Annotated in this window: 197 protein-coding genes, 3 tRNA genes, 10 pseudogenes and 1 riboswitch; of the genes and pseudogenes, 96 read left to right on the top strand and 114 right to left on the bottom strand. The window is 71.9% G+C overall.

Features of this window, described 5'->3' with window-relative positions:
• Positions 1–9 precede the first annotated feature (9 nt).
• Positions 10–1,266 (top strand): phosphoserine phosphatase SerB, encoded by a 1,257-nt coding sequence (gene serB, locus ACWCXX_RS12075; RefSeq protein ID WP_451126215.1) that lies wholly within the window; start codon positions 10–12, stop codon positions 1,264–1,266.
• A 271-nt stretch (positions 1,267–1,537) separates the two neighbouring features.
• On the opposite strand, the gene ACWCXX_RS12070 is transcribed toward serB, so the two are convergent.
• From ACWCXX_RS12070 to ACWCXX_RS12055, 4 genes are all read right to left on the bottom strand, one after another.
• Positions 1,538–2,056 (bottom strand): SixA phosphatase family protein, encoded by a 519-nt coding sequence (locus ACWCXX_RS12070; RefSeq protein ID WP_451126214.1) that lies wholly within the window; start codon positions 2,054–2,056, stop codon positions 1,538–1,540.
• 106 nt (positions 2,057–2,162) lie between these two features.
• Positions 2,163–2,369: a hypothetical protein gene (locus ACWCXX_RS12065; protein ID WP_451126240.1), complete on the bottom strand. Its 207-nt coding sequence runs from the start codon at positions 2,367–2,369 to the stop codon at positions 2,163–2,165.
• A 175-nt stretch (positions 2,370–2,544) separates the two neighbouring features.
• Positions 2,545–2,655, bottom strand: a complete 111-nt coding sequence (locus ACWCXX_RS12060) for an SGM_5486 family transporter-associated protein (RefSeq protein ID WP_451126239.1) — start codon at positions 2,653–2,655, stop codon at positions 2,545–2,547.
• Between the two features lie 26 nt (positions 2,656–2,681).
• Positions 2,682–3,992 (bottom strand): CynX/NimT family MFS transporter, encoded by a 1,311-nt coding sequence (locus ACWCXX_RS12055; protein ID WP_451126213.1) that lies wholly within the window; start codon positions 3,990–3,992, stop codon positions 2,682–2,684.
• 256 nt (positions 3,993–4,248) lie between these two features.
• Between ACWCXX_RS12055 and ACWCXX_RS12050 the strand changes: the two genes are divergently transcribed.
• Positions 4,249–4,923 carry a FadR/GntR family transcriptional regulator gene (locus tag ACWCXX_RS12050; RefSeq protein ID WP_451126212.1) on the top strand — a complete coding sequence of 225 codons (675 nt, stop codon included), beginning with the start codon at positions 4,249–4,251 and terminating at the stop codon, positions 4,921–4,923.
• Between the two features lie 206 nt (positions 4,924–5,129).
• Here the strand turns inward: ACWCXX_RS12050 and ACWCXX_RS12045 are convergent, their stop codons facing one another.
• The 3 genes from ACWCXX_RS12045 to fabG all read right to left on the bottom strand — a co-directional run bounded on the left by ACWCXX_RS12045 (position 5,130) and on the right by fabG (position 7,172).
• Positions 5,130–5,510, bottom strand: coding sequence for a hypothetical protein (locus ACWCXX_RS12045; RefSeq protein WP_451126211.1), 381 nt, complete (start codon positions 5,508–5,510; stop codon positions 5,130–5,132).
• Between the two features lie 169 nt (positions 5,511–5,679).
• Positions 5,680–6,447 carry an enoyl-ACP reductase FabI gene (gene fabI, locus ACWCXX_RS12040; RefSeq protein WP_451126210.1) on the bottom strand — a complete coding sequence of 256 codons (768 nt, stop codon included), beginning with the start codon at positions 6,445–6,447 and terminating at the stop codon, positions 5,680–5,682.
• 5 nt (positions 6,448–6,452) lie between these two features.
• Positions 6,453–7,172: a 3-oxoacyl-[acyl-carrier-protein] reductase gene (gene fabG, locus ACWCXX_RS12035; protein WP_451126209.1), complete on the bottom strand. Its 720-nt coding sequence runs from the start codon at positions 7,170–7,172 to the stop codon at positions 6,453–6,455.
• Positions 7,173–7,401: 229 nt separating this feature from the next.
• On the opposite strand from fabG, the gene ACWCXX_RS12030 reads away from it, so the two are divergent.
• The 3 genes from ACWCXX_RS12030 to tyrS all read left to right on the top strand — a co-directional run bounded on the left by ACWCXX_RS12030 (position 7,402) and on the right by tyrS (position 11,727).
• Positions 7,402–8,925, top strand: a complete 1,524-nt coding sequence (locus ACWCXX_RS12030; protein WP_451126208.1) for a TldD/PmbA family protein — start codon at positions 7,402–7,404, stop codon at positions 8,923–8,925.
• 82 nt (positions 8,926–9,007) lie between these two features.
• Complete coding sequence (locus ACWCXX_RS12025) at positions 9,008–10,402, top strand: metallopeptidase TldD-related protein (protein WP_451126207.1); 1,395 nt, start codon at positions 9,008–9,010, stop codon at positions 10,400–10,402.
• 59 nt (positions 10,403–10,461) lie between these two features.
• Positions 10,462–11,727 carry a tyrosine--tRNA ligase gene (gene tyrS, locus ACWCXX_RS12020; protein ID WP_451126206.1) on the top strand — a complete coding sequence of 422 codons (1,266 nt, stop codon included), beginning with the start codon at positions 10,462–10,464 and terminating at the stop codon, positions 11,725–11,727.
• A gap of 73 nt (positions 11,728–11,800) precedes the next feature.
• Here tyrS and ACWCXX_RS12015 read toward each other — a convergent pair whose 3' ends face one another.
• Positions 11,801–12,076 carry a GlsB/YeaQ/YmgE family stress response membrane protein gene (locus tag ACWCXX_RS12015; RefSeq protein ID WP_451126205.1) on the bottom strand — a complete coding sequence of 92 codons (276 nt, stop codon included), beginning with the start codon at positions 12,074–12,076 and terminating at the stop codon, positions 11,801–11,803.
• Positions 12,077–12,355: 279 nt separating this feature from the next.
• Between ACWCXX_RS12015 and ACWCXX_RS12010 the strand changes: the two genes are divergently transcribed.
• Both ACWCXX_RS12010 and ACWCXX_RS12005 read left to right on the top strand, forming a co-directional pair.
• Entirely contained in the window at positions 12,356–12,721 is a 366-nt protein-coding gene (locus ACWCXX_RS12010) for a DUF3099 domain-containing protein (RefSeq protein WP_451126204.1), read from the top strand.
• Positions 12,722–13,011: 290 nt separating this feature from the next.
• Complete coding sequence (locus ACWCXX_RS12005; RefSeq protein WP_451126203.1) at positions 13,012–13,266, top strand: hypothetical protein; 255 nt, start codon at positions 13,012–13,014, stop codon at positions 13,264–13,266.
• Between the two features lie 32 nt (positions 13,267–13,298).
• Here ACWCXX_RS12005 and moaA read toward each other — a convergent pair whose 3' ends face one another.
• The 3 genes from moaA to ACWCXX_RS11990 all read right to left on the bottom strand — a co-directional run bounded on the left by moaA (position 13,299) and on the right by ACWCXX_RS11990 (position 16,511).
• Positions 13,299–14,288 (bottom strand): GTP 3',8-cyclase MoaA, encoded by a 990-nt coding sequence (gene moaA, locus ACWCXX_RS12000; RefSeq protein ID WP_451126202.1) that lies wholly within the window; start codon positions 14,286–14,288, stop codon positions 13,299–13,301.
• Positions 14,289–14,508: 220 nt separating this feature from the next.
• Entirely contained in the window at positions 14,509–16,149 is a 1,641-nt protein-coding gene (locus ACWCXX_RS11995) for a solute symporter family protein (RefSeq protein ID WP_451126201.1), read from the bottom strand.
• Positions 16,146–16,511, bottom strand: a complete 366-nt coding sequence (locus tag ACWCXX_RS11990; RefSeq protein ID WP_451126200.1) for a DUF485 domain-containing protein — start codon at positions 16,509–16,511, stop codon at positions 16,146–16,148. The genes ACWCXX_RS11995 and ACWCXX_RS11990 overlap by 4 nt, the downstream gene beginning before the upstream one ends.
• A gap of 344 nt (positions 16,512–16,855) precedes the next feature.
• Here ACWCXX_RS11990 and ACWCXX_RS11985 point away from each other — a divergent pair, with 344 nt between their 5' ends.
• Positions 16,856–18,391: a S8 family peptidase gene (locus ACWCXX_RS11985; protein ID WP_451126199.1), complete on the top strand. Its 1,536-nt coding sequence runs from the start codon at positions 16,856–16,858 to the stop codon at positions 18,389–18,391.
• A gap of 144 nt (positions 18,392–18,535) precedes the next feature.
• Here the strand turns inward: ACWCXX_RS11985 and ACWCXX_RS11980 are convergent, their stop codons facing one another.
• Both ACWCXX_RS11980 and ACWCXX_RS11975 read right to left on the bottom strand, forming a co-directional pair.
• A complete protein-coding gene (locus ACWCXX_RS11980; RefSeq protein WP_451126198.1) occupies positions 18,536–19,255 on the bottom strand; it encodes a lysoplasmalogenase in 720 nt (239 codons plus the stop codon).
• A complete protein-coding gene (locus ACWCXX_RS11975; protein ID WP_451126197.1) occupies positions 19,252–20,181 on the bottom strand; it encodes a sterol desaturase family protein in 930 nt (309 codons plus the stop codon). Before ACWCXX_RS11975 ends, ACWCXX_RS11980 begins: the two co-directional genes overlap by 4 nt.
• Positions 20,182–20,330: 149 nt before the next feature.
• On the opposite strand from ACWCXX_RS11975, the gene ACWCXX_RS11970 reads away from it, so the two are divergent.
• The gene (locus ACWCXX_RS11970; protein ID WP_451126196.1) at positions 20,331–23,426 is read left to right on the top strand and encodes an NACHT domain-containing protein; all 3,096 of its coding nucleotides are present in this window, start codon (positions 20,331–20,333) and stop codon (positions 23,424–23,426) included.
• 12 nt (positions 23,427–23,438) lie between these two features.
• On the opposite strand, the gene ACWCXX_RS11965 is transcribed toward ACWCXX_RS11970, so the two are convergent.
• On the bottom strand, positions 23,439–24,152 hold the full coding sequence (locus tag ACWCXX_RS11965) for a VIT1/CCC1 transporter family protein (RefSeq protein ID WP_451126195.1): 714 nt from the start codon (positions 24,150–24,152) through the stop codon (positions 23,439–23,441).
• A gap of 161 nt (positions 24,153–24,313) precedes the next feature.
• Between ACWCXX_RS11965 and ACWCXX_RS11960 the strand changes: the two genes are divergently transcribed.
• The 5 genes from ACWCXX_RS11960 (at position 24,314) to ACWCXX_RS11940 (ending at position 29,214) form a co-directional block, all read left to right on the top strand.
• The gene (locus ACWCXX_RS11960) at positions 24,314–25,312 is read left to right on the top strand and encodes a DEDDh family exonuclease (protein ID WP_451126194.1); all 999 of its coding nucleotides are present in this window, start codon (positions 24,314–24,316) and stop codon (positions 25,310–25,312) included.
• Positions 25,313–25,375: 63 nt separating this feature from the next.
• Positions 25,376–25,609, top strand: a complete 234-nt coding sequence (locus ACWCXX_RS11955) for a hypothetical protein (RefSeq protein WP_078532401.1) — start codon at positions 25,376–25,378, stop codon at positions 25,607–25,609.
• A 95-nt stretch (positions 25,610–25,704) separates the two neighbouring features.
• Complete coding sequence (locus ACWCXX_RS11950) at positions 25,705–26,550, top strand: SURF1 family cytochrome oxidase biogenesis protein (protein ID WP_451126193.1); 846 nt, start codon at positions 25,705–25,707, stop codon at positions 26,548–26,550.
• 104 nt (positions 26,551–26,654) lie between these two features.
• Complete coding sequence (locus tag ACWCXX_RS11945; protein WP_451126192.1) at positions 26,655–28,454, top strand: glycoside hydrolase family 15 protein; 1,800 nt, start codon at positions 26,655–26,657, stop codon at positions 28,452–28,454.
• A 4-nt stretch (positions 28,455–28,458) separates the two neighbouring features.
• Positions 28,459–29,214, top strand: a complete 756-nt coding sequence (locus ACWCXX_RS11940) for an SDR family oxidoreductase (protein WP_451126191.1) — start codon at positions 28,459–28,461, stop codon at positions 29,212–29,214.
• Between the two features lie 122 nt (positions 29,215–29,336).
• On the opposite strand, the gene amaP is transcribed toward ACWCXX_RS11940, so the two are convergent.
• From amaP to ACWCXX_RS11915, 5 genes are read right to left on the bottom strand one after another with little or no spacing between them, the layout of a single operon-like run.
• A complete protein-coding gene (amaP, locus tag ACWCXX_RS11935) occupies positions 29,337–29,915 on the bottom strand; it encodes an alkaline shock response membrane anchor protein AmaP (protein ID WP_451126190.1) in 579 nt (192 codons plus the stop codon).
• A 5-nt stretch (positions 29,916–29,920) separates the two neighbouring features.
• Positions 29,921–30,697, bottom strand: coding sequence for a DUF6286 domain-containing protein (locus tag ACWCXX_RS11930; protein WP_451126189.1), 777 nt, complete (start codon positions 30,695–30,697; stop codon positions 29,921–29,923).
• A complete protein-coding gene (locus tag ACWCXX_RS11925; RefSeq protein WP_451126188.1) occupies positions 30,694–31,056 on the bottom strand; it encodes a hypothetical protein in 363 nt (120 codons plus the stop codon). The genes ACWCXX_RS11930 and ACWCXX_RS11925 overlap by 4 nt, the downstream gene beginning before the upstream one ends.
• Positions 31,053–31,244 carry a hypothetical protein gene (locus ACWCXX_RS11920; protein ID WP_451126187.1) on the bottom strand — a complete coding sequence of 64 codons (192 nt, stop codon included), beginning with the start codon at positions 31,242–31,244 and terminating at the stop codon, positions 31,053–31,055. Before ACWCXX_RS11920 ends, ACWCXX_RS11925 begins: the two co-directional genes overlap by 4 nt.
• Positions 31,245–31,276: 32 nt before the next feature.
• Complete coding sequence (locus tag ACWCXX_RS11915; protein ID WP_451126186.1) at positions 31,277–31,747, bottom strand: Asp23/Gls24 family envelope stress response protein; 471 nt, start codon at positions 31,745–31,747, stop codon at positions 31,277–31,279.
• A 93-nt stretch (positions 31,748–31,840) separates the two neighbouring features.
• On the opposite strand from ACWCXX_RS11915, the gene ACWCXX_RS11910 reads away from it, so the two are divergent.
• Positions 31,841–32,560, top strand: coding sequence for a hypothetical protein (locus ACWCXX_RS11910; protein WP_451126185.1), 720 nt, complete (start codon positions 31,841–31,843; stop codon positions 32,558–32,560).
• Positions 32,561–32,900: 340 nt separating this feature from the next.
• Here ACWCXX_RS11910 and ACWCXX_RS11905 read toward each other — a convergent pair whose 3' ends face one another.
• The 3 genes from ACWCXX_RS11905 to ACWCXX_RS11895 all read right to left on the bottom strand — a co-directional run bounded on the left by ACWCXX_RS11905 (position 32,901) and on the right by ACWCXX_RS11895 (position 36,003).
• Positions 32,901–33,692 carry an enoyl-CoA hydratase/isomerase family protein gene (locus tag ACWCXX_RS11905; RefSeq protein WP_451126184.1) on the bottom strand — a complete coding sequence of 264 codons (792 nt, stop codon included), beginning with the start codon at positions 33,690–33,692 and terminating at the stop codon, positions 32,901–32,903.
• A 149-nt stretch (positions 33,693–33,841) separates the two neighbouring features.
• Complete coding sequence (locus ACWCXX_RS11900) at positions 33,842–34,063, bottom strand: helix-turn-helix domain-containing protein (protein WP_007263382.1); 222 nt, start codon at positions 34,061–34,063, stop codon at positions 33,842–33,844.
• Between the two features lie 341 nt (positions 34,064–34,404).
• A complete protein-coding gene (locus tag ACWCXX_RS11895) occupies positions 34,405–36,003 on the bottom strand; it encodes an ABC-F family ATP-binding cassette domain-containing protein (RefSeq protein WP_451126183.1) in 1,599 nt (532 codons plus the stop codon).
• A gap of 363 nt (positions 36,004–36,366) precedes the next feature.
• Here ACWCXX_RS11895 and ACWCXX_RS11890 point away from each other — a divergent pair.
• Together ACWCXX_RS11890 and ACWCXX_RS11885 are read left to right on the top strand one after the other, a co-directional pair.
• Positions 36,367–36,729, top strand: a pseudogene (locus tag ACWCXX_RS11890) (neutral zinc metallopeptidase); the annotation flags it as partial.
• A 109-nt stretch (positions 36,730–36,838) separates the two neighbouring features.
• Complete coding sequence (locus ACWCXX_RS11885) at positions 36,839–37,252, top strand: VOC family protein (RefSeq protein WP_148834025.1); 414 nt, start codon at positions 36,839–36,841, stop codon at positions 37,250–37,252.
• 100 nt (positions 37,253–37,352) lie between these two features.
• On the opposite strand, the gene ACWCXX_RS11880 is transcribed toward ACWCXX_RS11885, so the two are convergent.
• The 3 genes from ACWCXX_RS11880 to ACWCXX_RS11870 form a co-directional block, all read right to left on the bottom strand.
• Positions 37,353–38,651: a hypothetical protein gene (locus ACWCXX_RS11880; protein WP_451126238.1), complete on the bottom strand. Its 1,299-nt coding sequence runs from the start codon at positions 38,649–38,651 to the stop codon at positions 37,353–37,355.
• Positions 38,652–38,835: 184 nt separating this feature from the next.
• A complete protein-coding gene (locus ACWCXX_RS11875; protein ID WP_451126182.1) occupies positions 38,836–39,963 on the bottom strand; it encodes an alpha/beta hydrolase in 1,128 nt (375 codons plus the stop codon).
• A gap of 163 nt (positions 39,964–40,126) precedes the next feature.
• Complete coding sequence (locus ACWCXX_RS11870) at positions 40,127–40,786, bottom strand: class II aldolase/adducin family protein (RefSeq protein ID WP_451126181.1); 660 nt, start codon at positions 40,784–40,786, stop codon at positions 40,127–40,129.
• A 357-nt stretch (positions 40,787–41,143) separates the two neighbouring features.
• Between ACWCXX_RS11870 and ACWCXX_RS11865 the strand changes: the two genes are divergently transcribed.
• From ACWCXX_RS11865 to ACWCXX_RS11835, 7 genes are all read left to right on the top strand, one after another.
• Positions 41,144–42,409: an anion permease gene (locus tag ACWCXX_RS11865; protein ID WP_451126180.1), complete on the top strand. Its 1,266-nt coding sequence runs from the start codon at positions 41,144–41,146 to the stop codon at positions 42,407–42,409.
• A gap of 35 nt (positions 42,410–42,444) precedes the next feature.
• Positions 42,445–42,675, top strand: a complete 231-nt coding sequence (locus tag ACWCXX_RS11860; protein ID WP_451126179.1) for a hypothetical protein — start codon at positions 42,445–42,447, stop codon at positions 42,673–42,675.
• Between the two features lie 164 nt (positions 42,676–42,839).
• Positions 42,840–42,968, top strand: a riboswitch (cobalamin riboswitch).
• A gap of 144 nt (positions 42,969–43,112) precedes the next feature.
• A complete protein-coding gene (locus ACWCXX_RS11855) occupies positions 43,113–44,156 on the top strand; it encodes a cobalamin biosynthesis protein (protein WP_451126237.1) in 1,044 nt (347 codons plus the stop codon).
• The gene (locus ACWCXX_RS11850; protein WP_451126178.1) at positions 44,153–45,679 is read left to right on the top strand and encodes a cobyric acid synthase; all 1,527 of its coding nucleotides are present in this window, start codon (positions 44,153–44,155) and stop codon (positions 45,677–45,679) included. The genes ACWCXX_RS11855 and ACWCXX_RS11850 overlap by 4 nt, the downstream gene beginning before the upstream one ends.
• Positions 45,680–45,803: 124 nt before the next feature.
• Positions 45,804–47,822 (top strand): putative cobaltochelatase, encoded by a 2,019-nt coding sequence (locus ACWCXX_RS11845; RefSeq protein ID WP_451126177.1) that lies wholly within the window; start codon positions 45,804–45,806, stop codon positions 47,820–47,822.
• On the top strand, positions 47,822–48,421 hold the full coding sequence (gene cobO, locus ACWCXX_RS11840; protein ID WP_451126176.1) for a cob(I)yrinic acid a,c-diamide adenosyltransferase: 600 nt from the start codon (positions 47,822–47,824) through the stop codon (positions 48,419–48,421). The genes ACWCXX_RS11845 and cobO overlap by 1 nt, the downstream gene beginning before the upstream one ends.
• A 10-nt stretch (positions 48,422–48,431) precedes the next feature.
• Positions 48,432–49,811: a cobyrinate a,c-diamide synthase gene (locus tag ACWCXX_RS11835; RefSeq protein WP_451126175.1), complete on the top strand. Its 1,380-nt coding sequence runs from the start codon at positions 48,432–48,434 to the stop codon at positions 49,809–49,811.
• A gap of 67 nt (positions 49,812–49,878) precedes the next feature.
• On the opposite strand, the gene ACWCXX_RS11830 is transcribed toward ACWCXX_RS11835, so the two are convergent.
• The gene (locus tag ACWCXX_RS11830; protein WP_451126174.1) at positions 49,879–50,601 is read right to left on the bottom strand and encodes a ZIP family metal transporter; all 723 of its coding nucleotides are present in this window, start codon (positions 50,599–50,601) and stop codon (positions 49,879–49,881) included.
• A gap of 177 nt (positions 50,602–50,778) precedes the next feature.
• Here ACWCXX_RS11830 and cobC point away from each other — a divergent pair.
• A pseudogene (cobC, locus tag ACWCXX_RS11825) lies at positions 50,779–52,525 on the top strand (Rv2231c family pyridoxal phosphate-dependent protein CobC).
• 171 nt (positions 52,526–52,696) lie between these two features.
• Here cobC and ACWCXX_RS11820 read toward each other — a convergent pair.
• Positions 52,697–53,839, bottom strand: a complete 1,143-nt coding sequence (locus tag ACWCXX_RS11820) for an SCO1860 family LAETG-anchored protein (protein WP_451126173.1) — start codon at positions 53,837–53,839, stop codon at positions 52,697–52,699.
• A 325-nt stretch (positions 53,840–54,164) separates the two neighbouring features.
• Positions 54,165–55,265: an amidohydrolase family protein gene (locus ACWCXX_RS11815; protein WP_451126172.1), complete on the bottom strand. Its 1,101-nt coding sequence runs from the start codon at positions 55,263–55,265 to the stop codon at positions 54,165–54,167.
• 111 nt (positions 55,266–55,376) lie between these two features.
• Here ACWCXX_RS11815 and ACWCXX_RS11810 point away from each other — a divergent pair, with 111 nt between their 5' ends.
• The 6 genes from ACWCXX_RS11810 (at position 55,377) to ACWCXX_RS11785 (ending at position 61,309) form a co-directional block, all read left to right on the top strand.
• A complete protein-coding gene (locus tag ACWCXX_RS11810; protein WP_451126171.1) occupies positions 55,377–56,483 on the top strand; it encodes a pyridoxal-phosphate-dependent aminotransferase family protein in 1,107 nt (368 codons plus the stop codon).
• A 339-nt stretch (positions 56,484–56,822) separates the two neighbouring features.
• Entirely contained in the window at positions 56,823–57,353 is a 531-nt protein-coding gene (gene ectA / locus ACWCXX_RS11805; protein WP_451126170.1) for a diaminobutyrate acetyltransferase, read from the top strand.
• Positions 57,354–57,526: 173 nt separating this feature from the next.
• Positions 57,527–58,795: a diaminobutyrate--2-oxoglutarate transaminase gene (ectB, locus tag ACWCXX_RS11800; RefSeq protein ID WP_451126169.1), complete on the top strand. Its 1,269-nt coding sequence runs from the start codon at positions 57,527–57,529 to the stop codon at positions 58,793–58,795.
• Between the two features lie 95 nt (positions 58,796–58,890).
• On the top strand, positions 58,891–59,289 hold the full coding sequence (locus ACWCXX_RS11795; RefSeq protein WP_451126168.1) for an ectoine synthase: 399 nt from the start codon (positions 58,891–58,893) through the stop codon (positions 59,287–59,289).
• A gap of 3 nt (positions 59,290–59,292) precedes the next feature.
• Entirely contained in the window at positions 59,293–60,186 is an 894-nt protein-coding gene (gene thpD / locus ACWCXX_RS11790; protein WP_451126167.1) for an ectoine hydroxylase, read from the top strand.
• A gap of 97 nt (positions 60,187–60,283) precedes the next feature.
• On the top strand, positions 60,284–61,309 hold the full coding sequence (locus ACWCXX_RS11785) for a VOC family protein (RefSeq protein ID WP_451126166.1): 1,026 nt from the start codon (positions 60,284–60,286) through the stop codon (positions 61,307–61,309).
• Positions 61,310–61,441: 132 nt separating this feature from the next.
• Here the strand turns inward: ACWCXX_RS11785 and ACWCXX_RS11780 are convergent, their stop codons facing one another.
• The gene (locus ACWCXX_RS11780) at positions 61,442–62,518 is read right to left on the bottom strand and encodes an alkene reductase (protein ID WP_451126165.1); all 1,077 of its coding nucleotides are present in this window, start codon (positions 62,516–62,518) and stop codon (positions 61,442–61,444) included.
• 191 nt (positions 62,519–62,709) lie between these two features.
• Between ACWCXX_RS11780 and ACWCXX_RS11775 the strand changes: the two genes are divergently transcribed.
• Positions 62,710–63,225, top strand: a complete 516-nt coding sequence (locus ACWCXX_RS11775) for a MarR family winged helix-turn-helix transcriptional regulator (RefSeq protein WP_451126164.1) — start codon at positions 62,710–62,712, stop codon at positions 63,223–63,225.
• 119 nt (positions 63,226–63,344) lie between these two features.
• On the opposite strand, the gene ACWCXX_RS11770 is transcribed toward ACWCXX_RS11775, so the two are convergent.
• Positions 63,345–64,412 (bottom strand): aminotransferase class V-fold PLP-dependent enzyme, encoded by a 1,068-nt coding sequence (locus ACWCXX_RS11770; protein ID WP_451126163.1) that lies wholly within the window; start codon positions 64,410–64,412, stop codon positions 63,345–63,347.
• Positions 64,413–64,538: 126 nt separating this feature from the next.
• Entirely contained in the window at positions 64,539–65,261 is a 723-nt protein-coding gene (locus ACWCXX_RS11765; RefSeq protein ID WP_451126162.1) for a DsbA family oxidoreductase, read from the bottom strand.
• A 280-nt stretch (positions 65,262–65,541) separates the two neighbouring features.
• Here ACWCXX_RS11765 and ACWCXX_RS11760 point away from each other — a divergent pair, with 280 nt between their 5' ends.
• On the top strand, positions 65,542–66,975 hold the full coding sequence (locus ACWCXX_RS11760) for a serine/threonine-protein kinase (RefSeq protein WP_451126161.1): 1,434 nt from the start codon (positions 65,542–65,544) through the stop codon (positions 66,973–66,975).
• A gap of 257 nt (positions 66,976–67,232) precedes the next feature.
• On the opposite strand, the gene ACWCXX_RS11755 is transcribed toward ACWCXX_RS11760, so the two are convergent.
• Complete coding sequence (locus tag ACWCXX_RS11755) at positions 67,233–67,844, bottom strand: DUF1349 domain-containing protein (RefSeq protein ID WP_451126160.1); 612 nt, start codon at positions 67,842–67,844, stop codon at positions 67,233–67,235.
• Positions 67,841–69,361: an aldehyde dehydrogenase (NADP(+)) gene (locus ACWCXX_RS11750; RefSeq protein WP_451126159.1), complete on the bottom strand. Its 1,521-nt coding sequence runs from the start codon at positions 69,359–69,361 to the stop codon at positions 67,841–67,843. Before ACWCXX_RS11750 ends, ACWCXX_RS11755 begins: the two co-directional genes overlap by 4 nt.
• 191 nt (positions 69,362–69,552) lie before the next feature.
• Between ACWCXX_RS11750 and ACWCXX_RS11745 the strand changes: the two genes are divergently transcribed.
• The 6 genes from ACWCXX_RS11745 (at position 69,553) to ACWCXX_RS11720 (ending at position 75,352) form a co-directional block, all read left to right on the top strand.
• Positions 69,553–70,323, top strand: a complete 771-nt coding sequence (locus tag ACWCXX_RS11745) for an IclR family transcriptional regulator (RefSeq protein ID WP_451126158.1) — start codon at positions 69,553–69,555, stop codon at positions 70,321–70,323.
• 3 nt (positions 70,324–70,326) lie between these two features.
• Positions 70,327–70,800, top strand: a complete 474-nt coding sequence (locus tag ACWCXX_RS11740; RefSeq protein ID WP_451126157.1) for a GNAT family N-acetyltransferase — start codon at positions 70,327–70,329, stop codon at positions 70,798–70,800.
• A gap of 90 nt (positions 70,801–70,890) precedes the next feature.
• Positions 70,891–71,919, top strand: coding sequence for a hypothetical protein (locus ACWCXX_RS11735; protein WP_451126156.1), 1,029 nt, complete (start codon positions 70,891–70,893; stop codon positions 71,917–71,919).
• On the top strand, positions 71,916–73,169 hold the full coding sequence (locus tag ACWCXX_RS11730) for a sensor histidine kinase (RefSeq protein WP_451126155.1): 1,254 nt from the start codon (positions 71,916–71,918) through the stop codon (positions 73,167–73,169). The genes ACWCXX_RS11735 and ACWCXX_RS11730 overlap by 4 nt, the downstream gene beginning before the upstream one ends.
• Positions 73,166–73,876 carry a response regulator gene (locus tag ACWCXX_RS11725; protein WP_451126154.1) on the top strand — a complete coding sequence of 237 codons (711 nt, stop codon included), beginning with the start codon at positions 73,166–73,168 and terminating at the stop codon, positions 73,874–73,876. Before ACWCXX_RS11730 ends, ACWCXX_RS11725 begins: the two co-directional genes overlap by 4 nt.
• A gap of 24 nt (positions 73,877–73,900) precedes the next feature.
• Positions 73,901–75,352, top strand: coding sequence for a penicillin-binding transpeptidase domain-containing protein (locus ACWCXX_RS11720; RefSeq protein ID WP_451126153.1), 1,452 nt, complete (start codon positions 73,901–73,903; stop codon positions 75,350–75,352).
• A gap of 71 nt (positions 75,353–75,423) precedes the next feature.
• Here ACWCXX_RS11720 and ACWCXX_RS11715 read toward each other — a convergent pair whose 3' ends face one another.
• On the bottom strand, positions 75,424–76,602 hold the full coding sequence (locus ACWCXX_RS11715; RefSeq protein WP_451126152.1) for a hypothetical protein: 1,179 nt from the start codon (positions 76,600–76,602) through the stop codon (positions 75,424–75,426).
• Entirely contained in the window at positions 76,599–77,558 is a 960-nt protein-coding gene (locus tag ACWCXX_RS11710; protein WP_451126151.1) for a 5-dehydro-4-deoxyglucarate dehydratase, read from the bottom strand. The genes ACWCXX_RS11715 and ACWCXX_RS11710 overlap by 4 nt, the downstream gene beginning before the upstream one ends.
• A 318-nt stretch (positions 77,559–77,876) precedes the next feature.
• On the opposite strand from ACWCXX_RS11710, the gene ACWCXX_RS11705 reads away from it, so the two are divergent.
• The 3 genes from ACWCXX_RS11705 to ACWCXX_RS11695 all read left to right on the top strand — a co-directional run bounded on the left by ACWCXX_RS11705 (position 77,877) and on the right by ACWCXX_RS11695 (position 80,361).
• Positions 77,877–78,686 carry an NAD-dependent epimerase/dehydratase family protein gene (locus ACWCXX_RS11705; RefSeq protein ID WP_451126150.1) on the top strand — a complete coding sequence of 270 codons (810 nt, stop codon included), beginning with the start codon at positions 77,877–77,879 and terminating at the stop codon, positions 78,684–78,686.
• Between the two features lie 124 nt (positions 78,687–78,810).
• Positions 78,811–79,041, top strand: a complete 231-nt coding sequence (locus ACWCXX_RS11700; RefSeq protein WP_451126149.1) for a hypothetical protein — start codon at positions 78,811–78,813, stop codon at positions 79,039–79,041.
• A gap of 120 nt (positions 79,042–79,161) precedes the next feature.
• On the top strand, positions 79,162–80,361 hold the full coding sequence (locus tag ACWCXX_RS11695) for a TerD family protein (protein ID WP_451126148.1): 1,200 nt from the start codon (positions 79,162–79,164) through the stop codon (positions 80,359–80,361).
• A gap of 81 nt (positions 80,362–80,442) precedes the next feature.
• Here ACWCXX_RS11695 and ACWCXX_RS11690 read toward each other — a convergent pair whose 3' ends face one another.
• The 5 genes from ACWCXX_RS11690 to ACWCXX_RS11670 all read right to left on the bottom strand — a co-directional run bounded on the left by ACWCXX_RS11690 (position 80,443) and on the right by ACWCXX_RS11670 (position 86,118).
• A complete protein-coding gene (locus tag ACWCXX_RS11690; RefSeq protein WP_451126147.1) occupies positions 80,443–80,673 on the bottom strand; it encodes a hypothetical protein in 231 nt (76 codons plus the stop codon).
• A 90-nt stretch (positions 80,674–80,763) separates the two neighbouring features.
• On the bottom strand, positions 80,764–82,344 hold the full coding sequence (locus tag ACWCXX_RS11685; protein WP_451126146.1) for a TROVE domain-containing protein: 1,581 nt from the start codon (positions 82,342–82,344) through the stop codon (positions 80,764–80,766).
• 356 nt (positions 82,345–82,700) lie between these two features.
• A tRNA-Lys gene (locus tag ACWCXX_RS11680) sits at positions 82,701–82,770 on the bottom strand.
• Between the two features lie 114 nt (positions 82,771–82,884).
• A complete protein-coding gene (locus ACWCXX_RS11675) occupies positions 82,885–84,345 on the bottom strand; it encodes an alkaline phosphatase PhoX (protein WP_451126145.1) in 1,461 nt (486 codons plus the stop codon).
• Between the two features lie 312 nt (positions 84,346–84,657).
• A complete protein-coding gene (locus ACWCXX_RS11670; protein ID WP_451126144.1) occupies positions 84,658–86,118 on the bottom strand; it encodes a hypothetical protein in 1,461 nt (486 codons plus the stop codon).
• Positions 86,119–86,343: 225 nt separating this feature from the next.
• Here ACWCXX_RS11670 and ACWCXX_RS11665 point away from each other — a divergent pair, with 225 nt between their 5' ends.
• Positions 86,344–88,191, top strand: coding sequence for an endonuclease/exonuclease/phosphatase family protein (locus ACWCXX_RS11665; protein WP_451126143.1), 1,848 nt, complete (start codon positions 86,344–86,346; stop codon positions 88,189–88,191).
• A gap of 39 nt (positions 88,192–88,230) precedes the next feature.
• Here the strand turns inward: ACWCXX_RS11665 and ACWCXX_RS11660 are convergent, their stop codons facing one another.
• Complete coding sequence (locus tag ACWCXX_RS11660; RefSeq protein WP_451126142.1) at positions 88,231–88,944, bottom strand: antibiotic biosynthesis monooxygenase; 714 nt, start codon at positions 88,942–88,944, stop codon at positions 88,231–88,233.
• A 135-nt stretch (positions 88,945–89,079) separates the two neighbouring features.
• Between ACWCXX_RS11660 and ACWCXX_RS11655 the strand changes: the two genes are divergently transcribed.
• Complete coding sequence (locus tag ACWCXX_RS11655; protein WP_451126141.1) at positions 89,080–90,213, top strand: lipid II:glycine glycyltransferase FemX; 1,134 nt, start codon at positions 89,080–89,082, stop codon at positions 90,211–90,213.
• A 69-nt stretch (positions 90,214–90,282) separates the two neighbouring features.
• Positions 90,283–90,726: an N-acetyltransferase family protein gene (locus tag ACWCXX_RS11650; protein WP_451126140.1), complete on the top strand. Its 444-nt coding sequence runs from the start codon at positions 90,283–90,285 to the stop codon at positions 90,724–90,726.
• A gap of 38 nt (positions 90,727–90,764) precedes the next feature.
• Here the strand turns inward: ACWCXX_RS11650 and ACWCXX_RS11645 are convergent, their stop codons facing one another.
• Complete coding sequence (locus tag ACWCXX_RS11645; protein ID WP_451126139.1) at positions 90,765–91,448, bottom strand: DUF4232 domain-containing protein; 684 nt, start codon at positions 91,446–91,448, stop codon at positions 90,765–90,767.
• 154 nt (positions 91,449–91,602) lie between these two features.
• On the opposite strand from ACWCXX_RS11645, the gene dapA reads away from it, so the two are divergent.
• Positions 91,603–92,493 (top strand): 4-hydroxy-tetrahydrodipicolinate synthase, encoded by an 891-nt coding sequence (gene dapA / locus ACWCXX_RS11640; protein ID WP_451126138.1) that lies wholly within the window; start codon positions 91,603–91,605, stop codon positions 92,491–92,493.
• Positions 92,494–92,518: 25 nt separating this feature from the next.
• On the opposite strand, the gene dapD is transcribed toward dapA, so the two are convergent.
• Together dapD and ACWCXX_RS11630 are read right to left on the bottom strand one after the other, a co-directional pair.
• Positions 92,519–93,508, bottom strand: a complete 990-nt coding sequence (gene dapD, locus ACWCXX_RS11635) for a 2,3,4,5-tetrahydropyridine-2,6-dicarboxylate N-succinyltransferase (RefSeq protein ID WP_451126137.1) — start codon at positions 93,506–93,508, stop codon at positions 92,519–92,521.
• 89 nt (positions 93,509–93,597) lie between these two features.
• The gene (locus ACWCXX_RS11630) at positions 93,598–94,845 is read right to left on the bottom strand and encodes an MFS transporter (protein WP_451126236.1); all 1,248 of its coding nucleotides are present in this window, start codon (positions 94,843–94,845) and stop codon (positions 93,598–93,600) included.
• 104 nt (positions 94,846–94,949) lie between these two features.
• Here ACWCXX_RS11630 and ACWCXX_RS11625 point away from each other — a divergent pair, with 104 nt between their 5' ends.
• Complete coding sequence (locus ACWCXX_RS11625; RefSeq protein WP_451126136.1) at positions 94,950–95,837, top strand: winged helix-turn-helix transcriptional regulator; 888 nt, start codon at positions 94,950–94,952, stop codon at positions 95,835–95,837.
• A gap of 94 nt (positions 95,838–95,931) precedes the next feature.
• Here ACWCXX_RS11625 and ACWCXX_RS11620 read toward each other — a convergent pair whose 3' ends face one another.
• Both ACWCXX_RS11620 and ACWCXX_RS11615 read right to left on the bottom strand, forming a co-directional pair.
• Positions 95,932–96,468, bottom strand: a complete 537-nt coding sequence (locus tag ACWCXX_RS11620; protein WP_451126135.1) for a TetR/AcrR family transcriptional regulator — start codon at positions 96,466–96,468, stop codon at positions 95,932–95,934.
• Positions 96,468–96,788 carry a DMT family transporter gene (locus ACWCXX_RS11615; protein WP_451126134.1) on the bottom strand — a complete coding sequence of 107 codons (321 nt, stop codon included), beginning with the start codon at positions 96,786–96,788 and terminating at the stop codon, positions 96,468–96,470. Before ACWCXX_RS11615 ends, ACWCXX_RS11620 begins: the two co-directional genes overlap by 1 nt.
• Before the next feature lie 233 nt (positions 96,789–97,021).
• Between ACWCXX_RS11615 and ACWCXX_RS11610 the strand changes: the two genes are divergently transcribed.
• Positions 97,022–98,032: a hypothetical protein gene (locus ACWCXX_RS11610; RefSeq protein ID WP_451126133.1), complete on the top strand. Its 1,011-nt coding sequence runs from the start codon at positions 97,022–97,024 to the stop codon at positions 98,030–98,032.
• Positions 98,033–98,116: 84 nt separating this feature from the next.
• On the opposite strand, the gene ACWCXX_RS11605 is transcribed toward ACWCXX_RS11610, so the two are convergent.
• Positions 98,117–99,511, bottom strand: coding sequence for a hypothetical protein (locus ACWCXX_RS11605; RefSeq protein ID WP_451126132.1), 1,395 nt, complete (start codon positions 99,509–99,511; stop codon positions 98,117–98,119).
• A gap of 209 nt (positions 99,512–99,720) precedes the next feature.
• Here ACWCXX_RS11605 and ACWCXX_RS11600 point away from each other — a divergent pair, with 209 nt between their 5' ends.
• A complete protein-coding gene (locus ACWCXX_RS11600; protein WP_451126131.1) occupies positions 99,721–100,170 on the top strand; it encodes a hypothetical protein in 450 nt (149 codons plus the stop codon).
• A gap of 98 nt (positions 100,171–100,268) precedes the next feature.
• Here ACWCXX_RS11600 and ACWCXX_RS11595 read toward each other — a convergent pair whose 3' ends face one another.
• The 9 genes from ACWCXX_RS11595 to ACWCXX_RS11555 form a co-directional block, all read right to left on the bottom strand.
• Positions 100,269–100,622, bottom strand: coding sequence for a metal-sulfur cluster assembly factor (locus ACWCXX_RS11595; RefSeq protein WP_451126130.1), 354 nt, complete (start codon positions 100,620–100,622; stop codon positions 100,269–100,271).
• Complete coding sequence (gene sufU / locus ACWCXX_RS11590) at positions 100,619–101,074, bottom strand: Fe-S cluster assembly sulfur transfer protein SufU (protein ID WP_148834121.1); 456 nt, start codon at positions 101,072–101,074, stop codon at positions 100,619–100,621. Before sufU ends, ACWCXX_RS11595 begins: the two co-directional genes overlap by 4 nt.
• 25 nt (positions 101,075–101,099) lie before the next feature.
• On the bottom strand, positions 101,100–102,356 hold the full coding sequence (locus tag ACWCXX_RS11585) for a cysteine desulfurase (RefSeq protein WP_451126129.1): 1,257 nt from the start codon (positions 102,354–102,356) through the stop codon (positions 101,100–101,102).
• On the bottom strand, positions 102,353–103,117 hold the full coding sequence (gene sufC, locus ACWCXX_RS11580; protein ID WP_266736468.1) for a Fe-S cluster assembly ATPase SufC: 765 nt from the start codon (positions 103,115–103,117) through the stop codon (positions 102,353–102,355). Before sufC ends, ACWCXX_RS11585 begins: the two co-directional genes overlap by 4 nt.
• A gap of 7 nt (positions 103,118–103,124) precedes the next feature.
• A complete protein-coding gene (locus tag ACWCXX_RS11575; protein WP_148834126.1) occupies positions 103,125–103,442 on the bottom strand; it encodes a bifunctional 3-phenylpropionate/cinnamic acid dioxygenase ferredoxin subunit in 318 nt (105 codons plus the stop codon).
• A complete protein-coding gene (gene sufD / locus ACWCXX_RS11570) occupies positions 103,442–104,623 on the bottom strand; it encodes a Fe-S cluster assembly protein SufD (RefSeq protein WP_451126128.1) in 1,182 nt (393 codons plus the stop codon). The genes ACWCXX_RS11575 and sufD overlap by 1 nt, the downstream gene beginning before the upstream one ends.
• 58 nt (positions 104,624–104,681) lie before the next feature.
• Positions 104,682–106,103: a Fe-S cluster assembly protein SufB gene (gene sufB / locus ACWCXX_RS11565; RefSeq protein WP_451126127.1), complete on the bottom strand. Its 1,422-nt coding sequence runs from the start codon at positions 106,101–106,103 to the stop codon at positions 104,682–104,684.
• Positions 106,100–106,840, bottom strand: coding sequence for a helix-turn-helix transcriptional regulator (locus ACWCXX_RS11560; RefSeq protein WP_451126126.1), 741 nt, complete (start codon positions 106,838–106,840; stop codon positions 106,100–106,102). The genes sufB and ACWCXX_RS11560 overlap by 4 nt, the downstream gene beginning before the upstream one ends.
• Before the next feature lie 201 nt (positions 106,841–107,041).
• Positions 107,042–110,659 (bottom strand): S8 family serine peptidase, encoded by a 3,618-nt coding sequence (locus ACWCXX_RS11555; RefSeq protein WP_451126125.1) that lies wholly within the window; start codon positions 110,657–110,659, stop codon positions 107,042–107,044.
• 260 nt (positions 110,660–110,919) lie between these two features.
• Between ACWCXX_RS11555 and ACWCXX_RS11550 the strand changes: the two genes are divergently transcribed.
• The 3 genes from ACWCXX_RS11550 (at position 110,920) to ACWCXX_RS11540 (ending at position 113,833) form a co-directional block, all read left to right on the top strand.
• Positions 110,920–111,843: an ABC transporter ATP-binding protein gene (locus ACWCXX_RS11550; protein WP_451126124.1), complete on the top strand. Its 924-nt coding sequence runs from the start codon at positions 110,920–110,922 to the stop codon at positions 111,841–111,843.
• The gene (locus tag ACWCXX_RS11545) at positions 111,840–112,607 is read left to right on the top strand and encodes an ABC transporter permease (RefSeq protein WP_451126123.1); all 768 of its coding nucleotides are present in this window, start codon (positions 111,840–111,842) and stop codon (positions 112,605–112,607) included. The genes ACWCXX_RS11550 and ACWCXX_RS11545 overlap by 4 nt, the downstream gene beginning before the upstream one ends.
• A 212-nt stretch (positions 112,608–112,819) precedes the next feature.
• Positions 112,820–113,833: a COX15/CtaA family protein gene (locus ACWCXX_RS11540; RefSeq protein ID WP_451126122.1), complete on the top strand. Its 1,014-nt coding sequence runs from the start codon at positions 112,820–112,822 to the stop codon at positions 113,831–113,833.
• 79 nt (positions 113,834–113,912) lie between these two features.
• Here the strand turns inward: ACWCXX_RS11540 and ACWCXX_RS11535 are convergent, their stop codons facing one another.
• A complete protein-coding gene (locus ACWCXX_RS11535) occupies positions 113,913–114,269 on the bottom strand; it encodes a hypothetical protein (protein WP_451126121.1) in 357 nt (118 codons plus the stop codon).
• Between the two features lie 120 nt (positions 114,270–114,389).
• Positions 114,390–115,343 carry a heme o synthase gene (locus tag ACWCXX_RS11530; protein ID WP_451126120.1) on the bottom strand — a complete coding sequence of 318 codons (954 nt, stop codon included), beginning with the start codon at positions 115,341–115,343 and terminating at the stop codon, positions 114,390–114,392.
• Between the two features lie 287 nt (positions 115,344–115,630).
• Between ACWCXX_RS11530 and tkt the strand changes: the two genes are divergently transcribed.
• The 5 genes from tkt to pgl are packed head-to-tail and all read left to right on the top strand — an operon-like array spanning position 115,631 to position 122,186.
• Positions 115,631–117,718, top strand: coding sequence for a transketolase (tkt, locus tag ACWCXX_RS11525; protein ID WP_451126119.1), 2,088 nt, complete (start codon positions 115,631–115,633; stop codon positions 117,716–117,718).
• Between the two features lie 34 nt (positions 117,719–117,752).
• Entirely contained in the window at positions 117,753–118,871 is a 1,119-nt protein-coding gene (gene tal, locus ACWCXX_RS11520; protein WP_451126118.1) for a transaldolase, read from the top strand.
• Positions 118,872–118,876: 5 nt separating this feature from the next.
• On the top strand, positions 118,877–120,409 hold the full coding sequence (gene zwf, locus ACWCXX_RS11515; RefSeq protein ID WP_451126117.1) for a glucose-6-phosphate dehydrogenase: 1,533 nt from the start codon (positions 118,877–118,879) through the stop codon (positions 120,407–120,409).
• On the top strand, positions 120,406–121,407 hold the full coding sequence (gene opcA / locus ACWCXX_RS11510; protein WP_451126116.1) for a glucose-6-phosphate dehydrogenase assembly protein OpcA: 1,002 nt from the start codon (positions 120,406–120,408) through the stop codon (positions 121,405–121,407). The genes zwf and opcA overlap by 4 nt, the downstream gene beginning before the upstream one ends.
• The gene (gene pgl / locus ACWCXX_RS11505; protein ID WP_451126115.1) at positions 121,404–122,186 is read left to right on the top strand and encodes a 6-phosphogluconolactonase; all 783 of its coding nucleotides are present in this window, start codon (positions 121,404–121,406) and stop codon (positions 122,184–122,186) included. Before opcA ends, pgl begins: the two co-directional genes overlap by 4 nt.
• An 86-nt stretch (positions 122,187–122,272) precedes the next feature.
• Here pgl and ACWCXX_RS11500 read toward each other — a convergent pair whose 3' ends face one another.
• The 14 genes and pseudogenes from ACWCXX_RS11500 to ACWCXX_RS11435 all read right to left on the bottom strand — a co-directional run.
• Positions 122,273–123,847, bottom strand: coding sequence for a PH domain-containing protein (locus ACWCXX_RS11500; RefSeq protein ID WP_451126114.1), 1,575 nt, complete (start codon positions 123,845–123,847; stop codon positions 122,273–122,275).
• Positions 123,844–124,353 (bottom strand): PH domain-containing protein, encoded by a 510-nt coding sequence (locus ACWCXX_RS11495; protein WP_451126113.1) that lies wholly within the window; start codon positions 124,351–124,353, stop codon positions 123,844–123,846. Before ACWCXX_RS11495 ends, ACWCXX_RS11500 begins: the two co-directional genes overlap by 4 nt.
• A gap of 4 nt (positions 124,354–124,357) precedes the next feature.
• A complete protein-coding gene (pgi, locus tag ACWCXX_RS11490; RefSeq protein ID WP_451126112.1) occupies positions 124,358–126,010 on the bottom strand; it encodes a glucose-6-phosphate isomerase in 1,653 nt (550 codons plus the stop codon).
• Positions 126,011–126,181: 171 nt separating this feature from the next.
• Positions 126,182–126,469, bottom strand: a complete 288-nt coding sequence (locus ACWCXX_RS11485; RefSeq protein WP_356934760.1) for an RNA polymerase-binding protein RbpA — start codon at positions 126,467–126,469, stop codon at positions 126,182–126,184.
• Between the two features lie 156 nt (positions 126,470–126,625).
• Positions 126,626–126,862, bottom strand: a complete 237-nt coding sequence (gene secG / locus ACWCXX_RS11480; RefSeq protein WP_148834158.1) for a preprotein translocase subunit SecG — start codon at positions 126,860–126,862, stop codon at positions 126,626–126,628.
• A 114-nt stretch (positions 126,863–126,976) separates the two neighbouring features.
• Positions 126,977–127,753, bottom strand: coding sequence for a triose-phosphate isomerase (gene tpiA / locus ACWCXX_RS11475; protein ID WP_451126111.1), 777 nt, complete (start codon positions 127,751–127,753; stop codon positions 126,977–126,979).
• 6 nt (positions 127,754–127,759) lie between these two features.
• Entirely contained in the window at positions 127,760–128,971 is a 1,212-nt protein-coding gene (locus tag ACWCXX_RS11470) for a phosphoglycerate kinase (protein ID WP_451126110.1), read from the bottom strand.
• Between the two features lie 108 nt (positions 128,972–129,079).
• Entirely contained in the window at positions 129,080–130,090 is a 1,011-nt protein-coding gene (gene gap / locus ACWCXX_RS11465) for a type I glyceraldehyde-3-phosphate dehydrogenase (RefSeq protein ID WP_451126109.1), read from the bottom strand.
• A 259-nt stretch (positions 130,091–130,349) separates the two neighbouring features.
• Entirely contained in the window at positions 130,350–131,339 is a 990-nt protein-coding gene (gene whiA, locus ACWCXX_RS11460) for a DNA-binding protein WhiA (protein ID WP_030919772.1), read from the bottom strand.
• On the bottom strand, positions 131,330–132,364 hold the full coding sequence (locus ACWCXX_RS11455; RefSeq protein WP_451126108.1) for a gluconeogenesis factor YvcK family protein: 1,035 nt from the start codon (positions 132,362–132,364) through the stop codon (positions 131,330–131,332). Before ACWCXX_RS11455 ends, whiA begins: the two co-directional genes overlap by 10 nt.
• Entirely contained in the window at positions 132,361–133,350 is a 990-nt protein-coding gene (gene rapZ / locus ACWCXX_RS11450) for an RNase adapter RapZ (RefSeq protein WP_451126107.1), read from the bottom strand. The genes ACWCXX_RS11455 and rapZ overlap by 4 nt, the downstream gene beginning before the upstream one ends.
• Before the next feature lie 21 nt (positions 133,351–133,371).
• Positions 133,372–135,474 carry an excinuclease ABC subunit UvrC gene (gene uvrC, locus ACWCXX_RS11445; RefSeq protein ID WP_451126235.1) on the bottom strand — a complete coding sequence of 701 codons (2,103 nt, stop codon included), beginning with the start codon at positions 135,472–135,474 and terminating at the stop codon, positions 133,372–133,374.
• 111 nt (positions 135,475–135,585) lie between these two features.
• Positions 135,586–136,298, bottom strand: a pseudogene (locus ACWCXX_RS11440) (hypothetical protein); the annotation flags it as partial.
• Positions 136,299–136,308: 10 nt separating this feature from the next.
• A pseudogene (locus tag ACWCXX_RS11435) lies at positions 136,309–136,646 on the bottom strand (papain-like cysteine protease family protein); the annotation flags it as partial.
• Between ACWCXX_RS11435 and ACWCXX_RS11430 the strand changes: the two are divergent.
• Positions 136,559–137,206, top strand: a pseudogene (locus tag ACWCXX_RS11430) (hypothetical protein); the annotation flags it as partial. The pseudogenes ACWCXX_RS11435 and ACWCXX_RS11430 sit on opposite strands and share 88 nt — an antisense overlap.
• Before the next feature lie 170 nt (positions 137,207–137,376).
• On the opposite strand, the gene ACWCXX_RS11425 reads toward ACWCXX_RS11430, so the two are convergent.
• Together ACWCXX_RS11425 and uvrA are read right to left on the bottom strand one after the other, a co-directional pair.
• Positions 137,377–137,805 carry a Rieske (2Fe-2S) protein gene (locus tag ACWCXX_RS11425; RefSeq protein WP_451126106.1) on the bottom strand — a complete coding sequence of 143 codons (429 nt, stop codon included), beginning with the start codon at positions 137,803–137,805 and terminating at the stop codon, positions 137,377–137,379.
• 315 nt (positions 137,806–138,120) lie between these two features.
• Complete coding sequence (gene uvrA, locus ACWCXX_RS11420; protein WP_451126105.1) at positions 138,121–141,183, bottom strand: excinuclease ABC subunit UvrA; 3,063 nt, start codon at positions 141,181–141,183, stop codon at positions 138,121–138,123.
• 175 nt (positions 141,184–141,358) lie between these two features.
• On the opposite strand from uvrA, the gene ACWCXX_RS11415 reads away from it, so the two are divergent.
• Both ACWCXX_RS11415 and ACWCXX_RS11410 read left to right on the top strand, forming a co-directional pair.
• Positions 141,359–142,048, top strand: a complete 690-nt coding sequence (locus ACWCXX_RS11415) for a maleylpyruvate isomerase family mycothiol-dependent enzyme (protein ID WP_451126104.1) — start codon at positions 141,359–141,361, stop codon at positions 142,046–142,048.
• Between the two features lie 10 nt (positions 142,049–142,058).
• Positions 142,059–142,715 carry an MBL fold metallo-hydrolase gene (locus ACWCXX_RS11410; RefSeq protein WP_451126103.1) on the top strand — a complete coding sequence of 219 codons (657 nt, stop codon included), beginning with the start codon at positions 142,059–142,061 and terminating at the stop codon, positions 142,713–142,715.
• A 492-nt stretch (positions 142,716–143,207) separates the two neighbouring features.
• Here ACWCXX_RS11410 and ACWCXX_RS11405 read toward each other — a convergent pair.
• Positions 143,208–143,841 (bottom strand): annotated as a pseudogene (locus tag ACWCXX_RS11405) (transposase); the annotation flags it as partial.
• Positions 143,790–143,945, bottom strand: a complete 156-nt coding sequence (locus ACWCXX_RS11400; RefSeq protein WP_451126102.1) for a hypothetical protein — start codon at positions 143,943–143,945, stop codon at positions 143,790–143,792. The pseudogene ACWCXX_RS11405 and the gene ACWCXX_RS11400, both read right to left, overlap by 52 nt.
• A gap of 146 nt (positions 143,946–144,091) precedes the next feature.
• On the opposite strand from ACWCXX_RS11400, the gene ACWCXX_RS11395 reads away from it, so the two are divergent.
• On the top strand, positions 144,092–145,450 hold the full coding sequence (locus ACWCXX_RS11395; protein WP_451126101.1) for an erythromycin esterase family protein: 1,359 nt from the start codon (positions 144,092–144,094) through the stop codon (positions 145,448–145,450).
• 96 nt (positions 145,451–145,546) lie between these two features.
• On the opposite strand, the gene ACWCXX_RS11390 is transcribed toward ACWCXX_RS11395, so the two are convergent.
• Both ACWCXX_RS11390 and ACWCXX_RS11385 read right to left on the bottom strand, forming a co-directional pair.
• Entirely contained in the window at positions 145,547–145,777 is a 231-nt protein-coding gene (locus ACWCXX_RS11390; protein WP_451126234.1) for a DUF397 domain-containing protein, read from the bottom strand.
• A 33-nt stretch (positions 145,778–145,810) separates the two neighbouring features.
• Positions 145,811–146,308: pseudogene (locus ACWCXX_RS11385) on the bottom strand (IS5/IS1182 family transposase); the annotation flags it as partial.
• On the opposite strand from ACWCXX_RS11385, the pseudogene ACWCXX_RS11380 reads away from it, so the two are divergent.
• Positions 146,288–146,362 (top strand): annotated as a pseudogene (locus ACWCXX_RS11380) (MBL fold metallo-hydrolase); the annotation flags it as partial. The pseudogenes ACWCXX_RS11385 and ACWCXX_RS11380 overlap by 21 nt on opposite strands.
• 84 nt (positions 146,363–146,446) lie before the next feature.
• On the opposite strand, the gene ACWCXX_RS11375 reads toward ACWCXX_RS11380, so the two are convergent.
• A complete protein-coding gene (locus ACWCXX_RS11375; protein WP_451126100.1) occupies positions 146,447–146,587 on the bottom strand; it encodes a hypothetical protein in 141 nt (46 codons plus the stop codon).
• A gap of 278 nt (positions 146,588–146,865) precedes the next feature.
• Complete coding sequence (locus ACWCXX_RS11370) at positions 146,866–147,390, bottom strand: allene oxide cyclase barrel-like domain-containing protein (RefSeq protein WP_451126099.1); 525 nt, start codon at positions 147,388–147,390, stop codon at positions 146,866–146,868.
• 225 nt (positions 147,391–147,615) lie between these two features.
• On the opposite strand from ACWCXX_RS11370, the pseudogene ACWCXX_RS11365 reads away from it, so the two are divergent.
• Both ACWCXX_RS11365 and ACWCXX_RS11360 read left to right on the top strand, forming a co-directional pair.
• Positions 147,616–148,417: pseudogene (locus ACWCXX_RS11365) on the top strand (IS5 family transposase).
• Positions 148,418–148,455: 38 nt separating this feature from the next.
• Positions 148,456–148,641, top strand: a pseudogene (locus tag ACWCXX_RS11360) (MBL fold metallo-hydrolase); the annotation flags it as partial.
• 149 nt (positions 148,642–148,790) lie between these two features.
• Here the strand turns inward: ACWCXX_RS11360 and ACWCXX_RS11355 are convergent.
• From ACWCXX_RS11355 to ACWCXX_RS11335, 5 genes are all read right to left on the bottom strand, one after another.
• Positions 148,791–149,807, bottom strand: a complete 1,017-nt coding sequence (locus ACWCXX_RS11355) for a TerC family protein (protein WP_451126098.1) — start codon at positions 149,805–149,807, stop codon at positions 148,791–148,793.
• Between the two features lie 261 nt (positions 149,808–150,068).
• Positions 150,069–151,991 (bottom strand): TerD family protein, encoded by a 1,923-nt coding sequence (locus ACWCXX_RS11350; RefSeq protein WP_451126097.1) that lies wholly within the window; start codon positions 151,989–151,991, stop codon positions 150,069–150,071.
• Positions 151,992–152,160: 169 nt separating this feature from the next.
• Complete coding sequence (locus ACWCXX_RS11345; protein WP_451126096.1) at positions 152,161–152,739, bottom strand: TerD family protein; 579 nt, start codon at positions 152,737–152,739, stop codon at positions 152,161–152,163.
• 131 nt (positions 152,740–152,870) lie between these two features.
• The gene (gene uvrB, locus ACWCXX_RS11340) at positions 152,871–154,988 is read right to left on the bottom strand and encodes an excinuclease ABC subunit UvrB (RefSeq protein ID WP_451126095.1); all 2,118 of its coding nucleotides are present in this window, start codon (positions 154,986–154,988) and stop codon (positions 152,871–152,873) included.
• Between the two features lie 62 nt (positions 154,989–155,050).
• A complete protein-coding gene (locus tag ACWCXX_RS11335; RefSeq protein ID WP_451126094.1) occupies positions 155,051–155,929 on the bottom strand; it encodes an MHYT domain-containing protein in 879 nt (292 codons plus the stop codon).
• Positions 155,930–156,143: 214 nt separating this feature from the next.
• Here ACWCXX_RS11335 and ACWCXX_RS11330 point away from each other — a divergent pair, with 214 nt between their 5' ends.
• From ACWCXX_RS11330 to ACWCXX_RS11320, 3 genes are all read left to right on the top strand, one after another.
• Positions 156,144–157,100: a glycerophosphodiester phosphodiesterase gene (locus tag ACWCXX_RS11330; protein ID WP_451126093.1), complete on the top strand. Its 957-nt coding sequence runs from the start codon at positions 156,144–156,146 to the stop codon at positions 157,098–157,100.
• Between the two features lie 174 nt (positions 157,101–157,274).
• On the top strand, positions 157,275–157,817 hold the full coding sequence (locus ACWCXX_RS11325) for a methylated-DNA--[protein]-cysteine S-methyltransferase (RefSeq protein WP_451126092.1): 543 nt from the start codon (positions 157,275–157,277) through the stop codon (positions 157,815–157,817).
• 94 nt (positions 157,818–157,911) lie between these two features.
• On the top strand, positions 157,912–159,294 hold the full coding sequence (locus ACWCXX_RS11320; protein ID WP_451126091.1) for an MFS transporter: 1,383 nt from the start codon (positions 157,912–157,914) through the stop codon (positions 159,292–159,294).
• Positions 159,295–159,305: 11 nt separating this feature from the next.
• Here the strand turns inward: ACWCXX_RS11320 and ACWCXX_RS11315 are convergent, their stop codons facing one another.
• Positions 159,306–159,668: a cupin domain-containing protein gene (locus ACWCXX_RS11315; protein WP_451126090.1), complete on the bottom strand. Its 363-nt coding sequence runs from the start codon at positions 159,666–159,668 to the stop codon at positions 159,306–159,308.
• A gap of 127 nt (positions 159,669–159,795) precedes the next feature.
• On the opposite strand from ACWCXX_RS11315, the gene ACWCXX_RS11310 reads away from it, so the two are divergent.
• On the top strand, positions 159,796–160,791 hold the full coding sequence (locus tag ACWCXX_RS11310; protein ID WP_451126089.1) for a pseudouridine-5'-phosphate glycosidase: 996 nt from the start codon (positions 159,796–159,798) through the stop codon (positions 160,789–160,791).
• On the top strand, positions 160,788–161,684 hold the full coding sequence (locus ACWCXX_RS11305) for a carbohydrate kinase family protein (RefSeq protein WP_451126088.1): 897 nt from the start codon (positions 160,788–160,790) through the stop codon (positions 161,682–161,684). The genes ACWCXX_RS11310 and ACWCXX_RS11305 overlap by 4 nt, the downstream gene beginning before the upstream one ends.
• A gap of 160 nt (positions 161,685–161,844) precedes the next feature.
• Here ACWCXX_RS11305 and ACWCXX_RS11300 read toward each other — a convergent pair whose 3' ends face one another.
• Entirely contained in the window at positions 161,845–162,492 is a 648-nt protein-coding gene (locus ACWCXX_RS11300) for a uridine kinase (protein WP_451126087.1), read from the bottom strand.
• A gap of 38 nt (positions 162,493–162,530) precedes the next feature.
• Complete coding sequence (locus ACWCXX_RS11295) at positions 162,531–163,199, bottom strand: winged helix-turn-helix transcriptional regulator (RefSeq protein WP_451126086.1); 669 nt, start codon at positions 163,197–163,199, stop codon at positions 162,531–162,533.
• A gap of 85 nt (positions 163,200–163,284) precedes the next feature.
• On the opposite strand from ACWCXX_RS11295, the gene ACWCXX_RS11290 reads away from it, so the two are divergent.
• Positions 163,285–164,496, top strand: a complete 1,212-nt coding sequence (locus ACWCXX_RS11290) for a pyridoxal phosphate-dependent aminotransferase (protein WP_451126085.1) — start codon at positions 163,285–163,287, stop codon at positions 164,494–164,496.
• Positions 164,497–164,869: 373 nt separating this feature from the next.
• Here ACWCXX_RS11290 and ACWCXX_RS11285 read toward each other — a convergent pair.
• From ACWCXX_RS11285 to ACWCXX_RS11275, 3 genes are all read right to left on the bottom strand, one after another.
• Positions 164,870–164,956, bottom strand: a tRNA-OTHER gene (locus ACWCXX_RS11285).
• A gap of 31 nt (positions 164,957–164,987) precedes the next feature.
• A complete protein-coding gene (locus tag ACWCXX_RS11280; protein ID WP_451126084.1) occupies positions 164,988–165,719 on the bottom strand; it encodes a DUF7873 family protein in 732 nt (243 codons plus the stop codon).
• Positions 165,720–165,805: 86 nt separating this feature from the next.
• On the bottom strand, positions 165,806–166,228 hold the full coding sequence (locus tag ACWCXX_RS11275) for a RidA family protein (protein WP_451126083.1): 423 nt from the start codon (positions 166,226–166,228) through the stop codon (positions 165,806–165,808).
• Between the two features lie 372 nt (positions 166,229–166,600).
• On the opposite strand from ACWCXX_RS11275, the gene ACWCXX_RS11270 reads away from it, so the two are divergent.
• Entirely contained in the window at positions 166,601–167,113 is a 513-nt protein-coding gene (locus tag ACWCXX_RS11270) for a DUF3574 domain-containing protein (protein ID WP_451126233.1), read from the top strand.
• A gap of 30 nt (positions 167,114–167,143) precedes the next feature.
• Here the strand turns inward: ACWCXX_RS11270 and ACWCXX_RS11265 are convergent, their stop codons facing one another.
• The gene (locus ACWCXX_RS11265) at positions 167,144–167,767 is read right to left on the bottom strand and encodes an HXXEE domain-containing protein (RefSeq protein ID WP_451126082.1); all 624 of its coding nucleotides are present in this window, start codon (positions 167,765–167,767) and stop codon (positions 167,144–167,146) included.
• Between the two features lie 82 nt (positions 167,768–167,849).
• Between ACWCXX_RS11265 and ACWCXX_RS11260 the strand changes: the two genes are divergently transcribed.
• Positions 167,850–168,428, top strand: a complete 579-nt coding sequence (locus ACWCXX_RS11260) for a TetR/AcrR family transcriptional regulator (protein WP_451126081.1) — start codon at positions 167,850–167,852, stop codon at positions 168,426–168,428.
• Positions 168,429–168,504: 76 nt separating this feature from the next.
• A complete protein-coding gene (locus tag ACWCXX_RS11255; protein ID WP_451126080.1) occupies positions 168,505–168,816 on the top strand; it encodes a hypothetical protein in 312 nt (103 codons plus the stop codon).
• 50 nt (positions 168,817–168,866) lie between these two features.
• Here ACWCXX_RS11255 and ACWCXX_RS11250 read toward each other — a convergent pair whose 3' ends face one another.
• The 3 genes from ACWCXX_RS11250 to ACWCXX_RS11240 form a co-directional block, all read right to left on the bottom strand.
• Positions 168,867–170,237 carry an SWIM zinc finger family protein gene (locus ACWCXX_RS11250; RefSeq protein WP_451126079.1) on the bottom strand — a complete coding sequence of 457 codons (1,371 nt, stop codon included), beginning with the start codon at positions 170,235–170,237 and terminating at the stop codon, positions 168,867–168,869.
• Complete coding sequence (locus ACWCXX_RS11245) at positions 170,234–173,236, bottom strand: DEAD/DEAH box helicase (RefSeq protein WP_451126078.1); 3,003 nt, start codon at positions 173,234–173,236, stop codon at positions 170,234–170,236. The genes ACWCXX_RS11250 and ACWCXX_RS11245 overlap by 4 nt, the downstream gene beginning before the upstream one ends.
• Positions 173,237–173,533: 297 nt before the next feature.
• Positions 173,534–174,472: a slipin family protein gene (locus tag ACWCXX_RS11240; RefSeq protein WP_451126077.1), complete on the bottom strand. Its 939-nt coding sequence runs from the start codon at positions 174,470–174,472 to the stop codon at positions 173,534–173,536.
• A gap of 264 nt (positions 174,473–174,736) precedes the next feature.
• Here ACWCXX_RS11240 and ACWCXX_RS11235 point away from each other — a divergent pair, with 264 nt between their 5' ends.
• Positions 174,737–175,084, top strand: a complete 348-nt coding sequence (locus tag ACWCXX_RS11235; protein ID WP_451126076.1) for a hypothetical protein — start codon at positions 174,737–174,739, stop codon at positions 175,082–175,084.
• A gap of 87 nt (positions 175,085–175,171) precedes the next feature.
• On the opposite strand, the gene ACWCXX_RS11230 is transcribed toward ACWCXX_RS11235, so the two are convergent.
• Positions 175,172–176,386, bottom strand: coding sequence for a PucR family transcriptional regulator (locus ACWCXX_RS11230; protein ID WP_451126232.1), 1,215 nt, complete (start codon positions 176,384–176,386; stop codon positions 175,172–175,174).
• Between the two features lie 187 nt (positions 176,387–176,573).
• Here ACWCXX_RS11230 and ACWCXX_RS11225 point away from each other — a divergent pair, with 187 nt between their 5' ends.
• Genes ACWCXX_RS11225 through ACWCXX_RS11215 form a run of 3 tightly spaced genes read left to right on the top strand, consistent with a single transcriptional unit; the run spans position 176,574 to position 180,607 of the window.
• Positions 176,574–177,473 carry an SGNH/GDSL hydrolase family protein gene (locus ACWCXX_RS11225; protein ID WP_451126075.1) on the top strand — a complete coding sequence of 300 codons (900 nt, stop codon included), beginning with the start codon at positions 176,574–176,576 and terminating at the stop codon, positions 177,471–177,473.
• Positions 177,474–177,479: 6 nt separating this feature from the next.
• On the top strand, positions 177,480–179,471 hold the full coding sequence (locus ACWCXX_RS11220; protein ID WP_451126074.1) for a hypothetical protein: 1,992 nt from the start codon (positions 177,480–177,482) through the stop codon (positions 179,469–179,471).
• A gap of 38 nt (positions 179,472–179,509) precedes the next feature.
• A complete protein-coding gene (locus ACWCXX_RS11215) occupies positions 179,510–180,607 on the top strand; it encodes a tyrosine-protein phosphatase (RefSeq protein WP_451126073.1) in 1,098 nt (365 codons plus the stop codon).
• A gap of 69 nt (positions 180,608–180,676) precedes the next feature.
• Here ACWCXX_RS11215 and ACWCXX_RS11210 read toward each other — a convergent pair whose 3' ends face one another.
• Complete coding sequence (locus tag ACWCXX_RS11210; protein ID WP_451126072.1) at positions 180,677–181,795, bottom strand: ADP-ribosylglycohydrolase family protein; 1,119 nt, start codon at positions 181,793–181,795, stop codon at positions 180,677–180,679.
• A 77-nt stretch (positions 181,796–181,872) separates the two neighbouring features.
• On the opposite strand from ACWCXX_RS11210, the gene ACWCXX_RS11205 reads away from it, so the two are divergent.
• Entirely contained in the window at positions 181,873–182,196 is a 324-nt protein-coding gene (locus ACWCXX_RS11205; RefSeq protein ID WP_451126071.1) for a DUF6343 family protein, read from the top strand.
• A gap of 35 nt (positions 182,197–182,231) precedes the next feature.
• On the opposite strand, the gene ACWCXX_RS11200 is transcribed toward ACWCXX_RS11205, so the two are convergent.
• The 3 genes from ACWCXX_RS11200 to ACWCXX_RS11190 form a co-directional block, all read right to left on the bottom strand.
• Positions 182,232–182,600, bottom strand: coding sequence for a tetratricopeptide repeat protein (locus ACWCXX_RS11200; protein WP_451126070.1), 369 nt, complete (start codon positions 182,598–182,600; stop codon positions 182,232–182,234).
• A 117-nt stretch (positions 182,601–182,717) separates the two neighbouring features.
• Positions 182,718–183,320 (bottom strand): dephospho-CoA kinase, encoded by a 603-nt coding sequence (coaE, locus tag ACWCXX_RS11195; protein ID WP_451126069.1) that lies wholly within the window; start codon positions 183,318–183,320, stop codon positions 182,718–182,720.
• An 80-nt stretch (positions 183,321–183,400) separates the two neighbouring features.
• Positions 183,401–184,339 carry a PAC2 family protein gene (locus ACWCXX_RS11190; RefSeq protein WP_451126068.1) on the bottom strand — a complete coding sequence of 313 codons (939 nt, stop codon included), beginning with the start codon at positions 184,337–184,339 and terminating at the stop codon, positions 183,401–183,403.
• A gap of 368 nt (positions 184,340–184,707) precedes the next feature.
• Here ACWCXX_RS11190 and ACWCXX_RS11185 point away from each other — a divergent pair, with 368 nt between their 5' ends.
• Positions 184,708–185,670 carry a right-handed parallel beta-helix repeat-containing protein gene (locus ACWCXX_RS11185; protein WP_451126067.1) on the top strand — a complete coding sequence of 321 codons (963 nt, stop codon included), beginning with the start codon at positions 184,708–184,710 and terminating at the stop codon, positions 185,668–185,670.
• Positions 185,671–185,774: 104 nt separating this feature from the next.
• Here the strand turns inward: ACWCXX_RS11185 and rpsA are convergent, their stop codons facing one another.
• Entirely contained in the window at positions 185,775–187,286 is a 1,512-nt protein-coding gene (gene rpsA, locus ACWCXX_RS11180; protein WP_148834231.1) for a 30S ribosomal protein S1, read from the bottom strand.
• Between the two features lie 398 nt (positions 187,287–187,684).
• Here rpsA and ACWCXX_RS11175 point away from each other — a divergent pair, with 398 nt between their 5' ends.
• Both ACWCXX_RS11175 and hrpB read left to right on the top strand, forming a co-directional pair.
• Positions 187,685–188,497 (top strand): class I SAM-dependent methyltransferase, encoded by an 813-nt coding sequence (locus ACWCXX_RS11175; protein ID WP_451126066.1) that lies wholly within the window; start codon positions 187,685–187,687, stop codon positions 188,495–188,497.
• Positions 188,498–188,572: 75 nt separating this feature from the next.
• Positions 188,573–191,071 (top strand): ATP-dependent helicase HrpB, encoded by a 2,499-nt coding sequence (gene hrpB / locus ACWCXX_RS11170; protein ID WP_451126065.1) that lies wholly within the window; start codon positions 188,573–188,575, stop codon positions 191,069–191,071.
• A gap of 18 nt (positions 191,072–191,089) precedes the next feature.
• Here hrpB and ACWCXX_RS11165 read toward each other — a convergent pair whose 3' ends face one another.
• The 3 genes from ACWCXX_RS11165 to ACWCXX_RS11155 form a co-directional block, all read right to left on the bottom strand.
• Positions 191,090–192,100 carry a DUF3068 domain-containing protein gene (locus tag ACWCXX_RS11165; protein ID WP_451126064.1) on the bottom strand — a complete coding sequence of 337 codons (1,011 nt, stop codon included), beginning with the start codon at positions 192,098–192,100 and terminating at the stop codon, positions 191,090–191,092.
• Positions 192,101–192,158: 58 nt separating this feature from the next.
• Positions 192,159–192,296, bottom strand: a complete 138-nt coding sequence (locus ACWCXX_RS11160; RefSeq protein WP_451126063.1) for an SPW_0924 family protein — start codon at positions 192,294–192,296, stop codon at positions 192,159–192,161.
• A gap of 139 nt (positions 192,297–192,435) precedes the next feature.
• Positions 192,436–194,172, bottom strand: coding sequence for a lytic murein transglycosylase (locus ACWCXX_RS11155; protein WP_451126062.1), 1,737 nt, complete (start codon positions 194,170–194,172; stop codon positions 192,436–192,438).
• Positions 194,173–194,422: 250 nt separating this feature from the next.
• Between ACWCXX_RS11155 and ACWCXX_RS11150 the strand changes: the two genes are divergently transcribed.
• Entirely contained in the window at positions 194,423–195,268 is an 846-nt protein-coding gene (locus ACWCXX_RS11150; protein ID WP_451126061.1) for a DUF4184 family protein, read from the top strand.
• Between the two features lie 176 nt (positions 195,269–195,444).
• Here ACWCXX_RS11150 and polA read toward each other — a convergent pair whose 3' ends face one another.
• On the bottom strand, positions 195,445–198,156 hold the full coding sequence (gene polA / locus ACWCXX_RS11145; RefSeq protein WP_451126060.1) for a DNA polymerase I: 2,712 nt from the start codon (positions 198,154–198,156) through the stop codon (positions 195,445–195,447).
• A 158-nt stretch (positions 198,157–198,314) separates the two neighbouring features.
• Between polA and ACWCXX_RS11140 the strand changes: the two genes are divergently transcribed.
• The 7 genes from ACWCXX_RS11140 (at position 198,315) to ACWCXX_RS11110 (ending at position 207,554) form a co-directional block, all read left to right on the top strand.
• Positions 198,315–200,603 carry an FdhF/YdeP family oxidoreductase gene (locus ACWCXX_RS11140; RefSeq protein WP_451126059.1) on the top strand — a complete coding sequence of 763 codons (2,289 nt, stop codon included), beginning with the start codon at positions 198,315–198,317 and terminating at the stop codon, positions 200,601–200,603.
• Positions 200,604–200,779: 176 nt separating this feature from the next.
• A complete protein-coding gene (locus tag ACWCXX_RS11135) occupies positions 200,780–201,250 on the top strand; it encodes a PaaI family thioesterase (protein ID WP_451126058.1) in 471 nt (156 codons plus the stop codon).
• A gap of 657 nt (positions 201,251–201,907) precedes the next feature.
• Positions 201,908–203,125, top strand: a complete 1,218-nt coding sequence (locus ACWCXX_RS11130; RefSeq protein WP_451126231.1) for a branched-chain amino acid ABC transporter substrate-binding protein — start codon at positions 201,908–201,910, stop codon at positions 203,123–203,125.
• Between the two features lie 103 nt (positions 203,126–203,228).
• Positions 203,229–204,158, top strand: a complete 930-nt coding sequence (locus ACWCXX_RS11125) for a branched-chain amino acid ABC transporter permease (RefSeq protein WP_451126057.1) — start codon at positions 203,229–203,231, stop codon at positions 204,156–204,158.
• Positions 204,159–204,163: 5 nt separating this feature from the next.
• Complete coding sequence (locus tag ACWCXX_RS11120; RefSeq protein ID WP_451126056.1) at positions 204,164–205,948, top strand: branched-chain amino acid ABC transporter permease; 1,785 nt, start codon at positions 204,164–204,166, stop codon at positions 205,946–205,948.
• A gap of 5 nt (positions 205,949–205,953) precedes the next feature.
• Positions 205,954–206,841 carry an ABC transporter ATP-binding protein gene (locus ACWCXX_RS11115; protein WP_451126230.1) on the top strand — a complete coding sequence of 296 codons (888 nt, stop codon included), beginning with the start codon at positions 205,954–205,956 and terminating at the stop codon, positions 206,839–206,841.
• Positions 206,838–207,554: an ABC transporter ATP-binding protein gene (locus tag ACWCXX_RS11110; protein ID WP_451126055.1), complete on the top strand. Its 717-nt coding sequence runs from the start codon at positions 206,838–206,840 to the stop codon at positions 207,552–207,554. Before ACWCXX_RS11115 ends, ACWCXX_RS11110 begins: the two co-directional genes overlap by 4 nt.
• A 75-nt stretch (positions 207,555–207,629) precedes the next feature.
• On the opposite strand, the gene ACWCXX_RS11105 is transcribed toward ACWCXX_RS11110, so the two are convergent.
• Positions 207,630–208,277 (bottom strand): ANTAR domain-containing response regulator, encoded by a 648-nt coding sequence (locus ACWCXX_RS11105; protein ID WP_451126054.1) that lies wholly within the window; start codon positions 208,275–208,277, stop codon positions 207,630–207,632.
• 99 nt (positions 208,278–208,376) lie between these two features.
• Here ACWCXX_RS11105 and ACWCXX_RS11100 point away from each other — a divergent pair.
• Together ACWCXX_RS11100 and ACWCXX_RS11095 are read left to right on the top strand one after the other, a co-directional pair.
• A tRNA-Leu gene (locus ACWCXX_RS11100) sits at positions 208,377–208,451 on the top strand.
• 109 nt (positions 208,452–208,560) lie between these two features.
• Entirely contained in the window at positions 208,561–209,331 is a 771-nt protein-coding gene (locus ACWCXX_RS11095) for a helix-turn-helix domain-containing protein (RefSeq protein ID WP_451126053.1), read from the top strand.
• Between the two features lie 8 nt (positions 209,332–209,339).
• Here the strand turns inward: ACWCXX_RS11095 and pyk are convergent, their stop codons facing one another.
• Together pyk and ACWCXX_RS11085 are read right to left on the bottom strand one after the other, a co-directional pair.
• A complete protein-coding gene (gene pyk, locus ACWCXX_RS11090; RefSeq protein ID WP_451126052.1) occupies positions 209,340–210,773 on the bottom strand; it encodes a pyruvate kinase in 1,434 nt (477 codons plus the stop codon).
• Between the two features lie 125 nt (positions 210,774–210,898).
• Positions 210,899–211,591 carry an SIMPL domain-containing protein gene (locus tag ACWCXX_RS11085; RefSeq protein WP_451126051.1) on the bottom strand — a complete coding sequence of 231 codons (693 nt, stop codon included), beginning with the start codon at positions 211,589–211,591 and terminating at the stop codon, positions 210,899–210,901.
• A 203-nt stretch (positions 211,592–211,794) separates the two neighbouring features.
• On the opposite strand from ACWCXX_RS11085, the gene ACWCXX_RS11080 reads away from it, so the two are divergent.
• Complete coding sequence (locus tag ACWCXX_RS11080) at positions 211,795–213,594, top strand: bifunctional metallophosphatase/5'-nucleotidase (RefSeq protein ID WP_451126050.1); 1,800 nt, start codon at positions 211,795–211,797, stop codon at positions 213,592–213,594.
• Positions 213,595–213,678: 84 nt separating this feature from the next.
• On the opposite strand, the gene ACWCXX_RS11075 is transcribed toward ACWCXX_RS11080, so the two are convergent.
• From ACWCXX_RS11075 to pepN, 3 genes are all read right to left on the bottom strand, one after another.
• Entirely contained in the window at positions 213,679–215,097 is a 1,419-nt protein-coding gene (locus ACWCXX_RS11075; RefSeq protein WP_451126049.1) for a lysine N(6)-hydroxylase/L-ornithine N(5)-oxygenase family protein, read from the bottom strand.
• Positions 215,094–216,491 carry a pyridoxal phosphate-dependent decarboxylase family protein gene (locus tag ACWCXX_RS11070; RefSeq protein ID WP_451126048.1) on the bottom strand — a complete coding sequence of 466 codons (1,398 nt, stop codon included), beginning with the start codon at positions 216,489–216,491 and terminating at the stop codon, positions 215,094–215,096. Before ACWCXX_RS11070 ends, ACWCXX_RS11075 begins: the two co-directional genes overlap by 4 nt.
• Positions 216,492–216,846: 355 nt before the next feature.
• A complete protein-coding gene (gene pepN / locus ACWCXX_RS11065) occupies positions 216,847–219,396 on the bottom strand; it encodes an aminopeptidase N (RefSeq protein ID WP_451126047.1) in 2,550 nt (849 codons plus the stop codon).
• 324 nt (positions 219,397–219,720) lie between these two features.
• Here pepN and ACWCXX_RS11060 point away from each other — a divergent pair, with 324 nt between their 5' ends.
• Positions 219,721–220,482, top strand: a complete 762-nt coding sequence (locus ACWCXX_RS11060) for a hypothetical protein (RefSeq protein WP_451126046.1) — start codon at positions 219,721–219,723, stop codon at positions 220,480–220,482.
• Positions 220,483–220,545: 63 nt separating this feature from the next.
• Here the strand turns inward: ACWCXX_RS11060 and ACWCXX_RS11055 are convergent, their stop codons facing one another.
• On the bottom strand, positions 220,546–220,872 hold the full coding sequence (locus ACWCXX_RS11055; RefSeq protein ID WP_451126045.1) for a chorismate mutase: 327 nt from the start codon (positions 220,870–220,872) through the stop codon (positions 220,546–220,548).
• Positions 220,873–220,934: 62 nt separating this feature from the next.
• The gene (locus tag ACWCXX_RS11050) at positions 220,935–221,846 is read right to left on the bottom strand and encodes a helix-turn-helix domain-containing protein (RefSeq protein ID WP_451126044.1); all 912 of its coding nucleotides are present in this window, start codon (positions 221,844–221,846) and stop codon (positions 220,935–220,937) included.
• 242 nt (positions 221,847–222,088) lie between these two features.
• Here ACWCXX_RS11050 and ACWCXX_RS11045 point away from each other — a divergent pair, with 242 nt between their 5' ends.
• Entirely contained in the window at positions 222,089–223,855 is a 1,767-nt protein-coding gene (locus tag ACWCXX_RS11045) for a glycoside hydrolase family 35 protein (RefSeq protein ID WP_451126043.1), read from the top strand.
• A gap of 261 nt (positions 223,856–224,116) precedes the next feature.
• Here ACWCXX_RS11045 and ACWCXX_RS11040 read toward each other — a convergent pair whose 3' ends face one another.
• Positions 224,117–224,893 carry a S1 family peptidase gene (locus ACWCXX_RS11040; RefSeq protein WP_451126042.1) on the bottom strand — a complete coding sequence of 259 codons (777 nt, stop codon included), beginning with the start codon at positions 224,891–224,893 and terminating at the stop codon, positions 224,117–224,119.
• A 249-nt stretch (positions 224,894–225,142) separates the two neighbouring features.
• Between ACWCXX_RS11040 and ACWCXX_RS11035 the strand changes: the two genes are divergently transcribed.
• Positions 225,143–226,060 (top strand): hypothetical protein, encoded by a 918-nt coding sequence (locus tag ACWCXX_RS11035; protein ID WP_451126041.1) that lies wholly within the window; start codon positions 225,143–225,145, stop codon positions 226,058–226,060.
• Positions 226,061–226,081: 21 nt separating this feature from the next.
• Positions 226,082–226,609, top strand: a complete 528-nt coding sequence (locus ACWCXX_RS11030; protein ID WP_451126040.1) for a hypothetical protein — start codon at positions 226,082–226,084, stop codon at positions 226,607–226,609.
• Positions 226,610–226,834: the final 225 nt, after the last annotated feature.

The raw sequence follows: 226,834 nt of genomic DNA, 5'->3' as shown, positions 1-226,834 counted from the left end.
GGAAGCACCATGAGCGCATCTCAGCCCCCTCAGTCCTCCCGGTCTCCTGAGCCCTCCGAGCCCCTCTGGGGCGCGGACACACCCACCCTTCTCGTGAAGATCTTCGGGAAGGACCGTCCCGGCATCACCGCCGGGCTCTTCGACACCCTCGCCGCCTACTCGGTGGACGTGGTCGACATCGAGCAGGTCGTCACCCGTGGCCGCATCGTCCTGTGTGCGCTGGTCACCACCCCGGCCGCGGGCGGTACCACCGAGGGCGACCTGCGGGCGACCGTGCACAGCTGGGCCGAGTCGCTGAAGCTCCAGGCCGAGATCATCTCCGGTACGGGCGACAACCGGCCGCGCGGCTACGGGCGTTCCCACGTGACGGTGCTCGGGCACCCGCTGACCGCGGAGTCCACCGCCGCCATAGCGGCCACGATCACCTCCACCGGCGGCAACATCGACCGCATCTTCCGGCTGGCCAAGTACCCGGTCACGGCGGTCGAGTTCGCGGTCTCGGGCACCGGTACCGCGGAGCTGCGGACGGCCCTGGCCACGGAGGCGGCCGGGATCGGCGTCGACGTGGCGGTGGTGTCCGCCGGGCTGAGCCGCCGGGCGCAGCGGCTGGTCGTCATGGACGTCGACTCGACGCTGATCCAGGACGAGGTCATCGAGCTCTTCGCCGCCCACGCGGGCTGCGAGGACAAGGTGGCCGAGGTGACCGAGCAGGCGATGCGCGGCGAACTCGACTTCGAGCAGTCGCTGCACGCCCGGGTGGCGCTGCTGGCGGGGCTCGACGCGTCGGTGGTGGACAAGGTGCGCGCCGAGGTGCGGCTGACGCCGGGCGCGCGCACCCTGATCCGTACGCTGAAGCGGCTCGGCTACCAAGTGGGCGTGGTCTCCGGCGGGTTCACCCAGGTCACCGACGATCTGAAGGAACGGCTCGGGCTCGACTTCGCCTCCGCCAACACGCTGGAAATGGTCGACGGGAAGTTCACCGGGCGGGTCGTCGGCGACATCGTCGACCGGGCGGGCAAGGCCCGGCTGCTGCGCAGTTTCGCCAAGCAGGCCGGGGTGCCGCTGGCGCAGACCGTGGCGATCGGTGACGGTGCCAACGACCTGGACATGCTGAACACGGCCGGTCTCGGGGTGGCCTTCAACGCCAAGCCGGTGGTCCGCGAGGCCGCGCACACCGCGGTGAACGTGCCGTTTCTGGACACCGTGCTGTATCTGCTCGGCATCACCCGCGAGGAGGTCGAGGCCGCCGACGGCCTCGTCGACTGACGCGTTCCTGTACGACGCCTCCGTAGGAACGTTCCTGCGACGGCGTCCGCCGTGACGACGTCCCCGCGTGACGGCATCTCCATGACGATGTCCTCGCGCGACGGCGTCCCCGTGAAGACGCCCCCGTACGGAGAGTCCCTCGTCACGGGAAGGGCCCCGGTGCGAGATCACCGGGGCCCTTTCAGATGTCCGTACTGTTCTTCCGCCCGCGCACTGGTGCGGGCCCGCTGCCGCCTCGGGGCGGCCGGAGCGGTCCGGCGTGCGCGCGGGGTCAGTCGTTGGGCGTCCAGTACTCGACCAGCTTGCCCACTCCGTGCTCCACACCCTTCCAGGAGCCGGTGAACTCGACGACGGCGAACGCGGCGGTCGGGAAGCCGCCCCGGGACATCCGGGCCAGGGCGTCGCCCTCGGCGGAGCCCGAGAGGATGTCGGCGACCGCGTGCATGCCGGGGTTGTGGCCGATGACGAGGAGGTCGCGCACGTCCTCGGGGGTCTCGTTGATCAGGGCGATGAGCTCACCGGGGGACGCCTCGTACAGCCGCTCCTCGTACACGGTCTTCGGGCGGTGCGGCATTTCCTGCACGGCCAGCTTCCATGTCTCGCGGGTCCTGGCCGCGGTGGAGCAGAGAGCCAGATCGAGGACGATCCCGGAGTCGACGAGTTTGCGGCCTGCGACGGGGGCGTCCTTGCGGCCGCGCTCCGCGAGGGGCCGTTCGTGGTCGGAGTCCTGCGACCATTCCGCCTTTGCATGCCTGAGAAGGACGATCCTGCGAGGTGTATCGACGCTCATACACCTCAGCTTCGCACGAAATGAGCTGCCCGGCGCAGGGTGTTGACGGGCTCGCGCGACGGGCGCGGGCGGCCTCGGCCGGCCGCCGGGCCACGCGGGGACGGCGTCAGCCGGTCACCAGGGCCATGACACGTGCGAGGAGTCGGCCGATCGCGGGGTCGGTGGTCGCGGCGTGCGCGTCGCCGGTTCCGACGATCAGCAGCATCAGCGCGGCGAACGCGACCGCGGGCAGCGCGACGGCCCACCACGGCAGCCGGACCTCGATGGCGCCCGTGGCCGGGCGGGTGGTCCGGGGGTGCGTACGGGCCGACATGTCCGCCTCCGTGGGGGCCTCGGTGCTGAATCCGGGGGTCATCGGTTCTGATACCGAGAAACCTACGGAGCCGCGGGCGCCGTTCCCATCCGGTGACCCACCCACTTCACCCTGACCCCAGCCCCCTAGGGGATGGTGGGGCAGGCCCCACCCCCGGCGGTGCCGCCGGGCCGGATCAGGGGGAGGCGATCGAGGCGACCACCGCGACCACCACGGTGATCAACAGCATCGCCCCGAGCACGAGGAGGAGCTTCTTCTGACCGTTCTGGGGATTCGGGTCGAGCACAGGAGACATGGGCCCAGTCTCCCACCTCAGCATTCGTCCTCGATCGTCCGGTCCCGGCCGGCCAGGACCCCGACCGCCATCTGGGGCACCATGAGGCCGGCCATCAGCGCGATCGGCACCTCCCAGCCGCCGGTGTGCTGGTAGAGCACACCGATCAGCAGCGGCCCGGGGATCGAGATCAGGTAGCCGACGGACTGCGCGAAGGCGGACAGCCGCACGACTCCGGCCCCGGTGCGCGAGCGCATGCCGATCATCGTCAGGGCGAGCGGGAAGGAGCAGTTCGAGATGCCCAGGAGCAGCGCCCAGGCCCAGGCACCGGCGGCCGGTGCGAAGTAGAGGCCCGCGTATCCGGCGAGGCCGCAGCTGCCGAGGAACAGGACGATCGGTCCCTGGTTCCGCATCCGGGAGGCGACCTTCGGGATGACGAACGCGAGGGGCACCCCCATCGCCATGGTCACGGCGAGCAGAACACCCGCGGTCCCGGCCGAGACCCCCGCGTCGCGGAAGATCTGCGGCATCCACCCCATGGTGATGTAGGCGGCGGTGGCCTGCAGGCCGAAGAAGCAGGCGAGGGCCCAGGCGGTGCGGCTGCGGGTGATTCGGAGGACCGGGGCGTCCTGCCCGTGGGCGGCGGGCCGGACCGAGGTGCCGCGCCGGTCCCGCACCACCGGGAGCCAGGGCAGGATCGCGGCGGCGGCGAGCACGGCCCAGACACCGAGGCCGAGCCGCCAGCCGCCGCCCAGTGCGCTGGTCATGGGCACGGTCACGGCGGCGGCGAGCGAGGTACCGAGGGCCAGGGCCATCGAGTAGAGCCCGGTCATGGAGCCGACGCGGTCCGGGAACCAGTGCTTGACGATCACCGGCATCAGGACGTTGCTGACGGCGATGCCCATGAGGGCCAGGGCGCTCGCGGCGAGGAAGCCCGCGGTACCGCCCACGAGGGGGCGGATCACCAGGCCGGCCGTGATGGCGATCATTCCGGCGCAGACGACGGCGCCCGGTCCGAAGCGGCGGGCGAGGCGGGGCGCCATGATGCCGAAGACCGCGAAGCAGAGCGGCGGCACGGAGGTGAGGACACCGGCCACGCTGCCGCTCATGTGCAGGCCGTCCCGCACCTCTTCGAGGAGGGCGCCGAGGCTGGTGATGGCGGGGCGGAGGTTGAGGGCGGTGAGGACCAGCCCGACGGCGACCAGCCGGAGCAGCCAGGGCGAGGGCCCGGCAGCGGTCGGGGCCGCCCGCAGGCCCTGCGCGGCGCGCGGAGCCGGGGCGTCCGTGGGGGCTTCCGCCGTGGCGGCGGGGCTGAGGGCCCGCGTCTGGGGCTGGTTCTCGTCGGACATGACTCCATCATAGAATCATGGGATGATTGATTGTCCAATCCTCTGAGAACGTTCGAGGGCCCTCCGGGACCGCTAGTGCTGTGGCCGGGAAGGTTTGCCGGCCACAGCACTAGGCGTCCGCGGGACGACATGGACCGCCGCGCCCCTCGGACACCTTGAGCGAGCCGCGCGCGTTGAACGAGTTGAACGCCCGGAGCGCCTCGAACGGCCCCGCCCCCGTCCGCCCCGTACCCCCGCAACCCGACCAAGGAGCACCATGACGCTGACGTCCCCGCGGCGTTCGGCACTCGCCGACCAGGTGATTGCCCAGCTGAGGAATCAGATCACCTCCGGCGAATGGCCCGTGGGTTCACGGATTCCCACCGAGCCCGAGCTGGTGGAGCAGCTGGGGGTGGCCCGCAACACCGTCCGGGAAGCGGTGCGCGCCCTGGCGCACAACGGTCTGCTCGACATCCGGCAGGGCTCGGGCACCTATGTCGTCGCCACCAGCGAGCTGGCCGGGGTGATGCACCGCCGCTTCGCCTCCGCCGATCCCCGTCATGTCGCCGAGCTGCGCTCCACCCTGGAGTCGTCGGCGGCACGGCTGGCCGCCGCCCGGCGCACCGAGCGGGATCTGAAGCAGCTGGACGCGCTCATGGCGCGGCGGGAGGAGACCTGGGCCGCGGGGGATGCCGAGGCATTCGTCGAGGCGGACGCGACGCTGCACCTGGCCGTGGTCGCCGCCTCGCACAACGACGTACTGACGGGTCTCTACGCCGACCTGGGCGATCTGCTGCGCGACTACCTCCGGGGCGACATCGGCCACGAGCTGCGGCCGGAGAACCACATGGACCACAGCAGGCTGGTCGAGGCGATCCGGGCGGGGGACGCGGAGACGGCGGCCGCCGAGGCCGCGGGGCATGCGTTGAGCTGCCAGGTGGACCGGGTCTGACGCATGCGTTGAGCTGCCGGGCGGACCGGGTCCGACGCATGCGTTCAGCTGCCGGGCGGACCGGGTCCGACGGGCCGCCCCGCAGGGTTTCTCGCGGTCGACGCGCCAGGGGATCGCCGTGCCGTCGGCGCCCGGGGGCCACACGCGCCGCCGGCGCCGTACGTCGCACACCGGGCCCTCGCGCCGTCGATGCCCGCGGGGGGTGCTCAGAGCATGTCCTGCTGTACGCGGTGCGTGATCCAGACGGCGCCTATCTCCTTCCAACAGCGGTCGTCCAGGCGTACGGTCCGCCCCGGGGCCACGTCGACCGGGGCCGCGTCGGCATCGATGTCCCACCAGCGGCGGCACTCGGTGTGCAGTTGCACGCGGTCGGTGGAGGGGTACGGGTTGTGGCAGTAGGCGACGACCCGGGAGCCCCGGATCGAGGTACGGCATTCGGCTCCGGCGGGTTCCGGGCCGGTGGCGGCGGGGGCCGGGGCCCCGGCCCCGACCCGGCCCGCCATGGATATCCCCATCGGGACGGCCAGTGCGGCCACGGCTACGGAGGCCGTCAGCAGGGCCCAGGTCCGGCGACGTGTGGAGCGCATGGCGTCCTCCCTCCCCCGCAGCCCGACCAGAAGTCCGGTTCACCACATTCTGCGGCGGATCGGCCTTCTTTTCGACTTGAGCGCTCCGGGGCCGGGCGCAGACGCACGACGGCCGCGTACCACCTGGTCGAGGGCGGTACGCGGCCGGGTCACAGCCCGTGGTGCGGGATCAGGCACCCATCATGTGCACGCCACCGTCGACGTGGATGATCTCGCCCGTGGTCTTCGGGAAGAAGTCCGAGAGCAGGGCGACGACACCGCGTCCTGCCGGCTCCGGGTCCGTCATGTCCCAGGACAGCGGGGAGCGGGTGTTCCACACGTCCGCGAGCTCGATGAAGCCCGGGATGGACTTCGCGGCCATGGAGCCGATCGGTCCGGCGGAGATCAGGTTGCAGCGGATGTCGTCCTTGCCCAGGTCACGGGCGAGGTAACGGGAGGTGGCCTCCAGCGCGGCCTTGGCCGGGCCCATCCAGTCGTACTGCGGCCAGGCGTACTGCGCGTCGAAGGTGAGGCCGACGATCGAGCCGCCGTCGGTCATCAGCGGCTTGCAGGCCATGGCGAGCGCCTTCAGCGAGAACGCCGAGACGTGCATCGCCGTGGCGACGGACTCGAACGGGGTGTTCAGGAAGTTGCCGCCGAGCGCGTCCTGCGGCGCGAAGCCGATGGAGTGGACGACGCCGTCGAGCGAGCCGAGCTCGTCGCGGACCAGGCCGGCGAGGCGGTCCAGGTGCTCGGTGTCGGTCACGTCCAGCTCGATGACCTTGGCCGGCTTCGGCAGCTTCTTGGCGATGCGCTCGGTCAGGGTGGGCCGGGGGAAGGCGGTCAGGATGATCTCGGCGCCCTGCTCCTGCGCCACCTTGGCGGTGTGGAAGGCGATGGACGACTCCATCAGCACACCGGTGACGAGGATGCGCTTGCCGTCGAGGATTCCGCTCATGGTGATCAGTGACCCATGCCCAATCCGCCGTCAACGGGGATGACGGCTCCAGTGATGTACGACGCGTCGTCGGAGGCGAGGAAGCGCACCGCGGCGGCGATCTCCTCGGGCTGCGCGTAGCGGCCGAGCGGCACCTGGGACACGATGCCCTTGCGCTGCTCCTCGGTGAGCACCTGGGTCATGTCGGTGTCGACGAAACCGGGTGCGACGACGTTGAAGGTGATGTTCCGCGAGCCGAGTTCGCGGGCCAGCGACCGGGCGAAACCGACCAGACCCGCCTTGGAGGCGGCGTAGTTCGCCTGCCCGGCGGAGCCGAGGAGCCCGACGACGGAGGAGATGAGGACGACGCGGCCCTTCTTGGCGCGCAGCATGCCGCGGTTGGCACGCTTGACGACCCGGAAGGTGCCGGTGAGGTTGGTGTCGACCACGGACGTGAAGTCCTCCTCCGACATCCGCATCAGCAACTGGTCCTTGGTGATACCGGCGTTGGCGACCAGTACCTCGACGGGACCGTGCTTCTCCTCGATCTCCTTGTAGGCCTGCTCCACCTGTTCGGCGTCCGTGATGTCGCAACGGACCGCCAGGCAGCCCGCTTCGGTGAGGACTTGGGGCGGCTCGCCGGAGCGATAGGTGATCGCGACCTTGTCGCCGTTGTCGGCGAAGGCTCGGGCGATGGCGAGGCCGATGCCCCGGTTTCCTCCGGTGACGAGAACCGAGCGGCTCAACGGATCACCCTTTCGATAGCGGTCTGGTACCTCGAAAACCTATCGGTAAGCCCTGCTCCACGGGGAATCGGCCCCTGACAGCGCCTTCCGCCGGGCACTGTGGGGTTCCTACAGAGGATCACTCGGGGGGACGCACCTGTCGGGCCCCCGCGGACGGTGCCGGACATCCCCGGGTGCGGTCACCGCGCGGCGTGATTCACTTCCGTGTGTATCGAGAAGGGAATTCCCCGTGCCCCATGAGGTAGATCAGTCGTTCCTGGCCCTGCCCCTGCGCGCCCTCGCCGACGCGGCGCTCGCCCGCGCGCGGGCACTGGGCGCCGCACATGCCGACTTCCGTTTCGAGCGGGTGCGCAGCGCGTCCTGGCGGCTGCGGGACGCCCGGCCCGCGGGTTCCTCGGACACCACCGATCTCGGGTATGCGGTGCGGGTGGTGCACGGCGGCGCGTGGGGGTTCGCGTCCGGGGTGGACCTGACGATGGACGCGGCGGCGAAGGTGGCCTCGCAGGCCGTGGCCATGGCGAAGCTGTCGGCGAAGGTGACCGCGGCGGCCGGGTCCCACGAGTGGGTCGAGCTGGCGGACGAGCCGTCGCACGGCGAGCGGACCTGGGTCTCGGCGTACGACGTCGACCCCTTCGACGTACCGGACGAGGAGAAGGCGGGGCTGCTCGCCGAGTGGAGTGCCCGGCTCCTGGGCGCCGAGGGCGTCGCGCACGTGGACGCCTCGCTGACGGCCGTCCACGAGAACAAGTTCTACGCGGACACGGCGGGCACCGTGACCACCCAGCAGCGGGTGCGGCTGCACCCGGAGTTCACCGCGGTGGCCGTGGACGGGACGACCGGTGAGTTCGACTCGATGCGGACGATCGCCCCGCCGGTGGGCCGCGGCTGGGAGTACATGACCGGCACCGGCTGGGACTGGGACGACGAGCTGGCGCGGATTCCCGGCCTGCTGGCCGAGAAGATGCGGGCGCCGAGCGTCGAGGCGGGGAGGTACGACCTGGTCGTCGACCCGTCCAATCTCTGGCTGACCATCCACGAGTCGATCGGCCACGCCACGGAGCTGGACCGGGCACTGGGCTACGAGGCGGCGTACGCCGGGACCTCGTTCGCCACCTTCGACCAGCTGGGGAAGCTGGCGTACGGCTCCCCCGTGATGAACGTGACCGGTGACCGCACCGCCGAGCACGGGCTCGCGACGATCGGGTACGACGACGAGGGCGTCGAGGCGCAGTCCTGGGACCTGATCAGGAACGGGACACTGGTCGGGTACCAGCTGGACCGGCGGATCGCGAAGCTGACGGGGCTGGGCCGGTCCAACGGCTGCGCCTACGCGGACTCGCCGGGCCACGTCCCCGTCCAGCGGATGGCGAACGTGTCGCTGCGGCCGGAGCCGGGCGGGCTGTCCACGGAGGACCTGATCGGCGGGGTGGAGCGCGGGATCTACGTGGTCGGCGACCGCTCCTGGTCGATCGACATGCAGCGCCACAACTTCCAGTTCACGGGCCAGCGGTTCTTCCGGATCGAGAACGGCCGGCTGGCCGGTCAGCTGCGCGATGTCGCCTACCAGGCGACGACGACGGACTTCTGGGGCTCGATGGAGAAGGTGGGCGGCCCGCAGACGTACGTCCTGGGCGGCGCCTTCAACTGCGGCAAGGCCCAGCCCGGCCAGGTCGCGGCCGTCTCGCACGGCTGCCCCTCCGCCCTCTTCCGGGGCGTGAACATCCTCAACACGACGCAGGAGGCCGGACGATGAGCGGTCACCACGGAACCGGCTGGGGGTCCGGGGGTCGCCCCCCGGGGCAGCACAGTCTCGACACGACGCAGGAGGCCGGACGATGAGCCGGGTCAGCAAGCCGCACGAGATCGTCGAGCGGGCGCTCGAACTGTCCACCGCGGACGGGTGCGTGGTCATCGCCGACGAGGAGTCGTCGGCGAACCTGCGCTGGGCCGGCAACGCCCTCACGACGAACGGGGTGACACGGGGGCGGACCCTGACCGTCGTCGCGACCGTCGACGGTGCGCAGGGCACCGCGTCCGGGGTGGTGTCGCGGTCGGCCGTCACCGCCGACGACCTGGAGCCGCTGGTGCGGGCCGCCGAGGCCGCCGCGCGCGGGGCCGGTCCCGCGGAGGACGCCCGGCCGCTGGTCGGCGGGGTGCCCGTGTCGCCCGACTTCACGGACGCGCCGGCCGAGACGGGCTCGGAGGTCTTCGCGGAGTTCGCCCCGGCGCTCGGCGACGCCTTCGCCCGTGCCCGTTCCGGCGGGCGTGAGCTGTACGGCTTCGCCAACCACGAGATGACCTCCACCTATCTCGGCACGTCGACGGGGCTGCGGCTGCGCCACGACCAGCCGAACGGGACGCTGGAGCTCAACGCCAAGTCTCCCGACCGGACCCGCTCGACCTGGGCGGGCCGTTCCACGCGCGACTTCAAGGACGTCGACCCGGCCGAGCTCGACGCGGAGCTGGCACGGCGGCTGCGCTGGGCGGAGCGCCGGATCGAGCTGCCCGCCGGGCGGTACGAGACGCTGCTGCCGCCGACCGCGGTGGCCGATCTGCTGATCTACCAGCTGTGGTCGTCGACGGCGCGGGACGCCGCGGAGGGCCGGACGGTGTTCTCCCGGCCGGGCGGCGGGACCAGGCTCGGCGAGACGCTGTCCGGGCTGCCGCTGACGCTGCGCAGCGACCCGCACGCGCCGGGGCTCGAATCGGCGCCGTTCGTGATCGCCCACTCCTCCGGGGACAGCGCCTCCGTCTTCGACAACGGGCTGCCCCTGGCACCGACCGACTGGATCCGGGACGGCAGGCTGGAGCACCTGACCACCACCCGGCACACGGCGGACCTGACCGGGCTGCCGGTCGCACCGGCGATCGACAACCTGGTGCTGGACGGCGGCGGCGAGCGGTCCCTGGACGAGATGGTGGCGTCGACGACCGGGCGCGGGCTGCTGCTGACCTGCCTCTGGTACATCCGGGAGGTCGATCCGGCGACGCTGCTGCTGACCGGGCTGACCCGCGACGGGGTGTACCTCGTGGAGGACGGCGAGGTCGTCGGCGAGGTGAACAACTTCCGGTTCAACGAGTCGCCGGTGGATCTGCTGTCCCGGGCCACCGAGGCGGGCCGTACCGAGAAGACCCTGCCGCGCGAGTGGGGCGACTGGTTCACCCGGGCCGCGATGCCCGCGCTGCGCATCCCGGACTTCAACATGAGCTCGGTGAGTCCGGGCGTGTGACCCGCCTAGACTGAACGGGAAAACCATCTCCCCCATACATCACGAGGAGCACCGGAACCGTGACGGACATCGTCGACGAGCTGAAGTGGCGCGGGCTGTTCGCCCAGTCCACCGATGAGGACGCACTGCGCAAGGCTCTCGCGGACGGTCCCGTCACCTTCTATTGCGGCTACGACCCCACCGCGGCGAGTCTGCACGTCGGCCATCTGGTGCAGGTGCTCACCATGCGCAGGCTCCAGCAGGCCGGGCTGCGTCCGCTCGCCCTGGTGGGCGGCGCCACCGGTCAGATCGGTGACCCGAGACCGACCGCCGAGCGCACGCTGAACGACCCGGAGACGATCGCCAACTGGGTGTCGCGGCTGCGCGCCCAGATCGAGCCGTTCCTGTCCTTCGAGGGCGAGAACGCGGCGGTCATGGTGAACAACCTGGACTGGACCGCGGGCATGTCCGCGATCGAGTTCCTCCGGGACATCGGCAAGCACTTCCGCGTCAACAAGATGCTGACCAAGGAGTCCATCGCCCGTCGACTGGAGTCCGACGAGGGCATCAGCTACACCGAGTTCAGCTACCAGCTGCTCCAGAGCATGGACTTCCTGGAGCTGTACCGGCGCTACGGCTGCACCCTCCAGCAGGGCGGCAGCGACCAGTGGGGCAACCTCACCGCGGGTCTCGACCTGATCCACCGCCTGGAGCCGGGTGCCGAGGTGCACGCGCTGGCGACCCCGCTGATGACGAAGGCGGACGGGACGAAGTTCGGCAAGACCGAGGGCGGGGCCGTCTGGCTCGACCCGACGATGACGACGCCGTACGCGTTCTACCAGTTCTGGCTGAACGTGGACGACCGGGACGTCTCCCGGTACATGCGCATCCTCAGCTTCCTCAGCCCCGCGGAGCTGGAGGAGCTGGAGAAGGTCACCGAGGAGCGTCCGCAGGCCCGGACGGCGCAGCGCGCGCTGGCCGAGGAGCTGACGACGCTGGTGCACGGCGCCGACCAGTGCGCGGCGGTCATCGCGGCGTCGAAGGCGCTCTTCGGTCAGGGCGAGCTCGGCGAGCTGGACGAGGCGACGCTGAGCGCCGCGCTGTCCGAGGTGCCGCACGCCCGGGTCGAGGAGCTGGGTCCGCTGGTGGACCTGCTGGTGGAGGTCGGTCTGGCGCCGAGCAAGTCGGGCGCCCGTCGCACGGTGAAGGAGGGCGGCGCGTACGTGAACAACGTCAAGGTCACGGACGGCGAGATCGCGCCGGCCCGCGAGGAGCTGCTGCACGGGCGCTGGCTGGTGCTGCGCCGGGGCAAGAAGAACCTCGCCGCCGTCGAGGTCACCGGCTGATCCCGGAACCGATCGGCACTGCGGCCGGACACGCTGTACAGCGTGTCCGGCCGCAGTGCGTCGTACTGGTGATTCAGGTCCTCTGTCTGGTGCCGCGGATCGATGCCCACAGCATGTCGCCGACTCCGACGACGACCACCGCGCCGATCAACTGGAGCAGATGGCGCGTCCAGTCGATGCCCTTCGTCTCGTTCACACCCATCCAGGTGGCGACCGCGTTGCCGAGGACGCTGCCGATGATGCCGAAGACGGTCGTCAGCCAGAGGGGGATGTTCTGTTTGCCGGGCAGGATCGCCTTCGCGATCAGACCGAGCACCAGCCCCACGATGATTGCCCACAGCCAGCCCATGTCGCCTCCTCGTGCGACGCGATGTCGCGCATGTCCGCCCAGTGTCGGCCCACGGGCCGTGGCCCGCACGTCGGGGGAGCCCGGACGGGCGGCACGGATACCGGCATGCACGAACGGGGCGTGCCCCGGTCTCGAAGCCCTCGCGGGCCGGGCGTACCGTGGATGTGGTCCGGTCCGGGAGTATCCGGCGCGGGAAACGAGGTGCCTCCGGTCCACCGGGCGCCGGGTGCCGGATGTCGGGCGCCGGGTGTCAGGTGTCGGGGGAAGGGTGGAGACGTGATGCTGAAGCGCAGCGGCGACGAGGTCTTCCGGATCACGGGAGCCCGGCAGGGGCTCGCGGACGATGTGCGCGGCAGACAGCGGCGCTATGTGATCTCGATGTCCGTGCGGACGGTGGCGGTGATCCTGGCCGCCGTGCTGTGGAACGTCGAGCGGTACGTCGCGATCGTGGCCCTGGTGCTCGGCGTCCTGCTCCCCTACGTGGCGGTGGTCATCGCCAACGCGGGCCGGGAGAACACCCCTTCGCTCCCCTCGACCTTCGTACCGGCGCCGATGCGGCCGGTTCTCGACGCTGCGCCGGTGGCCGGTGGCGCGGAAACCGGCCCGGAGAGCGACGGGACGGGGCGCACCACCGGCCCGATATGAGCCCGGTCGGGAGGCTTGTCGCACCGAACCCTCAAGAAAAGCTCAGATCAATCATGAAGTTACGGTGCACCGCACCCCGGTGTGCGTGACATACTTCGTAGGCACTCCGTATCCCCGTCGGAGCAATGGACTGACGCCGGGCAGCTCCCCCCGTGGCTGCTCGGCGTCGCTTTTTTTCGGCACTCCTCCAGAATTTCTCCGGTTCTTCTCCGGTGTTCCTCCGGTACGGGGTGCCCCGGGCGGTGGGACCGGTCCGGGGACGGCAGGGGCGCTGACCTAGGGTTGAGTCCGTGAACTCCCCTGATATCGCGACCGATGACGCCGCCGCGCCCATCTGTTCCGCCAAGGGCTGCCGGGCCGACGCCGTGTGGGTGCTCGCCTGGAACAACCCGAAGCTGCACACCCCGGAGCGCCGCAAGACCTGGCTGGCCTGCGAGGAGCACCGGGAGCACCTCTCCTCGTTCCTCGGCGTCCGGGGTTTCCTCAAGGAAGTGGTGACGCTGGCGGAGTGGGAGTCCACCGGGCCGGGGCCGGGCAGCGAGTAGCCCCTCTCCCGGCCTGATCCAAACGAAATCCTCTAGCCGCCGATCGCCGACATGGGCCGGTCGGGCTGGAGGAAGGAGGGGTCGTCCAGCCCTGATCCGGCCTTTTTCCCCCACATCGCCGCCGTCCAGAGCCGGGCGATCTCCTCGTCGGGTGCGCCCGAGCGCAGGGCGCCGCGCAGGTCCGTCTCCTCGCGGGCGAAGAGGCAGGTGCGCACCTGTCCGTCGGCGGTGAGCCGGGTCCGGTCGCAGGCCCGGCAGAAGGGGCGGGTGACGGAGGCGATGACGCCGACCCGGTGCGGTCCGCCGTCGACGATCCAGCGCTCCGCGGGGGCGGAGCCGCGCTCCGTGTCGCTCTCCTCGGTGAGGGTGAAGCGGGTGCGCAGCGACTGGAGGATGTCGCCTGCCGTGATCATGCCGTCACGCTTCCAGCCGTGCTGGGCGTCGAGCGGCATCTGCTCGATGAAGCGGAGCTCGTAGTCGTGCTCGACCGCCCAGGCGAGCAGGTCGGGGGCCTCGTCGTCGTTGAGTCCCGGCATGAGGACGGTGTTGACCTTGACAGGGGTGAGGCCGGCGTCGCGGGCGGCTTCGAGGCCGGCCAGCACGTCGTGGTGGCGGTCGCGGCGGGTGAGCGTCTTGAAGGTGTCGGGGCGCAGGGTGTCCAACGAGACGTTGACCCGGTCGAGGCCTGCCGCCCGGAGCGCGGCGGCGGTGCGCTTCAGCCCGATGCCGTTGGTGGTGAGCGACATCCTGGGGCGCGGCTCCAGGGCCGCGCACCGCTCGACGACGGAGACCAGACCGGGACGCAGCAGCGGCTCGCCGCCGGTGAACCGGACCTCGGTGATGCCCAGCCGGGTGACGGCGATGCGGATCAGCCGGACGATCTCGTCGTCGCTGAGGAGGTCGGGCTTGGCCAGCCACTGCAGGCCCTCCTCGGGCATGCAGTACGTGCACCGGAGGTTGCACCGGTCGGTCAGCGATACGCGCAGGTCGGTGGCGACCCTGCCGTAGGTGTCGATGAGCACGTGGCCCCTCCCCCGGTGGCTTTCCGGCGCCGGATCCGGATGTACGGACGGCGGTTCCGGCTGACTCCTCCGAGCCTACGCGAGAGCTGTGACATCGCAGGGGCCCGTATGCCACGAGGAGCGGCACGGCCGCCTCGTAGGGTCCTACGAGGCGGCCGTGTGCGGTGCTCTCTGCGGTACTTGTCGCAGTGCTCGTGGCGGTGCTTGGTGCAGTGCTCGTTCAGTGGGCCCCGACGCCGGTGAGGGACTTGACCTCCAGTTCGGCGTACTTGCCCCTGTCCGGTTCCTCCTTCGAGAGGAGGGAGCCGATCCAGCCGAGCAGGAAGCCCAGCGGGATGGAGATCAGACCGGGGTTCTCCAGGGGGAACCAGGCGAAGTCGACGCCCTTGAACATCGATGTCTTCGGGTTGCCGGAGACGACCGGCGAGAACAGCACCAGGATCACCGAGGAGGCCAGGCCGCCGTAGATCGACCACAGCGCGCCCTGCGTGGTGAACCGCTTCCAGAAGAGGCTGTAGAGGATGGTCGGCAGGTTGGCGGACGCGGCGACGGCGAAGGCGAGGGCCACGAGTCCGGCGACGTTCATGTCGCGGGCGAAGGCGCCCAGGACGATCGCGACCGCGCCGATGAGGACGGTGGCCCAGCGGGCGGCGCGCATCTCCTCCTTCTCGGTGGCCTTCCCCTTGCGGATGACCTTGGCGTAGATGTCGTGCGCGAAGGAGGACGAGGAGGCGAGGGTGAGCCCCGCGACGACGGCGAGGATGGTGGCGAAGGCGACGGCGGAGATCACGGCGAGCAGCACGGCGCCGCCGGTGGAGCCGAGTCCGCCGAGGTATTCGGCGAGCTGCGGGGCGGCCGTGTTGCCCGCCGGGTTCTGGGCCTTGATCTCGGCGGGGCCGATGAAGGCCGCGGCGCCGAAGCCGAGTGCGATCGTCATCAGGTAGAAGGCGCCGATGATGCCGATGGCCCAGTTGACGGACTTGCGGGCGGCCTTGGCGGTCGGCACCGTGTAGAAGCGGATCAGGATGTGCGGCAGGCCGGCGGTGCCGAGGACCAGGGCGAGGCCCAGGGAGAGGAAGTCCAGCTTCGACGTGCCGGTGGCACCGTACTTGAGGCCGGGCTCCAGGAACGCCGCTCCGTGACCGCTCTTCTCGGCGGCCGTGCCCAGCAGGTCGGAGATGTTGAAGTTGAACTTCAGCAGCACCAGGAAGGTCATCAGCAGGGTGCCCGCGATGAGCAGCACGGCCTTGACCATCTGCACCCAGGTGGTGCCCTTCATGCCGCCGATGGTGACGTACACGATCATCAGCACACCGACGAGGGAGACGATGAGGATCTTGCCCGCGTCGCTGGTGATGCCGAGGAGCAGGGAGACCAGGACGCCCGCGCCCGCCATCTGCGCCAGCAGGTAGAAGATCGAGACGACGATGGTGGAGACCCCGGCGGCGGTGCGGACGGGGCGCTGGCGCATCCGGTAGGCGAGGACGTCGCCCATCGTGTAGCGGCCCGAGTTGCGCAGCGGTTCGGCGACCAGCAGCAGGGCCACCAGCCAGGCGACGAGGAAGCCGATGGAGTACAGGAAGCCGTCGTAGCCGAAGAGGGCGATGGCCCCGGCGATGCCGAGGAACGAGGCCGCCGACATGTAGTCGCCGGAGACCGCGAGTCCGTTCTGGAAGGCGGTGAACTGGCGGCCGCCCGCGTAGAAGTCGGCGGCGCTCCTGGTCTGCCGCCCGGCCCAGACGGTGATGCCCAGGGTCGCGGCGACGAACACGGCGAAGAGCGTGATGATCAGCGGCCGGTGCTCGCTGCTGGACGAGGCGGCCAGTTGGAGGGCGTGGTGCGAGGGGTACGCGGCGCTCATGCGTCGGCCTCCATACGGGACTTGATCGCCTCGGCCTTCGGGTCGAGCTTCGCCGCGGCGTGGCGCGAGTAGAACCAGGCGATGAGGAAGGTGGTGACGAACTGGGCGAGACCGAGCACGAAGGCCACGTTGATGTTGCCGTACACCTTGGTTCCCATGAAGCCGCCCGCGTAGTTGGACAGCAGCACGTACAGCAGGTACCAGAGGACGAAGGCGACGGTCAGCGGGAAGGCGAACGAGCGGTACGTGCGGCGCAGTTCGCCGAACTCCGCGCTCTCCTGCGTCGCGACGAACGCCTCGGTCGCGGGCGGGGTGGGGCGGGTGTCCGTACTGGCCTCGGGCGGCGGTGCATCGGTAGCCACGGAATCTCCTCGCGACGCGGGTGCGGTGATGTGGGTGACGGTCGGTCTCATCGGGTGACGGTCGGTCTGGTCGGGAAAACGGTCGGCTTCATCGGGAAAACCGGAGTACGAAACCCCTACCCGGCAAGGGCGGGGAGCGCTCTCCTCGACATGGGCACGGAGGGCATCGCGGGGCGGTTCACCGCGGATGCGCACTTCTCCTGCCACCTCCTGCCACCGTCCGGTCGAATCCGGTACCACGAACTCATTGATGAGCAGGCATGATCAGCGATAACTTCACACGTCATGTACGCGATCGGTCACATCTGTGTCCGGTCGCCCGGCACGGATGATGTGGAGACCCCATGGCTCAGCTGGGATCCAGACGGACGCGCGCACTGACATTGCCCGTCGGACTGGCCCTCACCGCTTCGCTCGGCTTCCTTCCCGCGGGTGCCGCCTCCGCCGCACCGGTGGACGCGCAGCCCTCGGCAACGGTGTCGACGGACGGCCCGAAGCTCTCGTACGTGGTCAACACGCACGGCGGCCACGGCACGGTCAAGCAGGTGAAGAAGGCGATAACCGAGGCGGGCGGCACGGTGGTGGTCGCCTACGAGCAGATCGGTGTCATCGTCGCCCACTCGCAGAACCCGGACTTCGCGAAGACGATCCGCCGGGTCAAGGGCGTGGATTCGGCAGGGGCCACCCGTACCAACCCCATCGTTCCGCAGGCCACCACGGACACCGGGGACGAGCAGCCGCTCAGCGCCGCCCAGGCGAAGGGCGCGGCGGCGCAGGCGACGGCGGACCAGGACCCGATGGAGCCCCTGCAGTGGGACCTGCCCGCCATCAAGGCGGACCAGGCGCACAAGAAGACGCTGGGCAGCAGCAAGGTCACGGTCGCGGTCATCGACACGGGCGTCGACGACACCCACCCGGACCTGGCGCCGAACTTCAACCGCGGGGCCTCGGCGAGCTGTGTCTCCGGGGCACCGGACACGACGGACGGCGCCTGGCGCCCGAAGGCCGGCGAGAGCAACCACGGCACGCACGTGGCGGGCACCATCGCCGCCGCGAAGAACGGCATCGGTGTGACGGGCGTCGCGCCCGGGGTGAAGGTCGCCGGCATCAAGGTGGCGAACCCGGACGGCTTCTTCTACACCGAGTCGATCGTCTGCAGCTTCGTCTGGGCCGCCGAGCACGGTGTCGACGTCACCAACAACAGCTATTACACCGACCCGTGGATGTTCAACTGCAAGAACGACGCGGACCAGGGCGCCCTGGTCGAGGCCGTCGCCCGTGCCACGCGGTACGCGGAGCGCAAGGGTGCGGTCAACATCGCCTCGGCCGGCAACAGCGCCTTCGACCTGGCCTCCGACGCGATCGAGGACACGACCAGCCCGAACGACACCGAGGCGGTCACCCGCACGATCGACCCGAGCGAGTGCCTGGACATCCCGGCGATGCTGCCGGGCGTGGTGACGGTCTCCGCGACCGGTGCCAAGGGCCTGAAGGCCTCGTACTCGAACTACGGGAACGGCGTCATCGACGTGGCGGCCCCGGGCGGTGACTCCACGGTCTACCAGACGCCCGCCCCGCCGGCCACGAGCGGCCTGATCCTGTCCACGCTGCCGGACGGCAAGTACGGCTACAAGGCCGGTACGTCGATGGCCTCCCCGCACGTCGCGGGTGTCGCGGCCCTGATCAAGTCGAAGCACCCGTACGCGCCCGCGGCCGCGGTGAAGGCGCTGCTGCTCGCGGAGGCCGACGCCACCGCGTGCGGCGAGCCGTACGACATCAATGGTGACGGCAAGATCGACGCCGTCTGCGAGGGCAGCAAGAACCGCAACGGCTTCTACGGTGCCGGTGTGGTGAACGCGCTGAACGCGGTCAACTGGTAGCAGGTAGCTGGTAGCAAGCAGCAACGCGGCACGAGCGGGAGGGTCCGGGGTCTTCGACCGGGCCCTCCCGCGGTCGTTCCCGCAGCTCGTCGGGGACGGACCGGGCCGGGCCGGACCGTCCGGTGCACGGCCCGGCGGGCACCCTCAGCTCGGGACCGGTTCGTCGCGGTGCGCCCCGGCCCTCTTCGGGGTGGGGGCGAGCGTCCCGGTGGTCAGCAGGTACTGCGCCGCGAGATAGGTGGACATGACCCAGAAGTCGGGGGCGGGCAGCTGCGGCCAGTCGGCGATCCCGGTGGCGATCAGCGCGTCGGAGAGCAGGAACAGCGCCCCGCCGACGGCCGCTCGCATGCCGAGGACGCCGGCCCGGCACGCCATCGCCGCGAGCAGCAGGCTGTAGCCGGCCATCGGCACCCTGATGTCCGCGGGCAGTCCGCTCCAGAGCAGCGCGACGAAGACGACCAGGACCACCGCGTATCCGAGCGCGACCGGTGCTGAGCTGCGGGCCCGCCCGAAGAGCCACAGGTAGCAGACGTGGCCGACGGCGAAGGAGCCCATCCCGACCAGGAATGCCACGTCGGAGTCGAACAGCAGGAAGGTGTCGCCGCCCCAGCCGAACAGCAGGGCCGCGACGAGCAGCCGGGGGCCGCGCCGGGCGAGGGCGTACCCCGCCAGCAGCGGCATCAGCAGGGGTTTCGCGACCTGGTGGGCGATCTCGATCCCGGCGAGCACGCCGAGGAGATCGACGGCACAGGCCACGAGGAACGCCACGAGCAGCGGACGCACGAGGCGTTCCCGGAGGTCCCGGCCGGCGTCGGCCCCCGTCCGGCTCGCCCCTGGGCGGTCCCGGTCGGCTTCGGTGCTCATCCGGCATGCTCCTCTGTGGAATCCGTGGAAAGGGTCGTGGTCGTAATCGTGGTCGTGGTCGTGGTCGTGGGAGCCGCGGAGGCCGTCGCGGTCGTCGCCGGCTGCCAGCCCGGCCCGCGGAAGATCCGCCCGGCGCGCTCGCTCCAACTGTCCGCCGCCCGCACGTCGCGGGCGATGGCGACGTACTCGTGGGTGGCGACCCGCAGGGGGTTGAACGTGTCGATGTTCTTGGTGAGGCCGAACACGGGGCGTTCCGTCTCGGCCGCGAAGGACCCGAAGAGCCGGTCCCAGACGATCAGGATGCCGCCGAAGTTCCGGTCCAGGTAGCCGCCCTGCGACGCGTGGTGCACCCGGTGGTGGGAGGGCGTGTTCAGCACGTACTCGAAGGGCCTGGGCAGCTTGTCTATGCGCTCGGTGTGCACCCAGAACTGGTAGACGAGGTTGGCCGACGAGCAGAAGGCGAGCGCGGCCGGGTGGACCCCGCAGGCGATCATCGGCAGGTAGAACGGCCAGGAGGTCAGCGACGTCCAGGGCTGGCGCAGCGCGGTGGAGAGGTTGAACTTCCGGCTGGAGTGGTGGACCACGTGGCAGGCCCAGAGGATCCGGATGACGTGGTGACCGCGGTGCGACCAGTAGTAGAAGAAGTCCTGCGCGAGCAGCATCAGCAGAACGGTCCACCAGAGCAGGGGGACGCGCAGCGGGGTCAGCTCGTAGACGGCGGTGTAGATCGCGACGACGGGCACTTTCCACAACAGGTCGAAGGCCAGGCTGCCCAGCCCCATGCTGATGCTGGTGACGGTGTCCTTCGTCTCGTACCCCTCGGTCTCCTCATCGGGGTGGAAGTGGTGGAGGGCCATTTCCAGGACGGTGAGCAGGACGAAGGCCGGTATGGACCAGAGCACTACATCGGGCAGGTTCGTCGGCATGCCAGCACCGTAGAGCCGCAGGTGGGCCGGGGACCAGACGTTGTTACCAACAAGTATGCAAGACGCTCTGTCAACAGTCTTTGGTGACTTCTGCCAACACGGTCGTCGTACGATCCCTGTGACCTGAGCCGCCCCGGGGAGGAAAAGCCGTGCAGGGTCTGGAAGTTGCGCTGGTTCGGCTCGCGACGACGGTCATCGGCACGGTGGCCAGGTCACTGGTCACGCCGAGGCCGGGGGCGGGCCTGGTTCCGGACCCGGTGCGTCCGCTCCCCCGCCCGGCGAAACCGGACCGGCTGGCGAAGGTGCTCGGCGGACGGCTGGCGGAGTCGTACGCCGGGATGCCCGAGCACGAGCGGCTGGCCGCCGTGGAAGCGGTACGGGACACCTTCGCGGGGGCGGGAGAGCTGACGGCGGACCGGCTGTTCGCCCTCGGCCTGGAGCCCGAGCGGCTGCGCGCCGAGCTGTCGGCGCCCGCCGCGGGCCTCTCGGAGCGTGCGGTCGAGCTGTACGAGGAGCTGCTCGGCCGGTGCTGCGCCCACGCCGTGGAACAGCTGACCGCCCAGCCGTCGTTCGCGGCGCGGGCGGCCGTGGAACAGACCCGCGCGACGGAACGGACGCGGGAGCTGGTGGAGGACGTACGGGAACGGGTGGGTCCGCGCCCGGACGCGGCGGCGTGGGCCTTCGAGCAGCGGTACGCGGAGTTCGTGGCCACGGCGCACGGCCGGATGGGCCTGTTCGGGCTGACGCTCGGGCGGACGGCGGCCGAGTGGCCGCTGGAGACGGCCTACATCAGCCTGACGGTGAGCGGGAGCGGTGCCCGGCAGAGCGGACTGGAGCACCCGGCCATGGTGACAGTCTCCGTCGAGCAGGCCCTGTCCGGGACGGACCGGCTGCTGCTGCGGGGCCCGGCCGGTTCGGGCAAGAGCACGCTGGTGCAGTGGCTCGCGGTGAACGCCGCCCGCCGTACGTTCGGCACCGACCTGACGGACTGGAACCGCTGTGTGCCGTTCGTCCTGCGCCTGCGCGCGTTCACCGCCCACGAGACCCTGCCCACGCCCGAGGAGTTCCTGCGCGCGGCCGGAGTACCCCTGCACGGCGCGGCACCCGCCGGCTGGGCGGACCGGCTGCTGACCGAGGGCCGTGCGCTGGTCCTGGTCGACGGGGTGGACGAGGTCCCGATGCGGCTGCGGCGGCGTACCGAGAAGTGGCTGAAGGACCTGATCACGGCGTACCCCCGGGCCCGGTACGTCGTCACGACCCGACCGTCCGCCGTCCCGGAGAGCTGGCTGTCCGGCTTCGGCTTCGAGGCGCACTCGCTGCTGCCGATGGAGCGGGACGACATCCGTGCCTTCATCGGGCACTGGCACGAGGCGGCGCGGGCGGAGTGCCTGTCCGACGACGAGCGGGCGCTGCTCGACACGTACGAGGGTTCGCTGCGGCGGGCCGTCGGCGCGCGCCGCGATCTGGGACGACTGGCCACCAACCCGCTGATGTGCGCCCTGCTGTGCGCGCTCAACCGGGACCGTCGGATGCAACTCCCTCGCGCCCGCAAGGAGTTGTACGACGCAGCGCTGGACATGCTGCTGGTGCGCCGGGACACCGAGCGGGAGATCACCGGTGTGGAGGGCGTGGACCTGACCCGCGAGGAGCAGACGGCGCTGCTGCAACGGCTGGCGTACTGGCTGATCCGCAACGGTCAGGTGGAGGCGGACCGCGAGGAGGCCGTCGCAATGGTGGCGGAGTGGCTGCGGGCAATGCCGCAGGTGCGGGGCACGGCGGAGCAGGTGTTCTCGCACCTGCTGATCAGGAGCGGACTGCTGCGCGAACCTGCCCCGGGCGCGGTGAACTTCGTGCACCGGACGTTCCAGGACTACCTGGGCGCGAAGGCCGCGGTGGAGGCGCGGGACTTCGGCATGCTGGTGCGCAACGCGCACGACGACGGGTGGGACGACGTCGTGCAGATGGCGGTGGGACACGCCCGGGTGGATGAACGGGCCGTACTGCTGAGCAAGTTGTTGCACCGTTCCGAGGAGGAGCCGGAGCACCGCCATCGCCTGGTACTGCTGGCAGCGGCGAGTCTGGACCATGCTCCGGAGCTGCATCCCGATGTACGCTCCGAGATTCAGGCGCGGACGGAGGAGCTGTTGCCGCCGCTGGCCCTCGAGGATGCCGACGGGCTCGCCAAGGCGGGCGAGTTGGTGCTGGACCTGCTGCCGAAGCCCGGCACCCTGAGCACCGGCACCGCGGCCGCGGTCGTACGGACGGCGTCACTGATCGGGGGAGATGCCGCATTCGAGGTGATGGTCGGGTTCAGGAAGGACGAGCGACCGGAGGTCTCCCGCCAGCTGGCCGAGGGCTGGAACGCCTTCGCAGCCGAGGAATACGCCCGGGAGGTGCTCTCCGCCAGTTCCTGGGCCACGTCGTATCTGTACGTACGCAGACCCGATCAGCTCGACGCACTGCATCACACGCGTCGCGCCCGGCGGATCCACGTGAGCGGCGACCATGCCGATCTCGACCCCCTGCTCCTGCTGGATGCCCCGGAAGCGCTCTTCCTGTACGACAACCAGGCGCTGACAGACCTCTCCGTCCTGGCCTCCATTCCCTCACTGACCGAGGTGGGGCTCAGCCTCTGTTCGCGGGTAAAGAACCTGAGCCCGCTGGCCGGCCCCGGGTTGAGGAGCCTCCTGCTGTACGAAATCAACCCCGATGTGTCCCTCGAGCCACTGCGCGACATGACGGGGCTCAAGGACTTCACGGCCCAGCACCCTTTGCTCATCGAGAGCGTGGGTGAACTGCCCCTCGGACCTCAACTCGTCAACCTCGGATTCTTCCGCCAGGCCCGGTATCTGAGTCTCGACGGCATCGAGCGCTGGCCGCACCTGGACTCGCTCACGGTGGGGGGCCGGACCCAGCTCCGCCAGTTGGAGCGGCACCCGTCCCTCTCCACGCTCACGGGGCTGGGAGTGCACGAGGTCGATCACTTCGACCCCCGGCTGATTCTCGCCCTCACCGGGCTGCAACGGCTCTCCCTGTTCCGTTGCGGCAGCGTCACCGATCTGGCTCCACTGCGCGAACTGCCCAACCTCACCTCGCTCCGGCTGAGTCACTGCGCCCAGGATGCTCCCCCGATCGATCTGAGCCCGCTGGCCGACGTCGAGCACCTCACTCTCACGCTGCTGGACGGCACCCGGGTCACCGGCATCGAGTCCTTCCCGCCCGAGCGGATCGTGCGGATCAGGTAGAGGCCGGAGCCCTCACACCCCCGTCGCCCCCAGCAACTCCCCCGCCCCGTAGGTGACCGCCATCGCCAGTGCTCCCCCGCCCATGTTCCGCAGCACCGCGGGTCCCGGTGCCGCCTCGCCCAGGCGGGCGCTCCACCAGCCGGTGCAGGCCAGTGCCGCCAGTACCGACAGCACGGTCACCGGCAGCCGCAGGGACGTCGGGGGCAGCACGATCGCCAGCAGCGGCAGCAGCGCGCCGACCGTGAACGCCAGGAAACTCGCGCCCGCCGCGTGCCACGGGTTCGTCAGCTCGTCCGGGTCGATGCCCAGCTCGACCACCGCGTGGGCACGCAGCGCATCGCGTTCGGTGAGCTGGAGGGCCGCCTCCCGGGCGACCTCGCGGCTCAGCCCCTTGTCCTCCAGCAGGCCCGTCAGCTCGACGAGTTCCGCCTCGGGGGCCTCCGTCAGCTCCTGCTTCTCCGTCGCCAGCGCGGCCATCTCCGAATCGCGCTGGGTGGAGACCGACACGTACTCGCCCACCGCCATCGACATGGACCCGGCCAGCAGCCCCGCCAGCCCGGCGGTGAGCAGGACGCCGCGGTCGGCGGTGGCACCGGCCACGCCGACGACCAGGCCCGCGGTGGAGACCACCCCGTCGTTGGCGCCGAGGACAGCGGCGCGCAGCCAGTTCAGCCGGGTGCCGAGCCCGTTGCCGTGCGGTTCGTCGTGCGTCCGGAAATCCGTCACCCGGGGATGGTCTCACCCCGTCCCCTCCCAGACGTGCGGAAACACAAGGGTGTAGGGGAAACCGGGGACGACCGCCAGAGGACGGCCGGACGGGGGGCCGGGCGGAGGGCCGGGCGGGGGCGACCGGAATAGGAGACTGTCAGTCGCGGCCCGTATTCTCTGTGACCATGCTCGACGACCGCCAGACCGCAGGACCGTGGCCGACCTCCTACCCGCAGGGGTACGCGGTCGTCGACGTGGAGACCACCGGGCTCGCCCGGGACGACCGGATAGTGTCCGCCGCCGTCTACCGTCTGGACGCCCGGGGCGACGTCGAGGACCACTGGTACACCCTCGTCAACCCGGAGCGCGACCCCGGGCCGGTCTGGATCCACGGACTGACCAGCGACGTCCTCGAAGGCGCTCCGCTCTTCCCGGAGATCGCCGCCCAGCTGTCCGAGCGGCTCACGGGCCGTGTCCTGGTCGCGCACAACGCGGCCTTCGACTGGTCGATGCTGGCCCGGGAGTACGCGCGGGCCGCGGTCCTCGCCCCCGTCCAGCAGCGCCTGTGCACCATCGCGCTCTCCAAGGAACTGCGGCTTCCGCTGCCCAACCACAAGCTGGAGTCGCTGGCCGCGCACTTCGGGGTCGTGCAGCAGCGCGCCCACCACGCCCTGGACGACGCCCGGGTCCTGGCCGAGGCGTTCCGGCCGAGCCTGCACGCGGCGGCGCGGAGCGGGGTGCGGCTGCCCCTGCTGGAGTGCCGGCCGCTGACCGAGTGGTCGGACTCCCCGGTCACCCCTCGGACCGGCTACCGGAGCCCGTACGGCCAGAGTTCCTGGCGCACCCCGCGCAAGCGCCCGGCGTGCCCGTATCCGAACCCCGGCCGGTACGAGAAGGACAAGCCCCTCAAGCAGGGCATGCGGGTGGCGTTCTCCGGCGACACCTCCATCGACCGCGAGTTGCTGGAGGACCGGGCCGTGGAGGCCGGGCTGCACGTGGCGACCAGTGTGTCCCGGCTCACCAGCCTGCTGGTGACCAACGACCCGGACGCGGCGACGTCGAAGACGGTGAAGGCCAAGTCGTTCGGCACCCCGATCCTGGACGAGAGCGCGTTCACCCATCTGCTGCGCGACGTGGCACCGGCCCCGGCGCGGCCGACCGCGCCGTCATCGGAGTGAACCGGCGGCGACTCGCCGCCCACCGCTCGCCCGCCGACGCCCGCGCGTCCGACCCTGTGGCGCATGGCACGTTGCGAGGTTTGCGGAAACGACTACGGCATGTCCTTCGAGGTGCACGCGCAGGGCGCGGTGCACGTCTTCGACTGCTTCTCCTGCGCCATCCACCGCATGGCGCCCATCTGTGAGCACTGCCGGGTCCAGATCATCGGGCAGGGCGTCGAGGTAGAAGGGCACTGGTTCTGCGGCGGTCACTGCGCCCGCGCCGAGGGGAAGGTGGGCATCATCGACAAGGTCTGACCACCGGCCGCCGCGCCCCCCTTCCCCGGCTGCCGCGTCCCCCTTCCCCGACCCCCTGCGCGAGGCACCCCACGACACAGTTGTACCGTCGTGGGGTGTACCGCTTCCTGTTGACCCGGCAGTGGCTGTTCCTCGCCCTCCTCGCCCTCGTCCTGATTCCCACGATGGTCGAGCTGGGTTTCTGGCAGCTGCACCGGCATGAGCACAAGGTCGCGCAGAACTCCCTGATCTCCCGCAACCTCAAGGCGAAGCCGGTCCCGGTCGCCTCGCTCACCTCTCCGGGTCACACGGTCCCGCGCTCCGACTACTGGCGGACGGTGACGGCCACGGGCACGTACGACCCCGCGCACCAGGTGGTCGTGCGCCGCAGGACCTCCGCCGACGACCGGGTCGGCTTCCACGTGCTGATCCCGCTCGACCTCAAGGGCGGCGGCACGGTCCTGGTCAACCGCGGCTGGGTGCCCTCCGCCGCGAGCCAGCGCGACTTCCCCGAGGTACCGGCCGTGCCCCGGGGCGAGGTGACCGTCACCGGGCGGCTCAAGGCCGACGAGACGACGGGCGCCAGCGGCATCAAGGACATCTCGGACCTGCCGGACCGCCAGGTGATGCTGATCAACAGCGCCCAGGAGGCCGAGCGGCTCTCCCGTCCGGTGCTCGGCGGCTACATCGAGCAGACCGCGCCCGAGCCGGTCGACGGCTCCCCGGAGCTGATCGGGTCCCCCGACGCCAGCTCGATCGGCCCGCACATGGCGTACGCCGTGCAGTGGTGGCTGTTCGCCGCCGGTGTCCCGGTCGGATTCGTGGTCCTCGCCCGCCGGGAGAAGCGCGACCGGGCCCAGGCGGCGGCCGAGGCCACGGCCGAAGCCATGGCCGAGGGGGAAGCCGCCTCCGCCCCGGAGAAGCCGGAGAAGCCCGAGAAGCCGGAGCCCGCGACGGCCTGACGCCGTGCCCGACGGGCGACGGCCGTGCGGAGTCGGCCTGCCCCCCGGGCGACCCCGGCGCCGGTGTTGCTTAACGGACCCCTGCTCCGGGAACACGCCAGAACGTGACCCCACGCATCGAGGACTACGCCCTCATCGGCGATCTCCAGACGGCCGCCCTGGTCGGCAGGAACGGTTCTGTCGACTGGCTCTGTCTGCCCCGCTTCGACTCGGGCGCCTGCTTCGCCGCCCTGCTCGGCGACGAGGAGAACGGCCACTGGCGGATCGCCCCGAAGGGCGCGGAGACCTGCACCCGGCGCGGTTACGTGGACGGCTCCCTCGTCCTGGAGACGTTCTGGGAGACCCGTACCGGCACGGTCAAGGTCACCGACTTCATGCCGCAGCGCGATCGGGAACCCGAGGTCATGCGGATCGTCGAGGGCATCAGCGGCAGCGTCGACATGAGCTCGGTGATCCGGCTGCGCTTCGACTTCGGCTCGGTCGTGCCCTGGGTGCGGCGCTCGCAGGGGCACCGGGTGGCGGTCGCGGGACCGGACTCGGTCTGGCTGCGCAGCGAACCGCCGGTCAAGACCTGGGGGCAGCAGTTCTCCACCTGCTCGTCGTTCACCGTGGCGGGGGGCGAGAAGGTGGCGTTCGTCCTGACCTGGCACCCCTCGCACTCGCCCCGCCCCGATCTCGTCGACCCGTACCGGGCCCTGGAGAGCACCCTGGCCGACTGGGCCGAGTGGTCCTCGCGGTGCAGGTACCGGGGCCCGTACCGGGAGGCGGTGGTCCGCTCGCTGATCACGCTGAAGGCGCTCACCTTCGCACCGACCGGCGGCATCGTCGCGGCCCCCACCACCTCGCTGCCGGAGGAGATCGGCGGCGTACGGAACTGGGACTACCGCTTCTGCTGGCTGCGGGACTCCACGCTGACCCTCGGCGCCCTCGTCTCGGCCGGGTACCTGGAGGAGGCCGCGGCCTGGCGGGACTGGCTGCTGCGGGCGGTCGCCGGGGACCCCGCCGACCTCCAGATCATGTACGGCCTCGCGGGCGAGCGCCGGCTGCCCGAGGCGGAGCTGCCCTGGCTGCGCGGGTACGAGAACTCCTCCCCGGTCCGGATCGGCAACGCGGCGGTCCGCCAGCGCCAGCTCGACGTCTACGGGGAGGTCATCGACTCCCTGCGGCTCGCGCGCGAGGCGGGTCTGGACGACAAACCGCACGCCTGGAACCTGCAACTGAGCCTGCTCGGCTTCCTGGAGTCCACCTGGCGCGAACCGGACGAGGGCCTCTGGGAGATCCGCGGCCCGCGCCGCCACTTCGTGCACTCCAAGGTCATGGCCTGGGTCGCCGCGGACCGTGCCGTGCGTACTTTGGAGCAGAACCCCTCGCTGGCCGGCGACGCCGACCGGTGGCGGGCCATGCGGGACGCCGTGCACCGGGAGGTGTGCGAGAAGGGGTTCGACCCGGGGCGGAACACCTTCACGCAGTCCTACGGCTCCCGGGAGCTGGACGCCGCGACGCTGCTGATCGCCCGGACCGGTTTCCTGCCGCTGGACGACCCCCGGCTGATCGGGACGGTCGACGCGGTCCGGGCCGAGCTGGGCAGCGGCTGTCTGGTCCGCCGCTACAGCACGGACGGGATCTCTGTCGACGGACTGCCCGGCACCGAAGGGGCCTTCCTGGCCTGCTCGTTCTGGCTGGCCGACGCCCTGCGCCTGACCGGGCGCGCCGAGGAGGCCGAGGAACTCTTCCGGCAGCTGCTGGAACTCCGCAACGACGTGGGGCTGCTTTCCGAGGAGTACGACACCGTCAAGCGGCGCCAACTCGGCAACTTCCCGCAGGCGTTCAGTCACATCGGCCTGGTGGGCACCGCCGTGGCACTGGCCGGGCAGGACACCCTGGAGACCGACACGGCAGGATAGGGCCATGGATCTTGGACTGAAGGACCGTGTGTACATCGTCACCGGGGCGACCCGGGGGCTGGGCAACGCCACCGCCAGGGCGCTGGCCGACGACGGCGCACGGGTGATCGTCACCGGACGGGACGAGAAGCGCGTCGAGAAGGCCGCCGCCGAGCTGGGGCCGGACGCGATCGGCCTCGTCGCCGACAATGCCGACCCCGACTCCGCCCGGCGTCTGGTGGACGCGGCGCACGAGCGGTTCGGGCGGCTCGACGGCATCCTCATCAGCGTCGGCGGGCCCGCGCCCGGTTTCGTCGCCGACAACACCGACGAGCAGTGGCAGTCGGCCTTCGAGTCGGTGTTCCTGGGCGCGGTGCGGCTGGCCAGGACCGCGGCGGCCGCGCTGGGCGAGGGCGGGGTCATCGGCTTCGTGCTCTCCGGCTCCGTGCACGAGCCGATCGCCGGGCTGACCATCTCCAACGGGCTGCGCCCCGGCCTGGCGGGCTTCGCCAAGTCCCTGGCCGACGAGCTGGGGCCCCGGGGCATCCGGGTGGTGGGGGTGCTGCCGGCCCGGATCGACACGGACCGGGTCCGCGAACTGGACGCGCTCTCGGGCGACGCGGAGGCCTCCCGTGCCGCCAACGAGGCACGCATCCCGCTGCGGCGCTACGGCACGCCGGAGGAGTTCGGGCGGACCGCGGCGTTCCTGCTGTCGCCTGCGGCGTCGTATCTGACGGGCGTCATGGTGCCGGTCGACGGCGGCTCCCGGCACGGCTTCTGAACCGGGGCCCGTCCCCTGCCCGGTCGTCGGCCGGAACCGTCCGCCGGCCGGGCAGGGGACGGGCTACGGCCGTGGAGGGGACGGGGACGGGCGACGACCGGGGAGGACTTGGGCGGCAGCCGTCAGCTCACCCGCTCCGCCCGGTGCCCGACCGCCCGCAGCCGCACCTCGGCCGGAAGTTCGGCCAGCCCCGCCGATTCCCGTGCGTGGGCCAGCGCCTCGTCGGTGAGGCGGCCGAGCGTCTCGTCGGGCGCCGCGTGCGGCTCCATCCGCAGGCGGACCCTGACGTGCGGCGCGCCGCGTCGGCCGGTCAGCGCGACCCGGGCGCGGGCCACCCCGTCCAGGGTCCCCGCCTCGTCGGCGAGCACCCCTTCCAGGGCCCGGCCCCGCAGCCGGGCCCCCTCGCCGTCGCCGCTGTCCACCAGCACCTCGGCGAGCCGGGCGCGGCGCAGCTGGGCCAGGAACCACCACAGGGCCAGGACGACCACGACGGCGAGGACCGCGATGACCGTCGGCCACCACCAGCCCTGGCCGCGCCAGCGGTCCCGGTCGGCCGTGCTGAGCAGCACGTCGTTCCTGCCGTGCCAGGGCCACCAGGACGGCACGGAGAGGTCGAGCCCGGCGGCGAGCACCGCACCGCCGCCGCAGAGCAGCACCAGTCCGGCCAGGCCGAGCAGTACCCGGTTGACAATCCCGATCAACGGGCTCACCCCTTCTTCGTGGGTCGGCGGACGTGCACGGACAGGCGCGGCGGCCTGGCCAGCCCCAGTTCCCCGACGGCGGCTTCGAGCACGGTGTCCAGATCGGCCCGTACGTCGTCGAGTTCCCGGAAGTGCGACACGGCGCGCACCACCGCCCGGCCGCGGCCCGCCCGGACCCGTACCGACTGCACACCGGCCACCTCGACGGCGCGGTCGCGCAGGACCAGGGCGGCCGCGGACCGGTCGAGGGCGGCCCGGACGCCGGGGCGGTCGCGGCGCATCGGCAGCAGGGCGCGGAGTCCGGGGGTGAGGGCCAGCACGAGAAGCCAGAGGCCGATCACCACGGCGAGGGCCGCGGCGGCGCGGATCCAGATGTTCTCCAGCGGGCGGGTGGCCAGTTCGTCGGCCAGCACCCGGCGCCATCGCATCGCCGGGTGGTCGGTCCGTACCGCCGCCACGTCGTAGAGCAGCAGGCCGGTGCCGCCGAGGACCACCAGGGCGAGGAGCGCCGCGGGGACGCGGCGCGCGGACCAGAAGCGGCCCGCCCCGGCGCCGCCGTCCCGCCGCGCGGGCACCGGATCGTGCGCGGCGGACGAGGAGGACGGGGAGGACGGGGCGGGTCCGAGCCCGTTGCCCTGTCCGGCGGGGTCGGCCGCGTTGCCTTGTCCGGCAGGACCGGCCGCGTTGCCTTGTCCGGCAGGACCGGTGGCATTCCCTTGCCCGGCGGGGTCGGGGGCGGGCAGGGGGCGCGTACGGTGCTCCGGGTCCCGGGGCTCGCTCATCGGGTCCTCCCCTGTGCCGCGGCGCCCACTCCCACCGGGTGCAGGCGCTCGACCTGTACGGCCACCTCGGGCACGTCCATCCCTGCCAGCTCCCTCACCCGCTCGACCACGCGCCGACGCACCCCGCCGCACTGGCGGCCGATGTCGGAGGGGTAGCGGAGTTCCAGGGTCACCCGCACCCGGGCGGTGTCCCGGTGCACGGTGACCGTGGCGCGCGGGGCGGCGCCCTCCTCCGGCGGTTCCTCGACCGCCTCCTTCGCCGCCTGTGCGGCGATCTTCGCGACCACCCGGTCGGCGATCCGGGTCTCCCCGCGTTCACCGGCGGGGATCCGGTGGCTCACCCCCGACGCCGCCGTCATCGCCGTCGGTCGCCGCGCTCGCGGCTCCGGAAGAAGTCGCCGAATTCCAGATCGCCCTCCACGAAGCGGCCGACGACAAAGCCGATCGCTCCCAACGCGGCCACCAGCAGGAAGGCCCCGAATCCGCCGAAGTAGCCGGCGAATCCGAGCGCCATGCCGGCCACCATGCCGATCGCTGCCATGCTCATCGTGCGCTCCTCAATCGTCTCGTGCCGGAGACCTACTGGAGACGTGGCTCGGGCTGCTCTTCGTCGGCCTCGTCGGGCAGCTTCACGTCGCTCACCGCGATGTTGACCTCGACGACCTCCAGCCCGGTCATCCGCTCGACCGCGGCGACCACGTTCTCCCGCACGTCACGGGCGACATCGGCGATCGAGACGCCGTAGTCGACGACGATCTCCAGGTCGAGAGCGGTCTGGGACTCGCCGACCTCCGCCTTCACCCCACGGGTGACGGACTTGCCCCCACCGGGCACCCGGTCGCGCACCGCGCCGAACGTGCGCGACAGACCGCTGCCCATCGCGTGGACGCCGGCCACGTCACGGGCCGCCATTCCCGCGATCTTCTCGACCACGCCGTCGGCGATGGTGGTACGGCCACGGGTGGCGGGGGCTCCCCCGCCGCGCTTGACGAGCGGACTCGATTCCCTGTCGTGGCTCTCGGGCCGGTTCCGCTGTGTGGTGTCGGTCATCGCCACTCTTCCCTTCGGGGATTATTTGTACCTCTTTGCCCACATTAAGCGGGGTTGACCTGTCCTGCGCCGTAGATACGGCAGGCTGAGGAGATGACGACGGGTGATGGCCCGCACAGGGCGGACGGATGGACGGCGACGGTCAGGCAACGGCTCGGCCTCGGGCGGCTGCTCCCACTGGGCGGCCCGCCCGACGGGGCCTGGATCGCCGAGCGGGCGGCGGTCGCGGTGCTGCGCGTGGCGGTGGCCGGGCAGGAGCCCGGCGCGGTGCTCGGCAGGCTCCGGATCGCGGTGGCCGACCCGGATTCGGCCCCGGCACCGGAGGTGGAACCGCCACCGAGCGCGCTGCCGCCGGGGCCGTTGCGAATCGAGGCGACCGTGTCGGCCGTGTCCGGCCGACCGCTGCCGGCCGTCGCCGACGCACTGCGTTCGGCCCTGCTCACGGCGGCCGGGAACCGGCTGGGCCTGGTGGTGGCGGAGGTGGACATCCGGGTGACGGAGCTGCTGGACACGCCACCCGAACAGGCGCCCCCCGTACCGGCCGAGGTGCGCGGGGCGCAGGCGGAGGGGGTCGCTGGGAGGGCCGCCGCCGAGGTCCCGGGAGTGGCGACGCTGACCCGGGCACTGGGGCACCCGGTGCACACGGGCCCGGGGCGGGTGCGGGTCGAGCTGGCGACGGACCCGGCGCACCGGGCACTCGACGTGGCACGCGCCGTGCGGGGCGCGGTGGCGGACGCGGTGGAGGGGCGCCCCTCGGTCGCGGTACTGGTCACCGCGGTGGTGGAACAGGACCGGGTGACGGGACAGGGCTGAACGCCGGACGGACCCCGGGCCGGGCCCTTCGCCGAAGAACTGCTCCGGCATCGCCGACTCCGGCCCCGGAGCCGGAACCCCCTTCGCCGACGGCCTGCCGCATCCCGGACCGGTGTTCGCAGCCACCCGGGACCGACGCGGAACCACCGGCCGGGATCGACGGCCGGGACCGACACACGGAACCGGCGGACGAAGCCGACGACCGGAACCGGCGGACGGAATCGACGAGCCGCGCCCACGGGCGGGAACGACCTGCGAAATCCACGCGCGGGAGCGACCTGCGGAGTCGGCGGGCGGGACCGGTCCGGTCGGTCGGCCGACCGACCGCGGGTCCGCGGGGTCAGTCGGTGATGCCTGCCAGGTCGCGCAGTCGGCGACCCTGCGCAGCGCGTTCGGCGACGCGCTGCTCCTCGTAACCGCGCGAGACGGCACCGCCCAGCAGCGCCTTGGTCTCCACGACCGCGTCGCGCGGGGCGGCCAGCAGCGCGCCGGCCAGGTCGCGGGCCGCGCCGTCCAGTTCACCGGCGGGGACCACGAGGTTGGCCAGGCCCGTGCGCTCGGCCTCCTCCGCGTACACGAAGCGGCCCGTGGCGCAGATCTCGAGCGCGCGGGCGTACCCCACCAGGTGCACCAGGGGGTGCGTGCCGGTGAGGTCGGGAACCAGGCCGAGGCTGGTCTCGCGCATGGCCAACTGCACGTCCTCGGCGACGATCCGCAGATCGCAGGCGAGGGCGAGCTGGAAGCCGGCGCCGATCGCGTGCCCCTGGACGGCCGCGATCGACACGATGTCGTTGCGGCGCCACCAGGTGAACGCCTCCTGGTACTCGGCGATGATCGCGTCGAGCTCGTCCTGCGGGCCGCGCGCCATGTCGAGGAAGGACGGCTCGCCGTCGAACCCCTCGGGGGTGAACGCCTGCCGGTCGAGACCGGCGGAGAACGACTTGCCCTCGCCGCGGAGCACGACGACCCGCACGCTGCCGGGCAGCGCCCGCCCGGCCTCCGTCAACGCCCGCCACAGAGCGGGAGACTGGGCGTTGCGCTTGGCCGGATTGGTGAGGGTCACCGTGGCGACCGCGTCGTCGACGGTGAGTCGTACGCCGTCCTTGTCGAGCACGGGGTCGAGCGAGGTCATGGGGCGCCTCCGGATCTGTTCGGTCAGCTTGTCGAGCCAAGTGACTGAACAGTAACCACCCGATCGACCTCACGATCGACCGGGTGGCCACCGTCGAAAACGGTGAGCCCCGGGACGGCCGCACGACCCGTCCCGACCGCCGGTGGCCGTCAGGCCGCGGCGGCCTTCTTGCCCCGTGTCGCTCCGCCGCGTCCCCGCAGCGTGACTCCGGATTCGCTGAGCATCCGGTGGACGAATCCGTAGGAGCGGCCGGTTTCCTCGGCCAGCGCCCGGATGCTCGCACCGGAGTCGTACTTCTTCTTCAGGTCTGCCGCGAGCTTGTCGCGCGCGGCGCCGGTCACCCGGCTGCCCTTCTTCAGAGTCTCGGCCACCCGTGCCTCCTCATGGGAAGTGCGCTCTGGACTCTCATGATCACCCCTCGGAAGCTTCCTGGCCACCCATTCGGCAAGGTCCGTGCGACCGGATTGCCGTCCGGGGAGCGGGGCCACGCGACCGGAATCCCTTGTTCCGTGGGGCTGTGGTGGCGGGTGGGGCGAGGTTCGGGGCGAATCGGCAGGTCAGGGCCGCACGGGTTTTCCCGGCTCCGAATGGGTGCGTCCGGCAGGTATCCGCCGGACACCGCACCGGGGTACGAGACGCCATCACACAGATGATGGATCACGCATGGGCCGAATGATCCAGACGGAGTGGATCAAACATGCGGCGGGCCGGTTCAGGCCAGCGCGACCAGGTCCTGGTAGTCCGCGCCCCACAGGTCCTCGACACCGTCCGGCAGCAGGATGATGCGCTCCGGCTGGAGGGCCTCGACGGCTCCCTCGTCGTGCGTCACGAGGACGACGGCGCCCTTGTACGTGCGCAGCGCGCCGAGGATCTCCTCGCGGCTGGCCGGGTCGAGGTTGTTCGTCGGCTCGTCCAGGAGCAGCACGTTGGCGGAGGAGACCACCAGGGTCGCCAGCGCGAGCCGGGTCTTCTCGCCACCGGAGAGGACCCCGGCGGGCTTGTCGACGTCGTCGCCGGAGAAGAGGAAGGAGCCGAGGGTCTTGCGGACGTCGACGAGGTCGAGATCGGGCGCCGCGGAGCGCATGTTCTCCAGGACGGTGCGGTCCGGGTCCAGGGTCTCGTGCTCCTGGGCGTAGTAGCCGAGCTTGAGGCCGTGACCCTGGATGATCTGGCCAGTGTCGGGCTCCTCGGCGCCGCCGAGGAGCCGGAGCAGGGTGGTCTTGCCCGCGCCGTTGAGGCCGAGGATGACGACCCGGGAGCCCTTGTCGATGGCGAGGTCGACGTCGGTGAAGATTTCGAGCGAGCCGTAGGACTTGGAGAGGCCCTCCGCCATCAGGGGGGTCTTCCCGCACGGCGCGGGCTCGGGGAAGCGCAGCTTGGCGACCTTGTCGGCGACGCGGACCGCCTCCAGGCCGGAGAGCAGCCGCTCGGCGCGCTTGGCCATGTTCTGCGCGGCGACGGTCTTGGTGGCCTTGGCGCGCATCTTGTCGGCCTGCGAGTTGAGGGCCGCGGCCTTCTTCTCGGCGTTCTGCCGTTCGCGCTTGCGGCGCTTCTCGTCGGCCTCGCGCTGCTGCTGGTAGAGCTTCCAGCCCATGTTGTAGACGTCGATCTGCGAGCGGTTGGCGTCGAGGTAGAAGACCTTGTTGACGACCGTCTCGACGAGCTCGACGTCGTGGGAGATCACGATGAAGCCGCCGCGGTAGGTCTTGAGGTACTCGCGCAGCCAGACGATCGAGTCGGCGTCGAGGTGGTTCGTCGGCTCGTCGAGCAGCAGGATGTCGGCGTCCGAGAACAGGATGCGGGCCAGCTCGACGCGGCGGCGCTGACCGCCGGAGAGCGTATGGAGCGGCTGGCCGAGCACCCGGTCGGGCAGGCTGAGCGCGGCGGCGATGGTGGCGGCCTCGGCCTCGGCGGCGTATCCGCCCTTGGTGAGGAACTCCGTCTCCAGGCGCTCGTACTTCTTCATCGCCTTCTCGCGGGTGGCGCCCTTGCCGTTCGCCATCCGGTCCTCGTTCTCCCGCATCCTGCGCAGGATCGCGTCGAGGCCGCGGGCGGAGAGGATGCGGTCGCGGGCGAGTACGTCGAGGTCGCCGGTGCGGGGGTCCTGCGGGAGGTAGCCCACCTCGCCGGAGCGGGTGATGGCGCCGCCGGCCGGGCTGCCCTCACCGGCGAGGCACTTGGTGAGGGTGGTCTTGCCTGCTCCGTTGCGGCCGACGAGGCCGATGCGGTCACCCTTGGCGATACGGAAGGAGGCGGACTCGATGAGAACTCGGGCACCGGCGCGCAGCTCGATGCCGGAAGCGGTGATCACGGTAAAACTCCGGGGCGGTAGGACGGCGGACGGGGCGACTACAGAGATTCGACTCGACGCCGTCACTCATGCACAAGGAGAATTGCCATACGGGCCATTCTACTGGGGTGTGCAACTGCTTTTCCGCCCGCACCCGTGGCCCTCGCCGCGCCCCGCCCGGTGTCGCCGCCCCGCTCCACCGCGCGACGGAAAAGGGCGTCACCGGGTGAACCGCCCGATACTCGACGGAGGCGGCGAGGCCGGAGCGGAGGGCGGCGCCCATGCAGTTCGACGACGACGCCGGTCTGGACACGTCCGAGGTCCAGGACGGGCGCGGCCGTCGCATCCCGGGCGGGCGGGGCCACCGTGGGCGGCGGCATCGTCGGACACCACGTGCAGGACCTGATGGGGACGCTGGAGCGGTCGCAGGACGGGCGGACCGGCGCGGACAGCAACGCGGTCGGCGTCGAGCTGCAGGCGGACTGCTACGCCGGGGTCTGGGCGCACCACGCGACGACCACCCCGGACGAGTCGACCGGGCGGCCGTTGATCACCTCGCTGACGCGGGCGGACGTCCGGGACGGGTTCGACGCGGCGGCCGCGGTCGGCGACGACCGGATCCAGGAGAAGTTCCAGGGCCGGGTCACGCCGGAGTCCTGGACGCACGGCTCGGCGGCGCAGCGGCAGCAGTGGTTCACCACCGGCTTCCGCAGCGGCGACATGGCCGCCTGCGACACCTTCCGCTGAGCACCGGCGGGGCCGTTGCCGGTGGCCGGGCCGTTGTCGGTGGTCGATGGAAGACTGAGACGCAGATCACAGAAATCGGGGCAGGGCGGCACGGAAAGGGGTGAACGTCATGGCAGGCGCACCGGCCGGCGTTCCGACGATCTATCCGGCGATTCTGTACGACGACGCGAGAGCGGCGATCAGAACGCTGACGGAGGGGCTCGGCTTCACCGAGGAGGCGGTGTACGAGGGCGCGGGCGGTCAGGTCCTCCACGCCGAACTGTCCTGCGGGAACGGCAGGGTGATGCTGGGGTCCAAGGGCCGCGCGGGCGTCTTCGCCGAGGCGATGCGGGACTCGGGCCCCGTCGGGGTCTACGTCGTGGTGGACGAGGTCGACGCGCACCACGCACGGGCCGTGGAGCACGGGGTGGAGATCCTGATGCCGCCCACCGACCAGGACTACGGCTCGCGCGACTACACGGCGCGGGACGCCGAGGGCAATGTGTGGACCTTCGGGACGTACGCGCCGGGGTCGGCGGACTGATCCCCGGACCGCCCCGGGCGGGCGAACGGAACCGGGGCCGGGGTTTTTGAAGACGGGGCGGCCCGCCCGTGCTCCACGGGCCGGGCGCGGCACACCGGGGTCACGCGCCCCCGGTGTGCACCTGGAACGCAGCCCGGCGCACCGCCTTGGCCAGTGCGGGGTCGGGGTGCGCGGCGGCCAGCGCCACCAGCACCTGCACGGTGCGCGGATGGCCGACGGCCCGCACCTCGTCCAGCAGCGCCGGGACCGTGCCCTGGACGGCCGAGTCGAGGTGACGGACCAGCAGCCCGGTCTCGCCGTGGTCGGCGACGGCCGCCGCGGTGTCGACCCAGAGCCAGGTGGCCTCCTCCCGGCTGAGGACGTCCTGGGCGTCCTCGGGGTCGGCCCCGTCGTACTCGGCCAGCCAGAGCAGCGCGTAGGGGCGCAGCGAGGGGTCGGTAGCGACGGCGCGCACCTCGGGCTCGGCGGGGGCGCCGACGACCCGGAGCGCCTCGAAGGAGAGCCCGCGCAAAAGCGCGTCCTCGCCGCGGGCGACGGCGAGGAGTTCGGCGACGGCGCTGCCGACGGGGCGGGCGGCCAGCCAGGCGCGGTACTCGTCGCGGGCCGGGCCGGGGGTGAGCCGGGCGCAGCCGAGCAGCATGTCGGCGGCGGACTGCTCGATGTTCCCGGCCGGGCTCTGGGCCGCGACGCAGATCTGCTCCAGCTTGACCCAGACCGCCCAGTTGCCGAGCGGGGTGAGGGTGGCGTGTCCGGCGCCGAGGGTGAGGGCGCCGACGGCGGCCAGTCCCTCCAGGGCCCAGTCCAGCAGGGCGGCGGGGTCGGCGGGAGGGGCGGCCTCGGCCGGTACGGGCAGCGGCTGCGGCCCGTACGGCACCTCGCAGCGTTCCTCGCGGAGTTCCGCGACGCGCTGGCCGAGCAGGTCCAGCAGGGCGGGCACGGTGACCGGGCCCGCCGAGAGCTGGAGGAGGGAGAGCACCTGCGGCACGGCCTCGACGGCCTCGGCGACCGCGGTGGACTCGATGTCCTCGGGTGCCGGGTGGACGAGCGACCAGGCGTCGAACAGCGCCACCCAGCCGCGCAGGACGGCGGAGTCGTCGCGGTCCCAGGCGCGCAGCCGCCAGCCGGGGCGCGCGGTGTCGCCGTGCAGTTCGACGAGACCGGCGAGCCTGGCCCGGTCCCAGCCGGAACGGATCTGGGCCGGGGACAACTCCAGGGCCGCCGCGGCCCGTTCGAGGGCCTGGGCGGCGAGCGGTGGCGCGCCGGGAATCGCGCCGTCGGCCGCCCAGCGGGCGATCCGTACGGCATCGGCGAGAACCGTCCTGGCCTGGCGGGCCAGTTCGGACCGGGGCGGGGTGCCCTCCGGTGGTCGGGGGGCGGGCCTGGTGCGCCGGGTGGTCACTGCCTTGCGAGCGGTGGCAAGGGGTCGCGGGCGGACAAGTCGCAGCCTGGAGTCGCGCGGGGTACGGGACGTCACGGGAGCAGTCTTGCTCCTGACCGCCCGAAAGCCCAAACGGAGTCCGGATTCCCGGTGAAGGAGGTGACGGGCCGGATCGGGAACCAATCGGCCGATCCCGCGCATCGGGTCACATCAAGGGCGTCAGGAAACGGCGCAGCACCTCTTCGTAACGGTCCGGGTCGGCGTTCCACATCGCCGCGTGCGGGGCCTGCTCCACGGTGTGCAGGGCGATCAGGTCCGGGCGGCGGGCGGCGAGGTCGCGGGACGGCTGCCAGGGGGCCAGCCGGTCGTCCGGTCCGTGGAAGATCACGGTCGGGGCGCGCAGGGACGGGGCGAGGGCGCCGTCGAGGAGCCGGGCGCCGTGCAGTCCGGTCTGGCCCTGGGCGGCGCGGACGGCGAGCGGCAGCAGCGCGGCGGGGACCCCGCGGGCGGCGGCGAGGGAGCGCAGCGTGGTGGCCCAGTCCAGGACCGGGGAGTCGAGGACGAGTCCGCAGATCCGGTCGCGGAGCGCGGAGTTGACGGCCGCGTGCAGCGCCATGGAGGCGCCGGTGGACCAGCCGTGCAGGACGACCTTCTCGGCTCCGTACCGCACGGCGAAGCGGATCGCGGCGTCCAGGTCGCGCCACTCGGATTCGCCGAGATGGGCGAGGCCGTCGGGGGAACGGGGGGCTCCGGTGTCGCCGCGGTAGGCCAGGTCGAGGACGGGCAGACGCAGGTCGTGCAGGAATCCCATGAGGTTCATGGGGTGTTCCCTGGTGGTGCCGAGGCCGTGCACGGTGATGACCCAGGTGTCGCGGGGGCCCGGCAGGAACCAGGCGGGCAGGGCGCCGAGTTCGCCGGGGATCTCGACCTCCTCGTGGCCGAGGCCGAGGGCGGACCGGGGGTCGCCGCTGTGCAGTTGCGGGGTGATGCGGACCTTGTCGCCGGGTTCCAGGCTGCCCCGGCTGACGCGTTCCAGTCTGCGGACGACGGTGTCGGGGGCGTGGGGGGCGTTCTCGATCACCGGGCCGACGACGGCGTGGACGTCCTTGCTCATCAGGCCGTACGTGCCGGGGCGCAGCGCGGCGAAGGAGCGGGTCAGGGTGACCTGTCCGGCCGCCGTGGCGTGCACGGTGAGTCTGCGGTCGGCGGGCAGCGGCCGTCCGGACGGTGCCCTGAGGGCGGCGTCGCTGGCGTACCGGCCGGCCGCGACCGCTGCCGCACCGATGCCGAGGATGGTGGTGACGGCTGCTGCCGTAACTGTTGCCGGGCGCACCGCTTCAGTGTCGTGGGGCGCGCGGCGCCGTGCCAGCGGACGGGGCCGTCCGGGTCCGAGCGGGGCAGGTCCGGGCCTTCCGGGTCCGGGCGGGACGGACCCGGAAGGAATGGGTCCGGGCAGGGCGGGGCGGGCCCGGACGGGGCGGGCCGGGCGTGGTGGGTCAGGCCGGTTGTCCGTATCCCTTGAACGCCTCCTGGACGTCGCTCAGCTGGGCCGGGGAGAGCAGGTTCGGGGTGCGGCCGGGGACGGAGCTCGCGGCGAGCCAGAGCCGGCAGAGCCATTCCAGCTGGGCGGTGCGGTCGTACGCCTCGTCCAGGGTGGCCCCGTAGGTGACCGTGCCGTGGTTCTGGAGCAGGCAGCCCGTGCGGTCCCGCAGCGCGGTGAGCATGTTCGCGGCGAGTTCGTCGGTGCCGTAGCGGGCGTAGGCCGCGACCCGGACGGTCCCGCCGAGCATGGCGGCGGCGTAGTGGACCGGCGGGACCTCGGGGACCAGGGTGGAGACGGCCGTGGCGTGCACCGCGTGGGTGTGCACGACGGCGGACGCGTCGGTGTTCCGGTAGACCGCGAGGTGGAACGGGAGTTCGCTGGTCGGGGCCAGTTCGCCCAGGACGCGGTTGCCCGCCAGGTCGACACCGACGGCGTCCCGGGGGCCGAGCCGGTCGTACGGCACCCCGCTCGGTGTGACCAGGACCGTGTCGCCGACCCGGGCCGACACGTTTCCCGAGGTCCCGACGACGAGGCCCTCGGCCGCCGTCCTGCGGGCGGTGGCGACGACACCGTCCCAGGCCCGCCCGATCGCGTCCCGCTGCTGCTCGCTCATGCGCCGATCCTGTCAGCCCGGAGGGCGGAGGAACATGCGATCGGCCGGGACGGACGCGGCGGGGCCGGTCGATGGCCGGTTCCTTGTCCCCTGGGGCGGCGGGGCGCGGCCCGGGGACGGCCTCGTCGGAGCGACGGATTCCGGGCATGCGGGGAGCCGGTCCGCCGAGGGCCCGCGCGCACCGCCCCGCCGACCGCGAGGGCCTCCTCGCCGAAGCCGGAGGACCCCCTCGCCGGAGACAAACGGAATGATGCCGCTCCGCTTGGCAACACCACAGCGCCCTGTCCAGTTCACCTTCCGTTCACCCAGGTTGCCTACGGTCCACCTACCAATGACGTCGAACGATTGCCTGGGTAAATGGAACACATCACGCTGCTCCTCGCGATTGTGATCGTGACAGCTCTAGTGTTCGATTTCACGAACGGTTTCCACGACACCGCGAACGCGATGGCGACGACCATCTCGACCGGTGCTCTCAGACCGAAGACAGCGGTGGCCATGTCCGCCGTTCTCAACCTCGTCGGCGCGTTCCTGTCGGTGGAGGTCGCCAAGACGATCTCCGGCGGGATCATCAACGAGGACGGGCTGCGAACAGAAGTGATCTTCGCGGCACTCGTCGGCGCCATCCTGTGGAATCTGCTGACCTGGCTGGTCGGACTGCCGTCCAGCTCCTCGCACGCCCTGTTCGGCGGTCTGATCGGCGCGGCCGTCATGTCGGCCGGCTGGTCCTCCGTCAACGGCGGCACCGTCGTCACCAAGGTGCTGCTCCCCGCGGTCGCCGCCCCGATCGTCGCCGGGCTGGCCGCGCTGCTGGCCACCAGGCTGACGTACCGGATCGGCGGGAAGATCCGCAACGACGCCCAGGAGAAGGCCACCGCCAAGGGCTACCGCGCCGGTCAGATCGCCTCGGCCGGACTGGTCTCCCTCGCCCACGGCACCAACGACGCGCAGAAGACCATGGGCATCATCACCCTGGCCCTGGTCACCGGCGGCGTCCTGAACCCCGGCTCCAACCCGCCGGTCTGGGTGATCGTGTCCGCCGGCATGGCCATCGCCCTCGGCACCTACCTGGGCGGCTGGCGCATCATCCGCACCATGGGCAGCGGCCTCACCGACCTCAAGCCGCCGCAGGGCTTCGCCGCCCAGACCAGTGCGGCCACGGTCATCCTGGCCTCCTCGCACCTCGGCTTCTCCCTCTCCACCACCCAGTCCTGCTCCGGCGCCGTGATGGGCGCGGGCCTCGGCCGGCAGGGCGGTGTGGTCCGCTGGTCCACCGCCACCCGGATGTTCGTCGCCTGGGGCCTGACCCTCCCGGCCGCCGGTCTGGTCGGCGCGGGCGCGGAGCTCCTCACCAAGCAGGGCACCTGGGGTGTCGTGGTCGTCGCGGCGCTGCTGGTCGTGGGTTCCGGCTCGATCTGGCTGATCTCGCGCCGCAAGCCGGTCGGCCACGGCGACGTCGCCCCGTCGGACGCCGAGGTCGAGCCCGCGGGCGTGGTCACCACGGCCATCGCCGCCGTCAGCCCGCCGCCCACCCTGGCCCAGGCACCGGCCCAGAACCTCATGACCACCATTCCGGCCCCGGCCGGATCCACCCAGGACCCGGCGCGACCCGCCACCGTCTGAGCGGGCCCTCCAGGCCGGCCGTCTAAGGATTCAGCATGAAAATCGACTGGGCAGCCCTCGGTTCCGTGTTCGGCGTCTCCCTCGTGGTCACCGTCGCTCTGGTGGGCCTCTTCACCCTCGGCATCGTCGGCCTCTCCAAGCAGGCCGAACCGGCGGCCCAGGGCGGCTCCGGCGGCTCGCTGCTGCTGGCCCGCGCCGGGGCGTACGCCTGCTTCGCGCTGTGCGCGGCGGCGGTCGCGTACGGGATCTTCCTGATCGTCGCCTGAACCCGCACACCACGACGGGCCGGACACCTGCGAGGTGTCCGGCCCGTCGTGGTGTGCCCGGGGCGATGTGGGTCTCAGCACACTGCACCGCCGCAGGTCAACGGCAGGTTGACGGGCGTTCGGGGGGCGTGGTGGACTGCCGGAGCCAATCACGGCGACAGCAGAGGAAGCCGGTGCGAATCCGGCGCGGTCCCGCCACTGTCACCGGGGAGCGGTCCCCCACACCGGAAGTCACGGCGCGCGCGAGCGGGCTGGAAGGCCGGGGGAACCGCGGATCCGGGAGCCAGGAGACTCTCGTCGCCGGTCACGTCGAACCAGGGCGCGGACCCTGAGTGAGGACATATCGCCATGCCTGGCTGCCGTGCGTCCGTTGTCGTGGCGCTCTCGCCGAGAGCCGCCCGTACCGCGATCCTTCGAGGCACGACGGCCGGTTGAGCGTGCGAGCCGACCGCGTCTTCGCGTACGGCGCCGCCGCCGGTCTGCTCGGCGACCTGCTGCTCGGTGACCCCCGCAGGGGGCATCCGGTGGCCGTGTTCGGGCGGGCCGCGGCGGGTGTCGAGCGCCGTCTGTGGCACGACCACCGCGGGTGGGGCGCGCTGCACACCCTCGTCTGCGCCGGGGGCGCCGCGGGTGGTGCCGCGCTGGTCGCCCGCGCCCTGCGCGACCGCCCCGCCGCATCCGTCGTACTGACCGCCGCCACCACCTGGTCCGTCGTCGGCGGCACCTCCCTGGGACGCGAGGCGCGGGCCATCGGCGACGCCCTGGCGGCCGGTGACATCGAGCGGGCCCGCGAGCGGCTGCCGCATCTGTGCGGGCGCGACCCGCAGTCCCTCGACGGGCCGCAGATCGCCCGCGCCGTGGTGGAGTCCGTGGCCGAGAACACCTCGGACGCCGTGGTCGGCGCCCTGGTGTGGGGTGCGCTGGGCGGGGTGCCCGGACTGGCCGGTTTCCGGGCCGTCAACACCCTGGACGCCATGGTCGGCCACAAGTCGCCCCGGTACCGGCGCTACGGCTGGGCCTCGGCCCGTCTCGACGACCTCGCGGGCTGGCCCGGCGCCCGGCTCACCGCCCTGCTCGCCGTGGCCGCGGGAGGCCGGCCGGGCGCGGCGGCACGGGCCTGGCGGTCCGATGCCGACCGGCACCCGAGCCCCAACGCGGGCCCTGTGGAGGCCGCGTTCGCGGGCGCGCTCGGCGTACGGCTCGGCGGAACCCTCGCGTACGGCGGCCGGGTCGAGCACCGTCCCGTGCTCAACGGGGAGGCCGGGCGGGCGGTGGAGACCGCGGACATCGAGCGCGCGGTACGGCTGTCGCGCCGGGTGGGCGCGCTGGCCCTGGGCCTGTGCGTGGCGGGCCGGCTGGGCGTGTCGTTCGCCGCCCGGCGGATCGCGGGGCGGCGAACGGCCGGGACGGACACGGCAGGACCCCGCACGCCGGAGCCTCGCACCCCAGGACCTCGTACCCCAGGACGGAGAAACCCATGAGCGGCGGACTGCTGATCGCCGGAACCACCTCCGACGCGGGCAAGAGCGTCGTCACCGCGGGCATCTGCCGCTGGCTCGTGCGCCGGGGCGTGAAGGTGGCGCCCTTCAAGGCGCAGAACATGTCGCTGAACTCGTTCGTCACCCGCGAGGGCGCCGAGATCGGGCGCGCCCAGGCCATGCAGTCCCAGGCCGCCCGGGTGGAGCCGACCGCGCTGATGAACCCGGTCCTGCTCAAGCCGGGCAGCGACCGCTCCAGCCAGGTCGTCCTGATGGGGAAGCCGGTCGGCGAGATGAGCGCCCGCGGCTACCACGGTGGCCGGCAGCAGGCGCTGCTCTCCACGGTCGTGGACTGCCTGGAGCAGCTCCGGGGCACGTACGACGCGGTGATCTGCGAAGGGGCGGGCAGCCCGGCCGAGATCAATCTGCGGCGCACCGACATCGTGAACATGGGCGTCGCGCGGGCGGCGGGCTTCCCCGTGGTGGTGGTCGGCGACATCGACCGCGGCGGTGTCTTCGCCTCGTTCTTCGGCACGACGGCGCTGCTGGCCCCCGAGGACCAGTCGCTGATCGCGGGTTACCTGGTGAACAAGTTCCGCGGCGACGTGTCGCTGCTGGAGCCGGGCCTGGAGATGCTGCGGGACATCACCGGGCGGCGGACGTACGGGGTGCTGCCCTTCGCCCACGGCCTCGGCATCGACGAGGAGGACGGCCTGCGGGTCTCGCTGCGCGGCGCCGTGCGCGAGTCGGTCGTCGCCCCGCCGCACGGCGAGGACGTGCTGCGCGTCGCGGTGTGCGCGGTGCCCCTGATGTCGAACTTCACCGACGTGGACGCGCTGGCCGCCGAACCCGGCGTCGTCGTCCGGTTCGTGGACCGGGCCGAGGAGCTGTCCGACGCCGACCTCGTCGTGGTGCCGGGAACCCGCGGCACCGTGAAGGCGCTGGCCTGGCTGCGCGAACGCGGCCTCGCCGACGCGCTGGTGCGGCGCGCGGCCGAAGGGCTGCCGGTGCTCGGCATCTGCGGCGGCTTCCAGGTTCTCGGCGAGCGCATCGAGGACGAGGTGGAGTCCCGGGCGGGACGGGTCGAGGGCCTGGGACTGCTGCCCGTGCGCGTCCGCTTCGACCGCGAGAAGACCCTCGCCCGCCCCGTCGGCGAGGCGCTCGGCGCACCCGTCGAGGGGTACGAGATCCACCACGGCGTCGCGGACGTGCGCGGCGGGGAGGCGTTCCTGGACGGGTGCCGGGTCGGCGCCGTGTGGGGCACGCACTGGCACGGCTCGCTGGAGAGCGACGCGTTCCGCCGCCGTTTCCTGGCCGAGGTCGCGCGGGCCGCGGGCCGGCGTTTCGTCCCCGCCCCCGACACCGTCTTCGGCGCGCTGCGGGAGGAGCAGCTCGACCGTCTCGGCGACCTCGTCGAGGAGTACGCGGACACCGACGCGCTGCTGCGGCTCATCGAGTCGGGTGCGCCGTCGGGGCTGCCCTTCCTTCCTCCCGGCGCGCCCGCGGCACCCGGGGCGCGCACATGAACACCCCTTCGGGCACCGTGCCGGGAGCGTCCGGGGCGGGGCCGCTGCCGCCGGTCCGGGCCACCGCCCCGGCCCCCCGGACACCGGCGGGACCGCCACCCCCTCGTTCCCCCAAGGAGGCACCGTGAGTACGCCGTACCCCTTCACCGCCGTCGTCGGACAGGACGATCTCCGGCTCGGGCTGCTGCTGAACGCCGTATCGCCCGCCATCGGCGGGGTGCTGGTGCGGGGTGAGAAGGGCACCGCCAAGTCCACCGCCGTACGGGCGCTCGCCGCGCTCGTGCCGGACGTCCCCGTGGTCCCCGGGTGCCGTTTCTCGTGCGACCCGGCGTCGCCCGACCCGGCGTGTCCGGACGGGCCGCACGAGGCCGGGAACGGCGTGTCGCGGGGCGCCCGGATGGTGGAGCTGCCCGTCGGCGCGTCCGAGGACCGGCTGGTCGGGGCGCTCGACATCGAGCGGGCGCTCGCCGAGGGCGTCAAGGCGTTCGAGCCCGGTCTGCTGGCCGCCGCGAACCGGGGCATCCTGTACGTCGACGAGGTGAACCTGCTCCACGACCACCTGGTCGACGTCCTGCTCGACGCCGCCGCCATGGGTGCCTCGTACGTGGAGCGCGAGGGCGTCTCCGTACGGCATGCCGCGCGGTTCCTGCTCGTCGGCACGATGAACCCCGAGGAGGGCGAGCTGCGCCCGCAGTTGCTCGACCGGTTCGGGCTGACCGTCGAGGTCGCCGCGTCCCGCGAGACCGACCGACGGGTCGAGGTGGTGCGGCGGCGCCTGGCGTACGACGCCGACCCGGCGGGTTTCGCCGCCGAGTGGGCCGACGAGGAGGACGCCCTGCGGGCCCGGATCGCCGCCGCGCGGGCGCTGCTGCCCGAAGTGCGGCTCGGGGACGGGGCGTTGCGGCAGATCGCGGCGACGTGCGCGGCCTTCGAGGTCGACGGGATGCGTGCGGACATCGTCATGGCACGGACCGCCACCGCGCTGGCCGCGTGGGCGGGGCGCACGGACGTGCTGGCCGAGGACGTGCGGCAGGCCGCCCTGCTCGCGCTCCCCCACCGCCGCAGGCGCAACCCGTTCGACGCGCCGGGTCTGGACGAGGACAAGCTCGACGACACGCTGGAGCAGAACGGCGGCGGGGACGAGGACCCGGACCCGGACGGCCCCGGTGGTGGCGGCCGTCCCCCGCGCGACGGCGGCCCCGACGCGCCGCCGCAGCCCGAGGGCGAGGCCGCCGACACGCCCGCCCCGTCCGTACCCGAACAGGGCCGGGGGCAGGAGCAGGGCCGTCCCTCCGGGGGCGGGGAGCAGCAGCCGGTGGGCGCCACCGAGCCGTTCCGTACCCGGATGCTGAGCGTGCCCGGTCTGGGCGAGGGTGCGGCAGGAAGGCGGTCCCGGGCGCGTACCGAGCACGGGCGCACGACCGGTTCCCGGCAGCCGCGGGGCGCCCTGACCAAGCTTCATCTGACGGCGACCGTGCTGGCCGCCGCCCCGCACCAGCGGGCGCGCGGGCGGTCGGGGCCGGGGCTGGTGGTGCGGCGGGACGATCTGCGGCAGGCGACGCGGGAGGGGCGCGAGGGCAATCTCGTGCTCTTCGTGGTGGACGCCTCCGGGTCGATGGCCGCCCGGCAGCGGATGAGCGCGGTGAAGGGCGCGGTGCTCTCGCTGCTGCTGGACGCGTACCAGCGGCGGGACAAGGTCGGGCTGGTCACCTTCCGGGGCCGGGAGGCCGAGGTGGCGCTGCCGCCGACGTCTTCGGTGGACGCGGCGGCGGCACGGCTGGAGCTGCTGCCGACCGGGGGGCGCACCCCGGTCGCGGCCGGGCTGCTGAAGGCCCACGAGGTGCTGCGGGTGGAGCGGTTGCGCGATCCGTCGCGCCGGCCGCTGCTGGTCGTGGTGACCGACGGGCGGGCGACCGGGGGCCCCGACCCGGTGGCGCTGGCCTCGCGGGCGGCCCGGCTGCACGAGGCGCAGGGTGTCGCGTCCGTCGTCGTGGACTGCGAGTCGGGGCCGGTGCGGCTCGGTCTCGCGGGGGTCCTCGCGCGCGAGCTCGGGGGCACCGCGGTCACGCTCGACGAGCTGCGGGCCGACTCGATCGCCGGGCTCGTCAAGGACGTTCAGGAAACCAACAGGAGGGCTGCTTGATGCCGCAGGGACAACCGACCACCGTGCCCGACGACGGGCTCACCACCCGTCAGCGCCGCAACCGCCCGCTGCTGATGGTGCACACCGGCGTCGGCAAGGGGAAGTCGACGGCGGCCTTCGGGCTGGCGCTGCGCGCCTGGAACCAGGGCTGGCCGATCGGGGTGTTCCAGTTCGTCAAGTCGGCCAAGTGGAAGGTCGGCGAGGAGAACGCGCTGAAGGCCCTCGGGGCGAGCGGCGAGGGCGGGTCCGTCGTCTGGCACAAGATGGGCGAGGGCTGGTCGTGGGTGCAGCGCGACGGCCAGCTGGACAACGAGGAGGCGGCGCGCGAGGGCTGGGAGCAGGTCAAGCGCGACCTGGCCGCCGAGACGTACCGGCTGTACGTGCTCGACGAGTTCGCTTACCCGATGCACTGGGGCTGGGTCGACACCGCCGAGGTGGTCGAGGTGCTGCGGTCCCGTCCCGGTACGCAGCACGTGGTCGTCACCGGGCGCAACGCGCCGCAGGAGCTGCTGGACGCGGCGGACCTGGTGACCGAGATGTCGAAGGTCAAGCACCCGATGGACGCCGGTCAGAAGGGCCAGCGGGGCATCGAATGGTGAGGGGCCGGCAGTGAACATTCCTCGTCTGGTGATCGCCGCGCCCTCGTCGGGCAGCGGCAAGACCACCGTGGCCACGGGGCTGATGGCCGCCTTCGCCGGGCGGGGTCTCGCCGTGTCCGCGCACAAGGTCGGGCCCGACTACATCGATCCCGGCTACCACACGCTGGCCACGGGGCGGCCGGGGCGCAACCTGGACGCCTACATGTGCGGCCCCGACCGGATCGCGCCGCTGTTCGCGCACGGGGCGCGGGGCTGCGACCTGGCGGTGGTCGAGGGGGTGATGGGGCTGTACGACGGTGCGTCGGGGCAGGGCGAGCTGGCGTCGACCGCCCAGGTCGCCAAGCTCCTGCGGGCGCCCGTGGTGCTGGTCGTCGACGCGTCGTCGCAGTCGCGTTCCGTGGCCGCGCTGGTGCACGGTTTCGCCTCGTGGGACCCGCGGGTGCGGCTCGGCGGGGTGATCCTGAACAAGGTCGGCTCCCAGCGCCACGAGATGTTGTTGCGGGAGGCGCTGGAGGAGTCCGGCGTGCCGGTGCTGGGGGTGCTGCGGCGGGCCGGGCAGCTGGCCGTGCCCTCCCGCCATCTGGGTCTGGTCCCGGTGGCGGAGCGGCGGGGCGACGCGGTGGACGCGGTCGAGGCGATGCGGGCGCAGGTGGTGGCCGGGTGCGACCTGGACGCGCTGATGGCGCTGGCCGGGACCGCGCCGCCGGTGGGCGGCGAGGTGTGGGACGCGGTGGCGGAGGTGGCCGCCTGCGGGGGGGCCGTCGCGCCGCCCGCCGGGGACCGGGCGGGGCCGAGGAGGGTCGCCGTCGCCTCGGGTGCGGCCTTCACCTTCTCCTACGCCGAGCACACCGAACTGCTCACCGCCGCCGGGGCCGAGGTCGTGCCGTTCGACCCGCTGCGGGACGAGGCGCTGCCCGAGGGGACGCGGGGGCTGGTCATCGGCGGCGGGTTCCCCGAGGTGTACGCCTCGGAGCTGTCCGCCAACGCGGCGCTGCGCCGGTCGGTGGTCGAACTGGTGGCGTCCGGGGCGCCGGTGGCCGCCGAGTGCGCGGGGCTGCTGTATCTGGCGCGTTCGCTCGACGGGCTGCCGATGTGCGGGGTCCTCGACGCCGACGCGCGGATGTCCGAGCGGCTGACGCTCGGTTACCGGGAGGCGGTGGCGGTCTCCGACAGCGTGCTGGCCGCGCCCGGCACCCGGGTGCGCGGGCACGAGTTCCACCGGACCGTGCTGGAACCGGGTGCCGGGCCCGTTCCGGCGTGGGGCATGCACCAGCCCGAGCGGCGCGTCGAGGGTTTCGTGCGGCAGGGCGTGCACGCGAGCTATCTGCACACGCACTGGGCCTCGGTGCCCGGTACGGCCCGCCGGTTCGTCGAGCGGTGCGGAGGATGAACCACGGCCGGGGCGTGGGGTCGTGAGGCGTCCGGAGGCGGCGGGACATCCGGAAGCGGTGCGGCGGTCAGCCCGCGATGCCCACCACCAGCCAGATGAAGCCCACTCCGGCGACCGTGCACAGCAGTGTGGAGCGGGCCGGGTGCGCGTGGTGCGCCTCGGGCAGGATCTCGGCGGCGGCGAGGTAGAGCAGGGCGCCGCCGAAGAAGCCGAGATAGCAGCCGAGCAGTTGCTCCGGAAGGGTGAACACCAGGGTCGTCGCCGCGCCCACGAGCGGTGCCGCTGCGTCGGCGAACAGCATGATCAGGGCCTTGCGGCGGGCGTTCCCGTACAGGCTGGTGATCGTGTAGGTGTTGAAGCCGTCGGCGAAGTCGTGCGTGATCACGGCGAGGGCGACGGCGGCGCCCATGCCCGCGCCCACCTGGAAGGCGGCGCCGAGCGCGATGCCGTCCATCAGGCTGTGGCCGACCATCGCCGCCGCCGCGGTGAGTCCGACCTGCGGCACCCGCTCCTCGCCCGCGCCGTGTGCCGCCCGGCGCACGGCCAGCAGCCGTTCCACGAGGTGGGCGACGAGGAAGCCGGTCACGAACAGCAGGAGGGCCGCCGGGACGCCGAAGACGGGTTCGCCCGCGGCCCCGATCGCCTCCGGCAGCAGGTCCAGGCCGACCACGCCGAGCATCAGTCCGCCGGCGAAGCCGAGCACCAGGTGGCGGCGGTCGGTGACGCGTTGGGCGACCCAGCCGCCCACCAGGGTCATCAGGAACGCGCCGAGCGCGACGAACACCGCCATGCGCTCTTGCTAGCCGATCGGCCCCGGTCCGCGCATCCCGGCCGTCCCTCCCCCGTTTCCCGCGTTTCCCGGCGGGAGCCCGCCCTCCCGGAAGGAGCCCGTCCTGTGCCCGGGACCGGAACGGAAGCCCGGACGACGGCCACGCGGCCGGATGCGCGGGCGGATGCGCGGCTCGTCGTGGGAGTCGGCGCGTCCCGGGGCGTGCCGGCCGACGAGGTCCTGGATCTGGTCCGGGAGGCCCTGCGCGGGGCCGGGCTCTCGCCGTCGGACGTCGTGGAGCTGGCGACCGTGGACGCGAAGGCGGACGAGCCGGGGATCGTGGAGGCGGCCGTACGGCTCGGCGTGCCGCTGCGGATTTACCCGGCCGACGAGTTGGCCCGGGTCGTGGTCCCCGGTCCGTCCGGCGCACCACTGGCCGCCGTCGGGACGCCGTCCGTGGCGGAGGCCGCCGCGCTCGTCACGGGGGGCGAGCTCCTCGTGCCGAAGCGGAAGTCGGCGCCCGCGGGGCGGGCGGCGATGGCGACCTGCGCGGTGGCGCGCCGCGGTCCGGCCCGTCCGGCCGGCGACGCCGAGGAGTTACGGGGCGGCGCGACCGGCCCCTGAAAACCTCGGCCGTACGCAGCCGGTCCCGCTCACGCAGCCGGTGCACCCGCGGTGCCGGTGTGACGTGTGACCCCGACCGTTGCGTGAAGCCGGGTGCCGGGCGCATAGTCGTTCTGCCGTACTCCCTTTCCACCGGAACCCCGTTCGAGGACGGCGTGGGGCCACCATCCCGGCCGCACTTCCCTCCCGACGACTCCGGCCGTCACCACCATCCCCCACGGCGGTCATGCACACTCCCACTGAAAGTCCCGACGCGGCAGGCGCGGGCGCGCACGATCTGCGGCACCACGGTGACCTGGAAGTCCGGGGACGGGGCCGGGATCTGACCGATCTCGCCGTCAACGTACGGGCCGGCACTCCCCCGGCCTGGCTGAAGGCCCGGATAGCCGCGTCGCTGGACGCGCTCGCCGCCTACCCGGACGGCCGCGCGGCGCGGGCGGCGGTGGCGGCCCGGCACGGACTGCCCGTGGAGCGGGTGTTGCTGACGGCGGGTGCGGCGGAGGCGTTCGTCCTGATCGCACGGGCCCTGCCGGCCCGCCGTCCGGTCGTGGTCCATCCTCAGTTCACCGAGCCGGAGGCGGCACTGCGCGCGGCCGGGCACGAGGTGGGGCGGGTGCTGCTGCGGGCCGAGGACGGTTTCCGGCTGGACCCGTCGGCCGTGCCCGAGGACGCGGATCTGGTGGTGATCGGCAATCCGACCAACCCCACCTCGGTGCTGCATCCGGCGGCCGTCGTCGAGCGACTGGCCCGTCCCGGGCGGACGTTGGTGGTCGACGAGGCGTTCATGGACGCGGTGCCGGGCGAGCGCGAGGCGCTGTGCGGGCGCACGGACGTCCCGGGCCTCGTGGTGCTGCGGAGCCTCACCAAGACCTGGGGGCTCGCGGGGCTGCGGATCGGGTACGTGCTGGCCGCCCCCGAGACCGTTCGCGCCCTGGAGGAGGCCCAGCCGCTGTGGCCGGTGTCGTCCCCGGCGCTGGCGGCGGCCGAGGCGTGCGTGGAGCCGCGGGCCCTGGCGGAGGCGGCCTGCGCCGCGGAGCGGATCGCGGTGGACCGGGCCCATCTCGTCGCGGGTCTCCGGGAGTTCACCGAGGCGCGGGTCATGGAACCGGCCGAGGGACCGTTCGTCCTGGTGCGGCTGGACCGGGCCGTCGAGGTCCGGGAGCGGTTGCGGGGACTGGGGTTCGCGGCGCGGCGTGGTGACACGTTTCCCGGGCTCGGCCCCGACTGGCTGCGGCTGGCGGTGCGCGACCGGGTCACGACCAATCGTTTCCTCCAGGCGTTCGACCAGGCGTTGCAGTCGCTGGGCTCGCCCGTCCACTGACGGGACGCCCCGCCGGGCGGGGCATATTCGCGGGAAGCGGTGTCCCGTACCCGGCCCCATGGCTCGTACGCGTCCGCGGGGAGCGGCGTCCGCACGACGGGACACCGCTCCCCGCTCCCTCCCCCGGCGCCGGTGCGGGACCGGCTCCGGGCGCCCCGGGTCTTGGCAGGGTCAGCTCCGGGCGCGGCGCCTGGCCAGGACCGTCGCCCCCGCGCCCGCCGCGAGCAGCACGGCCGCGCCGCCCGCGATGTACGGCGTCGTGGAGCTGCTGCCGGTCTCCGCGAGGTCCCCGCCGGTGGCCGGTTCACGGCCGGTGCCGGTCTGGGGCTTCACGTCGCCGCCGGTGGTGCCGCTCGTGGTGCCGGTCGTGCTCCCGCCGCTGCCGGAGGCGCCCCCGTCGTCGGAGCCGCCGCTGCCGCTGGAACCCCCGTTGCTCGTACCGCCGTTGTCGGAACCGCCACCGCTCGTGCCGCCGTCGGTGGAACCACCGCCGTTCGAACCGCCGCTGTCCGAACCGCCGTTGCCGGAGCCCCCGTTGTCGGAGCCCCCGTTGCTCGTGCCGCCGTTGCTCGTGCCCCCGTTGCTGCCGCCCGGGTCGGTGGTGTGCGGCGTCCGGCAGGTCGCCTCGACGAGCGTGACCTCGCCCTGCACGTCGGCGACGTTCAGTTTGAGCGGGTTGACGGAGACCTTCAGCCGCAGGGCGGTCGCCGCGGCGGTGTTCGAGGTGGTGCTGGTCCGCGACAGGTCCAGGGTCACGTCCCCGACGCCCGGGACCTCGACCCGGGTGGTGCCGCTCGCGGTGAGCTCGATGCGCTTGCCGAGCACCGACACGTGCCCCAGGACGTTCGACTCGGCGACCGGCTTGCGGCCCGCCTCGCAGACCGCCCTGGACGTGACCTTCTCGACCTCGACGAGCGACAGCGCCGGCAGGCCCGGCACGTGGACCCGGGCCTTCGCCACATTGCTGTAGCCCTCGGCCCGGCGCTTGTCGACGGTCGCCCGCGAGGTGGCCACGTCGGCGCTGAGCACGCTGACCGGCCGGCCGCCCTCCACTCCGTCGAGCCGCACGCTCAGCGCGGTCTTCCCGGCGCTGGCGGGCGCCTGCACCTCGTTGAGCGTGGCCCTGAGCGGCACGTCGATCGTCTTGTTCAGGAGCGAGACGTCGAGTGCGGTACGGAGCACGACCGCGCTCGCCTTCCCGTCACCGGTGGTCCTGGTGGCCGCGCCACCGGCGTGCGCCGGGGCGGCGACCAGCAGGGCGACGGGAGCGGCGGCGACCGCCAGGGCGGCCAGGCGGAAGGTGTTGCTGTTCAAGATGGTGGAACCCCCACAAGAGACATGGAGCCACCGGTGCCCTCCAATGGGGGACATCGAGAGCTCCGGTGGCCTCGACCCCGAAAGCTTTACGCACGAAGAGTGAACTTGCGGATACCTGAAGCGAGTTCACCCCAAAGGGGGGTTTCCGTGCCTGTATTCGAATATCTCGGTACGTTCGCTCTCCTCGCATCACCCGTTCCGCCGAGCGCGAACGGCATCGGGGCCGACCGCTCCGGAGCGCGCGCAGAAGTGTTTCAACGATCCGGTGGAACGTCGGTAACTGCCCGTCAACACGGCGCGCCCCGGCCGGCGGGGCACCGCCTCAGCCGATGATCCGCCCGTTGAGCACCACCCGTCGCGGCGCCGCCAGCACCCGCACGTCCGCCCGCGGGTCCTCGTCGTACACCACCAGGTCCGCCGGAGCGCCCTCCTCCAGCGCCGGCCGTCCCAGCCACTGCCGCGCGCCCCAGGTCGTCGCGGACAGCGCGTCCAGGGCCGGAATGCCGGCCTTCACCAGCTCGGCGACCTCGTCGGCCACCAGGCCGTGGGCGAGCACACCGCCCGCGTCGGTGCCGACGAAGACCGGGATGCCCGCGTCGTACGCGGCGCGCACCGTGTCGTGACGCCGCTCGTGCAGCCGCCGCATGTGGTCCGCCCAGCGGGGGAACTTGGCCTCGCCGCCCGCCGCGAGCGAGGGGAACGTGGCGATGTTGACCAGGGTGGGGACGATCGCCACCCCGCGCTCGGCGAAGAGCGGAATGGTGTCCTCGGTGAGCCCGGTGGCGTGCTCGATGCAGTCGATCCCGGCCTCGACGAGATCGCGCAGCGAGTCCTCGGCGAAGCAGTGCGCGGTGACCCGGGCGCCGAGCCGGTGCGCCTCGGCGATGGCCGCCCCGACCGCCTCGCGCGGCCAGAGGGCGGTCAGGTCCCCCACCTCCCGGTCGATCCAGTCGCCGACGAGCTTCACCCAGCCGTCGCCGCGGCGCGCCTCCTGCGCGACGTGGGCGACCAGTTCGTCCGGCTCGATCTCGTGGGCGTAGTTCCGGGTGTACCGGCGGGGCCTGGCGATGTGCCGCCCGGCCCTGATGATCTTCGGCAGGTCCTCGCGGTCGTCGATCCACCGGGTGTCGGCCGGTGAGCCCGCGTCCCGCAGCAGCAGCGCGCCCGCCTCCCGGTCGGCGAGGGCCTGCTTCTCACTGATCGCCGCGTCCACGGCGCCGTGGTGGTCGAGCCCGACGTGACAGTGGGCGTCGACCAGGCCCGGCAGCACCCAGCCGGTGACGGTCACCGCCCCGTCCGCACCGGCCGGCCTCCCGTAGGAGATCCGCCCGTCGACCACCCAGAGCTCGTCCCGCACCTCCTCGGGCCCGACGAGCACCCGCCCCTTCACGTGCAGCACCTGCGATGCCTTGTGATCACTCATGGGCAGCACTGTACGAGGCGGTGCGCGGGGCCCTGGGTACGCTTCGACGGAAGCACCGCCCGTACGCCGCAGCCGCGCACCGGCCCGACCCGATCCGAAGAGAGCACCACCGTGACGCACCCCTTCCTCGACCTCGCCCCGCTCACCGCCGCGCGCTTCGCGGCCATCGAGCAGCGGGTGGCCGGCCTCCTCGCCACCGAGCAGGACGTCGTCATCATGCAGGGCGAGGCGCTGCTCCCCCTCGAAGGCTGTATCCGGGGCGCCGCCCGGCCCGGCTCGACCGCGCTGAACGTCGTCACCGGGCCGTACGGGCAGACCTTCGGGAACTGGCTGCGGGACTGCGGCGCCGAGGTGATCGACCTGGCGGTCCCCTTCCACACCGCGGTCACCGCCGACCAGGTCGCACGGGCGCTGGACGAGCACCCGGAGATCGACTTCGTCTCCCTGGTCCACGCGGAGGCGGCGACCGGCAACACCAACCCGGTCGCCGGGATCGGCGAGGTGGTCCGGGCGCACGGGGCGCTGTTCATGCTGGACGCCGTCGCGTCGGTGGGCGCCGAGCCGCTGCTGCCGGACGCGTGGGGCGTCGACCTGTGCGTGATCGGGGCGCAGAAGGCGATGGGCGGGCCGGCCGGGGTGTCCGCGGTGTCGGTGAGCGACCGGGCCTGGGAGCGGATCGCCGCCAACCCCCGGGCCCCGCGCCGCTCGTACCTCTCCCTGCTGGACTGGAAGGAGCGCTGGATCGACGGCGGCCGCAAGGCGCTGCTGCACGCCCCCGCCCAGCTGGAGATGCTGGCGCTCGAAGCCTGTGTGGAGCGGATCGAGGCCGAGGGCCTGACCACGCTGATGGCCCGCCACACCGCCGCCGCGGCGGCGACCCGGGCGGGTGCGGTGGCGCTCGGCGGCGGGCTGTCGCCGTACGTGCACGAGGCCGCGGAGGCGGCGCCGGTCGCCACGACGCTGCGTGCCCCCGAGGGCGTCGACGCCGCGGAGCTGGTCGCGCGGGCGCTCGCGGCCGACCCCTCGCTGCCGCTGATCGCGGGCGGGGGCGCGCTGTCCAAGGAGATGATCCGGGTCAATCACTACGGCGTGGATGCGACGCGGGGCGCGGTGCTCTCCTCGCTCGCGGCTCTGGGGGCGGCGCTGGCCGATGCGGGCCGGCAGGTCGACTTCGAAGCTGCCCACAAGGCCGTTTCGGAAACCTGGCCGAGCGAATAAATTCGGGCCGGTGCCCAGCTATTCCACAAATGCGGGGAGCTGCTTTATCCAGGGCAGCTCCCCGCATTCTTCTGCCCGGTTTCCCCGACCCTAAACACCCGAGTTTCCGGAGCCCAGGAACGGGTCCGGACCACACAATTCCGCTGCGGCGCCCGGGAGTTACAACCATGTGACCTACTCCACAGCGCGACCGTTATGCCTGATAAATAGCGCCCAAACCATAATAAAGTGCAGCCGGGTCGCGCCGGGGCACGCGCCCGCGTGATAACACAAACGACCATCCCGCCCAACCCTTTACGTCGATGCAATCCGGGAATTTGCTGGGTAAATTGAATTCACATGACCGCCGCACCAGCAGATTTTGCACGTGCCCGAAGCGAATTCATCACCATCGACACCCCACGAGTGGAGGACGGGGCCGCGATCTGGCGCATCGCCCGCGACTCCGAGGTCCTGGACCTCAACTCCTCGTACAGCTACCTGCTGTGGTGCCGTGACTTCGCGGCGACCTCCGTGGTCGCCCGCGACGAGACCGGCGGGCCCGTCGCCTTCGTGACGGGGTACCTCCGGCCGGACCGTCCCGGGACGCTCGTCGTCTGGCAGGTGGCCGTCGACCACGGCCACCGCGGGAAGGGACTGGCGGGAAAGCTGCTGGACGCGTTGACCTACCGGGTCGCCGCCGGGCAGCCGCTGGCATCGGTCGAGACGACCGTCACCCCGGACAACACCGCGTCGGACCGGCTGTTCACCTCCTACGCGCAGCGTCACGACGTGTCCCTGGAGCGCGAGGTGCTCTTCGACGGCGGACTGTTTCCCGAGGGAACGCACCTGCCCGAAGTCCTGTACCGCATCGGCCCGTTCCACACCTGAGCACCCTCGCCGCCTCCTCCGGGCGCCGCCGTCTCCGGGTGCCCCGGTCCAATCCGGTCCGGGGCCGCCGGGCGCTCCGCCGACCGCGGGCCCGGACCGTACGGGGCGTCCGCACCCGAGCACGTCCGCACTGCCGACCGTCACACACCCCCCTCTCAAGCAGGAGATTCCCTGTGACCATCACCCCGCCCGCGCTGAGTGTCTTCGAGACCCTGGAGTCGGAGGTACGGAGCTACTGCCGCGGCTGGCCCGCCGTGTTCGACCGTGCCCAGGGCGCCCGGCTGACCGACGAGGACGGCCACGGCTACCTCGACTTCTTCGCCGGAGCGGGATCGCTCAACTACGGCCACAACAACCCGGTGCTGAAGCGCGCGCTGATCGACTACATCGAGCGCGACGGCATCACCCACGGCCTCGACATGGCCACCACCGCGAAACGCGCCTTCCTGGAATCCTTCCAGAACAACGTGCTGCGTCCGCGCGACCTCCCGTACAAGGTGATGTTCCCCGGGCCGACCGGCACCAACGCGGTCGAGGCCGCGCTGAAGCTGGCCCGCAAGGTGAAGGGGCGCGAGTCCATCGTGTCCTTCACGAACGCCTTCCACGGCATGTCGCTCGGCTCGCTCGCCGTCACCGGCAACGCCTTCAAACGGGCCGGGGCCGGCATCCCGCTGGTGCACGGCACCCCGATGCCGTTCGACAACTACCTCGACGGCCGGGTGCCCGACTTCCTCTGGTTCGAACGGCTCCTGGAGGACCAGGGCTCCGGGCTCAACAAGCCCGCCGCCGTGATCGTCGAGACGGTGCAGGGCGAGGGCGGCATCAACGTGGCGCGCCCCGAGTGGCTGCGGGCGCTGTCCGACCTGTGCCGCCGCCGCGACATGCTCCTGATCGTGGACGACATCCAGATGGGCTGCGGACGCACGGGCTCGTTCTTCTCGTTCGAGGAGGCCGGCATCGTCCCCGACATCGTCACCCTGTCGAAGTCCATCAGCGGCTACGGACTGCCCATGTCCCTCTGCCTGTTCAACCCGGAGCTGGACATCTGGGGGCCGGGCGAGCACAACGGCACCTTCCGCGGCAACAACCCGGCGTTCGTCACCGCCGCCGCCGCGCTGGACGCCTACTGGGCGGACGGCCAGATGGAGCGGCAGACCCTGGTCCGGGGCGAGCAGGTCGAGCAGGCGCTGCTCGCGGTCTGCGACGAGCACGCCGCCCTCGGCGCGCACTACCGGGGCCGCGGCCTGGTCTGGGGCCTGGAGTTCACGGACGGGGCGCGCGCCGCCGCGGTCTGCGCCCGCGCCTTCGAGCTGGGCCTGCTGGTGGAGACCTCCGGCCCGCGCAGCGAGGTCGTGAAGCTGCTGCCGCCGCTGACCGTCACCCCCGACGAACTGGACGAGGGCCTGCGCACGCTGGCCCGCGCGGTCCGCGACACCGTCTGACCACCGGCCCGCCACCGGCGCGGGCCCGACGAGTTACACCACAGCGAGAAACACCGCAGCGGGACACACCGCGGAGAGAAAGGCACCGACCCACCGTGATCGTCCGATCGTTCAGTGACATCGAGAACACCGACCGGCATGTGAGGGCCGCTTCCGGCACCTGGGAGAGCAAGCGCATCGTGCTCGCCCGGGAGAAGGTGGGCTTCTCGCTCCACGAGACCACGATGTACGCGGGCACCGAGACGTCGATGTGGTACGCGAACCACATCGAGGCCGTCCTGTGCGTCGAGGGCGAGGCCGAGCTCACCGACGACGAGACCGGACAGACGTACCTGATCACCCCGGGCACGATGTACCTGCTGGACGGCCACGAGCGCCACACCATGCGGCCGAAGACCGACTTCCGCTGCGTCTGCGTCTTCAACCCGCCGGTCACCGGGCGGGAGGAGCACGACGAGAACGGTGTCTACCCGCTGCTGACCGAGGAGAGCTGAACCATGACCCGCGACGCACGCGTCGATCTCTACCCCACACGCGGCACGGCCGAGATGACCACCCCCCGCCAGGACCCGGTGATCTGGTCCGCGCCCGGCACCCCCGGACCGGTGGCCGCGCAGGACCTCCAGGGCTTCGAGCGCGACGGCTTCCTCACCGTCGACCGGCTCATCACCCCCGACGAGGTCGCCGTGTACCGCGCCGAACTGGACCGGCTGATCGCCGATCCGGCGGTACGGGCCGACGAGCGCTCGATCATCGAGCCGAAGTCGCAGAAGGTGCGGTCGGTCTTCGAGGTGCACCGGATCAGCGAGGTCTTCGCCCGGCTGGTGAGCGACGAGCGGGTGGTGGGCCGGGCCCGTCAGATCCTCGGCTCGGACGTGTACGTCCACCAGTCCCGGATCAACGTCAAGCCGGGCTTCGGCGCCTCGGGGTTCTACTGGCACTCGGACTTCGAGACCTGGCACGCCGAGGACGGGCTGCCGCACATGCGGGCCGTGTCGGTGTCGATCGCGCTGACCGAGAACCACGACACCAACGGCGGGCTGATGATCATGCCCGGTTCGCACAAGTCGTTCCTCGGGTGCGCGGGCGAGACGCCCAGGGACAACTACAAGAAGTCCCTGAGGATGCAGGACGCGGGGACGCCGTCCGACGAGGCCCTGACGAAGATGGCCGACCGGCACGGCATCAAGCTCTTCACGGGCGGGGCGGGTTCGGCGACCTGGTTCGACTGCAACTGCATGCACGGCTCCGGCGACAACATCACCCCCTATCCGCGCAGCAATGTCTTCATCGTCTTCAACAGCGTGGAGAACACGGCCGAGGAGCCGTTCGCGGCACCGGCGCGACGCCCGGAGTTCATCGGGGCACGGGACTTCACCCCCGTGCGGTGAGACGACGCACCGGCGGGCGGGGGCGGGGCGGCCGGTGCCGTCCCGCCCCCGCTCAATTCGTTGGACCTGTACGGCCGTCGATGACGACAGTGGGGTCATGACTTCTCTCATCCGTCACATCACCGTCGACTGCGCCGACGCCTACGAGCTCGCCCGCTTCTGGTCCGGGGTGCTCGACGCCCCGCTCTCCGACGAGGACTTCCCCGGCGATCCCGAGGCACTCGTCGAGACTCCCGGTGCCGCGCTGCTGTTCATCACGGTGCCGGAGCCGAAGAGCGCCAAGAACCGTCTGCACCTGGACCTCCAGCCGCAGGACCGCACCCGGGACGAGGAGGTCGAGCGGCTGCTCGGCCTGGGCGCCACCCTGGTAGCCGACCACCGCAAGCCGAACGGGCGGGGCTGGGCGACGCTCGCCGACCCCGAGGGCAACGAGTTCTGCGTCGAGTGCGGCGCGGCCGAGCGGGCCGCACTGACCGGGACCCGGCTGCCGGTCACGGCGGACGACGTGACCGCCGCGGTCCGGCTCGCGATCGCCGCGCTCCGGGAGTCCCCGGTGGACGACTGGCTGGTGCCGGCCGGGGCGCTGGAGTGGAACTGCTGGGAGACCGCGGAGCACCTGAGCGACGACCTGTTCTCCTATGCCGCCCAACTCGGCGCGCTCCACTCGCCGTTGGACGGCTATCTCCCGTACCGCTGGGCCGCCGACCGGGAGGGCGGTCCGCGGAACGCGGTCTTCGCGGACCGGGCGGCCGGCCCGGCCGGGCTGCTCCGGACGATGGAGGCGAACGGCGCGCTGCTCGCGGCGATGGTGCGGACCGCGTCGCCCGAGGTCCGTTCGTACCACTCCTACGGGGTCTCCGACCCGGAGGGCTTCGCCGCCATGGGCGTGGTGGAGACCCTGGTGCACATGCACGACCTCGCCGCGGGTCTGGGCATGGCCTGGGCGCCGCCCGCCGGTCTCTGCGACCGGGTGCTGGCCCGGCTGTTCCCGGACGCGCCCGGGGACGCCGACCGGTGGGCCGTCCTGCTCTGGGCCACCGGCCGCGCCGAGCTGCCCGGCCGGCCGCGGGTCACGTCGTGGAAGTGGCACAGCGCACCGCTGGAGGGGGCCGGCCGGGAGTAGCCGGAGACCGGACGGGCGGGCCCGGCGACGAGCGACCGGCCCCCCGGGGGAAGGACCTGCGGGGCCCGGTCGGGGACGCCCCGCCCGGTCCCCCGGTCCGCGCAACCCCCGGTCCTCGCGATCCCCCTGGCCTCAGGACCGCGCGGTGTCCAGCGCCGGGTAGTCGACGTATCCCTTCGCGTCCCCGCCGAAGAAGGTCGACGGGTCCGGGGTGTTGAACGGGCCGCCGGCCCTCAGCCGGGCCGGGAGGTCCGGGTTGGCGATGAACAGCGCGCCGTAGGAGACCATGTCGGCGATCCCGTCGTCGATCGCCCTGTGGTCGTCCGGCCCGGTCGGCCCGTCCGTCAGCAGGTTGACGACGAATGTGCCGGAGAACTGCTTGCGCAGCGCGAGGGTCAGCTCGCGGATCTCCAGCGCCTCCAGGACGTGCAGATAGGCGATGCCGAGCGGTTCGATCTCCCGCACCAGCGCGGTGTACACGGCCTCCGGCTCGGGCTCGGCGATGTCGTTGTACGGGTTTCCGGGCGAGATGCGCAGTCCGGTGCGCTCCGCGCCGATCTCGGCGGCGACGGCCTTGACCACCTCGACGGCGAACTTGATGCGGCCCTCGTCGGAGCCGCCCCACTCGTCGTCGCGCAGGTTGGTGTTGGGGGCGAGGAACTGGTGGATGAGGTAGCCGTTGGCGCCGTGCAGCTCGACCCCGTCGAAGCCGGCGTCGATCGCGTTGCGGGCCGCGGTCGCGAAGTCGGCCACGGTCTGCCGGATCTCGTCGCCGGTCAGTTCGCGCGGCGTGGTGAAGTCCTGCAGCTCCTTCCCGGTGAAGAGCTGCCCGGCGGGCTTCACCGCTGAGGGGGCGACCGGGACGAGTCCGTCCGGCAGCAGGACCGGGTGGCCGATCCGGCCGGTGTGCATGAGCTGGGCGAAGATCCGGCCGCCCGCCGCATGCACCCGGTCGGTCACCCCGCGCCAGGACGCGACCTGCTCCGCGCTGTGCAGCCCGGGGGTGAAGGGGTAGCCCTGGCCCACCGCCGAGGGCTGGATGCCCTCCGTGATGATCAGGCCCGCGGAGGCGCGCTGGGTGTAGTACTCGGCGACGAGATCCGTGGCGACGCCGCCCTCACCGGCCCGGCTGCGGGTCATCGGGGCCATGGCGATGCGGTTGGCGAGCTGGGTGCCGGACAGGTCGATCGGGTCGAAAGCGGTGGTCATGGAAGCTCCCGAAGAAAATATGTGGTCGGCCAAGCATCTGTGGACGACGTCACTGTAGCCCATTACTTGGTCGACCAAGTTAAAGTTGGCGGAAAGTGGACGCCACCTGTTCCCGACCGGCCACGGACCCGCTGGGTAACCTGCCGGGAAAGCCCGCCGGGAGCCCGCCCGGCCCCGTCCGAGGAGCCCCGATGACGTCAGGTCCCGAGAAGCCCGGCCCCGCCTGTACCGAGCTGCCGAGCGCCGCCCGGGGCGGCCCCGTCAGCCATGCCTTCTCCCGGGTCGCCCGGCTGCACCGGATCGCCGCGGGCAAGATGCTCCGGGGGGCCGGGCTCTACCCCGGCCAGGAATTCCTGATGATGTACCTGTGGGACGCGGGCGCGGTGCGCCAGTCCGAGATGATCAAGGTCATGGGCCTGGACCCCTCCACCGTCACCAAGATGCTCCAGCGCCTGGAGCAGGCCGGGTACGTCAGCCGCTGCCCCGACCCGGACGACCGCCGGGCCGTGCGGGTCGACGCCACCGAGAACGGCTGCGCGCTGCACTCCGAGGTCGAACGGGCCTGGACGGACCTGGAGGAGCACACCCTGGCCGGCCTCGACCGGGGCGAGCGCGAGGAGCTGGCCCGGCTGCTCGCCAAGGTCGAGGAGAACCTCCGCCGGGAGACCGAGGGCTGCCCGGAGCTCCGCCACTCCCCCGGCTGCTGACCCCCGGCGGGCGCCCGCAGCCCGACCGCGCCCACCGCTCGACCGTGCCCGCAGCCCGGCAGCGCCCGCCGCCCGGCGCCGTACGACGTCCGCCGGGCGACGGCGGGGCGGATGCGGGGTCAGCCGGAGAGCACGTCCAGGGCCCGGTCCACATCGGCCTGCGTGTTGTACAGGTGGAAGGCCGCGCGCAGGCTCCCCGCCCGGTTCGAGACCACCACCCCGGCCCGCGCCAGCTCGGCCTCCCGCGCGCCGAGTCCGGGCACGGCCACGATCGCCGACTCCCCGGGCACCGCCTCGTGCCCCAGTTCCGCGAGCCCCGCCCGCATGCGGGCGGCGAGCCCGGTGGCGTGGGCGTGCACGGCCTCCACCCCGACCTCGCCCAGCAGCGCCAGTGACTGCTCGGCGCCGTGGTACGACAGGAAGGCGGGCGGCTCGTCGTAGCGGCGGGCGGACGGGGAGAGCCGCTCGACCGGCCCGTACGTGCTGTTCCCCGGGTCGTCGGCGGCGGCCCAGCCGGCGAAGACCGTCGGCAGGGCCTGCTGCGCGCCCCCGGTGACGGTGAGGAAGGACGCGCCCCGGGGGCAGAGCAGGAACTTGAAGCCGCCGGCGACGGTGAAGTCGTACTCCCCGGCGTCCAGCGGCAGCCAGCCGGCCGACTGCGTGATGTCGAGCAGTGTCCGGGCGCCATGGGCGGCGGCTGCCGCGCGCACCGCCTTCAGGTCGGCGATCCGGCCGTTGGAGGACTGCACGGCGGACAGGGCGACGAGCGCGGTGTCCGGCCGTACGGCGTCGGCCAGGTCGTCCAGCGGGACGTAACGGGTCCGGAGGTCGCCGCGGACCGCGAACGGGCTGACGACGGAGCTGAACTCCCCCTCGGGCGCCAGCACTTCGGCACCCGGCGGCAGCCCGGCCGCGATCAGTCCGACGTGCACGGAGACGGAGCTGCCGACGGCTACCCGGTCGGCGTCCACCCCGACGAGACGGGCGAAGCCGGACCGGGCGGCCTCCACCGCCGCGAAGTCGCCGGAACCGGCGCTGCGGCCCGCGGCGACGGCCTCGGCGAGCGACCGCACCGCCGCCACGGTGCGGCGGGGCAGCAGCCCGCAGGTGGACGTGTTGAGGTAGGTGGTCTCCGGCGCGAACTCGCCGTGCACGGCCCGGCTGAGCGAAAGCGAAGTGGTCTCCATGCGCCCAGCCTGGCGCCCCTCCAACTCATGGTCAATCACCAAGAATTGAGCAAAACCCCCAAGAGATCCTTATGAGTGCGGGCGGCGGGTCCGGTCGGGCGCGCCGCCCGTACGCCGGGCACGGGCTCAGGCGTTCGTGCCGCCCGCCGCGGGGACCTCGCAGGCTCCGTCCGGGCCGCACGCCCCGGCGTCCTCGCCGGTCACGGTCACCGGCCGGTCCTTCCACGCCTGTTCCAGCGCCTGGGTGAAGACCTCGGCGGGCTGGCCGCCGGAGATGCCGTACCGCCGGTCGAACACGAAGAACGGCACCGCGTTGGCGCCCAGTTCGGCCGCCTCCCGCTCGTCGGCCCGCACCTCGGCCGCGTACGCCTGCGGGTCGGCGAGCACGGCCCGCGCCTCGTCGGCGTCGAGCCCGGCCTCGACGGCCAGCTCCACCAGTACGTCGCCGTCGTAGACGGACCGCTCCTCGGCGAAGTTGGCCCGGTAGGCGAGGTCCAGCAGCTCGTCCTGACGTCCCCGGGCCCCGGCCAGGTGGAGCAGCCGGTGGATGTCGAAGGTGTTGCCGTGGTCGCGGCCCTCGGTGAGGTAGCCGAGCCCCTCGGCCCGCGCGTTGGCCGCGACGTTCTCCTCCATGGCCCGCGCCTCCTCACGGGTGCGCCCGTACTTCCGCGCGAGCATGTCGACCACCTGGACGGTCCCGTCCCCGGCGTACGCGGGGTCGAGCTCGAAGGAGCGGTGCACGACCTCGACCTCGTCGCGGTGGGCGAACTCCGCCAGGCCCTTCTCGAAGCGGGCCTTCCCGATGTAGCACCAGGGGCAGGCGATGTCGCTCCAGATCTCGACGCGCATGTCCTTCTTCTCTCCGTGTTCTCGTGGTTCTCGTACGTACGGCTCAAACAGCGCGGAGCCACCCTCCGCCCCCGGGCACAACGCGGGAGCGGAGCCCCTCATTCCCCGTCGTCGGGCCCGGCGGTCGGTCCGGCGGCGCCCCGGCGGCGAACATCGCACGACAGGGCTCCCGCCTCCTCCGTCGCGGGTACGGTGACCCGAGGGGGGCAGGAACCGGGTGCCCGCCCGTCGCGTGCGAGGACGCACGACGGGATTCCGCTGGACGCCAAGAGGGGCTGCCGTGACAGGGGCGCGTATCGGGGAGTACGTGATCGAGCGCGAGTTGGGCACCGGAGGGATGGGAACGGTCTACCTGGGGCGCTCGCGTTCCGGCCGGGCCGTCGCCATCAAGGTGGTCAGGGCCGAGTACGCGGCCGATCCCCGGTTCCGGGAGCGGTTCCGCAAGGAGGTCGAGGCCGCCCGGAAGGTGGGCGGCTTCCACACGGCGGCGCTGGTGGACGCCGATCCCGACGCGCGGCAGCCGTGGATGGCCAGTGCCTATGTCGAGGGACCGACCCTGGCCGACGAGATCGCCCGGCGCGGCCGGCTGACCGAGGCCGAGTTGTGGCGGCTCGCCGCCGAACTGGCCGAGGCGCTGGAGGCGATCCACTCCTGCGGGCTGGTGCACCGCGACCTCAAACCGGCCAACGTCGTCATGGCCGAGGACGGCGCCCGCGTCCTGGACTTCGGGATCGCCCAGGTCCTGGAGGGAACCCGGCTGACCGGCGAGGGCGGGGTGGTGGGAACGGCGGGGTACCACTCCCCGGAACAGGCCCTGGGGCGATCGGTCACCGGGGCCTGCGACGTCTTCGCCCTCGGTGCCGTACTGGTCTCGGCGGCGGGCGGCAGCGCGTTCGGCTCGGGCTCGGCGTACGGGCTGATGTACCGGGTGGTGCACGGCAAAGCGGATGTGTCCGCGGTGCCCGGATCGCTGCGGCCCGTCGTGCTCGCCTGCCTCCGCAAGGAACCCGGAAGCAGGCCCACGCCCCGTCGGTTGCTGGAGCTGTACGCGGAGCGGGCGGGGGGTGCCGGTCGCCCCGGCACCGCGGTCACCGTCCCGGCACCGGCGGCCGGCGAACCCGCGACCAGGCCCCTGACCGTTCCCGCCACCGAGCCCGTGCGGGCCCGCGCGGCGTCCGCGCCGTCGCCCGCCACCTATCTGCGTCCGCGCCGGACCTGGATCGCGCAGGTCGCGCGGAACCTGCTCGGGGTGGCCGCGCTCGTGACGCTCGCCTCCCGGGGCCCGGCCCTCCAACTGCCCTCCGCCGTCGTCGTGGGGGCCGTGGTCGCCTCGTTCCTCCTGAGCATGCGTCTCCTCGGCCTGCTCACCAGTGCCAAGGACGGCCTCGTCCTCGGCGAACCCGGCATCGGGGTCGGACCGGCCGACGATCTGGTGGTGCTCCGGTGGGACGCCGTCAGGTCCATGGACCTGACGGTCGGCGTCAGGCGGACCTCACTGGCGGTGCGGCTCGACGCGCGACAGCCCCTGCCGCAGGGCTTCCAGCATCCGACGTGGGTCCGCAACCGACGGGGCGGGGTCACCCTGATCCAGGTACGGGGGCTCCGCCCCGTCGGTGACTCGCTCCTGCTGCCCGATGCCGTCCGCGTCTTCGCCGACCGGCACGGCGTGCCGCTGACGGTGGACCGGGCCGACGGGGCGCCGGACGACCGGTGAACGCGGCCCCGCCCGCCGGGCGGACCACGCCACTTTCGAAACACGCCCCGGGGGCGGGACCGGGGACCACGCCCTCCCGGTGCCCGACGGGCCGGGCCGCGGGAGCCTGCTCGAAGTGTCCCGGTCGTCGTCGACGAGCACCCTGAGGAGGCGCCGGTCCGGTGTGGCGGGGCCGGTCGCGTCCGGCTCCCGGGCCACCCCGGCGCGCACGTCGGCGCCCGGATCCGACTGCGGGAACCGGGCGCCGTCGGGACGGTTCAGCTCCCGTCGCGCAGGTCCCCCAGCCCCTTCGCGCGGAACGCGATCCGGTCGAAGGACGCCTCGCAGCCCTCGCCGGTCGGGGACTGGACCAGGAAGCCGACCGACGCCCCGGCCGCCCGTTCCGGCTCGCCGAGGGCGAAGACGCGGACGAAGGTCCACCGTTCGCCGTCGGCCGAGGCGTGGAAGGCGAACGCGTCGCCGGTGCGGCTGAGGCGCAGCCAGCAGGTGTCGCCGTCCACGACGAAGGAATTGACGTCGTCGGAGTGGCCGCGGGTGACGACCGTGCAGACGGTGGGGCGGTCCGGGGAGAGTTCCAGGCAGATCTTGGCCCATTCCCGGTCGCCGACGTGGAGGTAGAGCACTCCGGCGTCGAAGGCCGCGGCGAAACCGACCGTGACCCGGGCGAGCAGCTGGAAGTCGCCGCGCGGCACGGGGCCGAGCAGCCGGGGCGCGTCGCTCGGGGAGTCGAGGGCCGCGCCGCCCGGTGGTACGAAACGGTCCTGGCGGGCACCCGCGCGGCCGGTCAGGGTGCCGTTGTCGTACGTCCAGCCGCCGTCGGGGCCGAACGGGCTCAGCTCGAAGGGGAGTTCGGGGATGTGTGTGGTCATGCGGGGCGGCCGTCCACGCGGCGGGGCAGGCCCAGGGGGTTGTCCTCGCGGAGTTCGGGCGGGAGCAGCGCCTCGGGGGTGGTCTGGTAGGTGATCGGGCGCAGCCAGCGTTCGACGGCGGTGGCGCCGACCGAGGTGGAGGTGGAGGTGGTGGCCGGGTAGGGGCCGCCGTGGTGCTGGGCGGGGGCGACGGCGACCCCGGTCGGCCAGCCGTTGACGAGGACCCGGCCGGCCAGCGGAGTGAGGGCGGCGAGGAGGCCGGGGGCGTCGGCGTCGGTCTCCTCGGTGGCGGTCTGGAGGGTGGCGGTGAGGTTGCCGGGAAGCCGGGAGAGGACGGCGGTGATCTCGTCGGCACCGGTGTAGCGGGCGACGACGGTGACGGGGCCGAAGCACTCCTCCAGGAGTTCGTCGTGCGGGCCCTCGGCGGTGAGCAGGGCGGCAGGCACGGTCAGGAAGCCGGCCGAGACGGTGTGGTCGCCGCCCGCGCCGGGGGTCACGGGGGCCGCCACGCCGGGGAGCCCGGCCCGGGTGCGTACTCCCTCGACGAAGGCGTCGCGCATCCGGTGGTCGAGCAGGACTCCCGCCTCGGTGTCGCTGACCGCGTCGGTGAGGGACTTCAGCAGCCGGTCGCCGCTCTCGCCGGCCGGGGCCAGGACGAAGCCGGGCTTGGTGCAGAACTGGCCCGAGCCCAGGGTCATCGAGCCCGCGAGCCCGGCCCCGATCTGCTCGCCGCGCTCGGCGGCGGCGGCCTCGGTCACCACGACGGGGTTGAGGGAGCCCAGCTCGCCGTGGAAGGGGATCGGGACGGGGCGGGCCGCCGCCGCGTCGAACAGGGCGCGTCCGCCGCGTACGGAGCCGGTGAAGCCCGCGGCGGCGACGAGCGGGTGCCCGATCAGCTCGACGCCCGCCTCGAAGCCGTGCACCAGGGTCAGCACGTCCTCGGGCAGGCCGACGCGGGCCGCCGCCCGGCGCAGCACGGAGGCGCACAGCTCGGAGGTGGCGGGGTGGTCGGGATGGGCCTTGACGACGACCGGGCAGCCGGCCGCGAGCGCGCTCGCGGTGTCGCCGCCGGGCACGGAGAAGGCGAGCGGGAAGTTGCTGGCCGCGTACACGGCGACGACGCCGAGCGGGATCTTGTAGCGGCGCAGGTCGGGCCAGGGCGGGGTGCGGGTGTCGTCCGCGTGGTCGATGTGGACGTCCAGGAAGGCGCCCTCGTCGACGACTTCCGCGAAGGCCCGCAACTGGGCGGCGGTGCGGGCGAGTTCGCCGGTGAGCCGGGCCGGGCCGAGCGCGGTCTCCGCGTCGGCGGCCTCGACGACGTGTTCCCCGGCCTCGGTGAGCAGTTCGGCCGCCGTGCGCAGGAACGCGGCGCGCACGGTGCGGTCGGCGAGCGAATCGCGTACCGCGTGGGCGGCCCGGACGGCGCGATCGACCTCCTCCGCCGTGGCCTCCACCGCAACCTGCTCACGCGGGTTCCCGGTGCGGGGGTCGACGCTCCAGACTGGTGCTGCTGCCACCGTGGTTTTCCTTTCCGCTCCACTGCCGCACATCAGAATTTGTTCGGTATTCTGAACAAAGTTCCTGATCATGAATATGAAGCGACTCTATTTCCGGGCGTTCGGTGTTGGCAAGAAGCCGCCGGGTCCGACCGGGCACGGAGGTCCGGGGGTCGTGGGGTTGGCAAGTGGGCTGGAAGGAGCACAGGGCGATGTCGGCTGCCGAGTCTGGTGGGGCACAGGTCAAGTCCGCCGTGCGTACGGTGGAACTGCTCGAATACTTCGCGGGGCGGCCCGGCATGCACTCGCTCGCCGCGGTGCAGGAGGCCGTCGGCTACCCCAAGTCCAGTCTGTACATGCTGCTGCGCACGCTGGTGGAGCTGGGCTGGGTGGAGACCGACGCGACGGGCACCCGGTACGGGATCGGGGTGCGGGCCCTGCTGGTGGGCACCTCGTACATCGACGGGGACGAGGTCGTCGCGGCGGCCCGCCCCACCCTGGACCGGCTCTCCGACGACACGACGGAGACCATCCACCTGGCCCGCCTCGACGGGACGAACGTGGTGTACCTCGCCACCCGGCAGTCCCAGCACTATCTGCGCCCCTTCACCCGCGTCGGCCGTCGGCTGCCCGCCCACTCCACCTCCCTCGGCAAGGCGCTCCTGGCCACCCACAGCGACGAGCAGGTCCGCAAGATGCTGCCCGAGACGCTGCCCGCGCTGACCGAACACACCATCACCGACCGCGAGAAGCTCATCGAGGAGCTGCACCTCGTCCGCGAGCAGGGATACGCGGTGGACCGCGAGGAGAACACCCTCGGACTGCGCTGCTTCGGCATCGCCATCCCCTACCGCACCCCCGCCCGCGACGCGATCAGCTGCTCCGTGCCGGTCGCCCGGCTCACACCGGCGCACGAACAGATGGTCAAGGACGCGCTGTTCGACGCCCGCGACCGGCTGGCGCTCGCCACCCGGAGGCTCTGACCCGTGAGCGTCTTCCTGCGCGAGGTGCAGGACGGCGACCTGCCGCTGTTCTTCGCGTTCATGTCCGATCCGGAGGCGGCCAGGACGGCCGCCTTCACCAGTGAGGATCCCACCGACCGGCAGGCGTTCGACGCACACTGGCGGCGCATCCTGGCCGACGCCTCCGTCGTGATGCGCACGGTGGTCGCGGACGGCGTGGTGGTCGGCAGCACCGGGGTGTACGGGCCGCCGGGCGACCGTCAGGTCACCTACTGGATCGACCGGGCGCACTGGGGCCGGGGGCTGGCGACGGCCGCGCTGTCGGCCCTGCTCGACGCCGTGCCCGAACGCCCGCTGCACGCACGGGCCGCGGCCGACAACACCGGCTCGCGCCGGGTGCTGGAGAAGTGCGGCTTCGCCGTCACCGGAACGGACCGCGGATACGCGCACGCCCGCGGCGGGATGACCGACGAGCTGTTGTTCACCCTGCCGGGATGAGCGGACGACGGCCCGTCTCCGCCGCGCGGCGGAGACGGATCGTCACCGGGCACGACGCGCCCGCCCGGCCCGCGCGGAAGTGTGGGTGTCATGACACAGCTCCCGCCCGCTCCGGCCGCCGCCACGGGACGGCCCGGCACCCGCGCCGTGCTCCGTACGCTCGCGATCGTCGCCACCCTGCCGTACATCACGCTCAAGGCCGCCTGGATCGCGGGCAGCCGGATCGGCGTCCCGGACGGCAGCCCGTTGCTCGAACACCGCACCACGATGATCGTCGCCAACGGCGTCACGATCCTGATGGACAGCACCGTCGTGGTCATCGCCCTGCTGCTCACCCGGCCCTGGGGCCGGCGGGTACCCGCCTGGCTGCTCGTGCTGCCCGTGTGGGTGGCGTCCGGGCTGCTGCTGCCGATCATGACCGGGTACCCGGCGCAGCTGGTGGTGGGCCTGTTCGGGGGGAGCGGCATCGGCAACAGGGGCGGCGACCCCTTCCTGGACGAGTGGGTCTTCGGCGTCGTCTACGGCGGCTTCATCGTCCAGGGCCTCGCCCTCGGCACCCTGTTCACGCTGTACGCCCAAGGCCGCTGGAGCCACCTGTGGCGGGGCGCCCTGCGGGATCTGCCGGAGAGCCCCACCGCGCCCGCCCTGAAGACCACCGCGGTCCTCGCCTCGCTGCTCGCGGCCGGCTCGGCCGTCATGCATCTGGTGTGGGTCACCGGCTCGACCGCGGGGCTCAACGCGGGCCGGATCGCGGACCGGGACAGCACCTTCTACGTCATGGAGGCGTTCAACGTCCTCTTCGCCGTCGCCGCCGCCGCGGGTGTGCTGCTGCTCGCCTTCCGCCGCTCCGCGCTCCCCCTCGTCGTTCCGCTCGCCCTGGCCTGGTGCGGTTCCGGGGCCTCGGGCTGCTGGGGCGGCTGGCTGAGCGTCGCCTCGCTGACGGGGACCCAGGAGATCTCCGAGCAGCCCACGCCCACGATGGTGGTGGTCTACGGTGTCCAGATGCTGCTCGGAGCGCTGGTGGTCACCCTCGGCGGGTACTTCTTCTCGGAACGCGCGGCGGCCCCGGACCCCCGCGGCCCCGTGCCGTCCGCCCTGCCCTCCAACTCCCGTACGTGACCCTGCTGTTCGGGCGGCGGGCCCGGCTGCGCTGGCTGCACCTGATCCTCGGCGGTGCGCTGCTGATGCCGTACTTCCTGGCGGCACTGGTGCTCGTCGCCCCCTTCGGTGCGGACGCCAACCTCTTCTCGTCCCTCCCCCACCAGCTCATCGCGTTCGCCTGCGCCCTGCCCGTGGCCGCGGTCACCGCGCTCTTCGCACCGGCCCGGCCGCTCTCGGTGGCCGCGGCCCGCGCGCTGTGCGGCATCCCCGCCGACCGGCAGCTGGCCGACGGGCCCGCCAGGACCCGGCAGGCCCGGGTGCGCACCGCGGCCTGGTACACGACGCACCTCGCGCTCGGCGGCATCATCAGCTGCACGACGCTGGCGCTGCCCCCGCTCGCGCTGACCCTCATGGCGCTGCCGTTCTCGAAGACGGTGCGCGACTTCCGGATCTTCGGGCCGTCCGGGGCCCCGGGCGGGCCCTGGGCCCTCGTCCTGCCGCCCTTGGCCGGGGTCGCGATCCTGGTGGCGCTGGCCGTCGGCGCGGCGCTGGCCGGTGCGCTGCTCGCCGGCCGGGCCCCGGTGCTGCTGGGCCCGACCCCGGAGGACCGGCTGGCCGCCGCCGAGCGCCGGGCGGCCGATCTGGCGGCGCGCAACCGGCTCGCCCGGGAACTGCACGACTCGGTGGGCCACGCGCTGAGCGCCGTCACACTCCAGGCGGGCGCGGCCCGCAAGGTCCTGGACAGCGACCCGGAGTTCGTCCGCGAGGCGCTGGCCGCGATCGAGGAGACCACCCGGCGCACGGTCGGCGAACTCGACTCCGTGCTCGGCCTGTTGCGCAGCGGCGAGGAGCAGGGGACGGCCGGGGCGACCGGCCCGGCGCTCGGCGCGCTGGACGGGCTGCTGGAGCGCTGCGGGGTGCCCGTCTCCCTCACCGTGCGGGGCGAACCGGGCACGGTTCCGGCCGTCGTGTCGCGGGAGGCGTACCGGATCGTGCAGGAGGGGCTGAGCAACGCGCTGCGGCACGGCGGGCCCAGGGCGGCGGTGGAGCTGCGGATCACGGTGTGCGCGGCGGACGTGGAGATCGTCATGGACAGTCCGCTGCCGGAGCGGCCCGCGGCGGTGCGGCCCGGGGGCGGGCGCGGACTGCGAGGTGTCGCCGAGCGGGCGGTGCTGCTCGGCGGCCGTGCGGAGGCCGGGCCGCACGAGGGCGGGTGGCGGCTGACCGCGCGCCTGCCCCTGCGTACGGACGGACGGGAGGAACGATGAGCACGACGGTCCGGGTGGTCCTGGCCGACGACGAGCGGATGGTGCGCACGGCGCTGCGCGTCATCCTGGACGCCGAACCCGATCTGGAGGTGGTCGGCGAGGCGGCGACCGGCGCGCAGGCCGTGTCCGTGGTGCGCGAGCTGCGGCCCGACGTGGTGCTGATGGACGTACGGATGCCGGAGGTCGACGGCATCCGGGCCACCGAGCAGATCCTCGGCTCGCTGGACGCGCCCCCGAGGATCGTCGTCGTCACCACCTTCGAGAACGACTCCTACGTGTACGACGCGCTCGTCGCCGGAGCGGCGGGTTTCCTGCTCAAGCGCGCGGCGGCCGAGGACCTCGTGCAGGCGGTGCGGCTGGTCGCCCGCAGCGACACATTGCTGTTCCCGGCGGCGGTCCGGGCCCTGGCGGCCGGGCACCGGAAGCGGCAGGGGTCCGCCCCGCCGTGGGCGGCCCGGCTCACCGAGCGGGAGGCGGAGGTGCTGCGGCTGATGACGGCCGGGCTGACCAACGCGGAGATCGCCGGGCGGCTGGCCGTGGGGGCCTCGACGGCCAAGACGCACGTGGCGGCAGTGCTCGCGAAGACCGGTGCCCGGGACCGCACCCAGGCCGTGATCGCGGCGTACGAGTCGGGGTTCGTCTCCCCGGGAACTTCGGGTGATCATGAGGAATCGGTGAGAATCGGCACAACCGGGAACGCCCCGTGACGCCCTGCTCGTCCCCCGAGCGGGATGAACAGAACGATCAGGCGCACGTCGGTCTTCTGCCTGCTGCTGGTTCTCGCCCTTCTGGTGCGGGCGACCTGGGTGCAGGCGTACCGGGCACAGGCGCTCGCGGACAACGAACACAACCGGCGGAACACCATCGCGCAGTACGCGCAGCCGCTCGGTGACATCATCGTGGCCGGGAACCCGGTCACCGGATCGAAGAGGACGGTGGGCAGCGATCTCGCGTACAAACGCACCTACAGCCGGGGCGAGCTCTACGCGGCCGTCACCGGCTACAGCTCTCAGGCGTACGGCGCCACCCAGCTCGAAGGCATCTACAGCCATGTGCTGGACGGCACCGACGACCGGCTGAAGAACCCGCTGGACGCGGTGACGGGCAAGCAGGCGGCCCCGGGCAACGTCCTGACGACGATCGACCCGGCCGTGCAGAAGGCGGCGTACGGGGCGCTCGGCGCCGACAAGGGCGCCGCCGTCGCGATCGAGCCGAGTACCGGGCGGATCCTGGGCATGGTCTCCACCCCCTCGTACGACCCGTCGACGATCAGCGGGACGACGGACGGCGACGCCTGGCAGAAGCTGCTCGACGACGAGGACAAGCCGATGGTCAACCGGGCGCTCCGGCAGCCGCTGGCACCGGGTTCCACGTTCAAGCTGGTGGTGGCCGCCGCGGCGCTGGAGGACGGGCTGTACGGCTCGGTCGACGAGCGCACGGCCAGCCCCGACCCGTACACCCTGCCCGGCACCAGCACCGTCCTGCGCAACGAGAGCGCCACCGCGCCCTGCGAGAACGCCACGCTGCGCACCGCGCTCCAGTACTCCTGCAACAACGTCTTCGCGAAGGCCGCCGTCGACCTCGGCCAGGACAAGGTCCGGGCGATGGCGGAGAAGTTCGGCTTCAACACCGGGAAGCTCGACGTGCCGGTGCGGGCGAGCGAGAGCGTCTACCCGTCCGGCATGGACCGCCCGCAGACGGCGCTGACGGGCATCGGCCAGTTCGAGGTGACCGCGACGCCGTTGCAGATGGCCATGGTGTCGGCCGCCCTCGCCAACGGCGGCGAACTCGCCGCCCCGCACATGGTGTCCCGGGTGACGGACTCCGAGGGCACCACGCTGCGGGAGTACGCGGACGGGGACACCGAGCGGGTCGTCTCGCGGGGCACCGCCGAGCAGTTGCGCAGCGCCATGGTGACCGTCGTCGAGCAGGGCACCGGTACCAACGCCCGGATCGCCGGGGCCGAGGTGGGCGGCAAGACGGGTACCGCGCAGAACGGTGTGGACAACAGCAGGACCCCGTACGCCTGGTTCACCTCGTACGCGAAGGACGCCTCGACCGGCAAGGAGGTCGCGGTGGCGGTGGTCGTCGAGGACTCGGGCGCGGCCCGCTCGGAGGTCAGCGGCAACGGCCTGGCGGCGCCGGTCGCCCAGAAGATGATGAGGGCGGCGCTGGCGGACTGAGGCTCCGGCCCGCGCCCCGCGGTCACGGGCCGGTGGGGAGGGCCGACGGACTCCCCCACCGGCCCGGTTCCTCATCGGCCGAGGCGTGACAGCGCCCCGGCGACGGCTGCCAGGTCCGGGTCCGAGGCCAGCCCGGCGTGGTACAGGCGCAGTTGGTTGGCGCCGAGCGAGCGGGCGTGCGCGGCGTCCCGCTCCAGTGTGGCGGGGCTGCCGCCCATGCCCGTGACCACGCAGAAGTTGGCCGCGAGCACTCCCGCGCGCCCGGCGAACGGGCCCAGCACGGCCTCGCGCGCCGCGTCGCCCCCGGTGCAGGGCAGCACCACGCCGTCCGCGACCGACAGGACGTGCCCGGGGTCGACGCCCACGTTCGCACCGGTGCGGTACGGCGCGGGGTCGGCGTGCAGCAGCACCTGGAAGCCCGGTTCCGCCGCCGCCCGCACGGCGGCCACCGCGGACTCCTGGAGCGTGCGGGCGACCGTGCCGCGCCACTGGAGGGTGGCGTCGGCGAGGCCGGCGCCGAGGAGTTCGCGTACGGCCTCCCAGCCGGCCTCCGTGGACCCGGAACCGGCCCAGCACGGCTCCAGCGCCCGGCGTACGGCCGCGGCCAGGGCATCGGCGTCCAGGCCCTGTCCGGCGTACCCGGTGCGGCAGGCGGAGCAGAAGCAGAGCGACATCAGGTACTGCGCCGCGTCGCCGAGCCCGACGCCCGTGGTCTTGTCGTGGGCGTGCAGATGCGCGAAGCCGTACCAGCCGCAGGACTCCAGCTCGGTGCCGCCCGCACCGTCGCGCACCGCGGCCTCGGCGGCCAGGTCGGTCAGGTACGCGCGGACCTCGGGCCGCGCGATGCACGGCGCCCAGGGGTAGCGGTCGCCGTACGCGTTGACGACGGAGGTCTCGGGGTGCTCGGCGCCCAGGCGGGAGTTGTGCGCGAGGACCACCCAGGTGTGCACCTGGAGGCCGGTGGCGGCGAGGGTCCGGGCCGCCTGTGCGTACGGGTCGTCCGCGGCCACCCACGACTGCGCGTAGGGGCGCAGCGCGCGCCCCGCCCAGCGCGCCCCGTCCGGCGGGTAGAGCACCGCCGCGTGTTCGGCGGTGACGATGCGACGGGCGGGGTGGCGCGGGGTCAGCGCCCGGGTGGAGTGGTAGGCGGCGGCGAGCGTCACCTGACGGACGCCCAGGTCCGCGATGCGGACGGCCGCGTCCGGGTCGCCCACGACGTCCCAGGGATAGAGGAAGACGGAGGTCTTCACCCGCGCCGCTCCTGTCCGTGCTTCTCCAGGACGGCGCGGCCGCGCGCGATGATCCCGGCGAGCTCCTCGACGTGGTCGGCGGGCGGTTCGGTGAGCGGGGTGCGGACCGGGCCGACGGCCAGGCCGCCGAGCCGGACCCCGGCCTTGACGAGCGAGACGGCGTAGCCGCGGCCCTTGGCGCGCAGTTCGACGAGCGGCCGGTAGAAGTGGTCGAGGAGTTCGCCCGTCAGGGCGTCGTCGCCGGCTTCCAGGGCCCGGTAGAAGGCGAGCGCGATGTCGGGGGCGAAGGCGAAGACGGCCGAGGAGTAGAGCGTGACGCCGATGCCGCGGTAGGCGGGGCCGGTGAGTTCGGCGGTGGGCAGCCCGTTGAAGTACAGGAAGTCCCGGTCCGGCGCCTCGGTGCGGACGGCGCTGACGATGCGCTGCATCAGGTCGAGGTCGCCGTAGCCGTCCTTGAGGCCGATGACGCCGGGGGTCCGGGCCAGTGCGACGACGGTCCCGGGGGTGAAGACGGCGTTGTCGCGCTGGTAGACGATCGTCTCCAGGCCGGTGGCCGCGGCGAGCGCGGTGTAGTGGGCCAGCAGCCCCTCCTGGTCGGCGACGACGAGGTAGGGGGGCATGGCGAGGAGCCCGTCCGCACCGGCCTCCTCGGCGATCCGGGCGTACTCGACGGCGAGCGCGGTGCCGTACCCGGCTCCCGCGACGACGGGCACCTGCCCGGCGGTCTCCTCGACGGCCGCGGCGACGACGGCGCGGAACTCCTGCGGCGTCAGCGCGTGGAACTCGCCGGTGCCGCAGCAGGCGAAGACCGCCGCCGCACCGGCGTCGACGCCGGTGCGCACATGGGCGCGGAAGGCGTCGAGGTCGACGGCGCCGTCCGGGCCGTACGCGGTGACGGGGAAGAAGAGCGGCCCGGTCGCGCGGTGGAGTCGGGCGGCAAGAGGGGCTGAGGTCACTGGCACTCCCTGAGCAGATCCAGGCGTACACAATTCTGATCGCCGTCCACATTCGTGAACATCTGCACGCTAAGCCAGCCGGCCGGCGCAGGTCAAGGAGAAGAACGTGCGGGGCACCCGGCCCCACCCCCTGGATCACCACCCCGCCGGAGCGGCGGGGCCCCCTTGACCCACCTCGCCGGACCTCCTTACCTTGTCCACACATATGAATGAGGTCCATGGTTTTGGCTCCTGGCGGGCATGTCCCGCAGGTACCGCAGGGGCCCTGCCGCGCGCCCGGTGCGCGCGTGCGCACCCACGCACCGAGGAGATCCGCGCATGCCCGCTCCCCGCACCGTCCTGCTCACCGGCGCCGCCGGCGGACTCGGCACCCTGATGCGCGGGCTCCTGCCCGCGTACGGCTACGAACTCCGGCTCCTGGACGCCCTCCCCGTCGAGGGCGAGCCCGGCGCGATCACGGCCGACCTCGGCGACCGGGCGGCGCTGCGCGAGGCCGTGCGGGGCGTCGACGCGATCGTCCACCTCGCCGGCATCTCCCTGGAGTCCTCCTTCGAGAAGATCCTGCGGGCCAACATCGAGGGGACGTACAACCTCTACGAGGCCGCGCGCGAGGAGGGCGTCCGGCGCGTCGTCTTCGCCTCCTCCAACCACGTCGTCGGCCACACCCCCCGCCCGCTGCCCGGCGACCCGCTGATCACCGTCGACGCCCCGCGCCGCCCCGACACCTTCTACGGCCTGTCCAAGTCCTTCGGGGAGGACCTCGCCCAGCTGTACTGGGACCGGCACGGCATGGAGACCGTCTCGGTGCGCATCGGATCGTGCTTCCCCCGGCCGACCTCCGTACGGATGCTGTCGCTCTGGCTGAGCCCCGAGGACGGCGCCCGGCTCTTCCACGCCGCGCTCACCGCCGAGGACGTGCGGCACACCGTCGTCCACGGCTCGTCCGCCAACACCCGGCTGTGGTGGGACCTGGCCCCGGCCCGCGCGCTGGGCTACGAGCCGAGGGACGACTCGGAGCCGTACGCGGCGGAGCTCGTCGCCGAGCAGGGGGAGCTGGACCCGGACAACCCCGACCACGCGCACCTCGGCGGCCACTTCTGCGCCGATCCGCCGATCTGGCCGCGCTGACCGGCGCCGCCGGGGCCGGTCAGCGCCCGCCGGGGAGCCGGTCCGCGTCCGCCGGGGAGCCGGTCCGCGTCCGCCGCGGAAAACCGCGCGACAGCGCGTCCGCCGACGGGCAGGATGCGGGGTCATGCCGAGACCTTCCGGATTCCTGTACGAGCAGCACGGCGACGCGAGCGTCACCATCACCCACCACGGCCGCCCCGCGGGCACGCTGCGCGGCGGCCGGGCGGAGAAGTTCCTGGCCGAGGTGGAGTCCGGGGACGCCCAGCTGGTGATGGCCCGCTGGACCGGGGCGTACAAGCACGGCAACGAGCGCACCGCCCGCGACCACCCGCGCAACCGGTCGCGCAGGCGCTGACGGGCGGACACCGCGCGCTCACGGCCGGGCGTCCGGGCACCCGCGCGGGCGGGGAAGCGCGGGGCGGGACGCCGGCAAAGGTAAGGGAACGGCAAAGCCGGGTCGTTCGTTACTCCGGACATGACCGCTATGACCCCCGGCTCGAACATCCCTCTCTCCGCCGCCCGCGTGGCAGTGGACGTCTCCGCCCCGGTGCGGCTCGACGTTTCGGGCCTGCTGCTCACCGCAGACGGCAAGGTGCGCTCGGACGACGACTTCATCTTCTACAACCAGCCCACGGGCCCCGGCGTGACCTACCGCTCCGGCGGCGGCACCGCGCCCGACTCGATCCTGGTGGACACCGCGGCGGTCCCGCCCGGCATCGAGAAGATCGTCGTCACGGCGAGCCCGGACGCGGCGGGCCAGACCTTCCAGGGCATCGAGCCCACCGCGACCGTGCGCAACGCCGACGACAACAGCGTGCTCGCCACGTTCACCCCGCCCCGGCTCGGCACCGAGACGGCGCTCGTGGTCATCGAGGTCTACCTCCGCAACGGCGCCTGGAAGGCCCGCGCGGTCGGCCAGGGCTACGCCAACGGCCTGGCCGGCATCGCCACGGACTTCGGCGTCTCGGTCGAGGAGGAGCCCGCCGCCGCTCCGGCCCCCGTGCCCGCCGCGCCCCCGATGCCGTCCACCGGCCCGGTGGACCCGCGGATCGCCGCGCCCCCGGCGCCCGCCGCCCCGCCGGCTCCGCCCGCCACCGGGAGGATCAGCCTCGACAAGGGCCGGGTCAGCCTCCAGAAGAACCAGACGGTCTCCCTGGTCAAGGGCGGCCGGCCGCTGCTCTCCCAGGTCAAGATGGGCCTCGGCTGGGAGCCCGCCTTCCGCGGCAAGGACATCGACCTCGACGCCTCGGTGATCGCCTACGGCCCGCAGCGCAATCACATCGACAGCTGCTACTTCGGCAAGCTCTCCATCCTGAACGGCGCGATCAAGCACTCCGGCGACAATCTCACGGGCGAGGGCGCGGGGGACGACGAGGTGATCGTCGTGGACCTGGGCCGCATCCCTCCGGAGGCGACCGGCCTGGTCTTCACGGTCAATTCGTTCACCGGCCAGAAGTTCACCGAGGTCGCCAAGGCCTACTGCCGACTGATCGACGGGACCACCGGCGAGGAGCTGGTCCGCTTCGACCTGACCGGCACCGAGCCGCAGACCGGCGTGATGATGGCCAAGCTGATCAGGCAGTTCTCCGGCGAGTGGGAGATGACGGCCATGGGCGACTTCGTGAAGTCGCGCACCGTCCGGGGCATGGTGAAGCCCGCGGCCCAGGCGCTGTGACGCCTCGTGGGGCCGGAAACGGCCCGGGGGCGCCCGCGGATGCGGACGCCCCCGGGGCCCTGGTCGTGACCGGTGCCCCTCTCAGAGCTTGGTCAGCTTGGAGTACGGGTGCAGGATCCTCCCCTGCCGCCCGGCGAAGTCGATGAGCACCGCGTCGTTGTCGCCCTCGACGGCGAGGACCCGGCCGAGGCCGAACTGATCGTGCGACACCCGGTCGCCCGCGTCGAACGATTCGACGGGCGGGGCCTCCTGGGCCGGGCGGTTGAAGGGGCTGGAGGGCAGGTGGCGCCGGGATCCGGCTGACTGTTTCATTACTGCGAGTATGCGCCCCGCGGACGGCGCCGGGGAACACCCGGGACCGTACCCGTCCGCCGCGGGGCGGCCGGGGCGCCGGGCCCGCCGTCAGTTCTTCCAGGGCCAGTCCGCGTCCCGGCCCGCCTCCAGCAGCGGCACCATGCGGAACGCCGCGTCCGAAAGCCCCCCGAAGGTGTGGCGGTTCCCGCTCCCCGACGGGGCGTGCCCGACCCGGTGACCGGCCAGGTTCCAGGTGTAGACGGGCACGGTGGACGGCACCGCCGCGGTGACGTCCCCGGCGTACGAGAACGCCGCCTGTTCGTCGGTGACGATCAGCACCCGGTCGTGGGACCGGTAGTGCCGGCGCACCGCCTCCGCCGTGTCGGTGCCGCCGAGGTCGCCGAAGCGCTCCAGGACCTTCAGCACGGACTCGCTCCGGCGGTACTTCACCGGTGCGCTGCTCGTGCCGAACTGCACCAGGTCGGCGTCGGCCGCCCGGAGCGCCAGCGCCGTGCCGAAGATCGCGGCGGCGTCGGCCCGGTTGAGCTGCGAGCGGTCCGAGAGCGGCGACCACATCGAGCCCGAGCGGTCGACCAGGACCAGCGTCCGCCCCGGCAGGGCGGGCACGTTGTCCAGCGAGTGGCCGAGCGCCTTCTCCAGCGGGTGGGCCCAGCGCAGCGAGGGCGCGTGCTGGTGAGCGGCGAGGTAGCGGAACGGGAACTGTCCGGACGCGGCGACCGCGGCCGGGTCGCAGATCCTCGCCGCCACCCGCGCGGCGACCTCGTCCGAGACGCCCGCCTCGTCGAAGTTGCGCAGATTGCGGATGAGCGCCATCGCGCCCATCGACGGAATCACCGCTTCCCAGGCCGTGGCGTCCATCGGTCCCTGCAGCCAGCCCGCCAGGGCCTCCCAGGTCATGCCCGCGGCGGCCAGCCGGTCCGCCCCGTCGGGGCCCTCGATCACGGCCCGCCGCTCCTCGACCGGCAGCTCCATCAGCGCGCGATGGGCGGTCAGGACGCGGTCGAAGACCGGCGGCACGGCCGTCTCGGGGTGGTGACGGCGGTCGAGGGCGTACCGGAACAGCTCGCCCTGCCACGGCTTTTCGGGGTCGGGCGAGGCGTGCACCAGGTTCAGGACGTCGCCGAAACGGTAGCCCTTGGACGCGGTGTCGTACTTCAGCAGCGACTTGCCGTTGTAGAGCCGGCGCACGGCGTCGGCGATGCCGCGCTTGACCGGCTTGGGCACGGCCCGGCCGTAACACGAGGTCCAGTAGCCGAGGAGTTCACCGGGCTCGTCGGCGCGCAGCAGCGCGGAGTCGACGACCCGGCGGTTGGACGGGCCGGCCTCGGCGCCCGCCTCCAGCCGTGCCTTGACGTACTCGGCGGCGCCGACGATCGAGGCGGTGCGCATCCGGCCGTCGCGGCGCAGCCAGTGCAGCAGGCCCGCGGTCCACTCCGGGTCCTCGACGGCCAGGGTCCGCACCAGGGTGGAGAAGCGGTCGTCGCGCTGCGCGCCGTCCTCGTAGAAGGTCTGCTGCGAGACGAAGTTGGCGACCGCGAGCAGGAAGAGTTCGGAGCGCGCGTCGCGCAGATGTCCCCGGCCGCCCTGATGGGTCGGCGCGGTGCGCCCGGTGGACTTCACGGGCGAGACGGCCCGGGGGCGGGTGGTGCGGGTGTTGAAGCGTGCCATGTGAATTCCCCCGAATTCATTGGGAGAAGGCACGGCCGAAAGAGGTGCCCGAGATCAGGGGTCGGCGACGGACTTACTGATGCTCTGTCCGATTGAGCTACCGGCCGGAGCCGGACGGGACTCGAACCCGCAACCCTCAGTTCAAAGGAAGTAACCGTTGCCTGCGCACCGGGCACCCCCCGGCGTTCGTGCCTCCCGAGATCATGTCCGGCGGCGGCGTTTTCTGGACAAGAAGGAGCCGCGGCCTGCGCACCGGGAGGTGCGTGCAGCCATTGCTGATGAAGTTGTGGTGCCCAGAGATCCGGTTCGGCGGAACCGACGAAGGTGCTCTGCCGACTGAGCTACACCGGAGCGAGATCCGGTGGCGGGACTCGAACCCGCGACATCCCCATTAAGAGTGGAAGTAGGTCCTGCCTGCGCACCTGGGCACGGACAGGACTCTAAAAGAGGAACCGCCCGGTGCGCGAGGGAATTACGCGCCCGAGCGGTTCACCCGCACGAGTTGTCGCTGCCGCTTCCGGCCGGTGCTTCTTCTTGCCGCTACTTCTTCGGCTGGCGCTTCCACGGGCCGGTGATGGCGAGCATGATGCCCGGCGTCTGGATGTTGGCGTACAGCGTCCGGCCGTCGGGCGAGAACGTGACACCGGTGAACTCGCTGTACTCCGGCTCCTTCTCGGTGCCGATGTTCAGGTCGTTGCGCGCGATGGGGTAGGTGCGGCCGCTCTCGGTCGCGCCGAAGAGGTGCTGGACCCCCTCGCCGTCCTCGGCGATGACCAGACCGCCGTACGGCGACACGGTGATGTTGTCCGGGCCGTCGAAGGCGCCGTCCTTCGACGGGTCGGAGTTCACGCCGAGGAGCACCTTCAGCGTCAGCGTGCGGCGCTTGGGGTCGTAGAACCAGACCTGGCCGTCGTGCTGGAGGGGGCTCTCGGAACGGGCGAACGAGGAGACGACGTAGGCGCCCCCGTCGCCCCACCACATGCCTTCGAGCTTGCGGGCGCGGGTGATCTCGCCGTCCGCGAACTGCTTGCGCACCGAGACGGACTTGGCGTCGCGGTCGGGCACGTCGACCCAGTCCACGCCGTACACCGTGCCGATCTTCGTGGCGCGGGACAGGTCGTCGACGAACTTGCCGTTGCTGTCGAAGCACTTGGTGGCCTGGAGGACACCGGCGTCGTCGGCGAGGGTGCGCAGCTTGCCGCGGCCGTGCCGGAAGCCCTGCGGCGGGACCCAGCGGTAGAGCAGCCCGTTGGGGTTGCCGGCGTCCTCGGTCAGGTAGGCGTGACCGCGCTTGGGGTCGATCACGACGGCCTCGTGGGCGTACCGGCCGAACGCCTTGATCGGGTGCGGGTCGCGGTTGGCGTTCCGGTCGTACGGGTCGACCTCGAAGACGTAGCCGTGGTCCTTGAGCAGGCCGTTCTTGCCGGCCTTGTCCTCGGTCTCCTCGCAGGTGAGCCAGGTGCCCCACGGGGTGGCGCCACCGGCGCAGTTGGTGGACGTGCCCGCGATGCCGACCCACTCGGCGACCCGGCCGTCGCGGCGGGTCTCCACGACGGTGCAGCCGCCGGCCGCGATCGGGTCGTAGACGAGGCCCTCGGTGAGCGGCACCGGGTGGTCCCAGCCGGCCCGGGTGCCGGCCAGCTCGTGGTTGTTGACGAGCAGGGTGACGCCGCGCGGGCCCTCGAAGGCGGCCGTGCCGTCGTGGTTGGAGGGGGTGTACTCACCGCTCTCCAGCTTGGTGACGCCGCAGTGGGTGACGACCTTGTACGAGAAGCCGGCGGGGAGCGCGAGGATGCCCTCGGGGTCGGCGATCAGCGGTCCGTAGCCGGGCTCGCGGCCGTGACCGTGCCCGTGGTCCTGGTCGTGTCCGTGGGCCTGCTTCGGGTCGTCGGCGGCCAGGGCACCGGGCGCGGTGGCCAGGGAGGCGACGGTGCCGGTCAGGGCGATGCCGGCACCGGTGAGTGCGGACTGCTTGGTGAATTCCCTGCGCGTGATGGGCATCACGTACTCCTGGGGGCGACTGGGCGGGTTGTTTGCGGGCCCACAGTCGCGCCCCTGTGCCAACGGAAGTTGAACTGCGGGCGACGCCGGGGGACATCCTTCCTGTGCACTTGGCCGAAAACGGATGTCCGACCCTCCGTCGCCCACCGCAGCGGACTGCGCGTCGGCGCCGTCCGCGCGATCCCGCCCGTCCGTGCCGCCGGGGTGAGCGGACGGTGCGCCCGCCGAAGTCCGGAACCGGGCACCCCGGTTCCGCCGCCCTCCCGGCCGTCCTCCCGCCCCGGAGCACTCCGGAGCGGGGCGGCGCATCGTTCAGGAGCCCGCGCGCGACCGGGCCTTGAACGCCGCCTTGCGGGCCTCCTTGGCCTTCTTCTTGTCGCTGTGCAGCCGTCCCATCGCTTCGAGGACCTCCGCCGTCGCCGGGTGCTCCACCCGCCACGCCTCGTCGAAGAAGCCGCTGTGCTGCCCGGCCAGGCCCTCGACCAGGTCCTGGAGTTCGTCCAGGTCCCCGTCGGCCTCCAGCTGGGCCGCGATCGTGTCGACGGCGAGCCAGAAGATCATCGGCTCCGGCGGCGCGGGCACGTCCGCCGCGCCCAGCTCCGCGAGCCAGACCCGGGCGAGGCCGCCCAGTTCGGGGTCGTCCAGCACCGCGCGCACCGCGGGCTCCGCCTCGGCGCCGACCAGGGCGAGGGCCTGCTGGCAGTGGAGCCTGCGCAGCGGGGCCTGCCGGTCCGTTCCGCGGGCCGCCGCCAGGAGTTCGGACCCGGCGCCGTCCGTCCCGCGCCGGGCGAGCCACAGTCCGACCTCGGCGCGGGCCGCCGCCTCGGGGTAGTACGCGATGCCGCCGAGGAGCGCGTCGGCGCCCTTGTCCGCGAGGTCGCCGACGGCCGGGGCGTCCACCCCGGCCTCCAGCATCCGGGCCCGCAGGCCGTACAGCCCGAGGGGGGTCAGCCGCACCATTCCGTACCGGGTGACGTCCTCGTCGTCGTCCGGTCCGGCGCCGTCCTCGTCCTCCTCGACCAGCAACGCCTCGTCCACCGGGCGGTATTCGACGATCCCGATCGGTTCGAGGACCCGGAACTGGTCGTCGAGGCGCATCATCGCCTCGGACACCTGCTCGAGGATGTCGTCGGTCGGCTCGCCCATGTCGTCGGGCACGACCACCGACGCGGCGAGGGCGGGCAGCGGCACGGGGACCGCCTCGGTGCCGCCCCCGCCGTCGCCGACGGTGAGCAGGTACAGGTTGCCGAGGACCCCGTCGAGGAACTCCGCCTCCACCTCCGGGTCCCAGTCCAGGGATTCGAAGTCGATCGTGCCGTCCTCGGCGACGAGGTCGGCGAGGTCGTCGAAGGCGGGAGCGGTGGCATCGGCGTGGACGGCCTCCAGGCCGTCGAGCCAGATCGACAGGACGTCCTGCGGTGAACCGCCGGTGACGAGCGCCAGGTTCTCGCCGGCGGTCACGGTCCCCTCCGCGTCCGGCCCGGCGGCCTCGTCGGGGTCCTCGACGTCGAGGAGGCCGGCGTCGACCGCGAGCCGCCACGCCTCACTGGCCTCCGCCGCGCCGTCCTCGTCCGGCTCCAGGCCGAGGTGCTCGGCCGCCGCCGGCAGCTGCGCGTCCACGAGTTCGCCCCCGGCGCCGACCCGGGTTTCGGGCCCCGCCCATCGGGCGAGCCGGACCGCGCGGGCGAGCAGCGGCGTGGCGAGCGCGTCCCGCGCCAGCTCGGCGTCGGTGCGCAGCCGTACGGGCGGCAGGGTGGGGCGCTCTGCGGACATCAGGCGGTTCTCCTCGGGGCGTACCGGACGTACCGGGCGTACGGATCGGGCGTACGGCGCACGGATCGGGCGGCCCAAGCGTAGACGCATTTCGCCCCATGCCGCCCGGTTCATGCAACGGACAGTGGCAGTACACCCGCCAGACCTTGACAACGTCCTTCCGCACCCAAGAGATTGACGCGCGTAGACCTCTCCATCCGACCCTCGATCCCCCCGGAGCCCGTGATGCCTTCCGCATCGTCCAGGACGACCGCCGTCTCCGCCGTAGTCACCGCCGCGCTCGCCGCCGGTCTGCTCACCGGCGCCGCCACCACCTCCGCGTCCGCCTCCCCGACCGCCGACGCCCAGGTCCGCATCCACGACATCCAGGGCTCCACCCGGATATCCCCGCTCGTCGGCCGGCAGGTCGCCGGGGTCACGGGCATCGTCACGGGCGTGCGGACGTACGGCTCGAAGGGCTTCTGGTTCCAGGACCCGGAGGCCGACGCCGACCCCGCCACCAGTGAGGGCATCTTCGTCTACACGGGCTCCGCGCCCACGGTCGCGGTCGGTGACGCGGTCACCGTCTCCGGCACCGTCACCGAGTACGTCCCGGGCGGCCTCGACTCCGGCAACCAGTCGCTCACCCAGCTCAGCAAGCCCACCGTCACCGTGGTGTCCTCCGGCAACGCCCTGCCCGAGGCGGTGCGGATCACGTCGCGTTCGGTCCCCTCCCGGTACACCCCCGAGGGCGACCCGGCGGCGGGCGGCTCCATCAACGCGCTGCCGCTGAACCCGTCCCGCTACGCCCTGGACCACTACGAATCCCTCGAAGGCATGAACGTCGCCGTCGGCACCTCGCGGGTGGTCGGCGCCACCGACGCGCACGCCGAGCTGTGGGTGACGGTGAAGCCGAACGAGAACGACACCCGCCGCGGCGGCACCGTCTACGGCGGGTACGACGCGCAGAACACCGGGCGGCTGCAGATCCAGTCGCTGGTGCCGCTGGCGCAGCAGCCCTTCCCGAAGGCGAACGTGGGCGACGTGCTGTCCGGCGCGACCGAGGGCCCGCTCGACTTCAACCAGTACGGCGGTTACACGCTGACCGCCCGCACCATGGGCACGGTCGTCGACGCGGGCCTGCGCCGGGAGACCACCCGCAAGCAGCGCAGCGGCGAGCTGGCCGTGGCGACGTACAACGTCGAGAACCTCGACCCGAGCGACCCGCAGGAGAAGTTCGACGCGCTCGCCGCGGCCGTCGTCGACAACCTCGCCTCGCCCGACGTGCTGGCCCTGGAGGAGATCCAGGACAACAACGGTTCGAAGAGCGACGGCACGGTCGCCGCCGACCTGACGGTCGGGAAGTTCATCGACGCGATCAGGGCTGCGGGCGGCCCGGCGTACGAGTGGCGCTCGATCGACCCGGAGGACAAGAAGGACGGCGGCGAGCCCGGCGGCAACATCCGCCAGGTGTTCCTCTTCAACCCGGAGCGGGTCTCGTTCACCGACCGCGCCGGTGGTGACGCCACGTCGGCGACCGAGGTCGTGCGCGAGCGGGGCCGCGCGGCCCTCACCCTCTCCCCCGGCCGGATCGACCCGGCGAACCCGGCGTGGGAGAACAGCCGCAAGCCGCTCGTCGGGGAGTTCGTCTTCCGCGGCCGTCCGGTGTTCGTCGTCGCCAACCACTTCGCGTCCAAGGGCGGCGACGAGTCCATCTTCTCGCAGCACCAGCCGCCGACCCGTTCCTCGGAGGTCCAGCGGCACGCGCAGGCCGAGACGGTCAACACCTTCGTCAAGAAGCTGCTGAGCGTCCAGAAGAACGCGGACGTCCTGGTCGTCGGCGACATCAACGACTTCGAGTTCTCCGGCACGGCAAAGGCGCTGACGGCCGGGGGCGTGCTGTACCCGGCGATCAAGTCCCTGCCGCGCTCGGAGCGTTACTCGTACGTCTACCAGGGCAACAGCCAGGTTCTCGACCAGATCCTGACCAGCCCGTCGATCGACGACTTCGCCTACGACAGCGTGCACATCAACGCCGAGTTCGCCGACCAGAACAGCGACCACGACCCGCAGGTGATCCGCTTCCGCCCGTAGGCCGTACGGTCCGCACGGACCCGTTCCGTGCGGACCGCCCTACGCGCCCGTCCCCGGCCGCATGCCGAGCGCGGGCGTGTAGCGGTTCACGCCGCCGCCGATCATCCCCGGGTACGACTGCACCCGTTCCCACTGCGACGTGCTCGACCCGACCCCGGCACCGGGCGCGGCCAGGGCGGCCCGGTGGGCCGCGGCGCTCTCCCATTCGGCGTAGTTCAGCACGCGCGTCCCGTCGGTGCTCACGTGGAAGTGCGCCGCGATACCTCCGGAAGCGAGCACGGGATCGGTCGCCATCGCCTCGAACACGGCGTCCACCCAGTCCCGCTGCCGGGCCGGGTCCGCCCCGTCGAACTCGACGTCGACGATCGCCACGCAGCCCGGCTCCCGTTCGTCGCCCTCCACCGCCGTCCCGGACCGGTACAGCTCGTAGGTGTGCAGCCCGAGCCGCCGGATGCCGGGCACGGCCGCGTCGATCTCCGCGTTGCGCTCGTCCCTGCCGTGCCGGAAGAAGTCCTGGTACGCCTGCTCGTCGCTCCACTGGCTGTAGTGGAACAGGGTCTTCCCGTCCTCACCCGCGTGGACGGTGTACGAGAGCAGCCCGGGGTGCGGCCAGTCCCGGCCGGCCCACGCCCGCCGGATCGCCTCGACCGTCCGGCGCAGGCGCTCGGGAGTGCCGACGTCCCAGGTGCTCGCCTTGACGAGTCCGACGTCGTTGCGGGCAAGATCGGGGCGGGATTCGAAGTGCACACTCATGACGGGTCCTTTCCGACCGGCGCACCGGAGTGGCGAGCCGTTGGCGCCCACCCTGATACGTCAAGTCCGCTTGAGGTCAACAGCACGTCCTGCTGCGGCGTCAGGCCCACCGACCGCACGACGAAGGAGTACCGCATGGCGCCGCACCTCAGGCCGATCGACCGCGAGGAGCATCTGGCGTTCGTCGCGAGCCGGCCGGCCGTGAGCCACATGCAGGTCCCGTCGTGGGGCGACGTGAAGCCCGACTGGCGTACGGAGAGCATCGGCTGGTTCGACCGGGACGGCGCGGGCCGGGAGCGGATCGTCGGGGCGGGGCTCGTCCTGTACCGGCCGATCCCCAGGGTGAAGCGCTCTCTGGCCTATCTGCCGGAGGGTCCCGTCATCGACTGGCACGACGGCGCCCTGCACGAGTGGCTGGATCCGATGCTGGCGCATCTGAAGGCGCGGGGCGCGTTCACGGTGCGGATGGGGCCGCCGGTGGTCGCCCGGCGCTGGGACGCCCGGACGGTGAAGGACGCCATCGCCGATCCGGCCGCCGGGCGCCTGCGCGAGGTGCGGCCGGACGAGGTGGAGCCGGGCGCCGCCGAGCTGGTGGAGCGGCTGCGCGGGCTGGGCTGGCGGCAGGGCGAGGAGGAGAGCGAGGACGGGTTCAGTGCGGGGCAGCCCCGGTACGTCTTCCAGGTGCCCTTCGCCGGACGGTCGTTGGAGGACGTCCAAAGCGGTCTGAACCAGCAGTGGCGGCGCAACGTCAAGAAGGCGGAGAAGGCGGGCGTCAAGGTCGTCGAGGGCGACTACGAGGACCTCCCGGCCTTCTACGAGCTGTACCGCGAGACGGCCGGGCGCGACCGCTTCATCCCCCGGCCGCTCGCCTACTTCCAGCGCATGTGGACCGCGCTGCGGGCCGAGGACCCCGACCGGATGCGGCTGTACCTCGCCCGGCACGACGGCGAGACGCTCTCCGCGGCGACGATGCTGACCGTGGGGAACCACGTCTGGTACTCCTACGGCGCCTCGACCGGCCGCAGGCGCGAGGTGCAGCCCAGCAACGCGGTCCAGTGGCGCATGATGAGCGACGCGCACGAGCGGGGCGCGGCCGTCTACGACCTGCGCGGCATCACCGACACCCTGGACGAGGGCAACCACCTGCTGGGCCTGCTGCGCTTCAAGGTCGGCACCGGCGGCCGGGCCGCCGAGTACGTCGGCGAGTGGGACTACCCGGTCAACAAGGTGCTCCACAAGGCGTTCTCGCTCTACATGGCACGCCGCTGACCCCGCCCCGGCAGCCCGCGGGGGCGGCCGGAGGCCGGGCGCCGCGGTGCCCGTGCCAGACTCCGGGGCATGATCCTGCGCATCGCCACCCGTGCCGACCTGCCCGCCGTCCTCGCCCTCCTCGCGGACGAGGAAGGGGTGGTCGATCCGGCCTCGGTCGTGGTCGACGAGGCGTACGAGAGTGCCTTCGCGGCCATCGCGGGCGACCCGCGCAACGAGATGCTGGTGCTGGCGGACGGCGACACGGTGCTGGGCTGTGCGCAGGCGACGTACATACCGGGGCTCGGCCGCAACGGCCGGGAGCGGGCGCTGATCGAGGCGGTGCGGATCAGGGCCGACCGGCGGGGCGGCGGGCTGGGGCGGGAACTGATGGCGCAGGCCGTGGAACGGGCCCGGCGGCGGGGGTGCGGGCTGGTGCAGCTGACCAGCGGCAAGCGGCGCGCGGACGCGCACCGGTTCTACGAGTCGCTGGGCTTCGCCCGCAGCCACGAGGGCTTCAAGCTCGCCCTCTGAGGCCCCGGAGCCCCCCTGGGCCCTCTGCGCAGGCGCCGCTACGCGGGGTCGGTGCGCCAGGCGGTCATGTTGAGCTCGTCGAGCAGCCGCACGTCGCTGCCCTTCAGGGGGAAGGTGCGCGGCTCCAGGCCGGGGGCGGGGGCGATCTCCAGCGCGTCGCCCTCGACGAGGTCGCCGCCGGTCGGGGTGGACACCCAGGCCAGGAGCGAGCGCACGGTCCTGCCCGGCTTCAGCACGACCGGCTGCGGGCCGCGGTCGGTGCCCATGTACGAGGAGCCCGGGTTGACCTTGACCGGCAGCGGGTCGCCTGCCTCGTCCAGGGCCCGCACGGAGGGGTAGCCGTTGACGGTGTACGGCTTGCTGCCGCAGTTGGTGAGGGTGAGCCCGACGGCCCGGTGACCGAGCGCCGCCTCCACCTCGCCCATGTCCACGACGACGCCGGAGGACGGGCAGTCGGCCCGGGAGGCGGTTTCCGTGGGCGTGGGGGCGGACGGCCGGTCGGGGAGGGCGACGGTGCCGCTCGGGAACGGGGTCGGCAGCTTGTCGGCGTGCACGGCCCACGAGCCGCTGGGGGTCGGTTCCGGCTCGCCCTCGCCCGCCGGTACGAGGAACCCGGCGCATCCGGAGAGCGTCAGGCCCAGGGCCCCGGTCAGGAGCGCGGCCGTCACCGGTCCGCGTCCGGCCGTTCTCGTCCCGGTGCCCGCCCCTGTCGGCCCTCGCATGCTCACGCACCCCGCCCCGCATCGACCCGCCGTGTAGACGTTCGATCATGCCAGAGACGGTGACCGGCCTCCCCCGATTGTTCAGCTCTGCTTTCTCTTCCCCTCCAGCAGAACTAAGTGGACCTTTACGGTCCGGTCGGCCGAGACTGCGGGCATGACAGCAACCGCGGCCCCCTTCGGCCGGGCGCTCTGCGCCATGATCACGCCCTTCACCGCCGACGGCGAGCTGGACCCGGACGCCGCCGGGAAGCACGCCGCCGGCCTGGTCGCCGACGGCTGCGACGGTCTGGTGCTCAGCGGCACCACCGGCGAGTCCCCGACCACCACCGACGCCGAGAAGGCCACGCTGCTGCGGGCGGTGCGGGCGGCGGTGGGCGACGGGGTGCCGATCGTCGCCGGGGTCGGCTCCCCGGACACCCGGCACACCATCGACCTCGCCCGGCAGGCCGAACGGGCGGGCGCGGACGGTCTGTTGGTGGTGACGCCGTACTACAGCAGGCCGCCGCAGGCCGCCGTCGAGGCGCACTTCCGGCGCGTCGCCGACGCGACCGGCCTCCCGCTGATGCTGTACGACATCCCCGGCCGCACCGGCACCCGCATCGAACCGGAGACCCTGCTGCGGCTCGCGGAGCACCCCCGCGTCGTGGCGGTGAAGGACTGCGCCTACGACCTCCTCGGCTCCACGAAGGTGATCGGCGCGACCTCGCTGGCGTACTACTCGGGCTGCGAGGAACTGAACCTGCCGTTGTACGCGGTGGGCGCGGCGGGCTACGTCAGCACGGTCGCCAATGTGGCGCCCCGTCAGCTGAGGGCGGTCCTGGACGCCTTCGACGCCGGGGACACCGCCGGGGCCGCCCGGCTGAACCTGCTGAACGCCCCGCTCACCGAGGCGATGATGGCGTCCGGGCTGCCCGGCGCGGTCACCGCCAAGGCGCTGCTCGGCGCCGGGCCGGTCCGGGAACCGCTGCAGCCCGCCGGGCGCGGGGCGACCGACGGGCTGCGCGAGGTCCACGAGGAACTGCTCCGCGCCACACGTCGGCCGTGACCGTGCGGCGGCGGGGCGTCGTCGGTCAGTTGTGGCTGTGCAGGATGTCGTTGAGGCCGCCCCAGACCGCGTTGTTCGGGCGGGCCTCGACGGCGCCGCTGACCGAGTTGCGGCGGAAGAGGATGTTCGAGGCGCCGGAGAGCTCGCGGGCCTTGACGATCTGGCCGTCCGGCAGCGTGACACGGGTGCCGGCCGTGACGTACAGCCCGGCCTCGACGACGCACTCGTCGCCGAGCGCGATGCCGACCCCGGCCTCGGCGCCGATCAGGCAGCGCTCGCCGATGACGATGCGCTCCTTGCCACCGCCGGAGAGGGTGCCCATGGTGGAGGCGCCGCCGCCGATGTCGGAACCGTCGCCGACGACGACGCCCGCGGAGATCCGGCCCTCGACCATGGAGGTGCCGAGGGTGCCCGCGTTGAAGTTGACGAAGCCCTCGTGCATGACGGTCGTGCCGGCGGCGAGGTGCGCGCCGAGCCTGACCCGGTCGGCGTCGGCGATCCGGACGCCCTTGGGCGCGACGTAGTCCGTCATCCGGGGGAACTTGTCCACCGAGGTGACCTGGAGGTGCAGGCCGTCGGCGCGGGCGTTCAGCCGCACCTTCTCCAGGTCGTCGACGGCGACCGGGCCGAGCGATGTCCAGGCGACGTTGGCGAGGAAGCCGAAGATGCCGTCGAGGTTCTGCCCGTGGGGCCGGACGAGCCGGTGCGAGAGGAGGTGCAGGCGCAGGTAGGTGTCGTGCGCGTCGAGCGGCTTGTCGTCGAGCGAGGCGATGACCGTACGGACGGCGACGATCTCGACCCCGCGGCGGGCGTCCACGCCGATGGCCTTAGCGGCGCCCTCGCCGAGGAGGTTGACGGCCTGGTCGGGGGTGAGCCGTTCGGTTCCGGCCGGGCCCGGCTCGGCGGTGAGTTCGGGGGCGGGGAACCAGGTGTCGAGAACGGAACCGTCGCCGGCGATGGTGGCGAGGCCGGCGGCGACGGCGCCGGTGGTGCGAGCAGGAGTCGTGTCGGTCATGACACGAAACCTAACCGGCGGGGCGCCGCCGGGGCCAACCGGTCTCGCCGGACGGTCGCGGCCCGGCCCGGCGGACCGGACCCGCCGGGTCAGCCGGGCTGTGTCCGCCGTTCGGGTACCGGCGCCACGGCCCCCTCGCGCACCGGCGCGGACGGCGCGGCGGCCCCCCGCAGCCGTCGCGCCGCCAGCACCGCCAGCCCCGCGGCGCAGGCCAGTACCGCGCAGACGGGCCAGAGCAGTCCGGGCGCGTGGGCGTAGAGCGTGCCGCCGAGCGGCGGCGCCAGCACCTGGCCGCTGATGGAGGCGCCCGCGTACAGGCTCTGGAAGCGTCCCTGCGCGTGGGCGGGGGCCTGGTCGGCTACGTACGCCGTGGCGGTGGTCTTGTAGAGGATCTCGCCCGCCGTCAGCGCGGCCATCGTCGTGACGGCGTACAGCGCGCCCGCGCCCGGGATCAGCACGGCGTAGCCCAGTCCCACCAGCAGCAGTCCGGTGCCCACGATGCTCAGCGGCGCCCGTCGGCGCAGCGCGTGCGCCGCGGGGAGTTCCAGCAGCAGGATGACGCCGCCGTTGATCGAGAGCAGCCAGCCGTAGAACTGGGGGCCGTGGCCGTGGTCGGCGAGGAAGACGGGCAGGGTCGAGTACTGCTGCCGGTAGACGAGGTCGACGCAGAGGATCGCGGCGAGCAGGACCAGTACCGCGGGTCTGGCCCGCAGTTCCCGCAGGAGGCCGGGTGCGCCGGGGTCGTGGGCCGCCCGGGTGTGCGCCGTGCCGTGCGCCGGGAGCACCGTCGCCGCGTACCCGGCGAAGAGCAGCGTCCCGAGGCCGTCGGCGACGAAGAGCCAGTCGTACGAGAAGCGGGCCGCGATCAGCGCGCCGAGCGGCGGGCCGACGGCGAACGCGGCGTTGCTCCCGGCGCGCACGAGGGCGAAGCTCTGGCGCCGGCTCCCCTCGGGGACGGAGACCGCTACGAGCGCGGCGTTGGCGGCGCGGACGACTCCGGCCGCGTACTGGGCGAGCGGCAGCACCCCGTACATCGCCGCGACCGGCAGGACGGGCAGGGCGGCGAGCGCGGCCCCGCCGACCAGCGCGCCGGTCAGGAGCATCCGGCGGTGGCCGTAGCGGTCGCCGAACCAGCCGCCGGTGAAGTTCCCCGCGACCAGGCCGACGCCGCCGATGCCCGCGATCACCCCGGCCTGCGGGACGCCCAGCCCGCGGGGGCCGGTCAGATAGACGAAGAGGTAGACGAAGGTGAAGCTGACGACTCCGTTGAGGAAGGAGCCGAGGGCCAGCAGCCGTACCGTGCGCGGCACGTCCCGCACGACCCCGAAGACCTTCATCCGCGACACCCCTCCCCGAGTTCCTTTTGGGAACTTACTATGGCAGCGTGTTTTCCTGCGGGTCAATCCAGTAAGAGGCGGAACGGGAGACCGACGGAGGAGCCATGCCCCAGCGCACCAGCCTGGCCGACGCCGACTGCGCGATCGCCCAGGCACTCGATGTCGTGGGCGACTGGTGGACCCTGCTGATCGTGCGGGACACGGCGCGCGGGGTGCACCGCTTCGACGCGCTCCAGCAGGAGCTGGGCGTGTCCCGCAAGGTGCTGACCGAGCGGCTGCGGCTGCTGGTCGACGCGGGGGTGCTGTCCCGGGAGCCGTATCAGGACCGGCCTCCCCGGTACGAGTACCGGCTCACCCCGCGCGGCCGCGCGCTGCTGCCGGTACTGATCGCGCTCCAGGACTGGGGCGACACCTGGGTACTGGGAGAGGGAGAGACGATGGCGACGACCGCGGAGACCTCGAAGGAGGCGGCCAGGGTGCACGCCCTGGTGGGCACGCGTCTGCCCGAGCTGCACCTGCTGGACCACGAGGGGGCGCCGCGCGACCCGGTCGCCGACACCCCGTACACCGTCCTGTACTTCTTCCCCGGCGCCTACGCCCGCCGGGACGCCTATCCGCCGGGCTGGGCCGAGATCCCCGGCGCGAGCGGCTGCACACTCGAATCCTGCACCTACCGCGACCAGTTGGCCGAGTTCACGGCGGCGGGCGCGACCGTGCACGGCGTCTCCACCCAACGCCCGGACGAACAGCGGGCCTTCGCGGAGGCGGAGCGGCTGCGCTTCACGCTGCTGTCCGACGCGGAGCCGGCACTGACCGCGGCACTGCGCCTGCCGACCTTCCGGGCGGGAGGGACGAGCCGGCTGAAGCGGCTGACGCTGGTGGTGGACCGGGACCGGACGGTCCGCCGGGCGCTGTACCCGATCACGGACATCGAGGCGAGCGTGCGGGAGGCCCTGGCGGCCGTCCGGAGCGGGGGCACGCCCGAGAACTGAGGAACACGGCCCGGTGCCGGCGGGGGCGGGGGCGTCGCAGGCGTCCGCCGCCCGCCGCCCCGTCAGCCCGGCGCCCTTACAGCTGATCAGCCCGTCAGCCCGTGATCCTGCCGAACATCTCGCGCGCGTACGCCTCGTCGTACTCCCCGCCGGTGAGCAGGACCTGCAGGCAGATCCCGTCCATCAGCGCGATCAGCGCCCGCGCCGTGGCCGGGTCGGTCCGCCGGGACAGCAGTTCGGCGGTCTCGTCGGTCCACTCGGCGGCGACGGGCCGCAGCGCGGGCCGGCGGAGTGCGGCGAGATACAGCTCGTACTCCAGCTCGGCCCGCCCGCGCCCGCCGGAGAAGTACTCCCCCAGCAGCCCGGCCAGCGCCCCGGCGAGATCGGTGTCCGGGTCGTCCAACGCCCCGCTCCCCCGGACGACTTCGGCGAAGTTCTCGTTCGACCGGCGCAGCGCGGCGATCAACAGCTCGTCCAGCGAGGCGAAGTGATAGGTCGTCGAGCCGAGCGGAACATCGGCCTCGGCCGCCACGGAACGGTGGCTGAGCCCCGCGATGCCCTCGGCGCCGACCACCCGGATCGCGGCGTCGACGATCCGGTCGCGCCGCCCGGGATCGTAGCGGCGCGCCATCAGTGGGCCCCGCCCAGGTTCAGCACCACCACTCCGGCGATGACCAGCGCTATCCCCGCCAGCTTGACCGGACTGCCGGTCTCCCCCATGAAGAGGATGCCGATGGCCGCGATCGCGGCGGTGCCTGTCCCGGCCCAGATGGCATAGGCGGTGCCCATCGACAGCGTCTTCAGCGTCCGGGCGAGCAGCCCGAAGGCCAGGAGGTAGCCCACGACGGTGATCACCGACGGCCAGAGCCGGGTGAAACCCTCGCTGTACTTCATGGCCGTCGTGCCGGCCACCTCCGCCGCGATCGCCGCCGCCAGCAGTCCGTATCCCATGTGTACGAGTGTACGCATCGCCGCCCGTGCGACGCGGCCGGAGCTTCCCGGTGGCCGGAACGTTACGGTGTCCCGACCGGCAGCACGCCAGTACGACGAGACATGACGGAGCGACAGTGGCGCAGGACGCAGGGTGGGGCGGCGGAGCACCGTACGGAGGACCCCCGGGGCCCCCGGGGTGGGGCGGCTGGGTGCCACCGCCGCCCAGACCCGGGGTGATCCCGCTGGCTCCCATGAAGCTCGGGGACATACTCGGCGGCGCCTTCGGCGCGATGGGGCGCCACTGGAAGCAGCTGTTCGGCATCGGCGCGGTGGCCTACGGCGGGGCGCTGGCGATCGTGGTCGCGGCGGCCCTGGTCGCGTACTCCTTGATCAGCGACCGGCTGCACCGGGTCATCGAGCTCAGTGCCGAGGAGGACGCGACGTCGGCCGACGTGGTGCCGCTCATGACCGCCCTCGGCGTCGTCTGGCTGGTCGCGATGATCGCCTTCGTGGTCGCGACGGCCCTGATGTACGCGACCGTTCCCGTGGTCCTCCAGGAAGCGGTACTGGGCAGGCCGACCACCTTCGGCGCCGTCTGGCGCCGGGCCTGGGCCCGGGTGCCCGCGGTGATCGGAACGGTGCTCCTGTGCTTCCTGATCGCGATGGTCCCGATGCTGCTCATGGTGGTCGGCTTCTTCGCCCTCGTGATCGGCGCGATCACGCTGGCGCACGACACCGGCGCCACCCCGTGGGTCGTGTTCGGCTTCCTGGGCGCCTTCGCCACCGCCCCGCTCGCGACCTGGCTCTGGGTGAAGTTCTGCCTGGCCCCCTCGGTCGCGGTCTTCGAGAACCAGTCCCCGGTGGCGGCGCTGCGCCGCTCCTCGCAGCTGGTGCGCGGCGACTGGTGGCGGGTCTTCGGGATCACCCTGCTGGCGCTCGCCATCGCCTTCGTGGCGAACTACCTCATCCAGATCCCGTTCTCGTTCCTCGGCATGTTCTCCGGCATCATCGGCGGCGCGACCCTGGACGAGGACCCCAATCCGGCCTCGATCGTGTTCGCCATGAGCGGCTACCTGGTGATCATGCTGCTGGGCCAGCTGGTCGGCCAGCTCCTCTCGGCGACGTTCCCGCAGTTGGTGACCGGGCTGGTCTACGTCGACCGCCGCATGCGCACCGAGAACCTGGGCCCGGTCCTCGCCGAGGCGGCTGCGGCCACGTCCCCGCAGCCGCAGTACGGCCCGCCCCACCCGCACGGCCGGTAGCCCCGCCGCCGGACGAGGAGTTCGCGCGGCGACCGGCCGGGGTGGGGTGCCGGCCGGTCGGCACGCGCGCCGACGACCGCCGTGTCAGCCGCCGACGGGGAACCGGACCGTCCGGGACTTCTTCCACTCCGCGTGGTCGAGGTCCTTCGCCTCCGTGCCGTCGCCGTACAGGTCGGCCGACCCGGAGTCCGTGATCAGCTGGGCACGGGCGTCCGGGTCCGTCAGGTCGGGGACCTCGACGACGGCCTCCCAGCCGCCCGGGTTCTCGGTCGGCAGCTCGACCCGCTCGACCGGCGGGTGGGTGGCGACCCCGTCCCAGGCGTAGAGGACGTACGGGTCCGAGTTGTCGTCGGCCGCCCAGGAACCGGCCACGATCAGGTACTGGTCGGCGGCGTTCTTCCGGATGTCGCGGATGCTGAGCCCGCCGAGGTCCAGCTCGATCGGGTCGCCCATGACCGCCTTCGCCCCCCGGCCCGCCACCCGGTCGAAGTTGGTGACGGGCACGATCAGGGCCTTGCCCCCTGCCTCCGGCGGAACGAGCGGGGCCCGGAAGCCGAGGTACGCGGTGGTGGTCGAGCCGGGTGCGAACTCCAGGCCCTCGATGTTGAACCCGTCGATCTGCTTGGGCGCCTCGCCGTCCTTCGTGCCCTCCGCGAAGCCGAGCCGGTCGCCGTGTGCCTCGTCCCAGGCGACGAGGTCCTCGCGGAGCTTCCCGTACGAACCGCCCACCGTCAGCCGGGTGTCGGCCCCGGAACCGGTCACCCGCGTGGTGAAGACCGTGTTGCGGTCGGCCTTGTACTCGCCGTCCTTGTTGTTGCCGAGCGAGCCGGTCCAGTAGATGGTGTCGCCGACCCGGGCCGCGCCCTCGATGTCGATCTCCTTCGACACCCCGAGGTCCGGGCCGACGTCCCAGCTCCGCACGGGCGCGCCCGACGCGGAACGGTCGTACAGGCGCAGGGTGTTGGACTCGTCGTCGGCGACGACCATGTGTCCGCCGCCCACGTCGACGGCGGCCGAGGAGTCCGCGGAGCCTGTGAGGTACCGCGTGTCGGCGGCGTCGCGGACCGCGGCCGACGCGGCGTAGTGCAGCTTCTTGGTGGCGGTCCTGCCGCCGAGTCCGGTGACCTCGATCGTGAGGTCGGTGTGGCCGCGCCCGCGCGCGGTGACCGACAGCTTCCGGGTGGCGCCCGTCCCGGTCACGGTCACGTCGCCGGTACCGGCGACGGACGACGTGGAGCTGGCGGACGCCGCCACCCGGAGCGCGCCCGCGTCGGCCCCGCTCTGCGCCACGGTGACCGTCACCCCGGGGTCGCCGGTGGCTCCGACGGCACCGGAGAGGTAGGAGACCGAGAGCCCGATCGTCGGTGTCCCGTAACTCCCGGCGTGCGCGGTAGCGTCGATCCCCGCGGCGGTCAGCGCGAGGACGACACCGGCCGCGGCGGCCGTTCGGCGGGCGGTGAACGAAAGCTGATGCGGCACGGCATGCCTCTCGTCGACGTGACAGGTCGGGGAGAGGCTGCACCACCGGAGCCACGCGCATGCGTCCACCGCACGGACAAAGGACGAACACCGAAGCACACCGGGCCCCGCTCGAACGCCCGCGCCCACCCGCCCACCGCTTGCACGAGCCGTGCGTGCGAAGGCAGGCTCTGGTCCGTCAAGAACATTGAGCGCGCGAGGTGTCGCCCATGAAACAGCTGCTCATCCACCGGGTCACCCCTGTCCTGCTGCTCCTTCAGGCCGCCTGCTTCGGCTTCTTCGGGCTGCTGCTCGCCGGGTGGGACACCGACACCGCCGAACTCGACCACACGGAGCCGTCCGCGGGTACCGGCCTCCTGTTCACGGGCCTGCTCCTGGTGGTGGTGCTGCTGGCCGTCGGCGGCGCGGCCCTGCTGGGCCGGGAGACCGTGCGCGCCCGGGTTCCGGGCCGGGTCCGGGCAGCGTGGCTGGGGGCCCTCGGCATCGCCGAACTCGCCGTGGCGGCGGCCTTCGTGGGCATGGCCCTCCAGGAGCCGGTGGGGCCCGACAGCCTGGTCGTAGTGGTGGCCGTCATGGCCTGTGCGGGCATCGCGGCGGTCTGCGCCGGTGAGGTCCGGGGCGGCGCGTCCCGCGCTCCCGAGCCCTCGCCGCACCTCTGAACCGGCTCTTCGGCACCAGGCGCCCGCAGGGCGGGGGCATGCGAACGGCCCCCGGAATCCGTCGGAAACCGGGGGCCATGCGTCGCGCGGTGAACGGCTCAGACGTTGAATCCCAGCGCGCGCAGCTGCTCGCGCCCGTCGTCCGTGATCTTGTCCGGGCCCCACGGCGGCATCCAGACCCAGTTGATCCGCAGTTCGTTGACGATGCCCTCGGTCGCGGACTTCGCCTGGTCCTCGATGACGTCGGTCAGCGGGCAGGCCGCGGACGTCAGCGTCATGTCGAGGGTGGCGATGTTGGCGTCGTCGATGTGAATGCCGTAGATCAGGCCGAGGTTGACGACGTCGATGCCCAGCTCGGGGTCGACGACGTCGTACAGGGCCTCACGGACCTCTTCCTCGGAGGCCGGCTTGATCGTCGGGGTCTCGTCGGTTGTCACCGTGTTCTCGCTCATGCCGTCTTCCCTTCGGACAGCGCTTTGGCCGTCGCGTCCTTCCACGCCATCCAGCTCAACAGCGCGCACTTCACCCGGGCGGGGTACTTGGAGACGCCGGCGAACGCGACCGCGTCCTCCAGCACCTCTTCCATGGCGTCGTCCGGCTCCAGTTGGCCCTTCGACTGCATCAGCTCCAGGAAGGTCTCCTGGATCTTCTGCGCCTCGCCCAGTTCCTTGCCGACCAGCAGATCGTTCAGTACGGAGGCACTGGCCTGGCTGATGGAGCAGCCCTGACCCTCGTACGACACGTCGGCGATGGTCTCGCCGTCGTACTTCACCCGGAGAGTGATCTCGTCGCCGCACGTCGGGTTGACGTGGTGCACCTCGGCGTCGCCGTCCCGCAGGCCGCGCCCGTGGGGGTGCTTGTAGTGGTCCAGGATCACTTCCTGGTACATGGAATCAAGCTTCACCAGTCAACCCTCAGCCGCTCGCCCATTATCCGAAAAAGTTCCGTACGTGCTCCAGACCGTCCACCAGGGCGTCGACCTCGGCGGGCGTGGAGTACAGATAGAACGACGCTCGTGTGGTCGCAGGAATTCCGTACCGCAGGCAGACCGGCCGTGCGCAGTGGTGTCCGACCCGGACGGCGATGCCCTGTTCGTCGAGCACCTGGCCCACGTCGTGCGGGTGGATGTCGCCCAGCGTGAAGGAGATCGTGGCGCCCCGGTCCTCGGCCGTCGACGGGCCGATGATCCGGAGGTCCGGGACCTCCAGCAGCCGCTTCACCGCGTACTCGGTGATCGCGTGCTCGTGCCGGCTGATGTTCTCCATGCCGATCGCCGAGAGGTAGTCCACGGCCGCGCCGAGGCCGACGGCCTGCGCGATCGGGGGCGTACCGGCCTCGAACTTGTGCGGCGCGGGGGCGTACGTCGACGAGTGCATCGACACGGTCTCGATCATCTCGCCGCCACCGAGGAACGGCGGCAGGTCCTCCAGGAGCTCCTGCCGTCCCCAGAGCACGCCGATGCCGGTCGGGCCGACCATCTTGTGGCCGGTGAAGGCCACGAAGTCGGCCTGCAGCGCCTGCACGTCGAGCACCATGTGCGGGGCGGCCTGCGAGGCGTCGATGCAGACCAGGGCGCCGACCTGCTGGGCCCGGCGGATGATCTTCTCGACCGGGTTGATCGTGCCCATGATGTTGGAGACCAGGGTGAAGGAGACGATCTTCGTCTTCTCCGTGATGATCTCCTCGATGTCGGACAGGTCGAGGCGGCCGTCGTCGGTGATGCCGAACCACTTCAGCTTCGCGCCGGTGCGCTGCGAGAGCAGCTGCCACGGCACGATGTTGGAGTGGTGCTCCATCTCCGTGGTGACGATCTCGGTGTCGTGGTCCACCCGGTAGGGCTCGTCGGCCCAGCCGAGCATGTTGGCCACGAGGTTGAGCGACTCGGAGGCGTTCTTGGTGAAGACCACCTCGTCGCGGCTGGGCGCGTTGATGAACGCGGCGACCTTGTCACGGGCGCCCTCGTACAGCGCCGTGGCCTCCTCCGCGATCGTGTACACACCGCGGTGCACATTGGCGTTGTGCCGCTCGTAGTACTCATTGAGGGCGTCGAGCACCTGGCGCGGCTTCTGCGAGGTCGCCGCGCTGTCCAGGTAGACGACCTTCTTCCCGTCGTGGACCGTCCGATCCAGCAGGGGGAAGTCCTTGCGGATCGCCTCGGTGTCGAGGAGGCCCGGCAGCTGTGTCACGCGGAAGCGCCACCCTTCACATATGCCTCGTAGCCCTCGTTCTCCAGCTTGTCGGCGAGCTCGGCGCCGCCGGACTCGGCAATGCGGCCGTTGGCGAAGACGTGCACGAAGTCGGGCTTGATGTAGCGGAGGATCCGCGTGTAGTGCGTGATCAGCAGGGTGCCGACCTCGCCGGTCTCGCGGACCCGGTTGACTCCCTCGGAGACGATGCGCAGGGCGTCGACGTCCAGGCCGGAGTCGGTCTCGTCGAGGATCGCGACCTTCGGCTTGAGGAGCTCCAGCTGAAGGATCTCGTGACGCTTCTTCTCACCGCCGGAGAAGCCCTCGTTGACGTTGCGCTCGGCGAACGCCGGGTCCATCTGGAGCCGGCCCATCGTCTCCTTGACCTCCTTCACCCAGGTGCGCAGCTTGGGCGCCTCGCCGCGGACGGCGGTGGCGGAGGTGCGCAGGAAGTTGGAGACCGAGACGCCGGGGATCTCGACCGGGTACTGCATGGCCAGGAACAGGCCGGCGCGGGCGCGCTCGTCGACGGTCATCTCCAGGACGTCCTCGCCGTCCAGGGTCACCGAGCCGCTGGTGATCGTGTACTTGGGGTGACCCGCGAGGGAGTACGCGAGGGTGGACTTGCCGGACCCGTTGGGGCCCATGATGGCGTGGGTCTCGCCCTGCTTCACGGTCAGGTCGACGCCCTTGAGGATCTCCTTCGTGGCGTTGTCGGCCTCGACGGAGACGTGCAGGTCGCGGATTTCAAGCGTTGCCATGGGTGACTCAGGACTCCTGGGTGACGGAGACGAGCACATCGTCCCCTTCGATCTTGACGGGGTATACGGGGACGGGGCGCGTCGCGGGAAGACCGGACGGCTTGCCGGTGCGGAGGTCGAAGCTGGAGCCGTGCAGCCAGCACTCGATCGAGCAGTCCTCGACCTCGCCCTCGGACAGCGAGACGTTCGCGTGCGAGCAGATGTCGTTGATCGCGAACACCTCGCCCTCGGTACGGACGACGGAGACCGGGACGCCGTCGAGCTCCACCCGCTTCGGGGTGTCGTCCTCCAGCTCGCTCAGCGCGCACGCTTTCACGAAGGCCATCAGACGGAAGCCTTCAGCTCGGCCTCGATCTTCTCCAGCAGCCGCTCCTCGACGTCCGGCAGACCGATCTGCTGGACCAGCTCGGCGAAGAAGCCGCGCACGACGAGCCTGCGGGCCTCCTCGGCCCCGATGCCCCGGGACATGAGGTAGAAGAGCTGCTCGTCGTCGAAGCGGCCGGTCGCGGAGGCGTGGCCGGCGCCGACGATCTCACCGGTCTCGATCTCCAGGTTCGGCACGGAGTCGACCCGCGCGCCGTCCGTGAGGACGAGGTTGCGGTTCATCTCGTAGGTGTCGGTGCCCTCGGCCGCGGCCTGGATGAGGACGTCACCGATCCACACCGCGTGCGCGCCGTCGCCCTGGAGCGCGCCCTTGTAGGCGGCGTTGGACTTGCAGTGCGGGGTGTTGTGGTCGACCAGGAGGCGGTGCTCCTGGTGCTGGCCCTTGTCGGTGAAGTACAGCCCGAAGAGCTCGGCCTCGCCGCCGGTGCCCGCGTAGTTGACGCGCGGGTGGAGCCGGACGAGGTCGCCGCCGAAGGTGACGACGATCGACTTGAACGAGGCGTCCCGCCCGACCAGCGCGTTGTGCTGGCCGACGTGGACCGCGGTCTCGTCCCAGTCCTGCACGGAGACGACGGTGAGCTTGGCGCCGTCGCCGAGGACGTAGTCCACGTTGGCGGCGAGCACCGCGTCACCGGTGTGGTCGATGACGACGACCGCCTCGGCGAAGGCTCCCAGCTCGACGACCTGGTGGCCGTAGGCCACACCGCCCTCGCCGTGCACCGCGATCCGGATCGGCTCGGTGAGCACGGCCTCCTTGGCGACGGTGACGACGGACGCCTGCTCGAAGGAGCTGTACGCCTGGGCGGCGACGCGGTCCACCGGAGTGCCGGCCCTGCCGAGCCGGGCGTCGTCCCGGCCGACGGTCTCGACCGTGACGCCCTCGGGGGCCTCGATCGCGACCTTCACACCGCCGCCGGTGGCGACGGCCGTGCCGTCGTGCAGTCCGCGCAGCCGCTCCAGCGGCGTGAACCGCCACTCCTCCTCGCGGCCGTGCGGGACCGGGAAGTCCGCGACCTCGAAGGACGGGGGCGCGCTCATGCGCGTGGCGACGGTCGACTCGGCGGCCACCGCGATGGACCCGGCGGTGGTGGAACCCGTCGGAATGTTCTGAGCCTCAGCCATGGCTGTCGTAGTGCTCGCTTTCTCAGTCAGAAGTCGGGGATTCGGTCGTCGGGCCTGGTCAGCCGACCGAACCCTCCATCTGCAGCTCGATCAGCCGGTTGAGCTCCAGGGCGTACTCCATCGGCAGCTCCTTGGCGATCGGCTCGACGAAGCCGCGCACGATCATCGCCATCGCCTCGAACTCCGTCAGGCCGCGGCTCATCAGGTAGAAGAGCTGGTCCTCGGAGACCTTGGAGACGGTCGCCTCGTGCCCCATGGACACGTCGTCCTCGCGGACGTCGACGTACGGGTAGGTGTCCGAGCGCGAGATGGTGTCGACCAGCAGCGCGTCGCAGAGCACGTTGGACTTCGCGCCCGGTGCGCCCTCGCCGATCTCGATCAGACCGCGGTAGGAGGTGCGGCCGCCGCCCCGCGCCACCGACTTGGAGACGATGTTGGAGGAGGTGTTGGGCGCCATGTGGACCATCTTGGCGCCGGCGTCCTGGTGCTGGCCCTCGCCCGCGAAGGCGATGGACAGGGTCTCGCCCTTGGCGTGCTCGCCCATCAGGTAGACGGCCGGGTACTTCATGGTGACCTTGGAGCCGATGTTGCCGTCGACCCACTCCATGGTCGCGCCCTCGTAGGCCACGGCGCGCTTGGTGACCAGGTTGTAGACGTTGTTCGACCAGTTCTGGATCGTCGTGTAGCGGCAGCGGCCGCCCTTCTTCACGATGATCTCGACGACCGCGGAGTGCAGCGAGTCGGAGGAGTAGATCGGGGCGGTGCAGCCCTCGACGTAGTGGACGTAGGCGTCCTCGTCGACGATGATCAGCGTCCGCTCGAACTGGCCCATGTTCTCCGTGTTGATGCGGAAGTAGGCCTGCAGCGGGATGTCGACGTGGACACCCTTGGGCACGTAGATGAACGAGCCGCCGGACCACACGGCCGTGTTCAGCGAGGCGAACTTGTTGTCGCCGACCGGGATGACGGTGCCGAAGTACTCCTTGAAGAGCTCCGGGTGCTCCTTCAGCGCGGTGTCGGTGTCGAGGAAGACGACGCCCTGCTCCTCCAGGTCCTCACGGATCTGGTGGTAGACGACCTCGGACTCGTACTGCGCGGCGACACCGGCGACCAGGCGCTGCTTCTCCGCCTCGGGGATGCCCAGCTTGTCGTAGGTGTTCTTGATGTCCTCGGGCAGGTCCTCCCAGGACTCCGCCTGCTTCTCCGTGGAGCGCACGAAGTACTTGATGTTGTCGAACTCGATGCCCGACAGGTCCGAGCCCCAGTTCGGCATGGGCTTCTTGTCGAAGAGGCGCAGGCCCTTGAGGCGCAGCTTCAGCATCCACTCGGGCTCGCCCTTCTTCGCCGAGATGTCGCGGACGACCTCCTCGGAGAGCCCGCGCTTGGCTGCGGCGCCTGCCGCGTCGGAGTCGGCCCAGCCGAATTCGTACGTACCCAGACCCTCGAGCTCAGGGTGGGCAGTCTCCGTGGGGAGCGTCATGCGGGGTTCCTCCCGGCCGTGCTTGCAGATGCTGAATTGGTGGTCTGTGGTGCTGCGTGGCCGCTGCGCGGAATGTATGTCGTGCACACCCCGTCGCCGTGGGCGATGGTGGCCAGACGTTGCACATGCGTTCCGAGGAGGGTGGAGAAGAACTCCGTCTCCGCCTCGCACAGCTGTGGGTACTGCTCGGCGACATGGACGACCGGGCAGTGGTGCTGGCACAGCTGCTCGCCCTGCTGCGGACCGGGCGCGCTACGCGCCGTAGCAGCGTACCCGTCGGCGGAGAGGGCCTTGGCCAGTGCCTCGGTGCGGGCCTCGGGGTCCGCGGCCTCGACCGCGGCGCGGTACGCGCCGGACTGGGCCTCGATCCTGGACCGGGCGAAAGCGGCGACCGCATCCTCGCCCGCGGTCTCCGTGATCCAGCGCAGGGCGTCCACCGCGAGCTTGTCGTAGGACTGGTCGAAGGCGTCCCGTCCGCAGTCGGTGAGGGCGAACGCCTTGGCGGGCCGGCCACGGGTCCGCGCCCCGTACACCCGCTGCTCACGGGCCTCGACGACGCCGTCGGAGACGAGGGCGTCGAGGTGGCGGCGGACGGCTGCCTGGGTGAGGCCGAGACGCTTCGCCAGCTCGGCGACGGTGGACGGGCCGTGGTCCAGGATGGAGCGCGCGACCCGGTTGCGCGTGGAGCGCTCTCCGGTCGCGAGTTCCTCCTGGGGGGCCTCGCCGACGTATTTCACAACGCCATTGTTGCGTAATTAATCGGGCGGTGACAACCCGCACCCGGGTCGGCAACCATGGCACGCATCACTCAGGTAAGGCTTACCTGGCCTGCGGAAACGATCATTGACGGGCCGTATCCGCCCGATCCCCGGCCGGATACGACGACGCCGGGCCCGCCCCCCGGGGGGCGGGCCCGGCGCCTCGGTCGTTTCCCCTCGTCAGCCGAGGTCGGGGCGGTGGCTCACCCGGACCGAGTTGACGAGCGTCTTGCCGGAGACGCCCACGAACCGGAGGTTCAGCCGGCCGTCGACGACCTCGACCGTGAAGGTCCGGTCGAGGGCGGCGAAGGTGCCCGCCGCCAGCGTGAGGTCGAGGTTGGAGACCTTCTCCACGTCCTCGGCCATCACATCCATCACCCGGTCAGCAGGCTTGGCGTTGCCCAGCTCGGCAAAGCCGAGGTCGACCTGGTAGACGCCGTCGGCCAGGCCGTCGAAGCGGTACTCGTAGACGCCCTGGCGGGCACTGCGGTACAGCTCCGGGTCGGCGGTGCCGGTGATCGCCTTGGTCGTGGAGACCTTGCCGGTGGAGCCGAGGTAGCCGTACGAGCCGGCCTTGTACTCCTGGTCGGGCCGCCAGCCGTCACCGCGCGTGTCGGTGGAGGCGGCGCCCGCGCCGGCGTCGACGGCCACCTGGTAGGCGGGCACGACGATCTTCAGCGGCAGTTCGAGCACCGGGGTCCGGCCGGACTTCGAGGCGATCCGGAGCGTGCCGGTGAGCACCGAGCCCGGCGTCGCGCCCGCGGTGTCGACAGTGAGCGCCACCTTCCGGGTGCCGCCCGCCGCGAGGTCACCGGTGGCCGGGGTGATCTTCAGCCAGGACGCGCCGCTCTTCTCCTCGACCGTGTAGGGCGTCGCGGAGCCCTCGTTGCCGAGCGTGACCGTCCGCTCGCGGCTCTGGTCGGCCGGGACGATCTCGGTGATCGCCGTACGGTCGGCCGTGACCCGGCCGGTGGCGAGTGCCGCGTCGGCGGTGGTGATCTCGGTGGCCCTGGCGCTGCGGCTGGTGGCCCCGGCCGTGTAGTACGCGGCGTCGAAGGAGACGTCGTAGGCCGCCGCCGTGCCGGTGGCCGGGACCTGGACGAGGTAGCCGCCGTCGGCGCCGGTGGTGGCGGTGCCGACCTCGGTGCCGTCCTTGCGGACGGTGACCGTGGCGCCTTCCACGCCTTGGCCGTCGTTGCCGTCGGTGACGGTACCGGCGACGACGGCGCTCCTGGTGGTGCGGAAGGTGATGCTCATGCCGTCACTGACGACCGGCTCGTTGTACGAGTAGAGCAGGCCGTCGGTGCCGGTGGCGTTCTCCAGGCCGATGGTGGCGCTCGAACCGTTCTCGTAGCTGCCCGCGTCGATGTCCTTGTAGTGGTAGGACACCTGGCCGTCCTCGCCGATCACCGCGGCGAAGCTGATGCGCTGGGCGGTGTTCGCGTAGATCTGCACGTCACGCCACTCGACGACGAAGCGGCGGTGCGGGGCGGTGCCGGTGGTGCCGGTGTAGACGCCGGAGCCGGCGTCCAGCTGGAGGTTGTCCCAGAACGGGTACAGGGCGCCGTTCGGCGTCGTCGTCGTCGGCAGCGTGCTGTTGACCGACGAGGTGCTGCTGGTGCCGAAGGCGAGGACGCCCTCGGTGGTGGCGGTGGCGGTGCGGTACGTCTTGCCGTACAGCGCCACCGGGAAGGGCAGGTTCACCGCGGCCGAGCCGGTGGTCTGGCTGGACATGGTGAGCTTGGTGTCACCGGCCGGGAAGGCGCCGTCGGCGGTGAGGCGGCAGGCCGTGCCGAAGGTGTCGGTGCGGGGGGCCAGCTCGATGTTCTTGACGGTGTCGCCGTTCAGCGCGACGCCGGTGCTGGTGCCCGTGGCGCAGCGGCTGACCGGGGTGACGGCCACGCTGTAGTCGCCGACGGGCAGGGAGAACCCGTACGAGCCGTCGGCGGCCGTGGTGCCCCGCACCGGGGTGCCCTGGACGACCAGCGTGGCGCCGGCCTCGGGGCCCGCCTCGGTGGTGACCTTGCCGGTGAGCCTGGCCGACGGGGCCTCCTGGACGGCGAAGTCCTTGGTGACCGCCTGGTCCTCCAGGACCGTGACGGTGCCGGTGGCGGTGACGTAGCCGAACTTGGTCACCTCGGCCGTGTAGTCGCCGACCATCAGCTTCGGCAGGGCGTAGGAGCCGTCGGCGCCGGTGGAGACCACGGTCTTCATCGGGCCGGTCAGGGCGATCCGGGCGTCCGCGAGCGCGGTGCCGCCGGAGGTGACGGTGCCGGACAGGGCTCCGAGCGCGCCGCGCGGGGCGGCGCCGACCGCGGCGTAGGCGTCGAGACGGCCCTCGCCGAAGACGTTGTTCTTGGCCGCGGTGCCGCCGCAGGTGGTGTCGTTGACGTCGATCGCGCTCTGGTCGAGCAGCTTCTCCGTCTCGGCGACGTCGCCGCGGACCGCGGGCGAGGCCGACCACATCAGGGCGACGGTGCCGGCGGTGTGCGGCGAGGCCATCGACGTACCGGAGATGGTGTTGTAGCCGCCGCCGGTCCAAGAGGAGCGGACGTTGACGCCGGGGGCCGCCAGGTTCGGCTTGATCGCGCCGTTCTCGCCGGTGCCGCGCGAGGAGAAGGAGGCGATGGCGTTGTTGATGTCGAAGGCGCCCGAGGAGTACGAGTTCGTGTACATGCCCGGGGAGCCGGAGGTGTTGCAGGCCGAGCCGCTGTTGCCGTTGGAGAAGGCCGGGAAGATGCCGGCGTCGCGCCACGACTGGACGATCGCGCGGTACCAGGCGTCGTAGACGGTCGAGCCCCAGGAGTTGTTCACCACGTCGGGCGCGAGGTCGGGGCGCGGGTTGGCGCCGTTCGCGTCCGTGGGGGCGACGATCCACTGGCCGGAGGCGAGCAGCGAATCGCGGGAGCAGGAATTGGACTCGCAGCCCTTGGCCGCGATCCACTTCGCGCCGGGGGCGACGCCGACCTGGTTGCCGGCGCCGTCGTCGCCGACCATGGTGCCCATGGTGTGGGTGCCGTGGCCGTTGTTGTCGCACGGGAGCCCGCCCGCGCAGACCTTCGCCGGATCGAACCAGTTGTAGTCGTGGGTGTACGAGCCGTCCGCCTTCAGGCCCCGGTACTTGCCCTTGACGGCCGGGTGGTCGTACTGGACGCCGCTGTCGATGGAGGCGACGACGACGCCGTCGCCGCGGACGCCCAGCTCGTTCCAGACCTTGGGGGCGTTGATGCGGCCGATGTTCCACTCGACCGCGTCCGCCTTCGGCTCGGCGTCGCCGGGCAGCGGGTCGGGGAGCGTCAGCGGTTCGTCGGACTCCAGGGAGACGACGTCCGCGCGGGCGGCGATCTTGTCGGCGAGCGCCTTGGTGCCGGTGACCTTGACGGTGTTGGCGATCCAGAAGGACGTGGCCCTGCCGCCCTCCTTCGCCACCTGGTCGAGCAGGCCGGCCTGCGCCTTTCCGGCGTAGGCGGTCATGGTGTCGTACACGGCGCGGGCCTTGGCCTTCTTGCCCTCGGCCTTGTGGGCCCCGGAGTTGTCGGCCGTGCCGGTCAGGTTCACCCAGAAGGTGACCTTCGCCCCGCCGTCCTCGGCGGCCCTGCCCTCCTTGGCGGCGAACTGGCGGGCCAGCTTCGCATCGCTCTTGGCGGCGAAGGCGCGGCCGGGTGCGGGGGTGGCGTCGTTCGCCCGGGCCGGAAGGGTCCCGAGCCCCAGGGGGACGGCGGTGATCAAGGCGGTCAGGGCGGCGAGGGTCGCTCTTCGTCCTGTGCCTCGGTGGTTGTGGTGTGTGCGTCTAGCCACGAACTCTCCTTGGTGAAGCGGGTTCGTACCGGACGCCCATTCCGCTGCTGCCCTTGGTGCGAAAGGTGCGCGGTGCTGGTTGTGCTGCGGGGGGTGCAGTTGCGGCCTGAGCCACTGAAGATGATGCAGACATGACATGCCTGCGACAAGTGCGCCTGGGGAATGCTTCCGTGGACGGTGCCCCCGTGTCCGCTTCGTACCGCAACGCGACCGGCCCCCGCGGCCGGTCTCCCCCGCGTCCCTCCTTAGACTTGGCCACCATGCGAAGCGAGCCCGTCCTCCGGATCGAACGTCTGGTGAAGCGGTACGGAGACAAGACCGCGGTCGACGGTCTCGACCTGACCGCGCACCCCGGCGTCACCGCCGTCCTCGGCCCGAACGGGGCGGGCAAGACCACCACCGTCGAGACCTGCGAGGGCTACCGCCGCCCGGACGCCGGGACGGTGCGGGTGCTCGGCCTCGACCCGGTCGCCGACGCCGCGCGGCTGCGCCCCCGGATCGGCGTGATGCTCCAGTCCGGCGGCGTCTACTCCGGCGCCCGCGCCGACGAGATGCTCCGCCACATGGCGAAGCTGCACGCCCACCCCCTGGACGTCGACGCGCTGATCGAGCGCCTCGGCCTCGGCAGCTGCGGCCGTACGACCTACCGGCGGCTCTCCGGCGGCCAGCAGCAGCGGCTCGCCCTGGCGATGGCCGTGGTCGGACGGCCCGAGCTGGTCTTCCTGGACGAGCCGACCGCCGGCCTCGACCCGCAGGCCCGCCGCTCCACCTGGGACCTGGTGCGCGAGCTGCGCGCCGACGGTGTCTCGACCGTCCTCACTACGCACTTCATGGACGAGGCCGAGGAACTCGCCGACGACGTCGCCGTCATCGACGCGGGCCGGGTGGTCGCCCAGGGCAGCCCCGAGGAGCTGTGCCGGAGCGGCGCCGAGAACACCCTGCGCTTCACCGGCCGCCCCGGCCTCGACCTCGGCTCCCTGCTGAAGGCACTGCCCGACGGTGCCGGGACGGCCGAGATCACCCCGGGCACGTACCGCATCACCGGCGACGTCGGCCCGGAACTGCTGGCCACCGTCACCTCCTGGTGCGCGCAGCACGGGGTGATGCCGTCCGGCATCTCCGTGGAGCGGCACACCCTGGAGGACGTCTTCCTGGAACTGACCGGCAAGGAGCTGCGCGCATGAGCGCCGGTACGTACACCCCGCGGCCGGGCGCCGCCCCGCTGTCCCGCATGATCACCGCGCAGGCCGCCCTGGAGACGCGGATGCTGCTGCGCAACGGCGAGCAGCTGCTGCTGACCGTGGTCATCCCGACACTGCTGCTGGTGCTGTTCAGCGCGGTCGACATCGTGGACACCGGCACGGGCAGGTCCGTGGACTTCCTGGCGCCCGGCGTCCTGGCGCTCGCCGTCATGTCCACGGCCTTCACGGGCCAGGCCATCGCCACCGGTTTCGAGCGGCGCTACGGGGTGCTCAAGCGGCTCGGCGCCTCGCCGCTGCCGCGCTGGGCGCTGATGACCGCCAAGACCCTCGCGGTGCTGGTCACCGAGGTGCTCCAGGTGGTGCTGCTGACGGCGATCGCGTTCGCGCTGGGCTGGTCGCCGCACGGCAACCCGTTCGCCGTCCTGCTGCTGCTCGTGCTCGGCACGGCGGCCTTCTCCGGGCTCGGGCTGCTGATGGCCGGCACGCTCAGGGCCGAGGCGACGCTCGCCGCGGCCAACCTGGTCTTCCTGCTGCTGCTGGTCGGCGGCGGGGTCGTCGTGCCCCTGGACAAGTTCCCGGACGCGGTGCAGTCGGTGCTGGGGCTGCTGCCGATCGCGGCCCTGTCGGACGGTCTGCGCGACGTGCTCCAGTACGGCGCGTCGATGCCGTGGGGCGACCTCGGCATCCTGCTGGTGTGGGCGGTGCTCGGGCTGGGCGCCGCGGCGCGGTTCTTCCGCTGGGAGTGAGCGGGTCCGGCGCCGCGCACCGCCCCGCCAGGGACGGAAGCGTCCGGCAGGGCGGTCCTCCCGCCCCGGCGGGCCCGGCCGTCCCGGGCAAGCGGGCCCGGCCGCCCGGCGCGGCTCCTTCCGTCCGCCGCGGGTGAGCGGACGGACGCGCTCCGTCGAGGATTCGCGCGACTCGTCCCCCTCGTGAAAGCTTGCACAAGCCGCCGCCTACGATGGTGCGCGTGCCCAAGCTGACCCGAGCCGAAGTCGCTCAAGCCGCGCGGAACCCGCTCTCCTTCATCGCCGAGCGATGGACCCCGACCCCCCGCACGGTCCGCCGTGCGGCCATGTCGGCCGTCGTCATGTCCGTGCTCATCGTCGTGACCGGCGGCGCGGTGCGACTGACCGGTTCCGGTCTCGGCTGCCCCACCTGGCCCAAGTGCACCGACGAGAGCCTCACGGCCACGAGCGAGATGGGCTTCCACGGCGCCATCGAGTTCGGCAACCGGATGCTGACGTACGTGCTGTGCGCGGCCGTCGGGTGGGCGATCGTCGCCGCCCGGTCCGCGAAGCCCTGGCGGCACGGCCTCACCCGGCTCGGCTGGACGCAGTTCTGGGTCGTCATGGGCAACGCCGTGCTCGGCGGGATCGTGGTGCTGGTCGGCCTCAACCCGTACACCGTCGCGGCGCACTTCCTGCTCTCCACGGCGCTGCTGGCCGTCGCGATGGTGACCTGGCAGCGGGTCGGCGAGGGCGACGGGGCGCCCCGGCCGCTGGTCGGCAAGGCGGTCTCCCAGCTGGCCTGGCTGCTCGCGGGCGCCTCGGGGCTGCTGATCGCGGTCGGCACGGTGGTCACGGGCGCCGGACGGCACGCGGGCGACTCCAGCGACGTGCACCGCATCCCGGTCGACTGGAAGCTGGTCTCGCAGCTGCACGCCGATCTGGCCTGGGTCGTGGTGGCGCTGACCGTCGCGCTCTGGTTCGTGCTCAAGGCCGTGGACGCGCCGGTCGGCCCGCTGCACCGCGCCCGTGACCTCTTCCTGGTGCTGATGGCCCAGGGCGTGATCGGTTACGTCCAGTACTTCCTGGACACCCCGGAGCTCCTGGTCGGTCTGCACATGCTCGGTTCGTGCCTGGTGTGGATCGCGGTGGTGCGGATGCTGCTGTCGCTGCGCGAGCGGCCGGCGGCCGGGGCCGCGGTGCCCGGCCCCGCCGTCGAGCGGCCGGAGCCCGCCACGGCCGGCTGAGCTCCTCCTCCGTACGCCGATCGCCGGACGGACCCGAGTGCGGGTCCGTCCGGCGATCGGCGTACGGAGGCCTTTTCGGTCAGGCCTTTTCGGAGGGGCCGCCCACCTGGATACCGGCCATCCGCGTCCACTCGTACGGGCCGGTGCGGACCTTCGCGGCGAACTCGCCGTCGAAGTCCTCGTGCATCGTGATCCCGGCCTTGCGCGTGGCGCTCTCGGCGACCGCGTACGAGGGGGCCACCAGGTCGCCCCAGCCGCCGTCCTCGCCCACGAGCACGATGCAGGCGCCGCGCTGCCCGATGTAGGCGAGCTGTCCCTCCGCGCCGCCGTGCGCCTTGGAGAAGGCGCCGATCTGCTTGGCGAGCTTCGCCGCCCTGCGCTCCGCGCGGGCCGCCTGCTTGCCGCTCTCAACCTGGGTCTCTGCCGTCTCTGCCATGCCCAGGATGCTACCGACGGGTAGAACAACCGGCGACGGGCGGGGTACGTGGCATGGGCCACGTACCCCGCCCGTCGGCAGGAGTTTCGAGGGGGCGGACCGCCTCGGGGAGGGGGCGGACTACCTCAGGAAGGGGTCGATCGCCACGGCGACGAAGAGCAGCGACACATAGGTGATCGACCAGTGGAACAGTCGCATCTCCTTGAGCTTGGCCCCGGTCACCCCGGCCTTGGCCCGGTTCTGCAGGCCGTGCGCCTCCCAGAGCCAGAAGCCGCCGGTCAGCAGCGCCACCGCCGTGTAGAACCAGCCGGTGTAGCCCAGAGGGGTGAGCAGCAGCGAGACGGCCACCATCACCCAGCTGTAGACGACGATCTGGCGGGCCACCACCTTGTTGGACGCGATGACCGGGAGCATCGGGACGCCGACCCGGGCGTAGTCGTCCTTGACCTTCATGGAGAGCGGCCAGTAGTGCGGCGGCGTCCAGAAGAAGATGACGGCGAACAGGATGACCGCGGCCCAGGACATCGAGTTGGTCACCGCCGACCAGCCGATGAGGACGGGCAGGCAGCCCGCGATGCCGCCCCAGACGATGTTCTGCGAGGTCCGGCGCTTGAGCAGCATCGTGTAGACGACGACGTAGAACAGCAGTGCACCGAGCGACAGCGCGGCCGAGAGCCAGTTCACCAGCAGGCCGAACCAGACCGTCGAGATCACCGCGAGGGAGATCCCGAAGACCAGGCACTCGCGCGGGCTCACCATGCCGGTGACCAGAGGACGCTGCGCCGTACGGTCCATCAGCGCGTCGATGTCGCGGTCGATGTACATGTTCAGCGCGTTGGCACCGCCCGCGGAGAGATATCCGCCGACGGTGGTGGCGAGAACGAGCCACAGGTCGGGCACGCCCTGAGCCGCGAGGAACATCACCGGGACCGTGGTGATCAGCAACAGCTCGATGATCCGAGGCTTGGTCAGCGCCACGAATGCCTTGACACGGGCCCCGAACGGGCGATGGCCCTTCGGGCTCGGAGTCAAGGCGACCCCTGCGGGTCGGGACTCGACGGCCGTCACGCACACCCCTGACAGAGAAATCCCAGCAAGCTCCGGGCGTGAAGGCCCGGTAAAGACTTGCGCGAACCAGACCACTGTAGACGTTGGGTACAGGCCGTTCTTCGCGGGGGTGCGCTCGTGTTGGGGTGGCTCTTCGAAAGAAGGAGCGGCTTCGCCGGGAGGCGAACTGCGCAGGTCGCCCGCACCCTTGAAAGCACTCGGAAATTGCGTGTTCCGTCAAGGGTAGGCTCGACAGCGCCCGGTGCGGTCACCAGTCACCGGCTTTCGACAGTGGAGAGGAGCCCTGACCCAGGGTGAGCACCAAGCCGACCACCACAGACCTCCAGTGGACCGAATTGGACCAGCGGGCCGTGGACACCGTCCGCGTCCTCGCCGCGGACGCCGTACAGAAGGTCGGAAACGGCCACCCCGGTACGGCGATGAGCCTCGCTCCCGCCGCGTACACCCTCTTCCAGAAGGTGATGCGGCACGACCCCGCCGACGCGGACTGGGTCGGCCGGGACCGGTTCGTGCTCTCGGCGGGCCACACCAGCCTGACCCTCTACATCCAGCTCTACCTGGCCGGGTACGGCCTGGAGCTCGACGACCTGAAGGCCTTCCGCACCTGGGGCTCGAAGACCCCCGGCCACCCGGAGTACGGCCACACCACCGGCGTCGAGACGACCACCGGGCCGCTGGGCCAGGGTGTCGCCAACGCCGTGGGCATGGCGATGGCCTCCCGCTACGAGCGCGGCCTGTTCGACCCGGACGCCGCCCCCGGCACCTCCCCCTTCGACCACATGGTCTGGGTCGTCGCCGGTGACGGCTGCCTCCAGGAGGGCATCTCCGCGGAGGCGTCCTCGCTGGCCGGGCACCAGAAGCTCGGCAACCTGGTGCTGCTGTGGGACGACAACCACATCTCCATCGAGGGCGACACGGAGACCGCGGTCTCCGAGGACACCCTGAAGCGGTACGAGGCGTACGGCTGGCACGTCCAGCGCGTGGACCAGCTGCCCAACGGCGACCTGGACCCGGCGGGTCTGTACGCGGCGCTGCAGGCCGCCAGGGCCGAGACCGAACGCCCGTCGTTCATCGCGGCCCGCTCGATCATCGCCTGGCCGGCGCCGAACGCCCAGAACACCGAGGCCTCGCACGGCTCGGCCCTCGGCGACGAGGAGGTCGCCGCGACGAAGCGGGTCCTCGGCTTCGACCCGGAGAAGACCTTCGAGGTCGCCGACGAGGTTCTCGCCCACACCCGTGAGGCGCTGGACCGCGGCCGCGAGGCCAGGGCCGAGTGGGAGAAGGGCTTCGCCGCGTGGCGCACCGCCAACCCGGAGCGCGCCGCCGAGTTCGACCGGATCTCCGCCGGCGAGCTGCCCGCGGGCTGGGAGGACCGGCTTCCGGTCTTCGAGCCGGGCAAGGCCGTCGCCACCCGCGCGGCTTCCGGCAAGGTGCTCCAGGCGCTCGGCGAGATCGTCCCCGAACTGTGGGGCGGCTCCGCCGACCTGGCGGGCTCGAACAACACCACGATCGACAAGTCGTCGTCGTTCCTCCCGGCGGGCAACCCGCTGCCGGAAGCCGACCCGTACGGCCGCACGATCCACTTCGGCATCCGTGAGCACGCCATGGCCGCGGCCATGAACGGCATCGCGCTGCACGGCAACACCCGCATCTACGGCGGCACCTTCCTGGTGTTCTCCGACTACATGCGCAACGCCGTGCGCCTGTCCGCGCTGATGCACCTGCCGGTGACGTACGTGTGGACGCACGACTCGATCGGCCTGGGCGAGGACGGCCCGACCCACCAGCCGGTGGAGCACCTGGCCGCGCTGCGCGCCATCCCGGGCCTGAACATCGTCCGCCCTGCCGACGCCAACGAGACCTCCGTCGCCTGGCGCGAGATCCTGCGCCGGTACACCAAGGAGTTCGGCAAGGGCACCCCGCACGGTCTGGCGCTGACCCGTCAGGGCGTGCCGACGTACGAGGCGAACGAGGACGCGGCCCGGGGCGGCTACGTGCTCCGCGAGGCCGAAGGCGGCGATCCCCGGGTGCTGCTGATCGGTACGGGTTCCGAGGTGCACCTCGCCGTGGAGGCGCGCGAGGAGCTCCAGGCGGCCGGCATCCCGACCCGGGTGGTCTCGATGCCGTCGGTCGAGTGGTTCGAGGAGCAGGACCAGGCGTACAAGGACAGCGTGCTGCCGCCGTCGGTGAAGGCGCGCGTCGCCGTGGAGGCCGGCATCGGTCTGACCTGGTACCGGTACGTCGGTGACGCCGGCCGGATCGTGTCGCTGGAGCACTTCGGTGCCTCGGCCGACGCCAAGGTCCTCTTCCGCGAGTTCGGCTTCACCGGCGAGCACGTCGCCGCCGCCGCGCGGGAATCCCTCGCCGCCGCCACGCGCTGACGCCGTTATACGACTAGTAGGAGATGCAATTCTCATGACAGACGCACTCAAGCGCCTCTCCGACGAGGGCGTGGCGATCTGGCTCGATGACCTGTCGCGCAAGCGGATCACCTCGGGCAACCTCGCCGAGCTGATCGACGAGCAGCACGTCGTGGGCGTCACCACCAACCCGTCGATCTTCCAGAAGGCGATCTCCTCTGGCGACGGTTACGCGCAGCAGCTCACCGACCTCGCCACCCGCAAGGTCACCGTCGACGAGGCGATCCGCATGATCACCACGGCCGACGTGCGGGACGCGGCCGACATCCTGCGTCCGGTCTTCGACGCCACGGACGGCCAGGACGGCCGGGTCTCCATCGAGGTCGACCCGCGTCTGGCCCACCACACCGCCGCCACCGTCGCCGAGGCCAAGCAGCTGGCCTGGCTGGTGGACCGGCCCAACACGCTCATCAAGATCCCGGCGACGAAGGCCGGCCTCCCGGCGATCACCGAGGTCATCGGCAGGGGCATCAGCGTCAACGTCACGCTGATCTTCTCGCTGGAGCGCTACCGCGAGGTCATGGACGCCTACCTGGCGGGGCTGGAGAAGGCGAAGGCCGCGGGCCTGGACCTGTCCAGGATCCACTCGGTGGCCTCCTTCTTCGTGTCCCGGGTGGACACCGAGATCGACAAGCGGCTCGACGCGATCGGCACCGACGAGGCCAAGGCCCTCAAGGGCAGGGCGGCGCTCGCCAACGCCCGCCTCGCCTACCAGGCGTACGAGGAGGTCTTCGGCTCGGAGCGCTGGGCCGCCCTGGACCGGGCTCACGCCAACAAGCAGCGTCCGCTGTGGGCCTCGACCGGCGTCAAGGACCCCGCGTACAAGGACACCCTGTACGTCGTCGACCTGGTCGCCCCCGGCACGGTGAACACCATGCCCGAGGCCACCCTGGACGCCACTGCCGACCACGGGCAGGTCACCGGCGACACCGTGACCGGCACCTACGAGCAGTCCCGCGCCGAGCTGGACGCCGTGGCGGAGCTCGGCATCTCCTACGACGACGTCGTCCAGCTCCTGGAGGACGAGGGCGTGGAGAAGTTCGAGGCGTCCTGGATCGACCTGCTCAACTCGACCGAGGCGGAGCTCAAGCGCCTCGCCCCTTCGGAGGGCTGACCACCTTGTCTGGTGTTCCCGGAGCCAACCCGCTTCGTGACCCCCAGGACCGACGGCTCCCGCGCATCGCGGGACCGTCGGGCCTGGTGATCTTCGGGGTCACGGGCGATTTGTCCCGCAAAAAGCTGATGCCCGCCGTCTACGACCTGGCCAACCGCGGCCTGCTGCCGCCGGGCTTCTCGCTCATCGGCTTCGCGCGCCGCGAGTGGCAGGACGAGGACTTCGCCCAGGAGGTCCACGACGCCGTCAAGCAGCACGCCCGCACCCCGTTCCGCGAAGAGGTCTGGCAGCAGCTCATCCAGGGGATGCGCTTCGTCCAGGGCAACTTCGACGACGACGAGGCCTTCGAGCAGCTGAAGAACACGATCCAGGAGCTGGACAAGGCGCAGGGCACGGGCGGCAACTTCGCCTTCTACCTGTCCGTGCCGCCGAAGTTCTTCCCCAAGGTCGTCCAGCAGCTCAAGAAGCACGGACTCGCCGACCAGAAGGAGGGCTCCTGGCGGCGTGCCGTCATCGAGAAGCCCTTCGGCCACGACCTGAAGAGCGCGCAGGAGCTCAACCAGATCGTGCACGACGTGTTCCCGCCCAACGAGGTCTTCCGGATCGACCACTACCTGGGCAAGGAGACGGTCCAGAACATCCTGGCGCTGCGGTTCGCCAACACGATGTTCGAGCCGATCTGGAACAGGTCGTACGTCGACCACGTGCAGATCACGATGGCCGAGGACATCGGCATCGGCGGCCGGGCCGGGTACTACGACGGCATCGGCGCCGCCCGCGACGTCATCCAGAACCACCTGCTCCAGCTGCTCGCGCTGACCGCCATGGAGGAGCCCGGCTCCTTCCACCCGAAGGCCCTGGTCGCCGAGAAGCTCAAGGTGCTCACGGCGGTGGAACTGCCGGAGGACCTGGGCAAGCACACGGTGCGCGGCCAGTACGCGCGCGCCTGGCAGGGCGGCGAGGAGGTCCTCGGCTATCTGGAGGAGGACGGCATCGACCCCAGGTCGACGACCGACACCTTCGCCGCGATCAAGCTGACGATCAACAACCGCCGCTGGGCGGGCGTGCCGTTCTACCTCCGTACCGGGAAGCGGCTCGGCCGCCGGGTCACGGAGATCGCGGTCGTCTTCAAGCGGGCCCCCTATCTGCCCTTCGAGTCCGGCGCGACCGAGGAGCTGGGCGGCAACGCCCTGGTCATCCGGGTCCAGCCGGACGAGGGCGTGACCGTGCGGTTCGGCTCCAAGGTGCCCGGCACCTCGATGGAGGTCCGGGACGTCACGATGGACTTCGCGTACGGCGAGTCCTTCACGGAGTCCAGCCCGGAGGCGTACGAGCGGCTCATCCTCGACGTGCTGCTCGGCGACGCCAACCTCTTCCCCCGGCACCAGGAGGTCGAACTCTCCTGGAACATCCTCGACCCGATCGAGGAGTACTGGGACAAGCACGGCAAGCCCGCGCAGTACCCGGCGGGCACCTGGGGCCCGGCCGAGGCCGACGAGATGCTCGCACGAGACGGACGGAGCTGGCGCCGGCCATGAAGATCGATCTCACGGAGACCACTTCCAGCAAGATCAACCAGGCGCTGGTGTCGGCCCGCCGCGCCATCGGCACCCCGGCCATCGGCATGGTGCTCACCCTGGTCATCGTCACCGACGAGGAGAACGCGTACGACGCGCTCAAGTCGGCCGGCGACGCCTCGCGCGAGCACCCCTCGCGGATCATCGCGGTGATCAAGCGGGTCAGCCGCTCGCCGCGCAGCCGCCGGGACGCGCGGCTCGACGCCGAGGTGCGCGTGGGTTCCGACGCGGGCACCGGTGAGACCGTCGTGCTGCGCCTCCATGGGGAGCTGGCCCACCACGCCCAGTCGGTGGTCCTGCCGCTGCTGCTGCCGGACGCCCCGGTCGTGGTCTGGTGGCCCCAGGACGCGCCCGCCGACCCGGCGAAGGACCCGCTGGGCGCGCTCGCCCAGCGCCGGATCACGGACGCGTACTCGGCGGAGCACCCGGGCCGGGAGCTGGCCACCCGCGCCGACTCGTACACCCCGGGCGACACCGATCTGGCCTGGACCCGCATCACGCCGTGGCGCTCGATGCTGGCGGCCTCGCTCGACCAGCAGTCCGCCCAGGTCGTCTCCGCGACCGTCGAGGGCGAGTCGGAGAACCCGAGCTGCGAGCTGCTCGCCATGTGGCTCGCGGACCGGCTCGGGGTGCCGGTGGAGCGCACCGTTTCCGCCGGGCCCGGTCTGACGGCCGTGCGGATGGAGACCAAGAACGGCGTCATCGTCCTGGACCGTCCCGACGGTTCGCTGGCCACGCTCTCGATGCAGGGCCAGCCGGACCGCGCGGTGGCGCTCAAGCGGCGGGACACCGCCGAGCTGCTCGCCGAGGAGCTGCGGCGGCTGGACCCGGACAACACGTACGCGTCGACGGTGAAGTTCGGCACGGAGAAGCTCGGCGGGGCGGCGGAGCCGAAGCAGGACGAGCCCGCTCCCGCCCCGGCGAAGAAGACGTCGGCCAAGAAGGCGGCGTCGAAGTGAGTGCTCCTCAGCTCGTCGTGCACCGCAACAAGGAACTGATGGCCCAGGCCGCCGCGGCCCGGCTGATCACCCGGGTCGTGGACGCCCAGGCCGCACGCGGTCGTGCCTCGGTGGTGCTCACCGGCGGGCGCAACGGCAACGGTCTGCTGGCCGCGCTCGCCCAGGCGCCCGCCCGGGACGCGATCGACTGGTCGCGGCTCGACCTGTGGTGGGGCGACGAGCGGTTCCTGCCGGAGGGCGACCCGGAGCGCAATGTCACGCAGGCCCGTGCGGCCCTGCTGGACTCGGTGCCGCTGGACCCGTCCCGGGTGCACGCGATGCCCGCCTCGGACGGCCCGGCCGGCAACGACGCCGAAGCGGCGGCGGCCGGGTACGCCGCCGAACTGGCCGCCGCGGCCGGCCCGGAGGACCACGGTCCGGTGCCGACGTTCGACGTGCTGATGCTGGGCGTCGGCCCGGACACGCATGTCGCGTCGCTCTTCCCCGAGCTGCCCGCGGTCCGGGAGACCGAGCGCACCGTCGTCGGTGTGCACGGCGCCCCCAAGCCGCCGCCCACCCGCATCTCGCTCACGCTGCCCGCGATCCGGGCGGCGCGCGAGGTGTGGCTGCTCGCCGCGGGCGAGGACAAGGCGGAGGCCGCGGAGATCGCGCTCTCGGGTGCCGGGGAGATCCAGGCCCCGGCGGCCGGCGCGTACGGACGCAGCCGCACCCTGTGGCTGATGGACGCGGCGGCCGCCTCCCGGCTGCCGCGCGCCCTGTACCCACCGGCCTCGGCCTGACCCGAGCGGCCGTCTGCACCACCTCGGCCACGGGCCCGGCCCGCTCCTCGGAGCGGGCCGGGCCCGTGGCGTACGCGGGGGCGGGGTCAGCCGGTGGGCGGGACGCGTTCCAGGAAGGGCTCCAGCAGGCCCGGTACGGCCTCGGCGGCGAAGTCGAGGCCCTCGCTCCCGTCCACGTCGTGCGCCGTGTACGCGCCCGCTCCGGCGGCCGTCGTCGCGGTGACGCTCAGCACCCCGGCCCGCCGCTGGAAGTACGTCTGCCCGATCGTCCAGCCGATGACGCCGGTCCGTTCCAGCGCGGCGGTCGAGCGCCGCACCGTACCGGACCTGACCACCAGGTAGTCGCCGCTGACGGCGTGTCCGAGGCCGCGGTACGCGTCGCGGGCCAGGAGCAGCCCGGCCGGCAGCCCGAGGACCGCGCAGGCCGACGCGATCCAGAGCAGCACGGGGGTCAGCAGCGCGCCCAGCAGGGCCAGGACGGCCACCGGGACGAGCACGGCCCACAGTGCCCGGCGCAGCCGTCGGCCGCGGGCCGCCGCGGGGTGGCGGACGAGCGGTGCGCCGGTCGGGGACACGGTCTCGCGCAGCACCTCGGCGGCCACCGTGTCGGCGACGGACCGGGGGGCCGGGGGCAGCAGGGTGTTGTGGTCGCCGTGCCGCTCCTCGTCGTCCTTGGCGAGTCCGGTGGTGATCGCGTCGACCCGGGCGGCGCCGCACATCCGGATGCCGAGCGGCTCGACGAGGTCCACGCCGCGCAGCCGCCGCTCCTCGATGGAGACCGACCGGGAGGTCAGCAGTCCGCGCCGGATGCGCAGGGTGCCGCCCGGTTCGCGTTCCAGCCGGTAGCCCCACCACATCTCGACCCACAGGCCGAGCGCCCCGACGACGCCGGCGGCCATCGCGGCGCCGGCGAGGGCCACGATCATGAGGGGCAGCGAGGTGTCCCGGAAACGGTCGCCGACCCAGGCGATCACCCGGCCCTGTGCCCCGAACCAGTCGCTGACCTGCATCACCGCTCCGGCCGCCGCGCCGCCGAGCGCCGGGGCGACGAACGACACCGGCGCATAGCGGATCCAGCGCGGGTCGAGGGCGGCGAGTTCGCCCTCGCGGTGGGGGCCCGGGGTGCCGGTGGCCGCCCGTGCCAGCAGTTCGCGGCGGAGCCGTTCGCCCTCCGCCCCGGAGACCGGGTCGAGCTCCAGGGTGGAGTCGTTGCCGGAGTGCTCACCGGTGCCGATGCGGACGGTGACCAGGCCCAGGACCCGTTGCAGCGGGTGGGCGGTGAGGTCGACGCTCCGGATCCGCTCGCGGGCCAGGGACCGCTTCTTGACCAGGAACAGTCCGGTGTGGAGTTCGACCCGTTCGGCGCCGATGCGGTAGCGGGTGCGGCGCCACCGGACGTGGTCGCCGGCCGCGGCGCAGCCGATCAGCAGGGCGGCGCCGGCCAGGACCAGGGCGACCGCGGGCCCGAACCCGAACCGCCCGGACAGGCCGAGCGTGATGGGCACGGCCGCGCCGGCCGTCACCCCGGCCGTGACGAGCGCGCTGACGAGGACCGTGCGCCGGTCCAGCCGCCGCCAGTCGACGGCGGTGGCCGTGCCGGGGTCGTCGACGCCGTGGCCGTCGTCCGCCGCGGCCGGGGGGACGGCCGCCCCGGCACTCATGTGGCGTCCCCGGGCGTGGCCCGGGTGATCCGGGTCAGCCGTTCGGCCAGTTCGGCCGCCGCCTCGTGGTCCAGCCCCTCGATCCGCACCTCGCCCTTGGCCGATGCCGTGGTCACGGTGACCGTGGCGAGCCGGTAGAGCTGTTCCAGCGGGCCGCGCACGGTGTCCACGGTCTGGATCCGGGACATCGGCGCGATCCGCCACTCCTGCCGGAAGAACCCGGTCCTGACGTACACCGCCTCGTCCGTGACCTCCCAGCGGTGGGTGCGGTACCACCAGGTGGGGAGGAGAAGGGCGCAGCCGGTGCCGAGGACCGCCAGGACCGCGGCGGGCAGCAGCAGCCAGAACCGGGCGACCTCGATGAGCACGCCCAGGACGGCCAGGACGGCCACGGGGGCGGCGGTCAGCAGCAGCCACTGGGTCCGCCACCATCCGACGGCCCTCGCGTCCAGCACGTTGTTCGGCGGCCTCAGCCGTACCGTTCCCGTCCCCTCCCCCCTGGTCATGGGCTCAGCGCCCCCGGCGGGTGCGGTACGCCTCGGCGAGCGCGGCGGTCGAGCTGTCCAGCTGCTCGCCACCCTCACCACCGCTCAGCACCGGCTCGATCCGCTTGGCGAGGACCTTGCCCAGCTCGACGCCCCACTGGTCGAAAGAGTCGATGTTCCAGACGGCGCCCTGGACGAAGACCTTGTGCTCGTACAGCGCGATGAGCTGGCCGAGGACGGACGGGGTCAGCCGGTCGGCCAGGATCGTCGTCGTGGGGTGGTTGCCGTGGAACGTCTTGTGCGGCACCAGCTCCTCGGGAACGCCCTCGGCGCGGACCTCGTCCGGCGTCTTGCCGAAGGCCAGGGCCTGGGTCTGGGCGAAGAAGTTGGCCATCAGCAGGTCGTGCTGGGCGACCAGGCCGGGCTGCAGGTCGGCGACCGGCTCGGCGAAGCCGATGAAGTCGGCCGGAATGGCCTTGGTGCCCTGGTGGATCAGCTGGTAGTAGGCGTGCTGGCCGTTGGTGCCGGGGGTGCCCCAGACGACCGGGCCGGTCTGCCAGTCCACCGGATTGCCGTCCCGGTCCACGGACTTGCCGTTGGACTCCATGTCCAGCTGCTGCAGGTACGCGGTGAACCTGGACAGATAGTGGCTGTACGGCAGCACGGCGTGCGACTGGGCGTCGAAGAAGGCGCCGTACCAGATGCCCAACAGCCCCATCAGCAAAGGGGCGTTGGCCTCGGCGGGGGCGGTGCGGAAGTGTTCGTCGACCAGGTGGAAGCCGTCGAGCATCTCGCGGAACCGGTCGGGGCCGATGGCGATCATCAGCGAGAGGCCGATGGCCGAGTCGTAGGAGTAGCGACCGCCGACCCAGTCCCAGAACTCGAACATGTTGGCCGTGTCGATGCCGAAGTCCGCGACCTTGCCGGCGTTCGTGGACAGGGCCACGAAGTGCTTGGCGACCGCTTCCTGACCGGCCCTCAGGCCGGTCAGCAGCCAGTCGCGGGCGGAGGTGGCGTTGGTGATGGTCTCGATCGTGGTGAAGGTCTTCGACGCGATGACGAAGAGCGTCTCGGCCGGGTCGAGGTCGCGCACGGCCTCGTGGAGGTCGGCGCCGTCGACGTTCGACACGAAGCGGACCGTGAGCGAGCGGTCCGTGAAGGAGCGCAGCGCCTCGTACGCCATGGCGGGGCCGAGGTCGGAGCCGCCGATGCCGATGTTGACGACGTTCCTGATGCGCCTGCCGGTGTGTCCGGTCCACTCCCCCGACCTGACGCGGTCGGAGAAGGCCGCCATCCGGTCGAGCACGGCGTGCACGCCGGGCACCACGTTCTCGCCGTCGACCTCGATCACCGCGTCGCGCGGGGCCCGCAGCGCGGTGTGCAGGACGGCGCGGTCCTCGGTCGTGTTGATCTTCTCGCCGCGGAACATGGCGTCCCGCAGTCCGGCCACGTCGGTGGCCGCGGCGAGCTCGCGCAGCAGCCGGAGCGTCTCGTCGGTGACCAGGTGCTTGGAGTAGTCGATGTACAGATCGCCGACCCGGAGGGTGTATCCGGTGCCGCGCCGCGGATCGTTCGCGAAGAGCTGCCGCAGATGGGTCGTCCCGAACTGCTCGCGGTGCTTGCCCAGAGCGGTCCACTCGGGCGTCTGGTTGAGCCTGGTTCGGCTTGGTGTGTTCATCCGGGATATCAGCCCAATTCTTCTCGTACCTGCAGTTGCCCCGCTGCGCCTCCAACCTAATTGATCGGAGCGGTGGACGAGGTACGGCAGAGCTGCGGCACGAGGGGGGAAGCAGTCCGGCCGGGCACCCCGTGGGTGCCCGGCCGGTGAACTTCCAGTGCCGCGAGGGCCCTAGATCTCGCCCCGGAGTTTCGCCAGGGCCTCGGCGAGGATGGCCTCGCCGTCCGCGTCGCTGCGCCGCTCGCGCACGTACGCGAGGTGCGTCTTGTACGGCTCGGTGCGCGGCGGGTCCGGCGGGCTGTCCTGGTCCTGACCGGCCGGGAAGCCGCAGCGCGGGCAGTCCCAGGTCTCCGGTACCTGCGCGTCACTGGCGAAGCTCGGCTGCGTCTCGTGCCCGTTCGAGCACCAGAAGGAGATGCGGAGGCGTGGCGCGGACTCGCCCCGCTCGGCCTCCCCCATCGGCCCCGCTCCGACCCGGCTTCCCCGGATCGCGTTGCCACTTGCCACGGCGTAACTCCCTGCGTGATGGTGCTCGAAGATGCCCCAGTCTACGTAAGGCCCAACGCGCGTCCAGTGAAAGGAGTTACACCCTCACCGGGAATCGCATACGACGGGTCAGCTGTCCAGCTTGATCAGCAGACCGAGCACGACAATGCACGCGAACCAGCCCAGACCGACGACCACGGTGATCCGGTCGAGGTTCCGCTCGGCGACCGAGGAACCACCGACGGACGACTGCATGCCGCCGCCGAACATGTCGGAGAGGCCGCCGCCCTTCCCCTTGTGCATCAGCACCAGCAGCATCAGCAGCAGGCTGAAGACGATCAGGGCGATCTCGAACGCCAAAACCACGGCTGGTCCCTACTTTCCGGAATCCTCTGGACTGCATGTGCGAACAACGGGGGCCGGGAGGCTGTACCCTCCTCGGCCCCCGCAAGGGTACGACGGATCCGCGCTACCGCATACTCACTGGTCGCGGAAGCGTACGATCCTGACGAACTCGTCGGCGTCCAGTGCGGCACCGCCGACCAGCGCGCCGTCCACGTCGGGCTGCGCCATGATCGCGGCGACGTTGCCGGCCTTCACCGAGCCGCCGTACTGGATGCGGACCGCGTCGGCCAGCTCCTGCGAGTACAGCTCGGCGAGCCGGCCGCGGATCGCACCGCAGACCTCCTGGGCGTCCTCGGGGGTGGCGACCTCGCCGGTGCCGATGGCCCAGACCGGCTCGTACGCGATCACGACGGACTCGGCCTGCTCGGCCGGGATGTCCTTCAGGGCGCCGTCGAGCTGGGCGAGGGTGTGGGCGACCTGGTCACCGGCCTTGCGGACGTCCAGGCCCTCGCCGACGCAGAGGATCGGCGTCAGGCCGTGCTTGTAGGCGGCCTTCACCTTGGCGTTGCAGATCTCGTCGGTCTCGCCGTGGTACTGCCGGCGCTCGCTGTGGCCGACGGCCACGTAGGTGCACCTGAGCTTGGCGAGCATCGGGCCGGAGACCTCTCCGGTGTACGCGCCGGAGTCGTGCGCCGAGATGTCCTGGGCGCCGTACTTGATCTTCAGCTTGTCGCCCTCGACGAGGGTCTGGACCGAACGCAGATCGGTGAAGGGCGGCAGGACGGCCACCTCGACGGCGTCGTAGTCCTTGTCGCTCAGGGCGAAGGCGAGCTTCTGGGTGTGGGCGATGGCCTCCAGGTGGTTGAGGTTCATCTTCCAGTTGCCCGCCATCAGCGGGGTGCGGGTGGTCATGAAAGGTCAGTCCTCCAGTGCGGCGAGGCCGGGGAGCGTCTTGCCCTCGAGGTATTCGAGGCTGGCGCCGCCACCGGTCGAGATGTGTCCGAATGCGTTCTCGTCGAAGCCCAGGGTGCGGACGGCGGCGGCGGAGTCGCCACCGCCGACGACGGTGAAGCCCGAGGAGTCGACGAGGGCCTGGGCGACGGCCCGGGTGCCCTCGGCGTAGTCGGGGTGTTCGAAGACGCCCATCGGTCCGTTCCAGAAGACGGTGACGGCGTCGACGAGCTTCGAGGCGTACAGCTTGTTGGTCTCGGGGCCGTTGTCCAGGCCCATGAACCCGGCCGGGATGGCGTCCGCGGGCACGGTGCGGTGCTCGGTCGGCGCCTTGTCCTTGAGATCCGGGAACCGCTCGGAGACCACGACGTCGACGGGGAGCACGAACTCCACGCCCTTCGCCTCGGCGCGCTCGAGGTACTCCAGCACCGCCGGGATCTGGTCCTCCTGGAGGAGCGAGCTGCCGACCTCGTGACCCTGGGCCTTGAGGAAGGTGTACGCCATGCCGCCGCCGATGAGGATGCGGTCGGCGCGCTCCAGCAGGTGGTCGATGACGCCGAGCTTGTCGGAGACCTTGGAGCCGCCGAGGACGACGGCGTACGGGCGCTCGACGTTCTCGGTGAGCTTCTTCAGGACGCCGACCTCGGTGGCGATCAGGTCGCCCGCGGCGTGCGGCAGCCGGGCCGGGAGGTCGAAGACCGAGGCGTGCTTGCGGTGCACGGCCCCGAAGCCGTCGCCCACGTACAGGTCGGCGAGCCCGGCCAGCTGATCGGCGAACGCGCCGCGCTCGGCGTCGTCCTTCGAGGTCTCACCGGAGTTGAAGCGGAGGTTCTCCAGGACGGCGACCCTGCCGTCGGTGAGCGCGGCGACCGTGGCGCGGGCGGACTCGCCGACCGTGTCGGTCGCGAAGGCCACGTCGGCGCCGATCAGCTCGCCGAGGCGGGCGGCGGCGGGCGCCAGGGAGAAGGCGGGGTCCGGGGCGCCCTTGGGGCGGCCCAGGTGCGAGGCGACAATGACCCGCGCGCCGGCCGCGGCGAGTTTCTCCACGGTCGGCTGGACGGCCCGGATGCGGCCGTCGTCGGTGATGGTGGTGCCGCTGAGCGGCACGTTGAGGTCGGCGCGGACGAATACGCGCTTGCCGGTGACCCCTTCGGCGAGAAGTTGGTCGATCGTCTTCATCTTGCTGGACTCCTTGGGAGGCGGGAGAGCATGCGACGGGGCCCGAACGGCGCGGCGTTGCGCTGTTCGAGCCCCGTGCTCACATCGAAGTGCCTGCCGGTTCGACGGTCAGAGCTGGCTGCCGACGAAGACGGTCAGGTCGACGAGGCGGTTGGAGTAGCCCCACTCATTGTCGTACCAACCGAGGATCTTCACCGTCCTGCCCTCCTGAACCATGGTCAGCGAGGAGTCGAAGGTGCAGGACGCCGGGTCGCTGACGATGTCCGAGGACACGATCGGGTCCTCGGTGTAGAACAGGATGCCCTTGAGGTCGCCGTCCTCGGCGGCCTTCTTGAACGCGGCGTTGACCTCGTCCTTGGTGACCTCGCGCTGGAGCTCGACGACCAGGTCCGTGGCCGAACCGGTCGGGACCGGGACGCGCATGGCGATGCCGTCCAGCTTGCCCTTCAGCTGCGGGAGGACCAGGGCCGTGGCCTTGGCCGCACCGGTGGTCGTCGGGATGATGTTCGCGGCGGCGGCGCGGGCGCGGCGCAGGTCCGAGTGCGGGAAGTCCAGGATGCGCTGGTCGTTGGTGTACGCGTGAACCGTCGTCATGAGGCCCTTGACGATGCCGAAGTTCTCGTCCAGAACCTTGGCCATCGGGGCGACACAGTTGGTCGTGCAGGACGCGTTGGAGACGACGTGGTGGTTGGCCGCGTCGTACTTGTCCTGGTTGACGCCCATGACGATGGTGATGTCCTCGCCCTTGGCCGGGGCCGAGATGAGGACCTTCTTGGCGCCGCCGGCGATGTGCTTCTCGGCGTCGGCCTTCTTCGTGAAGATGCCGGTCGACTCGACGACGATGTCGACCCCCAGGTCGCCCCAGGGAATGTCGGCCGGGTTGCGCTCGGAGAGCACCTTGATGGTGTGACCATCGACGGTGATGGTGTCGTCGGTGTGGCTGACCTCTGCCTTGAGACGACCGAGGATGGTGTCGTACTTCAGCAGGTGGGCCGTGGTCGCAGTGTCACCCAGGTCGTTGACAGCCACGATCTCGATGTCCGCACCCTGCTCCAGCAGCGCGCGGAAGTAATTACGCCCGATGCGACCAAAGCCGTTGATGCCTACGCGGATCGTCACGAACCGATCTCCTCGTTGAATACGCGGGATTTTCACCCCGGCGAGTTGTATGAGATGTCCCCGACCGCCTCCGACCCTACCTCTCCGGCGGCCACGGAGTGACATCGAGCAGGGCCGTAAGAACCACCGGGGCCCGCCTTCCTCGGCAGGAGTACGGGCCCCGGACGGCGGTTCGCGCGGGCGGTGACGACTACGGAGCGTCAACACTCCGAAGAGTGCCGCGCGTTCCGCGTACGACCGGTTTCGTGGGGGTTTCGGCTCAGCCCACCAGGCCGTCGGCGAGCTCCTCGCTGAGGGTGGATTCCGTGCCCGGGATGCCCAGGTCCTGGGCCCGCTTGTCGGCCATGGCCAGCAGGCGGCGGATGCGGCCCGCGACCGCGTCCTTGGTCAGCGGCGGGTCGGCGAGCGCGCCCAGCTCCTCCAGGGAGGCCTGCTTGTGCTCCATGCGCAGCCGGCCGGCCGCCGCGAGGTGCTCGGGGACCTCCTCGCCCAGGATCTCCAGGGCGCGCCCCACCCGGGCGCCCGCGGCGACCGCGGCGCGGGCGGAGCGGCGCAGGTTGGCGTCGTCGAAGTTGGCCAGCCGGTTGGCGGTGGCGCGGACCTCGCGGCGCATCCGCCGTTCCTCCCAGGCCAGCACCGACTCGTGGGCGCCGAGCCGGGTGAGCAGGGCGCCGATCGCGTCGCCGTCGCGGACGACGACCCGGTCCACCCCGCGCACCTCGCGGGCCTTGGCCGCGATGGAGAGCCGACGGGCGGCGCCGACCAGGGCGAGCGCCGCCTCCGGGCCGGGGCAGGTCACCTCCAGGGAGGAGGACCTGCCGGGTTCGGTGAGCGAGCCGTGCGCCAGGAAGGCCCCGCGCCAGGCGGCCTCGGCGTCGCAGGTGGCCCCCGAGACCACCTGCGGGGGCAGTCCGCGGATGGGCCGGCCGCGGCCGTCCACCAGGCCGGTCTGCCGGGCCAGCTGGTCGCCGCCCGCCACCACCCGTACGACGTAGCGGGAGCCGCGCCGCAGACCGCCGGGGGCCATCACGATCAGCTCGGAGCTGTGCCCGAAGATCTCGAGAATGTCCCGCTTCAGTCGGCGCGCCGCCATCGCGGTGTCCAGCTCCGCCTCGATCACGATCCGGCCGCTCACCAGGTGCAGTCCGCCCGCAAACCGAAGAATCGCCGAGACCTCTGCCTTTCTGCAGCAGGTCCGGGTCACGGGAAGCCGGGAGATTTCGTCCTTCACCGCCGGCGTCATCGCCATGGGCCGATCCTTCCATGCATCCGAAAAATACGGTCGTACGCGGCGGCCAACAGCTCCGGATCATGGATCGGAACGCCGTCGGGTGAGGCCACCGGCGCCAGCTCGACCGCGGCACCGAGCCGCTTGGCGGCGTCGGCGAGGGACTCGCGATCGGGCACGGCGGCTTCGTCGGCCAGCACCACGTCCAGGGCGAGTTTAGGGGCGTGTCGTCCCAAAACCTCCAAATGACGCTGCGGGGAGAAGCCATCAGTTTCACCGGGTTGCGGTGCGAGGTTGAGCGAGAGGACCTTGCGGGCCTTGGTCTCGACGAGCGCGTCGAGCAGTTCGGGGACGAGCAGGTGCGGGATCACGGAGGAGAACCAGGATCCCGGTCCGAGCACCACCCAGTCGGCGTCCAGTACCGCGGCGACGGCCTCGGGGACGGCGGGCGGGTCGTTGGGGACGAGGTGGACGGACTGCACCTCGCCGGGGGTGAGCGCCACGGTGGCCTGGCCGCGCACCGTGTCCACGTCGTCCGGGCGGGCCGGGTCGTGGCCCCGGACGAGCGCCTGGAGTTCCAGCGGCACGGCGGACATGGGCAGCACCCGGCCGTGCGCGCCCAGCAGCCTGCCGACCAGGTCCAGGGCCTGGACGTGGTCGCCGAGCTGTTCCCAGAGGGCGACGATCAGCAGATTGCCGACCGCGTGCTCGTGCAGGTCGCCCTTGGACTGGAAGCGGTGCTGGATCACCCGGGCCCAGGTCTGGCCCCAGTCGTCGTCCCCGCACAGGGCGGCGAGCGCCTTGCGCAGGTCGCCGGGCGGCAGGACGCCGAGCTCCTCGCGGAGCCGTCCGCTGGAGCCGCCGTCGTCGGCGACGGTGACCACGGCGGTGAGGTCGCCGGTGATCCGGCGGAGCGAGGCGAGCGACGCGGACAGGCCCATGCCGCCGCCGAGGGCGACGACCTTGGGCTGGGCGCCGCGCTTGCGGCCGGACAGCGCGGGAGTGGCTCTGCGCAGCCGCCGCAGGCGCAGATTGCGGCTGGTCACTCGCGCCCCATGTCCCGGTGCACGAGGACGGTCTCGATGCCTTCGGTCGCGAGCCGGGCCGCGAGCTTCTCGGACATGGCGACCGAGCGGTGCTTGCCGCCCGTGCAGCCGACGGCGATCGTCACGTAGCGCTTGCCCTCGCGGCGGTATCCGGCGGCGATGAGCTGGAGCAGCTCGGTGTACTGGTTGAGGAATTCCTTGGCGCCGGGCTGGTCGAAGACGTAGGCGGAGACCTCCTCGTTGCGCCCGGTGAACGGGCGCAGCTCGGGGACCCAGTGCGGGTTGGGCAGGAAGCGGCAGTCGACCACCAGGTCGGCGTCGACCGGCAGGCCGTACTTGAAGCCGAACGACATGACCGTGGCACGCAGCTCCGGCTCCTCCTCGCCGGCGAACTGGGCGTCCATCTTGGCGCGCAGTTCGTGCACGTTGAGGCTGGAGGTGTCGATCACCAGGTCGGCGTCGCCGCGCAGCTCGCGCAGCAGGTCGCGCTCGGCGGCGATGCCGTCGACGATCCGGCCGTCGCCCTGGAGGGGGTGCGGGCGGCGGACCGACTCGAAGCGGCGGACCAGGGCGTCGTCGGAGGACTCCAGGAAGACGATGCGCCGGGTGACGTGCTTGGCCTCCAGGTCGGCGAGGGACTCGCGGAGGTTGTCGAAGAAGCGGCGGCCCCGTACGTCGACGACGACGGCGATCCGCGCCACGTTGCCCTGCGAGCGGGCGCCGAGTTCGACCATGGTGGGGATCAGGGCGGGCGGCAGGTTGTCGACGACGAACCAGCCGAGGTCCTCCAGGCACTTGGCCGCAGTGCTGCGCCCGGCGCCCGACATCCCCGAGATGATCACCAGTTCGGGAATGGCCGCATTCCCGTCGCCGGTCTCGATGGTGGTGCCCGTACTCACGTGTCCTGCTCCGTCTGCTCGGTCGGTGCCGCCGTGCCCGATTTCGTTCTCGGGCCCGGCTTCGTGCTCGTGTTCACGCTCGGTCATGTCGTGCTGCCCCCGTCGTCCTCATTCAATGATCTCTCCTGTCGCCGTGTTCACGGCAGGCATGGCCGGGGCGGCCGAGGCGAGGGCGACGGCCACCGATTCCGCCGTTCTGCGGCCTATCCCCGGAACCTCGCAGATCTCGTCGATTGTCGCCTGCTTCAGCTTCTTCACGGAGCCGAAATGTTTGATCAACGCCTGTTTCCGGGTTTCACCGAGGCCGGGGACGGCGTCCAGGGGGCTGGAGCGGATGCGTTTGGCCCGTTTGGCGCGCTGATACGTGATCGCGAAGCGGTGGGCCTCGTCACGGACGCGCTGGAGGAGGTAGAGGCCCTCGCTGGAGCGGGGCAGGACGACGGGGTCGTCGTCATCGGGCAGCCAGACCTCTTCGAGCCGCTTGGCGAGGCCGCAGACGGCGACGTCGTCGATCCCCAGCTCGTCGAGGGCCCGCTTGGCCGCGGCGACCTGGGGCCGGCCGCCGTCGACCACGACGAGCTGCGGCGGATAGGCGAACCGCTTGGGGCGGCCGTCGTCCTCGCGGGACTCGCCGTCCGCCCCGGTGGTGTCGATGCCCGCGGCCGGGGCGGGGGCCGTGCCGTCCGGGGCGGGTGCGACGGAAGGGGCGACGGTCTGCGGCGCCGGGACGGGGCCGGTCGGAGCGGGGCCGGTGGGAGAAGGGCCGGCCGGGGCGGGGGCTCCGGGAGCCTCCTCCCACTCCCCCGTCCGTTCCTTCTCCTGGAGGTACCGCTTGAAGCGGCGGCCGATCACCTCGTGCATCGACCGGACGTCGTCCTGGCCCTCGAAGCCCTTGATCTGGAATCGGCGGTACTCGCTCTTGCGGGCGAGCCCGTCCTCGAAGACGACCATGGAGGCGACCACGTCGTCGCCCTGGAGGTGCGAGATGTCGAAGCACTCGATGCGCAGCGGGGCCGAGTCGAGGCCGAGCGCCTCGGCGATCTCCTCCAGGGCGCGGGAGCGGGTCGTCAGGTCGGAGGCGCGCTTGGTCTTGTGCAGGGCCAGGGCCTGCTGGGCGTTGCGCCGGACCGTCGCCATCAGGTCCTTCTTGTCACCGCGCTGCGGGATGCGCAGGCCGACCTGGGAACCCCGGCGGCCGGCGAGCCACTGGGAGACGGCCTCCGGGTCCTCGGGCAGGGCCGGGACGAGGACCTCCTTGGGGACGGCGTCCCCCGCCTCCTCGCCGTACAGCTGCTGCAGGGCGTGTTCGACCAGGCCCGCGGTGTCGACGTTCTCCACCTTGTCGGTGACCCAGCCGCGCTGGCCGCGCACCCGGCCGCCGCGCACGTGGAAGATCTGGACCGCCGCTTCGAGCTCGTCCTCGGCGACCGCGATCAGGTCGGCGTCGGTGGCGTCGGCGAGGACGACGGCGCTCTTCTCCATGGCCCGCTTGAGGGCCTCCAGGTCGTCGCGGAGCCGGGCCGCCCGCTCGTACTCCATCTCCTCGGCCGCCACCATCATGTCCTTCTCCAGGCGGCGGATGTACGTACCGGTGCGGCCGGCCATGAAGTCGCAGAAGCCGTCCGCCAGTTCGCGGTGTTCCTGGGGGGTGACGCGGCCGACGCAGGGGGCCGAGCACTTGCCGATGTAGCCGAGGAGGCAGGGGCGGCCGCTCCTGGCGGCGTTCTTGAAGACCCCGGCGGAGCAGGTGCGCACCGGGAAGACCCTGAGCATCAGGTCGACCGTCTCGCGGATCGCCCAGGCGTGTCCGTACGGGCCGAAGTAGCGGACGCCCTTCTTCTTGGCCCCGCGCATGACCTGTACGCGCGGGAACTCCTCGTCGAGCGTGACCGCGAGGTACGGGTAGCTCTTGTCGTCGCGGTACTTGACGTTGAACCGGGGGTCGAACTCCTTGATCCAGGAGTACTCCAGCTGGAGGGCCTCGACCTCGGTGGACACGACCGTCCACTCCACCGAGGCGGCGGTGGTGACCATCGTTCGCGTGCGCGGATGGAGCGCGGCCAGGTCCTGGAAGTAGTTGGCCAGGCGCTGGCGGAGGTTCTTGGCCTTTCCGACGTAGATCACCCGGCGGTGCTCGTCCCGGAATTTGTAGACCCCCGGGGAGTCGGGGATCTGTCCCGGCTTGGGGCGGTAGCTGGAGGGGTCTGCCATGTGTCCCACCCTACTTGCGGGCAGTGACAACGCGGCCGGTCCGGAAGGGGTGCCGTGCTCCGGGGCGCGGGCGGTGGGAGCGCGCCCGGAGCACGGGTCAGGGGGTGCCGTCGCCGGGCAGCGGGGCGCCCGGCGGCGGCTTCGGTCGCGCAGGGCCGTGGCGCCGCCGAGGGCGAGCACGCGAGGGCGCCGGCCCCGGCTGCGGCCGAGGCGGCGCTCGGGGCCGGGCCGGGTGCGGTGCTCGCAGTGACGGCCCCGGACTCCCCGGTGACGGATTCGGGACCGGTGACGGGTGCGGGGCCGGTGACGGGTGCGGGGCCGGTGACGGGTGCGGGGCCGGTGACGGGTGGGGGCGGTGCGTAGCCGCCCGTTTTCCCGGCGCGCGCGTACCCGGAGCCGGGGAGCTTGTCGCCGTACGCCTCCCGCACCCGGGCGCGATAGGCGGCCAGCGTGGTGCCGCGGGCGCCGACCGCGCGGACCGCGTCCTGGTCCAGCGGGAGCACCCTGGCCCCCTTCTGCACGAACCAGGCGTCCGTCTGCGGCTCGCGGAGGACCGCCCCGCCGGGGAGCTCGCGGGCGCCCGCGGCGGCGTACCGCGCCTCGTCGTCGCCGGTGGCCATGTTCACCACCTCCCGGTCACCGTCCTTCCCTTCCTTCGGAAGGGTCCACAGGGACGCCTTCTGTCCGTCCGAGGAGACGGCCGTGGTGGCGAGGTGGTCCAGGCGGGCCACGGGCACGCCCGGTTTCCCGGCGACGAAGTCCGGGGCCAGGGTGTGCACGGCCACGGTCGCGCCGACCAGGCGCGGAGCCGCCACCGACCTCGTAGCGCAATCAGCCGGTGACGTACGAACCGGGGTTGGCCCCGGCCCAGTACAGCCCGTCCTGGACATTGCCGAGCTGGCCTGCGAGGTGGGGCACTCGTAGCCCTGCGCACGACCGAAGGCGGCGTTGCAGAACTGGTTCTGCGAGCAGTTCCGGCCGAACCAGGTGGCGATGGTCTTGCCGGACGCCGCCCAGCACCAGTTGCTCTTCTGCTGGGCCTGCATGGTGATGTCCGGTCGCCGGGTCGCGGCGATGCCGTCCGGAGGCCGACCGTCCGGCCGCGCGGTCGTACCGTTCGCTGATGGATTCGTCCGAGGTGGTGGAGCGGCTGCTCGCGGAGTTGGGGTCACCGGTGGACGGCGGGCTGCACACGGTGGGGCACCACGAGCGGGTGCGGATCGGCCCCGGCCGGGAACTGCGGCAGCGCGAGTCGCAGCACGTGGTGCGGGCGCACCGGGACGACATCGATCGCTACCTCGCCGTCCACCGGGGCGACCCGGGCTGCGATCCGGCGCGGGTGACGGTGACGGCCCGGGAGAACTGCCGGACGGGGCGGGTCCGTTGGGACGGCGGGACGGCGGTCCTCGTCGCCGAGCTGCTCTTCGACACCCGGCTGAGGTCGGGCGACACGTACCTCTTCGGCCACGGCTTCGACGACGACACGGTAGGTCAGTGCGACGAGTACGTGCGCGGCTTCAGCTTCGGCGGCGGGCAGTACGTGCTGCAGGTGGGATTCGACGAGGCGGCGCTGCCGGTACGGTGCCGGCGCTGCCGGCGCTTCGCCCAGGTCTCGGCGGGCGCTCCGCGCGGCGCCCGTGCGGATCTCACGCTCACCGGCAGGCACCGGACCGTTCACCTGGTGGAGCAGGGGGTGCGGCCCGGCCTGGTCGGCATCGACGGGGACTGGGAGTGGCTCCGGCCCCGGCCGGGGTGCGGCAGGTCCCGTTCCCCTGATGGTGCCGGGCACCCGTACCGGCCGGGTGTGACGTGCCCGTTCCCTTTCGGCGCCGGGGTCCGGGCTCCGGGCACGGGGGCCAGCGCCGGGGCCCGGCCGGGGCTGGGTGTGTGCGTCGGCCGGGGTCAGGCCTCGGGGCCCGCGATCAGCTTGCCGCCCTCGACCCGGACCGGGACCGGGGGCAGCGGCGCGGTGGCCGGACCGCGCGTCGCCTTGCCGGTCGTGGTGTCGAAGTGGCTGCCGTGGCAGGGGCAGCTCCCCACGTTGTCCTCGACCCTGTCCAGCAGGCAGCCGCCGTGGGTGCACTGGGCGCTGAACGCCTTGTACTGGTCCTTGGCCGGGCAGGTGACGACGAGCCGCTGTTCGCGGTAGAGCTTGGAGCTGCCGACCGGGACCTCGTCCGGCGTGCCGAGCGCGACGGGGGCGGTCGGCGTCGGCGTCTCGGCGTGGCCGAGCTTCGAATCGGTCGAGCAGGCGGCCACTCCCAGCCCGGCGGCGCCGGCGAGAGCGGCACCCTTCAGCACGGTACGGCGGGCGGCGGGCTGGCCGGACATGCGGTCTCCACTGGTCGGAGGGACGGAGGGGTACCGGGGAGGGCTGAGGCACCGGGAGTACCTGGGCATCAGCGCCATCGGTGACGGAACCGACGATACCGGCGCCCCCGGACACCCCCGCGCCCGGCCCACCCGAGCACCCCACCGCCCCGGCCGAGCCCCGCCGCCCCCCCGGTCGTTCCCGGTCGAAGGCGTCTCCCAGTCGCCCCGTCGGCCGGGCGACCCCGACCGGAGGTGCGGCACGGGGCCGCACCTCTCGGGGCGCACGGGCGGATCGCCCTCGACGGCCCGCCCGTGCGCCGCGCGCCTCCCGTCTCAGGCCTCGCGGGCGCGGGTCGTCCTCTTCGCCGCGGGCTTCTTCGCGGCGGGCTTCTTCGCCGCCGTTCTGTCCGTCTTGGCCGTGGCGGACTTGGCCGTGCTCGTCCGGGCCGTGGCCGTCTGCCTGGCGGGGGCCGACTTCGCGGCGACCGTCTTCTTCACGGCCACCTTCCGCAGCGGCTTGCGGGCCGCGGGCACCGCGGCCTCGTTCACCCGGTCCGGGTCGAGGATGTCCTGGAGGAACTTGCCGGTGTGGCTGGCGGGGACCGCGGCGATCTGCTCCGGGGTGCCCTCGGCGACGACCAGACCGCCGCCGCTGCCCCCTTCGGGGCCCATGTCGACGACCCAGTCCGCGGTCTTGATCACATCGAGGTTGTGCTCGATGACGATTACCGAGTTGCCCTTGTCGACCAGCCCGGAGAGCACCTTGATGAGCTTGCTGATGTCCTCGAAGTGCAGCCCCGTGGTCGGCTCGTCCAGGACGTAGACCGTGCGGCCGGTGGAGCGCTTCTGCAGCTCGCTGGCGAGCTTCACCCGCTGCGCCTCACCGCCGGAGAGCGTCGGCGCGGACTGGCCGAGCCGCACGTACCCGAGACCGACCTCGTTGAGCGTACGGAGGTGGCGGGCGATCGTCGGGACGGCCTCGAAGAACTCCAGGCCCTCCTCGATCGGCATGTCCAGCACCTCGGCGATGGACTTGCCCTTGTAGTGGACCTCCAGGGTCTCCCGGTTGTAGCGCGCCCCGTGGCAGACCTCGCACGGGACGTAGACGTCCGGCAGGAAGTTCATCTCGATCTTGATCGTGCCGTCGCCTGCGCAGTTCTCGCAGCGGCCGCCCTTGACGTTGAAGGAGAAGCGGCCCGGCAGATAGCCGCGCACCTTCGCCTCCATCGTCTCCGCGAACAGCTTGCGGACGTGGTCGAAGACGCCGGTGTACGTGGCCGGGTTGGACCGGGGCGTACGGCCGATGGGCGACTGGTCGACGTGCACCACCTTGTCGACCAGGTCGTCCCCGTCGACCCGGGTGTGACGGCCGGGGACCGACTTGGCACCGTTCAGCTCCCGGGCCAGATGGGTGTAGAGGATGTCGTTGACCAGCGTCGACTTTCCGGAACCCGAGACCCCGGTGACGGCGGTGAGCACGCCGAGCGGGAAGGAGACGTCGATGTCCTGGAGGTTGTTCTCCCGGGCACCGTGCACCGTGAGCGTGCGCTCCGGGTCCACCGGGCGGCGGATCTCGGGCGTCGGGATCGACTTCTTGCCGTTCAGGTACTGGCCGGTGATCGACTCGTCGTTGCCGAGCAGTTCCTTGAGCGAGCCGGAGTGGACCACCTTGCCGCCGTGCTCACCGGCGCCGGGGCCGATGTCGACGACCCAGTCGGCGACCTTGATGGTGTCCTCGTCGTGCTCGACGACGATGAGCGTGTTGCCCATGTCGCGGAGCCGGACCAGGGTCTCGATCAGCCGGTGGTTGTCCCGCTGGTGCAGGCCGATGGACGGCTCGTCCAGCACGTACAGCACGCCGACCAGGCCGGAGCCGATCTGGGTGGCGAGCCGGATGCGCTGGGCCTCGCCGCCGGACAGGGTGCCCGCGGCGCGGTTGAGCGAGAGGTAGTCGAGGCCGACGTCGACCAGGAACCTCAGCCGCTCGTTGACCTCCTTCAGGACCCGTTCGGCGATCTTCTTGTCGCGGGCGTTCAGCTTCAGGCGGCCGAGGAATTCGGCGCATTCGCTGATCGACATCGCGGAGACCTCGGCGATGGACTTCTCCATCACCGTCACGGCGAGCACGATCGGCTTGAGCCTGGTGCCCTCGCAGGTCGGGCAGGGCACCTCGCGCATGTAGCCCTCGAAGCGCTCCCGGCTGGAATCGCTCTCGGCCTCGGAGTGCCGCCGCTTGACGAACTGCACCGCCCCTTCGAACGAGGGGGTGGTGTACGCGCGCTCCCGCCCGTAGCGGTTGCGGTAGCGGACCTCGGTCTGGATCTTGTGGCCGAAGAGCAGGGCCTTCCTGGCGCGCTGCGGCAGCCCGGCCCAGGGGATGTCCGTACGGAATCCGAGGGCCTCGGCGAGCGCGTTGATCTGCCGGCCGAAGTACTCCTTGGTGTGACCGTGCGACCAGGGGTGGATCGCGCCCTCGTCGAGCGACTTCTCCTCGTCGGGGACGATCAGCTCCGGGTCGACCTCCATCCGCGTACCGATGCCCGTGCAGTCGGGGCAGGCGCCGAAGGGCGAGTTGAACGAGAAGGAGCGAGGCTCCAGCTCCTCGAAGGAGAGGTCGTCGTACGGGCAGTAGAGGTGCTCGGAGTACATCCGCTCACGCTCGGGGTCGTCCTCGGGGAGGTCGACGAAGTCGAGCACGACCATGCCGCCGGAGAGCCCGAGCGCGGTCTCGACCGAGTCGGTCAGCCGGCGCTTGGCGCTGTCCTTCACCGTGAGCCGGTCGACGACCACCTCGATGGTGTGCTTCTCCTGCTTCTTCAGCCTGGGCGGCTCGGAGAGCTGGATGGTCACGCCGTCGACCCGGGCCCTGCTGTAGCCCTTGGTCTGCAGGTCGGAGAAGAGGTCGACGAACTCGCCCTTGCGCTCGCGCACCAGCGGCGAGAGCACCTGGAAGCGGCTGCCCTCGGGAAGGCCGAGCACCTTGTCGACGATGGCCTGCGGGGACTGGCGCGAGATGGGCCTGGAGCACTCGGGACAGTGCGGCTTGCCGATCCGGGCGAAGAGCAGGCGGAGGTAGTCGTAGACCTCGGTGATGGTGCCGACCGTCGAACGCGGGTTGCGCGAGGTCGACTTCTGGTCGATGGAGACGGCGGGCGAGAGCCCCTCGATGAAGTCGACGTCCGGCTTGTCCATCTGGCCGAGGAACTGGCGGGCGTACGAGGAGAGGGATTCCACGTAGCGTCGCTGGCCCTCGGCGAAGATCGTGTCGAACGCGAGGGACGACTTGCCCGACCCGGAAAGCCCGGTGAAGACGATGAGGGAGTCGCGGGGAAGGTCGAGCGAGACGTTCTTGAGGTTGTGCTCGCGAGCGCCACGGACGATGAGACGGTCGGCCACGCCGGTCCGCACCTTTCTGGAGAGAAATGGGGGAACTGAGCCCCCGTCCCAGGGTATGGGGGGCGCCACAGCGATGTACGAAGCTTTCGACTCCGAGCGTATAGCACGCGCATTCGATTTACGGACGTCTGCAACCTCCTTCACCCGAACGAGTGGCGGGGCTAGGCTCGGCCCCATGAACGATCATGTGCACGACCTGGAAGCCCTTCGTGAAGCCACCGATCGGCTGCTCGATGCCGCCGGGAAACTGGACGATGCCGCGCTCGCCCTGCCGTCCCGGCTGCCGGGCTGGAGCCGGGGGCACGTCCTCGCGCACCTCTCCCGTAACGCCGACGCGCTCGTGAACGTTCTCCAGGGCCGGCCCATGTACGCAGACAGCGAAACCCGCGACCGCGACATCGAGCGCGACGCGCCCCGGCCGCAGGGCGAGCAGCTGGCCGACCTGGCCGGGAGCGCGGCCCGCTTCGCAGAAGCCGCGTCGGTCCCGGCCGACTGGTCCCGCACGGTCACGCTGCGCAACGGCGTGACGGACTCGGCCTCCCGGGTCCCCTTCCGGCGCCGTGTCGAGGTCGAGCTGCACCACGTCGACCTGGGGATCGGCTACGAGCTGGAGGACCTGCCGGAGGAGTTCGTCTCCCGGGAGACCGACTTCCTCGTCGAGCGGTTCGACGGGCACCCCGACGTCGTGGCCACGAGCGTGGTCGACGAGGAGGGCCGGACCCGGACGACCGGCGGCGGCGCGACGGGCTCCCCCGTCACCGTCCGCGGCACCGCTCCCGACCTGCTCGGCTGGCTCTGCGGACGCCGCGACGGGTCGGCGCTGACCGTCGAGGGCGGCTCCCTTCCCGCGCTCCCCCCGCTATAGGCTGAGTCGCATGACGTACAGCGGAGCGGTCAGGGTCGGCGGGCCCGCCGATGTGCACGAGCTGACAGATCTGATGATCTCCAAGGTCGCCGTCGGCACGATGAACAACAACGCGTATCTGCTGCGCTGCCGAGCCACCGGCGAGCAGCTGCTGATCGACGCGGCCGCCGAGGCCGGGACGCTGTTGCGGCTGATCGGTGACGACGGCATCGCGTCCGTCGTCACCACCCACCGGCACGGCGACCACTGGCAGGCGCTCGGCGAGGTCGTCGCGGCCACCGGGGCGCGGACCTACGCCGGACGGTACGACGCCGAGGGCATCCCGGTCCCGACCGACGTCCTGGTCGACGACGGGGACACGGTCCGGGTGGGCCGGGTCGCCCTGACCGCCCGTCACCTCGTCGGCCACACCCCGGGCTCCATCGCACTGGTCTACGACGACCCGCACGGCGCCCCGCACCTGTTCACCGGGGACTGCCTCTTCCCGGGCGGGGTCGGCAACACGCACAAGGACCCCGAGGCCTTCGCGAGCCTGCTCCACGACGTGGAGACCAAGCTCTTCGACCGGCTGCCGGACGAGACGTGGGTCTACCCGGGCCACGGCCATGACACCACGCTCGGTGCGGAGCGCCCGCACCTGGCGGAGTGGAGAGCCCGAGGCTGGTGAACCGGAACCTCGTACAAGCGGGGCCGCCCTGAATGGGGCCGGCCCCGCTTTGGTGTCCGGGCCGCGACGGTGCCCGGCCCGCGTGCCCCCGAAAGTGAACCAGCGGCGGCCTCGAGCGACGGGCCGGCCCGGCAGGCGGCGGAGGTGCCCGGGACAGCAGAGAAGCCGGCCGAAGACGAACACGACCAGGAGCAGCACAAGGAGCACGCCACCTGCCGCGTTGTACGGCCGCATGTCCACCTGCCCGGACGCCGAGGAGAACGCCGAGATGGACCCGGAGGAGGCTGATGGGGCGCCGTCGGTCAGATGACTTCTTGCTGCCCCTGGTTGGGCTGCTCCAGCTGCTGGCGCTTGCGCTGGCCGACGAGACACCACGCCTTGCAGTCGCCGCCGCAGGCGTCCTCTTTGATCACCAGCCCCGAACGGCCTATGTCCGCCCGACGGCCTCGCAGGCATGGGTGGGACGCTGTTGGTTAATCCGGGGCCTGGCCACTTCGCCCCGTCGATCCTTTGATCGGCGGGGCGCAGTGCTGCGAAGTGGCGGGTGCGGGCTCGTGGTTGGCCGGTGATGTGGGCGTCGATGCGGGCGAGGTTGATCGCGGCGCCGGTGAGCTGGTGCTGGAGGCTGGTCTTCGCGAGGCCTCGGCAGCGGGATCTGCGCAGGCCGCAGCGCCGACGGCCTGGAAGATGGTGCCCTCGACACCGGCACGGATCTTGTACCGCTCCTTCCAGCCATCGGTTCGCTGCTCGGCTCGGGCCGTGCGGACGGTTTCGTGTTCGTCGCGGCCCTGCCGGAGGTTGAGCTCGCGGCGCTGGGCTGTGGGTGAGTCGACGAGTCGCGCAGGTGAAGGCAGGGGCGGCAGTCGGCCGGGCTGAGGCGGACCCGGATGACGGGCAGGCCCTGCTGGGAACGCCGCTCGGCCCACTGCGTACTGACGAGGCCGTTCGGGCAGGTCACCCGCTCGCGGTCCCAGTCGATGGTGAAGGCGTCCTGCCCGAAAGGGCCGTCGGCCAACGCGGCGGTGTGGGCGGCCATCGGCCCGTGCAGGACGATGCCGTGCTCCCGTCGGGCGGTCACGACCTGGCCGGCGGTGGGATATCCGGCTTCGCCCCGGTGCTCATCCGGCGCAGCGCGCCCCCGTCCACGTACGAGGCCACGGTCCGCGCCGGCGTCAGGAGCCGCCACACCACCAGGTCGTGCTCGGGCGGGTCCCCGTCCAGTCCCTCCACCCGATCGAGTGGGCGAGCGGGGGCTGCCCTCCGGCTCTTCGGGGGGTATCCCCCCGAAGAGTTGGAGGCTTCTCCCCATGTGCGGCAGCGGAATCGCAGGAAATGATTCTTCTCAAGTTGCAATACGTAAGTTGAGAGGTAACAGCATGGCTAGGCACCGGAAGCGGATCAGTCGACGGGTACTGCTGGCGACGGCGGCGGTCGCGACAGGAGCGTTCCTCGCGCCCGTGGCGGTCCAGGCCGCTTCGGCCGACAGGGCCGGCAGGGCCGGCAGCGAGCAGAACCCGGTCCGGGCACTGGAGAAGGCGGCCCACCCGCTGCGCTCGACCGAGCCCGGGAAGAACACGGCCGACCTGCGAGCCCTGGGCTCGATGATCGGCGACGCCAAGGTGGTCGGCCTCGGCGAGGCCACCCACGGCTCCCACGAGTTCTTCGCCATGAAGGAGCGGGTCTTCCGCTACCTCGTCGAGGAAAAGGGCTTCACCACCTTCGCCCTCGAAATGAGCTGGTCCGCCGGGGTCCAGATCGACGACTACCTCCAGACCGGCAAGGGCGACGCCCGCAAGATCGCCAAGGAGACCCTGGCCGACTCCCCTTGGGAACGCGAGGAGTTCGTCAGCCTCATCGAGTGGATGCGTGACTACAACAGCCGCCACCCCGAACGCACCGTCCACTTCATGGGCGACGACCTCAACGCCCCCACGATGGACGACGCGTTCTTCGACCGGGTGACCGACTACGTGCAGCAGCACCACCCGGACGCGCTGCCGAAGCTCAACGAGCTCTACACCGGCCTGCGCCCGATCAACGACTTCCTCGACTACCTGAGCAAGCCGCTCGCGGAACGGCAGCAGCTCGCCGCCAAGGCACAGGAGGCCCTGGAACTGGTCAGCAGCCAGAAGGGCTCCGGCGACGCGTTCGCATGGGCCGAGCAGAACGCCCGCTCCATCGCCCAGACCGCCAAGTTCCTCACCATCAACCCCGAGGACTCGGACTCGGTGTCCACCTCCCAGCGCTTCCGCGACGAGGTGATGGCCCAGAACGTCGCCTGGTGGCAGCAGCGCACCGGCCAGAAGGTCCTGCTGTCGGCGCACAACAACCACGTCGCCTACGCCGCCTCCACCCCCGAGCTGTATCCGAAGACGCAGGGGTCGTTCCTGCGCGACACGATGGGCAAGGACTACCTCCCCATCGGCTTCACCTTCAACCAGGGCTCCTTCCTGTCGAAGGACACCGCGCTGGGCGGCGATTGGAAGAAGTTCACCGTGGACGCCGCCAAGCCCGGCAGCAACGAGAACACCCTCGACCAGGTCCGTTACCGGGACTTCTACCTCGACCTCCGCAACGCCCCGGCCCCCGCGCGCAACTGGCTGAGCGCTGCCCGGCCCATGCTCAACATCGGTACGCTGTGGCCCACGGAGCCGCGCGAGGCCGCGCTCGGCAAGGCCTACGACGTCCTCATCCACCTCCACGAGGTCAGGGAGGCCGACAATCTGAAGCCGTGACGGCCTGGTTCCGGCCCCGGCGCGAGCCGTCCGACACCACCCGACCTTGTGGAGAGGCCGGCCGTGCGACCGGCCTCTCCACAGCGGGAAGCCTTCTCAGGCGTGCTTGAGGTCCGCGATGAAGGAGGTCCAGGCAGTGGCCCGGACCACGGGCGTCGGGCCCTCGATCACCTTTGAGTCGCGCACGGGGACGATGCCGGGGTGGCCGTCAGCCACTTCGAGGCAGTCGCCGTTCGGATCGTCCAGAAGTTGCGCCCGCTCCAGCCGCGCTGCGAGCAGATCGTTGACGACGCCTTCCGTAGCCGTCGACTGATACGCCCGGAACACTGCCCTCGCGTACCGTTCGGCCAGCGCGTCATGGTCCCGTTTGACGCTGCCTCGGGCCTCGGTGTCATAGGGGGTGACCAGGCGCAACGCGCCCGGCGGGCGGTCTTTTGGGGCCCGCCGCCTCACCTCGCCCGCCACCCGCTGGAAGTGCTGGAGCCACATCTGCCGCAAGGTTTCCACCTCCGTCAGGGCGCCGAGACCGGCCGGTGCGTCTGCGGTGAAGACCGCCTCAAGCAGACGCATCCCGTCACGACCGACTCGCAAGCCCACCGCATCGCGTTTGGCGCGGGCCTTGGGGAACCGGGAGTCCTCGGCCCTGGTGGCGTAGTGCCTGAACCAGTCCGGCTCCGCGACCCGCGTCAGCCAGTCCGGGGCATTCTGGGCAAGCGTGTTGAGCGCCGAGCGCAACGTCTCGGCGACCATCTCCAGCCAGGACAGCTCGCGCGCCGCCGACAGCACATGCGTGGCGGCGGTGCGGGCCCGGCCCACCGTCTTCAGCAAGCCCTTCTCCCGGGCCACGGCCATGACACCACGCTCGGTGCGGAGCGCCCGCACCTGGCGGAGTGGAGAGCCCGAGGCTGGTGAACCGGAACCTCGTACAAGCGGGGCCGCCCTGACGAAGGGCCCTGCGCCAGCCTCGTCGGCGTAGGGCCCTTCGATCTGTGCGAGTCAGGTAGCCGCGCCCCGATGGGCCAGGTGCGCGCACGCCTTGGTCCGTGCCCAGCCAAGCTCGTCCAGGCCGCCGGGGATGAACCTGTCCTCCACGCCGTTCCCTTCCGGCTCCGGGTAGGACAGGCGCCAGCCGGACATGCCGTGTTCGCTGTGCTCGGCGAACTCCAGCAGTGGCGTTCCTGCGCCGCCGTCTCGGCACTGGCCCGATCATCCCGTCACCAGCCCCGGCCGGGGCCGAGCACCCAAGACGCCTGGTACTCCAGCTGTAGATCGTGATCTTCATGCCTGGGGGGCTTGTCGCTGATGGTGGATGGCCCGGGATCGAGCCTGGTTGCGGCGTCGTCAATGGGACCAATCGAGCCGGTGGGCCGTGTCGTGGACGGCCCAGCCTTCTCACCGGACGGGGGCAGGGTCAGTCAGCGGTCGAGGTCGATCGTGAAGCGCCTGATGCCCGAACCGATCGTGTCGGCGTGGACCGAACCACGAGCCCGGTCGAACACCCCGGTGCCGCCGGTGATCGCGTTGTCGAACGAAGGGGGAGGGACCGCGACGCCGCCCTCCTCGTTGAGAATGCGGAAGACCATCCCCTGCACGGTGAGCTGGCCGCCCGGGAGGTTGTAGGTCACGACGCACTCCTCCGCTCCGCGGTTCTCTACCGTGGTGGTGGTGCAGAAGCCGTCGGTTTCGCCGACCACGTTTTCGTCGTTCTGGTCCTTGAGGATCGAGCGGACTACGGTCCGATCGCCCTGGGCGGCGGGGCCGTTGGGGTTGACGGGGAAGCGCGACTGCTGCGCGAGATGGCCGATGAGAGTGATGACCCGGTCCCCGCCCTTGGCGTGGGCGGAATCGGTGTCCATCGCAGCGCCCGCGACAGGGGCACAGGCGAGAAGGGCGACCAGCGCAGTCGCCGTGCCGAGACAGGCTGCTCTGATAGGGCGCATCGTGTGGCTCCTGAGGTTGATGTTCATGGATGGTCAGGTGCCGCATTCATAACCTCGGCGGTGCCGCCGCCCGGAACGTCCCGGCGCGACCCGCCGTCAGATCCGACCAGTCGGACCAACCCGGGACGAGAGACGGCCCGGCCGACCGCGCACTACGAAGATCGCGATCTACAGCTGGAGTACTAAGAAGTCGTCTCATTTGGTGAAGTCGGTAGGCTGGCGGTCATGGTGGGGATCGTTGAGCGGCTGGTTCCGGATGAGTTGTGGGAGTTGTTTCAGCGGGTGGTGCCGGAGGCGCCGTCGCGACCTCAGGGTGGTGGACGGCGTCGGCATGGTGACAGGGAGGTGCTGGCCGCGATCGTGTTCGTGGCCACGTCAGGCTGCACGTGGCAGCAGTTGCCCACTGCTTCGTTCGGACCGTCGGCGGCGACGACTCATCGGCGTTTTTCCGAGTGGACGAAGGCCAGGGTGTGGGCCAAGCTCCCCCGCCTGGTCCTCGACGAACTCGGCGCCCGCGGCGAGTTGGACTGGTTCCGCTGTGCGATCGACTCGGTGAACATGCGGGCCCTGAAAAGGGGGACCTGACAGGTCCGAATCCTGTCGACCGGGGCAAGTACAGGTCGAAGATCCGCTTGCTCACCGAGCGGACCGGTCCGCCCCTCTCCGTCGCAATCTCGGGGCGAACCTGCACGACAGCCAGGCCCTGATCCCTCTTGTACAAGGGATACCGCCGATCCGCTCCCGCCGCGGACGCCGCAAGCCCGCAAAGCTCCACGCCGACAAAGGCTACGGCTACACCCACCTGCGACGATGGTTACGCCGGCGCGGCATTCAGCACCGCATCGCGAGGGAAGGAGTCGAGTCCTCACAGCGACTGGGCCGCCACCGCTGGACCGTCGAACGCCCCATGTCCTGGCTCGCCGGCTGCCGCCGCCTCCACCGACGCTACGAACGCAAGGCCGAGCACTTCCTCGCCTTCACGAGCATCGCCTGCACCCTCATCTGCTGCCGCAGGCTCACCAATTGAGATGACTTCTCAGTGTTCAAAGGAGAAGACCCTAGAGCTTCCCGGGCGGGGTCGGCAACACGCACGAGGGCCCCGAGGCCTTCGCGAGCCTGCTCCACGACGTGGAGACCAAGCTCTTCGACCGGCTGCCCGACGAGACGTGGGTCCACCCGGGCCACGGGCACGACACCACGCTCGGCGACGAGCGTCCGCAGCTGCCGCAGTGGCGCGCCCGCGGCTGGTGAACCGGGCCGCGACCGCGGCCACCGGGCCCGTACGCCGGGCACCCTCCGACCCGGAACACCGGCCGGGGCGGGCAGCGAAACGTTGCGCGCCCCGGCCGGTGCCGGTTCCCGTCGGGCCGGCCGGGCTGTCGCCGGGCCGGCCCGCGGGCTCAGGCGTCGACGTCGGCCCCCTTGTCCACGGCCTTGTCCGTGGTCCCGGCCGTCCGCGCGGCCGCCTCGGCCCGCTCCTGCTTCCGGCCGGCGACGAGGCTGGTGATCGTGGTGATCACCAGGACGCCGCAGATGACGCCGAGCGACACCGGGATGGAGATCTCGGGGACGTGCACCCCGGACTCGTGCAGCGCGTGCAGCACCAGCTTCACGCCGATGAAGCCGAGGATGACCGACAGGCCGTAGCTGAGGTGGACGAGCTTCTTCAGCAGCCCGCCGATCAGGAAGTACAGCTGCCGCAGCCCCATCAGGGCGAAGGCGTTGGCGGTGAAGACGATGTACGGGTCCTGGGTCAGCCCGAAGATCGCGGGAATGGAGTCCAGGGCGAACAGCACGTCGGTGGTGCCGATGGCGAGCATGACGACCATCAGCGGGGTCAGGACGCGCTTGCCGTTGTTCCGGATGAAGAGCTTGGTGCCGTGGTAGCGGTCGGCGACCCCGAAGCGGCGTTCGATCGTCCTGAGCAGACGGTTCTCCTCGAACTCCTCCTCTTCCTCACCGGCCCGTGCCTCCTGAACGAGCTTCCAGGCGGTGTAGATCAGGAACGCGCCGAAGAGATAGAAGACCCACGAGAAGTTGGCGATCACGGCGGCACCGGCGGCGATGAAGACCGCCCGCAGCACCAGCGCGATCAGCACCCCGACGAGCAGCACCCGCTGCTGAAGGTGTGAGGGCACCGAGAACTTCGCCATGATCAGGACGAAGACGAAGAGGTTGTCGACACTGAGCGACTTCTCGGTGATGAAGCCGGCGAAGAACTCGCCCGAGGCCCGGCTCTCGCCGAAGACCAGCAGGCCGAGTCCGAAGAGAACGGCCAGCACGATCCAGACGACCGTCCAGATCCCGGCTTCCTTGGTCGTCACGTCATGGGGCTTGCGCCCGATGAAGAAGTCGACGGCGATGAGGGCTGACAGACCGAGAATGGTAAGCACCCAGAGGGTCCACGAAACGTCCACTGCGCCTCCGGCAGTTCGCTACGGCTACTGATCAGCGTCGTTGCTGCCGGAGGTCTCTTCCACCCGGGTGCGCGGACTGCACCACGGGCCGACGCCCCGGGACCGGTCACGGTCCGTACTGACGGGAACGCCGCGTACGGGAGTACTCCCCTCCGCTCAAAGAACAGTACAGGGATTCCCAAGGAAAGGTAAAGGGGAAGGTAAAGCTCCTTCAAAAGCACTGGTCAGGACGGTGTGGGAAGAGGGTGGACGGGCTGCGGGTCAGTACCGCCGGGGGCGGCGGGCGGCGGCCACCGCGGTGAGCACCTGCTCCAGGACGCGGCTGCCGGGCGGTATCACCGGCGGGTCGTACGTCCAGGCGTGCCCCACCCAGGGGTCGGCCAGGTGGTCGTCGGGAACCGGGGTGAGCCGGAGCAGCGAGCGCCACAGCGGGTCGAGCACCGGCCCGTACCCGGCGGCGTCCTCCCGGTCCGCGACCATCAGGAGGTGGACGCCGACCGAGGGCCCCTCGTCGGCGAGGTAGCGCAGCTGGGTGACGGCACGGTCGTCGAAGCCGTGCGGGAAGTCATTGACGATCAGCAGCTGCTCGCCCGGGTCGAGGTCCGGCGGGAGCGAGTCGGCGGCGCCCGCCCGGATCGCCATCTGCACCAGGTCGACGCGCCGGGTGAGGTGGGCGAGGACCGCGGCGACCCCCTGGGCCCCGGTGGCGGGCGGCCCGGCGAGTGCCCCGGAGCGGACCAGCGGGGCGAGCGCCCCGGCCCCCGAACCGGCGGCGTCGATGACGTGGACGGAGAACTCGTCGGCCGGGTAGACGGCCAGCAGGCGTGCCGCGTGGGCGACCGCGCTCTCCATGGCCAGGGTGCGCAGCTGGGTGGTGTCCATCAGGGCCGCGGCGTCGGAAGCCGTACGGCCGCTGTCGATCCAGAGCCCCCGCTCCAGCGGCAGCCGGACCAGCAGCGGGATGCGCAGCTCGGGCTTCTCGGGGAGGTGGAGGTCGCCGATGCGCAGCGCCATGGGGATCTCCATCGGGACGCGGTAGGCGTGCCAGACGGGGTTGTCCCAGCGTGCGAACGCGGCGGGGAGCGCGGGCTCCACCACGTCGGACTCGGCGGCGAGCTGGGCGAGGTCGCGGTCGAGGCTCTCGCGGGCGCGGGCGGTCAGCTCGTCGCACTTGGCGCGGGCCTCCTCGCGGGCCCGGTCGCCCGCTCCCCCGATGCGGCTGCGCGGGTCGGACAGGGTCCGTTCGAGCTCCTGGTCCATGCGGGACTCGGCGAAGTCCACGGCGCTGCGGTACGCGGCGGTGGTGCGGGCCAGGTCCTCGAACATGCCCCAGATCTGGTTGTAGAGGCGCTCGTCCATGGACCAGCCGGTCGCGTCCCCGGCGACGGGCCGGGCGGGCCGGCCCGGTTCCGCGGGCGGGGCGGTGGGCGGGGGCGGCGGGGGTGCGGCGGCCTGGCGGCGGGGGTGCGCGTAGTCGATGCGACCGCCCGTGGTGGGCGGGGACGGCTGGGTCGCGGGTTCCGTGAGCGGCTCGGCCGGCCGGGGCTCGTGCGGGGGCGGTACGGAGCCCGCGCCGTGGCCGACGCGGTCGGCGTCCGGGGTGCGCGGCGGGGGCGGGGTGACGGCGCGGGCCGTCGCGCGGGTGACCGCTTCCTGGATCGAGTGGGCCAGCTCGGCCGCCCGTGCCAGGCCCTGGTCGGCGAGCATGGCGGCGAGGCCGCCCGCGTAGCCCTGGCCGACGGCGCGGACCTTCCAGGCGCCCTGGCGGCGGTAGAGCTCCAGGGCCGCGACCGCGGACTCGGTGTCCAGGCCGGTGAGGGTGAACGTGGCGATCTCGGTGCCGTCGAGTCCGGTGACCGCGACGAACGGCGAGGCGACCGCGCCGAACCGGACCGGGCCGCCGATGCCCGTGGGCAGGGCCAGCAGCACGGTGACCCGGTGCACCGCGTCCGGCAGGGCGTCGAGGTCGACGGCGAGCCGGTGGTCGGCGGCGGCCTGGCGGGACACTTCGAGGCCGGGCAGTTGGGGCGATCCCGGGTGGGCGACCCATTCGGTGCCGTGCACCGTGCCGTTCTCGTCGCCGAGCGTGGCACCGGCCACGACGGGCGTGCCGGCCGATACCCGGATCTCCAGTCGGGTCTGGGGCAAGGTGTGGTTCTGCCCCCGGACCAGCTCGGCCGTCATTGCCCTGTCCCCTCGACGATTCGCTTCACTGCTGTGCGATGTGCCGCAGGGGGCCGCGGCGCCCTGCGGTGCGCCGCGTACGTTGCGGCGCCATGCGGTGCAGCTCCCGGCGGACGATGCCGCCGGGAGCTGCGGATACCGGTGTGCACCGGTCTGGCTCAGGCCCTGCTCACAGGTGCGGCAGGATCGCCGGCATCAGGTCCTGGAAGGTCCGGCCGTTGGCCGGGTTGCCGAGGGCGGTCATCTGCCAGCCGCCACCCGCGCGGTGCACCTTCGCCATGATCTGAGCGGTGTACTGCCCGCCGCCGTCCAGCGTGTAACGGGCGAGCTCCTGGCCGTTGGTCTCGTCGACGATGCGGCAGAAGGCGTTCTGCACCTCCTGGAACGTCTGGCCGGTGAAGGAGTTCACCGTGAAGACGATCTGGTCGATGTGGACCGGCACCCGCTGCAGGTCGACGAGGATCGCCTCGTCGTCGCCGCCGGAGCCGGCGCCGCCGACCAGGTTGTCCCCGGTGTGCCTGACCGAGCCGTCGTCGCTGACGAGGTGGCGGAAGAAGACCACGTCGACCGGCTGCTTGTCGGCGAAGAGCACCGCCGAGGCGTCGAGGTCGATCTCCCGTGTACGCGAACCGAACAGACCACGGCGCGGCGCCGCCTGCCAGCCCAGCCCCATCCGCACCGCGGTCAGGGTCCCTCCGTCGCCCTTCTGCAGGCTGATGGCCTGACCCTTGGTCATATTGACCGTCACGCGCTGTCCCCTCTCCGCTTTCCCCGCAACCATCCGTGCGCGGTTTCCCAGAACCCTACGCAGTCGCACTGACAGTGCGACCGTTCGAAGCCTTTTTGTGTCGGTCCTGCAACACACCGAATGCGGCGTGGTCAGGCGAGACCCGCCTCGCGCATCTGGCGCAACTCCTTCTTCAACTCCCCCACTTCGTCGCGCAGTCGCGCCGCCACCTCGAACTGGAGGTCCGCGGCGGCCGCCCGCATCCGGTCGGTCATCTCCTCGATGATCCCGGCGAGTTCGGCGGCGGGCCGGTCGGTGACCGTCCCGGTGCGGTCCCCGGCCTTCTTGGCACCGGCCCGCCCGGCCAGTGCGGGAACGGGTGCCTTGGCGCCCTTCGCCTGGCGGAAGCCGGTGCCGAGCAGCTGCTCGGTGTCGACCTCCTCGCGGGCGATCGTCGCGACGATGTCGTTGATCTTCTTCCGCAGGGGCTGCGGATCGAGACCGCGCTCGGTGTTGTAGGCGATCTGCTTCTCGCGGCGGCGATTGGTCTCGTCGATGGCCTGGGCCATCGCCGGGGTGATCGTGTCGGCGTACATGTGGACCTGGCCCGAGACGTTGCGGGCGGCGCGCCCGATGGTCTGGATCAGGGACGTCCCCGAGCGCAGGAAGCCCTGCTTGTCCGCGTCGAGGATGGCGACGAGCGACACCTCGGGCAGGTCGAGGCCCTCGCGCAGGAGGTTGATTCCGACCAGTACGTCGTACTCGCCGGAGCGCAGCTCGCGCAGCAGCTCGATGCGGCGCAGCGTGTCGACGTCGCTGTGCAGGTAGCGGACCTGGATGCCGAGTTCCAGGAAGTAGTCGGTGAGGTCCTCGGCCATCTTCTTGGTGAGGGTGGTGACCAGGACCCGCTCGTCCTTCTCGGCGCGGGTGCGGATCTCGTGCACCAGGTCGTCGATCTGGCCCTCGGTGGGCTTGACGACGACCTCCGGGTCGACGAGGCCGGTGGGGCGGATGATCTGTTCCACGAACCCGTCGCCCCGGGACAGTTCGTACTTGCCGGGGGTGGCGGAGAGGTAGACGGTCTGGCCGATCCGGTCCAGGAACTCCTCCCACTTCAGCGGGCGGTTGTCGAGGGCGGAGGGCAGCCGGAAGCCGTGGTCGACGAGGGTCCGCTTGCGGGAGGCGTCGCCCTCGTACATCGCGCCGATCTGCGGCACGGTGACGTGCGACTCGTCGAGGACGAGGAGGAAGTCCTCGGGGAAGTAGTCGAGGAGGGTGTGGGGGGCGGTGCCGGGCGAGCGGCCGTCGAAGTGCATCGAGTAGTTCTCGACGCCGGAGCAGGTGCCGATCTGCCGGAGCATCTCGATGTCGTACGTGGTGCGCATCCGCAGCCGCTGGGCCTCCAGCACCTTGCCCTGCTTCTCCAGCTCGGCGAGGCGCTGCTCCAGCTCCTGCTCGATGCCGTTGACCGCCTTCTCCATGCGCTCGGGGCCCGCGACGTAGTGGCTGGCGGGGAAGACGTGGAGGGACCGGTCCTCGCTGATCACCTCGCCGGTGAGCGGATGGAGGGTGGAGAGCGCCTCGATCTCGTCGCCGAACATCTCGATGCGGACGGCGAGCTCCTCGTAGACCGGGAAGATCTCGATGGTGTCGCCGCGGACCCGGAAGGTGCCCCGGGTGAACGCGAGGTCGTTGCGGGTGTACTGGATCTCGACGAAACGGCGCAGCAGCTGGTCGCGGTCGATCTCGTCGCCCACCTCGAGGTGGATCATCCGGTCCACGTACTCCTGGGGCGTGCCGAGGCCGTAGATGCAGGAGACGGAGGCGACCACGACGACGTCGCGCCGGGTGAGCAGCGAATTCGTCGCGGAGTGGCGCAGCCGCTCGACCTCCTCGTTGATCGAGGAGTCCTTCTCGATGTAGGTGTCCGACTGCGGGACGTACGCCTCGGGCTGGTAGTAGTCGTAGTACGAGACGAAGTACTCGACGGCGTTGTTGGGCAGCAGCTCGCGGAACTCGTTCGCCAGCTGGGCCGCGAGCGTCTTGTTCGGTGCCATCACGAGGGTGGGGCGCTGCAGCTTCTCGATCATCCACGCGGTGGTCGCGGACTTGCCGGTGCCGGTCGCGCCGAGCAGGACGACGTCCTTCTCGTTCGCGCGGATGCGCCGCTCCAGCTCGGCGATGGCCGCGGGCTGGTCGCCGCTGGGCTGGTAGGGACTGACGACCTCGAAAGGCGCCACCGAACGTTCGATCTTCGAAACGGGCCGCATGGAACCACCGTACGACCCCCCACTGACAACCGGGGCCGCTCAGCCGTACCGCCGGCTTCGGATCACCATTCCCCGGGCGGCGCGGGATCGCGCGGGCGGGAGTGGAACGACGCCGGGTCGGCGTGGGTCCCGAACCGCGGGATCTGCCGCTGGACCGGTATTCCGGGCGGCCGTCCCGCTCCGCCGGCGGTCCCGGGGTCGTTCCAGTCCGGGGTGCCCATCACCATCAGGGGGTCGAACATCACGACCACCGCGGCGATGACCAGGAAGCAGCCGGGGCCGATCAGCAGCGGCACGAGGGGGGCGGCCGTGGTGCCGGACCCGCCGCCGGCGCCGGGGTGCAGATGGACGCTGAGCGCGGCCATGCCGGTGTAGTGCATGCCGCTCACCGCCACGCCCATCACGACGCTGGCCCCGAGGCTGGGCAGGAAGCCGTGGATGGAGACGGCCGCCCAGAGCGCCGTCGTGGCGGCCACCACGGCGATGACGACGGAGAGGGCCACGGTGACCGTGTCGTACTCCAGCTGTCCGTCCAGACGCATTCCGGCCATGCCCAGGTAGTGCATGGTCGCCACGCCGAGTCCGGTGATGGTGCCGCCCGTCACCAGTGCCATGCGGGTGGCGCCGCGGTATCCGACGAGGAAGATCCCGACGCCGACCATGCCGATCGCGACCGCGAGGCTGGCGAAGGTGATCGGCTTGTCGTAGCCGATGACCACCCCTTCGACGGAGAAGCCCATCATCGCGATGAAGTGCATCGTCCAGATGCCGGAGCCGATGGAGGTCGCGCCGAGGGCCAGCCAGCCGGCCTTGAAGGAACGCTCGGTGCGCAGCGAACGGGTGGTGCACCGCAGTCCGAGGGCCGCGCCGAGACAGGCCATGAGGAAGGCCGCGACGGGCGTCACCGCCCCGTAGCTGAAACCGTCGATCGTGCCCTGCATGCTCGTACGCCCTTCGCGGAAGCCCGGGTCCGGGGTGACCCTAAGGCGCGAGGCCCGGCAAACAAACAGAAGAGCTGCATTTTATCGACACGGAAATCGGCCCGTGACCCGGTGTCGGCGGTGGCGTTCACGTTGTGGCCATCCTTCGCCTGTCCCCCGTTGGGGCACGGCTGTCACTCTCGGCCCTGCCGCAACTCTGACGCGAGGAGTACACGTGTACGCACGCACCGCAACCGCCGTCCTCACCGCCGCAGCCGTGATGGGGGCCGGCGCGCTGCTGATGACGTCCGCCGAGACCCGGACCACGAGCAGGACCACGGCGGCGGCCGGGCACACGAGCACGGTCACGGACGTCCGGACCGTCAGCGCCCGGACCGCGGGCCCGAAGGGGGGCGCCCCCGTCGTCTTCGCCCACCGGGGCGCCTCGGCGTACGCGCCGGAGAACACCCTGGCCGCCGTCGACAAGGCCGACGAGCTGGGCATCGACTGGGTGGAGAACGACGTCCAGTTCACCGAGGACGGTGTGCTGGTGGTCGTGCACGACACCGATCTGAAGCGGACCACGAACGTCGAGGAGGTCTTCCCGGATCGGACCTCGTGGGCGGTGAAGGACTTCACGGCCGCGGAAATCGCCCGGCTGGACGCGGGCAGCTGGTTCGGGCCGGAGTTCACCGGGGCCCGGGTGCCGACCCTCGGGCAGTACCTGGACCGGGTGGAGCGCAACCGGCAGAAGCTGCTGCTGGAGATCAAGAGCCCCGAGATCTACCCGGGCATCGAGAAGGCGACCCTGCAGGTGCTGCGGCAGAAGGGGTGGCTGGACCGCGACCACGTGAAGAACCGGCTCGTCGTCCAGAGCTTCGGCGCCGACAGCGTGAAGAAGGTGCACCAGCAGCGCCCCGACGTCACGACCGGTTTCCTCGGCACCCCCGCGGTGGCCGACCTTCCCTCGTACGCCGCCTTCACCGACCAGATCAACCCCTCCCACACCTCGGTCTCGGCCGACTACGTGGCCGCGGTGCACGCGCTGAAGGGCGCGCACGGCAAGCCGCTCCGGGTCAACACCTGGACGGTCAACGACGCCGCGACCGCGACGCGGCTGGCGGGTTACGGCGTGGACGGCATCATCACCAACACCCCCGACGTGGTGCGCGAGGCCACGGGCCGGGGCTGACCCTCCGGACCGTCCCGGCCGCGCCCCCGGCTCCCGGGCCCGGCATCGGCATCGGTCCCGGGGCCGGGGCCGGTCCGGGTGCCGGTCCCGGAGCGTTCCCGGTGTCGGTTCCGATGTCGGTCCCGGTCCCGGCTCCGCGGCCGGTTGTCAGTGGCCGGCCGTACGGTGGTTCCCATGAAGAGCAACGGGGTCGTCGAGTGGGCCGTCGTCGAGAGCGACATCGGTCCGCTGCTCCTTGCCGCGACCGGCACGGGCCTGGTGAGCGTGGTGTTCCACGCCCGGCCCGAGGTGCGGGAGAAGGCGGTCGGGCAACTGCGGACGCGGCTGGGCGCGGAACCGGTGGAGAGTCCCGGTTCCGCCCGGCTCGCCGAGCCGATACGGCAGCTCGCGGCGTATTTCGCGGGCTCGTCGCGGGAGTTCTCGCTCGGTCTGGACTGGTCGCTGACCTCCGGCTTCAACCGCCAGGTGCTCCGCGAGCTGGCGACGGGGGTGCCGTACGGGACGGTCGTCGGATACGGGGACCTCGCCGAGCGGGTGGGGCAGCCGGGGGCCGCTCAGGCGGTCGGGGCGGCGATGGGGTCCAACCCGCTTCCGGTGGTGGTGCCGTGCCACCGGGTGGTGGAGAGCGGCGGCGGACTCGGCGGGTTCGGCGGCGGGCTCGAAACGAAGCGGAAGCTGCTGGCCCTGGAGGGCGTGCTGCCGCAGCCGTTGTTCTGAGCGCCACCGACGGCACCGGTCCGAGCGGTCCGGACCGGCCCGAACCGGCCCGAACCCGGTTTCGTACCCGTGTGCGGGCTGGCACACTGCGTCAGTGACCAACACCCTTGACGCACCTGACACCCCTGCCGGGTCCGGCCGCTCCGCCGGCACCCCGGTCACGGCAGCCGCGCTGTCCGCGCTGCGGCGCAGAACGTCCGGGGTGCTCATAGCCAGCCAGATACTCGGCGGTCTGGGGGTGCCGATCGGTATCGCACTGGCCCCCGTGCTGGCCACGGAGGTGAGCGGCTCCGAGGCTCTGGCCGGGCTGGCTCCCACCTCCTCGGTGGCGGGGACCGCCCTGCTCTCGCTGCCGCTGGCGGCGCTGATGACCTCGCGCGGCCGACGCCCCGGTCTCGTGCTGGCCTATCTGATCGGTGCGCTCGGTGCGGGGCTGGTGGTCCTGTCCACCCTCGTGGAGAGCTTCCCCCTGCTGCTGCTCGGCATGGCCGCGTTCGGTGCCGGTTCCTCGGCCAATCTGCAGGCCCGGTTCGCCGCCGCGGACCTGGCCGAGCCGGACCGACGGGGCCGGGCGATCTCCACCGTCATCTGGGCCACCACCATCGGTTCCGTTCTCGGGCCGAACATCGCCGCCCCGGTGGGCCACGTCTTCCGCGGCACCGCGATATCCGAGGAGGCGGGGCCGTTCTTCTTCGCGGCCGGGATCTTCCTGCTGGCCGCGGTGGTCGTCGGGGTGCTGCTGCGGCCCGACCCCCTGCTCACGGCGCGGGCCCTGGCCCCGCAGGACGACGAGTCCCCGGCGGGCCGTTCGCTGCGGGCGGGCATCGCGGCGGTCCGGGCCTCGCCGATGGCGCGGCTGGCGCTGGTGACCGTGGCCGTCTCGCACACCACGATGGTCTCGATCATGGTGATGACCCCGGTCGATCTGGGCCACCACGGCGCCGGGCTCCAGCTGATCGGCCTGGTCATCAGCGGTCACATCATGGGCATGTACGCGTTCTCCCCCGTGATGGGCTGGCTGTCGGACCGCTTCGGCCGACTCGCCGTGATCGGTCTGGCGGCCGGACTGCTCTGTTGCGCCGCGCTCCTGGCCGGTACCGCGGGCGCCGACCACGGCCAGACGGCGGCCGGTCTCTTCACCCTCGGCCTGGGCTGGTCGGCGGGGCTCGTTGCCGGTTCGGCACTGCTCACCGACTCCGTGCCCCAGGCGGCCCGCGCCGCCGTGCAGGGTCTGTCGGACCTGACCATGAACACGGCGGCGGGCATCGGTGGAGCGGTCGCCGGGGTCGTCGTCGCCCAGGCCGGCTACGGCTGGCTGAACGCGGCGGGGGCGTGCCTGTTGCTGCCGATGGCGGCGCTGACCCTGCGCCGGGCGCTCACCCGCCCCACCACCGCGGCCCCGGACCCGGGTCCGAGCCCGGACACGGCCCCGGACCCGGACCCGGCTGCGGATCCGACCGACACGGCCGGAAAGTGACGCGCGAGGCCTCAGGAGCTGATGTGGTATGCCTTGCGCAGCGTCTCGTGCACGGTCCACGTCGTACGGTCGCCCTCGCGCAGCACGCAGGCGTCGCCCGGACCGATCTCCATCGTCGCCCCGCCGTCGACGGCCACGGTCGCCCGCCCGCTGACGACCACGAAGAGTTCATTGGCCTCGGTGTCGGTGACCACCCCGGGGGTGATCTGCCAGATCCCGCGCATCTGCTTCCCGTCGGGTGACTCCCAGAGCACCTTGCCCGTCACCACGGGCTCGCCCGAGACGATCTGCGCGGGGTCGAGCGGCTCGGGTTCGAGTTCGGCATCCGGAATGTGCACGGCGAACGAGGCAGGGTACTGATCAATGGTGGTCATGGCCGGTCACCTTAGTACTCCCCCCGGCAGGCCCGGCCGGTGCGGTGCCGTACCGGAAACGGCCCCGGCGGCTCCGTCGTCCCTGTCGTACGTTTGAGGCGGGCACCCTCGCGACAGGGATGTGGACATGTCATCGAATGCGTCGCACAGCGCAGATTCCCTCGCCCCCGTGCTCTCCACCGAGGTGCAGGCGGCCCTCGCCACGCACCACCCCGTCGTGGCCCTGGAGTCGACGATCATCGCCCACGGTCTGCCGCGCCCCCGCAATCTGCGGGTGGCCGAGGAGCTCGAAGGGCTCGTACGGTCCGTCGGCGCGGTTCCCGCCACGATCGCCGTACTCGACGGAAGGGCCCACGTCGGCCTGGACAAAGCCCAGTTGGAGCGGGTCGCCACGGACCCGACGATGCGGAAGCTGGGGCATCGCGACCTCGCCCCCGCCCTGGCGACGGGCGCGAGCGGGGCGACGACCGTGTCCGCCACGGCGTTCCTGGCCGCCCGCGCGGGGCTGCGCGTCTTCGCGACGGGCGGCCTCGGCGGCGTGCACCGGGAGTGGACGCGGACCCAGGACGAGTCCGCCGACCTCCGGCTCCTCGCGCGGACCGGCATCACCGTGGTGTGCGCGGGGGTGAAGTCGATCCTGGACGTCCCGGCGACGCTGCAGCGCCTGGAGACGCTCGGCGTCCCGGTGCTCGGTTACGGCACCGACCGTTTCCCCGGCTTCTACCTGAGCAGTTCGGGCGAGCCGGTCGACTGGACGGTGCGCACGCCCGAGGAGGTCGCGGACGTGATGCGGGCGCAGGACGCGCTCGGCGGCCCCGAGGCCGCGCTCGTGGTCGCCAACCCCGTGCCCGTGGCGGACCAGCTGGACCCGGCGCTCCACGACCGGGTGCTGGCCGAGGCCCTGGAGGAGTGCCGGGCGCGTGGCATCGAGGGGCAGGCCGTCACCCCGTTCCTGCTGGAGCGCCTGGTGCGCGGCACCGGGGGCGCCTCGCTGGAGGCCAATCTGGCGGCCGTGCGGGGGAACGTGTCGCTCGCCGCGCGGATCTCCGACGCGTGGACGGCCTCCACCCAGGCCCAGGCCCCGGCATCGGTGCCGCGCCCGGACCCGGCGGCCGGGCGATGACCGACGGCGGGCTGCTCGTCATCGGGGACGTGGTCACGGATGTGGTGGCCCGGCACAAAACGGCGCTGGTCCACGGCACGGACACTCCGGCCCGTATCCGTACCCTCCCCGGGGGCGCGGGCGCCAACGTCGCGTGCTGGGCGGCCCATTCGGGCTGCCGTGACGTACGGCTGCTGGCCCGGGTCGGCGCCGACAGCGCGGACTGGCACCGCGACGCACTGCAACGGGCCGGGGTGCGTTGTCTGCTGGCCGTGGACGACAAGGAGCCGACCGCCACCGTCGTCGCGCTCGTCGATTCCGCCGCCGAGCGCACCTTCCTCACCGACAGCGGCGCAGTGCTCCGTCTCTCCCCCGACGACTGGTCGCCCTCGCTGCTGGACGGAGTCGCCCATCTCCATCTCTCCGGGTATCTCCTCTTCGCCGCGACGAGCCGGTCGACGGCGCTGCTCGCCCTGCGGGAGGCCCGGCGGCGACGGATTCCGGTGAGCGTCGATCCGGCCTCGGCGGGCTTCCTGGCCGAGCTGGGCGCCGACCGGTTCCTGACGGCGGTGGAGGGGGTCGGCCTGCTGCTGCCCAACGCGGACGAGGCCCGGCTCCTCACCGGGCTGCCCGAACCCGCCGACGCCGCGGCCAAGTTGAGCCTCCTGGCGGGCCGGGTGGTCGTCACACTGGGCGCGGACGGGGCGCTGCTGGCCGCCGCCGGTGCGGTGGTCCGGCATGTCCCGGGGGTCGGTGTGCGCGGAGCCGTGGACTCGACGGGGGCGGGCGACGCGTTCACCGGCGGTTTCCTGGCGGCTCACTTGGCCGGGGCGGACGACGCCTCGGCCGTGGCGGCAGGGTGTCGGGCGGGGGCGGAGGCGGTCACGACCGTGGGCGGTCGCCCCGGCCCGTGACACACCCGTCGGAACGGGCGGGGCGGGGTGGAGCCGGGTCGTCCCGACCGGGTCGGGCGGGGCCCGGTTGCCATGGCCGGGCCGGAGCGGACCAGGCCGGTTCACCCCGGACGGTTCGACCCGGACGGTTCGACCCGGGTGGTTCGGCCGGTTCGGCCCGCTACCCGTCCCTCCCCCACCCCGTCCACGCCGGATGGAGCGGATCGTCGGCGCGCACGACCGCGTCCGCGCGGCTCGCGGGCTCCACCTCCTCCTCGTACCGCGCGAAGGCGGGCAGCGTCCAGCGCCCGCTCTCCTCGGTGCGCCGCCGCAACGCGCCCGGCGACAGCCGCAGATGGACGCTCAGGTCGAACGGGAACCAGTGGCCGAGCAGCAATGGACCGTGCACCACCAGCACCCCGCCCTCGGGCAGGGACCGGTACGGGCTGCGGGTGGCCCGGTCGGTCACCGGGTCCCAGAGGTCCGGCAGCACCCGCCCGCTCCCGCCGGGCTCCAGCGGCCCGAAGACCTCGCGCCACAACGCCCCCGTGTCGAACCAGCTGCCGTAGTACGAGTCGGGGTCCTCCTTGCCGTACTCGTACCGGAGACTCGCCGGCCGCAGGAACCCCTCGGTGGACACGACGAGCACCGCACGGCCCCGGACCCGCAGGGCCCGGGCGACGCGCTCGGCGAACTCCCCGGTCCGGGCCGCCGGGGCGCCGTCGACGGCGACCTTCGACCAGGGGCCGCCGTCGGCCGGTTCCAGGGCATCCGCACGTACGGCGAAGGCCTCGGCCAGCCGTTCCCAGGTGATCGCTTCATGACGCACCCACCCATCATCGCTCCGCGGCCGGCGCGGGGGCGCGGTCACTCGCCGCGCAGCTCGGCGGCGAGCGGCCCGTCGCCCGACACCTCGACGCGCCCGCCCCCGACGGCCTCGGCAAGCGTCAACTCCCCCCGACCGAGCGCGATGCAGACCTCGGCGTCGAGCGCGATGCGCGCATCGGCACGGGCTGCGGGGCCGTCCCCGTAGACGATCCCGCCGTCCGCCGCCCCACCGGCGCGCACATGGAACTCGCCCTCGTCCAGGTGGACTTCCACGATTCCCTCGTGGGCCGTCCCGGCCAGCGCACGCAGCAGCACGAGCGCGAACCAGTGCGCCCGCACCGCGTCGGTCGGCCGTCGCTCGGCCAGCGCGGGCGCGCCCCATTCGGCGAGGGCCGCGAGCACCGGCAGCAGTCCGTGGCCGCGCCCGGTCAGTTCGTACACCGAGGCCGCGGCGGGCGGCGGGAGCCGGCGGCGGGTGACGAGACCGCTCTGCTCCATGTCCTTGAGCCGGGAGGCGAGGACGTCCGTGCTGACCCCCGGCAGGTCGGCGTGGAGGTCGGTGTAGCGGCGGGGGCCCGCCAGCAGTTCACGGACGATCAGCAGGGTCCACCGGTCGCCGACGGAATCGAGGGCGCGCGCGGTGGCGCAGAACTGGTCGTAGCTCCGGCGGCAAGCCGAGCGCGTTGCGGGCTGTTGCTGACGTGGCATGCGACGCAGTCTAGACATGTTGTTGGACTTTCCAAGCCCGAGCTTGGTAAAACCAAGTATCGCAATCAGGTCGGGGAGGCCACGCATGGAGTTCCGGCAGTCCAGCAAGCTCGACGAGGTCTGTTACGAGATCCGGGGCCCGGTCATCGAGCACGCCAACGCCCTGGAGGAGGCGGGCCACAGCGTGCTCCGGCTCAACACGGGCAACCCCGCGCTCTTCGGCTTCGAGGCGCCGGAGGAAATCGTCCAGGACATGATCCGGATGCTTCCGCAGGCCCACGGCTACACCGATTCGCGCGGTGTCCTCTCCGCCCGGCGGGCCGTCGTGCAGCGCTACCAGGCGATGGGGCTGACCGATGTCGGGGTCGACGACGTCTTCCTCGGCAACGGCGTGTCCGAGCTGATCTCGATGGCCGTCCAGGCACTGCTGGAGGACGGCGACGAGGTGCTCGTCCCGTCCCCCGACTACCCGTTGTGGACCGCGGTGACGACGCTCGCGGGCGGCAGGGCCGTGCACTACGTCTGCGACGAGGCGGCGGACTGGAACCCGGACCTCGCGGACATGGCGTCGAAGATCACCGACCGCACCAGGGCCGTCGTGATCATCAACCCCAACAATCCGACCGGCGCGGTCTATCCGCGCGAAGTCCTCGAAGGCATCCTCGACCTGGCGCGCCGGCACGGTCTGATGGTGTTCGCCGACGAGATCTACGACCAGGTGCTGTACGACGACGCCGAGCACCACAACGTGGCCTCCCTCGCCCCCGACCTGCTGTGCCTCACGTTCGGCGGCCTGTCGAAGACGTACCGCGTGGCGGGCTTCCGTTCCGGCTGGCTGGTCGTCTCCGGCCCGCAGCAGCACGCCCGGAGCTATCTGGAGGGGCTGACCACGCTCGCCTCCATGCGGCTGTGCCCCAACGCGCCCGCGCAGTACGCCATCCAGGCCGCGCTCGGCGGCCGGCAGTCGATCCGGGAGCTGGTCGCACCGGGCGGCAGGCTGCACGAGCAGCGCAACCGGGCCTGGGAGCGGCTGAACGAGATCCCGGGGGTCTCGTGCGTGAAGCCGAAGGGCGCGCTGTACGCGTTCCCGCGCCTGGACCCGAAGGTGCACCGCATCGTCGACGACGAGAAGTTCGTCCTCGACCTGCTGCTGCGGGAGAAGATCCAGGTCGTGCAGGGCACCGGCTTCAACTGGCCGCGGCCCGACCACTTCCGGATCCTGACGCTTCCGCACGCCGACGACCTCGACGCGGCGATCAGCCGCATCGGCCGCTTCCTGACCGGGTACCGCCAGTGACGGCCGGGACTCGCCGGAAAGCCTGAGGCCGCCGCCGGGGAAGGCCGGATGTCCACGCGGGGAGGAACGGAAACGGGAGCGGGCCCGGGGGCGTAGCCGGCCCCCGAGCCCTGTGGTGCCATCCGTTCGGCACGCCGACACTTTTAAGAGCCCGTGTCAGGTTTATGTCGCCGCGTCCTGCCTTTAGACGACCGCGGACCGAAGCTCCGCGGGCCGGAGTCGAACCGGCATCTCGACGCCCATGGGCACAGGCCCGTTCGATTCGGCGATCGATGGCGAATGCTGAGTCTGGAGCAAGAGTCTGAGATTGATCGCGGTCTGCCTCTGCCATTTGGGCCACCCCGGCCCGTTCGGGTGCGGGAAGCACCCCGAGTGCCGGGGGGAGGACTCGAACCTCCACCGGAACCGCGTCGTTCACGACAAGCCTCAGTTTCAGCTTGCGCTCCTCGCGCACCCCGGCCGTGATGAACGGCCGGGGAATCAATGGTCGGTCACCCGAAGAGGTAACCGAATACCGCATCACCCACCCGCTGGTCGGTGACGTCCACGCCGTTGGCCTCCTCGCGGGCGAACTTCACGGCCTGCTGGAGCTTCTCGACCCGGTCCAGCAGTTCGTTGACGCGGCGCGCGGGAAGGGCTCCGGAGAACTTCACCGTCGTCCAGTACCCGATCGGGACGTCCTCGTAGTACACCTCGACCTGCGCCGGGTGCTTGTCGGTGGCCTCCGCCTTCACGTGGTTGCGGGGCACCTTCTTCGTCCGGAGGGTCCGTACCGGCTCGGTCTTCCAGGAGTCCGTCGAGGGGTCCTGGACCCAGGCCTCGGAGGCGTCGAGCACCGGCAGCTTGCGGACGAAGGTGTTGAGGTCCGTGAGCTGCTTCTCCAGGAAGAGCAGGTACGAGACCGGCACGTCGCTCACGATCACCCGCCCGTCGACCTTCACGTCCGCGCGGGCCGAGCAGTTCGCCCAGTCCTTCGTGGCGGTCACGTCGAAGAGCCGGGTCAGGGTCGTCGCGGTGTCCCGCAGCACGTCCTCGGCCTTGATCTGCACCAGCGTCGACTCGGGCGGCAGCTGCTCGCCCTCCTCGTCCTTCGGCTGGTACGTCCGGGAGATCCCGGCGAGCAACCCGGTCTTCTGGAGGCCGTGATGTGCCGCCGTCAGGTCCTGGTGGGCCTTGGACTTGACGCCCTTCTCCACTGCGATGATCTGATTGAGTTTCGCCACGTCGAGGAACCTAACAGCGCCGTCCCGGCCTCGGCCATCGATTTCTGCGCCCTGCGTCCACGCCCCGACCGCCCCGTGTCAGGAGGTCAGCCGGGCAGTGCCGCGGTGAGGTCGACCTCGACCAACTGCCCGGGAAAACCCAGGCGCGCGACGCCGAGCAGGGTGCTCGCGGTGGTGAACGCGGTGGTGAACGCGGGTCCGAGGACCGAGCCGGTGAGCCGTCGCCAGGCCGCCCCCAGGACCGCGGTGTCGTCGCTGACCACGTAGATCACCGACCGGACGACCCGGGGCGGTTCGGCCCCCACGGCCGCGAGGGCGACGAGGGCATTGGCCGCGACCTGGTCGATCTGGGCGTCGAGATCGCCCGGCCCCACCAGGGTGCCGGAGCGGTCGAGGGGGCACTGCCCGGCCAGGTGGGCGGTCCGGCCCGCCTCCACCACGGTGATGTGGTGGTAGCCGGGGGTGGGGTGCAGTCCGTCCGGGTTGATCCGGCTGATGCTCGTGGCCATGAAAACGAGTCTGCCGGGCCGGGCGCCCGGGGTGCGACGGGGTTTCGGCAGGGCCGCCCGGCCGATCCGTACGGGTGGTTTCCGCCGGATGTCCATGTCCTGCAGCCGCCCGGCGGGGACCGCTTGCCACAGTGGGCCCGCGCGTCCGCGCCGCCGGCTCCCGCGCACCGCGCCCGCCGCTTCCCGGCCGGGCACGGCTCCCCGTTCCCGTACGGACATCGCCCCTCCCGGGCGTCGAACGAAGGGTCCGCCTTGTCCCGCTCCACCACCACGAACCGCCCCGCCGACCCGGCGCGGCACGCCGCTCCCGAGCAGCCCACCGGTCCCGAACAGCCCGCGGGCATCACACACCCCACAGACCCTGCTCACCTCATGGGCCCCGCACAGCCCATCGGCACCGCGGGGCACACCGGTCCGAAGCGGCGCGGCGCGTTCACCGCGGCGACCGTCGCGCTGGCCGTACTGGCCCTGGGCGCCCCCGTCGCCTACGCCGCCCTCGACGGCGAGCCCTCCTCGGCCACGCGTCCCGCGGCGGCGGCCGGTGCCGCGCGCGGGAAGGACTACATCGAGACCCGGCTCTTCTTCGGCACCGAACGGCCCGGCGGCGGACCGGACGTGACCGACGCCCAGTTCATGGCGTTCATCGACGAGGAGGTCACGCCGCGCTTCCCGAACGGGCTGACCGTGCAGGACGGCCGGGGGCAGTGGCGGGACTCCAACGGGGCCATCGAGCGGGAGCGCAGCTACGAACTGATCCTGCTCTACCCGGCGTCCGAGGCCCGGGTGCGCGACGCCCGGATCGAGCGGATCCGCGACGCCTACGAGAAGGCCTACGCGCAGGAATCGGTGGCCCGGCTCGAAGAGCGCATGACCGCCGACTTCTGACCCGGCGGCCCGCCCGGCCGCCCCCGCCCCTCAAGCCCCCCGGCCGGTCTCGTCCTTTCGGACGCCCGGCCGACCGGGGCGGGGCAGCCGGCCCCGGAGCAGCGGGGCGCGCCGCCGTGCCCGGTCGCGTCCACGCGGCCGGTTGATCCGGTGCGCCAGCGCGTGGACGCCGACGACGGCCGCCGGGAAGAGCACCAGGGTCGCCGCGACCGCACCGCCACCCCCGCTCCGGATGCCGGCCTCCTTCAGCTTCCGCACGGCCCAGACCGAGTACGGGACGACGACCGTCGGCGCCGTGAGCACCCCCGGCGTGTAGCCGCGGTACGCCAGCGCCTGCGCCATGTGCACGGCGCCGTGCCACCCGAAGCCGACCAGCACCGCCCGGAAGAACGGGCTGCGGCCACCGGTGCGCGCCCCGTCCGCCGACGCCGCCGCCATGATCCCGCCCATGAGCCCGATCGCGACGGCGGCGTCGCGCTGCGAGAGCTCCATCCGCTCCCAGATCCGTTCGGGCACCGCCGGGAACCGCTCCTGGAGCCGCGGCCGGGCGGACCGCGCCCAGCCGGCCATGGTGGCCAGCTCCTCCAGGTCATTGGCCACCCAGGCGGCGAACAGCCCCCAGGTCACCGTCTTGGAAACCGCCTTCTCCGTCATGCCGGGCCCCCGTAACGTCGCAGTGGAGTGCCATCACCCTACAATGCAACGCAACGTTGCGTTGCTTTTCTCTGGAGTGTTCATGCCCGACCCGACCGTGAGCCGCCGTCCGGGCAAGGGGCCCCGCGCCGCCGAAGCGATCTTCGACACCACGTTGCGCCATCTCGCGGAGCGCGGGTACGCCCGGCTCACCATCGAGGCCGTCGCCCAGGACGCCGGGGTCAACAAGACGACGATCTACCGCTGGTGGCCCTCGAAGCCGGCCCTGCTGAGGGCGGCGCTCGTCCACGCCCGGGTGCTCGACGTCGACATCCCCGACACGGGCAGCCTGCGCGGCGATCTGACCGCCCTCGTGGAACAGATCATCGGCCTGCTCACCAACGGCCGCACGGAACCCGTCGCCCGCGCCCTGACGTCGGGCACCGGCCTGCCCGACGACGAACTCGCCTCCCTCACCCGCGACTTCTTCGCCGACCGGTTCTCCCGCGAGCAACCGGTCTTCACCCGTGCCGCCGCCCGCGGCGAACTCCCCCCGGACGCCGACCCGATGCTGCTGCTGGACCTGATCGCCGGGGCGGTCTGGATGCGGGTACTGCTCCGCCGCGAGCCGGTGCCGCCGGACTTCGCCCGGAACGTCGTCGACGCCGTGCTGCCCCGCTGAGGGGAGCGGGGACCGGCCGGGCTGCTGTGCCGCGACCGGGCACGGGCCGGGCACGTACGGAACGGAGCGGTTCCACATGGGCACGCCGATACGCCACTTCACCGCCACGACGCCGGAGGGGCAGGCGTTCACGGTCGACATGGAGCGGGACCACCGGTACGAGCCGTACCGCGACTTCCTCGTCTGCGCGCACTGCGGCTGGTCGCCGTCGCTGCTGACCATGGAGCGGATCGTCGACATGGCCGGGGAGCACCTGGCGTCGGCGCACGGTGCCGACCGGGGCCTGTCCCAGCACGAGAACGAGTCGTTCCGGAAGGCCCGGCTGATCGTCCTGCCGATCGTCGCCGTGCTGCTGATCGGCCTCCTGGTCCATCTGATGGGGAGCTGAGGAACCGGGGGGCGGGCCCGGGGCCGAGGGACCGGGGTGCGGGGCCGGGGTCAGCCGCCGCCGAGTTCCATGAGCGCGCTCACCGGATCGGAGTCCGGGGCGGCACGGGGCCACCAGTCGTCCTCTCCGGGCTCGGACTCGTAGCCGTACCAGCGTCCGTCGTGGCCGAAGCGGAGCTGGAGCGTGCCGCCGGGGTGCGTGAGGTGGTTGCGCCAGGGGTGGAAGCGGGGGAAGTCGGCGGCCGCGAGTGCGGGGCGGGCCCGGTCGAAGGGGCCCGCCGGAGGGTCCCAGGAGGTTTCGAGGACGGCCAGCCCCTCGGCCCCGCCCTGGCGCCAGGCGGCGACCGCTCGGGCCAGGTCGGTGGTGGTACGGCCGGTGGCGTACGCGAGTTCGCGGTAGAGGGTGCGGGTGGTCGCGGTGAGTCCGGCGGTGGGGCGGGACGCGGCCAGCCGTACCGCGTCCTGCCAGGGCGTGAGTCCGGCGAGCGGGTCGAGGCCGGTGGTGAGCAGCGCGTGGGCGCGGGCCGCCGCGTCCGCGGCGAGGTGGTCCAGGGCGAGCGGGTCGCGGGCACCGGGCAGGCCGGGGTACGACGGCGGCTGTGCGGGATGCGGTGGCACCGGCAGCGGGGCGGGGAGCGGCGGCAGGAAGCGCTCGGCCAGGGCCTGGCCGGCGGGCACGGAGGGGATGTCGGGCGTCGCCGGGCGCTCCTTGGCGGAGTGTGCGGCGTTGCGGCGGCCCAGCTCTTCGATGAGCTCCCGCTCGCCCCGGCCGCGCAGCAGCAGGAGGACGAACGGGTCGGCGTCCAGGAGCCGGGCCATCTGGTAGCAGAGGGCGGCCACGTGTTTGCAGGGCCAGCCGTGGTCGGGGCAGGAGCAGCCGGGGTCGAGGTCGTCGGCGGCGGGCAGCAGTCCGATGCCCGCGGCGGCCGCGGTGTCGACCAGCGAGTGCGGCATCTCCTTGGCGAGCAGCGCGGAGAGGTGGCCGGGCCGGGCGGCGACCTCGTCGAGGAAGACGTCCCAGTCGGGGTCGGCGAGGGTCCGCAGTCGCAGTTCGCAGCGGTAGGGGCGGGGGCGGCTGCCGTGGACGTAGGCGACGACCCGGCCGGGGGTGACGGTGATGGCGGCGACCTTGCCGCTGTCCGCGTACGTACGGCCCCGGGAGAGCCGTCCCTCGTCCATCGACAGGGACTCCAGCGCGGCCACCCACGCGCGGCCCCACCAGCTGTCCGCGAAGGGTTCGTCGCCGCCGCAGGTGCGGGGCGGTACGGCCTCGAAGGTGCGCCGCAGATCGTCGGGGCCGGGGCGTGAACGCACGGCGGTCCGGGGGGCGGGGGCGGCGTGCCCGCGGCTCCCGGTGCGCGGGTCGTGGCCGGTGAGCAGGTCGTGGCCGGTGCGCGGACGGTTCTCCGGCCGGGGGCTCATGCCGGCCTCCGGAGCGAGACGAGGTCGGCCAGCTCGCGGTCGCTGAGCTCGGTGAACGCGGCCTCGCCGGTGCCGAGGACGGTGTCGGCCAGGGCCCGCTTCGCCTCCAGCAGTTCGCCGATCCGGTCCTCGACGGTGCCTTCCGCGATCAGCCGGTGCACCTGCACGGGCTGCGTCTGGCCGATGCGGTACGCCCGGTCCGTGGCCTGCTCCTCGACGGCCGGGTTCCACCAGCGGTCGTAGTGGACGACATGGGCGGCCCTGGTGAGGTTCAGTCCGGTGCCGGCCGCCTTGAGGGAGAGCAGGAAGACCGGGACCTCGCCGGACTGGAAGCGGTCCACCATCCGCTCCCGCTCGGCGACCGGCGTGCCGCCGTGCAGGAGTTGGGAGGGAACGGCGCGCGAGGTGAGGTGGGCGGAGAGGAGCCGGGCCATGGTCACGTACTGGGTGAAGACGAGGACGGAGCCGTTCTCGGCGAGGATCGTGTCGAGGAGTTCGTCGAGCAGGGCGAGCTTTCCCGACCGGCCGACGAGGCGGGTCGGCTCCTCCTTCAGGTACTGCGCCGGGTGGTTGCAGATCTGCTTGAGGGAGCCCAGCAGCTTCATGACCAGGCCGCGTCGGGCGATGCCTTCCGACGCCTCGATGAACGCCATCGTCTCGCGGACCGTCGCCTCGTAGAGCGTGGCCTGCTCGCGGGTGAGGAAGACGGGGTGGTCGGTCTCCGTCTTGGACGGCAGCTCGGGGGCGATGCCCGGGTCGGACTTCCTGCGGCGCAGGAGGAAGGGCCGCACCAGCCGGGCGAGCCGTTCGACCGCTTCGTCGTCCTCGGGCCCGGCGGCCGTACCGGTGTTCTCGACGGTGCGGGCGTGCCGGGCCCGGAACGCCTTGAGGGGGCCGAGCAGTCCGGGGGTGGTCCAGTCGAGCAGGGCCCACAGCTCGGAGAGGTTGTTCTCCACGGGGGTGCCGGTGAGGGCGACCCGGGCGGGGGCCGGGATGGTGCGCAGCGCCTTCGCCGTGGAGGAGTGCGGGTTCTTCACGTGCTGGGCCTCGTCGGCGACGATCATCCCCCAGCCGTGGTCGGCGAGCCGGGCGGCGCTCGACCGCATCGTGCCGTACGTGGTGAGGACGAAGCCGCCGTCGGCCCCGGCGAGCGTGCGGTCGGTGCCGTGGAAGCGGCGCACGGGGACGCCGGGGGCGAACCGGTTGATCTCCCGGTGCCAGTTGCCCAGCAGGGAGGCGGGGCAGATCACCAGGGTGGGCGCGGGGTGGGCGCGGTGCAGGTGGAGGGCGATGAGGGTGACCGTCTTGCCCAGGCCCATGTCGTCGGCGAGGCAGCCGCCGAGGCCGAGCGAGGTCATCCGGTCCAGCCAGGCGAGGCCGCGCAGCTGGTAGTCGCGGAGCGTGGCGTCGAGACCGGGCGGCGGGGCGATGGCGGTGGCGTCGGCGGTGATGCGTTCCCGGAGCGCGGCGAGCGCCCCGACGGGCACCGCCTCAACCTGTTCGCCGTCGACCTCGGCGCTGCCGGTCAGGGCCACGGCGAGGGCGTCGACCGGATCGAGCAGTCCGAGCTCCCGCTTGCGCGCCTTGCGCACGAGCGCGGGGTCGACGACGACCCACTGGTCCCGCAGGCGCACCACCGGGCGGTGGGCCTCCGCGAGCCGGTCCATCTCCTGCTCGGTGAGCTGCTCGTCGCCCAGCGACAGCTGCCAGTCGAACGAGAAGAGGTGCTCGGCGTCGAAGAACGAGGTGCCGTCGGTGGCCGAGCCGGGGGCGGGCCGCACGACGGCGGAGGCGGTGAGGGAACGGACCAGCTCCCTGGGCCAGTGGACGTCGACCCCGGCCGCCGCCAGCCGGGGTCCGGCATCGCCGAGCAGCTCGTACAGCTCGTCCTCCCCGAGTGCCAGGACGTCGGGCACCGACTGGTCCAGCAAGCGCTCCAGCGGCGCCCAGACGCGGGCGGCGCGGCGCAGGGCCAGCACGGCGTCGACCCTGGCCCGCGGGCCGAACGGCTCGCCCGCCCCGCCGTTCCACAGCGCGGCGGCGTCGGTGACATGGGTGGGGTCGGCGAGGCTGTGCACCTGGACGACGGCCGCGGCGGCGCGCCGCGCGGCCCCGGTGCGTCCGCGCGCGGACGCGTCGAGGACGCCACCGGAACCGGAACCGCCGGTGCCGAAGCCGTCCACGTCGTCGGAGCGCTCGTGCACGTCGTACGCGTCGGCCGTGTCGTACGCATCGGTCGTGTCGAAGAGTTCGTACGCCGAGAGGTCCAGGCGCAGCGAGACCCGTACCCCCGCGTCGAGCCCGGACGCGACCTCGACCGCCCAGTCCCGCGCGCCCGGCAGGTGCTGGGCCTCGCGGGCCGCGAAGGGCGCCCCCATCGCGTACGCGGCGGCGGGCGTACGGGGCAGCGTGTCGGCGACCGCGTCGAGGAACGCCCCGATCAGCCACTCGGGGTCGGGGAGCCGGAGCGGCGCGCGGTCCGGGAGCGGGACGGCGTGACCCTCGGGCGGCAGGGCCGCGGCGATCGCCCGGAGGTGGGCGATGTCCTCGGCGTCGCGCGGACCGGCCCGCCAGGCGTCGTGGTCGTCGCCCGTCAGACCGGGGAGGAGTCTGCCGCGCGCCGCCAGGTTGAGTGCCTGGAGCGCGGCGGCGCCCCAGCACCGCGTGGCGGCGTGGGCGGATTCCTGGTGCCGGCCGCGGACCAGCAGCGGCAGGGCCTCGGCCACGGGCAGCAGGACCGCGGGCACCGCGCGCCGACGGACGTCGTGCTGCGGGGCATCCCCGCGGACGACGGTGATCTCGGCCGTGCTCGGGGCGGGTGCCGGGCTCGCGGGGGCCGCGGGAGGTCCGCAGACCTCGTCCGGCTCCGGGAGCGGCCCGCCGTCCGGGTCCCAGAAGGCGACGCGTCCGTCCCTCGGCAACGAGGCGGGCAGGAACACCGCGGCACAGCGCAGAAGACGGACGACGGCGACGTCCTGTCGACTTTGTGCCGTGGCCATCCGCTCCCTCCCCTCCCGCTCCGACCCTGTTGGTCACCTTGATCCTTACGACTTCCGCCGAGTCTAGGCGGGGGGTGTGACAACCGGCCCGGCGCCTGCGTTCCAGCAGGTCAAAAGCCGTATGAGCCGGCCCGGTCCGGCGCGGCCGGACCGGGCCGGCGGGAGGGGGAGCAGGAGAAGCGGAACGGAACGGTCCGGCTCAACGCCCGGCCGACCGGCGCCCGGCCGACCGGCGCCCCGGCAATCGGCCGATCGGCTCCGGCCCGTCAGCACCTCGGCGATCAGTCGCTCAATCGCTCAGTGCCGGGCCATCGGCTTCGAACGGGTGGGCCTCGCGGGAACGGCGAGCGGAGGCGCGGGCACGGCCGACGGCTGTTGCTGCTGTTGCCGAGATTGCGGCTGTGGCTGCTGTTGCTGCTGAGATTGCGGCTGTTGCTGCGGCGGAGCCACCGACTGCGGCTCGGGCCGCTGCTCGGGCTGTTGCGCCCGCTCCAGGAAGCGGAGCAGCTCCACCGGGAACGGCAGCACCAGCGTGGAGTTCTTCTCGGCCGCCACCGCCACCACCGTCTGCAGCAGGCGCAGCTGAAGGGCGGCCGGCTGGGCGGACATCTGCCCCGCCGCCTCGGCGAGCTTCTTCGACGCCTGGAGTTCGGCGTCCGCGTTGATGACCCGGGCCCGCCGTTCACGGTCGGCCTCGGCCTGGCGCGCCATGGAGCGCTTCATCGTCTCCGGGAGCGAGACGTCCTTGATCTCCACCCGGTCGATCTGCACGCCCCAGCCGACCGCCGGGCTGTCGATCATCAGCTCGAGCCCCTGGTTCAGCTTCTCGCGGTTGGACAGCAGGTCGTCCAGATCGCTCTTGCCGATGATCGACCGCAGCGAGGTCTGCGCCATCTGCGACACCGCGAACCGGTAGTCCTCCACCTGGATCACGGCGCTCGCCGCGTCGACGACCTTGAAGTAGATGACGGCGTCCACCCGTACCGTCACGTTGTCCCGGGTGATCCCGTCCTGGGCGGGCACCGGCATCGTCACGATCTGCATGTTGACCTTGTGCAGCCGGTCGACGCCGGGGACCACCATGGTGAAGCCGGGCCCGCGCACCTCGTCACGGAGCCTGCCCAGCCGCAGCACGACGCCCCGTTCGTACTGCTTGACGATCTTGGCGGCCGCCGCCAGGTAGAGCACCCCCACCGAGGCCGCCGTCACCGTCGCGATTACGAGCTCCTGGACCATCACGGCCCCCTGAGAGACGGAAAAACTGACCCAAGCGAATCAGCAGCTATTACCACGATATGCCCAATATCAACCAATATGAACATGGCTCGGGTCTCCCTCGTCGCGGCCGTCGCCCGCCCGGCCGCGCACCGGGTGCCGGGCCTGCGGGGAGCGGGCAGGGTGACCAGCGTCAGCACGTACTCCGTGGCACACGCAGCTCCGTGGCACCCGCGGCGCCGGTGCCGGCGGACGAGCCCGGACGAGACAGACGAGGACCCGCCCATGCCCGTGACCGATCACCGACGCCGCCGTCTCGGCATCGCCGCAGGGACCGTGCTCCTGACCCTCACCGTCGCAGGCTGCTCGGGCCTCGGCCGGACCGCGGTCGGGCCGGTCATCTACACGACCCAGCGGAACGTCGACATCGCGGTGAACAGCCCGCTGGTGAGGGGTTGCCACCGCCTCGCCCCCTCGGGCGCCAAGGCCGTGTTCAACGAGACCAGGATCGACATCATCCTGTACCGCACCTTGGACTGCACCGGTCCGGGCACGACGTACCTCGCGACCGGCTTCAGCGACTTCAATCCCCCCAGCGTCCTCCCCTGGCGCAGCTTCAGCACGGTTCACTGACCGGCCGCGCCCCCCGTTCCCGTCCCTCGCACGCCGCCCCACCGGCCGCGTCGCCCCGTCCCTCGCGCACCACCCCTGCCCCGCCTCTCACACCGAGCGGCGGGCGACCAGGGCCGCGCTGATGTGCTGGAGGTCGGCCGGGCGGGCCGGGGAGAGGCCGGTCAGCCGGCCGATGCGGCGTATGCGGTAGTCGACGGTGTTGGGGTGGATGTGCAGGGCCTCGGCGGTGGCCCGCCGGTCCAGCCCCAGTTCGAGATACGTCTCCAGGGTGCGCAGCAGGTCCGGCTTCGCCTCCAGCGGCCCCAGCAGCCGGGCGAGCCCGTGCAGGGCCTCGCTGGGCCGACTGAGCTGATATTCGAGCAGGACGTCGGCCAGCCGGTACAGACCGGGGGGCCGTCCGGTACGGGCCACCAGGTCGACGATCTCGGCGTTGCGCGCCACGGCGGCCGGCACCGCCTCCGGCTCGGCGGTCTCCGCGGCGGCGATGACAGGGACACCGGCCGCGCGGGCCGCCTCCTCGATCAGCGCGCACAGCCCTTCCGGCCCGTGCCACGGCGGCGGTGACCCGGCGACGGGCAGCAGCACCGTGCCGCCGGAGGCGTCGAGGGCGGTGAGCGCCGGCGTACCGGCGAAGTGGTCGAGGACCGTGCGGACGCGGCGGATCTTGCGCCGGGCCGCGACGCCGGACCCCGGGCCCGGTGACTGGTTCGACTCGTCGGGGTGCGGGGCCAGTGCGAGCGTCATCGCGAGGTAACGGGCGGCCGGGCGCAGTCCGGTGCGGTGGGTGAAGCGGTCCAGGGGTTCACCGGTCAGCAGGGCGGCCATCAGGGCGTGCCGGCCGCCGTGCTCCTGGCTGTCGAGGATCTGCCGGGCCTCCAGGTACGCGCTGCTGACGGCGGAGGTCAGCTGCTGCTGGAGGACCATGATGCGGTCCATGATCTCCAGGACGGTGGCGAGGTCGTCGGGCCGTGCCCCCTTCGCGGCCTCCTGCCAGCACATCGCGGTGCCGACCTGGTAGGCGGTGAGGATCGCGTCCAGCGGCACGCCCTCCTCGGCACGCTGGGCCGCCGAGTCCCGCTGCTGGGCGAGTTCGGCGTCCGTGGCGGGACGGCGGTGCTCGACGACGTCCGCGAAGAGCCGCAGATTGTGCTGGACGATGTCGGCGATGTCGCCGGAGATCTCCTCGTGCGGGAGTTCGGCGTAGACCGGCAGGTCGGCCAGGAGCCGGGCTACGACACGACCCGTCAGGGCCGGTACCCGGGCCCGTAGTTGTGCGGCCACCGGACGCCCCGCGATGGACAGCGGCCGGCCCCTCGGGCCCCCGGGAACACCGTGGTCCCCCTCGATGACGGGCGGCCGGTTGTCACGCGTCACAAGTTCCCCCGCGGAAGTCTGCGTTACCCACCAGTTAAACGACGGCAGTCGAGTCTGCATGATGACCGGCGTCACGCGCCATGCCGCGTCCCGCCCCCCACCGTCGGAGGATTCCGTGAACCTGCCGCAGAACAAGGGCTTCTGTCGTTCCGTCAGAACTGTCGTGGGCGCACTCGCCCTGGCCGGTCTGGCCGTGGGGGCCGGTGCGGTCCCGGCGTCCGCCGGTGAGGACGACACCACGTCGTACGTCGCACTCGGCGACTCCATGGCCTCCGGACCGCTCATCCCGGACATCACGGGGCCGGTGGCCTGCGGCCGTTCGACGCACAACTACCCGCACGAGCTCGCCGCGCGCCTCGGCGCGTCGCTGACCGACGTCACGTGCAGCGGCGCCGCCTCCAAGCACATGACCGAGAAGCAGTCGCTGTCGGTGCTCGACATCCCGATGGGCTCGGCGCCGCCCCAGTTCGACGCGCTGCGCCCGGACACCGACCTGGTGACACTGACCATCGGCGGCAACGACGCCGGGCTGGTCGGCATCGCGCAGAAGTGCACCACCCTCGACCCGAACGCCACCCCGTGCAAGGAGAGGTACAACGAGGGCGGGGTGGACCAGGTGGGGCAGCGCATCGCGGAGTTCGCGCCGAAGCTGGGCGTCGTGCTGGACTCGATCCACCAGCGTTCGCCGCACGCCCGGGTGGTCGTCACGGGGTACGGCCTGTACATCAAGCCCGGTGGCTGCTGGCCGCTGCAGCCGGTGCTCCCGGTGGACGCCGACTTCCTCCAGGGCAGCGTGGACCGGATGAACGCGGTGATCGCCGAGCAGAGCGCCGCGCACGGCGCCGAGTACATCGATCTCGCCACGCCCAGCAAGGGCCACGACTCCTGCCAGTCCCCCTCGGACAAGTGGGTCGAGGGCTACGTGCCGACCTCGGTCGCCGCCCCGCTGCACCCCAACCGCAACGGTGAGGCGAACTACGCCGCACTCATCGGCGCGCACCTCCAGGGGAGCTGACCGGCGTTGCGGCACCGCCTGCTGCGCGGGCTGCTGGCGGCGGCGCTCGGCGCCGCCGCCCTGCTCGCCCCCGACGTCCCGGCGGCCCGTGCCGCCGGGGCGTCCGGGCCCGGCTGCGACCCGCTGGCCCCCACCGAGTGCCTGCTGCCGTTCCCGAACGACTGGTACACCCGGCCCGATCCGGCCACCGACACCGGCCGCCGGGTCTCCTTCGGCGCCACCGCGCTGCCGCCCACCGCGGCAGGCCGGTCCGTAGACCCGACGGCCTGGAACCGATCCGACGGCTTCTCCCCCGGCTCCACGCTGATCGCGCACGTCCCCGGCCTCGACCCGGCGGCGACCGGCGCGGCCCCGCTCACCGACATCGGCCGTTCCCTCGCCCCGGACGCCCCCGTCGTCCTGCTGGACACCGAAACCGGTGAGCGGTGGCCGTACTGGGCCGAACCCGACTCCAACGCCACCGATCCCGCCCGCCGGGCCCTGCTGATCCACCCCGCGCGCAACCTCCGCGACGGCCACCACTACGCCGTCGCCCTGAGGAACCTCAAGGACGGGGCGGGGCGCACCCTCCCGGCCGCCGCGCCGTTCGCCGCCGTCGCCGGGAGACCGCTGCCCGCCGGGCATCCGCTGCGCGCCCGGCAGCACCGGCTCCGCCCGGCGCTGAAGGCGCTGCGCAGGGCCGGGGTGCGGTCCGAAGGGCTGTACCTCGCCTGGGACTTCACCGTCGCGAGCACCCGCGGCCTCACCGGTGACCTCTTCACCATCCGCGACGACGCGTTCCGCCGGCTCGGCAGCCGCTCGCCCGCGTTCGCCGTCACCGACGTCACCGACTTCACGGCCGGCCAGGACCCCCGGATCGCCCGGGAGGTGACCGGCCGGATCAGTGTGCCCGACTATCTGGACCGGCCCGGCGGACCACCCGGCTCCGTGCTGCACCGCGGCCCCGACGGCCTGCCGCGGCGGCTCCCGGGAAGTACCCGGTTCGCCACGTTCCGCTGCGAGATACCGCGCTCCGCCTTCCGCACCCCCTCCCACCCCGCCCTCTACGGGCACGGCCTCCTCGGCCGCCGCTCCGAGGTCGGCGCGGGCAACGTCAAGGCGATGGCGGCGGAGCACGGCTTCACGTTCTGCGCGACGGACTGGATCGGGATGGCCGAGGAGGACGTCCCCGTGGTGCTCGGCGCGCTCGCCGACCCGAACCTCTTCCCCGCCGTTCCCGAACGCAGCGAGCAGGGCATCCTGAACGCCCTCTTCCTCGCCCGCGCCCTGATCCACACCGACGGGCTGACCACCGACGCGGCCTTCCGCGACGCGAACGGCCGCCCGCTCGTCGACATCCGGCACGGCATCGGGTACGACGGCAACAGCCAGGGCGGAATCCTCGGCGGCGCCCTGGTGGCCGCCTCGCCCGACATCCGGCGCGGGGTCCTCGGCGTCACCGGCATGAACTACGGCCTGCTCCTCAATCGCAGCGTCGACTTCACGCCGTTCCAGCAGGTCCTGGACGCCTCCTACCCGGACAAGCTGCGTCAGCAGATCGTCCTCCAGCTGTTCCAGATGGTGTGGGACCGCGGCGAGACCAACGCGTACGCGAACCACCTGACCGGCCGTCACCAGGTGCTGATGCACATCGCGTACGGGGACCACCAGGTCGCGAACGCGGCGGCCGAGGTGGAGGCGCGCACCATCGGCGCCCGGCTGATCGCCCCCGCGCTCGCACCGGGCCGCAGCCCGGACACCGTCCCGTACTGGGGCATCGAAACCGTCACGCGCGACCAACTGCCGTACCGGGGCTCCGCGATGACGGTGTGGGACAGCGGCACGCCCACCCCGCCGCTCACCAACACCCCGCCCGCCGGGCCGGAGTACGGCCACGACCCGCACGCGGACCCCCGCAACTCGTCGGCCGCCCGCCGGCAGAAGGCCGCCTTCCTGACCACCGGCCGTGTCGTCGACGTCTGCGGCCCCACGCCGTGCACCGCCACCCCCACCTCCTGACACCCCCCACCCCGACAGGGATGCAGACAAGGAGCACCATGCGCACGCACCGCATCACCCAGGCAGCCGTCGCGGCCGTCCTGCTCGCCGGTACGGTCCTCGTCCCGCCCGCCCTCGCCGCCACGCCCGCCGACGCGCCCGCGGTGAGCGCCGGGGCCACCGCGCGGGCCGCCGCCGTGCCGTTCACCGCGGCCACCGCCCTGCGCGCCGCCGACGGCGGCCACACGCTCTCCTGGTCCTCCACCGCCGGATCGGTGACCGTCACCGCCGTCACCTCCCCCGACGCCACCACCGGCACCCCGGTGGGCACCGCCCCCGGCACCGGTTCGCTGACCGTCCCCGCCGGAACCCTCGCCGAGGCGGGGCGCTGGTACTTCCGGCTGGTGCCGGACAGCGGTTCCCCGCTCGTCGTCGCCGACCGCTCGCTCGGGATCGGCTCCGCCCGCAACTTCCGGGACATCGGCGGCTACCGCACCACCGACGGGCGCTGGGTGAAGCCCGGCCTGGTCTACCGCTCCAACAAGATCGACAAGCTGACCGACGCCGAACAGCAGCGGCTGCTCTCCCAGCGGCTCACCCTCGACGTGGACCTGCGCAACGCGGTGGAACGGTACGAGGCCCCCGACAAGCTGCCCGCCGGTGTGAAGTACCAGGTCGCCGACGTGGTGTCGTTCGACCACGGCATCCGTTTCCACGACTCGGCGCTGATGACGCTGGCCGAGGCCATCGCGGCCGGGCTGTTCTCCGGCTCGTCCGACCTCGGCCAGTCCATCGGCTACCCGTTCATGGTCAACTTCGTGGGCGCCGACTACGCCTTCCACGACCTGGTCACCGCCGTCGCGAACAACGACTCCGGCTCGACGGTCTACCACTGCAGCTCGGGCAAGGACCGCACCGGCTGGAGCACCGCCGTCCTCCTCACCCTGCTCGGCGTGCCGCGCGAGACCGTCGAGGCGGACTTCCTCGCCAGCAACCAGTACCTGGGCAACCCGAAGGCCGTCGAACTGAGCTGGCTGCGCGCCGCGTTCGACCAGGTGGACAAGTTGTACGGCGACTTCGGCACCTATGTGCGCGAGGGCCTGCGGATCGACGACGCGACGGTGGCCAAGCTGCGCGCCAAGCTGCTGACGGCCTGACCATCCGTCAGCGCCCGGTGTGCCGACGGGTGGTGCCCCCCGCCGTTCAGCGGCGGGGGGCACCACCCGTCAGCACACCGGGTACCGCCCGGCCGGCCAGTCCACCGCGTGCTCGAACTCCACGCACAGGTCGTCGGCCACCTCGGTGATCACGGCCCGGCCCTCGGTCGCCACCAGCCAGGACGGCGGGAGATGCACGTCCCCGTGGCGCGCGCCGAGCAGATTGCCGCAGATCGCGCCGGTGGAGTCGCTGTCGCCCGAGTGGTTGACCGAGAGCAGCAGCGCCTGCGCCACCCGGTCGGCCCCGGGCAGCACGAGAGCGCAGTACACGGCGATGGCGAGGGCCTCCTCGGCGACCCAGCCCGCGCCCAGCGTCTCCACCTTCTCACCGCTCGGCGCGCCCTCCGCGGCCAGGTCGACGGCCGCCCGCAGCGCCGCCGTGGTCTCCTCGTGCCCCGGGTGGCGTCCCAGCAGGTCCATGGCCCGCAGCACCGCGCCGGGCATCGAGTCGCCCTCCAGGAGGTGGGCGACTATCGCGGCGAGGGCCGCTGCCGCGTACGCACCGGTCGGGTGGCCGTGGGTGATCTGGGCACACCAGTGGGCGAGCCGGAAGGCCGCCGGGGCGTCCTGCCCCGTCAGCCCGAAGGGCGCGGACCGCATCACCGTGCCGCAGCCCTTGGACCCGGTGTTCACGGGCCCCGGCGTACCCAGCCGGTCGGCCGGCTCGGGGACGTGGCCGGTGGCGAGCCCGGACAGACAGGCGTTGCCGGGGGCCCGGCGGGCGTACAGCCAGGGCTGCTGCCTGAGCCAGCCGGTCCGGATCGAGTTGTCACCGTCCGCGGCGGGCGGCGCGGGGTGGTTCTGGGTGTCCAGCCAGCGGAGGTAGGCGTTCCGTACGAGCGCGGTCTCGGCGCCGACGACCCCCTTCGTCTTCGCCAGGGAGTGGGCCCTGATCAGCCCTTCGGCCGTGAACAGGGTCATCTGCGTGTCGTCCGTGACCCGTCCGGTCACGCCCTCCTCGTCCGGGAGGAGCCCCTGCACGCCGTGCGGCCCGTGCGCGCGGCGGATGCCGGCCAGGGAGAGGAACTCCACCGGGTTGCCCAGCGCGTCCCCGATCGCCCCGCCCAGCAGACAACCCCGGACCCTCGCCCTGCGGCCGGTGCGGTCCTTCCACGATGCGCCGTTCACGCGCGATCCCCTCGATCCAGATTCGACATGTCCCGGAATGCCGTCGTGGGTCCATCCTGGTAGGAGAGGCGATCGCCATGCGTACCGGCAATGAACCGACGACTGCCCGCAGCCCCCTGCGACTGCGGCTCGGGCTGAGTCTATGGGGGCTGGCCTGGGCCGTCTTCGGCGTGACCGTCTTCGTGCTGGTCGGCCGGCCGGGCTGGGCCGCCGCCTGCGGCCTGCTGCTCCTGCTGGTCCTGGTGGATCTGGTGGTGATCATCCACCACATCCGTCAGGGCCCGCACTACCAGCCCGGCCGCGACGTCCCCCCGTACGAACCCGACCGGGGCGGACGCGGCGGATACCGGCCCGACCGGTACGAACACGACGGGTACGGGCGCGGCAGGTACCGGCCCTGAGCCGGGCGGGGGCACGCCCGTGCCCGCTGCCGGGCTCAGTCCTGCGCGGGGAAGCGGGCCGCCTTCAGGTACTCCGGGTTCGGGTCGAGCGCGGCGGCCAGCCGGAAGTGGCGGGCGGCGCGGTCGGAGCGTCCGGAGCGTTCGAAGGTGCGGGCCAGCGCGAAGTGCGCGAACGCGTTGTCCGGCTCGCGCTCCAGGACGAGCTCGAATTCGAGCTCGGCGGGACGCAGCTGGGCGGCGGCGAAGAAGGCACGGGCGCGCAGCAGCCGCGCCGCCGTGTTCTCCGGATGGGCCGCGATCACCGAGTCCAGCAGCTTCACCGCACCACGGGGGTCGCGCGCGTCCAGCAGGCGTTCGGCCGCGCGGAAGTCGATGACGTCGGTTTCCGGGGTCCTCTCGGGCACGGTCGCTTCCTTCCCTTCGCTACCGGGACTCTCAACACCCGCCCCGAGAACGGTATTCCGCCCCGGCCCGCCGGACCGCGTTCCTCCCGGGCCGGGGGCCGGGGGCCGGTACGGCGGTCAGCCGGCCGCGGCGCGCCGGGTCAGCTCCGCCCAGACCCTGCGGACCTGCGGCTCCAGTTCCTCCAGCGGTCCGTCGTTGTCGACGATCAGATCGGCCACGGCGCGCCGCTGCTCCCGCGTGGCCTGGGCGGCCATCCGGGCGCGGGCGTCGGCCTCGGTCATGCCGCGCAGCCGTACGAGCCGGTCGAGCTGCGTCCCGGGGCTCGCGTCCACGACGACGACCAGGTCGTACAGCGGCGCGAGGCCGTTCTCGGTGAGCAGGGGGACGTCGTGGACGACGACCGAGTCGGGGCCCGCGGCCCGTTCCAGCTCGGCGGAGCGTGCGCCGACCAGCGGGTGGACGATCGCGTTGAGGGTGGCGAGCCGGTCGGGGTCGGAGAAGACGATCGCGCCCAGCTTCGGCCGGTCCAGGCTCCCGTCGGCGGCGAGGACGTCCGCTCCGAACGCGTCGACGACGGCCGCGAGCCCGGGAGTGCCCGGTTCGACGACCTCCCGGGCGATCCGGTCCGCGTCGATCAGCACGGCCCCGTACCCGACGAGCAGCCGTGACACTTCACTCTTGCCGGCGCCGATCCCGCCGGTCAGGCCCACTTTCAGCATGACCGGCAGCTTAGGGCCTCTCGTTCGGACCAGGACCCGGCGGGCACGGCGACCCTACGGGGAGGGCCGCACCGGTCCGGTCAGACGTCCCCTTCGCGCTCCGCGAGGAACCGTTCGAATTCGAGGCCGATCTCGTCGGCGGACGGCAGGTCCACCGGCTCGGCGACCAGATTGCCCCGGGTCTCGGAGCCGGCGACCGCGTCGTACTGGTGCTCAAGCCCTTCGACCAGCGAGACCAGCTCCTCGTCGCCCTGGCCGATCTGCCGCTCGATCTCGGTCTGGGTGCGGTGCGCCTCGGTGCGCAGCGCGTGGGCCACGGTCGGCAGGACCAGACCGGTCGCCGCCGTGATCGACTCCAGGGCGGTGAGCGCCGCGTCCGGGTACGCGGAGCGGGCGACGTAGTGCGGGACGTGGGCGGCGACGCCGAGGACGTCGTGTCCGGACTCCATCAGCCGGTACTCCACCAGGGTCTCCGCGGAGCCGGGCACCTGCGCCTCGTCGAACGGGCTGCGGTGGCCGGGCATGAGGTCCGTGCGGTTGCCGTGCGGGGTGATGCCGACGGGGCGGGTGTGCGGGACGCCCATCGGGATGCCGTGGAAATTCACCGCGAGGCGGACGCCCAGGCGCTCCACGATCTGTTCGACGGCGGAGGCGAAACGTTCCCACTCCACGTCCGGCTCGGGCCCGGACAGCAGCAGGAACGGTGCCCCGGTGGCGTCCTGGACGACCCGGACGGCCAGGGTCGGGGTCTCGTAGCCGGCCCAGCGGTCGCGCCGGAAGGTCAGCAGCGGGCGCCGTGCGCGGTAGTCGATGAGCCGGTCGTGGTCGAAGCGGGCGACGACCTGGTGCGGCAACGTTTCGAGCAGGCCGTCCACGATCTGCTCGCCGGTCTCACCCGCGTCGATGTATCCGTCGAAGTGGTAGAGCATGACCAGGCCGGCCGACTCCTGGGCGAGCGCCATGTCGACGACGGCCAGGCCCTTCGGCTCCCATTCGTACAAACTCTGCGGGTCAGACACCGTTACCGCTCCTCCTCGTATTCCTGCACAAGAACGTCCGGCAGGGCACGGGCATTCCCGAACGGTGCCCGTTCGACCGGCTGTTCATGCCCGAAGTCGTTCGGAATTCGAGCGTCCGGAACCGTGCGGAAGCCGACCGTCCGGCGCCGTCACCGCCCTTTGCACCGGGGCCGGATCGGGACCGGACCGCCCTCACGGAAACGGAACCATCCCGCGCCCGCGCAGGCACCCGTACACGTACCCGAACATTGGTCCAGACATTGACACGAACCTGCCCCGTCCCTACCGTCACTGGGCAGCACGTTCAGAGACTCGCCCCACATTCATGTACGAGAACCTCGAACTCCTTCGACGGGAAGGCACCCCACATGCGCACCCGCACGCTGCTCCCCGCCCTGCTGGCCACCGCGCTCGCCACCGGCGGTCCCGCTCTCGCCGCCGCCCCCACGGCGGGCGCGGCCGCGGTCGTCGACGTGAGCACCGGCGCCCAGCTGAAGTCCGCCCTCGCCGCCGCGGCCCCGGGCGACACGATCCGGCTCGCCGACGGCACGTACACCGGCAATTTCAAGGCGACCGTCCCCGGCACCGCCTCCGCCCGGATCACCCTCACCGGCTCGCCCGAAGCGGTCCTCACGGCCGGCGGCGGCTACGGACTGCACCTCGACGGCGCCTCCTACTGGACCGTCGAGGGCATCACCGTCACCGGCGGCCAGAAGGGCATCATGGCCGACGGTGCCGACGGCGTCGTCATCGACTCGGTGACCGTCCACGGCCTGGACATGGAGGGCGTCCACTTCCGCAGGTCCAGCAGCGACGGCGTCATCAGGAACTCGCGGATCTACGACACCGGGAACGACGGCCGGGGCATGGGCGAGGGCGTCTACGTCGGCACGGCCAACGACCTCTCCGACCGCAGCGACCGGATCCGGATCCTGGACAACACGATCGGGCCGGGCGTCGGCGGCGAGAACATCGACATCAAGGAAGGCACCACCGGGGCGAGGATCATCGGCAACACCTTCGACGGCGGCGGGCTGACCGGCGCCCACTACGACGACTCCTGGGTCGACGTGAAGGGCAACGACGTCCTGGTGGAGGGCAACAAGGGCTCTCGCACCACCAACAACGGCTACGAGACCCACACCCAGCAGAGCGGCTGGGGCTGCGGCACCGTCTTCCGCGACAACGTCTCGGACCTGACCGGCGCCACGGGCGACAAGCAGCTCGCGTTCAACATCACCAACCACGGCAAGAGCTGCCCGACCACGGTCCACAGCAGCAACACGGTGACCGGCGGCAAGGGACTGACCAACATTCCCGTCACGCCGTAACGGCCCGCGCGGGCGGCTGCGGACATGAGTGAGGCCCGCTCCCCGGAGGGAGCGGGCCTCACTTTCAGCTACTGCGATCGGTCACCGACCGGAGGGCCCGAGCGTCAGCTCTGGCCGCCCGCCAGCTTCTCGCGCAGGGCGGCCAGGGCCTCGTCCGACGCCAGGGCGCCGGAGTTGTCCGCGGACTCCGAGGAGTACGAGCCGCCACCGCTGCCGCCGGAGGCAGCCGGGGCGCCACCGGCCGGGGCGGCAGCGCCCTCGGCAGCAGCGGCCTCGTCGGCCTCGCGGGACTTGATGACCTGGGCCTGGTGCTGCTCGAAGCGCTGCTGCGCCTCGGCGTACTGCGTCTCCCACGCCTCGCGCTGAGCCTCGTAGCCCTCGAGCCAGTCGTTGGTCTCGGGGTCGAAGCCCTCGGGGTAGATGTAGTTGCCCTGGTCGTCGTAGGACGCGGCCATGCCGTACAGGGTCGGGTCGAACTCGACCGAGGCCGGGTCGGCACCGAAGGACTCGTTGGCCTGCTTCAGCGAGAGGCTGATGCGACGACGCTCGAGGTCGATGTCGATGACCTTGACGAAGATCTCGTCGTTGACCTGGACGACCTGCTCCGGGATCTCCACGTGGCGCTCGGCCAGCTCGGAGATGTGGACCAGACCCTCGATGCCCTCGTCGACGCGCACGAACGCACCGAACGGAACGAGCTTGGTGACCTTACCGGGAACGACCTGCCCGATCTGGTGCGTGCGGGCGAACTGCTGCCACGGGTCTTCCTGCGTCGCCTTGAGCGACAGGGAGACGCGCTCGCGGTCCATGTCGACGTCGAGGACCTCGACGGTGACCTCCTGGCCGACCTCGACGACCTCGGAGGGGTGGTCGATGTGCTTCCAGGACAGCTCGGAGACGTGCACGAGACCGTCGACGCCGCCGAGGTCCACGAACGCACCGAAGTTGACGATCGAGGAGACGACGCCGGAGCGGACCTGGCCCTTCTGCAGGGTCGTGAGGAACGTCTGGCGGACCTCGCTCTGGGTCTGCTCCAGCCAGGCACGGCGGGACAGGACCACGTTGTTGCGGTTCTTGTCCAGCTCGATGATCTTGGCCTCGAGCTCCTTGCCCACGTAGGGCTGGAGGTCGCGGACGCGGCGCATCTCGACGAGGGAGGCCGGCAGGAAGCCACGGAGGCCGATGTCGAGGATGAGACCACCCTTGACGACCTCGATGACGGTACCGGTGACGATGCCGTCCTCTTCCTTGATCTTCTCGATCGTGCCCCAGGCACGCTCGTACTGAGCGCGCTTCTTGGACAGGATGAGGCGGCCTTCCTTGTCCTCCTTCTGGAGAACCAGGGCCTCGATCTCGTCGCCGACCTTGACGACCTCGTTCGGGTCGACGTCGTGCTTGATCGAGAGCTCGCGGGAGGGGATGACGCCTTCGGTCTTGTAACCGATGTCGAGCAGGACCTCGTCCCGGTCGACCTTCACGATGACGCCGTCGACGATGTCGCCGTCGTTGAAGTACTTGATCGTCTCGTCGATCGCGGCGAGGAAGGCTTCCTCGTTACCGATGTCGTTGACCGCTACCTGCGGGGTGGTGGCGGTGGTCTCGGTGCTGCTCGTCATGTGGGAAAGGGCTCCGGTACGGACAGTGAGTCGTAGGTACTGCTACGCCGGGAGCCCTTATCACCTCTGCAGAAGCCGGACAGCTCGGGAAGCACCGAACCCGTCGGGCGGGAGGCGCCTCGTGAACCGAGGGGACATACAACAGATGCGAGCGCGGCCTGCTAGGTCTGAGGCGCACAGGCTCGCAGCGCAACTTGTAGCATACGGGGGCAGCCGGGCACGGTCAATGCGCGAAGGCGCACACCGGGGGCGCAACACCCCATATCCGGCACAACTCGTGTTCCCCGGGACCGCCTCGGCACCGGGAGACGATCCGGGGGCGCGGGACCGCGCTCACGGATACCCCCGAGTACGTACCGCGTGCGGCGGGGTGAAGGCAAACTACAACGACGGACACGATGAGCCAAGAGATCTACGCGGCCGAACCCGAAGCGACCCGCCGCGAGGCGTCCGAGACCGAGAGCAGCCGGGCCAGTCGCGGCTGGTGGGACCGGAATGCCGACGAGTACCAGAGCGACCACGGCGCCTTCCTGGGCGACGACCGGTTCGTCTGGGGCCCGGAGGGGCTCGACGAGGCCGAGGCCGGCCTGCTCGGCCCCGCCGCGTCGCTGAACGGCCTGGACGTCCTGGAGATCGGCGCGGGCGCCGCGCAGTGCTCGCGCTGGCTCGCCTCCCGGGGCGCCCGCCCGGTGGCCCTGGACCTCTCGCACCGGCAGCTCCAGCACGCGCTGCGGATCGGCGGCGGGGTCCCGCTGGTGGAGGCGGACGCCGGGGCGCTGCCGTTCCGGGACGGCTCGTTCGACCTGGCGTGCTCCGCCTACGGCGCGGTGCCGTTCGTCGCCGACCCCGTGCGGGTCTTCCGCGAGGTGCGCCGCGTGCTGCGCCCCGGCGGCCGCTGGGTCTTCTCGGTGACGCATCCGGTCCGCTGGGCGTTCCCGGACGAGCCGGGGCCCGAGGGGCTCTCGGTCGCGGCCTCCTACTTCGACCGCACCCCCTACGTCGAGCAGGACGAGCGGGGCGAGGCGGTCTACGTCGAGCACCACCGGACGCTGGGCGACCGGGTGCGCGACGTGGTGGCCGGCGGGTTCCGGCTGGTCGATCTCGTCGAGCCGGAGTGGCCCGCCTGGAACACCCAGGAGTGGGGCGGCTGGTCCCCGCTGCGCGGCAACCTGATCCCCGGCACGGCGATCTTCGTCTGCGTACGGGACTGACCTGCGCGGACCGGTGACGGGGCTCGACGGGTCCCTGGGTGCGGCCGGCGGGACGGCCCGTACGAGACTGGGGGCGTGATCCGTACCGACGCCCTGGACCGGTTGCCCGTACGCACCGCCGTGCCCGCCCTGGAGCGGGCGCTCGACGACCGCGGTGTCGCGGTGCTGTGCGCACCGCCCGGCACCGGCAAGACGACCCTCGTACCGCTGGTCCTGGCCGGCCTGACCGGCGGCGGGCCGGTGCGCAGGGTGGTGGTCGCGGAGCCGCGGCGGATCGCGGCACGGGCGGCGGCGCGGCGGATGGCGTGGCTCCTCGGGGAACGGGCCGGCGGGCGGGTCGGCTTCACGGTCCGCGGGGAGCGGCTGGTGGGCCCCGACACGGTGGTGGAGGTGGTCACCACCGGGGTGCTGCTCCAGCGGCTGCAGCGCGACCAGGAGCTGGCCGGGGTCGACGCGGTGGTCGTCGACGAGTGCCACGAGCGGCATCTGGACGCGGACACCGTCGCCGCGTTCCTGCTCGACGTGCGCGAGACGCTCCGGCCCGACCTGCGGCTGGTCGCGGCGTCCGCGACGACGGACGCGCAGGGCTGGGCCCGGCTGCTGGGCGACGCCCCGGTGGTCGAGGCGCAGGGGGTCGCGCATCCGGTGGAGGTGGTCTGGGCGCCGCCCGCCGCCCCGGTCCGGCCGCCGCACGGAACGCGGGTCGATCCGGCCCTGCTGGCGCACGTCGCCGCGACGGTGCGCCGGGCGCTCGCCGAACGGGACGGCGACGTGCTGTGCTTCCTGCCCGGCGTCGGCGAGATCGGGCGCGTGGCGGGCCTGCTGGCGGATGTGGACGCCGAGGTGCTCCAGGTGCACGGGCGGGCTCCGGCGGCGGTGCAGGACGCGGTGCTGGCCGGTTCGTCCGGCGGCCGGCGGGTGGTGCTGGCGACCTCGGTGGCGGAGTCGTCCCTGACGGTGCCCGGGGTGCGGGTGGTGGTCGACTCGGGCCTGGCCAGGGAGCCGCGCACCGACCACGCCCGGGGGCTGAGCGCGCTGACGACGGTACGGGCCTCGCAGGCGACGGGCCGGCAGCGGGCGGGCCGGGCCGGGCGGGAGGCCCCCGGGGCGGTGTACCGGTGCTGGGCGCAGGCGGAGGACGGGCGGCTCGCCCGGTTCCCGTCCCCGGAGATCAGGGTGGCGGACCTGGCGGCGTTCGCGTTGCAGGCGGCGTGCTGGGGCGATCCGGACGCGTCGGGGCTGGCACTGCTCGACCCGCCGCCCGCGGGGGCGATGAGCGCGGCGCGCGAGGTGCTGACGGCGATCGGCGCGGTGGACGCGGACGGGCGGGTGACCGACCGGGGCGTACGGATGTCCCGGCTCGGCCTGCATCCGCGGCTGGCGCGGGCGCTGCTGGACGGGGCCGCCGAGGTGGGCGGGCGGCGGGCGGCCGAGGTGGTGACCCTGCTGAGCGAGGAGCCGCCCCGGGAGTACGGGGACGATCTGGCGGCGGCGCTGCGGACCGCGCGGCGGGGCGGGGACGGCTACGCGGCGCGGTGGCGGCAGGAGGTGCGGCGGCTGTCCGCCTCGCTCGGCGGGGTGTACGGGCGCGTGGGGACGGAGGACGCGGCCGTGGGGCTGGTGGCCGCGCTGGCCTTCCCGGAGCGGGTGGCGCGGGCCCGCGGCGAGGGGGCGTTCCTGATGGCGTCGGGGACGGGCGCGGAGACCGGGGAGGGTTCGGGGCTGCGGGGCGCGCCCTGGCTGGCGGTCGCGGTGGCCGACCGGCCGGCGCACGCGGCGTCCGCGCGGGTGCGGCTGGCCGCGGTGATCGACGAGGACACGGCGCGGGCGGCGGCCGGGCACCTGCTCCGGGACGGCGAGGAGGTCCGCTGGGCGGACGGCGACGTGGTGGCCCGCCGGGTGGAGCGGCTGGGCGCCGTCGAGCTGTCGGTGCGCCCGCTGAAGGAGCCGCCGCCGGAGGCGGTGCGCGGGGCGCTGGTCGAGGGGCTGCGCCGGGAGGGGCTCGGGCTGCTGCGCTGGACGCGGGACTCCGAGCAGTTGCGGGAGCGGCTCGCCTTTCTCCACCGGGAGCTGGGCGCGCCCTGGCCGGACGTGTCGGACGGTGCGCTGCTGGACCGTCCGGAGCAGTGGCTGGAGCCCGAGCTGTCCCGGGCCCAACGCCGCTCCGGTCTGGGCCGGATCGACGCGGGGCAGGCGCTGCGGCGGTTGCTGCCGTGGGCGACGGGCGAGGCGGCCCGGCTGGACGAGCTGGCGCCGGAACGGATCGAGGTGCCGAGCGGTTCGCGCGTCCGGGTGGAGTACGGCGGGGCGCAGCCGGTGCTCGCGGTGAAGCTCCAGGAGATGTTCGGCCTGGAGGAGGGCCCGAGGCTGGCCGGGGTGCCGGTGCTGGTCCACCTGCTGTCCCCGGCCGGCCGTCCCGCCGCGGTCACCGCGGACCTGGCCTCGTTCTGGCGGGACGGCTACCGGGCGGTGCGGGCGGAACTGCGCGGCCGGTACCCGAAGCACCCGTGGCCGGAGGATCCGACGACGACGGAGGCGACCCGGTTCACGAAGGCGCGGCTCGGGCGGGAGTAGGCCCCTCCTGGGCGCGGCTCAGGCGGGAGCAGGGGCGGGGTCCGGTGTCCCGTCCGTACTTCGTCCGTCCGGCAGTTGTCCGTCCGGGCGTCGGGAGCGGGCCTCCAGCCACAGGGCGAGCGCGAACAGCGCGACACCGAGGACCAGGAAGCCCACGGGCAGGTACGAGGTGAGCAGCAGGACCGCCAGTCGCTGGGACTTGACCATGGCGACGATCGAATCGACGTAGTCCGCGCGCATCTTCACGTGTCCGGCGAACACGGTGACGGTGTCCCGGGGCAGGCCCATCGCCCTGGCGTTGCGCAGTTCCTCCCGGTGGATCTCCTCGCCGTTGACGGGCGCTCCGGTGACCGGGTCCACCCAGAACATCCGCTTGGTGGTGTACCAGCGGGTCATGCCGGTCTTCGCGATCTGTTCCGGGGTGATCGCGATCGGCATCTTCTTCGGCATCGGGACCTCGGTCCACGGGATGGTCTGCTCGAAGTAGTAGACGTCCATGCCGTGGAAGGTGCGGGTGCCCCGGTAGTGGATGGGCGAGCTGGTGCGGGTCTGCGCGTCGAAGTACTCGTAGTCGCGCTTCTCGGTGAGGAAGGGCCATTTGAACTCGATGCCCTCGCGCCTGACCGGGTCGCCGTCGACGGATTCGCCGGTGGCGTGGACGGGTGCCTGGCTGTGTGCGTCGAAGATGTAGCGTTCGGGAATCCGGGAGACCATCTTGCCGTCCGGGCCGGCCACGAAGCTGAGGGCGTCCCAGACGACGACGTCGCGGCCGGCGGTGCGTTCGATCCTCTCGGACTCCTCCACGTTGCCTTTGAGGGTCTGCACGATGGTGACCGCGGGGACCTTCTTCACCTTCATGCCGTCGTTGTAGTCGAGGAGGGTGGCGGGCTTCGCCTCCAGCACCGTCTCCTGGTACTGACTGGGCGGGATCTTCGCCAGCCTCGGGAAGGCGTACCAGCGCAGCAGCGGCGACATGGCGGCGAAGAAGACGGCGAAGGCCAGGAGTACGAGGCCGGCTCGGCGGCGCATGGTGGTGCCCTCCCTCAGCTTCTGTGGCTTCTGTTTCTTCTGTCTCTTCTTCCAGGGGCTATTTCTTGGGGCCCGGCACGGTGGTCAGCAGGGGTTCGGGCGAGGTCTCCCCGGGCGGGGCGCCGATCGCGCTGATGGTGAAGACGAGCGCGAGGGCTGCGGCCAGCCCGATGGCGGCGGCGACGAGGGCACGCATGCCGGTCCTCCCGGAGAGCATCGATCTGATGGGCCGTCAGGATTGGGGCACCGTAGCAATCCGGGCGCGAGATGAGAACACGTGGAACAGCCCCTCCGCCGTGGTGACGGAGGGGCTGTCGGGGTGTGCGGCCGGCCGGTCAGGCGGCGGGGGTCCCGGAGGGCTCGGGGCTCGTGGACGGCTCCGGGCTCGTGGAGGGCTCCGGGGTTCCGGAGGGGTCCGGCGGCCCGGAGGGCTCGGACGCCTCGACCTTCAGCTCGATGACGACGGTGGCCCCGCCCTCGGTGGTGAGCCGCAGCTTGTACGTGCCCGCCGTGCCGTCGGCGTGGATCTTCGGGAGCTTCAGGGTGCCGTCGGCGCCGGTCCGCAGGCCCGCCAGGGTGCGGACCACCTTGTCGTCCTCGCCCTTGAAGTACGGGCCCTTGTCGTTCTCGACCGGCTTCTCGGCGTCGGTGATCATGGTGGCGGTGACGGCGACCCCGGCCGCGATCCTGCCCTTGTAGGTCGCCTTGACCTCGACGGTTTCGGCGAACTCGGCCCCGGGCGCAGCGGTCAGCGCCTTGTCGTCGGTCCTGGCGATCGCGTCGGCCCGGCGGGCGGTGACGGTCGCCCCGTAGGTGACGGGGGGCACCGAGCGGCCGGTGGCGGCGGCCCGCACCGTGAACGTGCCCGTCTTCTCACCCGCCCGCAGCACCGGGGCGGTGACGGTGCCGTCGGTCCCGGTGGTGAGGGTGGCCGACTTCTTCCCGTCGGTGAACGCGGCGTCCGTGTCGCCGGTGATCGTGAAGGTCACGGAGACCTTGGCGAGCGGTCCGCCGCGGCCGTTCTCTGCCCGCACCTTGATCCGCTCGGCGAAGGCCTCGCCCGCAGTGGCGGCCAGCGGGCCGGTGCCGGCGTTCTTCACGGCCGCGAGGGTCTCGGACGGCTTGGGGTCGGGCTTGGGGCTGGTCGTGCCGTCGCCCGGCTTCGGATCCGGCTTCGGTGTGTTCCCGGGCTTCGGCTTGGCGGAGCCGGACGGCGAGGGGCCGGCGCCCGTCCGGTCCGGGGTCGTGCCGCCGCCGAGGCCGGGCGGGAGGGCGCCGGTGCCGTCGGGGATCTCGTGGGTGCCGCGCTTGTAGTAGTCGAACCAGGAGCGGACCGTACGGAGGTAGGCGTCCGAGTGGTTGTAGCTCAGGACCGCCCGGTCGAGGTCCGCGGCGAGGGACAGGTCGCGGGAACCGGCGCAGAGGTAGCGTCCGGCGGCGAGCGCCGCGTCGTAGATGTTGTTGGGGTCCTTGCGGCCGTCGTCATTGCCGTCCTGACCCCAGGTCGCCCAGGTGGACGGGATGAACTGCATCGGGCCGACGGCGCGGTCGTGGGTGGTGTCCCCGTCGTACGCGCCGCCGTCGGTGTCCTTGATCATGGCGAAGCCCCGGCCGTCGAGGACCGGGCCGAGGATCGGTGAGAACGTGGTGCCGTTCGCGTCGACCCTGCCGCCGCGCGCCTGGCCGGACTCGACCTTGCCGATCGCGGCGAGCAGTTGCCACGGCAGTCGGCAGGCGGCGTCGCTCGTGGCGATCTCCTGCTCGGCCTTCTTGTACGCGGCCAGGATCGAGGCCGGTATGCCGGACTGCGCGCTGCCGGTGACGGGCAGTCGGGCGGTGGTGCCCGGTTTGTCGGGCGTGTTCAGCGGGGGCAGCTCCGTGTAGTACGGCGAATTGCCGGTGGCCGCGCTCTCGTCGGGCGAAGGAGTCGTTCCGGTGGGCTGCGGGTCGCCGCTCCCGGAGACCAGCGGTGAGCCGGGGGCCCCCGAGGCGGAGAGTGCCGCCACGGCGACGGCGGCCACGGCTGTCGTGGTCGCCCCCTTGCGAAGCCGACGACCGAACTGCGCTGCCATACCTCTGGTCCCTCCCCTTCGACGACTGTCCGCGCCCCCAGCGGCAGGACTCAGGCGACCCTACGGCAACTTGTACCGCCGGAACACCGCGTGCCGACCGGTTCTTACCTGTTTTTCACGTTCCCGACAGCAAGTTGTACGGGGGTGGGCCCGCGGGTGACGACAGCGGCCGTACGGCGGCGGCACGGCGGGCGCCGGCCGCGGTCGTGCGCCGTCGGACGGCCTTCAGCATTCACGCATACTTGCCGCCATGCCGTTCACACTCAGTCATGCCGCCGCCGTGCTGCCGGTGCTGCGACGGAACGGGACGGCGCGCGGCCCGCTCCTCGCCTCCGCCCTCGTGGCGGGTTCGTTCGCACCCGACATGACGTACTACGCGGACACCGCGGTTCCCGGCGCCATGGAGTTCGGGCAGGTCACCCACTCGGTGTGGGGGGTGCTCACGGTCGATGTGCTGATCACCGCGGCCGTGGTCGCGCTGTGGCTGCTGCTGCGCGAACCGCTGGTGGCGCTGTTGCCGACGGCCCGGCAGGGGCGGGTGCACGCTTTTCTGAGGGAGCGGCACGGGCCGTGGCGGCTTCGGGACGGCTGGTGGTTCGCGCTGTCGGCGGCTGCGGGGGCGGCCACCCATGTCGTCTGGGACGCCTTCACCCATCACGACCGGTGGGGGGTGCGCCTGGTGCCGGTGCTCTCCGGGAGCGTGGGCGGCCATCCGGTGTTCCAGCTGGTGCAGTACGGCAGTTCGGCCGTGGCGCTGGTACTGCTCGCCCGGTTCGCCGTGTCGGGGCTGCGCGGGACCGGTGCGCGCCCGGTCCCGCCGTCCGTGCCGGTGCTGGACCGGCGGGAGCGGTGGGCGGCGTGGGTGCTGCTGGGCGTCTGCGTCCTGCTCGGCGTCGTCCACCGGTGTGTGCGCTGGTACGCGTACTTCGGGCGCGTGGACACCCCGTTGGACATCGTCCCGACCGCCTGTTTCGGCGCCGGGGCGGGGCTGGCGGCGGGTCTGGTGCTGTACGGGGCGTGGATGCGGCTGCGTCGCCCCCGCCCGGCCGCGCCCTCCGCCCCGCGGACGGACGCCCGGGACCCCGCCCGCCCCTGAGCGCCTGAGCCACGGGCGGGCGCGGAAGCCCGGTGCGCAGGGACGGCCCCGGACCGCCGGGCGGCCCCCGAAGTGCCGACGGCCGGTCCCGAAGAGGCCCGGCACCTGCTCCCCGAAGCCCGCCGGACGGCCCCGGAACCCTTACGGCCCCGGGCCGTCCGGCGCGGCCGGGTGGGTCAGTGCGCCGCGGACTCCCAGTCCGTGCCGACGCCCACCGAGACGTCCAGCGGGGCGCGCAACCGCACCGCCGTGGACATCTCGTGGCGGAGGATCTCCTCCACCCGTGCCCGCTCGCCCTCGGCGACTTCCAGGACGATTTCGTCATGGACCTGGAGCAGCATCCGGGACTTCAGCCCCGCCTCGGTCAGCGCCCGGTCGACGTGGAGCATGGCGACCTTGACGATGTCCGCGGCCGTGCCCTGGATCGGTGCGTTGAGCGCCATCCGCTCGGCCATCTCACGGCGCTGGCGGTTGTCGCTGTTGAGGTCGGGGAGGTAGCGGCGGCGACCGAAGACCGTCTCCGTGTAGCCGGTGGCCCTGGCCTCCTCCACCACCCGGTGCAGGTAGTCGCGCACCCCGCCGAACCGCTCGAAGTAGGTGTCCATCAGGCCGCGCGCCTCGCCCGCCTCGATGTTCAGCTGCTGGGACAGGCCGAACGCGGAGAGCCCGTACGCCAGCCCGTAGCTCATGGCCTTGATCTTGCGGCGCATCTCCGGGTCGACGGCCGACTTGTCGACGCCGAAGACCTGGGAGGCGACCGTGGTGTGCAGGTCCTCGCCGGAGGTGAACGCCTCGATCAGGCCCGCGTCCTCGGACAGGTGGGCCATCACCCGCAGTTCGATCTGGCTGTAGTCGGCCGTCATCAGCGTCTCGAAGCCCTCGCCGACGACGAAGCCCCGGCGGATGGCCCGGCCCTCGTCCGTCCGGACGGGGATGTTCTGCAGGTTGGGGTCGGTGGAGGAGAGCCGTCCCGTCGCCGCCACCGTCTGGTTGAACGTGGTGTGGATGCGGCCGTCCGCCGCGATCGTCTTGACCAGGCCCTCGACCGTGACCCGCAGCTTGGCCTGCTCGCGGTGGCGCAGCATGATCACCGGCAGCTCGTGCTCCGTCTGCCCGGCGAGCCAGGCCAGGGCGTCGGCGTCCGTGGTGTACCCGGTCTTCGTCTTCTTCGTCTTCGGCAGGCCCAGCTCGCCGAAGAGAACTTCCTGGAGCTGCTTGGGCGAGCCGAGGTTGAACTCGCGGCCGACCGCGGCGTGCGCCTCCTTCACCGCCTGCTGCACCGCACCGGCGAACTGCTGCTCCATCCCTTCCAGATGGGGCCGGTCGGCGGCGATGCCGTGCCGCTCCAGCCGGGCCAGCAGGGCGGACGTCGGCAGCTCCATGTCGTGCAGCAGCCCGGCCGCGCCGACCTCGGCCAGCCGGGCGGTGAACGCCTCGCCCAGGTCCAGGATCGCGCGGGCCTGCGCCATCAGGGCCTCGGCCTCCGCCTGGTCCTCCGCGCCGAAGGCCAGCTGCCCCTCGGAGGCCGCGGCGGGGGCCAGCTCGCGGCCCAGGTACTCCACCGCCAGCGCGTCCAGCGCGAAGGAGCGGCGGCCGGGCTTGACCAGGTAGGCGGCCAGCGCCGTGTCCATCGTGACGCCGTCGACCCGCCAGCCGTGCTCCGGGAAGACCCGCATGGCGCTCTTCGCGTTGTGCATGACCTTGGGCCGGTCCGCGTCGGCGATCCACGCGGCGAACGCCTGCTCGTCGGCCTCGTCGATCTCGGCCGGGTCGAACCAGGCCGCCGCGCCGTCCGCCGCGGCGAGCGCGATCTCGGTGACCGTGCCGCTGCCCAGGGCCCAGGTGTCGACCGTCGCGACGCCGAGCGGCCGGTCGCCATGGCCGGCGAGCCAGGGCGCCAGCTCGCCCGCGCCCAGCACCGCGCCGTCCAGCTCGACGCCCGCGGCGGGCGCCGGGGCCTCGTCCTCGGCCGCGCCCGGGTCGACGGCCAGCAGCCGCTCGCGCAGGCTCGGGTTGCGGATCTCCAGGACCTCCAGCACACCCGTCACCGCCGTGCGGTCGTACGGCGCGCGCTCCAGGTCCTGCGGGGCCTTCGGCAGCTCCACGTCACGGACCATCTCCGTCAGCCGGCGGTTCAGCCGCACCGCGTCCAGGTGGTCCCGGAAATTCTGTCCCGCCTTGCCCTTGACCTCCTCGGCCCGCTCCACCAGCTCGGCGAACGAACCGAACTGGTTGATCCACTTCGCGGCGGTCTTCTCCCCCACGCCGGGGATGCCCGGAAGGTTGTCCGACGGGTCACCGCGCAGCGCCGCGAAGTCCGGGTACTGCTGCGGCGTGAGGCCGTACTTCTCCTCGACCTTCGCCGGGGTGAAGCGGGTCAGCTCCGAGACCCCCTTGGTCGGGTACAGCACCGTGACGTGGTCCGTGATCAGCTGGAACGAATCCCGGTCCCCGGTGACGATCAGGACCTCGAAACCGGCCGCCTCCGCCTGCGTGGCCAGCGTGGCGATGACGTCGTCCGCCTCGAAGCCGTCCACCGCGAACCGGTCGACACGCATCGCGTCCAGCAGCTCGCCGATCAGCTCGACCTGCCCCTTGAACTCGTCCGGGGTCTTCGACCGGTTCGCCTTGTACTCCGGGAACTCCTCCGAGCGCCAGGTCTTGCGGGAGACGTCGAACGCCACCGCGAAATGCGTCGGCGCCTCGTCACGCAGGGTGTTCGCGAGCATCGACGCGAAGCCGTACACCGCGTTCGTCGGCTGTCCCGCCCCTGTCGTGAAATTCTCCGCAGGCAGCGCAAAGAACGCCCGGTACGCCAGGGAGTGCCCGTCCATCAGGAGCAGGCGCGGTCGGTTGTCTGCCGTCTTCTTCGATGCCGTCTCAGCCACGCCCCCGATCCTGCCACGGACCACTGACATTCCCGACCGGACACCGCTCCCCCGGCACCCCGCCGGTGCCGCGTGACAGGATCGTAGGAGGAACACGCGCGACACCGACGCGTACGGTGCGCGCGCAGGTTCGCAGTCGGCTCGAAGGGGAGCACGCAATGGCCACCAAGCCGCCCACAGGTGACCCGGTCCAGGACACGCCGCGGGTCGGGGAGGCGCAGCACGCCGCCGCCGGTCTGCCGGCCGTCGCCCACAGCCTGCTCATGGCCCGGCAGCAGATGGGGGTGCGGCGCACCGCGCAGACCCTCCTCAAGGTCAACCAGAAGAACGGCTTCGACTGCCCCGGCTGCGCCTGGCCCGAGGGCGACAAGCGGCACACGGCGGAGTTCTGCGAGAACGGCGCCAAGGCCGTCGCCGAGGAGGCGACACTGCGCCGGGTCGCCCCCGACTTCTTCGCCGCGCACCCCGTCGCCGACCTCGCCTCGCGCAGCGGCTACTGGCTGGGCCAGCAGGGGCGGATCACCCGGCCGATGTACCTCCCGGAGGGCGCCGAGCGGTACGAGGCGGTGTCCTGGGAGCGCGCCTTCGCCATCATCGCCGAGGAGCTGCGCGCGCTCGGCTCCCCCGACGAGGCCCTCTTCTACACCTCGGGCCGCACGAGCAACGAGGCCGCGTTCCTGCTCCAGCTGTTCGCCCGCGAATTCGGCACCAACAACCTCCCCGACTGCTCCAACATGTGCCACGAGTCCTCCGGCTCGGCACTGACGGAGACCATCGGCATCGGCAAGGGCAGCGTCACCCTCGAAGACCTCCACCAGGCCGACCTGATCATCGTCGCCGGACAGAACCCCGGCACCAACCACCCCCGCATGCTCTCCGCCCTGGAGAAGGCCAAGGCGGCCGGAGCGAAGATCATCTCGGTGAATCCGCTCCCCGAGGCCGGCCTGGAGCGCTTCAAGAACCCGCAGACCCCCCTCGGCCTGATCCGGGGCACCGCGCTCAACGACCTCTTCCTGCAGATCCGCATCGGCGGCGACCAGGCCCTCTTCCGCCTCCTCAACAAGATGATCCTGCAGACCGAGGGCGCCGTCGACGAGACCTTCGTACGGGAACACACCCACGGCTTCGAGGAGTTCGCGGCCGCCGCCCGCGAGGCCGACTGGGCAAAGACCCTCACCGCCACCGGCCTCGACCGCGAGACCATCGAGCAGGCCCTGGCCATGGTCCTCGCCTCGAAGCGCACCATCGTCTGCTGGGCCATGGGCCTCACCCAGCACAAGCACTCCGTGCCGACCATCCGCGAGGTGGTCAACTTCCTCCTGCTGCGCGGCAACATCGGCCGCCCCGGCGCCGGGGTCTGCCCCGTCCGGGGCCACTCCAACGTGCAGGGCGACCGCACCATGGGCATCTTCGAACGGCCCTCCCCCGCCTTCCTCGACGCCCTCGACAAGGAATTCGGGATCACCTCGCCGCGCCACCACGGCTACGACGTCGTCCGCTCCATCCAGGCCCTGCGCGACGGCGACGCCAAGGTCTTCTTCGCCATGGGCGGCAACTTCGTCGCGGCCACCCCCGACACCGCCGTCACCGAGGCCGCCATGCGCCGCGCCCGCCTCACCGTCCACGTCTCCACCAAGCTCAACCGCTCGCACGCCGTGACCGGCACCCGCGCGCTGATCCTGCCCACGCTGGGGCGCACCGACAAGGACGTCCAGGCGAGCGGCAAGCAGTTCGTCACCGTCGAGGACTCCATGAGCATGGTCCACGCCTCGCGCGGCAACCTCGCCCCCGCGAGCCCGCACCTCCTCTCCGAGCCCGCCATCGTCGCCCGCCTCGCCCGCGCCGTCCTGGGTCCCGGATCGGCCACGCCCTGGGAGGAGTTCGAGAAGGACTACGCGACGATCCGCGACCGCATCTCCCGCGTCGTCCCCGGCTTCGAGGACTTCAACGCCCGCGTCGCCCGCCCCGGGGGCTTCACCCTGCCGCACGCCCCGCGCGACGAACGCCGCTTCCCCACCGCGACCGGCCGGGCCAACTTCACCGCCGCCCCCGTCGAGTACCCCGAACTCCCCGAAGGCAGGCTCCTGTTGCAGACCCTGCGCTCGCACGACCAGTACAACACCACGATCTACGGCCTCGACGACCGCTACCGCGGCATCAAGGACGGCCGCCGCGTCGTCCTGGTCAACCCGGAGGACGCCCGCGCCCTGGACCTGCCCGACGGTGCGTACACCGACCTCGTCGGCGAGTGGAAGGACGGCGTGGAACGCCGCGCCCCCGGCTTCCGCGTCGTCCACTACCCGACCGCCCGGGGCTGCGCCGCCGCCTACTACCCCGAGACCAATGTGCTGGTCCCCCTCGACTCCACCGCCGACACCAGCAACACCCCGGCCAGCAAGTCCGTCGTCGTCCGCTTCGAGAACACCCGGGACCGGGGAGCCCGGTAGCCCCCGTGCCCGCGGGCCGCCGGACGCACCGGCCCGCGGAACCCGGCCGCCCGCCCGGCACGATCCGCCCAGGGCCGTCGCGGGGAAACAGCCCTAAGCGTCCGCTCAGTCGTCTGATAAGAACGATGTGCACAGCAGCGAAGCCGTGAACCACCGCAGACGATCGGAGCCGGCCCATGGGCGAGCACACCACCCCCACGTTCCCCCAGGAGATCATCGACGAGTACGCCGCCCTCGGCGTGGACCTGCCCGCCCTCTTCTCCGCCGGGCACCTCGGCGAACGGATGGGCGTCACGATCGTCGAGGCCTCCGCGGACCGCGTCGTCGGCACCATGCCCGTCGAGGGCAACACCCAGCCCTACGGACTGCTGCACGGCGGCGCCTCCGCCGTCCTCGCCGAGACCCTCGGCTCCGTCGGCTCCATGCTCCACGGCGGCGTGGCCAAGCTCGCCGTGGGTGTCGATCTGAACTGCACCCACCACCGCGGTGTACGCAGCGGAATCGTCACGGGAGTGGCCACCCCCGTGCACCGCGGCCGTTCCACCGCCACCTACGAGATCGTCATCACGGACGAGCAGGACAAGAGGGTCTGCACCGCCCGCCTCACCTGCCTGCTCCGCGACGCCCCGCGCCCCGACGCCGCCTGACGGACCGGAACACGCCCCGGCACACCCGCACCCCCACTGCCCGGCCGGATCGCCATCCGGCCGGGCAGTGCCGTACTCGCACGCAACCACCCGTGCAGCAAGCGGCATTGGGAACCGAGTACGCCAACTCCCTTGACCATGGCCCCCGTTGTGTGGCCAACTCGGCACCCCACCCACACTCCGAGCACGCGACACCGCGTCGACCACGACACCCCCGCCGTAACCCTGCGTAACGATCGACCGGTCCACGCCCGCCACCCGGCGGCACTCCGGACCGGATCCCACCGCCGCCGGGCGCTTCGCCACGCCCTCATGCACCCCGCCCGGCCCCCGGAACACGACAGCAGCAAGATCGGCTCAAGCCCCTTAGCAGAGCTGCGCGTTCTCAGAATGCGGTCATTTTCCCGTCCGGTAAAAAGCCGTACATGTCCGCACAGCCACCTCAAGCCTTCCTCAACGGCATAACAAGACAGTCACATCCTGCGGCGGACCCATCCCGGACTCCCTCACCTGCGCCTAGAGTCACCGCCAGTCACCGCGCCGCCGGGCGCGTCTGCAGCACGGCCCTGTACCACCCAGTACGGCCCGGCGAACGACACGGCACCTCAAGCAGAGGAGGCCGCGCCAGGGAAAGGACCTTTCGTGCGACACCGTTCTTTGCTCATACTCACCACAGTGCTCACCACAGGAGCACTGACCCTCACCGCCTGCGGGTCGCGCGACGACAGCAACAACGGCGGCGGCGGAGGCGACACCCAGACCGTCGTCATCGGCGTCGACGCGCCGATCACCGGCGACCTGTCCGCCCTGGGCCTCGGCATCAAGAACTCCGCCGACCTCGCCGTCAAGACGGCCAACAAGGAAAAAACCGTCCCCGGCATCAAATTCGAGGTCAAGCCGCTCGACGACCAGGCACAGCCCTCCGTCGGCCAGCAGAACGCCCAGAAGTTCATCGACGACGACGCCGTCGTCGGCGTCGTCGGCCCCCTGAACTCCGGCGTCTCCCAGTCGATGCAGAAGCCGCTCAACGACGCCAACCTCACCCAGGTCTCCCCCGCCAACACCGGCACCGAGCTGACCCAGGGCGAGAACTGGAAGACCGGCAACAAGAAGCGCCCCTTCAAGACCTACTTCCGCACCGCCACCACGGACCAGATCCAGGGCGCCTTCGCCGCGAAGTACCTCTTCAGCACCGCGAAGGTCAAGCAGGTCTACCTCATCGACGACCAGAAGCCCTACGGCGCCGGTCTCGCCGCCTCCTTCAAGAACACCTTCACCACCCTCGGCGGCAAGATCGTCGGCTCCGACCACGTCAACCCCGACGACCGCGACTTCAACGCCGTCGTCACCAAGGTCAAGAAGTCCGGCGCCAAGGCCGTCTACTACGGCGGCGAGTACCCCGCCGGCGCGCCCCTGAGCCAGCAGCTCAAGGACAGCGTCCAGATCCCCCTCATGGGCGGCGACGGCATGTACAGCGCCGACTTCATCAAGCTCAACAAGAAGGCCCAGGGCGACATCGCCACCTCCGTCGGCAAGCCCGTCGAGGAGCTCGACTCCGCCAAGAAGTTCATCGCGGACTACAAGGCGGCCGGATACAAGGACGCCTACGAGGCCTACGGCGGCGGCACCTACGACGCCACCTGGGCGATCATCGAGGCCGTCAAGATCGCCGTCGCCGACAACGGCGGCAAGCTCCCCAGCGGCGACGACGCCCGCGTCAAGGTCCTCGAGGCCATGGCCAAGGTCAAGTTCGACGGCGTCACCGGCCCCGTCTCCTTCGACGAGTACGGCGACACCACCAACACCATGATGACCGCCTACCAGGTCGACGGCGGCAAGTGGACCTCCAAGCTCAGCGAGGCCTACAAGCCCTGACCCACCGGCCCTCCCGGCCCCCAAGCGTGACCCAGACCGCGCGGGAGCGCTACCAGCGCTCCCGCGCGGTGCCATATCCGAACCACTCCACGGAGGCCCTGCGGTGAACGAACTGCCGCAACAGCTGGCCAATGGACTCATCCTCGGCGCGATGTACGGACTCATCGCGATCGGCTACACGATGGTCTACGGAATCATCCAGCTCATCAACTTCGCCCACGGCGAGATCTTCATGATCGGAGGCTTCGGAGCTCTCACCGTGTACCTCTGGATGCCGGCCGGCGTCTCCCTCCTCGCGATCATCCCCCTCATGATCATCGGCGGCGTCATATGCTCCGTCGCCGTCAGCGCAGCCGCCGAACGCTTCGCCTACCGGCCCCTGCGCACCGCTCCACGACTGGCCCCGCTGATCACCGCGATCGGGCTCTCCCTCGCGCTCCAGCAGGCCATCTGGAAGTGGTACCCCGACGCCAAGAAGGATCGTTCCTTCCCCCAGTTCAAGGGCGAAGCGATCGACATCTTCGGCGCCCACATCCAGCGCGGTGACCTCTTCGTCCTCATCACGGCACCGATCTGCATGCTCGCCCTCGGCCTCTTCGTCTCCAAGACGCGCACCGGCCGCGGCATGCAGGCCACCAGCCAGGACCCCGACACCGCCAAGCTCATGGGCATCAACACCGACCGCATCATCGTCATGGCCTTCGCCATCGGTGCCGCGTTCGCCGCCGTCGCCGCCGTCGCCTACGGGCTCAAGAACGGCCAGATCGGCTTCAAAATGGGCTTCATCATGGGCCTCAAGGCCTTCACCGCAGCCGTACTCGGCGGCATCGGCAACATCTACGGCGCCATGCTCGGCGGCGTCGTACTCGGCATCGCCGAATCCCTCGCCACCGGCTACATGAGCAGCGTCCCCGGCATGGAACTCTTCGGCGGCGGCGCCTGGAAGGACGTATGGGCCTTCGTCCTCCTCATCGTCGTCCTGCTGCTCCGGCCCCAGGGCCTGCTCGGCGAACGCGTCGCGGATCGGGCGTGATACCGATGACCACCAACCACACCACCCCCTTCCTGCCGATCCCCGCCCCCGCGGCCCGCATCGGCACCCTCGCAGGCGCCGCCGTCGCACTCGCCGGCACCTTCCTCGCCTGGACCTGGACCTCCGAATTCCCCGGCGACCTCACCGTCACCGGCTACCCCGGCGGCCTCCAGGTCCTCACCCTGACCAGCGCCGCACTCACCCTGCTCCTCACCCTGTCCGGCTACGGCATCCGAGGACTGCGCTGGCTCACCCCCGGCGGCACCAACAGCCCCGTCCGCCTCCTGGCACTGGGCACCCTCGGCACCACCGGCTACACCCTCGGCGCCATCTCCTACAACCTCGGCGGCGTCGTCAACCTGGAACCCGGAGCCTGGGTCAGCGGCATCGGCGCACTCGTCGCCGCCGTCGCCGCCCTCGGCCTCCCCGACGACCAGCCACTCGCCGAGACCGGAACCGGAACCAACGCCTGGCAGCGCTTCCGCAACAGCCTCGCCGCACCCCAGGCACCCCGGGCCAAGGCCCTGCCCTCCTGGGCCGAGATCCTCGTCATCGTCGCCTCGTTCGGCATCGGCCTCCAGGTCTTCACCTACGGCATCGACACCGAGTACACCGAACTCTTCATCGGCTTCCTCATCACCGTCGGCTTCGCCTTCACCGCACTCCACCGGGCCGGACTCGTCTCCCGCCTCACCACGCTGACCGCGAAGCACCGCAACATCACCCTCGCCGCAGCCCTCGTCGCCGCCGTCTGCTTCCCCTTCACCCAGCAGAAAGAGGAATACGCGCTCATCGGCGCCAACATCCTCATCTTCGGCACCGTCGCCCTCGGCCTCAACGTCGTCGTCGGCCTCGCCGGCCTCCTCGACCTCGGCTACGTGGCCTTCCTCGGCGTCGGCGCCTACGCCGCCGCCCTGGTCTCCGGCTCCACCATGTCGGCCATCGGCGTCGAGTTCCCCTTCTGGGCCGCCGTACTCACCGGCGCCGCGGCATCACTCGTCTTCGGCGTCCTCATCGGCGCCCCGACGCTACGGCTGCGCGGCGACTACCTCGCCATCGTGACCCTCGGCTTCGGTGAGATCTTCCGCCTCACCGTGAACAACCTCAACGGCAACAGCGGCCCCGACCTCACCAACGGCTCCCAGGGCATCCCCAGCATCCCCGACCTCAACTTCTTCGGATTCGACTTCGGAACCAAGCACGACGTCCTCGGCTTCAGCCTCGGCAGGTCCGCCAACTACTACCTGCTGATGCTCCTCTTCACCGCCGTCGTCGTCCTCGTCTTCCGCCGCTCCGGAGAATCCCGAATCGGCCGGGCCTGGGTCGCCATCCGCGAGGACGAGACCGCGGCCACCGCCATGGGCATCAACGCCTTCCGCCTCAAGCTGATCGCCTTCGCCCTCGGCGCCACCCTCGCCGGACTCGCCGGAACCGTCCAGGCACACGTCAACTACACCGTGACGCCCGAGCAGTACCAGTTCGCCGGCTCCGTGCCCCCCAACTCCGCCTTCCTCCTCGCCGCCGTCATCCTCGGCGGCATGGGAACCCTCAGCGGACCCCTCGTCGGCGCGGCACTGCTCTACCTCATCCCGGCCAAACTGCAGTTCATGCAGGACTACCAGCTCTTCCTCTTCGGCGTCGCACTCATCCTCCTGATGCGCATGCGCCCCGAAGGACTGGTCGCCGACCGCAGGAAGCAGCTCGAATTCCACGAGAACGACCAGCCCGACGTACCCGAACCACGGCAGTCCGAAGAGACCGGCGCCGGCATCGCCAAGGCGGGGGCGTGACCACCATGACCACCACCACGAAAACCGCCACCACCGTCCTGGACGCCAGCGGGGTCACCATGCGCTTCGGCGGCCTCACCGCCGTGCGCAACGTCGACCTCACCGTCAACGCGGGCGAGATCGTCGGCCTCATCGGCCCCAACGGAGCCGGCAAGACCACCTTCTTCAACTGCCTCACCGGCCTGTACGTCCCCACCGAGGGCAAGGTCAGCTACAAGGGCACCGTCCTGCCGCCCAAGCCCCACCTCGTCACCCAGGCAGGCATCGCCCGCACCTTCCAGAACATCCGGCTCTTCGCCAACATGACCGTCCTGGAAAACGTCCTCGTCGGACGCCACACCAGGACCAAGGAAGGACTCTGGTCCGCCCTCCTCCGGCTCCCCGGATTCACCAAGGCCGAGAACGCCAGCCGTGAACGCGCCATGGAACTCCTGGAGTTCATCGGCCTGGCGGGCAAGGCCGACCACCTCGCGCGCAACCTCCCCTACGGAGACCAGCGCAAACTGGAGATCGCCCGCGCACTCGCCAGCGACCCCGGGCTCCTCCTCCTCGACGAGCCCACCGCCGGCATGAACCCCCAGGAAACCCGCGTCACCGAAGAACTCATCTTCGCCATCCGGGACCAGGGCATCGCCGTCCTCGTCATCGAGCACGACATGCGGTTCATCTTCAACCTCTGCGACCGCGTCGCCTGCCTCGTCCAGGGCGAGAAGCTCGTCGAAGGCACCGCCACCCAGGTCCAGAGCGACGAACGCGTCGTCGCCGCCTACCTCGGCACCCCCTTCGAAGGCGCCCCCGGCGCCGAGGAGGCCGCCGAGGTCGAAGCGGCCGAGGCCGAAGCCGACGCCGCCAGAACAGCCACCACCAGCACCGAGGAGGAGGACACCCGATGACCGCACTTCTGGAGGTCGAGGACCTCCGCGTCGCCTACGGCAAGATCGAAGCCGTCAAGGGCATCTCCTTCACCGTCGAAGCCGGCCAGGTCGTCACGCTCATCGGCACCAACGGCGCCGGCAAGACCACCACCCTGCGCACCCTCTCCGGCCTCCTCAAGCCGGTCGGCGGCCGCATCGTCTTCGACGGCAAACCGCTCACCAACATCCCCGCCCACAAAGTGGTCTCCCTCGGCCTCGCCCACTCCCCCGAGGGACGCCACATCTTCCCCCGGCTGACGATCGCCGAGAACCTCCAGCTCGGCGCATACCTCCGCAGCGACAAGGCGGGCATCGAGAAGGACATCCAGCGCGCTTACGACCTCTTCCCCATCCTCGGGGAACGCCGCAAGCAGGCCGCCGGAACCCTCTCGGGCGGGGAACAGCAGATGCTCGCCATGGGCAGGGCCCTCATGTGCCAGCCCAAGCTCCTGATGCTCGACGAACCCTCCATGGGCCTCTCCCCGATCATGATGCAGAAGATCATGGAGACCATCGTCGAACTCAAGGCACAGGGCACCACCATCCTGCTCGTCGAGCAGAACGCCCAGGCGGCGCTCTCCCTCGCCGACCAGGGCCACGTCATGGAGGTCGGCAAGATCGTCCTCTCCGGCACCGGAGCGGACCTCCTCCACGACGAGTCCGTCCGCAAGGCCTACCTCGGCGAGGACTGACAACCTCCCGCACATGGGCGAGGCCCGCACCCCGGCCGACCGGGGTGCGGGCCTCGCCCATGTGGTCCGTACGGGCTACTCGGCCGCCCGCTTCTTCTCCTCGGCATCCGCGATCAGCGCCTCGGCCAACTGCTGCATCGAGAGCCGCCGGTCCATCGACGTCTTCTGGATCCACCGGAACGCCGCGGGCTCCGACAGCCCGTAGTCCGTCTGCAGGATGCTCTTCGCCCGGTCCACCAGCTTCCGCGTCTCCAGCCGCTGCGCGAGGTCCGCGACCTCGCTCTCCAGCGCCTTCAGCTCCGCGAACCGCGACACCGCCATCTCGATGGCCGGCACCACGTCGCTCTTGCTGAACGGCTTCACCAGATACGCCATCGCCCCGGCGTCCCGGGCCCGCTCGACCAGATCGCGCTGCGAGAACGCGGTGAGCATCAGGACCGGCGCGATGGACTCCTCGGCGATCTTCTCCGCGGCGGAGATCCCGTCGAGAACCGGCATCTTCACATCGAGGATCACCAGATCCGGCCGGTGCTCCCGGGCCAGCTCGACGGCCCGCTGCCCGTCCCCGGCCTCGCCGACGACCGAGTAGCCCTCTTCCTCCAGCATCTCCTTGAGATCGAGACGGATGAGCGCCTCGTCCTCGGCGATGACGACACGGGTCGTCAGCGGCGGAACGTGCGACTTGTCGTCGTCGGCGGGCTGGGGCGACTCGGGGGCGGCCACGGAAGCTCCTCGTTCAAAGGCAGGTACAGCTGCCAAGAGCCTACCTAGCTGCGGTATGGTGGACTCGCAGCAGATCGAGGTAAACCTTCGATTCATTGGGCCCCGGTAGCCCAATTGGCAGCAGGCGATGCTCTCAAACAGCATACAGTGTGGGTTCGAGTCCCACCCGGGGCACATTTCCTTAGATTCCAAGGTCGCAAGAATTTCGATCTTGTTCACCTCATCGCGTGAACAGGATCCGTGCAGCCGACCAACCCCCGCACACTTGCGCAGACTCGGTCGCGTGTACAGCATCGAAGTCCGCGAGCGAGCGTTGGCCCTCGTGGCCCAGGGCCGCAGTCTCAACTCCGTGAGCAAGCAGACCGGCATATCCCGTTGGGCGCTTCGACAGTGGCAACGTCGCGTCGAACCACTGCCCCGCATGCTCGGGCAGGCCACACCGTGTCCACGGTGCTCACCCAAGCAGAGCGTTCCGGACGATCCCGCCGCATACGCCTATCTGCTGGGCCTCTACCTGGGTGACGGATGCATCAGCCCCCAGCCGCGTGGCGGCTACCAATTGCGCATCGCATGCGCCGACGCGTGGCCCGGCCTGATCGAAAGCTGCCGAACCGCAATCGCCCGAGTGCGCCCCAAGGATCGCACCTGTGTGCTCCAACGTCAGGGCTGTGTCATGGTGACCAGCTATGGACGCCACTGGCCCTGCCTCTTCCCACAGCACGGCCCCGGCAAGAAGCACGAGCGCCTCATCGTCCTGGCCTCCTGGCAGCAGGAGATCGTCGATGCCCATCCGTGGGACTTCGTTCGCGGCCTCGTCCACTCCGACGGCTGCCGGAACATGAACTGGACGACCCGAGTGATCGACGGAGTGCGCAAGCGGTACGAGTACCCGCGCTACTACTTCACCAACCTATCAACCGACATCCTGGGGCTCTTCACCGACGCCCTGGACCGCGTGGGCGTCGACTGGAAACAGGCCAACGCGCGGAACATCTCCGTCGCCCGACGGGCGTCCGTCGCGTTGATGGACGCCCACGTCGGGCCGAAGTACTGACGAGCAGCCTACTTCGGGCTGTCGTCCTCGCCGATGTGGTGCACCCGCACCAGGTTCGTCGAGCCCGGGACGCCCGGCGGGGAGCCGGCCGTGATGACCACGATGTCGCCCTTCTCGCAGCGGCCGATCTTCAGCAGCTCCTCGTCGACCTGGGCCACCATCGCGTCCGTCGAGTCGACCTGCGGGCCGAGGAAGGTCTCGACGCCCCAGGTCAGGTTCAGCTGGGAGCGGGTGGCCGGGTCCGGGGTGAAGGCCAGGAGCGGGATGGGCGAGCGGTAGCGGGACAGGCGCCTGACCGTGTCGCCGCTCTGGGTGAAGGCGACCAGGAACTTCGCGCCCAGGAAGTCGCCCATCTCGGCCGCCGCGCGGGCGACCGCGCCGCCCTGGGTGCGGGGCTTGTTGCGCTCGGTCAGGGGCGGGAGGCCCTTGGCCAGGACGTCCTCCTCGGCGGCCTCCACGATGCGGGCCATCGTGCGCACCGTCTCGACGGGGTACTTGCCCACGCTGGTCTCGCCGGAGAGCATCACCGCGTCCGTGCCGTCGATGACCGCGTTGGCGACGTCGGATGCCTCGGCGCGGGTGGGGCGGGAGTTGTCGATCATCGAGTCGAGCATCTGGGTGGCGACGATGACCGGCTTGGCGTTGCGCTTGGCGAGTTTGATCGCGCGCTTCTGGACGATCGGCACTTGTTCCAGGGGCATTTCGACGCCGAGGTCGCCGCGGGCGACCATGATGCCGTCGAAGGCGGCGACGATGCCGTCGATGTTCTCGACGGCCTGGGGCTTCTCGATCTTGGCGATGACGGGGAGGCGGCGGCCCTCCTCGTCCATGATGCGGTGGACGTCCTCGATGTCCCGTCCGCTGCGGACGAAGGAGAGGGCGATGATGTCGGCGCCGGTGCGCAGGGCCCAGCGGAGGTCTTCGACGTCCTTCTCGGAGAGTGCGGGGACGGAGACGGCGACGCCGGGGAGGTTGAGGCCCTTGTGGTCGGAGACCATGCCGCCCTCGACGACGGTGGTGCGGACGCGGGGGCCGTCCACTTCGGTGACTTCGAGGGTGACCCGGCCGTCGTCGACGAGGATGCGTTCGCCCGGGGTGACGTCGGTGGCGAGGCCGTCGTAGGTGGTGCCGCAGCCGTGGCGGTCGCCCTCCATGGGTTCGACGGTGATGGTGAAGCTGTCGCCGCGTTCAAGGAGTACGGGGCCTTCGCGGAAGCGGCCGAGGCGGATCTTCGGGCCTTGAAGGTCGGCGAGGACTCCGACGCTTCGTCCCGCTTCGTCGGCGGCCTTGCGTACGTAGTGGTACCTCTCTTCGTGTTCGGCGTAGGTGCCGTGGCTGAGATTGAGGCGGGCGATGTCCATTCCTGCGTCGACCAGGGCTTTGAGCTGGTCGTATGTGTCGGTGGCTGGTCCCAGGGTGCAAACGATTTTCGCTCGGCGCATGCTTCGACCCTAAGCCTTACCTACGGGTAGTTATTTCGCTCGCCATGGACGCTCAACAACCTTTGGGTGAAGGCTTATTGACAACTGTTGAATTGTGCGGCGGGGTGCTCGGATGAGCATTCCTTTTACAGCTTCGGGGGCGCCATGATGAAGCGGGCGTTCACTCGTGCGTAGACCGTCTGGCGCTGTGGTTCGAGGTTGAGGGCGGGGGGCTCGGGTGCTGCTGCGCCGAAGGCGGCGCCGCGCCTGCTGCCGGGGGGTGCGGGCAGGGGCGGGGTGGCGTTCTCGGCGCCGATGTCGGCGAGTTCGACGAGGGCGGTGAGGTGGGTGTCGAGTGCGTCGGCGTATTCGCGGGCGCGCTGGACGGCTTCGCGGACGGCCCGGCGGCGGGCTTCGGCGTGGGCGGGCGAGTCGGGGCGCAGGCTCCACCAGGGGCCGCCGATGCTGGTCATTTCGAGGTCGGCGATGCGGGTGGTGAATTCGCCGAGGGCGGTGAAGTCGTTGAGGACGGCGGTGATGTGGACGCGGCCGTGATATGCGCGGATTTTCTCGTTGCGGCCCTGTTGGTCGATTTCGGGTGTGATGGAGAATGCGCCGGTTTCGAGTTTTTCCATGGCTTGGCCGTAGGAACGCGCGAGTTCGAGGACGCGGTTGTTGCGGCGGGTGAGGTCTTCGAGTGCGTTGCGGCGGTCCTTGCCGCGGGCGCTGACGGTGATGCCGATGCGGGCGATTTCCGGGTCGAATTCGAGGCGGGCCTCGCCGCGGACGGCGACGCGGGGGTGTTCGGGGGTGCCGTAGGACAGGGGTGTGTCGGTCATGGGCCCACTGTCGCATCCGGGTCCGACAGCGGCTGGTCACCAGATCGAAACCCGCGAGGGGTGTTGCCGGATGTGACTCCTGGGTCATTATCTACGCGCGTTGTGTACGGTCTGTCCCGCGTCGGGCGGGAGCCGGGCCGTACGAGTACCGAGTTACGCGTGAGAACTGTGCTGCGCGTGAGAACTGAGATGTGGGAGACGAAATGCCGCTGAACCGTAGGACGTTCCTGGGCACATCGGCGGCCGCCGGTGCGGGTGTGGCGATCGCGGGGGGTTCTGCGGTGCCCGCCGTCGCTGACGGGCGTGGCCACGGGCGTCCGCCGAAGCGGTACTCGTTCACCGTGATGGGGACGACGGATCTGCACGGGAACGTCTTCAACTGGGACTACTTCACCGACAAGGAGTTCGACGACAAGGCGCACAACGACGTGGGCCTGGCGAAGATCTCGACGCTGGTGGACCAGGTGCGCCGGGAGAAGGGGCGTCGCAACACGTTGCTGATCGACGCGGGTGACACGATTCAGGGCACCCAGTTGTCGTACTACTACGCCAAGGTCGATCCGATCACGGCGCGGCGTGGTCCGGTGCACCCGATGGCGCAGGCGATGAACGCGATCGGTTATGACGCGGCGGCGCTGGGGAACCACGAGTTCAACTACGGCATTCCGGTGCTGCGGAAGTTCGAGGAGCAGTGTGATTTCCCGCTGTTGGGTGCGAACGCGCTGGATGCGAAGTCGTTGCGGCCGGCGTTCGCGCCGTATGTCGTCAAGCGGATGCGTACGCCGCACGGCCGGGACGTGAAGGTCGCGATTCTGGGGCTGACCAATCCGGGCATCGCGATCTGGGACAAGGCGAATGTCGGCGGGAAGATGGTGTTCCCGGGGCTGGAGGAGCAGGCGGCGAAGTTCGTGCCGCGGCTTCGTTCCATGGGTGCGGACGTGGTGATCGTGTCGGCGCACTCGGGGAGCAGTGGTACGTCGTCGTACGGTGACCAGTTGCCGTACGTGGAGAACGCGGCGGGTCTGGTGGCCGAGCAGGTGCCGGGGATCGACGCGATTCTGGTGGGGCACGCGCACCAGGAGATTCCCGAGTACTTCGTGGAGAACAAGCAGACGGGCAAGAAGGTGGTGCTCTCCGAGCCGTTGAAGTGGGGGCAGCGGCTGACGCTGTTCGACTTCGACCTGGTGTGGGAGAAGGGCCGCTGGGTGGTGGAGAAGGCGGGTTCGCGGGTGCTGAACTCGAACACGGTGGAGGAGGATCCGAAGATCACGGGGCTGCTGGCGGACGAGCACAAGAAGGTCGTGGCGTACGTCAACCAGGTGATCGGTACGTCGAGGGCGGCGATGACGACGGCGGAGGCGGCCTGGAAGGACGAGCCGATCATCGATCTGATCAATGTCGTCCAGGCGGAGACGGTGAAGGCGGCGTTGGCGGGTGGTGAGTACGCGGCGCTTCCGGTGCTCTCGCAGGCGTCGTGCTTCTCGCGTACGGCGCAGATTCCGGCCGGGGACGTGACGATCAGGGATGCGGCGGGGCTGTATCCGTTCGAGAACACGCTTGAGGCGCGGCTGCTGACGGGTGCGCAGTTGCGGGACTACTTGGAGTTCTCGGCGCGGTACTACGTGCAGACGCCGGCGGGTGTGCCGGTGGACACGGCGAAGCTGACGAACGCGGACAGCACTCCGGATTACAACTACGACGCGGTGTCGGGTCTGACGTACGAGATCGACATCGCGAAGCCCAATGGTTCGCGGATCGTGAATCTGGCGTTCGAGGGGAAGCCGGTCGATCCGGCGGCGCAGTTCGTGCTGGCGGTGAACAACTACCGGGCCAGTGGTGGTGGGAACTTCCCGCATGTGGCGGGTGCCAAGCAGTTGTGGGCGAATTCTGAGGAGATCCGGAACACGATCATCGCTTGGGTGCAGGCGAAGGGATCGGTGGACAGTGCGCAGTTCGCTTCGGTGGACTGGCGTCTGACGCGTGAGGGTACGCCGGTGTTCTAGGCGCTTTGGCGTTCTGGGCGGTTTTGTGGTGGGGCGGCCGTTTTCTCCTGGTGGAGGGGGCGGCCGCCTTCTGTCCGTGTGGGGTCAGTTGCCGTGGGCGAGGGGGGTGAGGTCGGGGCCCTGGGCGGGGATGCGGGTGGGGTGGGGGGTGAGGCCGAAGGTGGTGAAGGCGGTGCGTTCGGGGAGGGGGTAGGGGTTGGTGCCGGTGAGGTCGTTGAGGATGGTGGCGCTGCGCCAGGCGGCGAGTCCGAGGTCGGGGGCGCCGACGCCGTGGGTGTGGCGTTCGGCGTTCTGTACGTAGACGTTGCCGGTGACGGTGGGGTCGAGGACGAGGCGGAAGCGGTCGTCGATGCGGGGGCGTTCGGAGGCGTCGCGGCGCAGGTGGGGTTCGAGGCCGGTGAGGATGCGGTCGAGTGGGCGTTCGCGGTAGCCGGTGGCGAGGACGACGGCGTCGGTGGTGAGTCGGGTGCGGGTGTTCTGTTGGGTGTGTTCGAGGTGGAGTTCGATGCGGGTGTTGGTGACGCGTCCGGCGGTGCGTACGGAGACTCCGGGGGTGAGGGTGGTGTCGGGCCAGCCGCCGTGGAGGGTGCGGCGGTAGAGCTCGTCGTGGATGGCGGTGATGGTGTCGGTGTCGATGCCTTTGTGGAGTTGCCATTGGCGGGGGACGAGTTCGTCGCGTACGGGTTCGGGGAGGGTGTGGAAGTAGCGGGTGTAGTCGGGGGTGAAGTGTTCGAGGCCGAGTTTTGAGTACTCCATGGGGGCGAATGCCGGGGTGCGGGCGAGCCAGTGGAGGTTTTCGTGGCCGTGGGGGCGGGCGCGCAGGAGGTCGAGGAAGATTTCGGCGCCGGACTGTCCTGAGCCGATGACGGTGATGTGTCCGGCGTCGAGGAGTTCCTTCCGGTGGTGGAGGTAGTCGGCGGAGTGGATGACGGGGACGTTCTCGGCTTCGGCGAGGGGGCGGAGGGGTTCGGGGATGTGGGGTTCGGTGCCGATGCCGAGGGCGATGTTGCGGGCGTGGGTGCGGCCGAGGGCTTCGGCTTCGCCGTCGGTGTCGAGTTGGGTGAAGTCGATTTCGAAGAGTTGGTGGTGGTTGTTCCAGCGGACGGCGTCGATCTGGTGGTTGAAGTGGAGGCCGGGGAGCTGGTGGGTGACCCAGCGGCAGTAGGCGTCGTATTCGGCGCGTTGGATGTGGAAGCGTTCGGCGAAGTAGAAGGGGAAGAGCCGGTCGCGGCTGCGCAGGTAGTTGAGGAAGGTCCAGGGGCTGGTGGGGTCGGCGAGGGTGACGAGGTCGGCGAGGAAGGGGACTTGGAGGCTGGCTCCGTCGATGAGGAGGCCGGGGTGCCAGTGGAAGGCGGGGCGTTGTTCGTAGAAGGCGGTGGTGAGGGGGCAGGGGGTGGTGGGGGCGCCGTGGGCGAGGGCGGCGAGGGAGAGGTTGAAGGGGCCGATGCCGATGCCGGCGAGGTCGTGCGGCTGGTCGGCGCCGGGGGTGGACAGGTCGGTCATCGGGGGGTGTTGCCTTCCGCGAGGTCGTGGGTGAGCCGGTCGACGAGGTGGAGGAGGGTGCGGAGGTCGTCGGGGGTGGTGTGGGGGTTGAGGAGGGTGGCCTTGAGCCAGAGGCGGTTGTCGGCGTGGGCGCGGCCGAGTACGGCCCGGCCACGGGTGAGGAGGGTGCGGCGGATGGTGGCGACGGTGTGGTCGTCGGCGCCGGTGGGGCGGAAGAGGACGGTGCTGATGGTGGGGCGGTCGTAGAGGTCGAGGGTGGGGGTTCGGGCGATGAGGTCGGCGAGGTGGTGGGCGGTGGTGAGGGTGCGGTCGACGAGGTCGGCGAGTCCGGTGCGGCCGAGGGCGCGGAGGGTGACGGCGATCTTGAGTGCGTCGGGGCGGCGGGTGGTGCGCAGGGAGCGGCCGAGGAGGTCGGGGAGGCCGGCTTCGGTGTCGTCGTCGGCGTTGAGGTAGGGGGCGTGGTGGTGGAGTGCGTCGAGGTGGTGGCGGTGGGGGACGGCGAGGATGCCTGCGGGGGCGGGTTGCCAGCCGAGTTTGTGCAGGTCGAGGGTGACGCTGTGGGCGCGGTCGAGGCCGTGGACCTTGCCGCGGTGGGTGGGGCTGAAGAGGAGGGGTCCGCCGTAGGCGGCGTCGATGTGGAGTTCGGCGCCGTGGTGGTCGCAGAGGTCGGCGATGTCGGCGAGGGGGTCGATCCGGCCGGTGTCGGTGGTGCCTGCGGTGGCGGTGACGAGGAGGGGTGGCTGGAGTCGGGTGAGGGCTTCGTCGAGTGCGGCGAGGTCCATGACGCCGGTGGGGGCGGGGAGGACGGCGGGTCGGGGGAGGCCGAGGAGCCAGGCGGCGCGGGTGATGCTGTGGTGTGCGTTGGCGGCGCAGATGGTCTGTACGGGGCCGTTGCGTTCGCGGGCGAGGAGGAGGGCGAGTTGGTTGGCTTCGGTGCCGCCGGTGGTGATGAGGGCGTCGGGTGTGGGTTGGTGGGGGTAGATCTCGGCGGCGAGGGCGCCGGTGACGTCTGTTTCGAGGGCGGAGGCGGCGGGTGCCTGGTCCCAGGAGTCCATGGAGGGGTTGAGGGCGCTGGCGGCGAGGTCGGCCGCGGCGGCGAGGGCGAGGGGCGGGGTGTGGAGGTGGGCGGTGCAGAGGGGGTGTGCGGGGTCTGCGGCGCCTTCGGCGAGTGCGGTGACGAGGGTGCTCAGGGCGTCGTGGGGGCCGGTGCCGTGGTCGGGGATGACGGGGTGGGTGGCGGCGCGCGTGTGGGAGGTGACGGCGTCGGGCCCGCCGCCGGGGAGGGGGCCGTCGCGTCGGCGGGTTCCTTCGTGGAGTGCGGTGAGGACGGTGTCGAGGAGGGGGCGCAGGGCGGCGGGGCCGTCGGTGGATCCGGCGAGGGGTGGGGTGGGCATGGGTGGGGGTGGCCCCTTCGGGTGGGCGTGGCTGGGCATGGGTGGACGTGTCAGCTTGTCCGGGTTTTCGGGGGCGCGGCCGGGGAGCTCGGTGATCTGAACTCGAAAGGGGGACGGGTACGGGGGTTTGGTGCCGCTGTCGGGTGTTCTGGTGGTATTGGGCGGCGTCGGACATGGGTGTGCCCGGCGTCTCCTTGTGCGAGGGGATGCCGGGCACGGGTGGGGCCGGTGTGAAGTTGTGGGGTCCGTCGGGCCGGTGGGCCGACGAACCCGTGGCCTGCCGGGTCCGTCGGGCCTGCCTGCCCGGTCGGGTCTGCCGGCTCGGTCGGGCCTGTCGGCTCAGGGGTCCGTCGGGTCAGTGGGCGTTGCGTACGGCGAGGGCCCGGCGCAGGTCGTCGATCTGGTCGACGAGCTTGCGGCGCAGGGCCGGGATGAGGGCCTTGTCGTCGAGGGCCCGTTCGCCGAGCCGGAGGTTCTCGGCGTCGACGGCGTACGCCGGGAAGGCGTGGCGTCCGGCGGCTTCCGCGATGGCGGGGCCGCGACGGGCGGCGAGTGCGGTGGCGTCGGGGTAGAAGCGGGGGACGTAGTCGCGTACGAGGTCGGCCTGTTCGGGCTGCCAGAAGCCCTGGGCGACGGCGGTGAAGAGGTAGTTGGAGAGGCTGTCGTCGTGGAACATGGCCTGCCAGGCGGCTGCCTTGGCCTCGGGGGTGGGGAAGGCGGCGCGGCAGCGGGCGGCGCCTTCCCGTCCGGTGGCGCTGGGGTCCTGTTCGAGTTCGGCGGCGATGGTGGCCTCGTCGGCGGCGCCGAGGACGGAGAGGCGGGTGAGGATGCGCCAGCGGAGTTCGGGGTCGAGTTCGGGGCCGCCGGGGACGGTGCCGTTGGTGAGCCAGTCCTGGATGGTGTCGGGCTGGGTGGCGGCGTCGATGAGGTGGCGTACGGCGATGAGGCGCAGGCCGGGGTTGTGACCGTCCTCGGTGCGGCGGATGAGGTCGCGGCACAGGGCGGTGAGGGTGGCGAGGGCGGCGGGGCGGTCCTCGGGGCCGAGGTAGTGGCCCGCGATGTGGGCGTCGGCGAAGGCGAGCACGCCCTGGGCGAGGGCGAGGTCGGTCTCGTGCGGCAGGTGGGTGCGGGCCGCTTCGAGGTAGGTGGTGGGGGCGAGTTCGCCGTCGCGGACCATGTCGCGGGCGGTGTTCCAGATGACGGCGCGGGTCAGCGGGTCGGGGACGCCGGACAGGCCGGTGAGGACGGTGTCCCAGGAGTGGGCGTCGAGGCGGACCTTGGCGTAGCCGAGGTCTCCGTCGTTGAGGACGAGGAGTGCGGGGCGCCGGCCCGGCAGGGCTTCGGTGGTGCCGTTCGCGGGGATGTCGATCTCGAACCGGTCGCGCAGGACGAGGGGGGTGATGCCGGTGGGGGTGCGGGCGTCCGTGTCGTGGTCGTACGCGCCGACCGCGATGCGGTGGGGGCGGCTTCCTTCGCGGTCGACGGCGAGGGTCCAGGTGCCGTCGGATTCCCGGACGCGGGAGGTGAGGGTGTCGACTCCGGTGGTGCGCAGCCAGGCTTCGGCCCAGGCGTGGACGTCGCGGTCGGTGGCCGAGGCGAGGTTGTCGATGAAGTCGGCGAGGGTGGCGTTGGCGAACTTGTGGCGGGCGAAGTGGGTGTTGATGCCGGCCAGGAAGTCCTTCTCGCCGAGCCAGGCGACGAGTTGGCGCAGGGCGGAGGCGCCCTTGGCGTAGGAGATGCCGTCGAAGTTGAGCAGGGCGGAGGCGGTGTCGGGGACGGCGTCCGGGTCGGGGGCGACGGGGTGGGTGGAGGGGCGCTGGTCGGCGTCGTATCCCCAGCCCTTGCGGGCGACGCCGAAGTCGACCCAGGTGTCGGGGAATGGGGTCTCCCCTGCTCGAACGGAGTTGAGAGCTCGGGGAAGGGTGGCTTCGGAGAGGATCTGGTAGCCCATGTACTCGGCGAAGGACTCGTTGAGCCAGATGTCGTCCCACCAGGCGAGGGTGACGAGGTCGCCGAACCACATGTGGGCCATCTCGTGGGCGATGACCATGCCCCGGGTCTGGCGTTCGGTGTCGGTGACGGCGGAACGGTAGATGAACTCGTCGCGGAAGGTGACGAGGCCGGGGTTCTCCATGGCGCCGGCGTTGAATTCCGGGACGAACGCCTGGTCGTAGGAGTCGAAGGGGTAGGGCTCGTCGAACTTCTCGTGGAAGCGGTCGAAGCAGGCCCTGGTGATGTCGAGGATCTCGTCGGCGTCCACGTCGAGGTGGGGGGCCAGGGAGCGGCGGCAGTGGATGCCGAAGGGCAGTCCGGCGTGCTCGGTGGTCACGGAGTGCCAGGGGCCGGCGGCGACGGCGACGAGGTAGGTGGAGATCAGTGGGGTGGCGGCCAGGGTCCAGCGGCCGTCCCCCCGGTGCTCGGAGATGCCGTTGCCGAGGACGGTCCAGCCTTCGGGGGCGGTGACGGCGAGTTCGAAGACGGACTTGAGGTCGGGCTGGTCGAACGCGGCGAAGACGCGCTGGACGTCTTCCATGAAGAGCTGGGTGTAGGCGTATGTCTCGCCGTCGGTCGGGTCGGTGAAGCGGTGCATGCCTTCGCCGGTGCGGGAGTAGTTCATGACCGCGTCGATGCGCAGTTCGTGGGCGCCGGCGGTGAGTGCGGTGAGCGGGAAGCGGTTCTCGACGAGGGCGGCGGGGTCGAGGGGCTGTCCGTCGAGGCTGATCGAGCGCAGGGTGGCCGGCTTGAGTTCGACGAAGGTGTCTCCGGCCGTGGCGGCGGTGAACTGGATGACGGTGCGGGAGTCGAAGGTCTCCTCCCCCACGGTCAGATCGAGGTCGATCGTGTACCTGTGTACGTCGAGGAACTGGGCTCGGGTCTGCGCTTCGTCGCGCGTCAGTACGGACATGCGTCCATGCTGCCGTACGCCGTGGGCGCGCCACAGGGGGGTTCTCCCAGGGCTGACCGGACCCCGTGGCGGTCCGGCACGGGGGTCTTCCGCGTGGGAACGCCCCGTGCGGGTCGTCACTCCTGGCCGCCGAGGAGGCCCCGGTCGGACAAGGCAATGGGTTCCGCAACCGTGGGGGCGGGAGGTGCGTCCCGCCTTGGGACGGGTGCGACAGGTGTGGCGGGACGAACGGTCGGGCGAACGGGGCGGGCAGTGGCCGGAGCGGCGACGGGGGACGGCGGGCCGGGGGGCGGGGGCTCGCGCGGGCGGCGGATCGTGGGGGTCGTGCCGTGGGGGGTGGCGGCGGGGGCGGTCGCGTGGTGTCTCGTGGGGATGTGGCGCGCCGCGCATCTGGAGAACTATCCCTGGAACGTCTGGACGCCGGTCGGGTACGGGGCGGTCAAGGGGGTGTTCCTGGGGCTGCTGGCGGCCGGGTCCGCGGTGCTGGCGCTGCGGATCGGGCGGGCCGACGGGAGCCGGGCGGGGCGGTTCGCGGGGCTCGTCCTCGGTGGGGGGCTGCTGGGCGGGCTGGTGCCGGGGACGTTGCGGGACTTCCTGGGCGATCCGCAGCCCCGGACCCTGTACTACTTCGACGGTCCGAGGCCCGAGTCGGAGTGGTACTGGCGGCCGTTGCTGTCGGAGTGGCTGATGTGCACGGTGTTGCCGGCGCTGGGTTGTGCGGTGGTGCTGACCGTGGGTGCGCTGGTGTCGGTCCGGTCCGCGCGCCGCGAGAGCGTGGGGTGGGTGCTGCCGGCCCTGGTCGGGGTGGGGCTGCTGGTCCTGCCGGACTGGGTGGGCGGCGGGCTGCCCGAGCCGGAGGGCAATGGTGATCATGTCAACGAGTCGGCCGCGGCCGGGATCGTCGTCCTGGCCACGGGGCTCGGGCTGCTGGTGACCGCCGGGGTGGTGCGGTCGAGGCGCGGACGGTCGGCCCGGCGGGGCGGGGACGGGCCGTCGTCCCCGGCCGGGCGGGACACGGACGAGCGGGACGTGGGCGAGCGGGACGTGGACGGGGCGCGGTCGGAGCACCGCCACGGCCACGGCTGAGGTGCAGGCGCCCCGGGGCGTCCGGGGCTCGGCCTGCGCCCAGCGCTCAGAGGCAGCCGGGGCTCAGGCCCGCTCCCCCGTCGCCGATTCCTCCGCGATCCGTTCGTGGTGGCGGATGACCTCCGCCACGATGAAGTTCAGCAGCTTCTCCGCGAAGGCGGGGTCCAGGTGCGCGCTCTCCGCCAGCTGCCTCAGCCGGGCGATCTGCCGGCTCTCGCGGGCCGGGTCCGCCGGGGGGAGGTGGTGGGCGGCCTTGAGGTGGCCGACCTGCTGGGTGCACTTGAAGCGCTCGGCGAGCATGTGGACGACAGCGGCGTCGATGTTGTCGATGCTCTGGCGCAGCCGGTTCAGTTCCGCGCTCACGGACTCGTCGATGTCCCTCGTGGTCATGGTCAGCGAGCTTACGGCCTCGGGAGCAATGCGGAACGGGCTCCCCCTCGCTCCCCGGGCCGTCAGCCCGCCTGCGGAGGGGGGCCCGCCGGGCCGGGGGTGATGATCGTCGGCGGGTGCTCCGGGTCGGGGACCCGGTCGCTCCAGCCGCCCGGGACGTTGCGGCCCTGCTGTTCGCGGAAGCGGACCGGGGCGGTGCCGACCCGGCGTGCGAAGAGGCGGGAGAAGTATGCCGGGTCGTCGTATCCGACGCGGCGGGCGACGGCGGCGACCGGCAGGTCCGTGGCGGCGAGGAGTTCCTTCGCCCGGCCGAGGCGGATGCCGAGGAGGTAGTCCTTGGGGCTGCATCCGGCGCCCCGGCGGACCGCCGTGCGCAGTTCGGCGGGGGTCATGCCGTGCCGGGCGGCGTGCTCGGTGACGGACAGCGGCTGGAAGGCGTCGCGGGCGAGGGCCTGCAGGACCGGGTCGCCGTCGGGGCTGACGTCGGCGCGGGCCCGGCGCAGGGCGACGAGGAGTTCGTGGACGGCGGCGCCGGTCTCGACCTCCAGCAGCGGGTTGCCGCGCCGGGCGGCCCGTACCATCCGCCCCACCGCGGCCCGCGGGCCGGCCGTGTCGGCGAGCGGGACGAGCGGGCGGTCGGGCTCGATGTAGCCGAGCTCGGTGTAGGTGGCGGTGGCGGGGCCGGTGAAGTCGACGAAGCTCTCGTCCCAGCCGGTGCCCGGGTCGGCGCCGTAGTGGTGCGGGGTGCCGGGGGTCAGCCAGATCAGGCTGGGGCCGACGACGGGCATCCGGCGGCCGTCGGGGCCGGTGAACCAGCCGGTGCCGGAGTTGATGACGACGGCCACGTGGTGGTCCAGGGTGCGCGGGCCGACCGTGGGCAGCGCGCCGTGCTGGAGCCCCACGCCCAGGCAGACCAGCCCCAGGCGGTGGTGGAGCGGGCTGGGTGTGAAGAAGCGCATCCAGGTGTGGTACATCGGTTTTCCCTCCTCCCCCGCGGTCGTGCCGGTGCGGTGCGGTGTCGCCCCGGTCCGGTATCCGTGTCCGAACAATTGTGTCCAAACAGCAGCGATCTTTGTCCATGGACCGGCCGGGCGCCAGGGGCGAGAGTGGGTGGCATCCTTCCTTCCGGGTTCGCCCGCTCCGTGGTGCGTGCCCTCCGTACGGGCCCGGGGCGGCGGCGTTCCGGGGACCGCACGCACAGGAGAGTACGAGCACGATGGCTGACTTCACCGTGGGGGACGACCACTTCCGGCTCGACGGGAAGCCCGTACGGCTGCTGTCGGGGGCCCTGCACTATTTCCGGGTGCACGAGGAACAGTGGGACCACCGGCTGGCGATGCTGCGCGCCATGGGTCTCAACTGTGTCGAGACGTACGTGCCGTGGAACCTGCACGAGCCGCGGCCCGGCCGGTTCCGGGACGTGGCGGCGCTGGGCCGGTTCCTGGACGCGGCGCAGCGGGCCGGGCTGTGGGCGATCGTCCGGCCGGGGCCGTACATCTGTGCCGAGTGGGAGAACGGCGGGCTGCCGGCGTGGGTGACGGGGCGGTTCGGGCGCCGGGTGCGGACCCGTGACGCGGAGTACCTGGATGCGGTGGAGCGGTGGTTCGCGGCGCTGCTGCCGCAGGTGGTGGAGCGGCAGATCGGGTGCGGCGGTCCGGTGATCATGGTTCAGGCGGAGAACGAGTACGGGAGCTACGGCACCGACCGGGTCTACCTCCGGCGGGTGGTGGGGATGCTGCGGGAGCACGGGGTGACGGTGCCGCTGTTCACCTCCGACGGGCCGGAGGACCACATGCTCACGGGTGGTTCCGTGCCGGGGCTGCTCGCCACGGCGAACTTCGGGTCGGGGGCGCGGGAGGCGTTCGAGGTGCTGCGCCGCCATCAGCCGAAGGGGCCGCTGATGTGCATGGAGTTCTGGTGCGGCTGGTTCGGGCACTGGGCTGCCGAGCCGATCGTGCAGGGGCCGGAGCAGGCGGCCGGGGCGTTGCGGGAGATCCTGGAGTGCGGGGCCTCGGTGAACATCTACATGGCGCACGGGGGGACGAATTTCGCCGGGTGGGCGGGGGCCAACCGGTCGGGCCCGTATCAGGACCAGGACTTCCAGCCGACGGTGACCTCGTACGACTACGACGCTCCGATCGACGAGTACGGGCGTCCCACGGAGAAGTTCTGGCGGTTTCGCGAAGTGCTCGCCGAGTACGCGGACGGTCCGCTTCCGGAGCTTCCGCCCGAGCCCGTCGGGCCGGCCGTGCCGGTGCGGGCGGAGCTGACGCAGTGGGCGTCGCTGGACGCGGTGCTGGAGGCGCTGGGTGACGAGGAGTCGGCGCCGTCGGGTGTTCCGCCGACCTTCGAGGAGCTGGGGGTGGAGCGGGGGCTGGTGCGTTACCGGGTGGAGGTGCCGGGTCCGCGCCGGCCGTACGCCCTCGGTGTGTCGGGGCTCCGGGACCGGGCCGTGGTGTACGTGGAGGGGGTCCGGGCGGGCGTGCTGAGCGAGGGGGACGCCACGCTGGACGAGCCGGTCGCCGGTCCCGCGGAGGTCGAGCTGTGGGTGGAGTCGCTGGGCCGGGTCAATTACGGGCCGCGGCTCGGTGAGCCCAAGGGGATCACGGGCGGGGTGCTGCACGAGCGGCAGTACCTGCACGGGGTGCGGGCCCGCGCGTTGCGGCTGGAGGCGTTCGAGGAGCCGGACGCGGTGGCCGCCGTCGCCTTCGGAGGCGTCGGGGAGGCCGGGGCGACCGGGTTGTTCCGGGGGACGTTCGAGTTCGCCGGGGCGTCCGGGGCGGGGCATGCGGGGCTCGAACTGCCGGGCTGGACACGCGGGTTCGTGTGGGTGAACGGTTTCGGTCTGGGGCGCTACTGGTCGGTGGGCCCGCAGCGGACGCTGTACGTGCCGGGTCCGGTGCTGCGGGAGGGCGTCAACGAGGTGTGGGTGCTGGAGCTGGAGGGCTCGGGCGCGCCGCAGGTGGAACTGGGCCGTTCCTGACGAAGGCACGGCCCAGGGCCGGGGGTTGCCCGTGCGGACGGGCAACCCCCGGGATGTTCAGGTGTGACGTGCGTACCGGTGGTGCGGCTGCCGGGGCCGGTGGGACTCGGGTACCGGCCCCGGGCCGCCGGGTCCGGGCCGGAGCACGGCCGCCCGGGTCTGAGCGTGGCCGTGGTCCGGGGTGTGGACGCCGGCGGGCAGCCGCCCGGCCCCGGTCGGCTCATGGCCGCCGGTGCCGGGGTCCGGTGCCGGCCGCCGGGGTCAGAGCGTGGCCGCGGCGGACGCTATCTGGGAGGCGAACGTCGAGACCTCGGTGTACACACCGGGGTAGCCGGGCCTGGCGCAGCCCTGGCCCCAGCTGACGATGCCCACCTGGATCCAGGCTCCGGCGCTGTCCCTGCGGAACATGGGGCCGCCGGAGTCGCCCTGGCAGGTGTCCACGCCGCCGGTGTCGACCAGTCCGGCGCAGATCTCCTCGCCGGGGACGAGGTCGCTGCCGTACGCGCTCTGGCACTGGGCGTCGGAGACGAACGGCACGGTGGCCTTGAGCAGGTAGCGCTGCTGGGCCCCGCCCTCGGTGGCCGCGCCCCAGCCGGCGATGGTGAAGGTGCCGTTGTTGTAGGCGGTGTTGGTGGCGATCTTCAGGGTCGGCAGGTCGATGGGCTTGGCGAGCTTGATCAGCGCCCAGTCCTTGCCCTGGCCGTTGTAGCCGGGGGCCTGGAGGACCTTGGTGGAGCGGACCTTGACGGCGCTGGTGGACTGGAGGTCCACGACGCCCGCGGTGGCGGTGATGGAGGTGTCGTTGCCCGAACCGTCCACGCAGTGCGCGGCGGTGAGGACGATGTCCTTGGCGTAGAGGGCGCCGCCGCAGCCCATCGACAGGCGGACCATGAACGGGAATTCGCCCTGGGCGGCGCGGGTTCCGCCGACGACCGGGTTGGGGGCCGCGGAGGCACCGGCGGGCTGGAGGCTGACCGCCGCGAGGACCACGGCGGCCATGACGGAACATCTCTTCACGGCACGCAGAAGCTGCTTCAAGGGATTTCCTTCTTTCGTGGGGGGTGCTCGTGGGGGGTGCTGTGCCCGGCCGGGGGCGCGACCGCGGGTTGCGCGGCACCGCGACACACTTTTGGTCATGCCCCCGACAAGGACTGGTTCGGATTATCCGGAAGTGATCACCGGGCCCACAAGGATCACTTTCCGGCCAATTCCGGGCCAAGATCGACTCATGATCGTTCACAGGGCAGCGGTTAAAGTGAGGCCGGACCGCACGGACGGGGGTGGGACGTGGCGGACGGCGACGGGAACCGCGGCCGGGCCGGCGGTCCGGTGATCCACGGCTTCCCGCACCTCGAAACCGTCCGGTCCGCGATCACCGCGCTGTACCGGCGGCTGTCGTACGACGGCGTCCGCTCCTACGCCACCAGCCTCGTCCCGGCCGACGCCGCCTTCTGCGACCGGGACGACCTGCACCTCGGCGCCCAGCGGGTGGCGCGGGCCGTGGTCCAGCACCTGCGACTGCCGGACGCCCGCATGATCGTGGCATTCCGGACGATGGAGCACGCCGCCGCCGTCGAACTCACGGCGGGACCCGAGTACTTCGTCGAACTGAACGACCGCTTCCGCACCCACCGCAGGGACATCGGCGCCGCGCTCGCGCACGAGGCCACGCACGTGCTGCTGCACCGTCTGGGCCTGGAGTTCCCCGGCACGCGCGACAACGAGATCCTCACCGACACCGTGACGACGTACCTGGGCGCGGGCTGGCTGCTGCTCGACGCCTTCCGCGAGGACGAAATCTCCAGCCAGAAGCTCGGCTACCTCACGCCGGAGGAGTTCGGGTACGTCCTCGCCAAGCGGGCGTTCGCCTTCGACGAGGACCCGTCCCCGTGGTTCACGAGCCCGCAGGCCTACACGGCTTACGAGAAGGGGCGCGCGCGGGCGCTCCAGGACCTTCGGCAGCCGCCCCTCGCGGCCGCCGGGTGGGCGGGCCGTCGCCGCTACGCCAAGGACCGGCGACGCGCCCGGGACCACCCGGACACGGCCCCGGCCCCCGATGTCCCGTACGCCTTCGGGAGCGGCCCGCAGGGGCTCCGGGTCTCCTTCGGCTGCCCCGTCTGCCACCAGCGCATCCGGGTGCCGGTGCGCGGCCGGGTGCGGGTCCGCTGCGGGCTGTGCCGTACGGTCCTGGACTGCGAGACCTGAACCGGGCGAGGGGGGTACGGCATGACAGTCTCCGACGCCGGACGGTCGTGGCTTCTGGATTCCGTGATCGGCGTGGCCCTCGCGTGGGAGGAGTCCCCCGCCGCGGCGGCCCGCCGTCTGGACGCCCTGCCGCGCGGGGCGACGCAGCGGGAGGTGCTGCGGCTGGAAGCGGACCACCGGGGGCGGCGCTACGGCCTCGGACTCCTCTGTCCCGGTGTCCTGGGCGGCGACGGCGTCCCGGCCGGCCCGGGGAAGCCGGGCGGCGGCGAAGACCCGGGCAGCTCCGGGGAACCGGCGAGGGGGCAGTGGGTGCCGGTGCAGATCGTCGGCATGCACTTGTTGCAGTGGATGCACGGGGAGCGCACCTGCGGCCGCTCCCTCATCCGGTTCACCGGGTCCGGTTCGCGCAGGAGGGCGCGGGCCATGGCCACGTACTCGAAGCCCTTCGCCACGGCCCGCTCGACGGTCGCCCGGCGGGTGATGCCGCCGAGCAGGATCAGCGGGAGGCTCGGCGCGGCCCTGAACCGCCGGGCCGGGCGGCGGGCCTGATCGAGGACCTGCCCAACTGTGCGGGACTGGGGGAACGGTTGATGGCGCGGGCCCACGCGACGCCGGGCGCGCTGCCGCACACCGGGGAGGTGGCGGCCCCGCCGCCCTCCGGCGGGTGAGGGGCGGAGGGACGGATGCACTCCCGGCAGATCGACGGGGACCAGGAGGGCGGCCGCACCCTGGGCACCCTCCAGGGCAGCTGACCCTCTGACCGAGTCGACTTCC

It is taken from the genome of Streptomyces sp. NPDC001732 (assembly GCF_053596315.1).
This window is presented reverse-complemented; position numbering and strand designations above follow the sequence as displayed.

What these genes read in the sequence shown, in the direction of transcription:
- serB (WP_451126215.1), top strand. Translation starts at nt 10, where the DNA reads ATGAGCGCATCTCAGCCCCCTCAGTCCTCCCGGTCTCCTGAGCCCTCC.
- ACWCXX_RS12070 (WP_451126214.1), bottom strand. Translation starts at nt 2,056, where the DNA reads ATGAGCGTCGATACACCTCGCAGGATCGTCCTTCTCAGGCATGCAAAG.
- ACWCXX_RS12065 (WP_451126240.1), bottom strand. Translation starts at nt 2,369, where the DNA reads ATGTCGGCCCGTACGCACCCCCGGACCACCCGCCCGGCCACGGGCGCC.
- ACWCXX_RS12055 (WP_451126213.1), bottom strand. Translation starts at nt 3,992, where the DNA reads ATGTCCGACGAGAACCAGCCCCAGACGCGGGCCCTCAGCCCCGCCGCC.
- ACWCXX_RS12050 (WP_451126212.1), top strand. Translation starts at nt 4,249, where the DNA reads ATGACGCTGACGTCCCCGCGGCGTTCGGCACTCGCCGACCAGGTGATT.
- ACWCXX_RS12045 (WP_451126211.1), bottom strand. Translation starts at nt 5,510, where the DNA reads ATGCGCTCCACACGTCGCCGGACCTGGGCCCTGCTGACGGCCTCCGTA.
- fabI (WP_451126210.1), bottom strand. Translation starts at nt 6,447, where the DNA reads ATGAGCGGAATCCTCGACGGCAAGCGCATCCTCGTCACCGGTGTGCTG.
- ACWCXX_RS12025 (WP_451126207.1), top strand. Translation starts at nt 9,008, where the DNA reads ATGAGCCGGGTCAGCAAGCCGCACGAGATCGTCGAGCGGGCGCTCGAA.
- ACWCXX_RS12015 (WP_451126205.1), bottom strand. Translation starts at nt 12,076, where the DNA reads ATGGGCTGGCTGTGGGCAATCATCGTGGGGCTGGTGCTCGGTCTGATC.
- ACWCXX_RS12010 (WP_451126204.1), top strand. Translation starts at nt 12,356, where the DNA reads ATGCTGAAGCGCAGCGGCGACGAGGTCTTCCGGATCACGGGAGCCCGG.
- ACWCXX_RS11995 (WP_451126201.1), bottom strand. Translation starts at nt 16,149, where the DNA reads ATGAGCGCCGCGTACCCCTCGCACCACGCCCTCCAACTGGCCGCCTCG.
- ACWCXX_RS11985 (WP_451126199.1), top strand. Translation starts at nt 16,856, where the DNA reads ATGGCTCAGCTGGGATCCAGACGGACGCGCGCACTGACATTGCCCGTC.
- ACWCXX_RS11980 (WP_451126198.1), bottom strand. Translation starts at nt 19,255, where the DNA reads ATGAGCACCGAAGCCGACCGGGACCGCCCAGGGGCGAGCCGGACGGGG.
- ACWCXX_RS11975 (WP_451126197.1), bottom strand. Translation starts at nt 20,181, where the DNA reads ATGCCGACGAACCTGCCCGATGTAGTGCTCTGGTCCATACCGGCCTTC.
- ACWCXX_RS11955 (WP_078532401.1), top strand. Translation starts at nt 25,376, where the DNA reads ATGGCACGTTGCGAGGTTTGCGGAAACGACTACGGCATGTCCTTCGAG.
- ACWCXX_RS11940 (WP_451126191.1), top strand. Translation starts at nt 28,459, where the DNA reads ATGGATCTTGGACTGAAGGACCGTGTGTACATCGTCACCGGGGCGACC.
- ACWCXX_RS11930 (WP_451126189.1), bottom strand. Translation starts at nt 30,697, where the DNA reads ATGAGCGAGCCCCGGGACCCGGAGCACCGTACGCGCCCCCTGCCCGCC.
- ACWCXX_RS11925 (WP_451126188.1), bottom strand. Translation starts at nt 31,056, where the DNA reads ATGACGGCGGCGTCGGGGGTGAGCCACCGGATCCCCGCCGGTGAACGC.
- ACWCXX_RS11920 (WP_451126187.1), bottom strand. Translation starts at nt 31,244, where the DNA reads ATGAGCATGGCAGCGATCGGCATGGTGGCCGGCATGGCGCTCGGATTC.
- ACWCXX_RS11915 (WP_451126186.1), bottom strand. Translation starts at nt 31,747, where the DNA reads ATGACCGACACCACACAGCGGAACCGGCCCGAGAGCCACGACAGGGAA.
- ACWCXX_RS11910 (WP_451126185.1), top strand. Translation starts at nt 31,841, where the DNA reads ATGACGACGGGTGATGGCCCGCACAGGGCGGACGGATGGACGGCGACG.
- ACWCXX_RS11905 (WP_451126184.1), bottom strand. Translation starts at nt 33,692, where the DNA reads ATGACCTCGCTCGACCCCGTGCTCGACAAGGACGGCGTACGACTCACC.
- ACWCXX_RS11885 (WP_148834025.1), top strand. Translation starts at nt 36,839, where the DNA reads ATGGCAGGCGCACCGGCCGGCGTTCCGACGATCTATCCGGCGATTCTG.
- ACWCXX_RS11870 (WP_451126181.1), bottom strand. Translation starts at nt 40,786, where the DNA reads ATGAGCGAGCAGCAGCGGGACGCGATCGGGCGGGCCTGGGACGGTGTC.
- ACWCXX_RS11865 (WP_451126180.1), top strand. Translation starts at nt 41,144, where the DNA reads ATGGAACACATCACGCTGCTCCTCGCGATTGTGATCGTGACAGCTCTA.
- ACWCXX_RS11860 (WP_451126179.1), top strand. Translation starts at nt 42,445, where the DNA reads ATGAAAATCGACTGGGCAGCCCTCGGTTCCGTGTTCGGCGTCTCCCTC.
- ACWCXX_RS11850 (WP_451126178.1), top strand. Translation starts at nt 44,153, where the DNA reads ATGAGCGGCGGACTGCTGATCGCCGGAACCACCTCCGACGCGGGCAAG.
- cobO (WP_451126176.1), top strand. Translation starts at nt 47,822, where the DNA reads ATGCCGCAGGGACAACCGACCACCGTGCCCGACGACGGGCTCACCACC.
- ACWCXX_RS11830 (WP_451126174.1), bottom strand. Translation starts at nt 50,601, where the DNA reads ATGGCGGTGTTCGTCGCGCTCGGCGCGTTCCTGATGACCCTGGTGGGC.
- ACWCXX_RS11815 (WP_451126172.1), bottom strand. Translation starts at nt 55,265, where the DNA reads ATGAGTGATCACAAGGCATCGCAGGTGCTGCACGTGAAGGGGCGGGTG.
- ectA (WP_451126170.1), top strand. Translation starts at nt 56,823, where the DNA reads ATGACCGCCGCACCAGCAGATTTTGCACGTGCCCGAAGCGAATTCATC.
- thpD (WP_451126167.1), top strand. Translation starts at nt 59,293, where the DNA reads ATGACCCGCGACGCACGCGTCGATCTCTACCCCACACGCGGCACGGCC.
- ACWCXX_RS11785 (WP_451126166.1), top strand. Translation starts at nt 60,284, where the DNA reads ATGACTTCTCTCATCCGTCACATCACCGTCGACTGCGCCGACGCCTAC.
- ACWCXX_RS11780 (WP_451126165.1), bottom strand. Translation starts at nt 62,518, where the DNA reads ATGACCACCGCTTTCGACCCGATCGACCTGTCCGGCACCCAGCTCGCC.
- ACWCXX_RS11775 (WP_451126164.1), top strand. Translation starts at nt 62,710, where the DNA reads ATGACGTCAGGTCCCGAGAAGCCCGGCCCCGCCTGTACCGAGCTGCCG.
- ACWCXX_RS11770 (WP_451126163.1), bottom strand. Translation starts at nt 64,412, where the DNA reads ATGGAGACCACTTCGCTTTCGCTCAGCCGGGCCGTGCACGGCGAGTTC.
- ACWCXX_RS11765 (WP_451126162.1), bottom strand. Translation starts at nt 65,261, where the DNA reads ATGCGCGTCGAGATCTGGAGCGACATCGCCTGCCCCTGGTGCTACATC.
- ACWCXX_RS11755 (WP_451126160.1), bottom strand. Translation starts at nt 67,844, where the DNA reads ATGACCACACACATCCCCGAACTCCCCTTCGAGCTGAGCCCGTTCGGC.
- ACWCXX_RS11745 (WP_451126158.1), top strand. Translation starts at nt 69,553, where the DNA reads ATGTCGGCTGCCGAGTCTGGTGGGGCACAGGTCAAGTCCGCCGTGCGT.
- ACWCXX_RS11735 (WP_451126156.1), top strand. Translation starts at nt 70,891, where the DNA reads ATGACACAGCTCCCGCCCGCTCCGGCCGCCGCCACGGGACGGCCCGGC.
- ACWCXX_RS11725 (WP_451126154.1), top strand. Translation starts at nt 73,166, where the DNA reads ATGAGCACGACGGTCCGGGTGGTCCTGGCCGACGACGAGCGGATGGTG.
- ACWCXX_RS11720 (WP_451126153.1), top strand. Translation starts at nt 73,901, where the DNA reads ATGAACAGAACGATCAGGCGCACGTCGGTCTTCTGCCTGCTGCTGGTT.
- ACWCXX_RS11705 (WP_451126150.1), top strand. Translation starts at nt 77,877, where the DNA reads ATGCCCGCTCCCCGCACCGTCCTGCTCACCGGCGCCGCCGGCGGACTC.
- ACWCXX_RS11700 (WP_451126149.1), top strand. Translation starts at nt 78,811, where the DNA reads ATGCCGAGACCTTCCGGATTCCTGTACGAGCAGCACGGCGACGCGAGC.
- ACWCXX_RS11695 (WP_451126148.1), top strand. Translation starts at nt 79,162, where the DNA reads ATGACCGCTATGACCCCCGGCTCGAACATCCCTCTCTCCGCCGCCCGC.
- ACWCXX_RS11690 (WP_451126147.1), bottom strand. Translation starts at nt 80,673, where the DNA reads ATGAAACAGTCAGCCGGATCCCGGCGCCACCTGCCCTCCAGCCCCTTC.
- ACWCXX_RS11685 (WP_451126146.1), bottom strand. Translation starts at nt 82,344, where the DNA reads ATGGCACGCTTCAACACCCGCACCACCCGCCCCCGGGCCGTCTCGCCC.
- ACWCXX_RS11675 (WP_451126145.1), bottom strand. Translation starts at nt 84,345, where the DNA reads ATGCCCATCACGCGCAGGGAATTCACCAAGCAGTCCGCACTCACCGGT.
- ACWCXX_RS11670 (WP_451126144.1), bottom strand. Translation starts at nt 86,118, where the DNA reads ATGTCCGCAGAGCGCCCCACCCTGCCGCCCGTACGGCTGCGCACCGAC.
- ACWCXX_RS11665 (WP_451126143.1), top strand. Translation starts at nt 86,344, where the DNA reads ATGCCTTCCGCATCGTCCAGGACGACCGCCGTCTCCGCCGTAGTCACC.
- ACWCXX_RS11660 (WP_451126142.1), bottom strand. Translation starts at nt 88,944, where the DNA reads ATGAGTGTGCACTTCGAATCCCGCCCCGATCTTGCCCGCAACGACGTC.
- ACWCXX_RS11655 (WP_451126141.1), top strand. Translation starts at nt 89,080, where the DNA reads ATGGCGCCGCACCTCAGGCCGATCGACCGCGAGGAGCATCTGGCGTTC.
- ACWCXX_RS11650 (WP_451126140.1), top strand. Translation starts at nt 90,283, where the DNA reads ATGATCCTGCGCATCGCCACCCGTGCCGACCTGCCCGCCGTCCTCGCC.
- ACWCXX_RS11645 (WP_451126139.1), bottom strand. Translation starts at nt 91,448, where the DNA reads ATGCGAGGGCCGACAGGGGCGGGCACCGGGACGAGAACGGCCGGACGC.
- dapA (WP_451126138.1), top strand. Translation starts at nt 91,603, where the DNA reads ATGACAGCAACCGCGGCCCCCTTCGGCCGGGCGCTCTGCGCCATGATC.
- dapD (WP_451126137.1), bottom strand. Translation starts at nt 93,508, where the DNA reads ATGACCGACACGACTCCTGCTCGCACCACCGGCGCCGTCGCCGCCGGC.
- ACWCXX_RS11630 (WP_451126236.1), bottom strand. Translation starts at nt 94,845, where the DNA reads ATGAAGGTCTTCGGGGTCGTGCGGGACGTGCCGCGCACGGTACGGCTG.
- ACWCXX_RS11625 (WP_451126136.1), top strand. Translation starts at nt 94,950, where the DNA reads ATGCCCCAGCGCACCAGCCTGGCCGACGCCGACTGCGCGATCGCCCAG.
- ACWCXX_RS11620 (WP_451126135.1), bottom strand. Translation starts at nt 96,468, where the DNA reads ATGGCGCGCCGCTACGATCCCGGGCGGCGCGACCGGATCGTCGACGCC.
- ACWCXX_RS11615 (WP_451126134.1), bottom strand. Translation starts at nt 96,788, where the DNA reads ATGGGATACGGACTGCTGGCGGCGGCGATCGCGGCGGAGGTGGCCGGC.
- ACWCXX_RS11610 (WP_451126133.1), top strand. Translation starts at nt 97,022, where the DNA reads ATGAAGCTCGGGGACATACTCGGCGGCGCCTTCGGCGCGATGGGGCGC.
- ACWCXX_RS11600 (WP_451126131.1), top strand. Translation starts at nt 99,721, where the DNA reads ATGAAACAGCTGCTCATCCACCGGGTCACCCCTGTCCTGCTGCTCCTT.
- ACWCXX_RS11595 (WP_451126130.1), bottom strand. Translation starts at nt 100,622, where the DNA reads ATGAGCGAGAACACGGTGACAACCGACGAGACCCCGACGATCAAGCCG.
- sufC (WP_266736468.1), bottom strand. Translation starts at nt 103,117, where the DNA reads ATGGCAACGCTTGAAATCCGCGACCTGCACGTCTCCGTCGAGGCCGAC.
- ACWCXX_RS11575 (WP_148834126.1), bottom strand. Translation starts at nt 103,442, where the DNA reads ATGGCCTTCGTGAAAGCGTGCGCGCTGAGCGAGCTGGAGGACGACACC.
- sufD (WP_451126128.1), bottom strand. Translation starts at nt 104,623, where the DNA reads ATGGCTGAGGCTCAGAACATTCCGACGGGTTCCACCACCGCCGGGTCC.
- sufB (WP_451126127.1), bottom strand. Translation starts at nt 106,103, where the DNA reads ATGACGCTCCCCACGGAGACTGCCCACCCTGAGCTCGAGGGTCTGGGT.
- ACWCXX_RS11550 (WP_451126124.1), top strand. Translation starts at nt 110,920, where the DNA reads ATGCGAAGCGAGCCCGTCCTCCGGATCGAACGTCTGGTGAAGCGGTAC.
- ACWCXX_RS11545 (WP_451126123.1), top strand. Translation starts at nt 111,840, where the DNA reads ATGAGCGCCGGTACGTACACCCCGCGGCCGGGCGCCGCCCCGCTGTCC.
- ACWCXX_RS11540 (WP_451126122.1), top strand. Translation starts at nt 112,820, where the DNA reads ATGGTGCGCGTGCCCAAGCTGACCCGAGCCGAAGTCGCTCAAGCCGCG.
- ACWCXX_RS11535 (WP_451126121.1), bottom strand. Translation starts at nt 114,269, where the DNA reads ATGGCAGAGACGGCAGAGACCCAGGTTGAGAGCGGCAAGCAGGCGGCC.
- tal (WP_451126118.1), top strand. Translation starts at nt 117,753, where the DNA reads ATGACAGACGCACTCAAGCGCCTCTCCGACGAGGGCGTGGCGATCTGG.
- opcA (WP_451126116.1), top strand. Translation starts at nt 120,406, where the DNA reads ATGAAGATCGATCTCACGGAGACCACTTCCAGCAAGATCAACCAGGCG.
- ACWCXX_RS11500 (WP_451126114.1), bottom strand. Translation starts at nt 123,847, where the DNA reads ATGAGTGCCGGGGCGGCCGTCCCCCCGGCCGCGGCGGACGACGGCCAC.
- ACWCXX_RS11495 (WP_451126113.1), bottom strand. Translation starts at nt 124,353, where the DNA reads ATGACCAGGGGGGAGGGGACGGGAACGGTACGGCTGAGGCCGCCGAAC.
- pgi (WP_451126112.1), bottom strand. Translation starts at nt 126,010, where the DNA reads ATGAACACACCAAGCCGAACCAGGCTCAACCAGACGCCCGAGTGGACC.
- ACWCXX_RS11485 (WP_356934760.1), bottom strand. Translation starts at nt 126,469, where the DNA reads ATGGGGGAGGCCGAGCGGGGCGAGTCCGCGCCACGCCTCCGCATCTCC.
- tpiA (WP_451126111.1), bottom strand. Translation starts at nt 127,753, where the DNA reads ATGACCACCCGCACCCCGCTGATGGCGGGCAACTGGAAGATGAACCTC.
- ACWCXX_RS11470 (WP_451126110.1), bottom strand. Translation starts at nt 128,971, where the DNA reads ATGAAGACGATCGACCAACTTCTCGCCGAAGGGGTCACCGGCAAGCGC.
- whiA (WP_030919772.1), bottom strand. Translation starts at nt 131,339, where the DNA reads ATGGCGATGACGCCGGCGGTGAAGGACGAAATCTCCCGGCTTCCCGTG.
- rapZ (WP_451126107.1), bottom strand. Translation starts at nt 133,350, where the DNA reads ATGACCGAGCGTGAACACGAGCACGAAGCCGGGCCCGAGAACGAAATC.
- uvrC (WP_451126235.1), bottom strand. Translation starts at nt 135,474, where the DNA reads ATGGCAGACCCCTCCAGCTACCGCCCCAAGCCGGGACAGATCCCCGAC.
- ACWCXX_RS11425 (WP_451126106.1), bottom strand. Translation starts at nt 137,805, where the DNA reads ATGTCCGGCCAGCCCGCCGCCCGCCGTACCGTGCTGAAGGGTGCCGCT.
- ACWCXX_RS11415 (WP_451126104.1), top strand. Translation starts at nt 141,359, where the DNA reads ATGAACGATCATGTGCACGACCTGGAAGCCCTTCGTGAAGCCACCGAT.
- ACWCXX_RS11410 (WP_451126103.1), top strand. Translation starts at nt 142,059, where the DNA reads ATGACGTACAGCGGAGCGGTCAGGGTCGGCGGGCCCGCCGATGTGCAC.
- ACWCXX_RS11395 (WP_451126101.1), top strand. Translation starts at nt 144,092, where the DNA reads ATGGCTAGGCACCGGAAGCGGATCAGTCGACGGGTACTGCTGGCGACG.
- ACWCXX_RS11375 (WP_451126100.1), bottom strand. Translation starts at nt 146,587, where the DNA reads ATGTCCGGCTGGCGCCTGTCCTACCCGGAGCCGGAAGGGAACGGCGTG.
- ACWCXX_RS11370 (WP_451126099.1), bottom strand. Translation starts at nt 147,390, where the DNA reads ATGCGCCCTATCAGAGCAGCCTGTCTCGGCACGGCGACTGCGCTGGTC.
- ACWCXX_RS11350 (WP_451126097.1), bottom strand. Translation starts at nt 151,991, where the DNA reads ATGACGGCCGAGCTGGTCCGGGGGCAGAACCACACCTTGCCCCAGACC.
- uvrB (WP_451126095.1), bottom strand. Translation starts at nt 154,988, where the DNA reads ATGCGGCCCGTTTCGAAGATCGAACGTTCGGTGGCGCCTTTCGAGGTC.
- ACWCXX_RS11335 (WP_451126094.1), bottom strand. Translation starts at nt 155,929, where the DNA reads ATGCAGGGCACGATCGACGGTTTCAGCTACGGGGCGGTGACGCCCGTC.
- ACWCXX_RS11325 (WP_451126092.1), top strand. Translation starts at nt 157,275, where the DNA reads ATGAAGAGCAACGGGGTCGTCGAGTGGGCCGTCGTCGAGAGCGACATC.
- ACWCXX_RS11315 (WP_451126090.1), bottom strand. Translation starts at nt 159,668, where the DNA reads ATGACCACCATTGATCAGTACCCTGCCTCGTTCGCCGTGCACATTCCG.
- ACWCXX_RS11310 (WP_451126089.1), top strand. Translation starts at nt 159,796, where the DNA reads ATGTCATCGAATGCGTCGCACAGCGCAGATTCCCTCGCCCCCGTGCTC.
- ACWCXX_RS11305 (WP_451126088.1), top strand. Translation starts at nt 160,788, where the DNA reads ATGACCGACGGCGGGCTGCTCGTCATCGGGGACGTGGTCACGGATGTG.
- ACWCXX_RS11295 (WP_451126086.1), bottom strand. Translation starts at nt 163,199, where the DNA reads ATGCCACGTCAGCAACAGCCCGCAACGCGCTCGGCTTGCCGCCGGAGC.
- ACWCXX_RS11290 (WP_451126085.1), top strand. Translation starts at nt 163,285, where the DNA reads ATGGAGTTCCGGCAGTCCAGCAAGCTCGACGAGGTCTGTTACGAGATC.
- ACWCXX_RS11275 (WP_451126083.1), bottom strand. Translation starts at nt 166,228, where the DNA reads ATGGCCACGAGCATCAGCCGGATCAACCCGGACGGACTGCACCCCACC.
- ACWCXX_RS11270 (WP_451126233.1), top strand. Translation starts at nt 166,601, where the DNA reads ATGGGCCCCGCACAGCCCATCGGCACCGCGGGGCACACCGGTCCGAAG.
- ACWCXX_RS11265 (WP_451126082.1), bottom strand. Translation starts at nt 167,767, where the DNA reads ATGACGGAGAAGGCGGTTTCCAAGACGGTGACCTGGGGGCTGTTCGCC.
- ACWCXX_RS11260 (WP_451126081.1), top strand. Translation starts at nt 167,850, where the DNA reads ATGCCCGACCCGACCGTGAGCCGCCGTCCGGGCAAGGGGCCCCGCGCC.
- ACWCXX_RS11255 (WP_451126080.1), top strand. Translation starts at nt 168,505, where the DNA reads ATGGGCACGCCGATACGCCACTTCACCGCCACGACGCCGGAGGGGCAG.
- ACWCXX_RS11250 (WP_451126079.1), bottom strand. Translation starts at nt 170,237, where the DNA reads ATGAGCCCCCGGCCGGAGAACCGTCCGCGCACCGGCCACGACCTGCTC.
- ACWCXX_RS11245 (WP_451126078.1), bottom strand. Translation starts at nt 173,236, where the DNA reads ATGGCCACGGCACAAAGTCGACAGGACGTCGCCGTCGTCCGTCTTCTG.
- ACWCXX_RS11240 (WP_451126077.1), bottom strand. Translation starts at nt 174,472, where the DNA reads ATGGTCCAGGAGCTCGTAATCGCGACGGTGACGGCGGCCTCGGTGGGG.
- ACWCXX_RS11235 (WP_451126076.1), top strand. Translation starts at nt 174,737, where the DNA reads ATGCCCGTGACCGATCACCGACGCCGCCGTCTCGGCATCGCCGCAGGG.
- ACWCXX_RS11215 (WP_451126073.1), top strand. Translation starts at nt 179,510, where the DNA reads ATGCGCACGCACCGCATCACCCAGGCAGCCGTCGCGGCCGTCCTGCTC.
- ACWCXX_RS11205 (WP_451126071.1), top strand. Translation starts at nt 181,873, where the DNA reads ATGCGTACCGGCAATGAACCGACGACTGCCCGCAGCCCCCTGCGACTG.
- coaE (WP_451126069.1), bottom strand. Translation starts at nt 183,320, where the DNA reads ATGCTGAAAGTGGGCCTGACCGGCGGGATCGGCGCCGGCAAGAGTGAA.
- ACWCXX_RS11185 (WP_451126067.1), top strand. Translation starts at nt 184,708, where the DNA reads ATGCGCACCCGCACGCTGCTCCCCGCCCTGCTGGCCACCGCGCTCGCC.
- rpsA (WP_148834231.1), bottom strand. Translation starts at nt 187,286, where the DNA reads ATGACGAGCAGCACCGAGACCACCGCCACCACCCCGCAGGTAGCGGTC.
- ACWCXX_RS11175 (WP_451126066.1), top strand. Translation starts at nt 187,685, where the DNA reads ATGAGCCAAGAGATCTACGCGGCCGAACCCGAAGCGACCCGCCGCGAG.
- ACWCXX_RS11165 (WP_451126064.1), bottom strand. Translation starts at nt 192,100, where the DNA reads ATGCGCCGCCGAGCCGGCCTCGTACTCCTGGCCTTCGCCGTCTTCTTC.
- ACWCXX_RS11160 (WP_451126063.1), bottom strand. Translation starts at nt 192,296, where the DNA reads ATGCGTGCCCTCGTCGCCGCCGCCATCGGGCTGGCCGCAGCCCTCGCG.
- ACWCXX_RS11155 (WP_451126062.1), bottom strand. Translation starts at nt 194,172, where the DNA reads ATGGCAGCGCAGTTCGGTCGTCGGCTTCGCAAGGGGGCGACCACGACA.
- ACWCXX_RS11150 (WP_451126061.1), top strand. Translation starts at nt 194,423, where the DNA reads ATGCCGTTCACACTCAGTCATGCCGCCGCCGTGCTGCCGGTGCTGCGA.
- ACWCXX_RS11140 (WP_451126059.1), top strand. Translation starts at nt 198,315, where the DNA reads ATGGCCACCAAGCCGCCCACAGGTGACCCGGTCCAGGACACGCCGCGG.
- ACWCXX_RS11135 (WP_451126058.1), top strand. Translation starts at nt 200,780, where the DNA reads ATGGGCGAGCACACCACCCCCACGTTCCCCCAGGAGATCATCGACGAG.
- ACWCXX_RS11120 (WP_451126056.1), top strand. Translation starts at nt 204,164, where the DNA reads ATGACCACCAACCACACCACCCCCTTCCTGCCGATCCCCGCCCCCGCG.
- ACWCXX_RS11115 (WP_451126230.1), top strand. Translation starts at nt 205,954, where the DNA reads ATGACCACCACCACGAAAACCGCCACCACCGTCCTGGACGCCAGCGGG.
- ACWCXX_RS11110 (WP_451126055.1), top strand. Translation starts at nt 206,838, where the DNA reads ATGACCGCACTTCTGGAGGTCGAGGACCTCCGCGTCGCCTACGGCAAG.
- pyk (WP_451126052.1), bottom strand. Translation starts at nt 210,773, where the DNA reads ATGCGCCGAGCGAAAATCGTTTGCACCCTGGGACCAGCCACCGACACA.
- ACWCXX_RS11085 (WP_451126051.1), bottom strand. Translation starts at nt 211,591, where the DNA reads ATGACCGACACACCCCTGTCCTACGGCACCCCCGAACACCCCCGCGTC.
- ACWCXX_RS11080 (WP_451126050.1), top strand. Translation starts at nt 211,795, where the DNA reads ATGCCGCTGAACCGTAGGACGTTCCTGGGCACATCGGCGGCCGCCGGT.
- ACWCXX_RS11075 (WP_451126049.1), bottom strand. Translation starts at nt 215,097, where the DNA reads ATGACCGACCTGTCCACCCCCGGCGCCGACCAGCCGCACGACCTCGCC.
- ACWCXX_RS11070 (WP_451126048.1), bottom strand. Translation starts at nt 216,491, where the DNA reads ATGCCCACCCCACCCCTCGCCGGATCCACCGACGGCCCCGCCGCCCTG.
- pepN (WP_451126047.1), bottom strand. Translation starts at nt 219,396, where the DNA reads ATGTCCGTACTGACGCGCGACGAAGCGCAGACCCGAGCCCAGTTCCTC.
- ACWCXX_RS11055 (WP_451126045.1), bottom strand. Translation starts at nt 220,872, where the DNA reads ATGACCACGAGGGACATCGACGAGTCCGTGAGCGCGGAACTGAACCGG.
- ACWCXX_RS11050 (WP_451126044.1), bottom strand. Translation starts at nt 221,846, where the DNA reads ATGTACCACACCTGGATGCGCTTCTTCACACCCAGCCCGCTCCACCAC.
- ACWCXX_RS11045 (WP_451126043.1), top strand. Translation starts at nt 222,089, where the DNA reads ATGGCTGACTTCACCGTGGGGGACGACCACTTCCGGCTCGACGGGAAG.
- ACWCXX_RS11030 (WP_451126040.1), top strand. Translation starts at nt 226,082, where the DNA reads ATGACAGTCTCCGACGCCGGACGGTCGTGGCTTCTGGATTCCGTGATC.